Source organism: Sorangium sp. So ce119 (genome assembly GCF_051524405.1).
Lineage (GTDB): Bacteria > Myxococcota_A > Polyangia > Polyangiales > Polyangiaceae > Sorangium > Sorangium cellulosum_G.
The window spans coordinates 4,609,678-4,840,363 of the sequence record NZ_CP150310.1 but is presented as its reverse complement, the minus strand read 5'-3'; the positions used below and the strand labels follow the sequence as shown (position 1 = coordinate 4,840,363).

Below are 230,686 nucleotides of genomic sequence, written 5' to 3'. Positions count from 1 at the left end.
CTCGGATTCGTGGCCCTCGTCCACGAGAGATCCCCGCTCAGGCCGCGACTTCGAGACTGTCCCGCTCGCCCCGGCGCGAGGCGGGGTCGTCGCCCGAGAAGACGATCGTGAACACGACGAACGCAGCCCACAGCGCCGCCAGGTGGTAGAGCATCGCGACCCCGCCCTCCGCCTCGTAGAGGGCGCTCGACGCGGGGGGGCCGAGGAGCATCCCCGCGGCGTAAAAGACGTTGTAGAGCGAGTTCGCGCGGGCGTAGTCGCGCGGGGCGGTGACCACGCCCTGGAGCGCGAGGCTCAGCGGCGAGATCGACGCGAGCGTCGCGCCCGCGATGAACACCGCGACGCACATCGCCGCATACTGATCGAGGTACACGAAGCCGAGGATCATCAGCGTGCCGACCACGCCGAGCACGCGCATGAGGGACAGGTGACCGCGGCGGTCGCCGATGCGGCCGAAGACGTTGGTGAACGAGAGCATCCCCACCGCGAAATAGGCGGGGATGAGGATCGTCTGCTCGAGCGTGACGCCCTTCGACGCCATCAGGTACAGCGGGAGGAACAGGACGACCGACGCCTGGAAATAGCCGTAGGCGAAGGTCGCGAAGCACGCGGTCTTGATGCGCCAGAGGATCGAGGCGGAGGACGCCGGCGGCTCCGCGCCGGGGAGCGCGCCGGCCTCGCCGTGCGCCGCCGCCTCGGGCGGGTCGCGGTCGAGGCGCGCGAGCACGAGCAGCGCGGAGGCCGCCGAGATGACGCACGAGATCACGAACGCCGACGGCATCGAGGAGAGCGCGACGATGCCCTTCGCGGAGAGCGGGCCGAGGACGTAGCCGAGCGCCATCGCGACGGCATAAAGGCTCGTGACGAACGCCTTGTTGTCCTTGTCCGACCGGGCGAGCAGGATCGTCTCGCAGCTCACCCAGATGCCGACCGAGCACGCGCCGTCGAGGAAGCGGACCGCCGCGATGGAGGCGAAGCCCGGCAGGAAAGGGAAGACGCCGACCGCCGCGGCGTACCCGGCCAGCGAGAGGACCAGCGTCGCCTTCGCCGAGAACCGGCGGATGAGCGCGCCCATCGGGAGCGAGAGCAGGACGATGCCGAGCGCGAAGCACGACGCGAGCAGCCCGATGTCGCGCTTGTTGAAGCCGCGCGCGTCGAGGAACACCGCGGTGAGCGAGATCGCGATGCCGTACGCGAGCCCGAGCAGGAAGATCGCGCCGTAGATGAGCCAGATATTCCGATCAGGGATGCGGCGGAGCATGATCGCCCGGCAGGTTCCATCGGCCGCTCCGCCGTGTCAAACAGGTCCGTGGCGGCGGAAAGCCGCTTTGCCGCCGCGCGCGCGGCCTTCGCCCTCCCGCGCCTCGCCGGAGGAGCGCGCGGCGCGGGCCTCACCGCAGGAAGTCGAGGAGGAGCTGATTGACCTTCTCCGGCCGATCGTAGTGCGCGAAATGGCTCGCGTCGGGGATGCGGACGAGCCGGACATCGGGGGCCAGCGCCGGATCGGGCACGGCGACCTCGGGGCCGAGGTAGCGGTCGTGCTCACCCCAGATGATCAGCACGGGCGCGTCGACGCGGGGTGGTTTGCCCGACTGGAGCAGGCTGCTCGGGCGGAAGGCGGCGCGGTAGTAGTTGATCGTGGCCGTGAGCGCGCCCGGCTGCGACCACGCCTCGAGGTAACGCGCGAGATCGTCCTCGGTGACCGCGCCCGGGCGACACGGGTCGTTCTTCACCGCCGCGCGGAACAACGCGTAATCGGTCGACTGTAGGAGCAGCTCGGGCAGCTTCGGGATCTGGAAGAAGAACATGTACCAGCTCTTGCGGAGCTGCCGCGGCGTGCGGAGCGCGGCGAGCATCGTCGCGGGGTGAGGGCCGTTGACGATGACCAGCCGCTCGAGGAGGTCGGGATACCGCATCGCGAACGGCCAGGCGACGCCGGCGCCCCAGTCGTGGCCGACGACGGCCGCGGCGCGCTCCACGCCCGCAGCCTGGATGAGCGCCGCCACGTCCGCGGTCAGCTCGCTGCTCGCGTACGCCGCGACGCCAGCGGGCTTGTCCGAGAGGTTGTAGCCGCGCATGTCCGGCGCGATCACGCGATATCCCGCCTCGACGAGCGCGGGGATCTGATGCCGCCATGAGTACCAGAGCTCGGGAAAGCCGTGCAGGAGCACGACGAGCGGCCCCTCGCCCGCCTCGACGTAGTGAAGGCGGACGCCGCTTCGTTCGGTGAACCGGTGCGATAGCTTGGACTCGTCGAGGGTCATCGTCTCTTCCTTCCGCAGGTCGGCCGCCGGTGCCCCGGGGCAGGTCGCGCGCTGAGATTCCTGTCGATCGACGCCGCGCGCCGCGGTTCTATCACGAAGCCAATCGACGAACGCCAGCGTGGCGGGCGCGACGTCGCGAATGAATGAGGGGCGCACGAGCGGCGGCGCCGCGGCCGACCCCCGGGACGGATCAGGCCCGCCGGCGCAGCGCCTCGTCGAGCCTGTCCCCGAGGCGCTGCGCGCTCGCGCGGCCGGCCCCCTGGAGGGCCGCCACGATCGCGCTCCGGGTTCGGTGCCTGTCGCAGATCGCCCGGAGTTCGTCCCGGTCGAGCAGGCGATCCACGGTGATCTCCGCCATCACCGGATAGGCCAGGTCGTGCGTGAGCACGCCGAACCGCACCTCCACCTCGGGCGGCGACGCCTGGCGGCCGTCGGGCGAGAGGACCCGCACCGCGGGCGGCTGCTGGAAGGACACGAGCACGCGCTGGGCGCTCCACCCCAGGAAGACCCAGGCCCTGGTCTTCCGGCGCTCGCGGTCGTGGAAGACGGGCACCATCATCCGGGCGTCGCGCCCGAGGTCGCGATCCTCCAGCGCGCTCCAGCGCCGGAACGCCTGCGCGTCATGCTCGCGCCCGCGCCCCGACCCGAGCGCGCCGTCCCGGTCCGGCAGGAGGCCCATGGCCGCGCACGCGGCGCGGAACGCCGGATCCATGGCCTCGTCGAGCGACATCCCGAGATCGCGCGCGACGGCGGCGGCGGCGCCGAAGAACAGGCCCTCCACCTGGGCGAGCTCCTCCGAGAGCGGGAGTCCGACGGGCCCCTCGGGCGTGAGGCGCGCGATGCGGGCGAGCGCGTCCGCGCCGAACGCGCCCTCGAGCACCTGGCGGACGAAGCGGTATCCGAGCGCGCGGCGGAGGAAATACGACGCCGTGGGCTCGGCGGCGAGCTCGGGCAGGACGTCGACGACGACGCCCGGACGGCGGCGCACGAACGGCGGGGCGCAGCTCAGCGCGGGGACGGCGAGCTGCTTGACGTGCGTCTCGCGCGTGAGCGCGAGGATCCCCTGGAACAGCTCCAGCAGGAGCTCGCGGTACCTGCGCTCGAGCGACACGCGCGGCGCCTCGGGCGCGCGCTCCGGCGCGACGAGCGGCTCGAGCGACCAGGTCTGGTAATCGTACCAGCCGGAGCTGGCCGTCGGCCGGAGGTCCACGCCGCCGTCGCGGATGCGCGCCGCGAGCTCGCCCATCAGGTCGAACCCCTCGGGGACCGGCTGATCCTCGAAGAGCTTCATCGCCAGGTCGGTCTCGAGCGAGCGCGACGGCGGGAAGATCGCGTGCGCGGGCCCCACCTCGACCTGGCCGCGATCCAGCGAGCGGAGCACGGGCGTGAGGTCGGGCATGTCCAGCGGGCCCGTGAGCCGCGACGCGAGGGCGAGCATGCCCTCGTACGTGGTCCGCGCGGCCGCCTCCTCGCGGAGGACGCGGGCGAGCGCCTCGATCGGGCCGGGCTCGCGCAGCGGCGTCTGGAGCAGCCGGTCCTGCTGGAAGGCGCGCCGGAGCGGCTCGCTCCACGTGTGAACCCCGAGCGGCTTCGAGCGGCGCTCGTCCGCGAGGAACTCGTCGAGCAGGCGCGCGACGTCGGCCGCGAGCGCGCGCGGCACCTCCGGGGCGACCCCGCCGAGCCGCGCGGCGGCGAGCAGCAGCGCGGCCGGGGCCGCGGGCGAGCCGTGGGCCAGCGAGGCGAGCCACGTCTCCAGCAGGTACGCCTTGCCGCGCAGCAGCCCGGCGCCCCGCTGCGCGGCGAGCTCCACCGCCGCGATCAGCCCGTCGTCGAACTGCTTGGCCTTCTGCGCGAGCATCGCCGCCGAGACCATGCGCGAAGGGAGCCTGGCCGCCCGGAGCGTGGGGAAGAGCTCGGGCTCGCCGTCCTCGGCGCCGTACTCGGCGGGCACAGAGAGGCAGAGCGCCTGACGCGAGAGATCGGCCTCGACCCGGTACCCCTCGACCACCCAGGACCGCGTCGCCGACGGCGGGAAGCGCCCGGCCGGCTCGGGACGGCTCGCTTCCGCCGTCGCTGCCGGCGGGCAGGGCGCGGGCGGATCGGACACCTCTCTGGGCGGGAGCGGCGCTTCCGTCCGGGCCTGAGGGGCACGCCATCGCCTGAGCCAGTCGAACACTCCCATACGTATCTCAGGGAGTATGACCGCGCGCGCACCCCTGGGCGACGCCGCTCCAGCGTGGCGATGCGGGTCGCCGAGGCCACGTTGGCCTCGACGGAGTCGACGGCGGCCGGGAGCGATCGGGAGCAGCGGAAGCGGCGGGAGAAGAGGGGTTGTGTCCGGGTCGGAGCGCGTCTGTCCATCGCCCCCGGGCGGCGCCTGCGAGATGCCTTTGCCGCGGGCGACCCGGGGGCGCGATCAGACGTCGATGATCTTGCCTGGATTCATGAGGTTCAGCGGATCGAGGACCCGCTTGATCGACCGCATGATCGCGAGCTCCTCGGCCGAGCGCGAGTAGGGCAGGTAGTCCTTCTTGAGCAGGCCGATCCCGTGCTCGGCCGAGATGCTGCCGCGGTATTTCTTCACGAGCGAGAAGATCGCGTGATCCGCCTCGTGGGTGCGCCGGAGGAACTCCTCGCGGGTGAGGCTGTCGGGCTTCATCACATTGATATGGAGGTTGCCGTCGCCGATGTGGCCGAAGAGCGCGATCTCCCACCCTGGATAGCGGGCCTCGAAGAGGCTCTCGAGCTCGGAGCAGAAGCCCTCGAGCTCCTGGATGGGGAGCGACACGTCGTTCTTGTGCGGCAGCCCGGTGGCCGACAGGCTCTCGCTGATCCCCTCGCGGAGGGCCCAGAGCTCGGCGGCCTGGGTGGAGTGCTGCGCGAGCGTGCCGTCGGTGACGAGGCCGCGCTCGAACAGCGAGGTGATCCACGCGTCGAGCGCCTCGGGCTCGCCGCGCTCGACCTCGATGAGCACGTAGTAGTCCGACGGCGCGGAGAGCGGCATGCGCACGTTCCGGTGCCGGCGCAGGCGCGTTTGGCATTTCTCCGTGAAGAACTCGTAGGCCATCACCACGAACGGCCCCATCCGGGCCTCGCGGAACAGCGCGAGCACGCCCGCGAGGTCCGGCACCGCGAACAGGAACACGTTGAGCCCCTCGGGCACGCGCGTGAGCTTGAGCGTCGCCTCGGTGATGATCCCGAGCGTGCCCTCGCTGCCGATGAAGAGCTGGCGCAGGTCGATCCCCGTGTTGTTCTTCTCGAGCGCGCCGTTCAGGTCGAGCACCGCGCCGCTCGCGGTGACGACCGTGAGCCCGAGCACCCATTGCCGGGTGAGGCCGTAGCGGATGACCTTCACGCCGCCGGCGTTCGTCGCGATGTTGCCGCCCACCTGGCTCGACCCCTTCGACGCGAAGTCGACCGGCCACGTCAGGCCGTGCGGGGCGACGTGCTGGTGCACCGCCTCGGTCACGGCGCCGGCCTCGACGCGCACGGTCGCGCCGAGCACGTCGACCGGCCCCATGCGCCGCATGCGCTCGAGCGACACGACGAGCTCGCCCTTGGCCGCCACGGCGCCGGCCGCGAGCCCCGTGCGCCCGCCCGAGGGCACGACCGGGACGCGGTGCTCGGAGCAGAGGCGGAGCAGCCGTGAGACCTCGTCCGTCGAGCGCGGGAGCGCGATCGCCGAGGGCCGCGGCTCGTGGACCTTGGTCCAGTCGCGGCCGAACGTCGCGAGGTCGGCCGCGTCCGTGGAGAGGAGATCCGCGGGGAACTCGCGCGCGAGCGCCGCGAGGAAGTCGCCGGGAAGGCCGGGGAGTGGGCTCATGGCCGGCTCGGTACTGCGGCGTCGCGCCGAGGGCAAGCGGCCTGCGCGGGTCAGCCGGCGGCCGGGATCTCGCCGCGGAAGTGCGCGCCGACGAGCTGCACGGGCGCGCCGGTATCGCGTAGGACGGCGACGAGCGCGTCGTCGTCCTCGACCGTGACGAGGACAGCCTCGGGGGGGCGCGGGGCGTGGGGGCGGATGGCGTCGAGCAGGGGCGCGGCGAGCTCGGGGGCGGCCACGCGGAAGGGGAAGGCGCCGGGCAGGAACGGGTCGAAGCTGGCGAATCCCAGCGGGGCGGCGTCCGGCGTCGCGGGGTCGACGAGACAGAGGAGCACGAGGCCGCCCCGGCCGCGGGCGTCGGCGACCTGACCGGACACCAGGGCGAACGCCGCCTCGATCGCGGCGTCGTCGGACGGCTGCGCCGGCCGGGCGACGACCGGGCGGGAAGGGCGCGGGAGGCGCGCCAGGGCATCCCAGGGGAGCTCGAACGTGGTCATCACGTAGGCGTGCTCCATACCGATGCTCCGGTAGAGCCGCACGGCAGCGGTGTTGTCCGGCTTGACGTTGAGGCACCACCGCGAGCAGCCACGGCCGCGGAGGTGCGCGGCGACGGCGCGCATGACATCGCCGCCGACGCCGCGGCCGCGGTGGGACGGCGCGACGACGACGTGCCGCACGTAGCCGACCCCGCGCAGCGTCTGGACATAGGCGTAGGCGACCACCTCGCCGCGCTCCTCGAAGATGAGGGTGTCTCTGGCCAGGGCGCTCTGCCAGCGATCGCGGGGCAAGACGGGGTTGCCGGTGTCGAGCTCCACGAAGAGCCGGGCGAAATGGTCGTAATCGGCGGGGGTCGCGGGGCGCGCGACGAGGCGGGACATGGGGCGAGCCTACATTCCAGCGCGCCGCGTGTCCCACCCACGCAAGAAACTCCCCGCGCGCGCGTTGCGGCGCCGCGCGCGACAGGGCACCGTGACAGAGGGCATGGACACGGCACACGGCGGGTGGATCCTGAAGGGCCGCGCGGCGCCGCTCGTGACGCTCGCGCTCGCGCTGGCCGCGTGCGACGGCGCGGCGGGCGGCGCGCCGCGCGCGGGCGATACAGCGGATACGGGACATCCAGGGACCGCGGGCGCCGCCGGGGGCGCGGGCGACGGCGAGGGCGCGGGCGACGGCGAGGGCGCGGGCGCGGGCGACGGCGGTGAGGGCGGCGCCGCCTCGGTCGACGCGGCGGCCGGCAGCGGCGGTTCCGGCGCGGGCGGCGACGGTGGACAGGGCGGTGAGGGGGGCCAGGGCGGCGCGCTCGTCTGGGAGCCGGTCGAGACGGACTGGTGCTCGGCCGGGTGGAGCGGCCTGGACGATCACACCTGCTTCCATGTGCCGGAGACCGCCGCCCGCGGCGCGCCGATCCTCTACGTGCTGCACGGGACCATGGCGCCCGACTCCCTGCCCGTGGGGCTGCAGGCCATCGCCGCGGAGGCCGCCGAGGCGCTCGGGGTCGTCGCCGTGTTCCCGCGCGGCAGACCGGGACTCTGCACCTGGGATCCGTCCGTGGAGACGTCCTTCTGCTGGCCGACGCGCCGCGAGACGGTCGACGCCGCGGCGCCCGCCCTGATCGAAGCGTGGATGAGCGCGGAGGCGCTGCTCTCGCGGATCCTCGGCCAGACGTTCGGCCGGCGTTATGTCATGGGCTTCTCCAACGGGGGCTATTTCGCGAGCTACGTGGCGCTGGAAGGCCTCGTCGAGGTCGACGGCGCAGGCCTCGTCGGCGCGGGGCGCATGGTCATCGAAGAGCACCTGTTCTCGCAGGAGAGGCCGCCGATCTACATCGCCGTCGGCGCACAGGAGCTCTCCTCCACCATCGCGAGCGCCGAGAACCTCGCCGACGTGCTCACCCAGCACGGGTGGGAGCACGAGCTCGTGGTGCACCCCGGGCGCGGGCACGAGATCCGCGCCGACGACTTCACGCGAGCCTGGGAGACCTGGATCGCCGCGCCCTGAGCGGCCCGGCGGCGACCGGCTCGACAGGACCGCTGCCGCGCGCATCGCGGGGCGCCGAGTGCGCCGTTCACGGGCGCTCTCGCGCGCGCTGGCGCCGGCAACATGGGTGAGCACCGCGAACGCGACGGCGCCGGTCGCCCGCGACGAGGTGGGTATCGCTGCGTCGCTGTCGCCCCCTGGTCCACCTTGTAGGTAAGATGGCTTTCGGATCGTCGGAGACGCCCCGTCGAGGCGCCCTGCGGCGAGAAATCGATAGCTCGTGAAAGGCGCGTTTTTGCCGGAGCCGCGGCGCTTCGCGAGGGGCTGCCGTGGTTTCGGGGCGCGATGAGCGCGCCTCTGAGCGCCTTATCTGCCCAGTGATCCGGCGCGGGTGAACGGGCCGTCGCTCGAGGGCCGGGCGCTGTTTAGGAATGTCGGTTTGTCGGCGCCTCCCGCCCGCTGCGCGCGCCCTCGGGCGGCAGCCTCTGCACACGGCTCTCGGGCACGAGCGCTGCTCTCTGCGCAAACCGACTGGCGCGACGGTCCCGCGGATGTCGCGGGCCGTGGAAGGAGGAGAAATGATCGAGCTGGTGAATAGCAGGTGGATGCATGTTGCGATGGCGATGGCCGCCCTGACCACCGGGTGCGCGGTGGGTGAGGCAGGCGCCGAGGACATCGACATGGACGACGCGGAGGCCGAGGCCGTGGAGGTCGAGGAGACCTCTCAGGCGCTGTTCGGCTATCAGCCCCGGGACTGCAGCGGCTCCTGGGGCCGCGGCCCGAGCTGGGGTAGCTTGCCCAGCTACCCGCCGGTCTACGATGGATGGGGCTCGAAGCCGTGGAGCCCCTGGAGCAACAGCTGGAAGCCGTACGGCAACTACGGCTACGGTGACTACGGCTACGGCAATCCATTCAGCTATGGCAACCCCTATCGTCCCTGGAGCGGCTATAACAACGGCGGCTATGGCAACAGCGGCTCGTTCGCGCCCGCCGGCTGCAGCGGCTACAACAGGCCGTACTGACCCGGAGCGCACGCAGAAAGCGCAGGTGAGAACCGCCCCCTGACCGCGGCGCGACGAGCCCTCGGGACGTCGAGAGGCCGCCGCGCGCTCCGCGGGTCAGCCGCGGATCGCCTGAGAAGGATCACCGGGACCCGGCCACCGGGAGCTCGCGGCAGATGCGATGCTCCCCGGCGGCCGGGCGACCCGGGGTCTCTCGCGGGTTCCACCGCGGTTGTGCCCTGACGGCCACGTGGCCAGGGCTCCCCACGTGATGCATTTTGGGACATCGCTCACGGAACAGGGCCACATCGGTCCGGTCGTCGGCGAGCTGCCCAGCTCGCCACACACCTTGGCGCAGATCGCGCGCCGACGCGCCGCGCCTGCGCTCGCATCGCGCTCGCGTCAACGGCGGGGTCGGGCTCTGCTCGGCCCGCTCGGGCGCTGCGCCCTGCCTCCCACCTTGCCTTCCTGGGCTCGATGGCGTGTTCCCGCATTACGGATCGCTTCTTGCTTTTGTTCTCGATGCGCGCTGGTGCGCCGCCTGCCCGAGAATCCGCGCCGGCGTCCTCGAGGAATCCCCCATGATGCGCTTTGCGACACCCGTCTCGCGTTACATGACCTGCGAAGTCATCACAGCGCCCGACACGACGCCGCTGCCCGAGGTGCACCGCGCCCTCGGTGAGCACGCGATCTCCTGCGTTCCCGTCGTCGACGCGGCGTCGCGCGCGATCGGCGTGCTGTCGCGCACCGATCTGCTGCGGCTCGGCCAGTTCGAGACGAAGACGAACAGCCGCGGGATGCTGCTCACCTTGCCCGACGTCCCGGCGCGCGACGTGCTGCGCCCGGGGATCATCACGGTCGGGCGCACGACGCTGGTCGTCCAGGCGGCGAGCGTGCTGCTGAAGCACCGCATCCACAGGGTCTTCGTCCGCGAGGGCGACGAGCTGATCGGCGTCTTCAGCACGAAGGATCTCCTCCTCGCCCTGGTCGAGGCGCGGGACGCGACGGCGATCGGCGAGCTCATGTCGGCCCCGGCGTACACGATCCCGCTCGACGCGCCGCTCGCGCTCGCGGCCGATCGGCTGACGACCGCGCAGGTGAGCGGGCTCGTGGTGGTGGATCCGGACGGCTGGCCGGTCGGGATGTTCACGCAGACGGAGGCGCTGCTCGCGCACGGCGTGCTGTCCGATTCGCCGGTCGAGGACGTGATGAGCCCCGCCATGGTCTGTCTCGACGTCCGCACGCCGCTCCACCGCGCCGCGGCCGCCGCGCACGCGGCGCAGGCGCGGCGCGTGCTGGTGGTGCAGGGGCGGCGGCTCCGCGGCGTGCTGACGGGGCTGGACTTCACGCGCGCCGTCTCCGGGACGGGCGTGATCCCCGTGGTCGCGCGGTCCAAGGCGGGGTAGCGCCGCCGGGCGCGAGGAGCGCGGTCGCCGCCGGGTGCGGCCGCGCGACGGGGGTGGCTCAGCGCTGGGCGCCGGCGCCGGGCGCCCGCCGCGGCCTCACCGCGCGGCGCGGGTCGCCATCCGGCCGACCACCGTGTCGGGGTCGGCGGCGAGGCGCGCGGCGAGCGCGCGGGCGGCGGCGGGCGAGGCGGCGGCGACCCCCTGGATCGCGCCGAGGCGCGCGTGGCGCGGCAGGCGCGGGTCCACGGCGAGCGCCTCGAGGTCGGCGAGCACGCGCGCGGAGGGCGCGGAGGGCGCGGCGGCAACAGGCGCGGCGGCGACGGGCGCGGCGGCGCGGCCCGCGGCGGCGAGGGCGCGCGCCCTGGCCTGGACCGGCGCGCCGGGATCGCGGCCGACAGCGAGCAGCCGGTCGGCGTCGGCGCCGCCTGTCGCGCGGAGCAGCGCGAAGTAGTCCGCGCCCGCCGCCGCGCTGTGCCCGCAGAAGTGCCCTCCCAGCAGGGTCGCGGCGCGCGACGGGAGCGCGGCCGCCCAGGCGCGGTCGCCAGGCGCAGGCGCCACGCCGTGGCCGGCGCCGTGGCCGGCCTGACCGCGGCCGGCCGGGTCCGGAGCGCGGCCGGCGGGGGATGGGCCGCGGCCCGCCGGGAGCGGGTCGGCCGCGCCGCCTCCGTTCTCGACGATCCCGCGGTAGACCGCGCTCGCCTGCACGATCGTCGTCTGCTGCGGCGTCATCCTGCCCGAGAAGTCGCCCCCGGTCGGAAACATGATGTTGTCGTAGTCGGGACAGAGCTCGGCCAGATCGAGCACGTCGTCGCACCGCCCGGTGTCGTCGAGCGGGTCGGCGAAGGCGGGCTCGAACTCGGTGGTGTGGAACAGCCCGGTGAAATGGCCGAGCTCGTGGCGCAGAATGGCCGTGTCGACCTTGGGATCCTCGTAGAGCGTCACCACGATGCCGCTGAGATGCGTGCCGTGCTCCACGGCGACCGAGGGCGCGGAGGGCGTCGCGCCGGCAGCGCCGTCGAGCCTGCCGCCGAACTGTGACACGGCGATCACGTTGAGCGCCGGCCGGCCGCGGGCGCCGGCCGTCTGCTCGAGCAAGCTCGGAAGGAGCTCCTCGTCGATGAAACCCCACTCCGCTCCCAGGCGATGTACCGTGACGCTGCTCACGTCGAGGTCCACGAACCCCTGGTAGGCCCGGCGCAGCGCGCTCTGCAGGTAATCCTCGGAGATCGCGTCTCCCGCGATGAAGGCGTTGATGTCGAGCTTCCCGCCGTGAAAGCGCCCGTCGAGCGTCTGGCGGCGCCACACCGAGAGGCGCGCTGGCGCCGTCGGCAGGCCGAAGCTGCCGTCGCCGATCGTGATCCAGTACGTGCCTGGCACAAGTGGCACGGCCGCGGCCGCGCCCGTCTGGGGCACGGCCGCCGTGCCGATCCCCTGGTTGTAGAAGCTCGCCAGGGTGCCGGGGATCGTGTAGTCCGCCATGAACGTCCTGCCGTCAGGGCCGGAGATCTCCGCGATGCCGATCGGATCGAAGCTCGGCGGCGAGGTCATGAGCTGCGCGATCGCCGTGAAGCCGAGGGTGCCTGCCGGGATATCCACCGGGACGGGGACACCGACGGTGATCTCGCCGAGATCCTCCTCGACGAGCGGCGGAATCGGCGGCGCGCCGCCCTCGCCGATGTCGCCGCCCTGGCCGGAGCCCGTCGTGTCGGGCGTGACGGCGCTCGTGCTGCGGCCGGTCCCCCAGGAACCCCCGGCACCCCCGGTGCCCTCGGGCGGCTCGAACCCGTCGACCACCACGTTGCCGCCGCAGGCCCCCGCGGCGAGCGCGGCGAGGACACCCGCGGCGAACAGGCCCCCGCGGCGCGCCCGCGTCGCCCCGCGCCCGCCCCCCGGTGTCCCTTGCTGGCGGGACCGACCTGTGGCGCTCGATACGGGGGCAAGCGACTCTGTCATAAGCAGGCTCCTTACGAGAGGTGAGGGGTGTGCCTCACCGAGCGCGCGCAGTATGGTCGCGTCGCTCTGCGATGTCACGCGCCGCGCATTCTCTCGACCGCGCCGCGGCGCACGAGGGCGCGCGTGTCGGTCATTCCACCTGCTTGACGCGCATTATCACCCGTCCCGGGGATGCGTCCGTCGCGCCCTCGAAGCGCTCGAATACGGCCACGAAGCGCGATTGGCCGTCTGCGCTCTGGACGAGCCACGCGGCGTCCTTCGCCGGCGCGGGCGGGCTCGATCCGGGCTCGATCCAGCGCCCGGTGAAGGCGGTCGCCACGTGGTCGCCGCGGTAGCGGACGGCGGGATCCGTGAGGGCCTGGTGGTCGGCCGCGTCGAACCGCGCTTCCTCCGACGCGGCGGTGCGCTCCTTGACGTCGGCGAGCGCCTCGGACCTTGTCTCTTGCTCCTGGAGATCGGCGCCGCGCGCGGCGCCGGGGCCGCCGAGCTCGCCGTTGACGCTGACGAGCGATCGGCGGAAGCAGACGTGCCACTCCGTCGATTCGCGCGCCTCGGCCGGCGTGAGCATCAGTCGCCGGTTGCCCGCGAGGTCGAGGCAGGCGCTCGGCGCGCTCTCGAGGGCGTCGATGCCGCCCGCTGTCGCGTCGAGATCCTTGATCTCGACGGTCTCGCCGACGCCGTCGGGGAGCACCTCGGCGACCCGGAGCTGGTAGAGCGCGGTGACCGGCGCGCCGTCCACCTCTCCGTAAAAGGAGAGGATCTGGAGCTTCCAGTGGCGGCCTTCGTGCTCGATCGCGTGGATGTGATACCGGCTGAAGGCGACGTGCGACTCGCCGTCGTAGGCGTACCACTGCGTGAAGGCACCGCCGGCCTCGTCCGTGAGGAGGAACGGGGTGCTCGGGAGCTGGCCCGCCCTGGTGTCGTCGAGGCTGAGCGGCAGCGCCCCGCCGTCGCCGGGGCCGCTGAGGCCGCTGTTGGTGAAGACGTCATAGCCCGAGAGGGCGAGATCCCAGTCGGTGGACGCCGCGCCGTCGTCGGCCGGGGCGACGATCTCGGGCGTGGCGAGCCGGAGGAAGACGCGGCCGGAGGCCGGCACCTCGACCTCGAGGAGCGCGCCGTCCTCCGTCGGCGCGCCCCCGCTCGAGCCCCTGTCGCCCACATCGTCGCTGCACGCGGGGGTGAGAAGGAGAAGCGCTGCGACGACTGACCCTCTTGTCATGAGTCCTCCCACGGTAGCTCGGCGATCACGCCGAGGTAGACGGTGCGCCCCTCGAGGGGCCGGTGATCGCCGAGGCGGTCAGGGTCCTTCTGCGCGCCCAGGACGTTCCTGACGCCGACGTAGGCCTGCGACGAGGGCCAGAGCGGCCGCGCGAGCCGCGCGTCGAGCGTGGTGAAGCCGGGCGCGCGCAGGCCTGCCGCGACGAACGCGCTGGTGATGGTCCGGAGCCGGGTGACGAGCTCGAAGCGGAGCGGCAGGTCGGCGCGGAGCGCCGCCTGCGCTGTGTGCGGGGGCCTGCCGGAGAGCGGCTGATCGGGGACGGCGGGGTCGTCGTTGCGCGTCCAGAGGTAGGCATAGCCGGCCTCGGCGCGGAGCCACGCTGCCGCCTGGAACGTCGCCGAGAGCTCGACACCCGCGGTGCGCGCCCTCGCGATGTTCATGTAGGTATACGTGTCGACGCCGCCGGACGAGTTCATGTCGGTCGACGTGTCGACGCCGGACGAGCGGATGGGCCTCGGGTCGATGTCGATCAGGTGATCGACCCAGTTCGCGAAGGCGCCGCCGCGGAGGGTGAGGCCTTCTCCGGGGGTCCACGTGACGTCGCCGTTCACGCCCCAGGACGTCTCGGGGGCGAGATCCGGGTTGCCCTCGAGGATGTAGCCGAGGCCCGAGTGGTCGAACGAGAAGCCGAGCTCCTTCGCGCTGGGCGGGCGGAAGCCTTGCCCGCCGGAGATGCGCAGGGTGAGCGACGGCGCGGGCCGGTAGGCGAGGGCGAGGCGCGGGGCGATGACGCCGCCGTAGCGCGGCCAGTACTCGCCGCGGACGCCGGGCATGAGGGTGAGGCGGTCGGTGATCTTCCAGGCGAGCTGGCCGTAGAGCGCGGCGCTGCCGAGCTCGGTGTCGGGCACCTCGTCGAAGGCGCTCTGCGAGGTGCCCGAGGTGGAGACCTCCGTGGTCGTGAGCTCCTGGGTGAGCGACTCCACCTCGGCGCGGCCGCCGAGCACCCAGGTGAGCTGCCCGTGGGCGAGGGTGGCGACGGCCTCGTAGCTCTGGAGGGTGCCCGAGCGCTCGCGCAGCTCCGAGAGGGGCGAGCCGCGCAGGTCGCGGCCGCTCGTCCGGAAGGCCCACTGCCGGCCGGCGGCGAGGCGCAGGTTGGAGCCGCCGCCGAGGTCGATGGTCTCGGTGAGGTGGAGGGTGACGCGGTCGGTCACCTCGGGGAGATCGAAGAGGTACGGGCGGAGGCCTGGTCGCACGAGCTGCTCGAGGCCGTCCTGCGCGTCGTGGATCCACCGGGCGCGGAGGCGCACGTCGATGCCGCGGCCGAGCGCGGCGCCGGCGCGCAGGCCGACGAGGTGCTGGGCGCGCTCGGGCAGGGCGGTGGCGGGGTTGCCCTCGAGGAGGGAGAGGCTGTCCTCGCGCTGGAACGAGGCGTCGGCGCTGGCCCAGGCGCGCTCGCCGCGGTAGGCGCCGGAGCCCTGGACGAGGAGCCCCGTGCGGCTGCGGCCTTCGAGGCGGCCGCGGCCGCTGAAGCCCGGGTGGGCGGGGGGGCCGGAGAGGACGTTGACGACGCCGCCGATGGCGCTCGCGCCGTAGAGGGAGCTCGTCGGCCCGGTGACGAGCTCGATGCGGGAGACGTCGCTGAGCGGGAGGGAGGAGAGGTCGATGGCGCCGCCGGCGTCGCCGATGACGCGCTCGCCGTCCTCGAGGACGAGGACGCGCTCGAGGTCGAATCCCTGGATCTGGATGGCGCTCGGGTTGCCGAGCGAGCCGTAGGCGCTCGGGTTGACCTGGACGCCGAGCTCGCCGTCGAGCGCCTCGCCGACGTTGGTGGCGCCGCGGCGCTCGGCCTCGTCGCGGCTGATGACGCGCGTGCGCACCGTGGCGCGCTGGCTGCTCTCGGGGGTGCGGGTGCCGGTGACGACGACCTCGAGAGGGGGAGGCGGCGAGGGGGCGGGCGGCGGGGAGGGGGGAGATGGGGGAGGAGATGGCGCGGGCTGCGCGGCAGGCGCGGGCGACGTGGGTTGTCCGGGAGGTGCGGGCTGCGCGGCCTGGGGCTGCGCGGGGGGCGCGGGCTGCGCGAGCGCTGGGCGGGCAGAGACGGCCGAGAAGAGCGCCGGGAGAAGGCAGAAGGCGAGCGGGGCGGCGCGCGTCAGGCGCCGGCGTCGGTGCACGGTCCTCCCGGGGACATGGGTACAGCAGGCGCTAGGCCCGGAAGCGGAAGCATGAGGGAGAGCTCGGGTCCGTGTGGCGCAAGGTGGGTGGCCCGGCGCCCATGGTCGCCCGATTCAGGGCGGTCGTCCAGCGGTTCGGGGCAGGTGGTGGCGCGTCGGCGTGCGCAGGAGCGTGCGCCTGGGCGTGCACCGGACCGTGCGCGTGCACGCACGCGGACGTGCTCGAGGCAGGGCGCGCCCAGGAACAGGACGGAGCTCCGTGCCGGGCGAATGGCACGCCGAGCTCACCAGCATTTCGTTGGCCCCTTGCGGTGCGCCTCGACGGCTCCAGGTGCTCTGGAGAAGCCGGAACAGCTCGAGGAGGTGCGCATGAAGGCGAACGAGAAGGCGACGAAGGACCAGGGGGCAGCGACGCCCAGGGGCGCCGCGGGCGCGGCCCAGCAGGAGCGGCAGGGCGGCGGCGACCAGCACCGGCACGTTCCAGGAGACCCGGTCGAGGGCCACGAGGCCACGGCAGACAAGGAGCCGGAACAGAAGGTGGACGAGACCGTCGAGGACTCGTTCCCCGCGAGCGACGCCCCCTCCTGGACGCCGTCCAAGAGCGGCGAGGCCGACTAGGCCGGCGAGGCCGACCAGACCGGCGAGGTCGGCCAGGCCGCCAGGTTGAGGCAACGGCCGGCACGCGGGGCGCCACCCACGCCCCCGCGAAGCCCGCCACGGCGAGCCGCCGAACGCGGCGCGGTCCCTGTGGCGGGCCTCGTGGGGGACAGGAACGGAGCGGACGGAGCGCGTAGGGCTTGCATTGCTCGACGACGGCAGGTAGCTTCCCGCGCCGCATCGCCGGTCCCCATCGTCTAGCCCGGCCCAGGACTCAGCCCTTTCAAGGCTGCTACGCGGGTTCGAATCCCGCTGGGGACGCTCCGCTTTCCGTAAGTATTTCCGCGCAGTAGGCCCCAGGTGGCCGGTCCCTCGGACGATTCGTCGGACGAAACCAGGAGCGCGGCAGGGAGCGGAGGGAACGGGTCGCCCACGGGGTGCATGAGGTTCTCGGCCTCGCGCACATAGCCCATGGTCGTTGCGATGTCCTCGTGGCCGGCGCGGCGCATGATCTTGATCGGCTCATCGCCGCGAAGGGCCATCCACGTGATGCCAGTCGCGCGGAGATCGTGGAAGGTGAGCTGTTTGCGGGTGGCGTCGTTGGCGAAGAGCTCGGCGCGCTCGATGCCGGCCCACCCGAGGTATTGCCGCAAGCGCACCGAGAGATCGCAGCTGGACGGCATGTTGATCACGCGGCCCCGGGATGCCTTTCCCTGCATCGCCAGGAGCAGCGGGAGCAGCGTGGGCTCGATGGGAATGCGGCGCGGGTTGTTGGTCTTCGTCTCCTTTACCTCTCCGGTCTCGGAGCGATCGACGGCTCGGTGGATGTGGATGAGGCGTCGATCGATGTCGACGTCTTCCCATTCGAGCGCTTCGAGCTCAGCGGCGCGCGTGTAGGTGTAGACCGAGAGCGCGAACAGCTGGCGCCAGCGGATCGGCACGCGGTCGCATGAGACCACGGCAAGGAACTCCGAGGGGAATATATAGCTCTTGCTCTTCTTCACCCCTTCATCCGGGCCGCGGACGCCGGCAGCGGGGTTGTCGTCGCGCACGCGCAGCGCCAGGACCTTGGAGCGGCAGGCATCATCGAAGAGCTTGGAGACGACCCCCCACACGTTCTTGGCTGTCTTCCACGAGAGCTCTTTCGCGCGCACGCGGGCGTCGAGGTCTTCCACGAAGCGCTCGAGATCCGACCGGCCGATCGCCGTGATGGCCGTCTCTCCGAGGGCCGGGAGTACCCACTTCCGGAGGCGCCCGCGATCGTCGCCCACTGAAGTGAGGCCGCGCTCATCGCGGGCCGCGCACCAGCGATCGGCGTAGGCGCGCAGGGGTTCGCCCGCGGGCGCGTCCGCCTCCGAAGCGGGTTGCATGGTGCCGTTCTCGACGCGGGCGAGCTCGGCCAGGCGCCGGGCGTGGTCGCGGGCGCGAGCTTCCGAGAGGCCAGACGGCAGGCAGACCCGCGGGCGCGAGCCATCGGCCAGCGTGAGACGCGCATCGTAGTGGTCGCCGTGGCGCTCGATCGTTCCGGTGCGAGGTCGGGGCATGCGTCGGTGTCTCCTTCAGGGCGCGGCGGGCGCGGTCTACTTCTGCTTCGCCTCCCACGCGCGCAGGGCGCGTGCGAGGGCTGCCACCTTCTCGGGGGGCATCGGCGGCTTCGTGGCGTTCTGCGTGTGAAAGCGGCTGATCTGGGACCGCTCGACACCGGAGAGCTTCGCGAGCTGGGCTTGGGTAAGGCCCCGCTCGAAACAGCGGGCCATGAGCTCGCGGACGTCGCTCTCGCTGCTCTCACGAGCGGGAGAGCGCGCGGGCGGAGCCGCGGGCGCGGGGGCTGCGGCAGGCTGGCGCAGCGTCGAGATCAAGCCCTTGATGACCGACGACCGCGACACCTTGTCCGCAAGGCCGGGCGGCGCGATAGCGCGCTGGCGCTCGACCTCTGCATCCACGGTCTCGACCTCTCCCGGGGTGAGCCGGACGTGGACCATGACACCGGCGACGGTGCTGCGGTCTTCCTTCGGGGGGCGGCCCATGCGTGCCATGCTCTTGATCCTTTCCTTCACGGCTTCGTCGACTTCTCGACGCTCTTCTCCGGAGACGATGCGAACGATCGCGCAGAACCGCGGCCAGGGCTGCGCGAGCGCCCACGCACGGAAGGCGCCGGGCGGGTCCGCGTGCTTCAGGATCTTCTGGCAGAGCTCACGGGTCGCCGGGTCGGGGTTCGGCTCGGCCAGGGCATGCCGAACCGCTGCGCTACCCCATATCTTGCACGCGATGGAGAAACTCACTCTCTCGACCTCGCGAGCACCTTTCGCACGGTTTCAGCCGCCCAGCTACCACCCCGCTTCGTCCGATATCCCTCGTCCGTCAAGGTGGCTGCGATCTCGCGCAGCGAGAGGCCATCGACGCGGAGCGCGAGGATCCGATCGACGGTCGCAGCCTCGTCCTGCACGTGGGCGATGATGCGCCGGCCGTCTGCATCGGCCTCCCCGGTGTGGACCCACCCGAGCGCCGCCCCGCCGAGCCGCACGCCATCGGCGCGAAGCTGGGCGAGCGCGTCACGCGTGCGCTCGGCGGTCGCTTCGCGCTCCCACTGCGAGACCGACGCGAGCACGTTCAGCACGAGGCGACCCGCGGCAGAGCGCGTATCGATCGAATCGGCGACCGACAGGAGCGAGAAGCGATCGGCGAAGTACCCGGCGATCAACGCGTCGAGGTCGCGCACGCTGCGCGTGAGCCGATCGAGCTTGACCACGAGCAGCGCGGAAGCCTGGCCAGCGTCGAGCATGCCGAGGGCGCGTTGCAGGCCGGGGCGGTCGAGCGTCTTGGCGCTGACGCCGGGGTCTTCGATGATGTCCACGAGGTCGAGATCCATGGCGGTCGCGTAGGCCACGAGCTTCGTCCGCTGCGCCGCGAGGCTCACGCCGCCGTCCGCCTGCTGCTCGGTCGAGACCCGCACGTAACCGATCGCCCTCGTCCGCTCGCCCATGTGTACATTGTGTATCTCAATATGTATTCGGTCAAGGGCGACCGCGATCGAGCTCTGCCGGCATCGCCCACGACTGCGACGCGGGCGCGTGCGCCGTCTCGACGGTCGCGCTCCACGCGACCGCGGCGGCATCTCGGGCATGCTCGCTCGACCGGGCGGGCCAGCCGGCGACCCGCGCGCGGATGGCGGCGGCGAGCGCGGCGTCGCCTGCTCTGGCGCATCCCAGGGCCGAGCGCACCGCCTGGAGCGTCGCGGTGCGGACGATGAGCCCCCGCGCCGCCGCGAGGCCGGCGAGCTCGGCCCCGACCCATGACGCGCCACAGAGCTCGCTGGCCATGGCAGGACCGAACCGCGGGCGGGGGAAGACGCGGACGACCCGCTCGACGGCGACCAGCGCGGGGCAGTAGCGCGAGAGCAGCGCCCCCGCGGCGGCGCGCAGGGCCTCGATCCCGGGATCGCCGGCGAGGTCGACGGGAAGCACGCCGGAGCCGACGTGCCGCGCGCCTGCCGCGTCCACGTCGAGCGCTGCCCATCCCACGCGGGCGGCGCCAGGGTCGAACCCGAGCACGATGGTTTCCATCGGGAAAACCTCACGTCCCCCAGCACGCGGCATGCCGGCCCCGGCTGATTTACCGCGAGTAAATCAGCCGGGGCCGGCATGCCGCGTGCGGGGGACGTCGGAAGAACAATGTCCTAGCTGCGTCCTGTCAAGATATTTCTGCTCCCGCTCACGGCGCCGATGGGCTGCCTTTCGGCACTTGTTCGAGCACCATCGCGCGTGACGTCGCCTGTTCTCCGGCATCGATCGTTCGCACCGGGCGCACCGCGCGGACGCCTCCTCTGGGGGGAGGGACGCTTTCTGCGCGAAGGCGCTTTCGTCGGGCTGCTGCCTTCTGAGGACTTCGAGAACGCTCGTCCAAGCAGCGGCGAACGGCCCCGAAGCGAACACGTCCGCGTCGAGGCGCCGACGGCCGTACTCGATCGGCCAGGGCTTGAACGCGTACCGGAGCACCTTCGGCACTTCACCAAAGAGCTCGAGAGACGATCCTTGCTGGTGCTCACCCCAGCCCGTCACCTCTTTGAGGGTGCATGCCGATGCGCGGGCGCCTGTCCGGCGGCACCACGTGCCGCGCGCCGCTGCGGCGTTGCACGTCAAGACGAGCCCGTGTAGATGCTCCGCTCCTTCTTTTCCACGGTCGATCACGAGGACCGCCCCCTCACCCGGGCGTGCCGCGATGAGGGAGGTGAACGGTGCGGCGTGGTCGCGCACATGCCGGTCATCGCGAACCGTGAGGGACGCGCTCGCAAGGGTAAGAGACTGCCCGCGGCATGCGAGCAGGATCGGCCAGAGCCGCACGAGGAGCTCCCAGGGGGCGGCGCCGTCATCCGCGTCTCCAGGGAAGTGCAGAGCGGGAGAGGTGTCATCGGGCGTAGAGAGGGGGAAGCAGAGGCCGCTATCAAGTAAGGCGACTGAGGGGTCACGGTCCGTACCGAGGCGTTGAGAGCCAGCGGATCCATGCGATGGGTGTAGGGCCAAAGACTCGACGAGACCCCGGGGATTTCGCTTGCCGAGGGCTGCAAGCTCGCTGCCCTCGTGTCCGGATGGGCCGGATGGCGAAGCGTCCCCCCGGCCGGCGAAAGCGTCCCCCCGGCCGGCGAAAGCGTCCCCCCGGCCGGCGAAAGCGTCCCCCCGGCCGGCGAAAGCGTCCCCCCGGCCGGCGAAAGCGTCCCCCGCGACAGCCGGCTCGCGGGTCGTGTCCCTGGGTGGCCAGGCGGTATCGCCCGCGAGCCGGAAGGCTTCAAGAGCGCCAGGGGGGCCTCCAGAGGGCCGTCCTCTGCTGCGGTCGCTACGCTGCACCTCAACGCCCGCGGGAGTGCTTCCGGTGACGTGCGGGTGCGGCGTCGTTCGCCGGCTGGAGCCGAACACCCGCCCTTTGGAGGAGGGCGCGATCGTCGTCCGCGTCGTCTACGGGCTTGCGTTCACGAGGTGCCGGCTTTCGGCTCTCGATCCAGCTCTCGACGTCGGTCCAGAGCGCGACGACCTCGCGCCGGCGTTTGAACGTGGCGAAGTCCCCGCGGCGATGGGCATCCAGAAATGCACGGGAGGAGCCGAGCGGGTTCGATTTCGCCGTTGCGTAGCGCGGCGTTGGCTGCGCGCTGATGCCGCGTGCCGCGAGCACCTCCACCAGCGCGCGCAGTGTGCGGGCGTGTGTGTCGAACGCATCCGCCTGTACGGACAACAGCGTCGCCACATCTACGGCGGTCACCGAGGCGTTCACTGCGTAGGCTCCGCCTTCGACTTCGCGCGTTCCATCTGTGCCAACCGAAGGCGAAGCCCCTGCTCTGCGATCCGGCACTGCGGGATCCCCGTTTCTTCGGAGACGACGCGGAGCCGTTCCCGAAGATCGACAGGAAGGTTGAGATTCGCAGGAGTGCGGCCCGTCCTCGGCCGGCAAGCGGTGTGGTGCTGACCCATGCGCAAGATGGTGCACCCTCCCCGGCGGCCCCGGAAGGGACTGCACCCCATGGGGGGGGATAGGGTGCACGCGGTGCACGCCATGGGGGGGGATAGGGTGCACCCTCTTGACGTCACCTCAGGCGGCTCAGGGGTCGAGGAAATGGAAAGCCGCCCGAATCTCCGCGGGGCTGTTTCCGGAGTGCTTGAACTCGTCGCGCAGGAGCTGCTCGGCGATCGTTCGTCCCAACGACTCAGTGGTGTCACGCGCGAGGAGGTCGCCGATCGCGCACAGCGCTGCACGTACGCGCTCGGCGACCTGAGCCTGTCGCTTGAAGGGGTCGGGGTCGCTCGACAGGCTTTTGATCACCGGGAAGTTGTGGACCATAAGCGTGGCGACCCTGCTGACTACTTCCTCGATCGTACATGTATTTGCCCTATATCGTTCGAGCTCAGCCTGGAGCAGGGCAGCGAGCATGTAGAAGCCACCGGAGATCTGCGAAATGCTGAGCGACCGTCCCATGGGATCTTCGAGCGGTAGGAACCCAAAGTGCCCAATCGATCCACGAGGCGGGCGAATACGCGCGCGTGCCCACTTTTCGGGCTCGCGCAGTGCCGCGGAATCGCCCTGCTCCACCGCATCGCACACCGCGGAAAGGATGTGGCATACGACTACTGCATCTTGATTAGCGTGCTGGAGCGCGAGGTCGTAGAATGCGCGCGTAACCCTCTTCAGATCGATCATCGCTGGGTGCAAGCCGGGTGGGGTTCGGATACGCTGCTCGCTTCCGTCGGACGTCTGTTTGACGACCACGGGCACGTCCACCGCGAGTTCGCCGGTAGCCTCCGCCTCTGCCGATGCCTCGATCTTTGCGGCCATCCACATCGCCATCTGATCGGGGTCGTCGAAGCGCACCTCTTCTGGGCCCACTCGGCGCCGCTTCACCTTGCCGCCACCGAGCTCGCCTGCCTTGCTCCTGCCTTTGCTTGCGCGTACCTTCTTCGCCACGGTCACCTCGCACGTGATCAATCGCGGCCGGGAGGCTCCACCCTCGCCGGCCGCATCCTTTCGAGCCTACAGCACGCGGGAGCGATGTCAGGGCCGCACGTCCGGGGAGCGATCGAGCTCCCCGGTTCCGTCGGCGGTGGCGGGGCTGAGACCGGCGGGCCGCGAGCCGCGCTTCCGCCGGGCGTGCGTCCCCGGAGGGGCGGCCGTCTACTTCTCGCGGCGCACGAAGAACCGCTCGATGGCGTCGAGCACCTGCAAGGCGCCGCGCGCTTCCCAGGCGAGCTCTCGGCCGGCGCGCGTCTTCGCGTTGAGGTGCGCGTCGAGCACGGCGGCCCAGAGCTTGTCGCGGTTCCAGGGGCGGACGGGGAACGGCAGGAGCGCCAGCGCTGCCTCGGCGATGCTGCTCAGGTCGGCCTCGGTCAGCACGACCTCCGTCAGGATCGGGGTGGGCGGCTTCGGTAGCTTCTTGCGGGCGCGCCGCCGCTTGGCTCGGCTGGTCATCGGCATCGGCGCCACCTCCGGAGCTTCATGGCCAGGGCCTTCCGGGCGATGCGCAGGCGGCTCGCCGCGGTGCTCGGGTTCATCCCGCGCCGCCGGGCGTACGCGACGAGCGACAGCGGGTCGTCCACCGATAGGATCGCCTCCAACTGCCATGGTGCGAGCTCGGCCATGGCGTCGAGCACTTCGCGCGCAGCGACCTGCGCCTCCAAGCTCGGCCCAGTCGGCTCAGGAAGCCAGCCGAGCGGCTGCGCGCTCAGGACCACGCGCCGCACGTACGCGCTCTTGAGATGGTGCCCCACCTTGCGCCAAGAGACTCCGTAGAGCCAACCGCGGAGCGCCTTGCGCGGCTCGGCCTTCGGGTCCGGCCTGTACATGCCGCGCTTCACCGAACGCCAGGCGTTCAGCAGGATCTCCTGGGCGACATCATGGCGGTCGCGCGCGGGCACGCCGCTGGCGACGATGACCGCCATGATGACCGAGCGCTCGGCCATGATCGCCTCGATCGTCGGTCGCTTCCGGGGATGTCGCGCGGCAGGCGGGCGCTTGGCCCCCTTCCGCGGGCGCTTCACCTGCTCCTCCTACGCGTCTTGAGGGAAATTCGCGGGCCGGCGGGCTCTTCGGCGGCATGAGAAGCGGACGGGCGAGGAGCCCGTCCAGAAGGCGGATCGGTTCCTTGGCCCGTCGAAGGGCGTAAGTATACAACGGACATGTCGGACCTCGTTCCTGCGGGGTTCGGCCACGCCGCCCGGGGTGTTACCAGCACCCGCGGGCGGCACTTTGCTTGCCCGGCGAGCTTACGTGGTCAGCATGAGAATGGCAATCGATACCCATGCTCGACGATGGGCGGATCGCACCGTCCGGGTTTCTGACAACGAGACGGTCGTCTCGTTGTCAATCTTCGTGAACGTTCTGGACTCCAAGCATGACGACGCCGCCCGTACCCCCCACAGAACGCCCCAACGGGAAACCATCGCGCGCAGCGACCCTGACATGTATCGGACTTGGAATAGCGCTGCTGTCGAGCCTGGTTGTTGGATTCGTCTTCAGTGACAGAGTCGCTGTCGTAGCCATCGCTGCGCCAACACTGCTGCTCCTCATGGCGTGCGCACGAAACGACCTGTTCCAGGAGATCAAGGGCGCCGGTATTGAGCTGAAACTTCGCCAGGCAGAGGAGGTAACAAGAGAAGCGAAAGCAACAATTTCAGAACTCCGGCTCGCAGCCAACACGATGGCAAGGATCTCGCTCGAACTGCTTGGCCGAGCGGGCGTACTGGGAAAGATCCCGGACGCCGATAAAATCACCATCAAGGACGACCTCATCGGCACGCTCCGGACAATAGGCGTCTCCGATGGCGAGATCGAGATGTCAACGCGGGGATTCAATGCATTGCTCCGGCTTCGGCATGCGAACAAGATCGTTGAAGCAGCCTTCGAGACTCAGCTGGAAGTCACCGAAGCCGCCAAGAGCAACGAGGTTCGCTCTAAGCTGGATGAGGCGCTCAAGCCATTAACTGACCCTGATTCACTAACCGTTTCCTCTCCCGAGCGCTACCGAGCAGCGATAGAGAAAATCGGAGTGATGGGCCCTCGGGTAGAAGAACGGCTCGTCGACTATGAGTTCTTTATCGCAAATGGCAGGATCCGCCGGCCGACGCATTGGGACTAAGTGCTTGTCATGGGCACTCAGGGCTCTGATTGCTCAAAAGACCCGCGAAACCGCTGTTGTCCTGCGCTATGCGTCCCGCGTGTGCGCTTCGTCGCGAGAGCGAGCCCCCTGCCTGCCTCCACACAGAACGCGCCGAGGAGGCGCCCGATGGTCTCGTGGGCGATGCGCGCCGCCTCCACGTCCCCCGCCGCGAGCGCCGCCCCAGCCGGCGCTACCCGCCGCGCCGACTGCGCTCGACGGCGAGGTCGATGACGCCGGCCGCGTCGGCCCGCTTGGCCGCGTCGGCGCCGGGCGCGCCGAGCAGGCGGCCGACGGTCTCGTGGTCGATGCGCGCAGCCACTGCGAGCGCGCGGTGGCTATCTGCTAGGGAGCCTCACCGACTGTGGCCAGCGCTCGGCAGCCACCGATCCGGGCACGATCCTCAGACACCCGATGCGGGCACCTATATTGTTCGCGATCTCGCAGAACCGCTTACTGTGCGACGCATGGTCTTCCTTGTACAGCGTGGCCACAGCGTGGTGGATCATCTCGTGGAGCAGCGTGTCACTGGTGTAGTCTCGCCCCTTCGCCAACACCTCCTCCGTGATTGATATCGCAGCAAACGGACCGTTCCGGCTTTCGAGGTATGGCACGTATGCATACCAGGCGTTCTTCGTTGGCATCGATCCGGGCTGGATGCCGATGAACGGCCGCTCCAGTTTGCCATCGAAATAGGTCTCATTGAGGTCGTCGAACAGGCTTAATAGCCAATCCGGGACACTGTTCTTCGTGGACATGACACACTCCTCCGTCAGAGGCGCTGCTGCAGAGCAGGGCCAGGTTGCACGCTTGTATCGTGTGCGCGGAGGGCGTACCTTTCCTTGTGGAAAGGGCGCATCCGTGCTCCCCAGAGAGCGCGCCACGCAAGCGGTAAGCGCTCGCGCACCCCGGCGATGTCGGAGTCCCGGGGCGCGCTGCTTACTGGGTGGAGCATGGATCGGGTCCAGGAGCCTGGCAAGCTCATCCGTGCGTTTTTCTGTTGATTGTTGTTGACAGGTACGAATTATGTGTTAAGGCGCGCCGCCCTCTGCCCCACCGCGGCGGGTGCGCTCCGCGGCGCTGGGCGCGACCGCCCGCATCAACGCCGGGCGCGCCGAGCAGACGGCCGATGGTCTCGTGGGCGATGCGCGCCGCCTCGACGTCGCCCGCGGCGAGCGCCGCCGCAGCGAGCGCTACCCGCCGCGCCGGCTGCGCTCGGCGGCGAGGTCGATGACGGCGGCCGCGTCGGCCCCTGGTGCGCCGAGCAGGCGGCCGATGGTCTCGTGGGCGATGCGCGCCGCCTCGACGTCGCCCGTGGCGAGCGCCGCCGCAGCGAGCGCTACCCGCCGCGCCGGCTGCGCTTGGCGGCGAGGTCGATGACGGCGGCCGCGTCGGCCCCTGGTGCGCCGAGCAGGCGGCCGATGGTCTCGTGGGCGATGCGCGCCGCCTCGACGTCGCCCGTGGCGAGCGCCGCCGCAGCGAGCGCTACCCGCCGCGCCGGCTGCGCTTGGCGGCGAGGTCGATGACGGCGGCCGCGTCGGCCCCTGGTGCGCCGAGCAGGCGGCCGATGGTCTCGTGGGCGATGCGCGCCGCCTCGACGTCGCCCGCGGCGAGCGCCGCCCTCATGCCTTCCGCCAGCTGGCCCAGCAGCACCGTCCGCGGGTCCTCCGGTTTCGTCCGCGATTCGTCCGGCTCACGAGGTTCCGCGCACTTATCCGCCGCCGTCTGCTTCGTCACCTCGCCGCCAGCATGCGGAAGTCTACGTGATTCCTGCGGATCTTGACGCTTTTCCAGGGTTCGAATCCCGCTGGGGACGCCACGGTTTTGTAAGTAGATTCGCGGAGTTGGGCCCAGTGGACCGGCCCTTCTGACGAGTCTCTGACGTAACCAGGAGCGCGGCAGGGAGCGGTGGGAAGGGCTCGCTCACGGAGTGCATGAGATTCCCGGCCTCGCGTACGTAGCCCATGGCCGTCGCGATGTTCTCGACCTGGCGTCGCCCCGCTTGCGCTCCTCGAGGCGGACGAGCGACTCACGGATGGCCTGCTCGAGCTTCGCCTGGCGCTCCTGCATCGCGGCCATCGCCTCGCGCTGCGACTCTCCGTGCTGCCGGAGCAACGCCGAGAGGGAGTTCTTCAGAACCGCCATCGGCGAGTTCGGAAGCTCCGGGTTCATCGCCGACAGGAGGGCGGTACGGGCCGCGGCGGTCTCGCGCGCCAGGCGGCTCAGGAGCGAGTTCTCGTCGTTCGCGTCGAGGGCCTTGGTCGCGAGCGCGAGCTGCTTGCTGCGGTCTTTCGGCGCTCCAAACGGCTTCTGTTCGTGATGTATCGTACATGAGGTGAAGAATGTATGGGCAGGCGAGTAACCATGATTTGCTGGTATCACCACTGCATTGGTTCTCGATGCCCGTGCCGCTCGACGGGAACCTGATGCAGCATGCGCCAGACGAAGGCTCGCGTACAGCCCTCGGCGGTGCGGGCGTGTACTGCATCGAAGGTCGCCAGGACGCGCGTCCCGAGGGCGGGATCCTGTACATTGGTCTCGCGAACGGACGTCGAGAGGATGGTGAGCTGGAATCTGGAACGCCAGGGCAGCCGCTGCGCGAGCGCATTTTTCAATCGCTAGCAAAAGTTCGATGGTCCGCCGGGAGGGTGCGTGGGTTCTTCGCGGACGTGTGGGACCTCACGCTCCGCTGGGCAAGCGTGGATGCCGCGGATGTTGCTGAGGTGGAGCAGATCCTCATCCATGCTCATGCTCCATCGTTCGATCGGCAGCACGTGCGGAGTGAGCTCAACCTAGAGCAAGGGCGCGTTGTTCTCAACGCGGGTGACAAGGGAAGGCTCCTTCCAGTGGTCTGCAGCCTCTACTTTGATGGGCCCTTCTGGAGGAATATCGAGTAAGCTTCCCAGTTGGCACCGGCGATTTGTCAGCGCGTTATGTAGGGTACCTCTGGTCGTGATGAATCAGGAGCGGGTCGTCCAGGTTCACTGGTTTTGCGGTGCATAGCGCTGAACGGTTTTTGTTGTGTTGGATTTGATCTCACGTGGTCGCTGTGATGTCGATAGCAGGAAAGCTGCCGCCCGCGCGAGCCTGCCAGGAGGGGACCGATGAAGCCTGTGGAAGACATCGCCTGGGTATGTCCGCCGGAGCCGATCCGCGGCCTCGATCACCTCGGCGTCCAGGCGCCGTGCACGACCCTTTACACCCAGCTCCTCCCCGGCATCACGAACGTCACCGACCGGGCCCGGTACTACGCCTTCTACCCGTGGGTGATCTGGTCCTTCGAGCGCCGGTACGCCGACCACTCGCTCGATGAGTTCCGGCGCGTCCTGCGCCGGGCGGAGTGCCTCTTCGCGCTCATCGCGATCCGACACGCTCGTGCGCTCGACGACGCTGACCATGGGCGCCACGGCATCGGGATGGTCGGCCGGTTCGAGCTGCTTCGGATCGGCGATGACGTCGAGGAGATCTCGCTGAACGAGTACGCGGCCCTCGAAGGGCCGAAGCGCTACTTCAAGAACAAGCTCGGCGGGCTCGGCCAGTACTACTTCGGCCCGCTCCGCGACCTCCGCATCCTCGACCACTCGCCGCAGGGAAACGATTACCCACTCGGGTACGACCGCGAGCGGGGGCGCGAGCTCGCCGAGGCGTTCGCCAAGGGCGTCGCGGAGGATGCGTTCTTCCGGGGCCTGGAGGCATCCGCAATCACCTGGTCGGATCTCGACGAGCTCGCCTCGTTCTGCCCCTGCGGGCTCCGCGCAAGCCCCGTCGAGCAGGAGCTGTTGCACGACCTGTTCCTGGCCAGGACCGCCACATACGATGTCGATGGGGGGCCCGCGCGCCGGGCGTCGCTCGGACTGATGCTCGACCTCGTCCGGCGCGACGGAAAGAACCCGACGTACACGTACGAAGCGCTGCTGCGCGGCGCCTCGTACGCCGGAGCGCTGCCCGACGGCTCGCCATGGGAGCTGGAGGGGGCGCTGCTTCGCGCGCGCGGAGGGTGGGGGACCTACCAGCGCAACGAACTCCTCTCGGCCGCCGTCCAGGGCCTCTTCGCGGCGATCCTCCGCGCCATCCAGCGCGACCACCGCGGCGTTCTCCGGGAGTCCGCCGACGCCGCGAATGTGGGAGAGCGCTTGCTCTCGTCGTTCGGTGCGAGGCTCGCAAGGCCGCTTGCCGACGAGATCGCGCAGGTGCGAGGCGAGCTGCCGCCGCTCGCTAACTGGACGGCTCCCGAGCACGAGCTGGAGCGCGGATGGCAGCTTCTGGACCTCGGTCTCGAGGACGATCAGCTCGAGGACGCCGCCGAGAAAAGCATCCAGATCCTGCTGGCGCTGCTCGCCCGCGGCGTCGATGAGTACCCGTACGCCGACTTCGAGCTCGACCCCGAGTACTTCGACCCCCAGGAAGTCCACCTGCTCTCGCTCCGGCAGGCGTCACGCACGACGTGGGCCGCGATGAGCCTCGGCGAGTGGATCCGATGGCTCTCGGTGCACTGGTGCGTCGGCCGCCATCTCCGGGTCGCCCTCCGCAAACTCCGCGCGGAGCGCCGCGACACCTTCCGCATCCGACCGCTCGAGGGCGAGCTGCGCGTCGTGGAGGCGCCGGCGCCGACGTACACGCTCCCCCGCGTCACCAGGGCGGTGCAGATCCTCAGGGACCTCGACCTGATCGACGTCGAGGACGATGGGCTCTTGCTGACCGAGCGCGGCCGCGCCGCGCTGGAGGTGTGCCGTGGAGGATGAGCTCGCATCCATCTCGCTGATGGAGCACCTCTCCGAGCCGGGATTCCGGGCCTCGGTCATTGCGACCTACAACTGCTACTTCCCGTTCTACGAGGAGGTCGTGCTCCGGCGCCTGGTCGCCGCGGGCTGCACGCACAACGTCCTCATGATGGATGCCGCCCGGTGCGCGGAGGCGTTCGCGAGCGAGGACCGCCGCCCGCGCCGCGCGGGGAGGGACTACACGCTGATCCCCGTCGAGGTCGGCGGCGCCTTCCACCCGAAGATCCTGCTGCGCGTCGGCAAGTCGAAGGGGGCGCTGTTCGTCGGCAGCCACAACCTGACGCTGTCCGGCTTCGGGCTGAACGACGAGGTGACCACCGTGTTCCGCGCCCAGGGCGCCTCGATTCGCGGCGCCGCGGCCCCGTTCCGCGGGGCGTTCGAGTTCCTCGCCGGCCACGTCCCCTCCGGATTGCCCGACGTGGTCGAGGCGTACGAGGGCCTCAAGCTCGGCGTCCCGTGGCTGGAGGGCCCGGTCGCCGCGGACGCGGGCGATCGCGTGATCCTGACGTCCTCGGCGACGGGCGCCGATCTCTGGTCGCAGATCGTGCCCCGCGTGCCGCGCGACGTGGCGACCGCGTTCGTCTGCGCACCGTTCTTTGATCCGAAGCCCGCCTTCGCGCGCCGGCTGCTCGCGGATGTCCGGCCGCGGGAAGCCGTGATCGGGATCGACCCCGCGTCGCCCGCACGCCCAAGCCCCGGGTCGACGGCGATCGGTGGTTCATCGTACACCTCGGCCTCGCCGAGCGCCTTGCGGAGGTCCTCGCCGACCCCGCGCGCGCGGCCAGGCCCGCCCGCAGGCCGCGTCCCGGCGATCTGGTCGTGCTGGCCGAGCGGTTCTCCCCGCGCGTCCGCGTCGTGCTCGACGTCAACGCGATCGTCGGCGACGCGAAGGTGGTGCTCTTCGATGCAGGCGACGAGAGCGGCCGGCGCGAGTTCCTGGCGTCGAAGGTCGCGAGCCTGCCGTGGGAGCCCGAGCGCGGCGAGCGTGTTGCCGCATCGGCGTAGCTAGGGACGGCGAGAGTCCCATATCAGTCGACTCAGCGGCACCGTATTATCGTCCAGGACTGATGCTTTGGTTATCTTACGGGTTGATGGCCGTCGGCGCCCATACAACCATCGATCAAGATCGGAAGCTCTGCTTGAGGAGGAGCGGGACGCTCGCGGTGCTGCGGCCGATTCGTGTAACGTGTTGTAATTATTGGTATTTACGCAAATTTGCGAAGGATATCATTTTGCTGGTGTACCGCGCTTCGTCCAGTAATCGTGATAGCGTCGGTACATGTCTTGCCAAGCACTATATGCCACGGTGTCACGGCCGAACCGTTCTTTCCAGGCCGAATCGACCGCCGTTCGCGCTTGCTGGGAATGAAGCCCGTAGCGTTGAAAGATGACCTCGGTAGCCCAGGGAAACACCGCCAGCTCGGCGCACAGCGACGCGTACTGGGCTAAGGAAAGGATGGTCTCGGTTCCAGGTGGATTGAGTTGTCTGGACGGCGGTGCAGAAGCCGAGGCGCTTGGGGCGCCAAAGCTGTGCACCGGCCCGGCCGGTGGTGGCGAGAACAACGGTGTTGGCCCAGAACTATCAGCAGGCGGCCGGAAAGGCGTCACTGGGCCTGTCGGCATGATGGGCGCGCTTCGCGTCATCGTTAAGGATGTGCTCGCGTCCAGCGGATGTCTCGATGCCGGTGCCGTGTTGCTGATATCCTGTTCAGGAGATGACTGGGCGGGGCGGAACGGCAACACGGGCGCTGCTGGGATCACGGGGATCGAGACCGTACGCCCGAAGCTCGCGGACGACGATGGTTTGACACCACCAGCAGCACCGCTTTCCTTTGGATCTGTGGTGTGGAAGGGCAGCGCTGGAGGCGCCTGAAGCAGCGGTGGCGCCATCGTCTTTCCGAGATCGACAGGAGCCGTGCTCGTCGGTGTCTGATCAGGGAACGGCGGTACCGGATCCGACGCCGACCCGATCCGTCGTGGGGGCAGGGGAGAGGCTGGTCGCTCGGGCTCTCTCTCGAGGCAATGCGACCATGCGCCTGGTGTGACCCTGTGCGCGGCTACGCGAGCCCGCAGCTCGGACAGGTGCTGGCGCTGGCGTGCGACCCAGTCGTGAGGCGAGAATCGAGAGCGCAGCCCTGTGACGAGCGCGAGCTCCAAGGTGGTCTCCTCGCGTGCAGCAGGCGGGGTTGCTCGCGACTCCAGCTCGTCGAGGATCTGAAGAGGCGTGAACGCGGCGCCTCCGCGGACCTTCAACCCCGCATCCAGGCGCGGCCCCTTGTCGCGAAGCCAGGCCGACCACCGCTCGGGATCGGCGACGACGCGCTCCACCTTTCGCGTGGGCACGGGGATCCCGCCGGCCTCCGCGGCCTCGGGCGGAAGCTCGATGGCCCACGGCTCCTCCACGGTCTCGCGCAGCCCGGCGCCCGTGATGCGATCCAGCGCCTCCGCGGCGGCGGCGACGATCTCGGCGTCCTCATGCTTCAGGAAGCTCGACAGCGGCCCGACCGACTTCACGTGACCGAAGCGGCCGAGGCTGCGCAGCAGGTGCGCCGTGGGGGCAGCGCTGGCCGCGGCGAGCAGCCGATCGAGATCGCTGGCGCGCCCGACGAGGCAGAGCAGGGGGAGCGCACGCCGGCTGCGCTCGGCCGACGCGGACGCGTCGATCGTGCGGCGCAGCAGGTCGACGGCGGGCGCGTGCCCGCGCCGGAGCAGCGACTCGACGGCGGCGAGGAACACGTGGTCGTCCTCGGTCGATCCGCAGACCCGCTCCAGGTGCTCGATCGCGTCCTGCCGCGGGAGCGTGCTCGCGAGGGCGCGCGCCACGCGAACCGCGATCTCCGGCTCTTCCCGCTCGAGGAGCGCCGTGGCCACCTCGTCCGGCGTGCTCCCCCGCGCGTGCAGCACGTCGAGCGCGAGGGCGGTGAGCTCCGGCCGCCGGCTCGCGCAGAGATCCGCCATCGCGACGTCGACCGCGGGGCTCGGGGCGAGCGAGAACCCCTCCATCCACCCGGGGAGCTCCTCGGGCGGACTCTGCTTCAGGGTCATCACGGCCGCGGCCACGGTGTCGCCGCCCTCGATGCAGCCGAGCGTCAGCGCGACGGCGAACGCGCGCTCGGGATCCGGCGACTTCGCCTCTGCATGGTAGAGCGAGACGCTGGGGAGCACCGAGCCGCCCAGCGCCGCGAAGGCGTCGATCGCGTCGAGCAAGTGCTGCTCGAACGGACCCTGATCGAGCCAGGTCTCCAGGCTGTTGGGCGTCCGGAGCGTGCGGTGGTTCGCGACGTCCTCCAGGAAACCGCGCGCCAGCCGGCGGAGCAGCGCGACCTCATCGACGGCGGGCTGATAGACGGGCGGTGCCGGCTCGTCAGGCGCCGCCCCGGGCCGCGGCGGATCCGGGCTCATGAGGCGCTTCGTCAGCTCGCCAGACGCCCCGGCCTCGGCGAACGCCGCGAGCTCCTCCAGCGAGCCGGGAGGCTGGAGCGTGGGCTGCGGTAACGCAGGCCGCGGCGGAGGCTCGGCAGGATCGACGACGACATGGGGTACGAGCGGCGCTCGCGCGAACGCGTGCAGCTCCGGTACGCCGACGCTCGCGCGGAAAGGGCGCGCCGGCGGGGGCGCCCTGCGGAGGTCCCCGTGCACGAGCTCGTCGCGACGCGCGAGCTGGATACGCGTCACCGCCGCGGCCGCGCGCCGGAGCTCGGCTGCCGCGCCCTCGAGGCGGGCCATCGCGACGCGCAGCGCGTCGGCCGCGATCGGCGCGTCCACGGCCTGGAGCCGGCCCCTGCTCTCGTCCGCGATCGCGGCCGCCTCGGTCAGGCCGTCGAGGTGGGCGAGCGCGATCACCGGCGAATCGATCACCGTGTACGCGCACTGGATCGCGCGGAGCAGCTGGTCGCGCAGCGTCGCGCGATCGAGATCGGCGGGGATCTCCGCGAGCGAGAGGAGCACGTCCTCGATGGCGCTGCGTGCGGCGAGCGCCGCAGCTACGCCGGGGCTGTCGGCCGGGCCGCCCCTCTGAACGCGGGTCATGTCGGCGCCTCCTCCTCGAGGACGAGCGCGCCGCGCTCGGGTCCGTCGGAGTGCGTCGCCACCATCACCGCGCGGCATCGGGCCGAGCCCGTGGCCCACCGGACCGCGGCGATCGCCGCGAGCATCGCCGCGCTCGCCGCGCCGACATCCCCGGTCGTCAGGAGCGGCTGCTCGTGCTCGACGTCGCGCGCGAACACCAGGTGGTTCCGCGCGAGCGCGTAGGCCCACTCGTCCACCCGGTGGCGCTCGTTCGCGACGTCGGTGAGGACCCAGCCGATGCCCCGCTCGCCGACGCGCGCCATCGCCGCCGCGGCGCCCACGGCGCGCGTGATGCCCTGGCCCAGGCAGGGCTCCGGCGAGCCATAGGGCCGCGGCTCGCGCTCGACGGCCGCGGCGGCGACGCGGCCGTCGAGCGCGCGGCCGCGGCTGCGCCGCCTCAGCGTGAGCAGGAGGAAGGCGGCGCCTTCGCCGGGCATGAAGCCGTTCTCGGTCGCCGGGCCGTGGAGGCGGAGCTCGCCGTCGAGGTGCTCGAGCGCCGCGGGGTCGAAGTAGCTGTCGACGCCGCCCACCAGCGCGGCCTCCGCGCCGCTCCGGACGAGCTCCTCCATCGCGTCTCGGAACGCCGCGACGCCCCCGCCGCGGCACGCGAAGAAGAGCCGGGAGCGCTCGCGATCGACGGGCACGTTCGCGCGCGCGGCGAGCGCAGGCAGGAAGCGCTCGCGGAGGCGCGCGTCGAACCCGGGGCGCGCCTCGCTCGGGAGCGCGATGAAGAGCGGCAGCGGGGCGGCCTCCCCGCGCCGCGGAGCGGCGGAGAGCCAGGGATACGCGGCCTGGACGAGCGCGGGCGCGCCGAGCGCGAGGAGGCGATCGATGCCTGTCACGTTGTCGGCGACGGAAGAGAGCCGTACGGTGGCGATCTCGTCGCCATTGCGATCGATGAGGTGCGACCCGCGGAGCTCGAGCGAGCGCGCCCGCGCGCTCATGGCGACCTGGAGCGCCGTCAGGCCGCTGGGGCTGCGCGCGCCGACGCCGGCGATCACCACGTCGTCGGGGGAGGGCCTGCGCGTCGGGTTCATGGCAGCGCTCGCGCCGCCGATAGTGTCCGCGAACCTCGGCGATCTGGCAAGTATGTCCGCCGCCGTGGTAGCCTCGCCGCTGGGAGGCGGGGTATGGGGCGCAGAGCTCAGGGGGTGACGATGCGGAACACAGCGGCTGCTCCCGGCTCAGCGCCGCGCGACGGGGGTGGCGCGGTCGTACCGATCGCGCGCAATGCCCCCGAGCCGCTCGGGCTCGCCGCGTTGCGGATAGCCCGGCTCGCCTCCGACAAGGACGGTCGCGACGACGTTCCCTCCATCCATCTCCAGACAGGCGCCGGCGAGGTGGAGGCGTCGGTGGATCCGGCCGTTCACCCGGTCGTGCTGCGCACCGCCTTCGAGCGCGGGGAGCGCGTCATCGCCCAGCGCGAGGGTGGCGCGTGGGTGGTGCTCGGGGTCCTGCGGACCGGCCCGACGCCTGGTGTCGATCCCGGCGACGAATACCTGATCCGCGCGCGCCGCGTCTCCATCGTCGCTGATCACGAGTTCGCCGTCGTGAGCGGCGCCGCGAGCCTCGTCCTGCGGGCCTTCGGCTATGTGGAGACGATCGCTCAGGACATCACCGCGCGCGCGACGAACGTCCACAAGGTGATCGGCCGCGTGATCCGGCTCAATTAGGGCAACGGGCCGCCGCGCGCGGCGGCCGACCGGAGGCGAGGGAACATGGCGCAGACGCTCGGCGTGAAGGTCGAAGGGCCCCTCTTCCGGGACGACGTGCTGATAACGTCTGCGCACGTCCATGAAGGCATCTCGACGCCCACGCGCGCCACGGTCTTCGCGATCGCTTCGTCCGAGCTCGACGAGGAGGGCGGGGTCGGCGGCCCGGCGCTCGTTTCCTTCACCGTCGACGGCGACGTCGTCCGGCGCTTCCACCTGGTCGTGGTGGCGGTGCGTTGCGAAGGCTTCTTCGACGGGGACCGGCTCCGCTACGTGTTCGAGCTGGTCCACGAGCTCGAGCTCCTCTCCCTGCGCGCCGATGTGCGGATGTTTCAGGACAAGGACGCGAAGGAGATCGTCGAGGAGGTGCTGAAGGGCGCAGGCATCGACGCTGGGCACCTGTCCTTCGAGGTGGCGCGCACGCCGGGCAAGCGAACCTACTGCGTCCAGTACCGAGAGACCGATCTCGCCTTCGCGTCCAGGCTCCTCGAGCACGAGGGCGTCTTCTACGTGATCGAGGACGACGAGTCGTCCACCCACGTCAAGTTCGCCGACGCGCAGAGCGCGTTCTCGCCCATCGAGGGCGACACGTCGGTCCTGCTGCTGCATCACGCAATGCATGGCGCCGGGATCCACGATTTCACGCTCGAATCGCGCGCGGTGCCGGAGCAAGCGACGGTGTGCGATTACAACCAGGACGCGCCCGGCGTCGATCTGACCAACACCAAGCAAGGCACTGGGTCGCCCGCGGGCGGCGTCTTCGAGTACGCGACCGGCCATCAGAAGCCTGCCGAGGGGAGCGCGCTCGCCGCCATCCGGATGGAGGAGATCTTCGCCATGCGCACGATCGGGCGGGGGAAGAGCGATCGCATGGCCTTCCGCGCGGGCGCGTGGTTCGAGCTCGATGGCGCCTCGCGCGAGGCGCTCTCGACCAAGTACCTGCTCCGCTCGGTCGAGCACCGGATCACACCCCACGCGACCGACGCCGGCGAGGGCCTCTCGTACGAAAACGCCTTCACGTGCATGCCGCACGCGACGCCGTTTCGCCCGCCGCGCGTCACCCCGCGGCCCCGGCTCCGCGGCGCGCATTCGGTGGTCGTGACCGGTCCGGCGGGCGCCGAGATCCACACCGAGAAGCTCGGCCGCATGAAGGGCAAGTTCTTCTGGGACCGCATCGGGAAGGACGACGACACGAGCTCGTGCTGGATGCGCCTGTCGCAGCTCCCGATCAGCGGCTCGATGGCGCTCGCCCGCGTCGGCTGGGAGATGACGGTCGTCTATCTTCACGGCGATCCGGACCGGCCCATGGCGGTCTCGCGGCTCTACAAGGCCGACAAGGTGTCGCCGTACGCCTATCCCGCCGCGGCCACGCGGATGGCCCTGAAGACGGACTCGAGCCCCGCGAACGGCAAGTCGAACGAGATCCGCATGGAGGACGGCGGCGGAGGGATGGAGATGTTCATCAACGCCGCCAAGGACTTCGACGCGGTCACGAGCAACAACAAGACCGAGACGGTCGGCGTCGACGAGACGCGCAAGGTCGGCGTCGCCGAGGAGGTCACGGTCGGCGCGAACGAGACGGTGTCCGTCGGCGCGAACCGGACCACCTCCGTGTCGTCCGACGCCGGGCTCAAGGTCACCGGGTCGAGGACCAAGAACGTCGGCGGATCCGAGACGGTGAGCGTCGGCGCGGATCTCAAGACGACCGTGACCGGCAGCGACGCCGAGACGGTCGGAGGGAGCCACACGACGCTCGCCCTGATGAGCGTCGGGAGGACGTCGAAGGGGTCGCACTCGCTCACGGTCGGGGGGTCGATGGTCTCGGCCGCCGGGCTCGGCGTGTCGGTCGCGGTCGCCGGGGCGAAGTCGGAGACGGTCGGCGCCGCCAAGATCAGCGCGTCCGCGTCGTCGGTGGCCGACTCCGTGGTCGGCGCCCACGCCGCGACGGTGGGCGGCGTGCGGGTGCAGGCCGCGGCCGGCAACCGGATCGGCTCGGCGCAGGGGAGCTCGGCGCTCACGGTCGGCGGCCTCGTCGTGGCGAACGCTGGCAAGCAGCTCACGCTCAAGGGATCGACGGTCTCGATCCGGGTCCTCGGCGTCGCCAACCTGCTCGGGGGCGGCGGCGTGGTGAACTTGACCCCGGGCTCCGCGGCGTTCGTGGGCCTCGTGACCCTCGATGCCTCGGGCGCGATCACGGTCTCTGGCAACCCCAACCTCGTCGGGTGAGTGCATGCCGCTCGCGACCCTCCAGATCGGCGGCAAGGCGCTCGGCGTGAGCGACGTCTCCGGGCGCGCCGCGCTCTCGGAGCTGTTCCGCTTCGACGTGCGCGCGTTCACGCGCGACGAGCCGCCGGCCCTGGCCGAGCTGGTCGGCCAGCCGTTCGAGCTCACGCTCAGCGATCCCTTCGATCGGGCGATGACGATCCGGGGCCTCGTGATGGAGGCCGAGCGGACGGCGGGCGCGCTGGGCGGCGGCACGTTCGCGCTCGGGCTCGAGCCCGAGGCGGCGCAGCTCACCGTGGGGCGCGACAGCCGCGTGTTCCAGCACATGACCGTCGTCGACATCGTGAAGAAGGTGCTCGACAAGGCGGGGATCGCGGCCGAAAACGTCCGTTTCGCGGTCACGGCGGACTACGCGAAGCGCGTCTATTGCGCGCAGTACCGCGAGTCCGACTGGCACTTCATCGAGCGACTCCTGGCCGAGGAGGGCATCTATTACTGGTTCGAGCACGACAGCGACGCGACCCGGCTCGTGTTCTCGGACGATTCGACCCTGGCGCCCGACATCGAGGGCGATCCGATCGTCCCCTTCCATGATGACACCGAGCTCCAGTCGGTGTCCGACAGCGTCCTGCGCGTCCATCGGCGGCGGGCCGTCGCGACCGATGCGGTCCGGTTGCGCGATTACAACTTCAACAAGCCGAGGCTCACGCTCGACGCCAAGGCGGGCTCGGGGGCGCGCGAGGTGTACGACTTTCCGGGCCGATTCGGTGCGCCCAAGGGGGGCGAACGGCGCGCGCGCGTCCGGATCGAGGCGCTGAGGGCGCGCGTGAGCGTCACCTCGGGCGAGACGTGGACGACGCGGATGCGCGCCGGGCTCGTCTTCGAGCTCGCTGGCCACCCCATCGACTCGCTCAACGGGCGCTACCTCCTCGACGCCGTGGCGTACCGGGCGCGCGGGCTCGGCGAGGGTCCCGACGACGCGCCAGAGGGCGAGCGCGCTCCTGGGATTCAGATGCGCTGGAGCGGCATCCCTGTGGCCACCGCGTTCCGTGCGCCGGTGGGGCGGGTCACGCGATCGCCCGGCGGTCCCCAGCCGGGTGTCGTCGTGGGCGCCTCAGGGAAGGAGATCCACCCCGACGATACCGGTCGAGTCCGCGTCCAGCATTACTGGGATCGGGAGGGGAAGCTCGACGACAAGGCGTCGACCTGGATGCGCGTGGGTCAATTCGCGCTGGGCGGGTCGATGATCCTCCCCCGCCTCGGGTGGGAGGTCGTCGTGGAGCACCACGAGGATGACGTCGACGACCCGTTCGTGCTCCTCCATTTCTATGACGGCCAGTTCCCGGCGCCTTACGCGCTCCCCGCGAACAAGACCCGGACGGCGTGGCAGACCGCGACCACGCCCGGAGGCGGGTCCACGAACGAGATCCGCTTCGAGGACAAGAAGGGGAGCGAGGAGATGTTCATCAACGCCTCGAAGGACATGAACGTCGCCGTCGGCGACAACCGTACGGAGAAGGTCGGCGTCGACCTCGAGGAGACGATCGGCTCCAACCTCGACGTGACGATCGGCACGAACGCGAAGGTCGGGATCACCGCCGATCAGAGCGTGAGCATCGGGGGCTCGGAGTCGCTGACGGTCTCGAGCAACCGCAGCGTCGACGTCGGCGGGGACGAGACGATCGCCATCGGCGGGTCGCGCACGGTGAGCGTGAAGGGGGCGAGCCTCGAGGCCACGGGAGGGCGGACGCTCACGGTCGGCGGCTCGATGATGGCCGCGTCCGCGCTCGGGGTGAGCCGCATGGTCCTCGGCTCGATGAGCGTGACGGTGGGAGGATCGTGGATCACCGCGGCGGCAGCGGGGCTCGCCAACATCACCGCCGGCGCGGGCGCCGAGACGGTGGGCGGCGCGAAGATCCAGGCGGCGCCGGGCCCTTGCAACACGAGCGTGAAGGGCGCGCTGGCCGAGACGGTCGGGGGCGCCTACGTGGTCGCCGCGGGCGGCAACGCGGCCGAGTCGGCGGCCGGCTCGCTCCGCGTCACCGTCGGCGGGGCGCTGCTCGGCAACGCGCCGAAGATCCTGATCGAGGCCAAATCGGAGATCTCGATCCGCGTCGGGGCGGCGTCCATCACCGTGAAGCCCGGCAGCGTCGAGGTGAAGGCGCCGACGCTCGCGAGTCCCGGCGCGAAGATCAAGAAGAAAGCCTCGACGATCCGCCATAACTGACGGGAGACGTAGAGCATGCCCCAGGACGACACGTCGCTCCATCAGGTCTTCTTCGCAGCGCCGGGCCTCGACGCGGGGATCGCGCGCGTGCACGCGTTCGCGGCCCGGGAGGGGCTGTCTTCGCCGTTTGTCATCGAGGTCGACATCGAGCTCCAGGGCGGAGAGGGCGATCCGGCGTCGTGGCTCCTCCAGGACGCCATCCTCTCCGTGGTCCGCGCGGCCGACGGCGAGGTGCTGCGCCGCTACCATGGCCCCGTCACCAGCGTCCGCGAGCGCGCGAGCCGCGAGGCGAGGCAATGGATCTCCGTCACGATGGAGGGGGCGCTCGCCCGCCTGCGGCTGATCAGCGATTACCGTATCTTTCAGAGCAAGGCGACGCGCGCGATCGTCGAAGAGCTCCTGAGCGAGGCGGGGGTCGACGCGAGCCGCGTCGAGTTCCGGCTGTCCGGCGCGACACCCGAGCGCGAGGTCTGCACGCAGTTCGGCGAGACGAGCTTCGATTTCATGAGCCGGATCCTCGAGGAAGACGGCCTGTTTTACTTCTCCGAGTTCGATGACGGGGGGGAGCGCATCGTGTTCGCGGACGCCAGCGCCGCGTGGGGCGCGGCGGTCGTGGAGGAGATCCCGTTTCGCCCGGACTCGGGTCTTGTCTCGGAGGGCGCGGTCACCGCGCTCTCCGCGTGGGAGCGCGTGCGGCCCGCGAGGGTGACGCTCCGCGATCACGACTTCAAGAGGCCCTGGCTCGATCTCGAGGCGGTCGCCGAGGGCGAGGCGCCGCTCGGGCGCGAGCACTACGACTATCCGGGGCGCTACGTCGACCCGGACGAGGGCAAGCGGCGCGCACAGCTCCTCCTCGACGCGCTGACCAGCGAGAGCTCCGTCGTTCGTGGGAAGGGCAACGCGGCCGCGCTCACGCCCGGCCATGTCGTCCGCGTGTCCGACGCGCCCGAGCCGGTGGCCGACCGGGACTGGGTCGTCGGGTCGATGGAGCAGACGTTCCACGATCGCCCGCGCACCACGCTGACGAACACGTTCGTGCTCGTGCCGAAGGATCGGTCGTACCGGCCCCCGCACCGCGCGCCGCGGCCCGTCGCGGCGGGCCCTCAGGTCGCGACCGTGACAGGGGCGCCGAACGAGGAGATTCACACGGATGAGTTCGGGCGCGTCAAGGTCTTCTTCCCCTGGGATCGGCGGAGCACCAAGGATGACAAGAGCTCCGCCTGGGTGCGCGTCGGGCAGATGCACACGAGCGGCTCGATCGCGATCCCCCGCGTCGGGTGGGAGGTGATCATCGACTTCGAAGGCGGCGATCCCGACCGGCCGTTCGTCGTCGGCCGGCTGTACAATGCCAGGTACTCTCCACCGCAGGCGCTGCCCGAGGGCAAGACGCGCTCTTCGCTGCAGTCGCTGTCGACGCCTGGGGGCGGCGGGCAGAACGAGATCCGCATGGATGACGCCGGGGGCGGTGAGCAGTTCCACATCCACGCCGAGAAGGATCTGAACGCCAACATCGCCAACAACATGACCGAGAAGGTGGCGAACAACTCCACGCGCCGCGTCGGCTCGAACCACAAGGTCACCGTCGGGGCGGATGACAAGCTCAGCGTCGGGGCGAAGTACGAGCTCGTCGTCGGGGGCTCGCAGACATGGAAGGTGGGCGGGTCGCGCACGAAGAGCGTGAGCGCCGCCGAGAACGTGGCGATCACCGGCGCGCGCGCCGTCTCGATCGGCGGGAGCCACACCACGACGTCGACGCGCTCCGTCGAGACGAGCACGCCGGCGAACCTGGACGAGACGGTCGGCGGGAGCTGCGTCGAGGCGGCCGCGCTCGGGGTGAATTTCGCGGTGGCAGGCTCGTGCAGCGTGAGCGTCGGCGGCGCGAAGATCGAGGCGGTGGTGACGGGGAAGACGGAGACGACCATCGGCGCGCTCGCCTCGACCATCGGCGGCGCGTTCATCTCGGCGTCGGGCGCCGACGTGGGGACCAACACCTCGGGCTCCAAGGCCACCACGGTGGGCGGCGCGTGGGCGGCGAACGCGGGCGGCAACGTGGAGCTGTCGAGCGACGGCAACCTCACCATCGACATCGGCGGCGCGCTCTCGCTCAACGCAGGTCAGATCGTGCTCAGCGTCGGTGGCTCCAACGTGACCATCGCAGGAGGCGCGGTGACGATCACTTCCCCCGAAATCAAGCTCAAGGCCACGGGACCGCAACCCGAGCTGGCGGCCGGAGTCGAGGATATCTGATGGCTACATCGAAGAAGCCGGCTGCGTCGAAGAAGCGCGCCGGCGAGAAGAAGCAAGAGAAGGCGCAAACCAAGACGGCTCCCTCGCGCGAGGCTCCCTCGCGCGAGGCGCCGCGCGGCGAGGCGCCGGCCCCGAGCGCGGTGGCCGGCCCGGCCGTGTCGATGCGCGCCGGCTCGTGGGTGAGCAAGCTCGTCGCTGGCAACGGCGCGGCGATCGTCGTCGCGCGTACCGGGGCGCACGGCCCGGTCGAGGTGTGGGACGGCGCTCGCGGGGAGCGCCTCCGCGCGATCTCGGACGCGCTCGACGTCGTGCTCGACGACGCGCGAGGGCGCGTGATCACGGCGTCCGCGGGCGGCGTGGACGCCTGGGACCCGAGGAGCGGGGAGCGCGTCCAGGCGTTCGCCGAGGGCGCGGGCTGCTCGGTGCTCGGGATCGAGCCGGCTGGCGCGTGGCTCGCGGGAGGGCACGCCTCCGGCGAGATACGGGTCTGGGATCTCGCGACGGGCGCGCTCCGCCACCGGCTGCGCGCGCACCGCACGGCCGACGGGACGCCGGCCGTCGTCGCGGTCCATATCGCGCACGGCCGCGTCATCTCCGTCGGCTGGGAGAACAAGAAGCCGCTCGATCTGATCCGCTCGGTGCGCATCTTCGACGCCGCCAGCGGAGCTGCTGAAGGCGAGGTCCTCCGGACGACGGACCACCGCTCGACCCTGCACGTGCAGCCGCTCGCCGACGGCCGGCGCGTCGCGGCCGGCGCGCTGGAGATCCTGCGGACCCCGGATCGCGCGACCGGGATGTCCCAGAAGCAGTGGCGCTGGGTCGTGTGGGACGTCGAGGCGAAGAAGGGGCACTCCCCGGATCCGCTGCCGCCCAGCGGGCCGATGTCGATCGAGATCCCTGCGCCTGACGGCGAGCGCGTCGCGCGGCGCTACGACCAGAGCTCCATCGTCGAGGTCTGGGACTGGGCCAAGCGGAAGCTCGCGCACACGCTCTCGGGCCACGCCGAGCGCGTGCTCGACATGACCCTGCGCCCCGGCGGGAGGCAGCTCGTGACCGCGAGCGAGGACAAGACGCTGCGCCTCTGGGACATCGTGAGCGGCGGCAACCTCGCGCTCTTCACGGGCCACGCCGCCGCCGTGAGCCGCGTCGCCATCACGCCGGACGGGGCCCGCGCTGTCTCGGCTGCTCTCGACGGCAGCATCAACGTCTACGCGCTGGAGCGTGCCTCCGCGGCCCCGTCGGCGTCGATCCCCGCGCCAGACGAGCACGCGAACGAGGTGAGCGGGATGGTCCCGCTCCCGGACGGGCGGCGCCTCGTGACAGCGGGCGCGGATCGCGCGCTCAAGATCTGGGACGCCGACGGACGGCGCTCGATCCGCACGCTGCGCGTCGGCGTCGAGGGCGAGTACGGCGTGTTCGCGCTGGCGCTCCACCCCGACGGCCGCCGCGCCGTGACGTCGGGCGTCGGCTCGCTCGAAGCGTGGGATCTCGAGCGCGGCGAGCGCGTCGCGAGCTTCGACGGCATCCCCGACTTCGGTCCCGTCGCCGTGCGCCTCACCGCGGCGGGCAGTACCGTCGCGGGCCTCTGGGTCGACGGCTCGGTGATCGCAGGCAACCTGGACCGGAGCAAGCTCGCCCGGGGCTTCGATCGTATCGAGGGCGCGTCGGCGATCGATCTGGACCCCTCGGGAGCGCGCGTCGCGATCGGCCTCCAGACGGGGGCGGTGGAGATCTGGAGCGCCGCCGGCAAGAAGCTCGCGGAGCTCGCCGCCGCCGAGGGCGATCCCACCGCCGCGGTGCTGTTCCATGCGGACGGCAAGCACCTCCTCGCCTCCAGCGAACGAGGGACGATCCGGTTCGTCTCCATCGAGACGGGGCGAACGAAGCGCGCCCTCGACGGTCACCAGGCGCCGCCGCGGTACCTCGTGCCCCTCGCGGGCGGAGCGCAGCTCCTCTCCGCCGATGCGCGGGCGACGGTGAGGCTGTGGTCCCTGCCGGACGGGAAATGCCAGCGCTCCTTCGCAGCGCACGACGCCGCGCTCGCCGCGCTCGCGGTGAGCCCCGGCGGCGAGCACCTCGTCACGGCGGGAGGCGATCGCACGATCGCGCGATGGAGCCTCGCGAGCGGCGAGCGCACGGGCGCGTGGCGCGCCGAGGGGAACGTCACGGCGTGCGCTGCGCTCGCGTCGGGGCGTGCGGTCTACGGCGACGCGGCGGGGCGCGTCGTGTTCCTCGACGGCTGATTCAGCTCACACGAGCTCCTTCTCGAGCACGAAGATCTCGTCGATGTGCTCGTACTTCCGCGGCACCGGTATGGCCGCGCGGAACGTGAGCTCCACGCGGCGGGCGTCCGCGTCGAGGAGGATGCTGTCGAGGTGCGTCCTGTGCTCGGTGCGCACGCCGCGCGAGACGCTCGAGAACCCTGGCGAGATGCGAGGGAGCTGGAAGCGCCAGACGCCCTCGGGCGTCGCGCCGCGGACCTCGATCGGCTCGTCGCTCCTGAGCGGCGTCGCCGACCACTGATCGTGCGGGACCGAGACATGGAAGCGGGGATCAAAATCGTCGGGCAAGAGCGGCATCTTGCGCTGCATCCAGGCCTGGTCGTACGTGCCCGCGTAGCGCGCCCTGGGCTCCCAGTGCCGGTGGATGGCCCCGAAGCACGCCGGCACGTTGTCGCCAGCTCCGATGGGCTGCGCGGGGTCCTCGAGCTGGGCCGCGAGCTTGTCGATCAGGCTCTTCGGCTGCCGCGCGACGCCGCGGCCCACGAGGTTCCGCGGCTCGCCGACGAGCTGCGTCGGGTCGGAGAAATCCGAGCCGCCCCACGCGAGCTCGTACACGAGCGGGATCGGCTCCTGGATCACCCTCGCAGGCCCGGGGGCGAGGCCCCCGAACGCGCCCCACTTCCACGTGCGGAGGCCGTGGGCGCGCACGGTCTTGCGGAGCGGCCCGACCAGGAGCGACACGTCGACGTGGCTGTGCCGGCCGGTCGCGGGGGGGTGGGCGTGTCCGATCAAGATCACGTCCGTACCCGGCTTGTAGTCGAAGAGCACGGAGGGCTTTCGCAGGCTCGAGGCGGCCGGGTCCGCGCCCGTGTACTCGTCGACGAGGCGCGGCTCTTCCGGGTCGAGCACCTCCACGGCGCCGCGCGCGTCGACCGCGAACGTGTACGCGAGGACGACCACCATCTGGTCTCGCCCGTGCTTGTCCTTCATCGGCACCGGGACGTGCCCGGCGCGGCAATCGACGATGACCTCCACGCCTCACCCCACGCTGTACTCGAACCGCCTCAGCCACCTCGTGATCGACCGCTCGTCCCACGGCCCGAAGAAGACCATGTCCTGCCCATCGGACGCTCGGATCGGCCGCACCAGCGCGTCAGCCTCACGGTACGCCGCGGGCACGGCGAGGTAGTTGACGTCGCCGGCGAGCGGCGCGCTGCCGGCGCGGAGCAATGTGGCGGACCCGACCTGCGACACCTGCACGTGCGGCGTGCTCTCGACGGTGCGCCCCGCCGCTGCGAGCGCGCCGACCATCGCCGGGCCGAGGAAGGTCAGCCAGTTGACGGTGCGGATCCGGTCGAAGAACGTGTCCATCATGCCCACGTGGAAGCCGACGTCGTACCCCGTATAGCGGCGCGCATGGGCGTAGATGCGGTCGCCTGGCGCCTCGGTGTCGTACCGGAGCTCGGCCGCGTAGGTGAGGCCCGCCGTGGCCCAGCGGACGCGCAGCTCGCCGACGATCGCGCACACGTTGGCGAAGAAGACGTCGAGCGGGTGGTCGTCCGGCACCGTGAGCTCCAGCATCGCGTGGGCGGGGAGGTCGGGCGAGTCGTCGGGGACGTCACCGATCTCCGACCAGAACGCGTACGTGTACGGCGACGCTGCGTCGGGCGACGACGCTCCGACGCAGCTCACGTCGTACTCTGTGCGCCCGAACTTGGTGACGTTGTTGATGGCGCGCTGGAGCGCGGGATCGGGGTTGGCTCGCGCCTTCAGGTGGCTCGCGTACGAAGAGATGTAGTCGAGGTGCGAGCGCGTCGTGCGCTGCGGGGACGCGGCGCACGAGAGCCAGGTGAGCGACAGGCGATCACCGTACCAGGCCCACACACGGTCGTTGACGCGGTCGAGCCGCTCCTCGTCCTCGCCCGTGAGGAGCTCGAGGTGGATCTTGAGCCCGAGCGCGCAGAAGAGGACCGGGCTCCCCTCTGACTCGAGGAGCGGTCCGGCGCCGCCGGCGGTCACGCGCCGATCTCCGCGGCCGCGATCGGCGCGACCTCGTGATGGAACCTCGTCAGCATGTTGATCATCGCCGCGCGCGCGGGGCCCGACGCCCAGCGGAACTCGGGGTAATACGCGCGGAACTCCGTCTTCGACTGGCCGAAGCGCGGCAGCGTCTTCTGCGGGTTGAACGTGACATACCGCCCATGGTTGTCGGCGTAGCGGTGGACGACGTTGATCCACCCGATCGCGAGATCCTCGAGGCGCGCGCGCACGGGCGACGTGATGCGCGAGCCCATCTCGAGCCGCAGCGTCGCCTCGACGTCGTCCGCCCCGCGATCGCCGTCCCGCACGGGGAAGCCCGGCGCAGGCCACGCGTCCACGTAGGCCGTCGGATCGGTGAGCATGGCGCGCACCTGCCTGTCGGTGATCGAGAGCGGGCTCCCATCGAGCGGGACGGAGCCCCGGAAGGTGAGCGACGTGACGGGCTTGCCGGCTCCGCAGAGCGCGAGCTGGTCAACGCACGTCCGGAGGAACACCGGCGCGACCGCCGCGACCCGGACCACCCACGCGTAGCTCGATCCGGTCGGCGCCTCGTCGAGGGGGCCGCGGAGGAGCGCCGCGCTCCCCGCGGCAGGGTGGAACAGGCTGCCGCCCGCGGCGCCGCCGTTGATCGCGTCGAGCAAGGTCCTCATCATGAAGTGGGCGAGCTGCGTCTCCGGGACGCCTGCCACCGTGACGTCGACCGAGAGCTCCTGCGGCTCCGGGCTCGCACGGTAGGCCACGACCAGGCTGGTCGCGGGCGTGGTCAACGGCGCCCCCGGGACCGCGCGAGACGCCCGTGCGCTTGCGGATCACTTCGGGCAGTTCTTGTACGCCTTGCTCTTGCCGCACTTCTTGCCGTCACCATGAAAAGCCTTCTTGTGCTTGTTGAACTGGTGGTTGGCCTTCGCCTGGCCCTTGCGGAGCTTGTCGTGCGGGCCCTTGAGCTCGAGCGTCCGGTTCCCGACGATGCCGTCAGGGTAGGTGATCTTGCAACCGTTCTGGAAGATCTGGTGCCAAGCGGTCTGCGTGCCAGGCACACCGGTGGACGACGGAAGTCCCACGCCGAGGCTGCTCGGCACCAGACCTGTCGTCGAGCCGCTCAACAGGCCGCCGAGGCCCGTCGTCCCTGGGAGGAGCTGGGCCCCGGGGACCAACGCCGCGGCAGCGGCGTATGCGTTCGCCGCCACGGTGCAGGCGGTGCCGATGACGGGATTGGCCACGAAGTTGCTGGCGAGACCGCACACCGCGCCGCTGATGATCGGCACCTCCCGCGCTGTCGCGGCGGCGAGCGCCTGGCCTGCCTTGGTGTTCGGGGGCGGCAGGTTGTTCAGCGCATCGAAGAAGTACTCGTTGAACTTGCCGCGGTTCGGGAGCTTCGGGATCTGGCAATACACCTTGATGGCCTGGCGGAACGCCTGGCAGAAGAGGCGTTGCTTGCGATCGTCGGGCAGCGCGAGCCCCGCGTTGACGAGCGCGACGGGTACCTGCGTGGTCATGGCTCAGCTGTTCGAGTTGCCCATGTCGCCGGTGCGCGCGACCTCACCGCTCTCAGCGTAGACATTGTTGGACGCCATCGTGATGGCGCACATGCCCATGATCTTGTTGCTGACGACCCCCAGGGCGACGCCCGGCTGATCGCCGTTCGACACGGCGCTCTTGCCCTTCTTCGTCCACATGGGCGTCCCCATCACGAGCGTCTTGGTCGTGTAGCCGGGCCCCATCGTCGCCGACAGCGCGACGTTGGGATAGGGCATCGGCACCGGTCCGCCGGGCGTCGGCGTCTTGCACATGTCGATGGGACCGGAGGACACGGCCGTGTGGCCCGAGGAGACGCTCGCGACACACTTCTTCCCATTCACGAGAGGCATCGGCCACCTTCCCCGCTGCGGTGAATGCGCAGGGTATTCTAGCGCGAGCGAGCGTCGCTGCGGAAGGGCGATGCGGCGACGCCGCGGTTCACCCCGGGCCCTTCCCGGCGGCGAACCCCGCGTCATAGGCCTCCCCGAGCGACGTGTCGTTCTGGAGGAGCGCGGTCGCGATGCGCAGCATCCAGGTCGCCTCGATCTCCGTCCAGCGCGCCTCGTCCAGCCCTGCGCGCGCGAGCGTCGCGGCCCTGGGCTCCGCGCGCTGCGCGAGCCGCCCCGCCACGCGCGCGCACGCGGCGATATCGAAGCCGTGGACCGGCGTCCCCGGCACGGGCTCGGTCGGGTCGGGGCCGCCGGGGAAGCGTGGGATCGTGGGTGAGGTATCCGCCATGCTCCGAGGATACACGCCGCCAACTCGCGCCGCATTTGGCGTAGGATCTACCCATGAGCTCCGGGGACGACGACGCGAGCGCGGCGCAGCGGGGCCCTCCGCACGGGATCACGCTGACCGATCACGCGCGGATATCGGCCGAGATGGCCGAGGGCGACCGCCCCCTCGCGGCGATCCTCGATGCCCGCCGCCTGAGCGAGGCGGCGTGGAACGAGTCGACCGTGTATTGGATGGCACACCTCGGCGACGACGTGCGCGAGCACGGGCAGGCTGCAAGGATGCCGCACGTCTACTCCGACGCCTTCGGCGAGGCGCAGGATGCGCTGAAGCCCGTGTCCGCGATGGACGCGGCCTCCTACGCCAAGCTGGTCGTCGACATCCAGCTCGCCGGTGGCCCGGCGCAACCCCTCGCCGCGCGGGGGCTGTCCACGGCCGACTACTTGCGTCTGTCGCGCCACTGGGCACGGGTGCTCTCGTCCAATCCGGAGCAGTCGAAGATTTTCTTCGAAATGTACCAGGCTCTTCATTCGGCCCCATTGTCATGAGGGGCGGACGATGCTCGACGCCTGGACAATCATATTACTCTTCATCCTGCAATAGATTCTTGCCGGTTCACAAGGGCGAGATGCGCTTACGGTCTCCGCCTCGGCTGTAAACCGTTATGGGCGTACGTCCTGTGTGCCCACTGGGCATCTGTTCCGGCTTGCATTTGTCTTTCGAATTTTCCTTGGTTCCTGAGACGAAGACGAGGGGTTGTGGTCCTCAACCGCGTTTCCCGCCGCGCCGAGCTGCGCGGGGCAGGGGCTTGTTGGAATCGAGCGGATCGTTCTCGCGCGGGACTTGGACGCTGCCGATAATCACGTCGGGTGTGACCGCCGCGAGCCTGAGCGCCGAGCTCCCCGGCGCGCCGTCATCACGAGGCGGCACGCGCGCGGCGGAGGCTTTCGGGATCGTCGCGGGTGAAGTAGACGGCGCCACAGACCTCGAGGATCGACCTGGAGAAAGATCGATCGCGGCGGGCTGGAGCGGGCTCTCGGTGACGATGATGGTGCGGCGACCGTCGCGTCCGCGACGACCACCACACGCGGATGGTCGACGGCGCGCCTTGCTGCGTGGACGTGGATGCGCTCTGGCACAGCCCGGATGCGCTCCTCGATGGCCGCGCCGCCTCGTAGCGTCCGGCCGTCGTGAACAGGTGGATCTCGACGTAGCTCCGGCAGAACTGCGCGAGGGCGAGGCCGCCGCCCCCGTCAGGGCAGGAAGCGCGTGTCGTGCAGGTGAATGACGTCGTCCCGCATGGGGATGCCCTGGGCGCGTCCGAGCGTCACGTGCTCGACATGGCCCACGAGAGCACGGCCGGGTTGCGCCGAGCGGGTGGTCAGACGGGGCGGTCCGCCGGAGCACGGTGCCTTTGCTTGATAGTGATCGCCTGTGTCCATTCCGCGTCACTCATTGTTTCGCGGACCAATGCAATTTTCATTGCCCGTGTCAAGCGGCCCGGTGGCTGCTGCGAAACCAGTGCCATGGCATTCGCGAGGGCATGTGTACCGAGCTTCGAGGGGTCGAGCGCAGTCGGTTCGGAAGCCGGCAGGCTCTTGTGGCTCGGGCCTACAGGGACAGTGCTTACGAACCGGGGTGACGAGGGAAGATGTCCTGTTAACACAGGAGGGTGCCCTGGACGTGACGCGACGCGCCCAGCCTGCGCCGGTGCCGCTGTTGATCCCCCGCGACGTCGGGATGGTCACGAGCACGAAGTTGGAGGGGCTTTGAGCGCGAGAATTGAGGGACGCGCGGCGTCATGAGCCGAGCGCGGGCGGGGTCGCCTCAAAACGGGATGTCGTCGCCGGGCCGCTCGTCGCCGAGCGCCCGCGGAGGATCGGCAGGGACGAAGGCGCGGTAGTTGTCGAGCGCGGCGTGGAGCTCGCGGACGGCCTCGAAGATGCGGCGAGCGGCGCGCGGGCCCGGATTGCGGGGCGCGGGCTCCTCGGGGGGCGTGAGCAGATCGGGGTGCTGCGCGAGCAGGACCTGGATGAGGAAAAGCAGCGTCGCGTCGAGCAGCGCGAGGGGCTCGGGGATCGGCAGCGTGAGTTTTACAGTCTGTGGCATGAGCGCCTCCAGGTTCAGCGTTTGCGGTTCGCGGACTTGGGCTTCGGGGCCGCGCCAAAGACCTCGAGGAAGAGCTTCTCGTCGAGTGGGCGAAAGTGGCCCTCCGCTCGACCGCAGTCTCGGTGCGTGCGCTATCGCTGATCACATCAGCATGATAGCACGACGTCGCCGCGTGTCGTCGTGCTGTGTCGGTTCCTCGAGGTGTTCCAGGCTCGCCCTGGCGTCCGCTGCCGCGCCTGGAGCTGTGATCAGCGGGCTGCCCTCGCGATGAGCATCGCCATGAGCGAGCGCTCTGCGATGAGCGCGCCCATCGGTGGGGAGCTCGGCGGATGTGTCGCGGCAGGCGGCCCGCGGGCTTCCTCCCGCGGGCGCTTCACCTGCACGTCCTGGAATGCTCGAGGGGGAACTGCACGCCGGCAGGCTCGCCTGCGGGGCAGGAAGCAGGCGGGCGAGTCGCCGTCCTCAAGGCGGAGCGGTTCCTTGACCCGGCGCCCGGTACGTTTTCTGTTCAGTGAGCTTGTGTGTCAGCGCAAGAAGCTTGATAGAGACCCCCGCTCGGCGACGGCCAGAATCGCACCGTCTGGTTTCTTTGTTTGACAACGAGACGGTCGTCTGGCTGTCAACGTCGGTCGGAGAGCGTGAGGGCGGTCGGACCGAAGGTGCCAAGATCTGACAAGCCACTGTCGTTCGATGGTTGCAAGCGTCACCGCTTGGTAGCCCAGGCCAAGGCGGCGATCCGTGCGGCGCAGAGCCTCGCGTAGCCTTTGTAACAAGCCCATTGATTATGGCACATGGTCTGCCGATGACCGACTCTGCTCGCGAGTCTGTATATAACGGCTGTTGATGCGCCTACCGCTGTCGCGCGAGCAGCGACTCGAGGGGGTGCACCACCGGCGCGGGAGCGCCGAGGCCCGGACCACCGGTCGGCGATAACGCCAGCAGGAGGCAGGCGACGGTCGCGCCGGAATCCGGGGCGATGCCGACGTTCACGTTCGCGGTGGTACTGATGAAGCCAGCGCGCGAGCTGGTCAATGACCTGCGCCGGCCTCCCGCGAGGCGCACGTCGCTGGCGATGCGTCCGACATGGCTGAACGCCGGCGGGAAGCTCCCGACGGCGGCGCCGGTCGCGGGCTCGCTCTGCTCCGTCAGCAGGCCGAGCGGGCTCGCGCCGGCGCCGAGCTCGGTAGGCCGCACCCTCGAAAGCCCCTCGAAAGCCTCGGGCCCTCGCCGGCATCGAAGGGGGACCTGCCGCGATGCTGTGGGCCATCCTGAGCGTGTTCGTCGGAGCGCTGCTGGCGCCGGCCCTCCATCGCGGGCTCGGGCGCCGGGCCGGCTGGCTCTTCGCGGCGCTCCCGCTCGGCGTGCTCGCGTCCGCGATGCAGCTCGCCCCGAGGCTCGCCGAGGGGGAGGCCCATCGCGCCTCGCTGCCGTGGATCCCGTCGCTCGGCGTGGAGATCTCGGTGAGTCTGGACGGGCTCTCGCTCGTGTTCCTCGGCCTCATCTGCGGCATCGGGGCGCTGATCTTCGTGTACGCGAGCGAATACCTGCGCTCGCACCCGCGGCTCGGGCGGTTTTACGCCTATCTGCTCCTGTTCACGGCATCGATGGCCGGCCTCGTGGTCGCCGACGACGTCATTCTCCTCTTCGTGTGCTGGGAGCTCACGAGCGTGAGCTCGTATCTCCTCATCGGGTGGGACCACGAGCGGCCGGAGGCGCGCAAAGCCGCCTTGACGGCGCTCCTCGTGACGGGCGGCGGCGGGCTCGCCATGCTCGCGGGCCTCGTCCTCCTCGTCCTGGTCACCGGAGAGACGCAGATCTCCCGATTCTCGGGGGACGCCGTCCGCGATAGCCCGCTCTACCTGCCGATCCTGCTCCTCGTCCTCGCCGGAGCCTTCACGAAATCGGCGCAGGTGCCCTTTCATTTCTGGCTGCCTCGCGCAATGGAGGCGCCCACGCCGGTCAGCGCCTACCTGCATTCGGCCACGATGGTGAAGGCCGGCGTCTACCTGCTCGCGCGCCTGCATCCCGCGCTGGGCGCGACGCGCGAATGGTACCTCGTCGTGACGGGGTTCGGCGCCGCCACGATGGTGACGGGCGCGGTGCTCGCGGTCACGCAGAAGGATCTCAAGCGGATCCTCGCCTATTCGACCGTGAGCGTGCTCGGCATCCTCACGATGCTCCTCGGCATCGGGACCCGGGCGGCCGTCTCCGCGGCGGTGGTCTATCTGGTCGCGCATTCGCTGTACAAGGGCGCGCTCTTCATGGCCGCGGGGACCCTGGACCACGAGACCGGGACCCGCGACGTCACCCGCTTGAGGGGCCTCGCGCGGCGGATGCCGATCACCGCGACGGCGGCCGTGCTGGCCGCGATCTCGAGCGCGGGCGCGCCGCCCCTCCTCGGTTTCCTGTCGAAAGAGCTCTTCTACGAGGCCGTCCTCGCGCCGCCCTCGATGACGGCGGTCCTCGCCGGGGCCGCGGTCCTGTCGAGCGCCCTCCTCGTCGTGATGAGCCTGGTCGTCGCCCAGCGCCCCTTCTTCGGGGGTCCCCCGGCGGCGCCCACGCTCCCCCACGAAGCGCCGCTGTCCTTGTGGCTCGGGCCTGCCACGCTCGCGGCGGCGAGCCTCGTCCTCGGGGTGGCGCCGCGACTGCTCGGCGACCTCCCGGGCGCGGCGGCGACAGCGATCCTCGGCCGACCCACGCCGCTCGAAGTGCACCTGTGGCACGGCCTGACCCCCGTGCTCGGGCTCAGCGTCGCGACCCTCCTCGCCGGCCTCGGGCTCTTCCGCGCCCTCTCCGGCCGGGAAGGACGCCTCTTCGACGCCGCCACGCGCCTCGGGGCCTGGGGCCCCGCGCGCGTGTACGACGCTGCCTTCGAGGGGCTCCTCCGGTTCGCGGAGTGGCTGACCGGGCAGCTCCAGACGGGGCACCTGCGCCGCTATCTGCTGGTCACGGCCCTGACGACGGTCGTGCTCGTCGGGACACCTCTGCTCTGGAGCCTCCCTTTCACGATCCCGTCGCTCACCGTGGAGCTCCCGGAGCTCGTGCTCGCGGGCGTGATCCTCGCGTCCGCGGCCATGGCGACGCGCACGCAATCACGCCTCGCCGTCGTCGCCGCGCTCGGCGCGATCGGCATCTGCGTCATGCTCGTCTACGTGATCTTCAGCGCGCTCGATCTCGCGCTGACGCAGATCCTGGTCGAGGTGCTGACGGTCGTCATCTTCGTCCTCGTCCTCCACCACCTGCCGCGCTTCGTGTCCCGATCCCCCGCGCGCGTGTGGATCCCGGACGCGATCGTCTCCGTGATCTTCGGGGCGACGGTGGCCCTGTTGATCCTCATGTCGTCGACGCTCTCCCCGGCGCCGATCCTGAGCGAGTTCTTTGTTGAGAAGGTACACACCGAGGCCCACGGGCGGAACATCGTCAACGTGATCCTCGTGGATTTCCGGGCGATGGACACGCTGGGGGAGTCGACGGTGCTCTGCGCGGCCGGCGTCGGCGTCTATGCGCTGCTCGCGACGCGTACGCGGAAGGGAGCCTGAGCCATGCCTTCCTTGATCCTGCGCTCCGCCACGCCGGTCCTGATGGTGCTCCTGATCATCGTCTCGATCTACGCGCTCCTCCGCGGTCACCTCGAGCCCGGGGGCGGCTTCGTCGGCGGGCTCATCATCGCATCGGCGTTCACGCTCCACGTCCTCGCGTACGACGTCCCCTCGACGCGGCGGCTGCTCCGCGCCTCGCCCCAGGCGCTCATGGGGATCGGGCTCTCGACGATCCTGCTCTCGGGCGTCATCGGGCTCGCGGCCGGCGGATCCTTCCTGCAAGGCGTGTGGGCGACCGTCCCCGCGCCGGGGTTCGGCGACGTCGCGGTGGGGACGCCGGTGCTGTTCGACGTCGGCGTGTATGCCGCCGTGATGGGCATGGTGCTCATGATCATCCTCATGGCCGCGGAGATGGATTCATGACGGTCCTCCTCGCGATCGTCGTCGGCGGGCTCTATGCGTCGGGGCTGTTCCTCATGCTCCGGCGCAGCATCGTGAAGCTCGCCTTCGGCCTCGTGCTGCTCGGGCACGGGACGAACCTCCTCATCCTCACGGCGGGCGGCGTCGTCCGCGGCCGTCCCCCGCTGATTCCCAGGGAGGGAGGGGACTTCCAGGCACCGCCGGCCGATCCGGTGGCCCAGGCGCTGATCCTGACGGCGATCGTCATCAGCTTCGCGGTCGTCGCGTTCACCGTCGTCCTCCTGCATCGCGTCTATCGGACCATGGGCAGCGACGATATCGACTCTCTCGAATCGACCCGCCCATGAAGGTGCTCCTCGTCCTGCCCGTCCTCGTCCCCCTGACCACGGCGGCCCTCGCGCTCCTCTCCTTCCGGCGCGCGGGGAGACATCGCGCGCTCGGCCTCGCCGGGAGCGTCCTTCAGCTCGTCGTCGGTATCGCCTTGCTCCGCGCCGTGCACCGGGGAGGCATCCAATCGACCCAGCTCGGAGGCTGGCCCGCGCCGTACGGCATCACCTTCGTTGTCGACCTCTTCTCGGCGCTCATGGTCCTGCTCTCGGGCGTCATCGCGGTCGCCACGTCGATCTACTCCCTTTCGGACATCGACAGGGAACGGCGGGCGCACGGGTTCTACCCGCTCATGCACGTGCTCCTCATGGGGACGAACGGGGTCTTCGTCACCGGCGACCTCTTCAATCTGTACGTCTGGTTCGAGGTGACGCTGATCGCGTCCTTCGTGCTCCTGGTGCTCGGCAACGAGCGGCCGCAGATGCAGGGCGCGATCAAGTACGTCGCGATGAACCTGATCGCGAGCGCCCTCTTCCTCACCGGGCTCGGCATCCTTTACGGATCCGTGCACGCCCTCAACATGGCCGACCTCTCGCTCAAGCTGCCGAGCCTCGCGCCGTCCATCCGGATCACCCTCGCGATGATCTTCCTCGTCGCCTTCGGCATCAAGGCCGCTGTCTTCCCCCTCTTCTTCTGGCTGCCGGACTCGTATCACACGCCTCCGGTGACCGTCGCCGCGCTGTTCGCGGGGCTCTTGACGAAGGTGGGCGTCTACGCGCTCGTGCGCGTCTTCACCCTCGTCTTCGTGGGCGACGGGGGAGCCGCCCACGCGCTCCTCCTCGGGATCGCGGCCTTCACCATGGCCGTCGGCGTGCTCGGCGCGGTGTCGCACCGGGAGGTCCGGCGGATCCTCGCGTTTCATAGCGTCAGCCAGGTCGGCTACATGGTCATGGGCCTCGGCCTGTTCACGTTGTCGTCCCTCTCGGGGGCGATCTTCTTCGTCTTGCACCACGCGATCATCAAATCGAACCTCTTCCTGATCAGCGGGATCATGCAATCCGACGGGAAAGACCTCCGCCTCGACCTTCAGGGCGGGCTCCTCGCGCGGAGCCCCGGGCTCTCCGCCTGCTTCCTCGTCACGGCCCTCTCCCTCGCCGGCATGCCGCCTTTGTCGGGGTTCTGGGGCAAGCTCATCCTGGTGCGGTCAGGGCTCGAGGTCGGCTCCCGAGGGGCCACGGCCGTCGTCGCCACGAGCCTCGCTGTCGGCCTCGTCACCCTCATCTCGATGACGAAGATATGGAACGAGGCCTTCTGGAAGCCCGCGCCCGCGCCCGTCGACGCCGACCTCGCCATGCGCGAGCGCGGGACGCGGCCTCGCGCGCTCCTGTACGCGCCGGTCGTGCTCTTGACGGCGCTCGGCTTCACGCTCGGGATGGCGCCGGAGCCGCTCCTCGGCGTCGTCCGGCGGGCCGCCGCGCAGCTCGCCGATCCGACCGACTACGTGCGCGCCGTGCTGGGGGAGGGGCGCCGATGAGAGCCTTCGTCCTCAATCTGTTCCTGGCGATCGTCTGGGTGACCCTGACCGGCCGCGCCACCGTGGGAGGCCTCGTTTTCGGCTTCCTCCTCGGGTACCTCTTGCTCCTCGGGCTCCGGCGCCTGATCGGCCCCACGACCTATTTCGAGAAGCTGCCAGGGTTGCTGTCGTTCATGCTCTTCTATGCGAAAGAGATGGTGCGGGCGAACCTCAGGGTCGCCCGCGACGTCCTCTCGATCAGGCGAAAGAGCCGCCCCGGCATCGTCGCGGTCCCCCTGGATCTGACGACCGATCTCGAGATCACGGTGCTGACGATCCTCCTCGCCCTGACGCCCGGCACCTTTGGCCTCGACGTCTCGAGCGACCGCACGGTCCTCTTCATCCATGCGATGTTCGTGGACAGCGCCGACGCGCTGCGCGCGACCGTCAAGAACGACCTCGAGCGCCGCGTGAAGGAGCTCTTCCGATGACCCCGCTCCTGCTCGTCGCGAGCGCCGTCGTCACGGTGGCGTTCGTCGTCGCGTTCATCCGCCTCCTGCTCGGTCCGAGCCTCCCCGACCGCGTGGTCGCCATGGACCTCATGGCGACGGTCGGCAGCGGGGGCATCGCCCTCTACGCGATGGTGACCGACCATGGCGTCCTCCTCGATGCGGTGATGGTGCTGTCGCTCATCTTTTTCCTCGGCACCATCGCGTTCGCGCACTACCTCGAGCGACAGGGGGAGACGCCGTGATCCTCGATGTCGTCGAGGGCGCGCTCCTCGTCATCGGGTGCGTCTTCGTGCTGATCGCGGCCGTGGGCATCCTGCGCATGCCGGACCTGTTCACGCGCCTCCAGGTGACGTCGAAGGCCTCCGTGTTCGGGATGACGTGCATCATCTCGGCGTCCGCACTGCATTTCGGCGACCCGGCCGTCACCACCCGGGCCATCGTCATCATCGCGTTCGTGGTGCTGACGATGCCCGTGGCCACGCACTTGCTCGCTCGCGCCGGTTACACGACCAACACACCCCTCTCGCCCGAGACCGTGGTGAACGAGCTCGCGGGGCACTACGATCCGACGACGCACACCCTCGCCGGCGCGCAGCCGAGGACCCGCACGTTCGAGCTCGGGCGCCTGGCCGCCGTCGTCGGCAAGCGTATCGCCGAGCTCGGCTTGCCTGCCGGCGTGCTCATTCGCGCCATTCACCGGGAGGGCGGGACCGTCGTGCCCCGGGGCCAGACGATCCTCGAGGTCGGCGACAGGCTCGACGTGCTCGCGGAGCCGGCAGAGCTCGTCCACGTGCAAGAGATCTTCCAGGCCCAGGTCGCAACGACAGCGACGGACGAGCGGGACGGCAATCCATCTTAGACAGCTAGACAGCGCTGCCGAGCGCATGCGGGGAGGAGCAGCGCAGGGCGATGGAAGCGGTCATCTGTAGAACGCGACGTCGTCGATCCAGAAGTCGAACGCCTGGCCCGCGCCGAAGCTGAACTGGATGACCCGGATCCTGTCCTGCGCGAACGACTCGAAGACGCCGTATCCGGTCTGGACGAGACACCCGACAGGAACCTTGAAGTGCTTCCAGTCGGACGTCAGGCTGACGCTCGTGTGGAAATGGTCGTAGCAGGGCACCTGCCCCGCCATGTCACCGCAGATCCCACCGCCCTTGTCGGTCTGCTGATCGACGAACGTCACGAACATTTCCGTGGACGAGTCGTCCTCGGCGCGGGCCCAGAAGGTGATGCCACGGTACCCGGTGGCGTCGTAATAGGAGGTGCTCAGCTCGAAGCCGACGCCGGCGCCCCAGCTGGTGAAAAGCGCGTTGGCGCTCGTGTGCACGGCCCTCTCGCTGTCGCCGCGCACAGGCATCATCGCCGCGACGAGCTCGGCCGCGTCGGAAGGTTCCTGCGCTCCGCCCTCGGATCCGTCGCCGTACTTGAACCAGGCCCCCTGCCGCGGGGTTGCGCCGTCACCCTTGAGAATGCCGATGTTTCCATCCTCCATGTCGTCGATCATCGACAGCTCCAGGGTCTCGTCCGGAGATACCTCGTGGAGGGAACAGTCAGCCTGAGCGCCGCCGGCGCCAGCGCTCCCGCTGCCGGTCTTCGTCGTCGCCGGGGCGTCCTCTCGCACGGGCGCCTCGATCCCGAGGATGGCGTTGCATCCGGGCCATACCGCGGCAGCGCAGAGCGCGCCGGCTCCCGCCGCGAAGGGCAGGCGCGCCAGGGCTCCGCCGCCCGTCCTGCGCCGGCGATGTCGCATCAGAAGCTCCCTCGCAGGGCGATCCCGTGCGGTCCCAGCGCGACGTGCGCGCCCGTGCGCTCCGGCTTCGGCGCGGTCAGGAACAGCGCGACGCCGCCCGCGAGCGCGGCGCCGCCGGCGAGGAGCAGCACCGTGCTCACGTCGCCTGCCGCGACGGCCTGCTCGCGCGCCACGTACCCGACGTCATCGCAGAGGTTGCCATCGTGGCAATGGCCAGCCTCGTTGCTCTCGTTCAGCTTGAGCGCCGCGCGAACCCCGAAGAACACGCCGACGCCGGCCCCGATCAGCCCCGCTCCGCCGACCACGAGCCCCGCGGCGCGCTGGGCGCCTCCCGTCGCGGGGCGCGGTCTCGCCGGCTCGTCGCGCCCGTCGGGCTCCAGGGCGGGGATCGCCACCGACACCGTCTCGCCGTCTGCGGTGACGACGGCGGACCGCCTCCAGGGCTTGCGGTTCCTCGCCGTCGCCACGATCTCGTGCTCTCCCGTGTCCACCGGCAGCGACGCGCCCCACTGCGGCTCCCCGAGCGGCACGCCGTCGCGCCTGATCTCGAGCCCTCGGTAGGCCCGCACGGCCTCCGGGACGTCGACCGTCAGCGTCGCGAGCCTGGGCTTGAGCGCCGCGGCCGACGCGCCCGCGCGCGCCGATCGCTCCGCCTGCCCGGCCTTGGCCGCCAGGGCCTCGACGATCGTGTACTGCGCCCAGGCGCTCGCGAGCTTTCCCCACGCCTCGTAGCACTGGGCCAGCGTCAGCTTGGCGCCCAGCCCGTCCGGCACGAGCCGCGTGACCTCCTCCAGCTTGCCGCACGCGCTCGCGAAGCGCCCGGCCTCCAGCTCCGCGGTGGCCTGATCGTAAAGCGCCTGGGCGGTCACGGCAGCGTGCCTGTCGACCTCCTGGGCCTGCGCCGGGCCGGTCGCGCTCAGGGCCGCGGCAAGTGCGATTGGGGCGAGCACGTGCGCGCCTCGATCCGCTGAGAACATCGGTGCTTCACTCCTCCCGTGGGTCCCGCTCGGCTGCCGCGCGGCACGCGCTCAGTAGATTCCCTCGTACTTCCTGGGCGGCACCACCGGCGCCGCGGTCGTCGGCGCCACCGGCGCCGCGGTCGTGGGCGCCACCGGCGCCGCGGTCGTGGCGGCGGCCGCGCCCGCCGCGCTCATGATGGGCCTCGGGGCCTGCGCCGGGCCCGGGGGGCGCACCGGCGCTCTCCGCCGCAGCGGCGCGCTGGAGGAGCGCGCCGGCGCGGCCGGCGTCGAGGGCGCGGAGGCGCTCGGAGGCGGCGCCGGCTCCGGGGGAGGCGGCGCCGGCGCCGGGGATCGATCGACGGCGCTGGGCACCTCGGTGTCCGCCGTGGCCGGGGCAGGCAGCTCGTATCCGGCCGCAGGCACCCCAGGAGCGGGGATCTCCTGCGCCGCGATCACCGATGCTGCCGGAGCGGACCGAGGCCGCTGTGACAGGGTGAGCCAGCCGATCCCGATGGCGAGCGCGGCAAGCGCCGCCCCCGTGATCGACGCCCTCCGGTGGAACCTGCGCAGCCTGCTCCCCCGCCAGTCGCCCGTGCGCTCGGTCGGCGCCGCGCGTTCGATGGATTCCGAGAGGGACTGCGCCATCTCGTCGCCCGAGCCCGGCGCCGGCGCTTCCGCCGTGGGCTGCGTTGGGCGCGCGGGGGTCAGGTCCAGCGCGGCCTGAGTCTCCGCCAGCCCCGACGCCGCGTCGGCGCGCGGTCTGCTGGCCGCAGGCGTCGCGGGATCCGGCCCGTCGGCAGACGTGAGCACGCGCAGCGCGGCGGCCAGGTCCTCGATCGCCTGAAACCGGTGCTCCGGCCGCTTTTGCAGGCACAGCGCCACCACCGTGTCGAGCTCGTCAGGGAGCCCCGGTCGCTGCTGGCTCGGCAGGATCGGCTCGTCTTGCAGCACGAGCGCCACCACCTCGGTCAGCGTCTCTGCGGAAAAGGGCATCATCCCCGTCACCAGGTGGTGCAGGACCACGCCCATCGACCAGACGTCGCTCCGCGTGTCCACGCGCTTGGCGCGCCTCATCTGCTCCGGCGCCATGTAGAAAGGGGAGCCGAGCAGGACGAGGGTGTTGGTCAGATCCGCGGCGTCGGGCTTGATCCGCTTGGAGATGCCGAAGTCGAGCACCTTGACGAACGGCGCCCCGTTCTGCCGGCGCGTGAGGAACAGGTTGGCCGGCTTGAGGTCGCGGTGCACGAGCCCCTGGGCGTGCGCCTCGGCCAGCGCGTCGCAGACCTGCAGGACGTAATCCACCGCCTCGCGAACGGGCAGCGGACCGCGCTCGAAGACGATCTGCTGCAGGTCGCTCCCGACGAGGTGCTCCATCACCATGTAGGGGGCGCCGGTCTCCAGCCTGCCGACGTCGTGGACGCGGACGATGTGCTCGCCCTTCAGCTGCACCGCGGCGCGCGCCTCGCGCAGGAACAGCTCCGTGGCCTGGGCATCGGCGGGCGCCCGGGGCAAGAGGAGCTTGATGGCGAAGAGCTCGCCGAGCTCACGGTGGCGCGCCGCCACGACCATCCCCATCCCGCCACGGCCGAGTACGCGCTCCACCGTGTACTTGCCGAGCAGGACATCTCCGACATGTACCGGTGTATCGAGCTCCTTCACGGCGTCTCGCCCCAGGCTGATGAGCACAGCGCGGCCACCGTCAGGAGGGCGCAGCGATCATGGGCGATCGTAGCCGCTGTCGCGCAGCTCCGTCAACGCCAGTGCTCCTTCATTCACACTTCCCACCATGGAGAGCGATAATCCGTCGCACTGGAAATATGCCACTTTCCGGCTCATTGCTGTAGCATTCTGCTCCCGTTGTCGTGAGTGCGTGCCGGTGACGATCGGCTGACGCACCGATGCTGGCGACGCTGTGGGCGGGGGTGGGCCGCGGAATCCCTCGGTGCGCGGCGCCTCCGGCAGGGATACCGCTCTCCGGCGGCGCGCCGCTCATCCGCCAGCCCGCGCGCGCCGCGGCGCGCGTGCGCACGCGCCGCATGAGCCGCGCGGAGCGGCGGAGCCGCGGGCTCTCAGAAGTGGACCATACCCGCGCACTCGGCGGCGGATCCGTGCGGATCGCCCAGCGTCGGCGACTGGCACGCGACCGGGCAACTCATCAACTGGCACGCATTCGAGCCGCAGCTCCCCGAGCTGCAGGCCTTGTCGTCCTGGCACCACTCGCCCAGGGGAAGCTGTGCCGCGCAGACGCCGTCGTACGTGCAGAAAGATCCAGGGGTGCAGCCCCAGGTACAGGCTTCGCCGAGGGTGGGAATGGGAACGCAGGTGTCGCTGTCGCAATCGAGCCCGCGATCACAGACAACGCCCTGGAGGCAGGCGGCGCCTTGCCCCGGGGCGCGCACGCACACGCCCCCGACGCACGCGAGGCCATCCTCCATGAAGCAGTCGCCCCAGGTCGCCAGGCTCATCACGTCGTAAGGCGGCTCTTCCGGAAGATGGCCGCACTCCGTCTCTGACTTGCAGGTGCGGACGCAGCTTTCGCCCTCCGCGGCGCGGCGAACGGCCTTGCAGACGTCGAGGCAATAGGTCCGGCTTCCCGCGATCGGCGCGCACTCATCGCTGCGATCACAGGCCTCGCCGGCAGCGAGCGTGCCCACGTAGATACGGTCGCACGGCTCGCTCTCGATGCCGGAGCACGTCGGGAGCGCCGTGCGAATGCTCGTCAAACACTGCTCCGCCGCCGCCGGATCGAAGCGCACATCGTCGCTCACGGGGACGCGCCTGGCGATCAGATCCCGCGCGTTCGCCTCGCAGCTCGCCCGGTCGAACGTGCGGCTCAGGCCCGTGCAGCACGAGCCCAGCCCGCCGCAGAACGCCTCCACGACCTGGTCCGCGAACGCCTCCTCTGGCGCGCTCTGGCCGGGTGGCGGCGCTGGTCCGTTCTCGGGCGCCGCTGGTCCACACGCGATTGCGGTCGCGCCTGCGAGCCACCACCCCGCGGCGGCCATTCGCGCTCGTGCTGCCCGGATCCGGCCGTTTGAATGCATCTCTGCTTTCGTTGTCGCCTCTGCCTCGCCATCCACCCTGTGCGTACGCATGCCGCTCCTCTCCCTCGCGCCTCTGGCTCACCCGCGGGCGCGCGCCCCATGGCCACGATACTCCAGCCGATCCGCCATGGAACAGACGACCCCGACGGATTCCTGCTCGCTCGGGAGCGCGCCCGAGAGGTATCCAGTTCCGTGGGGCAGCAATCCTGCCAGGGATCTGCCTCGAGAGAGGAGAGATTTCGACGCAAAGGCGCCAAGAGCGCAAAGGCGCAAAGATGCATGAAGATTGTTTTTTTTTGTTTTGCGCCTTGGCGTCTTTGCGCCTTTGCGTTGGAATCTCTCCGGATCCCTGGCCGAACTCCTGGCGGGCGGAACTGGCGTCGACTCTGGAGCTCGCGTTCTCTCGTGTGCAGGGTTGCCCCATGCGCATTGAAACAGGGCTTCCCACTGGCAGCCGCCACGGAGTACTCGTGCCCGCGCCCGAGGAGATCGGCGCGGCGCGCGGCGGGGCCTCAGGCGGGGGCGAGCGAGGTGGCGACGCCGAGGGAGAGATCGGTGCGGGCGCGCCAGCCGGTGGCGGCGCGGAAGCGGCGCGGATCGCCGACGAGCCACGGGGGCTCGTCGGCGCGCGGAGGACGGGCGCCGAAGCCGAGGAGGGACTCCGGCGCGCCGAGCTGCCGCGCGACCTCGAGGCAGACCTGGCGCACGCTCGTGGGGCGCCCCGAGCAGACGTTGTAGGCAGCGCCGAGCTCGATCCCCGCCGTCGTCGCGCCGAGCAGCAGCGCCTCCACGACGTCGTCCACGAAGGTGAGATCGCGGAGCTGCGTGCCGGGGGTGAGGTCGACGCGCTCCCGCGCGCGGAGCCGGGCCGCGAGGTACGGGATGAGGCGATGGGGCGCCTCGCCTGGGCCGTAGACGCCGAAGAGGCGGAGCGTCACGAACGGCACCGAGAGGGCCCGCGCCACGGCGCGCCCATAGTCGTGGGCGGCGGCCTTGGCGGCGCCGTAGAGGTCGGCCGGGGCGCGCGGCGCGCCCTCGTCGACGAGCTGCCCCTCGAGGACCGCGCCGTACTCCGAGCACGATCCCGTGAAGACGACCCGCGCCCCGCCCCAGCGCGCGGCGGCCTCCAGCGTCGCGACGAGCGCGCCGACGTTGCCCTCGTGGAGCGCGCCCGGCGCGCGCTCTCCCGGGTCCACGCCGGCCGACGCCAGGTGGAAGACCGCATCCGGCGGCTCGTCGCCGACCGCATCGAGGAGCGCGTCCCGCGTCAGGCGCTCGAGCGGGAGCCGCCGGAGGCGCTGGCCCGGCGAGGGGCGCGAGAGGCGCGCCCACCCCGAAGACTGCGCGGGCGCCGTCGCGGCGACGTCGCACCCGCCCGCGAGGAGCCGCCGGACGAGCGCCGAGCCGATGAAGCCGGTCGCGCCCGTGACCACGGCCTTGCCGGGCCTCATGCGAGCCCCGTCGCGAGCCGGAGCTGCTCCTCGACGAGCGCCCGCGCGCGCCGGCGATCCTCCAGGTAGCGCGCGTACCACGCGCTCGTGAGCTGGATGGCGCGATCGGTGTCGAGGAGCGGGCGCCAGCCGAGCCGGGACCGCGCCTTGCTGCAGTCGAGCCGCAGCGCGCTCGCCTCGTGGAGCCGATCGCCCTCCGGGGGCTCGGCGAGCTCGAGCGAGCCCCGCCCGAGCTCGCGGACGATGGCCTCCGCGAGGCGGTGCACCGTCCGCGGCTCGGCGTCGTCGGGGCCGAAGTTCCAGGCGCCGCTGTACCGCGCCGGATCGTCCCAGAGCCGGCGCGCGAGGAGGAGGTACGCGGAGAGCGGATCGAGGACGTGCTGCCAGGGGCGCACGGCGCGCGGGTGCCGGATGTGCACGGCCTCGCCCGCGGCGACGCTGCGGACGATGTCCGGTACGAGGCGGTCCTCGGCCCAGTCTCCCCCGCCGATGACGTTCCCGGCGCGCGCCGTCGCGAGCGCCACCTCGCGCCCGTAGAACGACCGCTGGTAGGCCGCGGCGACGAGCTCGGCGCAGGCCTTGCTCGCGCTGTACGTGTCGTGGCCGCCGAGGGCGTCGGTCTCGCGGTAGCCCCAGACCCACTCGTGGTTCTCGTAACACTTGTCCGTCGTCACCACGATCACGACCCGCACCGACGGGAGGCGCCGCGCCGCCTCGAGCACGTGCGCCGTCCCGAGGACGTTCGTCGAGAAGGTCTCGATCGGCCGCGCGTACGACCTGCGGACGAGCGCCTGCGCCGCCAGGTGCAGCACGATCTCCGGCCGGGCCTCGGCCATCGACCGCGCGAGGCGCCCCTCGTCGCAGATGTCGCCGAGGATCGAGGTGACCCCGTCGTCGATCCGCGCGTCGGCGAAGAGGCTCGGCGCGCCCTCCGGCGGCAGGGCGTACCCGGTGACCTGCGCGCCGAGCAGGCGCAGCCAGGCGGTGAGCCACGAGCCCTTGAACCCGGTGTGCCCGGTGACGAACACGCGGCGGCCCGCGTAGAAGTCGAGGTGCTCGCTCACGACCAGCTCCTCCAGGGCGCGCGCCCCTCGTCCCAGAGCCGCTCGAGGAGGCGCTTGTCGCGCAGGGTATCCATCGGCTGCCAGAACCCCTCGTGCTGGTAGGCCATGAGCTGCCCGCTGGCGGCGAGCCGCTCGAGCGGCTCGCGCTCGAGCGGCGTCGCGTCGTCGCAGTCGAGGACCTCGAGGGCGCCGGGCTCGAAGACGAAGAACCCCCCGTTGATCCACCCCGCCTCGGCCTGCGGCTTCTCGGCGAACGCCGCGACCTCGCTGCCCCGGAGATCGAGGACGCCGAACCGGGCCGGCGGGCGCACCGCGGTGATCGTCGCGAGCTTGCCGTGGGCGCGGTGGAAGGCGACGAGCTTCGCGATGTCGATGTCACCGACCCCGTCGCCGTAGGTGACCATGAACGGCTCCCGCCCGAGCACGCGGCTCAGGCGGCGGATGCGCCCGCCGGTCTGGGTGTGGAGCCCCGTGTCGATGAGCGTCACGCGCCAGCTCGGGCAGTGGACGCCGAGCGCATCGACCTCGCCGCTCCGCAGGTCCACCGTGAAGTCCGCGCGGCGCGTCCGGAGCCCCGCGAACCAGTCCTTGATGAAGTCGCCCTTGTAGCCGCACGCCACGACGAAGTCGTCGAAGCCGTGCGCGGCGTACATCTGCATGATGTGCCAGAGGATGGGCTGGCCCCCGATCTCGACCATCGGCTTCGGCCTGTCGACTGTCTCTTCGCTGAGGCGGGTCCCGAGCCCGCCGGCGAGCAGCACGATCTTCATCGCTGAACCTCCTGTGCATGGTTGTTCTGTGCCGCGAGCGCGCGGCGCACCGCGCCGGCGACCGTGGGGTCGTCGGCGAAGGCCCACGAGAGCGGCTCGTGGGTCACTGTCGCGTCGCTCGCGACGTGGAAGAACAGGAGCGCCTTCACGGCGGGGTGGCGCGCCGCGAAGCCCGTCAGGGCCTCCTCGTACCAGCGCGCGCGGTCGCCGCCGGCGGCGAGCGTGCCGAGCTCGGCGATCATCAGCGGCTTGCCGAGCGGCGCGAGGCGCTCGTAGTGGCGCGCGAAGAGCTCCTGGAACGAGTACCACCGGGACCAGCGGACGGCGGTCCCGTAGTTGAGGACGCCCGTCCCGACCCAGTCGGTCCACTCGTCGCCCGGGTAGTACTCCCAGTAGTTCTCGTACGAGACGCTCGGCGACCAGACCCAGAGGACGTTCGCCGCGCCGGCGGCGCGGAAGCGCCCGACGACGTGCCGCCACGCGCGGATGAATTCCTGCGGGCGCGGGTTGTTCACCGGCCCCCACGGGTAGCGGTAGCCGTCGTTCATCTCGTGCGCGAAGCGGAGGAGGATCGGGTGCCCGTACTCGGCCGCCGCCTTCGCCCAGCCGTCGACGTAGACGTCGTACCTGCCGTCGGCGATGTCGGTGAGGCCGCCGTGGTCCCGCGTCGCCGCCGCGCGGAACGACGAGTCCAGGCGCTGGAACCCGCTGAGCCAGGGCTCCCACGTGATGACCGGCACCGAGCCCACCGCCCAGATGGCGCGCGCGGCCCGGCTCGGGAACTCCTGGTCCGCGCCGTCGCCCCAGGCCGCGTAGATCTGCGTGAGCAGGAGCGTCTGGCCCACCGCCTCCTCGAGCGCGAGGTACCCGCCGACATCGCCCGGCAGCCCGCCGTCGTGCGCGCCGTGGAGCAGGCGCGGCGGGGCGCGCAGGTCGTCGAGCTTCCGCGACGCGAGCTCCGTGGACAGGCGGGCGAGCCGGGCGTCGCGCTCGGGGCCGGCGGTCCAGGCGAGATCCGCCGTGGCCACGGCGGCGCTCGCCGCGCCGAAGGCCGACGAGAGCCAGGTCTCGGCGGGCCCGCGCCCGTAGGTCGAGAAGAGCACGGCGAGGGCGGCCCCGGTCGTGGTGGCAGCCGTCAATGCGACGCGGTGAGAGCGCTTCATGGTCATCCTCCGGTGGCGGTCGTGGCCGTCGTGGAGATCGTCGTTGTCGGGGCCTCGGGCGCGGGGAGGCGCTCCCAGGGGTCGATCGGCGCGCGGCCCGACGGGTGCGCGGCCCAGGCGATCGCCACGAGCACCGACGCGGCCCCGAGCGCGCCGAAGAAGAGCATCGCCCAGTAGGACTCCGCGTCGCTCCAGCGCTCGGCGAGCCGCGGCGCGGAAGCCCGGAGCCAGAGGCTCGCGCCCGTCGTGACGAGGAACGAGAGGACGACGAGGAGGTGCGGCCACGCGAGCGGCAGGAGCCGACCGCCGAGCCCGCGCTTGGGCGTGGGCACGTAGCGGACGAGGCGCTTCACGACCGCCAGGACCACCCCGAGCGTGTAGACGGGAAAGGCGGCGAGCTTGAGGAGGAGGGCGCGCCAGTGGAGGCCGCTCTCGGTGGCGCGGTCGCAGAACCACCGTTGCCCGTGGAAGTGCAGCGCGACCGCGGCGACGACGACGGGCGCGCCCGCGGCGACGAACCCCGCCGGATCCACGCGCATGGGCCAGAGGTCGCCCCAGAGCGCGACGAGCGGCAGGACGAGGTACGTCAGCGTGGCGGGGCCGGTGAGGTAGTACGTGCCGATCGCCACGTAGGAGAGCCGCTGGCGCGCGCTCAGCCGGAAGAAGCGCGGCACCACCTCGGCGAAGAGCGCGTCGACGGCGCCGGTCGCCCACTTGAGCTGCTGCGAGAAGTACCCGCCGAGGTCGTCGGGCACGAGCCCGCGGCTGACGATCTCCGGGACATAGACCGACGTCCATCCAGCCGAGTGCAGCCGGATGGAGGTCATGAGGTCCTCCGCGAGCCCCACGGCGTGCCCGGCGATGGACGCGAGCGCGGCGCGGCGGAAGGTGCAGTTGGCGCCGATGGCGACCGCGCAGCCGAGCCCGTGGAGCCCGAGCTGCATCGGCCCGTAGAACCCGTAGGTCTGCTCGGCCGCGCCGCGGGCGATGGGGGAGTCGGCCTGGTTGTAGTAGCCCTGCGAGACCTGCACGAAGCCCACGCGCGGGTCGTCGAAGTGCCCGAGCACGCGGTCGAGGAACTCCGGGAAGGGCAGGTGGTCCGGATCGAGGACCAGAACGAAGTCCTCCGTGGTCCGCGCGAGGGCCGCGTTGATCTTGCCGGCCTTGGCGCCCGGGACGCCGCTCGAGTCGAGCCACACCGCGCCGTGCCGCTCGGCGAGCGCGCGGAAGCGCGGGTCGCCCGTGCCGTCGAGGAGGTACGTGCGGTGCGGGTAGCGGACGCGCGCGAGCGCCGCGAGGGTCGCCTCGAACATCGCGAGCGGCTCGCCCGGCGCGGCCGTGGTGAAGACCGCGACGGAGAGCCCCGCGGGCGCCGGGCGATGCTCGACGGGGCCCACCGCGAGGTACCCGATCCAGGCGAGGACGATGCGGCTGATGCCGTACCAGACCGCGATCGACAGCGCGACGAAGGCCGCGAGGTGGGCGACGTGGCGCTCCTGGAACCAGAAGCCCGCGAAGCCCGCGACCCCCACGAGCCCGAAGGCCACGAGCGCCCGGACGATCACGCGATCGACGAGCCGCACGGGGGCGGCCGACGACCATCGGAAGAGCTCCGAACTAAAGCGGGAGCTCGAGGCGAATCGTCGCTTCATGGAACCGGTAGTAGCGTTGGTGGTCGTGGTGGTAGGCGACTCCCAGGCGGAGGACGCCGAGGTCGAGTGATGCCCCCGCGCGCACGTCGACGTGGGTTGTGTCGACGCGCGACGCGACGCCCCAGGCGAGCGCGGTCGGGTCGAGCTCGCTTCCCTGCACGGCGACGTCGCCGCTCGCGTCGACGCGGAGCTTGCCGAGCGAGAGCGCCGCGACGACGATGGGCCCGTGGCGACGCGCGCCGAGCGGGGTGAAATACGGCGAGTACGTCTGCGCCGTGAGGGACCAGCGCGAGCGCGAGGTGTCGGCCCAGGCCGCGCCCCACCCGGCCTGGAGGCGCAGCGCGCCGCGCAGGATCGGCGCCACGGCCCAGCCGTAAGCCGTGAGGCCGTCGTTCCCGTCGGAGTACCAGCGGCCCTCGCCGCGGAGCTCTCCGCTCCAGCCCTTCCAGTCGGCGACGGCGAGCGCGCCGCCCGCCGCGCTGACGAACACGTGCCCGCGGATCGCCGCGTGCGTGTCGAGGACCTCCTCGTGGCGCGCCGAGGCGCGGATCCGCAGCGGCGAGAGCCATCGCCCCTCGATGTCGCCGCTCCCCGACACCTGCACGCTGCCGTCGTCCCAGACCCGCGCCATCCCCGTCGCGCTGACGTCGAGGTCCGCCCGGGCCGGGCGGAAGAGGAGCCCCACGAGCCCGCCCACCGCACCGGCCGGCGTCGCGCCGCTGCTGCGGGGCTCCGTCGTCTCGCCGCGCTCGTGGGAGGCGCGCGGGTACCAGACACCGAGCGCGCGGAGCCGCAGCTCCAGGCTCGCGATCGGCCAGAACGACAGCCCGGCGCCCTGCGACCAGCGATCGAGCGGCTGCGTATCGACGAAGGCGCGGGTCTCGAGCTCGAGGCGCGGGGCGAGCGCGGCGTCGAGCTGGCCGCGGAGGATCCCGGCGTCGCGCGCCGCCTCGCTCTGCGCGGGGATCTGCGCGAGGAGGGCCTCCGCTGCCGCGTAGTCGGCGATCGCGAGCCGCTCCTGCGCCTCGGCGACGTGGCGCCAGTCTCCGGGGAGCGGGCGCGGCGCGGCGCCGGCGGCGCCGGTGAGGGCGGCGGTGACGACGAAGCAGGAAGCGAAGGCGGCGAGGTGCATGGCAGCGGAGGGGGACGGCGCGTCCCGGTCGACCCCAAGGGGCCGCCTCCGCCCCGGGACGGCTCACCGGAATGCGCGGAGACCGCGGAGACGATCCGTGAGCCGTCTCGGACCCGCGCCGGTCCTTTGATGGAAAGCTGTGCCCACCCGCATCGAAGCCGCCCCGCCCCGGAGCGCCGAGCCTCGGCTCGACGACCTCGCAGAGCCCCGTCGAGGAGACCACCGTGCCTAGCGGATCGCGCTCGTCGCTGCCGCACCCCGCGAGCCGCGCCGGCGCCTCGCCGGGCGGCGGGCAGCTCGTCGCGTTGCCGATCGAGCGCGACGACGCCGAGCTCCTCCGGCGGCTCCAGCGCGGGGATCCCTGGGCCAAGGCGGTCCTCTTCGAGCGCTACGGCGCCCTCGTCGAGCGCATCGCGCGCCGCATCCTCGGGACCGAGCGGCACACGACCTTCGCGGACGTCGTCCACGACGCCTTCGTGTCCGCCTACGCGAGCGTCCACCAGCTGAGCGACGCGGCGGCGCTGACGTCGTGGATGCGGTCGGTCGCGGTCCACACGGCGTGCAAGAGCATCCGCCACCACAAGGCCCGGAGCTGGCTGCGCTTCTTCTCGCCCGAGGACATCCCCGAGCCCCCGGCGCGCGGCGCCGACGCCGAGCTCCGGGAGGCCCACGACCGGACCTACCGGCTGCTCGAGTCCTTCCCGCTCGAGGAGCGCGTGGCCTTCGCGCTGCGCTACATCGAGGGGATGGAGCTCACCGAGGCGGCGGCCGCCAGCGGCGTGTCGCTGGCGACGATCAAGCGGCGGATCGCCCGGGCCGAGGCGCGCTTCGTGAGCGCTGCCAAGCGAGACCCCGTGCTCGCGACCTGGATCGAGGAGGGCACGCGATGGACCCCGTGACACGACGCATCGAGACCCTCGGGGCCGAGGTGGCCCGCACCTCCGATCGGCGCGCCAGGCCGGCCGAGACGCTCGCAGCGGCCCGCGCGCGGCTCTTCGCCGCCGAGGCCCCGCCCCGCCGCGCGCGCCCCGCCGTCTGGGCCGCCGCGGCTGCCGCGCTGCTGCTCGCGGCGGGCGGCGCCGCGCTCTTCCGCGCGGCCTCTACGCCCGCGAGCGGGCCCGAGCTCGCCGCCGCGCCGAGCGCGGCCCCCGCGGGCGCGCCGGCGCCGGGCGCGGGCGCGCGGGTCGAGGCGGCCGACGCGCCGCTCGCCTTCACCTTCGCCGAGGGGACGTCCGTGCGCCTCGACGCGGCGTCCGCGCTCCAGGTCCTCGCGACCGACGCGCGCGGCGCGGAGCTGCGCGTGGAGCGGGGCGGGGTCGACTTCCACGTCGTCCACCGGAGCGACACGCGCTGGGTCGTCCACGCCGGGCCCTACGCGGTGCGCGTGACCGGGACGCGCTTCGAGGCGCGCTGGGCCCCCGAGGCGCGGCGCTTCACGCTCGCGCTCGCGGAGGGCAGCGTCGAGGTGACGGGCCCGGAGCTCGGGACGGCGCGGCTCTCGGCCGGCGATCGGCTCGACCTCACCGCGCCGAGCGAGCCCGCGGCGAGCGGCTCCGCCGACGCGCCCCCGGCGGGCGCGCCAGCGTCGGTCGCGGCGCCGCCCGGGGATCGCGGCGCGCGCGCGCCGGCGGCCGGCGCGACGGACGCCGCGCCGCGCTGGCAGTCGCTCGCGAGCGCGGGGCGCCACGAGGAGGCGCTCGCGGCCGTCGAGCGGCTGGGCCTCGACGCCGTGCTCGCGCGGGCCGCGCCCGACGAGCTCCGGCTGCTCGCCGACGCCGCCCGCTACGCGGGGCGCCCGCGCGCCGCGCGCGCCGCGCTCCTCGCCCTGCGCGAGCGGCACGGCGCGCGCGGCGACTCGGCGTTCCTCCTGGGCAAGCTCGCCGCCGATCAGCTCGGCGATCCCGGCGGCGCGCTCGCCTGGTTCGACACCTACCTCCGCGAGGCGCCGGGCGGCGCCCTGCGCGAGCAAGCGCTCGGGCGGAGCCTCGAGCTCCAGCAGCGGCGCGATCCGGAGGTCGCGCGCCGCGCGGCGCTCCGTTACCTCGCCGAGTACCCCCACGGCGCCTACGCGCCCCTCGCGCGCTCGCTCGCGGATGCGCGCTGAGCTCGACCCCCGGCGCCGCGCCGCCGCCCGCCTCGGCCTCCGCCTGGCCGCGGTGCTCGGCGCGCTGCCCGGCCTCCTCGGCGCGGCGCCGCCGGGGGCCCCCGCCGGCGCCGGCGCGCCCGCGCGGGCCACGGTGGCCCTCTCCGGCGACCCGGCGGACGCCACGTTCCAGCGGATCCGCGACGAGCTCCGCGCGCTCGACGTGCGCATCACCACGGGCGGCCCCGGGGACGCCGACGCGCGCGTCGTCGTCGCTCGCAGGCGCGCGACGATCGCCCTCGCCGCGCGGCACGGGGGCGGCGAGCTCGAGGTCGCTGTGCGCGGCGGCGAGGGCCCCGAGGTCCTCGCCCTGGCCGCCGTCGAGCTGCTCCGCGCTCGCCTCCTGCACCGCGACGCCCCCGTCGCTCCTCCGACCGGCGCCGGCGCCGCCGCCGGCCAGGTCCCCCCGCCCTCGACGGCCAGCCCCACGCGCGGCGGCTCCGCGCGCCCGTCCGCCTCCGCGACGACGACCTCCGCCGCGCCCCCCGCCGTCCGCGCGCCCGCGTCGAGCGCCACCCCGCCTTCCCACCACGCCGCCGACGGCGCGCCGCCGCGCGCGCGCCCCGTCGCCTCGGTCGGCCCCACGCTGCTCTTCGCCTCTGGCGAAATCCCTCCGACGCCGGCGCTCTCGATCGGCGGGTCCGCGATCTTCCGCGGCTGGTATGTCGCGGCGGGCGGCACCACGACGCTCGGCGGCACCTCCTGGGACGTCCCCGGCGGGCACATCGAGCACCGCGTCTCGCTCCTCGGCGCCGCGGCGGGCGGCGCGCTCTCCTTCGCGAGCGGCCACGGCCTCGCGACGCTCGGGGCTGGCGCGTCCGCGCTGCGCGTCCATTACCAGACGCTCCTCGCGTCACCGGTGTTCCACGGCACCTCCGGCAGCGCGTGGGCGGCCGTCCCGCACCTCGAGGCGGCCGTGCGCTGGTTCGTGCATGATCACGCGGGCTTTCGCCTCGGCGGACTCGCCGGCGCCGCGCTTCCCAGCATCGATATCCCGTATCCCGAGCGCAATGCTGGCAGCTCCGGCCCCGCCGCCGACGCCGCCCGCTACGGCCGGCCGTTCCTCGCCGTCTCTCTCTCCCTCGAGGCGCGCCTCTGAACGCTCGGGCTCGATCTGCCGTATGCCGCGCGCGACGGCCGGCGCGCCGCATCGCGTGCGTCACGCGGACGCCCGATCTCGAGCGTGCGCCTCTTTGGCCCGGCGATACTGCGACAATATCGTACACGCGTTCTCACGCGGGAGGCCGAACATTGCAGTGCATTATGGCCGAGGGCTCGAGATCCCTCTGAAAGCGTCTGGTCGAGCCCGTTTTCTTCGTGCCATCATCGAACACGTGAACGTGGAGAGGACGTCCAGCGCCGCGCCCGAGATGGGGCATCAGCTCCTGCTAGAGCTCGGGCGCGGAGGGACCGCGCAGGTCTTCCTCGCCGTGCAGAGCGGCGCGGAGGGCGTGGACAAGCTCGTCGTCCTGAAGTTTCTCAGGTCCGACTTGCTGGACAACCCCGAGATGCGGGAGATGTTCATCAACGAGGCGCGGTTCTCCGCTCGCTTGAACCACGCGAACATCGTCCAGACGAGCGCGATCGTGCAGACGGCCAAGGGGGCCGCCATCGTGATGGAGTACCTCGAGGGCCAGCCGCTCTCGAGCCTCCGGTCGCGCGCGCACACCAAGCTCCCGCTGGAGATGCACCTGCGGATCATCATCGACGCGCTTCGCGGCCTTCATTACGCCCACGAGCTCACCGGCTTCGACGGCGAGCCCCTCCGCGTCGTGCACCGCGATGTCTCGCCCCATAACATCTTCGTGACCTACGACGGTCAGGTCAAGCTCATCGATTTCGGCATCGCCAAGCGCATGGACGCGGGGGCCGAGACGGTGACGGGGGTGATCAAGGGCAAGATCGGGTACATGCCGCCCGAGCAGCTCGAGGGGAGCCAGGTCGATCGGCGCGCGGATCTGTATGCGGTGGGGGTCATGCTCTGGGAGGCCGCGACGGGCGAGCGGATGTGGCGGGGGATGACCGACGTCGCGATCATGACTCGCGTCCTGAACGGGGACATCCGGAGGCCGCGCGAGGTCAACCCCAGCGTGCCCGAAGACCTCGAGCGCATCATTGTCAAGACACTTTCCTTCTCGCGGGAGGATCGCTACGCCACCGCGTCCGAGCTCGAGGCCGAGCTCGAGGCGTTCGCCGTCGGGTTGACCACGGTGACGAACCGCGACATCGGCCGGTTCGTCTCGCGCGAGTTCGACGAGGTCCGCACGCAGACGAGGCGCGTCATCGCCCAGGAGATGAAGCGTCGGGCGTCGATGGCGCGCTCGTCCACGCAGACGGACGTCACGTTGCCGCCGCCGCCCCCGCTGTCTCAATCGCTCGCGCCCGCCGGCTACACGACGACGGGCTCGGACTCGAGGTCCGCGGACGTGCCGGGGCCGGCGTCGCGCTCGTGGCTGAAGAGGGCGTCCCGCCCGCTCCTCATCGCGGCCGTCCTGGGGATCGGCGCCGGCATCTTCCTGGGCGCCACCACCCGTTCCTTGCGCACGCAGGGCCCATCCGTGGCCGCCGCGCCCTCGCCGACGGCGCCGCAGCCCTCGCCGGCGGCGCCGCAGCCCTCGCCCGTGCCCGCCGCGCCCGCCGCGGCTCCTGCCGCCGGGGAGCCGGCGTCCCCGCGGCGCGACGAGGCCGTTCCGCCGTCCGACCCCGTCGCCGTCGCGGTGGCCCCTGCGTCCTCCGCGGAGCGGGCCGAGCCGTCCGCGGAGCGGGCCGGGCCGTCCGGGAAGCGGGCCCAGCCATCCTCGAAGCAGGCAAGGCCGTCCGCGAAGCAGGACGCGTCGTCCGCGAAGTCGTCGAGCCCGCGCGAGGCCGACGTGCCCCCGGCGCCGGCGGCCACCCCCGCGCCCGCCAGCCCGCCGAGCGCGCGATGCGACCCGCCGTACACCATCGACGCCGACGGGATCAAACAATTCAAGGTCGAATGCATGTGAGATCGAGCGCCGACGCGACCTCGGGTACGGTGGCGCTCTTCGCGCTGGCCCTGACCGTGATGAGCGGTTGTCGGGCGAGCACGGACACCGGAGCACGGGGCGACGCCGGCGGGCCCGCGACAGGGAGCGTGTCGTCCGGCGTCTCCGCGGGCGCCGGGGGAGCAGGCTCCGGAGGCGTGAACTCCGGAGGCGCTGGCTCCGGAGGAGCAGATTCCGGGGGAGTGAGCTCCGGACAGGCAGGCTCCGGACAAGCAGGCTCCGGACAAGCAGGCTCCGGAGGAGCAGGTTCCGGAGGGGCCGGCGCCGGAGGAGCGGGGGATGGCGGCGGCCTCTCCGGTGGGGGTGGGACGGAGCGTCGACCGGCCGCGCTCGCCCTCAGCGGAGAGGTCCAGGGCGTGCACGACCCGTCGGCCATCAAGGCGGGAGATCTGTATTACGTCTTCTCCACCGGCGCCGGGATCGCGATCCGGACCTCGGCGGACCTCACGCGCTGGGACCTCGCCGGCGCCGTGTTCAGCGCCACGCCAGAGTGGGTCGTGAGCGCGGTGGGCGACGTCGACGCGCTCTGGGCGCCGGACGTCTCCTACTGGGGTGGGCTCTATCATCTGTATTATGCGGCGTCGTACTTCGGGACGAACCGCTCCTGCATCGGTCATGCGACCACCGCGGCCCTGGACGCCGCGGAGGGCCGCTGGGTGGATCACGGCGCCGTCATCTGCAGCGAGGGCACCGATTACAACGCCATCGATCCGAACGTCGTGATCGACGAGCGGGGCACGGCGTGGCTCGTGTTCGGGAGCTTCTGGTCGGGGCTCAAGCTCGTGCAGCTCACCCAGGAGGGAGATCCGGTGGACGGGACGCTCACGGCCATTGCCGCGCGGCCGAGCACCGCGATCGAGGCGCCGTTCGTCGCGCGGCGCGGTGAACACTACTACCTGTTTGCCTCGTTCGACACCTGCTGCGCCGGCGCGAGCAGCACGTACAAGATCATGGTGGGCCGGTCCCGGGCGCTGGCCGGTCCTTACGTGGACAGGCTCGGCACCCGCATGCTCGACGGCGGCGGCTCGCGCGTGCTCACCAGCGGCGCGCGGTGGCGTGGGCCGGGCAGCAACGGCTTGCTCCGAGCTGGGGAGTCCTGGTACAACATCTACCATTCGTACGACGCCGACGCGGACGGCATGTTTGCCCTTCGCGTGGCCGAGCTGAGCTGGGGTGCCGATGGCTGGCCGGAGTCCGGCGGGCCATGAGCCGGCCTGCCGTGGTGGCCCATGCGTCGGTTCGACGCAGGAGCCGCGCGCTTTCGCCCTGTACTCCCGTGGTGACCGTGGTCCCCGGGTCACGACAGCACCACCGCACGCGCTCAGGAGACGTCCATCGTGGTGAGAGGTGACATGAACATGGCAGGTCATGGAAGGACGCTGGCCGGCCCTGCGGCCCTTCGTCCGGCGACACGTGCGCTCCTCACGATCGCTCCGCTGTTCCTCGGGGCATGCTCGTTCGACGATCTGTCCCATCTCCAGCAGGGAACGACGAGCGCCGGAGGCGGCTCTGCGACGCAGAGCTCCAGCCAGAGCAGCAGCGGCTCGGGAGGCGGCACCGGGACCACCGGGGGAGACGGCGGCTCCGGGGGTGTCGGGGGCTCCGGGGGAGATGGCGGCGCCGGGGGGGATGGCGGCGATGGCGGCGTCGGGGGCTCCGGGGGAGCCGGCGGCGCCGGGGGCTCCGGGGGGGTGGGCGGCGGTCCCATCATCGACCTGGAGAGCGGGCTCTTCCTGCATTACACGTTCGACGAGACCGAGGGAGACAGCGCGGCGGACGCCACCGGCGACATGCTGCATGACGCGACCGTCCTGGGGGGGACGTGGGTCGAGGGGCACATCGGAAACGCGCTGTCCCTCTCGGGGACCGAGCAGTACGTGGAGCTCCCGCCCGGCATCCTGCAGACCCTCAACGAGATCACGGTGTCCCTCTGGGTCTCGCTCGACCGGCAGGTGCTGTGGCAGCGGATCTTCGACTTCGGATCCGGGGAAGTGGCGTGGATGTACCTGTGCCCGAAGGCGGCGATGCCGCCGGGCCTCCGCTTCTCGGTGAACTCTCCTGCGGGCGTCGAGGAGTACACCGCCGACTGGACCTTGCCGGTCCAGGTCTGGACGCACGTCGCGGTGACGGTGGCCTTCAACCCGAGTCGCTCTTCGATTTACGTCGACGGGGCCGAGGTGGCGAGCAGCGAGATGATCTTCACCCGACCCTCGGAGCTGGGGAACACGACCCAGAACTTCATCGGCCGCTCCCAGTTCGCGCCGGATCCCTACCTCGCCGGGATCGTGGACGATTTCAGGATCTACAATCGGGCGCTGTCGGCGGCCGAGGTGGCGGCGCTCGCGGAGCTGTGACCGGGCGAGCCGGCCGCGATCGGACCGCGCGGCGGCCCGCCGGAAGCTTGCTCCGACATGCGCTCAGGTGCGAGTGTGCTGGTCACGAGAGGAGCTCGGCGTGATGGCTGGAGAGACGGACATGCTGCGACGGGGGAGGCCTCTCGGGATGGGGCATGGCGGGCGCGCGGCGCTCGCGCTGGTGGCGACCTTCCTCTTGCCCGGCGCGGCCCTGGCGGACGAGCCGGCGGCGCCGGAAGCTGGGGCGAGCGCGGAGGTGGCGCAGTGTGTCGCGGCGCACGCCGAGGTGCAGAGGCTCCGGAAGAATCACCAGCTGCTCGAGGCGGGCCGCGCGCTGAAGGCCTGCGCGCGGTCTGCCTGCCCGGCTCCGGTCCTCCGCGATTGCGGCGCGTGGGTCGACGAGATCGAGCGAATGACGCCGTCGGTCGTCTTCAACATCACGAGCCGCGGCGAGCAGGTCGCCGGATCGACGGTCCAGCTCGACGGCCAGCCCGTCGAGCTCTCATCGAGCGGCGCGCCGCTCAAGCTCGATCCCGGGAAGCACACCTACCGTGTCGAGCAGGACGGGTACAGGCCGGTGGCCAAGGAGTTCATCCTCTTCGAGGGGCAGCGCTTCCTGCAGTTGAACGTCGCGCTCGAGCCCCTCGTCGACGCTCGGGCCCCGGAGGCTCAGGTCCCGGCGACGGAGCTTCACCGTCCGGTGCCGGCGTTGACCTACGTGCTGGCGGGCGTGGGTGTCGCTGGCGCGGCGAGCTTCGCTGTGTGGGGGCTCATGGGCCGGTCCGAGAAGGACGAGCTCGAACGCACCTGCAGGCCGCAGTGCACGGACAGCGATCTGACCGGCGTGCGCACGAAGTACCTGATCGCCGACATTTCTCTAGGTGTGGGCGCCGCGGCGTTCGTGGGCGCCGCGCTGACCTATCTGCTCCGCCCCACCGAGGAGAGGCCGGTCGTCGTGTCCGTGGAGCCGAGCCGGACCGGCGTGGTTGGTACGGTGTTGTTTCGCGGCATGTGAGATGGTTTCATCTCTCGACCGGACGCTGAGATCTTGACGAGGGTCGCCGTCGCCGGCGCGACCTGCTCAAACGCCACAACATCATCGAGCACCATCGGACCGTCCCCTGGTGATCGAGGAATCGCCTTATCGGAGGATGCTATGAGAGAGGCACCGATCTTGTCGGGTAGTGTCAGGGCTATGCTGCTCACGGCCGTGATGCTCGGTACAGTCGGCAGCGGCTGCGGATCGAGCAGCGATGACAACGCGGGAGGCGGCGGCAGCGGCGGCAGCGCGACGACGACGACCACGACGACGACGACTGGTAGTTCGACCACGAGCGGCCCCGGAGGCACCGGGGGGAGCGCGTCTGGCACAGGCGGCGCGGGCGGCGACGGCACAGGCGGCAGCGGCGGCGCAGGCGGCGAGGGGGCAGGGGGCACGGGCGGCAGCGGGGGCGCAGGCGGCAGCGGCGGCACGGGCGGCAGCGGCGGCTCCGGCGGCAGCGGCGGCTCCGGCGGCAGCGGCGGCAGCGGCGGCACGGGCGGCAGCGGCGGCACGGGCGGCAGCGGTGGCGCAGGCGGCGAGGGGGCCGGCGGCAGCGGCGGCGCAGGCGGCAGCGGTGGCGCAGGCGGCAGCGGTGGCGCAGGCGGCAGCGGCGGCGAAGGTGGAGGCGGCGGCGGGCCCGATCCGTCGCTCGTCGTGCACTACATGTTCGACGAAGGGGCCGACCTCGTGGCCCACGACGCGTCCGGCAACGGGAATGACGCCACGCTCGTCGGGAGCGCGGGATGGACGTCGATGGGGCGAATTGGCGGCGCGCTCAGCCTGCAGGGCGCCGACCCCCACGTCGATCTCCCCGCCGGGCTCACCGACGGCCTCGACGATTTCACCATCGCGACCTGGGTCAACCTGAGCAGCGTCGACATGTGGGCGCGCATCATCGATGTCGGCGGCAGCAACGGATTCATGTATCTCACCCCGCGCGAGGCCTCCGGCGTCCTGCGCTTCTCGGTGTACGCGGGCAACGAGGCGACCGTGCTGGGCGCGAGCTCGCTCCCCGCCAATGTCTGGAAGCACGTGGCCGTCACGATCTCGAGCGGCACGTACCAGATATGGGTCGACGGTATCTCCGTCGGGTCGGCCACTCCAGCGCCTCCGCACGATGTGAAGCCGTCCCAGATTGCGCCCACGGCGACCAACTACATCGGCAAGTCGCGATTCGACGATCCCTTGCTCAAGGGTTCCATCGACGACTTCCGGATCTACGACCGTGCTCTCTCGGCGGAAGAGATCGCGGCCCTCGCCGCGCCGTAGGAGCGATGACACGCGGGGGCCGGGATCCGTCAGGATCGCCGCGGACCTCCGCAGGTAACCCTCCGGGGCGAAGGTCAGGCAGCACCCTCATCGCGGCGTCGAGGTGATCGCGCACCTCGACGCCGGCGCCGAGCTCGACCATCGCCCGGATCGCCGAGTCCACCAGCGCTGGGGCGACGTCTCGCATAGGCCAGTATGCCTATGCCTCGAGCCACCGGTGTCGGGTATGAACTGGTTGCGGTCACCCCGGTGGGGTGATGCGAGGAGCGCTGACCCATGATGAACGCACGAACGAGTTTGCCAACGCAGATCCTGCTGTCAGGAGCGCTCGGTATCGCCCTCATGGGCTGCAGCGGCGGCGGCGACGGGTCGTCCGGCGGCGGTAGCGGCGGCTCCGGGGCCGATACCAGCGCGGGGGTCACCTCGGGCAGCACCACGGGCAGCTCCACGCCGGGGAGCTCGACGAGCGGCACCGGCGGTGACGGGACCACGACGAGCGGCACCGGCGGTGACGGGACCACGACGAGCGGCACCGGCGGTGACGGGACCACGACGAGCGGCACCACGACGAGCGGCACCGGTGGAGACCCCACCGGGGGCGCGGGCACCGGGGGCAGCGGCACCGGCGGCGGCGGTACCATCACCTGCCCGTCGACCGCGCTGCGGGCCGGCGACACGAACCAGACGGTCACGGTGGGCTCCAGGAGCCGCAGCTACGTCTTGCACGTCCCCGCCGCGTACGACGGCAGCAAGCCGGTGCCGCTCGTGCTGGACTTCCACGGCCTCGGCGGCTCTGGCCCGTCGCAACGATCGGGATCGCCGTATCCGGCGCAGACCGACCCGGAAGGGGTGATCATGGCCTTTCCCAGCGGTCTGAACGGCCCGTCGGGCCCCGCCTGGAACGTGGGACCGTGCTGCGTGGCCGACACCGACGACGTCGCCGTCGCCAAGGCGATCGTGGCCCAGATCCAGGAGACCGCCTGCATCGACCCGAAGCGCATCTATGCCGTTGGCTTCTCCATGGGGGGTGGGATGTCCCACTACCTCGCTTGCCAGGCGGCCGACGTGTTCGCGGCGGTGGCGCCCGCCGCCTTCGATCTCCTCGAGGAGAACGTCGGCGGCTGCAACCCGTCGCGGCCCATCTCCGTGATCACGTTCCGCGGCACCTCGGACCCGATCGTGCCCTACGCGGGCGGATACTCCTCGGTCGTGCCGGGCATGCCCATCACGTTCCTCGGCGCGAAGAAGGGCTTCGAGGCGTGGGCCGACATCAATGGATGCACCGGCTCGCCCTCGGCCGAGAACGGCGACGGCTGCTCGACCTATTCGGCGTGCCAGGACGGCGTCGAGGTCACCCTGTGCACGAAGCAGGGCGGCAACCACGAGGCCGGCAACGCCAGGGTCGGCTGGCCCGCGCTGAAGCGGCACACGCTGCCCTAGATCGATTCGGATCCGACGCTCTTTGCCAACCTGCCTGTCGGGCGCCGGCGCGCGACGCTGCGGATATGTGGCGCCGTTGCAAATATCTGGTCCTGACGCACCCGTGTCGTCGTCATCACGGCTTCCGCCGGCGAGCGAGCGCGCGCGTTGACCGATGGCGCCCTGATCGTCCATACTGGCGAGCAATCCTTTGCAATTCTGCTTCTGCGCGACCTCATCGCGCCGTGGCGGGGGTTGACTCGCTCCTCCATGAAAGTCAGCGGCACCACAATCCTGACGCGGAAGGCATTGGTGAGTCGGAGGTTCGGCTCGGAGGCGTGGCGCGGCCTCTTTCGCGACGTGGCGACGACAAATCCATGGTTTCGCCAGCCGATCACCGCCAGCAGCCTGGTCCCGCTGCCCGATTTCCTCGCGTTCCATGACGAGCTGGTCCGGAGGTTCTATCCGGAGGGCAAGGACGCGCTCCTCGAGCTCGGGGCCGAGTCGGCGCGCTGGGCGCTCGTCGACGGCCCGCTGAAGCGCTTCGTCCAGGATCCGGAGATCACGTCGCTGGTCGCGACCGTTCAGAACCTCTGGCACCGGTACTTCGCCGAGACGAGCAGCCGCTCCGAGGCGTCGCTGGGCGAATCGGGGGTCGAGTTTCGCGTCCGTGGCCTCCCGACCTGGCACCCGTACCTCGAGTATTTCGTGATCGGATACACGAAGGAGGTGCTCGAGATCCATTGCGCCAACCCGGTCTGGGCGCATCGCGTCACGGAGGGACACGGGACGGCGTATGACTATCTGCTGTCCACCGATCCTGTCCCGGCCCATCCTCGGATCAGCGAGCACGCCGGCGCCGGGCGCGGCCGGCTCCTGCGGGCGCGCAAGGCGCTCACGGCGCGCGAGCTGGAGGTCCTGCGGCTCGTCGGCGCCGGCAAGACGAACCGCGAGATCGGGTGCGTCCTGCGCATCTCGGAGAAGACCGTGCAGCATCACGTCGCCCACGCCTACGACAAGCTCGGCCTCTACAGCCGCGCCGGCGCGACGCTGTGGCTGGCCGAGCAGGGGCTCCTCGGCTGACACGCCTCCCGCCGGGACGTCGCTCGCGCCCGCTGCCGCGAGCGCAGGAGCGGTGTCCCGGAATACATGACAGGAGATGTCAGGATCCCCGTGCGACCCTCGCGCGCGTTGGCCAAGGAGGATCGATCATGAGCGGAGCACTTCAGGGCAAGGTGGCGCTGGTCGCGGGCGCGACGCGCGGGGCGGGCAGGGGGATCGCGGTCGCGCTGGGCGCGGCGGGAGCGACCGTGTACGTCACGGGCCGCACCACGCGCGCGCAGCGCTCGGAGATGGATCGGCCCGAGACGATCGAGGAGACCGCCGAGCGGGTCACCCGGGCCGGGGGCAGGGGGATCGCGGTGCAGGTGGACCACCTGGAGCGCGAGCAGGTCCGGGCGCTCGTGGCGCGCATCGAGGGGGAGCAGGGCCGGCTCGACGTGCTGGTCAACGACATCTGGGGCGGCGAGCACCTGTTCGCGTGGGACAAGCCGCTGTGGGAGCACTCGCTGGACAGCGGGATGCGGCTGCTGCGGCTGGCCATCGACACGCACATCATCACGAGCCACTTCGCCCTGCCGCTGCTCATCAGGAGGCCGGGCGGCCTTGTCGTCGAGATCACGGACGGCACGGCCGAGTACAACGCCGGGCACTACCGCGTCTCGTTCTTCTACGACCTCGCCAAGACCGCGGTCCTCCGCATGGCGTTCGCCCAGGCCGAGGAGCTGCGGGCCCACGGCGGCACCGCCGTCGCGCTGACGCCGGGGTGGCTGCGCTCGGAGATCATGCTGGGGCACTACGGGGTCACCGAGGAGCGCTGGCGCGACGCGCTCGCGAAGCAGCCGCACTTCGCGATCTCCGAGACCCCCGCGTACGTGGGCCGCGCGGTGGCGGCGCTCGCGGCCGACCCGGAGGTGGCCCGCTGGTCCGGGCAGTCGCTGTCGAGCGGCCAGCTCGCGAAGGTGTACGGCTTCACCGACGTGGACGGCTCCCGGCCCGACGCCTGGCGGTACCTCGTCGAGGTCCAGGACGCCGGCAAGCCCGCCGACGTCACCGGCTACCGGTAGCCGCCGCCGGGCGCGCGCTTCGCCGAGCCGATCGGCGCCCTCAGCCCGCGGCGCCCTGGCCGAGGAGCAGCACCCGGCCTTCCGCCCCGTCCACGGCGATCTCCTGGCCGTCCGCGATCCGCTCGGTCGCCCCGGCGGCCCCCAGCACCGCGGGGATCCCGTACTCGCGCGCGACGATGGCCGCGTGCGACGCCGCGCCGCCGGTGTCCGTCACGACGCCCGCGGCGAGGGTGAAGAGCGGCGTCCAGGCGGGGTTCGTGTAGGGGCAGACCAGGATCTCCCCCGCCTTCAGCCGCTCGAACTCGCGCTCGTCGCGCACGATGCGCGCCTTGCCGCGCACCACCCCGGACGACGCCCCGCTGCCGCGGAGCTCGCTGCCCGAGCCCCCCGCGGCCGCCCGGAACGCCCGCTTCTGCCACCTGCCGTTGACCACCCCGTACGTCGCGCGCCGGCGTCGGACGAGCTTCTTCACGTCGTCGAGCGGCGGCGCCTCCCCGCGGATCCAGGCCCGGACCTCGGCGTCGGTCAGGTAGAAGATGTCGTCAGGGCCCGGCAGGCGCCCGCGCTCGTGGAGGCGACGCGCGAGCTCGGCCACGATCGCCTGGAGCGCCGAGAACGAGCGCACCAGATCGAAGTGCGAGCGCTCCCGGAAGAGGATCGCGCGGCGCAGCCGCTCGAGGGTGCGGCGGAACGCGTCGGGCAGCCCCGGCACGAAGCGAAGCTTCCGGGTGACCTCCTCGAGCGCCGCCCGATAGCGCCTCACCCCGGCCTCCTCGGACGGCGGCTCGGCGGCGTCGAGCAGGCCGCGGAGGAGCCCCCACATGGGCGCGGGATCCTGCCGCCACGTCGGCGCCGAGAGGTAGAGGCCCTTGCTCTCCCGGTACCCGTGCTCGTCCAGGAAGGCCTCGGCCTCGGCGAGGTAAGCCCGGCCGGCCTCCGAACTGCGGAGCTCCTCGGGGCGCCCCTCGCGGATCGCGCGGGCCACGTCCGGCCCGGCGCTCGCCGCCCGCCGCGCGAGCTCGAAGAGCGCGACGTTGACGTCGGACGTCCGGGTGTGAAGGCCCGAGACGAGGTCGCCCAGGACGGCATCGGCCCGCTTCCTCCCCACGGCGAGGGTGACCGGGACCCGCAGCGCGACCGCGGCGAGCTGGCTGACGCTCCGCTCGAACCGCTCGCCCAGGACGTCTGTCGTGGTCTCCACGATCCGGTCGGCGCGGCGGAGGAGCGCGGCGTCGTCCATCGCCCGGAGATCGGCCGGCGCGCAGACCTCCTGGATCCGCGGGAACGCCTCGGCCTCCCACCACGCCAGCCCGTCGTCGCGCAGGCTGGCCGCGACCTTCTGCGGCAGCCCGAGCAGCCGGAGGGTGGGTCGCACCGGCGGCAGGACGAGGAGCTCACGCCACACCTGGTCGACCAGCGCGCGCTCGTCGGCCTCGTCCACGTGGAGCCCGAGGAAGCGCACCGCGCGGAGGATCGCGGGAATGGACATCCGGAAGCCCCATTGATCGAGCGGCCTGGGGGCGACGGGGAACCGATCGTTGTCGTTCGACTCGGCCATCCTCCGCTGGAGGCGCGTGAGCGCCGGGAGCGGAGGGAGGGGCTCGATCTCGGCCGCGCCGAGCGTTGTGATCGGGCGCGACTGGAGGAGGTGGATGGAGCCGTCCGCGACGGCGAACTCCACGTCCTGCGGGCAGCCGAAGTGGGACTCCAGGCGGAGCCCGAGCCGGCCGAGCTCGAGCACCACGGCGTCGCTCGGCGCGGGGCGGCCGGCCTCCCGGAGGTCGCGGTCCTCGATCGCGAGCTCGCTCGCGCCGGGGTCCGGGGCGCCGTCCGGCCCGTCCGGGCGGAGCTCCGCGGGCCCGGCGAACGGCGCGCGCCGCAGGCGGTACACGTCGCCGGTCGTGTGGCCCGAGACGATGGCCTCGCCGAGGCCCGGCGCGACCTCCAGGAGCATGCGGTCGGCGCGCTGGGCGACCGGGTCGACCGTGAACAGGACCCCGGCGAAATCGGCCGGCACCATGCGCTGCACGACGACCGCGATGTGGACCCCGAGGTGATCCATGCCGCGCACCGCGCGGTAGCGGAGGGCCCTCGGGCTCCAGAGGGACGCCCAGCACCGCCGCAGCGCGACGAGGAGCGCGTCCTCTCCGGTCACGTCGAGGTACGTCTCGTGCTGGCCCGCGAACGAGGCGTCGGCGAGATCCTCCGCCGTCGCCGAGGAGCGCACCGCGACCGCCGGCGCGCCGAGCTCGCGGTAGGCGTCGCGGACCGCGGCCTCGATGTCGGGCAGCAGCTCGCCGCCCTCGAAGAGCTCCGCCACCTCCGAGGCCGCGGCCTTCCAGCCGCTCCTGGCGAGGTGCGCCGAGAGCCGCACGCCGAGCCCCCACGCGCGCGCTTGCTCCGCGTACGCCGCGGCGCTCACCACGAACCCGGGCGGCACCGGGAGCCCGAGCCGGACCAGCTCACCGAGGTTCGCGCCCTTGCCGCCGGCCGTGGAGAGATCGGCTCGGGACAGCTCGCTCAAGCGATGGACCAGCATCAACAAGCGTCTCCTTCGGACAGATAAGGTTGCTTCACCGGCGCCCGCGCCGCGCGCGCTGGGCTCATGAACGGCTCTCCATCGACACGATAGGCATCGACCGAATCCTCGCCAGCAGGGCGCCCGACGGCGCGATCCGCGCGCGTCAGCGCGCGTCAGCGTGCCGGGCCCGCGTCGGCGCGTCTGCCCACGACGATGTACTGATCGGGCAGGTCCTCCGCGACGACCTCGGGCGAGAGGCCCCCGGCGCGGAGCTCGGCGGCGACCGCCTCGGGGGCGATGCGGTGCTCCTTCGGGGGGCCGTGGGGCGCGGTGTCGGTGAAGTCGACGACGACCACCGCCCCGTCCGGGCGGAGCGCTGCGCGCAGCTTCGCCGCGTAGGCGGGGCGATCGGGGATGTGGTGCCAGGTGTTGACCACGAGGATGCGGTCGACCGAGCCGGGATCGAGCCCGGGATCCGCGGGGCCGACCTGGCGCGCGGTGACGTTGGCGAGGCGCTCGCGGGCGGCGCGCTCGGTCATGTAGCGGACCATGTCCCGCTCGATGTCCAGGCCGACGACCGCGCCGGTCGGCCCGACGGCGCGCGACAGGTGCGGCAGGAAGTAGCCCGTGCCGGCCCCGAGATCGGCGACCCGCATGCCGGGCGCGATCCGCATCGCGGCGATGACGTCCGCGGGCTTCTGCCAGGCGTCGCGCTCGGGGCCCTCGAACTCGGGCACCCAGTCCTCGGCCCGCTCGAAGCGGTGCACGAGCGGCCCTGCGCCGTGGGCGTCCCCTCCGTGGTGGCCGGCGTGCGCTCGGGCGTGGCCGGCGTGGCCGGCGTGGCCGGCGTGCTCTCCGTGGTGGCCGGCGTGCTCTCCGTGGTGGCCGGCGTGCTCTCCGGCGTGGCCGGCGTGCGCTCCGCTGCCCGGCGCGGCCGCGTCGGGCGTGGCGCTGCAGCCGGTGAGGAGCGCGGCGAGGGCGGCGCCGGAGGCGAAGGGGCGAGGGCGGCGGTGCATCCGCGCTCCCTACCACGATCGGCGAGCCGGAGTCCCCTGCGGGGCGCTGTCGCGCAGATTGCGCAACCTCCCGCCCAGTTGAGCAAGCGTCTGCCCGATCCGGACGGCCCGGGCGCCGCGGAGCGGCGCGCGCGCCGCGAAAACCGCGTGGCCCGACTCCTGCCAAGGGGATTACGCCTCCGCAACACAGCGACGGACGCCTCGATGCCTCGTCGCCGAGGCGCCCTCGACGCGGCGATCGCCGCGTCGGTCATCGCCGCGGAGGAAGGTGCTCGTGCATTGTCATCGCCCCGCCGGGAGCGGCGAGGCGACATGGAGACCCATCATGAACATTCAGAATCGCATCATGAACCATCGTATCGCTTCCGTTCTCTGGCTCGCGCTCTCGATGGCCCCGTTCGCCGCGGGCTGTCAGGTGGAGGTGGCCGACGGCGACGCCGAGCCGGTCGCCTCCGAGGAGCAGGAGGTGAGGGGAGACAGCAGGCTCCCCGGCGCCATCTGCGGCGGCTTCGCCGGCCTCGCCTGCAAGCCCGGTTTCTTCTGTGATTACGAGATCGAGGCCATGTGCGGCGCGGCCGATCAGACGGGCATCTGCGCGCCCATCCCGGTGGCGTGCACGAAGCAGTACGACCCGGTCTGCGGCTGTGACGGCAAGACGTACGGCAACGAGTGCTCCGCGAACGCGGCGGGCGTGTCGGTGGCGTCGCGCGGCGCGTGCGAGACTCCCCGGGACGAGGCGTGCGGCGGCATCGCCGGCCTCGCGTGCGAGCGCGGGTATTTCTGCGACTACAGCCCGAAAGCGAGCTGCGGCGCGGGCGATCAGATGGGCACCTGCGAGGTCATCCCCGAGGCGTGCCTGCACATCTACGACCCGGTCTGCGGCTGCGACGGCAAGACGTACAGCAACGCGTGCTCCGCGAACGCGGCGGGCGTGTCGGTGGCGTCGTCCGGCGCGTGCGCCGAGCGCCTCTGAGAGGGCGCCCCGGAGCCCTCTGCCGCGCTGGCGGCAGAGCGGAATCATGCAATGGAGGCGGATGGCGGAGGCGCGCGCGAGCGCCTCGTGAGCCCGCGTGTCGGCCCCTCGAACCCCTCGGGATCGAGGGGCCGACCGCGCCTCGAACACCGCGGCGCGCGGCGCGGCGTTCGTCCACAGCGTGCGCATTTTGTGACCCAGCCGTTGCACGATCGTCATAAGATCGCTCCCGGACTGCCGAGCTTAGGAGCGATCCATGAAAGTACGAATCCTGCATTACCTGTTGCCGTTCGCGGCGTTGGCTGCGGTGCCCCTCGCGGGCTGCGGCGACTCCACGCCCAGCTCGCCCTCCGGAACGACGGGCGCTGGCGCGGGCGACGGCACGGGCGCGGGCACCACCGGGCCGGGCGGCACGGGCGGCGGCGGCATGGGCCCGGGCGGCACGGGCGGGGCCGGCGGTGAGGACAGCACTGTAAAGGAACAGCCCGATTACGCGCTGGCGTTCCCGCAGGATCGGGTCCCCCGCATCGACATCACCATCGCGCCCGAGCGGTGGCAGGAGATGGTCGACGACATCACGTCGATGATCGGCGAGTTCGGCGCGCAGGCCGGCGGGCCCGGCGGATTCGAGCCGCCGCAGGAGTGGGTCGACGCCTGCAACGGGCTCGTTGTCGGCGACGACTGCACGATCGATCTCTTCGGATCCCCCGCCGAGGGGACGTGCTCGGAGCTCCCGGGCGGCCTGACGTGCCAGCCGAAGCCGCAGGATCCCGGCGATTTCGAGCCGCCGCAGGACTGGATCGACGCCTGCACCGGGCTCGCGGCGTCCGACCCCTGCACGATCGACATCTTCGGTACCGAGACCCAGGGGACGTGCACCGAGCAGGAGGCCGGCCTGGCCTGCATGCCCGCCGGTCCGGGCGGGCCCGGCGGCGATATCGGGCTCGTCAGCAGCGTCGACCATTTCCCGCGCTCGCCGCTCTACGTCGAGTGCGACGTCGCCACCGAGGACCGGAAGTGGCAGCACGTCGGCATCCGCTTCAGGGGCAACGTCAGCCTGCTCATGCCCTGGATGCAGGGGAACTGGAAGCTTCCGTTGCGCCTCAACTTCGACAAGTACGAGGACACCTACCCCGAGTCCAAGAACCAGCGCTTCTACGGGTTCGACGGGGTGGCGTTCACCAGCAGCTACCTGGATCCGTCGCTCCTGCGCGAGAAGCTCGGCACCGACATCTTCGCCAAGGCGGGGATCCCGGCGCCCGCGACCGCGTTCTATCGGGTCTTCGTCGATCACGGGGAGGGGCCGATCTATTTCGGGCTGTACACGGGGATCGAGGTCCCGTCGGACGAGTCGTTCCTCGACAAGCATTTCGGCGGCCACAAGGGCAATCTCTACAAGCCCGACGGCACCGGCGCGCGGTGGGAGACCTGGGATCCCGACTCGCTCGTGAAGGAGAACCACGAGGAAGAGGCCGACTTCTCGGACGCGCGCGCGCTCTTCGACGCGCTGCACGCCGACCGGACCGACGCCGCCGCCTGGCGCGCGGGGCTCGAGGCGCGCCTCGACGTCGACGGCTTCCTGCACTGGTTGGCGCTGAACGCGGTGGTCGAGGACTGGGACGTGTACGGCCGCCTGCCGCACAACTACTATATGTACTCGGACCCGAACGAGAACGGGCGATTCTCGTGGATCCCGTGGGACCACACGTTCGCGTTCATCGATGGCAGCGTGGCGGGAGCGACCCCGATGCCGGCGCTGCCCCTCTCGATGGAGGACGTGAACGAGCACTGGCCGCTCATCCGCTACCTGCTGGATGATCCGGTGTACCTCGAGAAGTACCGAGGCTACGTGAAGCAGGCAGTGGAGCAGGAGTACGAGCCGGCCGCCGCCGAGGCGTGGTTCAAGGCGGCGCACGACCTGATCGCGCCGTACGTCGTCGGGCCGGAGGGCGAGATCGAGGGGCACACGCACCTCGCGTCGCCCGAGGACTTCGACAAGGGCCTCGAGGCGCTGATCGCGCACGCCAAGGGGCGTCCGGCGGAGGTGGCCGAGTACCTCGGCCAGTGACGCGGGCGCGCGGCGCGGCGGCGGCCTGGCAGGGTCGCCGCGCGGCGCTGCGTGTCACCGAGGGTCGGCGCTGACGACCTGGGGTTGCCACGCCGCCCCAGTCTTGTTGGCGCAGAACCCGAACGACATCGACGCGCCGGGGTCGAGGTGGCGCGCGCCCCGGCCGCGGAGCCCTACAGCGCGAGCTCCGCCCTGCAGCTCGAGTCCTCCAGATCGCGGGTCAGCCGGAAGCCGAGCTTCTTCGACACGCGCTGCATCTCCACGTTCTCGGCCATGATGTCGGCGCTGATGCGCGAGAGCCCCTCGTCGCGCGCGATCTGGACGAGGAGGCCCAGGAGCCGCGAGCCGAGCCCCTGCCGCTGGTGCTCGTCGCTGATCAGCAGCGCGAACTCCGAGTCGTTCGTGCCCGGCAGCTTGCTCAGTCGGCCGACGCCGATGATCTCGCGCTCGGCGCCGCCCGCCGGCGGCTTCTCGACGACGAGCGCCATCTCGCGGTCGTAGTCCGCGAAGCAGACCCGCGTCAGCCGCTCGTGCGCGGTGCGCCGGTCGAGCTGCATCGGATAGAAATACCTCAACCGTACGGTCCGCTCGGAGAGCTTCTGGTGGAACTTCACCATCAGCGGCTCGTCCTCCGGGCGGATCGGGCGGATCGTGAACGCCTGCCCGTCCCGGCTCTTCAGCTCCGTCACGTACTGCGTTGGATACTCGCGGATCGCCGACCGGGGGAGCGCCGACTCCGCCGTGTCCGGCGGGTGCAGGACGACGCGCGCGTCGAGGGCGATCATGCTGTCGGCGCTCACGGCCAGCGGGTTGATGTCGATCTCGCGGATCCACCGCTGCTCGACCACCATCTGCGAGAACCGCACGAGCAGGTGCCCGAGCGCCTCCAGGTCCACGGGCTTGCGGCCGCGCACGCCCTTGAGGGCGGTGTAGATCTTCGTCTGCTCCATCATGCGGGAGGCGAGCGTCGCGTTGAGCGGCGGCAGGCCGAGCGCGCGGTCCTTGAAGACCTCCACGAGCTGCCCGCCGGCACCGAACAGGAGCACCGGGCCGAACTGCGGGTCGATCGAGCTGCCGAGGATGATCTCGTAAGCGTCCTTCAGCGCGACCATCGGCTGGACCGTCACGCCCTGGAAGTGCTCTGCGCCGGCCTTCTGCGACACGCTCTCCTGGATCTCCGCGAACGCCCGGCGGACGGCGGCGTCGTCGGCCAGGTCGAGCTTCACGCCGCCCACGTCGGTCTTGTGCGTGATCGTCGCGCTGTACAGCTTGAGGACGGCCGGATACCCCATCTCCCTGGCCATGGCCGACGCCTCATCCACGCTCCGGGCCACGCCCGTCTGCACCGTCGGGATGCCATAAGCCGCCATGAGCTGCTTCGACTCGAACTCATCCATCAGCGTCCGGCCGGCCGCGCGGACGCCCGCGATCAGCGCGCTGGCCCTGTCGCGATCGACGTTCCGCGCCCGCTCATCGAGGCTCGGCGTCTCGTACAGGGAACGCAGGTTGTCCGAGTAGCGGAACATGGAACAGAACGCGCGCGCGGCGATGTCGGGGTACTCGAACGTCGGGACCCCGGCGCGGTTCAGGATCGATTTGCCGGCCTCCACCTCCACGCCGCCCATCCAGCTCGCCAGGACCGGCTTGCCGTCGACGTGCGCGTGCTTGCGCAGCGCCTCGGCGGTCTGGGTGGATTCGGTCATGTCCTGCGGCGTGAGGATGACGAGCACGCCGTCGTTGTGCGGGTCCTTCGCGCAGATCTCCAGGGCCCTGGCGTAGCGGTCGGCGCCGGCGTCGCCGAGCACGTCCACGGGGTTGTTGCGGCTCCAGGCGGCGGGGAGGAAGCTGTTCAGCTCGCCCAGGATCTCCGGCGAGATCGGCGCGAGCTCGCCGCCGTGCGCGACGAGCGCGTCGGTGGCCAGCACGCCCGGGCCGCCGGCGTTCGTGACGATGCACAGCCGGTTGCCGCGCGGGCGCGGCTGCTTGGCCAGCGTCTCGGCCATGGAGAACAGGTCCGCGATGTCGTTCACGCGCAGCACGCCCACGCGCCGGAACGCCGCCTCGAGCACCTCGTCCGAGCCGGTCAGCGAGCCCGTGTGCGAGGCCGCCGCCTTCGCCGCCGCCTCGCTGCGGCCCGGCTTGATCACGATGATCGGCTTGTTCAGCGCCACCTCGCGGGCGGCCGACAGGAACGATCGCGCGTCGCCGATCGACTCCATGTAGATGAGGATGCTGCTCGTCTTGGGGTCGTTGCCGAAGTAGTCGATGAGATCGCCCCACCCGACGTCGAGCATCGAGCCGATGCTGACGAAGCCGCTGAAGCCGACCTGCTCCTGCAAGCTCCAGTCGAGCACCGCCGTGCAGAGCGCGCCGGACTGGCTGATGAACGCCACATTGCCCGGCCGCGCCTGCCCCTTCGCGAACGTGGCGTTGAGCCCGCCGATCGGGTTCATGACGCCAAGGCAGTTGGGCCCGATGATGCGCATCTTCCCGCGGGCGCGCGCCATGATCTGCTGCTCGAGCGCGATGCCCGGAGGGCCCATCTCCTTGAAGCCGGCCGAGATGATGATCGCGCCGCGCACCCCGGCGTCCACGCACTCGCCGAGGAGCCCCGGCACCGCCGCCGCGGGCGTGACGATCACCGCGAGGTCCACCTTCGCGGGCACGGCCGCGATGTTCGGGTAGGCCTTGATGCCGAGCACGCTGGACCGCTTGGGGTTCACCGGAAACACGGTTCCGCCGAACGGATTGCTGATCAGGTTCCACAGGAGCGTGCGGCCGACGGCGCCGCTGTTCTCCGTCGCGCCGATGACGGCGACGTTGCGGGGCTTGAAGATCGGGTCGAGGCTCTGAAACTCCTGACGAAGCACGTCGTGTGCGCGGTCCGTCGTGGGCAGCGAGTCAACCATGAGGCTCCTTTGGAGGGGGTTCGGCGGGAGGTTCTGGGGCCGTCGTGCGGAGACCGCAATGGCCGTCTCGCCGCCCCGCTGGCCGGATGCCTGGGATGCTTCCGCGGGAGGACCTACGCCGAACCGCGGATGGCCGCAAGTTTCGTACCTGGCGACGGCGGCCTGCTCGGCTGGCGGGCTCGGCCATCGAATCTCCACGGTCGCGCCCTCGATCTCCAGCGATCGCGCGTGGGCGCTGGCCTTCAGCGCACGCGGAGCGGGCGTCGCTTGACGACCCATGGTCTGGTTGATAGACAAGTCAATCAACGCCTCGGGGGGAGCGTTCATGTGTCCTCGCAGCGCCGAGCAGTTCGAGCAGATCAAGGACGAGCGGCGCCGAGCGCTGCTTCGGGCGGCGCGCGCCGTCTTCGGCCGCAAGGGGTTCGCGGCGGCGAAGATCGCAGACATCGCCGCGCAGGCCGGGATCAGCCACGGGCTCGTCTATCACTATTACCCCGAGAAAGAGTCGCTGTTCGCGGCCACCGTCGAGGCCTCGGCGGAGGGGTGGGAGTTGCTCATGGCGCTGGCGCGGGCGCGCGAGGGGACGCCGTGGGAGCGGCTCGTCTATGTGTGCGGGCAGATGATCGCCGGCCTGCGCGAGGAGCCGGAGCACCTCTTGATGACGGTGCATGTCGTCGCCGAGGACGCGTCGCCGGCCCTGAGCGACCTGCTGAGGCGCTTCCGCCTGCGGGTCATCGCTGATCTCGAGGCGATGATCCAGGAAGGTCAGCGCGCGGGCGAGGTCGCGCAGGGCCCCTCCGCGGCGCTGACGCGCGCCCTGGTCGCCATCGTCCAGGGGCTCGCCATCAATCGACTCGTGGAGCCCGACGCCGCGCTGCCGCCGCTGGACGTGGTGCTCCGTATCCTGAAATCATGAGCAGAGACGAGGGAGGGACGCATGAAGATCGTGGTGGATGAAGAGCGCTGTGAAGCCAACGGCCTCTGCGTGCGTGCGGCGCCCGAGGCGTTTCGCGTCGACGACGACGACCGCCTGCACCTGCTCGTCACGGACGTGACGCCCGAGCTCCGCGACAAGGTGGAGAGGGCGGTGCGCGATTGCCCGCGCGGCGCGCTGTCGCTCATCGAGCGCTGAAGCGGGGAGGAGACGGGTCGACCGAACGCAGGACCGAAGGCAAGGAGAGGTGCTCACATGATGCAGGAGAGTTCACGTCCCACGGTGGAGTTCAATCCGTTCGCGCCCGGGTACACGGAGGATCCGTACCCCATTTACGCCCGGCTGCGCGAGGCGCCCATCCGCTACTGGCCCGAGGGCCACGGCTGGATCGCCAGCCGCCACAACGAGATCCAGGCCATCCTGCGCGACAGCCGCTTCACGGCCGATCGCGCGGCGTGGACGCACGCGCCCGAGTTCGCCAAGATCACCTTCCCCGAGGTCGAGGAGATGAACCGGCACGGGCTCTTCTCGCTGCCGGACAGGGATCACGCCCGGGTGCGCAGGCTCGTGAGCCCGGCGCTCACGCCGCGCGCGGTCGAGCGCCTGCGCCCCCGGGTCCAGGCCATCGTCGACGAGCGGCTCGACGCCATCGCGGGCAAGGGCGTCATCGACGTGGTCCACGACTTCTCCGAGCACATCCCGGTCCGCGTGATCAGCGAGATGTTGCATATCCCGCCGCAGCACGACGCGGCGTTCCACCGCTTCGCGGACTCGGCGGTGAAGCAGCTCTTCATGATGCTCCTGTCGCCCGAGGAGCTCGAGCGCATGGTCGCCGGCATCCGCGAGGGGATGGGGATGCTCGGCGACGTGATCGAGGACCGGCGCAAGCACCCGATCGAGGGCGACATGTTGACGGCCCTCATCCAGGCCGAGGAGCAGGGCGACCGCCTGAGCAAGCCGGAGCTCGTGTCGCTGGTCTCGGCGCTGCTCGTGGGGGGCTCCGAGACCACGGTGCACCTCATCGCGTTCATGGTGCTGAACCTGCTGAAGCGCCCCGAGGTGCTGGCCGAGGTCCAGCGGGACCCCGAGCTCATGAAGGGGGTCGTCGACGAGGTGCTCCGCTTCGACAACTTCGGCAAGCTCGGCACGTTCCGCTACGCGACCGAGGACGTCGAGATCGGCGGCACGCGCATCCCGAAGGGGGAGATGGTCGTCCTCTTCTTCGCGGCGGCGCTGCGCGACGGGGCCGCCTACGCGAACCCGGATCAGTTCGATCCGCGGCGCGACGCGGTCGGGAGCGTCGCGTTCGGCGGCGGCGCCCATTACTGTATCGGCGCGAACCTCGCGCGCCTGGAGGCGCAGGTCGCCGTGAGCTCGCTGCTCCGCAGGTTCCCCGACATGAAGCTCGAGTCGCCGCCGACGTTCGGCCCGCACCCGGCGATCCGCAAGATGGATTCGTTCAAGGTCCGCCTCGGCGCCTGACAGCTCCGCCCGGCAGGAGTCCGGTCAGTCAGGCACAGGCGCTCCATACCCGCCGCCCCCCGGCGTCTCGATCACGAACACATCACCTCTTCCCATCTCGACCGATCCGATGTGCGACAGCACCTCGATCGATCCATCCGCGCGCTCCACCACGTTGCGCCCCGGCGCCCCGGCGCCCCCGCCGGCCAGGCCGAACGCGGCCGTCGAGCGCCCGTTCGACAGGATCGACGCCGTCATCGGCTCCAGGAAGCGCACCGCGCGCGTGCCGCCGTTCCCGCCCGGGAAGCGCCCGGGCCCGCCCGAGCCCGCGCGGATCTCGTAGCGCTCCAGCCGGACGGGGAAGCGGTGCTCCAGCACCTCCGGGTCGGTCAGGCGCGAGTTCGTCATGTGCGTCTGCACAACGCTCGTGCCCGGAAAGCCGCGCGCGCCGCCCGCGCCGATCTCGATGCCTCCGCCCGACCCGCCCGAGATCGTCTCGTAGTACTGGAGCCTGTCGTTGCCGAACGTGAAGTTGTTCATGGTCGGCTGGCTGCTCGCCAGCACGCCGAGCGCCCCGTACAGCGCGTTGGTCACGCAGGTGGACACCTCCACGTTGCCCGCCACGACCGCGGCCGGCGGGCGCGGGTTGAGCATCGATCCCTCGGGGACGATGACCTCGATCGGCTTCAGGCAACCGGCGTTGAGCGGGATGTCGTCGTCCACCAGCGTGCGGAACACGTAGAGCACCGCGGCCATGGTCACCGCCCGCGGCGCGTTGAAGTTGTTGTCCATCTGCGCGGACGTGCCGGTGAAGTCCACGACCGCCGAGCGCGCCTCGCGGTCGATCCGGACGGCCACCTCGATCTTCGACCCGTTGTCGAGCGGCACCGTGAACCGGCCGTCGCGCACGAGCGCCGGATCGAGCCGGGCGATCGCGAGCCGCACGCTCTCCTCGGCGTTGTCCTGCACGTGCTTCATGTACGCCTGCACCGTGGCGAGCCCGAACTGGGCCACCATCGCGCGCAGCTCCTGCGCGCCCTTCTCGTTCGCCGCGATCTGCGCGCGCAGGTCGGCCAGGTTCTGCTGCGGGTTCCGCGCCGGGTACGGGCCGCCGCCGAGCAGCGCCAGGATCTCCGCCTCGCGCAGCCGCCCGCCCTCGACCAGCTTCACGTTGTCGAGCATCACGCCCTCCTCCGCGATGGTCCGCGAGAACGGCGGCATCGAGCCCGGGGTGATGCCGCCGATGTCGGCGTGGTGCCCGCGCGAGGCCACGTGGAACAGCACGCGGGTGCCCGCCTCGTCCCACACCGGCGTGACCACCGTCACGTCGGGGAGGTGGGTGCCGCCGTGGTACGGGTCGTTGAGCACGTGGACGTCGCCCGGCTTCATCCCCGGGTTGCGCGCGATCACGGTCCGGATCGACTCGCCCATCGATCCCAGGTGCACCGGCATGTGCGGCGCGTTCGCGATCAGGTTGCCCTCGGCGTCGAACAGCGCGCAGGAGAAGTCGAGCCGCTCCTTGATGTTCACCGAGTGGGCGGTGTTCTGCAGGCGCAGGCCCATCTGCTCGGCGATGTTCATGAACAGGTTATTGAACACCTCCAGCATCACCGGGTCGACCTCGGTGCCCACCGCGCGGCGCTCGGGGCGCGGCGCCACCCGGGTGAGCACCAGGTGGCCGAGCGCGGTGATCTCGGCCTGCCAGCCCGGCTCGATCACGGTCGTGGCGTTGGCCTCGGCGACGATCGCCGGCCCGTCGATCACCGCGCCGCGCTCGAGGCGCTCGCGCCGGTGCAGCGCCGCGTCGCGGAAGGCCCCGTCGCAGAACATCCGCGCCCGCGCGTCGGCCTCGGGGCGACGCGGGCGCGCCTCCGCGGGGCGCTCCTCGGCGGCCTCGCCCGGCCCGATCGCCTCCACGGAGACGCTCTCCAGGATCAGCGCCTTGTCGGGCATCAGGAACGCGAACCGCGCCCGGTAGGCCGCCTCGAACGCCGCGCGGATCGCCTCCGCGCTGCCGTGCGGCACGACCAGCGCGGTGTCGGTGCCGTCGTAGCGCACGTGCACGCGCCGGAGCGTCCGCACGCGCCCGGGCGCGAAGCCTTGCCCGACGATCTCGGCCTCGGCCTCGGCGCCGATCCGGTCGAGCGCCTCGGCCGCCGCGGCCAGGCCGGCCTCGTCGAGGCGCCGCTCCACGGCGGCCTCGCGCATCGCGTTCTGGTCCGACAGGCCCATGCCGTAGGCGGACAGGACGCCGGCGAGCGGGTGCACGAGGACGCGGCGCATGCCGAGCGCGTCGGCCACCGCGCAGGCGTGCTGGCCGCCGGCGCCGCCGAAGCACTGCAGCGTGTACCGGGTGACGTCGTAGCCGCGCGCGACCGAGATCTTCTTCACCGCGTTGGCCATGTTGGCGACCGCGATCTGCAGGAAGCCCTCGGCGAGCTCTTCCGGCGTGATGCGGCGCCCCGTCCCGCGGCGCACCTCGTCGGCCAGGGCCTCGAAGCGCCGCGCGACGACCTCGCGGTCGAGCGGCTCGTCCGCGCCGGGGCCGAACACGCGCGGGAAGAGCTCCGGCTGGATCTTGCCGAGCATCACGTTGGCGTCGGTGATCGCCAGCTCCCCGCCGCGGCGGTAGCACGCAGGTCCCGGGTTCGCGCCGGCCGACTCCGGCCCGACGCGCAGCCGCGCGCCGTCGAAGGCGAGGAGCGAGCCTCCCCCCGCAGCCACGGTGTGGATGCTCATCATCGGCGCGCGCATGCGCACGCCGGCCACCTGCGTCTCGAAGGCGCGCTCGAGCTCGCCGGCGTAGTGCGACACGTCGGTCGAGGTGCCGCCCATGTCGAAGCCGATCACCCTCTCGAACCCGCCCGCGAGCGCGGTGCGCACCATGCCGACGATGCCGCCGGCCGGCCCGCTCAGGATCGCGTCCTTGCCCTGGAACCGGTCGGCCCGCGTCAGCCCGCCGCTCGACTGCATGAAGTAGAGCGGCACGCCGGGCATCTGGCGGGCCACCCGCTCGACGTAGCGGCGCAGGATCGGCGAGAGGTACGCGTCGACCACGGTGGTGTCGCCGCGCGAGACGAGCTTCATCAGCGGGCTGACCTCGTGCGAGGCGGAGACCTGGGTGAAGCCGACCGCGCGCGCGATGGCCGCCGCCTCCCGCTCGTGCGCGGCGTACCTGTAGCCGTGCATGAACACGACGGCGCAGGCGCGGATGCCGTCCCGGAACGCCTCCTCCAGCGCGCGGCGCAGCGCCGCGCCGTCCAGCGGCTCGACCACCTCGCCGCGCGCGCCCACGCGCTCGCGGGCCTCGATCACGCGCTCGTAGAGCAGGTCGTGCAGCACGATGTGGCGATCGAACAGGCGCGGGCGGTTCTGGTAGCCGATGCGCAGCGCGTCGCGGAAGCCGCGCGTCGTGACCAGCACCGTCCGGTCGCCCTTGCGCTCGAGCAGCGCGTTGGTGGCCACCGTGGTCCCCATCTTCACGCACTCGACCTGGGCGGGGGAGATGACCTCGCCGGGCGAGAGGCCGAGCAGGCGGCGGATGCCCTCGACCGCCGCGTCCGCGTACTGCTCGGGGTTCTCCGACAGCAGCTTGGCGGTGGTGAGCGAGCCGTCCGGCCGCCTGGCCACGACGTCCGTGAACGTGCCGCCGCGGTCGATCCAGAACTGCCACGCGCGTGAGGTCGAGGTCATGGGTCCACTCCTTACTCCGGCCGCCTGGACGCCGCCTGCATCCTTGACCTTCTTTCACGCGGGGCGGCCAGGTAGAATCGGGCAGAGAGCCGCATGGCGCACAACTTCCACGACATCAACGGCTGGCTCCTGGTGGGCATCGAGATGCACCAGGGGTTTCACATCTTCCCGCCGCTGCCGATGAAGTTCTGGAAGCTGACGCTCGTTCACCCGTTCACGCTCGGGGACAAGCAGCAGCCCACGGTGCTCTTCAATGGAGTGCCGTCGGTCACGCACGGGCACGAGCCCATGTTTCTCTGGCCCCATCTCGGGATCATCCCCGATCCGCTGGACGCGCTGACCCCGCTCCACATCCTGCTCGGATCGCACAAATGCTGGCTACCGCGGGGCGCGGTCGAGATCTGCGGTGAGAAGTCCACGTGCTGTGTCATCGGCGGGCCGCTGTCGCTCAACGCCGATTGCTGGGACACGGGCAAATGGCCGACGTCGCTCGTGCTCAACCCGGGCACGGTGCAGACGACGCCGACCTTCGGCGACTTCGCGATGGGCGCGGTGACGCTCGCGATCGACCTGCTCATCGATCTCGCGTTCGAGGGCGCGTTCAAGCTCGGCGGCGCGCTCCTCATGAAGCTCGGGGGCAAGCTGCTGAAGCCGGCGTTCAAGAAGGGCAAGGAGCTCCTCGAGCGGGGACTCCGGGCGGCGACCCGGGGGGCCGACGACGCGGGCGACGCCGCGCGGAAGGGCGCGACGCGCAGCGCGACCAGCGCCTCGTCGCCGCCGCGCAGCAAGTGCACGACGGCCGGACACCCGGTGGACGTCGCCTCGGGGCGCGTTGTCGACGCCCTGGTGGATCTCTCCCTGCCCGGGCCGATCCCGCTCGTGTGGGAGCGCCATTATGCCTCGTCCCGCGCGCTGGAGCGCACGTCGCTCGGCCGCGGCGGGTGGGTGCACAGCTTCGAGCAGTGGGTCGAGCGGACGGACGACGGGCTCACGCTCCGCGATCAGGAGGGCCGGGACATCTTCCTGCCGCCCGTCGAGCCGGGCCAGCGGGCCTTCCGCCGCGCGGATCGGCTCACGATCGGCGCCCTCACGGACGGCGCGTTCACCGTCCACAGCCACGACACCCGCCTCACGCGCCGCTTCGCGCCGGCCGCGCCGGGCGGCAGGGCGCTGCTGCGGTCGATCTCCGATCCTCACGGCAACGCGATCGTCCTGGAGTATGCCGGCGAGCGGCTGCATCGGATCATCGACACGGCCGGCCGCGAGGTGCGGGTCAAGGCGACCCACGGCGGCCGGATCGCGCGCCTCGAGGTCTGGGTCGGGGGCAACCTCGAGCAGTGGGTCGATTACGCCTACACGAAGATGGGCGAGCTCGCGAGCGCCACCGACGCGCTCGGCCACGCCGACAAGTACGGCTACGACGAGGATCACCGCATGGTGAAGACCACGCTGAAGAACGGCGTGAGCTTCCATTACGCCTACGATCCCGAGACCGGCTGGTGCAAGAAGACATGGGGCGACGGCGGGCTGCACACGGTCGAGCTCCGGGTCGACCTCGAGCGGCGGATCACGCGGCTGACGGGCAACGAGGAGCCGCGCGTCCTGTACTGGAACGAGGACGGGATCGTCGTGCGGGAGGAGACGCCGGAAGGGCTCTTGCTCAGGACGGTGGAGTACGATGTCGACCAGTACGTCGTCGCCGAGGGCAACGGCGCGGGCGAGATCACGCGGTACGAGCACGACGAGCGCGGGCGCAAGATCCGGGAGATCGACCCCGCCGGGAACGTGACCGAGTGGTCGTACGACGGCGAGAATCCCGTGCTGCGGGTCGACCCCGGCGGCCTCGCCACCCGGTACGATCACGACGCGCGCGGCTCGCTCGTCGGGGTGATCTACCCGTCGCGGCACCATGTTCGCCTCGAGTACGACGAGCGCGGCCACCTGCGCGCGATCCACGGGGAGGAAGGGCAAATCGCGTCGTTCACGGTCGACGCCGCGCACAACCTCGTCGAGAAGATCGACGCGCGCGGCGAGCGGACCCGGTACGAATACGACCCCCTCGGAGAGCCCGTCGCGCGGACCGATGCGCTGGGGCGGCGCACCACCGTCCAGTACGACCGGCTCCGGCAGCCGGTGCTCATCCAGCGGCCGGACGGGACCCTCACGCACTCCGCGTACGATCCGCTCGGCAACCCGAGCCGCGTCCTCGACGCGCTCGGGCAGACAACCACGCTCACCTACGGCGGGACAGGCTCGCTGCGCGCGCTCGAGCAGGCCGACGGGCGCGTGTGGCGCTTCAAGTACACGACCCGCGAGCGGCTCCGCGCCGTCGAGAATCCCCGGGGCGAGACGTACGAGTTCACGTACGACAGCGCGGGTCGCGTCGTCCGCGAGACCACCTTCGATGGCCGCGTCCTCGACTACCGCCATGCGCCGAGCGGCCGTGTTTCGCGCATCGACTATCCGGACGGGAGCTTCCGCGCGTTCTCGCACGATCCGCTGGGCAACATCGTCGAGGAGACCTCCTCCGACGGCGCCATCCGCTTCGACCGCGACCGGATCGGCCGTCTGCTCGGCGCGGCGCTCGAGCACGCCGGGCAGCGCGTCGCCACGCGCTTCGAGCGCGACGCGCTGGGGCGGGTGATCGCGGAGACGCAGGACGGCCGCACCCTGCGGTACGCGTACGACGCGCGCGGGCGCCGCACCTCGCGCACGATGCCGGACGGCGCGACGACGCGCTACCGCTACGACGGGCGTGGCCAGCTCGCCGGCGTGGAGCACGACGGCTTCCAGCTCGTGCTGGAGCGCGACGCGATCGGGCGGGAGGCGGCGCGCGGGGACGCCGCGGGGCGCTTCTCGATCCGCACCGCGTACGACGCGATGGACCGGATGATCGAGCAGCGGATGGACGTGCGCGCCCCCGGCGGCGGCGCGCCCGCGATGGCCGTGCGGCGGCTCTGGCGGCGGGACGCGCTGGGGCGGGTCAACGGGATCGCGGAGAGCCGCTGGGGAGCGACCGCGTATGGCTACGATCCGATCGGCCAGCTCCTCGAAGCGCAGCGCGGCGCGGACCGGGAGGTCTTCTCGTACGACGCGGCCGGCTACGTCCAGCGGCTCGTCCAGGGGCTGGACCACGCCCCCGCCGAGGCGGAGGACCCGGCGTGGGAGATCGACGAGGGCGATGTCCTCCTGCGCACCGATCGCGCGCGCTACGCCTACGACGGGCGGCGGCGGCGCGTCCTGAAGACGGCCGGAGCCGGGCCGGAGGTGGAGCGCACGCAGTACACGTGGGATTGCCGGGACCAGCTCCGCGAGGTGAAGCTGCCCTCGGGGGAGCGGGTGGCCTTCACCTACGACGCCTTCGGGCGGCGCGTGCGCAAGGAGGTCTTCGACGCGCGCGGGGACGCGCAGCACGCGGTGGAGTTCCTCTGGGACCGGGACGTGCTCGCGGCCGACGTCGACACGCGCCACGGGGCGCGCTGCTTCGTCCACGCGCCGGGCACCTTCGTTCCGCTGCTCCAGGCCGAGCAGGGCGAGGTGTTCAGTTACATCAACGACCATGTCGGCGCGCCGAAGGAGCTCGTCGACGCGCGCGGGGAGGTGGCGTGGTCGGCGGCGCACGCGGCGTGGGGGCAGGTGGCGGAGGCGTTCGTCGATCCGGCGCGGAGATCCCGGAGCGGACGGGCCGTGTCGTCGCCGTTTCGCCTGATGGGGCAGTACGCGGACGAGGAGACGGGGCTCCACAGCACGCGATTCCGGACCTGGGACGCGGAGGTGGCGCGGTGGTGCAGCCCGGATCCGCTGGGGATCCGCGCCGGCGGGCACCTCTTCGGGTTCGACGGCAGCCCGACGCTCCGGGTCGACCCGCTCGGGCTCGTCGGGCTGGATGAGCCGGGCTACCTCGTCTATGGCCTCTTTCGCGAGGGGGAGGACGAGCCGTTCTACATCGGCTACACGAACGACTTCGACGAGCGCCAGAGCGCGCACAGCTCGCCGGGACAGCGCCTCGCGACGGAAGGAGGAGAGATGCGTCGGATCCAGGACAACCTCACCTTCCGGCAGGCGCGCGGCAACGAGCAGGCGTACATGGAGTGGTACGGGACGCGCCCCGCCGATCAGGTCGGCGAGTTTCCCGGCAACGTCTACAACAGCTTCCGGCACGAGCGCGCCCTGGACGCCAGCGACCTGCGGGGACAGGCGTTCGAGGCGGAGTACCAGGCGAGGATGCGGCGGCTCGAGGAGATACGGCCGTCGCGCGCGAGGCAAGGATGCACGTAGCGCGGGCAGGGGCCTCGCGCGATGTCGACAGGATATCCATGGCGAAAGCAAAGACGACCGCGAAGCACGGCAAGGTGCCTGACTACCCGAGCATGGTGCCGGCAGGGAGCGTGATCGGGATCCCGATCGGGGACGATCGGTGGGCGTTCGGCCGTGTCCTCAGCGTCCACCGGAGCGGCACCATGGTGGTCGAGGTCTTCCGCAAGGCGGGGCGCCGGGAGGAGTTCGACGCCTCCGTGATCGAGTCCGGCTTCGCCGTGCCTCCGTTCGTTCACACGGTGGGGGCCGTGATCCAGGGCCTGTGGCCCGTCGTGTTCCGCGACGAGCGGTTCGAGCTCGCGCCGCCCGAGAGCGAGTTCCAGTTCGTCTACGGTGTCTGGCCGTTCTGGCACGCCCAGAACGTGCGGCAGGAGACGACGCAGGAGGAGATCCCCGGCGACGAGGCGGCGCGACGGCTCCCCACCGGCGTGCGCGGCGACGAGGATCGCGCGGCGCGCGTCGCCCAGGCCATCCGCGAGGGGGCGACATGGACGCCGGGCGAGCCGGACCCCGCGTGGGCGGAGTCCGTCCGGCGGAGCCTGGAGAAGGCCAAGCAGCACGCCAAGGGGTGATGGGTCGATGGGGACGTGGGGATCTGGCAACTTCGACAGCGACGGCGCGCTGGACGCCTATGCCGGGCTCGTCCACGGCATCGCCGAGCAGATCGACGAGGGCCTCGGCGAGGGCGACGTCCAGTTCGAGGACGTCGACGGAGAGATCGCGCTGATGGAGGTGCTCGCCGTGATCGGGGAGCGCTGCCGCGCGCTCCACCTCCCGCTCGCGCAGGTGGAGTCGTGGGCGCGGCGCGTGCTCGCGGCTTACGACGCGCAGATCGACGCGCTCGGCGCGACAGAGGCCTTCAAGGCGGAGCGGCGCGCCGTCCTGGAGAGCACGTTCGACCGGCTGCGCGCCGCGGTCCGCGCGGTCCGTCGGACGTAGGCGCCGCGCCCCCGCGGCGTGCTCGAGTGCCCCAAAAGAAACAGCCGGGCTCGCCAGCGGCGCCGCCCGGCTGTCGTCGCCTCGATCGCTCGGCTCAGCGGATCCAGCGATTGACGATGTTCTCGTACAGCTCTTGCTGACCGCTCGTGAGCTTGACCTCGCCACCGGCGTTGCCGATCTCGGCGAGCTGCTCCAGCGTCAGCTTGCCCTGCTCGAAGTCTGCGCCCTTGCCGTTGTCGAACGACGCGTAACGCGCCTTGCGCATCGACTCGAGCGGCGACTTGCGGATCAGGTCGTCGGCGATGAGGAGCGAACGAGCGAACACATCCATGCCGCCGATGTGCCCGTGGAAGGTGTCGACCAGATCCGTCGAGTTACGACGGCGCTTGGCGTCGAAGTTGACGCCGCCACCCTGGAACCCGCCACAGCGGAGCAGGATGAGCATCATCTCCACCGTCTCGTTGATGTTGTAGGGGAACTGGTCGGTGTCCCACGCGTTCTGGTAGTCGCCGCGGTTGGCGTCGATGCTGCCGAGCATGCCGTTGTCCGCGGCCACCTGCATCTCGTGGTCCATGGTGTGGCCAGCGAGCGTCGCGTGGTTCGTCTCCAGGTTGAGCTTGAAGTCCTTGTCCAGGCCGTGCTCGCGCAGGAACCCGATCACGGTCTCCGCGTCGAAGTCGTACTGGTGCTTGGAGGGCTCCATCGGCTTGGGCTCGATGAAGAAGGTGCCCTTGAAGCCGCGCGAGCGCGCGTAGTCGCGCGCGATGGTCAGGAAGCGAGCGAAGTGGGCCTTCTCGCGCTTCATGTCCGTGTTCAGCAGGCTCATGTAGCCTTCGCGGCCGCCCCAGAACACGTAGTTCTCGCCGTTCAGCGCGATGGTGGCGTCGAGCGCGTCCTTGAGCTGAGCGCCCGCGTAGGCCACCACGGAGAAATCCGGGTTCGTGGAGGCGCCGTTCATGTAGCGCGGGTTGGAGAACAGGTTCGCCGTGCCCCACAGCAGCTTGACGCCCGACTGCGCCTGCTTCTGCTTGGCGTACTCGACGATGCTCTGGAGACGGCGCGACGTCTCGGCGCGGCTGTCGCCCTCTTCGACCAGGTCGATGTCATGGAAGCAGTAGTGCGTCGCGCCCAGCTTGGTGATGAACTCGAAGTTCGCGTCCATCTTCATGCGAGCGCGGGCCAGCGCGTCCTTGCCCTCGTCCCAGGGGAAGTGGATCGTCCCCGGACCGAACGGATCGTGCCCACGACCGCAGAACGTGTGCCAGTAACACACGGCAAACTTGAAGTGATCCTTCATGGCCTTGCCGGCGACGACGCGGTTGGCGTCGTACCACTTGAAGGCGAGGGGGTTGTCGGACTCGGGCCCCTCGTAAGGGATCTTGCCAACGCCGGGGAAGTACTCTCTGTCGCCAGTCACAACGGTCATAGCGGATCTCCAGCTCGTGGTTTGCGTGTGTCTTATATCAGAGGGCGCCTTCGACGACAGCGCTCGCGTTCGAGCAGGTCTGCGGCGGCGGCGGTATCTTTACAACAATGTGGTACTTCGGCGCTTGGTGTCGCACCGTCCATGTGGGCGACATCGCAAGCGGGACCGAGCCCAGCGCGTCCGTCGCCTCAGGGCGGCAAGAGCTCACCCGACCCTCGCCGCCAGCGGCGTTCGCGCGGACTTCCCGCTTCCTACCAGAGCGACGCGGCTTTGGCAATACTATTTACTAACTATGTAAGGATGACTACGCCCGCTCGCGTTCGACGCTGATCAGACCGCTTTCCTCGGCCTCTTCACCGCGCGGAGCTTGCCCGTCGCCGGATCGCCGCACCACAGGCGGCCGCTCGAGTCCGCCTCGACGCCGGAGAGGCTCACGCCCTCCGGGAGCGCGAGCCGGTCGAGGACCTCACCGCGCAGCGCGTCGACGCGGCGGAGCTCCGACGGCGGGCCGCCCTCCTCGCGCATCGCGCCGTGCCAGAGATCGCCGTCCGCCCACGTGACGCCGGTGACGAGCCGGTCGGACACGAGCGTGCGGAGGACGGTCCCGCGCTCGGGATCGATCTTGAGGATCTTCCTCTGCCGGTAGACGCCCGCGTAGAGCGCGCCGTCGGCCCAGGCGAGCCCGGTCACCGGCGTCGCGTCGAAGCCCGGGACCTCCCCCACCGCGGCCCCCGTCCCGGGATCGACCTTGCGGATCTTGCCGCCCCCGACGACCCACAGGTGGCTCCCGTCGAACGCGACGCCGGCGTGGGCGGGGGCCTTCAGGCGACGCAGCACCCGGCCCGTCTCCGGCTCCACGGACAGGAGGTCTCCGCGGTTCCCGTGCGCGAACCACACCGCCTGCCCGTCGAACGCGACCCCATGAATGGAGTCGACCCCGTCGAACGTACGTTCCGCGACGAGCTCGGCCTGTCGTGCGTCGTCCATGGCCCCACACCTCCTTCGCCCCGGCCCTTAGCCGGGGAGCGCCAGCCCGAGCAGCAACATCTGTGACGCGATCGACAGCGCCGCTCGGGGCCTCGCGTAGCGCCGCGAGGGGCCGCCGCCGGTGACCTCGACCGCCCCGGCGAGCGCCAGATCCGCGAGCGCGCGCTGCACGGTGCGCGTGCTCTTGCCGAGGGCGGCGCCGATCGCCGCGGCGCTCCACGCGGCGCCGTCTGCCAGGAGCGCGCAGATGGCGCCGGCGTCGCCCGGCTCGAGCGGCGCGAGAAGGACGAGCTCCACCCCGCCGCCGAGCTCCCAGCGGTACGCGTTCCCGAGCGCCTTCACCACCCCGACGCCGCCGAGCGCGGCGCGCAGGCGCCCCACCTCGACGCGCAGCCGCCGCCGGTGAGACTCGTTGACCGCGCGCACGCCGAACGCCGCGCGCGCGAGATCGGCGGTCGCGACGGCGGCCGGGTGGGCGCGCGCGAGCGCCTCGAGCATGGCGAACAGCACCGGACGGCGCGAGAGGTCGGCGCGCGCGGCGCCGCCGTCGAGGACGCGGCGGCGGATCGCGTCGACGACGACGCGCCCGGCGGCCCCGGCGGCCAGGGCCTCGACGTCGGCGAGGCGCGCGAGCTCCTCGCGGCCGCCGCGGAGGACGCGCGCCACGGGCTCGTCGTGCGCGCGGAGGAAGCGCTCCGTCTCGGCGATGAGCTGCGGGTGTCCGCTCGCCCGCGCGCACGCCGCCGCCTGCCCCGCGGCGCGCCGCGCCGACGACGCGCGCACGAGCCGCGCGTGCAGCTCGGCGCGCGCCAGCGCCAGCGCGGCCCTGGTGAACGCCGGCGCGTCGCCCGTGACCGTGGCCTCGGCGGCCGCGAGCGCCCGCTCCGCCTCGGCGACGTGGCCGTCGAGCAGCGCGGCGCGCGCCGCGCCGAGGCGGGCCCACGCCGCGTTCGTGAGATCGCCGGCGCGCTCGAGGGCGTCGCCGGCCTCGACGAGCCCACGCCGCGCCTCGCCGAGCTCCCGCTGCGCGAGCGCGATCTCCCCGAGGGCCGCGCTCGCCCGCGCCCGCGCGCGCTCCGCGCCCGACGCCGCGAACACCCGCGCGGCGCGCTCGAGCGCCGCCCTGGCCTCGGCGTAGGCGCCGATCTGCGCGAGCGCGATCCCGCGGAGCGCGAGCGCGTGTGGACCTCCGAACGGGCCAGCCACCTTCAGCGCGTCGAGCGCGTCCCCCGCCGCGAGCGACCGGGCCGCTCGCGCGCCGAGGTCGGCGGGGATCTCGACGGCCGCGTCCATCGCCTCAGCATCTCACGCCGGACCGCGCGCGCCAACCGATCGCGACATCGATGTTGCTGTCGCGGCCCCAGGCGGCGTGGTCATCTCTCCGCGTCGGCGACAGAACGGCGCGAGCGGCGGACAGCCGCGCGCGGCGCCGGCAGGAGGAGAGGAGTCCCATGTGTCCTGCGTGTCTCACATCTCTCGGGTTGGTCCTCGCCAAGGCGGCGTCGGCCGGCGCCGTGACCGCGATCGTCGTCAAGAAGCTCCGGAGCGCGAAGGCCGCCGTCGCGCCCGCCTCGAAGGGAGGGAGCCGATGAGCCGCGCCAGGGTTGTCTCGAGGGAAGAGTGGCTGGCGGCGCGCCTCGCGCTGCTGGAGAGGGAGAAAGAGCACGACCGGCGGCGCGACGCGCTGAGCGCCGCGCGCCGCGAGCTGCCGTGGGTGAAGGTCGAGAAGGGGTATGTGTTCGACGGCCCTTCGGGCAAGGTGACGCTGCGCGAGCTCTTCGGCGCGCGCCGGCAGCTCATCGTCTACCATTTCATGTTCCACCCGAGCTGGGACGAGGGGTGCAAGAGCTGCTCGTACGTGGCCGACAACATCCAGGGTGGCCACGTCCACCTCGCGGCCCGCGACACGGCCTATTGCGCCGTATCCCGCGCGCCGCTCGCCAAGATCGAGGCGTTCAAGGCGCGCATGGGCTGGACGTTCCCGTGGGTCTCCTCGAACGAGACGGATTTCAACTTCGACTACGCCGTGTCGTTCCGGGAGGACGAGTACGCTCGAGGCGACATCGAGTACAACTTCAAGAAGTCGCGGTTCCCCCAGCCCGAGGCGCCGGGGCTGAGCGTCTTCGCCCGCGAGGGGGACGAGGTCTTCCACACCTACTCGACCTACGCGCGCGGGCTCGACATCCTGATGGGCACCTACAACTACCTTGATCTCACGCCCCTGGGCCGCGACGAGGCCGCGCTCCCCTACGGGATGGCGTGGGTCCGCCATCACGACAGGTACGGCACGACGTGATGTAGCGAGTCCGGTGATGTACACGCCGTCGGCGGTGCCGCGTCGCTTGCCCTCTGGCCACCGCCACCTCGGTGCACTACCCTGCGGCCCCGCGACCGCCACAGGAGGACCAGTGCCCGCCGCCCCGACGACGATCGACGAGTACATCGCCGCCTGCCCCGAGGCGGTTCGCTCGGCGCTCGCTGGCATCCGCGACGCCGTTCGGCGGGTGTTGCCCGACGCCGAGGAGCGCATTCGTTACGGCATGCCCGCGATCATGTTCGACGGGCGAAACGCCATCCACTTCGCCGCGTGGAAGAAGCACATCGGCCTCTATCCGATCTACCGCAGCGACGACCCCATCCAGGCCGAGATCGAGCCTTACCGCGACGGCAAAGATGGCGTGAAGTTCCGGCTCGACCGGCCCGTCCCGTATGATCTGGTCGAGCGCGTGGTGCGCATGCTCGCGGCGCACCACGGCGCCGGCCGCTGACCCGCGGGGCGCGCCCGCCCCGACCCCCCACACGCTCGCCCGCGCTCCTCGCATCCCTGGGCCTGCGGGCAGGAGAAGACGGCGATTCCGCGGGGCAGAAATCCTGCCAGGGATCTGCCTCGAGAGAGGATGGAGATATCAACGCAAAGCCGCCAAGGCGCAAAGACGCAACAATGCATGACAATTGTTCTTTCTTTTTTTTGTTTGCGTCTTTGCGCCTTGGCGACTTTGCGTTGAACTCTTTCTCCCCTCGCGACACCGGTCCCGGCAGGATCTCTGACCCGAGGCACTACGTGGCGTCCGTCGTGATCCCGTACCTCCGCATCAGCCGGTAAAGCACATACCGGCTCGACAACCCCAGCGCCTGCGCCGTGCGCACGATGTTCCCGTCGTGCGCCGAGAGGCTCGCCCGCACCTCGGCCTCCGACGGCTCCGGCGCGTCCCGGACCCGCGCGGGCTCCACGTCGGCGGGGCGGTCGTCCTTCGGGGGCTGCGGGGCGCCCGGGGGCGCCGAGCCCGCCGGCGGCGCGCCCTCGCTCCACGCGATCGCGTCGCCCGAGCTCGTCGACATCGCCCGCCAGAGGAGCGCGTCGAGCTCCCGGATGTTCGTCGTGTACGGGCGCTTCAGCAGATGATCGATGAGGCTCGGCCGGAGGTTCGGCTCCAGGGACCCGTCGCTCGACGCCGTGAAGAACCGCCGGACGGCGTCCGGGCTCCTCGCGGCCGCGCGGCGGAGCAGATGGCGAATCAGCAAGGGCACGTCGTCGCGGCGCTCGTCGAGGCCCGGGACGTCCAGCCGGAGCACGAGGCGCGCGGCAAGGTCGTGCTTCAAGGCCTCGGGGTCCCGGTTCGTCGCGCCGAGCAGGCGGAAATGGGAGCGCTTCGTCGTGGATCCGCCGAGGTGATGGTACTCGCCTCCCTCGTCGAGCACGCGCAGCAGGTTGGCCTGGAGGCCCTGGGGCAGCTCGCCGATCTCGTCGAGGAACAGCGTGCCGCCGTTCGCCGACCCGATCAGCCCTGGCCGCTCGGGCATCCCCGGGTTCGGATACCCCTTCACGTTCCCGAAGAGCTCGGCGTCGACGAGGCCCCCGGGGATCGTCGCGGCATTGCGCGCCACGAAGGGGCCGCGCGCGCGGGCGGAGAGCGCGTGCACGGCGCGCGCGCACAGCTCCTTGCCCGAGCCGCTCCCGCCGAGCAACAGCGTGTGCGCGTCGGCCTTCGCCGTCCAGGCGAGCCGATCCCGCAGGCGCCAGACGGCGGGGCTCTCGCCGAGGATCCCGTGAGCATCCGGCTCGCCGAAGGGCGGCGCATCGTCGAGCGACGCGCTGCGGAGCGGCTCGAGCTTCCGGGGGCGAGCCGTGCAGAAGAGCAGCAGCTGCCCTCTGAGCAGCAACGTATCGCCGCGCGCGAGGACGCACCGCTCCACCCGCTCGCCGGCGACCTCCATCGCGCATTTGCCGATCCGCTCGATCCTCAGGCCGTCGCCCGCGGGGCGAATACGGAGCTGCTCCCGCGACAATCCGGGGCTCGCGAGGGGCGGCATTCGCTCGGTGATCCCGGGGCGCTGGCGGTGAAACACGACCCGTTCGCCGCCCGAGCCGTCCGCAGGCGCGCCGCGGCCGAGGATCCGCGCGCCCTCGCCCGCCTCGAAGAGCGCCACCTCGCCGACGCGCGAAGGCTCGGCGGGCGCCCAGGCGATCACCAGCGCAAGCGCCTCCTGCTCGTGACGGCCTGGTCCCAGGGCGGCTGAGCTGCCGAGATCGAGGGTGGAGTCACGCGGGATCATGCCGGCTGCCAAGCTACACGATCCGGGGTCTCCCCGGCATCCGCCGTGGCGCGCGCCCGCGACGAAGAAGCGACCGCTGGCGCAGCGCTTGCTTTGTTGCTGTGACCGACGGTTCATCCGACGATGCCAGCGCCGACGCTCGTTCGGTCGCGCCACGCCTGGCGCGGCACCGCTCGGCGAGCAGCTCACCCCGCGGAGACGACAATGACCATGACAGACTCCCCCGTCGAGCGTGACGCGCCGAGCGCCGTGAAGCCCGTTCTGGCCGCTGCCAGGGAGCAGATCTCCCGGCTGCGCGGCGGCGCGCTGCTGATCGGCGTGGAGCGGTACCCGGATCTCACCGACAAGGACCTTCCGGCGGGGCGCAACGACGTGCTCGCGTTCTGGAAGGTCTGCCGTCGACTGGGCTACACGCAGATCCGGGCGCTCTCCAGCCCGGCGCTCACGGAGGACGATCTCGTCCGGGCCGAGCTGGAGCTGGCCCCCGAGCTGTCCCCGGGCGAGACGCGAGAGGAGGTCGAAGCGCGCGTCAGGCGCTGGCTGTCGCGCAGGGCGCCGGAGCCGACCGCCGAGCTCACGGGGGAGACCGCGGCAGAGGTCGCGGAGCGCGTCCAGGAATGGCTGTCGACCCTGCGGCGGGAGCCCGGCGATCTGGAGGTGAGCCTCGGCGAGGCCACCTCCGACGAGATCAAACGAGGCGCCGAGTGGCTGGCCAGGGGGCTCGTGACCAACGTGAAGCTCACGTGGGGAGCCTGGGAGATCGATGAGGACTGGATGGCCCTCCCCGGGCTCATGACGTATTCCGGCCACGGCGCGCAGCGGGACGGCGACCTCGTCCTGTGCCCGGCGGACACCGGCCGCGGGCTCGAGAACGCCGTCTCGTTCTCGGAGCTTCACGCGCTCTTCCACCCCGCGCTCGAGCGCCCCGGCCGAAAGCGGCCCTCCGACAACCTCACCATCGTACTCGACTGCTGCTTCGCGGCTGCGACCGAGCCGACCGGGAACGCCCAGCGGGTGCCGACCCTCACGCCGGCCGGGCCGTCGAGTGGAACGACGCCCCGCGCGACGAAGGAGATCGGCAGCCGCGTCTTCTGCGCGTCCGGGCGCGACGAGCCGTCGTACCAGGCCATGCTGGGCGGACACTGGCACGGCGCGTTCACCTGGGCGCTCACGGTGGCGCTGGAGCAGTGGAAGATCCAGCAGGACGGCCAGTTCCGGCGGAGCACGATGTCGCACGCCGAGCTGCTCTTCCGGGCGAGGATGCTGCTCCAGGCGCTCTCGTTCCGTCAGCATCCGATCCTGGTCGACGGGCTGGGGAACCTGCCTGTGTTCCACCACGGCGCGGGCGACGGCGGCGAGACGAGCCCGGTGCCCGACGCCGAGCGGCCGGGGGGGCAGATCGACCCGACCGGAGACCGTGACTACGCGTACTACCGGATCCTCGCGAACGGCGAGCTCCTGCTGGAGATCGTCGCGACCCGCACGGGCAGCCCCCAGGGCGGCTTCATCAAAGGCAAGGAGTACTGGAAGATCCGTGATGGCCTCACGCAGATCGACACCAACCAGGCGTCGTCCATCAAGGTCGTCAAGCGCGCCCGCATGTGGAGCGACGGGAACAACCCGCCGCCGTTCGCAGCGGCCGCCGCGAGCTTCATCTGCTCCCTGGACGCGACGTGGACGCCCCGCAACCGCGCCTCGGATTACCGTGCCTATGCGGACGAGAGCGGCGGGCACCAGGGCTTTCGGCTGAACGCCACGCGGAGCCAGGACGGCACGTGGGCCGGAACCATCGAATGGTTCAGGCCGGCCTCCCAGGTCCATCCCATGTTCTTCAGCAACAACACGGACCGAGAGTTCACGCTGACCGCGCGGCGCGACGCGATCGGCACGACGTTCGTGAATTACCTGGGGACGCACTGGACCGGCCCGCTCACCGGGTACGGCGACGGGGACTGGAAGGCCGCTGTGCTGCTCCCGGGCGGGGCCCCCGCGACGGCGGTGCAGGTGCGTTATCAAGGCACGCCCTACGGGATCATCAACGCCAGGTTGTTCGCGGGCTCCACCCCCACCGCGGCGTGGGCGAGCGACGACATGGATGGCAGCTCCTTCCCCACCGACGCGAAGGCGTCGCAAGGAGCGCCCGTCACGAGCGTGCGGATCTACGCCGACGGCAACAAGGGGCTCGTGAACCTCGACCATGGGACCGGCTGGCTCACGGCATGGACGAGCGGGACCGTCATCGACGCGCCGATCCCCGCCGGCTGCGTCGTGGTCGGCGTGAGGGGCAAGAAGCGGTCGGGGTACGGGCTGGTCGATATCGATCTTGCCTACCGTCAGCTACAGCGGGCCTGACCAGGGCTCGCTTCACCGCCGGATCGGCGCGTCTCTCGCCACCCGGACGCCCACCACCGAGCGGCGGATGCCCGGCCGCCCGCCGAACCGGGCCGGCGCGCGGCCGTGGCTCAGCGCGCCGGTCCACGCGCCGCCCTTGACCACGCGGAGGTCCGGATCGTCCGGCGCCGCGGCGTCGAGCCGGAGCCGTCCGGCCTCGACGCGCGGGCCGTCGTGCCTCCAGACATCGAGGCACCAGTCGCGCGCGTTGCCCGCGAGACCTCGCACGCCGTAGGGGCTCTCGTCGAACGGGTGGCCATTCACGCCCTCGCGCGCCGCCTCCGAGGGGCTCGTGTCGGCCACGCAGGCGAAGGTCGGGTCGGCGTGGTCGCCCCACGGGAAGAGGCGGCCGTCCACGCCGCGCGTCGCCTTCTCGCGCTCGAGCTCGCCGGGCAGCCGCCAGGGTTGCCCGGTGCGCTCGGCCAGCCACCTCGCGTGAGCCGTCGCCGCGTGCCAGTCGATGAGGACCACCGGCCAGTCGAGGCGCCAGCGCAGGCCCTCGCGGTCCGGCGGCAGACAGAAGAGGCCGGACGCGTCGCGGTGGAGCGCCGGCTCGTCGGCCACGGCCGAGACGCCCTCATGCACCTTGGGGCACGCCGCGACGGCCTCGGCCTCGCGGCCGCGGGTCACGAGGTCGTTCAGGAAGTCGATGTACTCCGCCGTCGTGACAGGGAACCGGCGGATCACGAACCCGGCGATCCAGATCCGCCTCCGAGGCAGGCTGTCCGGCGTCGCCGCGTCACCGCCCGTCCAGCACCACCCCGCCGGCACAACCACGTCGTGCGGCCCGAGCTCGCCCTCCGCCGGGAGCACGATCGGATACGGCTCCTCCTCCCCGGGCGCCCGTCCGTCCCAGCGCCCGTCGCGCTCGATCAGCACCGGATACCGCACCTCGGCTCGCCCGGGCGCGCGCAGCCGCAGCAGATAGCTCCCCCGCCCGAGCGGCACCTCGACGAGCGGCGTCGGCCCCAGCACACGCTCGCGCACCGGCACGAGCCGCCGGTCCTGCAGGACGAAGCGCTCCACGACGACCTCCGCGCCCGGCGGATCGGTCACCAGCGTCAGCGCCCCATTGCCGCGCAGGAAGGCAGCGTGCCGGCCGCGATCGTGGATGCGCAGCATCTCCTCGGCGCGCGCCGCGTCCTCGTCGTCGTGGGCCAGCTCCGCCTCGGCGAGGCGCGTCCGGTGGTGGTCCGCGAGGAGCGCGTGCGCCTCGGCGAGCTCCGGATCCAGGCTCAGGGCGCCGTGCACCGCCTCCAGCCACCTCGTCTCGGCGAGCGCGGCGGCGCGGCCCAGGCGGGCTGCCTCGTCCTCCTGCGCCCACGCGGGGCGCTTCCTCTCGAGGGGGTCGAAGGGCCGCAGCGCGCTCCGGAGCGCCCGGGCCCGCGTCTCAGCGCCGGCGGCCTGCGCGCGCAGCGCGGCGACCTCGGCGTCGAACGAGCGCGCCCGCTCGAGGGCCGCGAGGGCCTGCTCGCGGCGGCGCACGCCGTCGAGCCAGCCGAGCACGCCGGCGGCCAGCGCCTCGGCGCTCGGGGTGCGGTCGGCGATCGCGGGGCGCATGGCGCGATCGCAGAGCGCGCACAGCTCCTCCGGGACCGGAGGCCCGCCGCGCGCCGCCGCCATCGCGGGCGCGGGGGGGCCCGAGAGGATCGCCGCGACCACCTCCGCCGCGCTGCCGCCCCGGTACGGGGGACGCCCCGTCAGCAGGCAATACAGCACGGCGCCCAGCGCGTAGACGTCGCTCGCCGGGCCGTGCAGGGACGTGTCGCCGCGGGCCTGCTCGGGCGGCATGTACGCCGGCGTGCCGAGGATATCGCCCTGGCGGGTGAGCGCGGGAGATCGCAGGTCAGGCGCGCTGTCGTCGCCGGTCTCGGCCGGCTCGTCGACGTCGATCCTGCGCGCGAGGCCCCAGTCCATGACGAGGACCTCGCCCAGCTCGCCGACCATGAGGTTGTCGGGCTTGATGTCGCGGTGCACGACGCCGCGGCTGTGCGCGTGCGCGATCGCCTGCGCGATGCGCGCGAAGGCGTCGACGAGGCGGCGGAAGGTCCAGCCCGCGGCCGAGGCGCCGAACCCGCCGGGGCCCGAGGCGGCGTGCAGCTCGTCGATGACCTCGCGCAGCGTGCGGCCGCGGACCTCCCGCATCGTGAACCAGAGGCGGCCGTCCGGGAGCTCCCCGCGGTCGTACAGCGCGATGATGCCGGGGTGCTGGAGCTGCGCGGTGATCCGCGCCTCGGCGAGGAAGCGGCGGCGCAGGTGGGCCGCGCCCGCGTGCTCGGCGTGGAGCAGCTTCATCGCGACGACGCGGTCGAGGAACGTGTCGCGCACGCGGCGGACCTCGCCGAACGAGCCGCCGGCGATGGGGCCGAGATCCTCGTAGCGGCCGGGCAGCTCGATCGTCGCCGCCGCGCCCCGCGGGACGACGCCGCTGCCGAGCGCCGCGAGCGTGTCGCCGCGAGCGGTCTCGGCGCCTTTCGTCGCGTCGTCGTGGAGGGGCTTCTTCACCTGCTCGCGCTCGGTCGGGCAGGTTACCACGGCGAACGTTCTAGCCTGTGCGGCTCGACCGGGGCCTGTGCGCGAACATGTGCGCCGCCGGCGCCGGCGCTGGGCTCACCCCGGCGGCGCCCGCCGGAGGCGGCTGATGAGCACGAAGAACAGCGGCGCGAAGAAGATGCTGAAGATCGTCGCCGTGATCATGCCGCCGAACACCCCCGTGCCGATCGCGTGCTGCGTGGCCGAGCCGGCGCTCCGCGCGAAGACGAGGGGCACGACGCCCAGGATGAACGCGAGCGACGTCATCAAGATCGGCCGGAAGCGCAGGCGCGCCGCCTCGATCGCCGCCTCCCGGGCGCTCTTGCCCTGCTCGCGGAGGCTCTTCGCGAACTCGATGATCAAGATCGCGTTCTTCGCCGAGAGCCCCATGATGGTGATGAGCCCGACCTTGAAGAACACGTCGTTCGGCAGCCCGCGCGCCGTCATCGCCAGCACCGCGCCCACCACGCCGAGCGGCACGACGAGGATCACCGCGAGCGGGATCGACCAGCTCTCGTAGAGGGCCGCGAGCACCAGGAACACCACCACGAGCGCCAGCGCGAGCAGCGCCGGCGCCTCGGCGCCGGACAGCCGCTCCTGGTACGACTGGCCTGTCCACTCCACCCCGAAGCCGGGCGGGAGCTGCGCCGAGAGGCGCTCGATCTCGGCCATCGCCTCGCCGGTGCTGCGCCCCGGCGCCGGCTGCCCGCTGATCCCGGCGGCGGGGTAGCCGTTGAAGCGCCCGAGCTGGAGAGGGCCGCGCTCCCACTGCGCCGTGGCGAACGCGGCGAGCGGCACCATCTGCCCCGCGCCGTTGGGGACGAAGAGCGCAAGCAGATCCTCCACCTGCATCCGGCTCGCGGCCTCGGCCTGGACGATGACCTGCTGGAGCCGGCCCTGGTTCGGGAAATCGTTCACGTAGGACGAGCCCAGCGTCGTCGACAGCACGGCGGCGACGCTCTCGAACCGCACGCCGAGCGCGTTCGCCTTCTGGCGGTCGATCCGGAGGCGGATCTGCGCGGCGTCGCTCTGCGCCTCGGCGCGCACCTGCGCGAAGGCAGGGTTGCCCGACGTGAGCTCGATGAGCCTCTGCTGCGCGGCCACGAGCGCGGCGTTGCCGCGGCCGCCGCGGTCCTGCAGCTTCAGGCTGAAGCCCGAGGTCACGCTGAGCTCCATGATCGGCGGCGGCACGAGGCTGAAGATCGCCCCGTCGCGCACGGCGCCGAGCTTCTCGTTCGCCAGCGCCGCCTCGTCCTGCGCCGTCGCGCCGGCGGGGCGCTCGTCCCAGTCCTTCATCATCATGAAGACGAGCGCCACGTTCTGCCCCGACCCCGAGAAGCCGAAGCCAGGGTAGGCGGAGACGAAGCGAACGGCGGGGCGGCCCTCGAAATGCGCCTCGATTTCCTTCACGGCCCTGAGCGTGCGGTGGAGCGTGGCCTCGGGCGGGAGCTGGACGTCGACCATGACCACGCCCTGATCCTCCTCGGGCAAGAACGAGGTCGGCAGCCGCACGTAGAGCACGCCGAGCGCCGCCGTGATGAGCGCGAACGCGAGGAGCATCCGGAACGGCCTGTCGAGCGAGCCCGCGGCCCACCGCCTGTACCCGCCGGTGAGCCGCGCGAAGCCCGCGTTGAACCACCCGAACGCCCCCCGACGCTCGCCGTGGCCCGCCGGGATCGGCCTGAGGAGCTTCACGCACAGCGCCGGCGTCAAGGTCAGCGCCAGGAACGCCGAGAACAGGATCGAGACCGCCATCGAGAGCGAGAACTGCCGGTAAATCGCGCCCGTGGACCCCGACGCGAACGCCATCGGGAGGAACACCGCCGACAGGACGAGCGTGATGCCGACGACCGCGCCGGAGATCTCGCGCATCGCCTTGATCGTCGCGTCGCGCGGGGACAGGCCCTCCTCGGCCATGATCCGCTCCACGTTCTCGACGACCACGATCGCGTCGTCGACGATGATGCCGATCGCGAGCACCATCCCGAACAGGCTCAGCATGTTGATCGAGGAGCCGGCGAAGAGCATCACCGCGCACGTGCCGAGCAGCGCGATCGGCACGACGATCGCCGGGATGAGCGTGTAGCGGATGTTCTGCAGGAACAGGAACATCACCACGAACACGAGCAGCATCGCCTCGGCCAGCGTCTCGATCACCTTGTGGACCGACACCCGGACGAACGGCGCCGTGTCGAACGGGACGCTGTAGGTCACGTTGGGCGGCAGGCCGCGCGAGAGCTCCTCCATGCGGGCGCGCACGAGGTCGGAGGTCTTCATCGCGTTGGCGCCGCTCGCGAGCTGGATGCCGATGGCCGCGTCGGGCTTGCCGTTGCTCCGCGACGACGACGCCATGTTCTGCGCGGCGATCTCGATCCTCGCGACGTCGCGGAGGAGCACGCGCGACCCGTCGGGCCGCGCGCGCAGGACGATCTCCCCGAACTCCTCGGGCGTCGTGAGCTGGCCCTCGGCGATGAGCGTCGCGCTGATCTGCTGCGTCGGCGGGCTCGGCAGGTCCCCGACGCGGCCCGAGGCGAACTGGATGTTCTGCGCGGCGATCGCGCTCGACACGTCGGCGGGCGAGAGCGACAGGGCCGCGAGCTTCGCCGGGTCGATCCAGATCCGCATCGCGCGCTCGCTGGCCCATAGCTGCACGCGGCCGACGCCGGGGACGCGCTTGATCTCGTCGATGACGCTGCGGGCGAGGAGGTCGCCGAGCGCGGTCGGGTCCACGCTGCCGTCGCGCGACGACAGGCTGACGATCATCAGGAAGCTCGACGTCGAGGCCTCGACGAAGAGCCCGTATTGCCGGACGGCCGGCGGCAGGCGCGGCTCGACCGCCTTCAGGCGGTTCTGCACGTCGACCTGCGCCAGGTCGGGGTCGGTGCCCGGCTGAAAGGTCGCGGTGATCTGGGCGCCGCCGGAGGCGTCGCTCGTCGACTGGAAGTAGAGCAGCCGCTTGACGCTGCTCAGCTCGCGCTCGATCAGGCTGACGACGCTCTGGTCGAGCGTCTGCGGCGTCGCGCCGGGGTAGCTCGCGTAGATCGAGACGGTGGGCGGCGCCACCGAGGGGTACTGCGCGACGGGCAGGCGCGGGAGCGCGATCGCGCCGACGATCGCGATGAACATCGCGAGGACGATCGCGAAGATGGGCCTGTCGATGAAGAAGCGCGGCATGCTCGCCTCGGATCAGGGCGCGGCCGGGGCCGCGGGCCCGGAGGCCCAGGGGACGGCGCGGACCTCGGCGCCGGGCGCGATCTTCTGCTGGCCTTCGACCACCACCCGGTCGCCGGGCGCGAGCCCCTCGGTGACGATGTAGCGGTCGTGATCGACGCCGCCCGTCTGGATTGGCCGCACGACCGCCTTGCCGTCCGCCTGGACGACGACGACGGTCGCCTTGCCGCCGGTGTCGCGCCCCACCGCCTGCTGCGGCACCATGAGCGCCGCCGGATCGACGCGCCGCGCGAGCTTCACGCGCGCGAACATGCCGGGCAGGAGCAGGCGGTCGGGGTTGGGGAAGGCGGCGCGGAGCGTGACCTCGCCGGTGCCTGGATCCACGCTGATGTCGGAGAAGAGGAGCGCGCCTTTCTCCGGGTACTCGGTCCCGTCGTCGAGCACGAGCGTCACCGGCGCCTCACCGGCCCCGCCCTCCGCTCCGGAGCCGCCCGTGGCCGCGCGCCGCAGGCGCGTGAGCTGCGACACGGGCTGCTTGATGTCGACGTACACGGTGTCGATCTGCTGGATCACGGCGAGCGGCGTCGCCTCGTTCTGGCCGACGAGCGCGCCCTCGGTGACGAGCTCGCCGCCGATCCGGCCGCTGATCGGCGCGGTCACGGTGGCGTGGCCGAGGTCGAGGAGCGCCTGCGCGTGCGCCGCGCGCGCCTGCGCGAGGTCGGCGCGCGCCATGGCCTGCGCCGCGATGGCGTTGTCGTACTGCTCGCGCGTCATGAGCCCCTCCTCGACGAGCCCTGTCGCGCGCCTGGCCTGGGCCTCCGCCTGGGCGAGGCTCGCCTGCCCCTTCTCGGTGGCGGCGCGGGCGCTCGCGGCGGCGACCTTGAACGGCCCCGGGTCGATGTGGAAGAGCGTCTGGCCCTGCTTGACCTCGCTGCCCTGCTCGAAGGTGCGCTTCAGCACGACGCCGGGCACGCGCGCGCGCACCTGCGCCATGCGGAAGGGCTCGACGCGGCCGGGGAGCTCGTCGCGGATCGTGACGGGCTCGGGCTTCACCTCGATGACGGCGACCTCGGTCGGGGGCGGCGGCGGCGGGGCATCCGGCGTTGATCGGCAGGCGCCGAGGAGCAGGAGGACGGCTGCAAAGCCCCCGCCGAGCGTGGGTTGTCGGGACATGGGTCGCTTCCGTCTGGGGCTGAGCGGAGGCCGCTCGCGGGGTTGGCTGGCTGCCGGCGGTTGCCGTACTGCGACCCAGGCCGGCCTTCAATCCCGTAGCAGCGTTCGACTTCGCGCCACGCGGCGGCCTCATCCTGGACGGCCTGTCGCCCGGCGCGACGCGCCGGGCTGACGTCGGGCTGACGTTGCGGCGCAGCGCGAGCGCTCCCCCGCCTCCGGAGCTCCGGACGACGTTATCGGGGTGTGGTCCAGTTGAACTCGAGGACGCTATCGTTGTAGTCGTTGTCGTCCCCGTTCTCGGCGACGACCACCATGAAGTTGTGGTTGCCCACCGTATAAGGACCGCCGGACTTCAGCTGGCTGGACTTGCGCCATTCTGCGTTGATGTCCGTTTGATACTCGAACGTCGCTCGCAGCTTCGCTCTCGAACTGGCGACGACCGTCGACTGGCCCGTCATCGCGTTGCGCTCCCCGGAGCCCGTGAAGGCGCACAGCACTTCATCGTTGCGAGTCACGGTGATCTTCTGAGTGTGCCTCGAGTTCGTCGTCGCTCTGATGGTCACGGTCACACCATCCGGAAGTTCATCGATCTCGCAGGTGTTGCCGTTCAATTGAGGCATGTGCTCGTGTCCCTTCCTATGGATCGCGTCCCGCGGCCGGGAGGATGACCGTCGAGACCGGGGACGGTCTCGCGGCGCGCGGTACCAGAGGATGGCTATCAAACCTCCCGCAAGCGTGCAACGACAAACGGAAGCTCCGTGTGGACGTGTGGTCTGATATCGCCTGTCCGCGGTGGCATGTCGGCGAGCGCCGCCTCGGGGTCGCGCTCGCCCGTTCTCGCCGGCGCGGCGCGGTCGAGGTCGTGTGGCGCGCGCTCGCGCTCGACCTTCCCGCTCCGCGCGTCCGCTCGCCTGAGGTCTCGTCCGCGGAGCGGCTGGCCAGGGAGCGCGGGTCGTACGCGGGCGACGCGGCGCTCGCTACGGCGCGCTCACGAACGGGGCGATGAAGTCGGTATAGAGGTCGACGCGCGTGTCCCAGCCGTCAACACAGACATTGCCGTCGATCGAGGTGCCGAATGACGTCACGCCGATGATGGTGGGGACGCCGTTCACATCCATCAACGCGGGCCCGCCCGAGTCACCCGTGCACGTGTGGTGGTCCGCGTCGCCGAGGCCGAGCAGCAGCGGCGTGACCGTGTTGATGAGGGTGGTCACGTGGCGCTTCGTGCCGTCCCAGAAGTCCTCGTCCAGGCCGAAGCCGATCAGCCGGACCGACGAGCCGACCATGTCCTCGGTCATCGGCGCGCGGTTGTAGGGCAGCGGCTCGATGTCGACGGGCTCCTCGAGGATGGCCACCGCGATGTCGTGCCCCGCGTGCAGGTTGGAGCGGTTGAACTCGGGGTCGTAGTGGACCTCTTTCACGTTCACCCAGTACCCTGCTTCCGAGACCTCGGTGCCGAAGAGGGCCCTGCCGACAGGTCCGCTGTCCACCAGCCGGAAGTCCATGCAGTGGGCCGCCGTCAAGAGCACCGTCGGGGCGATGAGCGAAGCGGTGCAGTTGTAGGTCACCACGTTTCCAGACGGCCTCTGGGCGTAGATCTGCAGATTCGCCACGGCCGGATCGCCCTCGTCGACGGTGCCTCCGATGATGGCCGCGGAATCGGCGTCTGTCTGGCTCGTAGGCAGGTCGTCCGCCCCGCCCACGCACGCTGTAAGGAAGGCCGCCGCCGCGAGAGTGATCTTCTTCATGACAATCTCCGCCGAAGTTTCAAGTCCTGTCAGACAGTCATCCGAGAGGAGCGCCAGCGCCGCCGGGCTCCGCCGGTAGGCCACGGAAACGCGCCCTCAGCTCCAGATGCCCCGGTGCTCGAGGCGCTGCCGGCCGCTGCGTCGACGCTCCACTGTCAGCGGGTGGATGCCGGCAACCCCGGTCGTCCTTCGCGCGAACGAAGGAGCGGCGACGTTTTCTTGCTGCCGTGCGTGACCGCGGAGGGGCATCCCCGTCCCGCGCGGCACGCCCCGCGGGCGCAAGGCGGCGCCGTGATCAGGGCTCGCGGCATCTTCGGGCTTGTTTCTCCAGCGAGGCGCGCGCAGATGTGGGTCGGGGAACAGCAGTTGCATGACCCGTCCCAGTCATGAGGTGGACAATGGCACAGATTGGCAGGATTCCGGGGTTGTTGCTCGCGCTCGCGGCCTTCGTGGGCTGCGGCGAGGTCACGGTGTTGCCTCAAGAGGAAGGGGCTCTGCCTGAAGAGGAGGGGCCCGCGCCGGCTGAAGAGGGGGCTTTGCCGGCCGGGGAGGGGGCTTTGCCGGCCGGGGAGGGTGCTTTGCCAGCCGAGGAGGGGGGCTTGCCGGTGGATGTCCCGACCGACCCCTGCATGGCCGGAACGGTCGTCTCGCTCTTCGCGCCAGCGGGGATGGACGCCAACGCGCTTCTTCCCGCCGAGGGCGAGGGGTTCATCGCGATCGGGGCGCCGCACAACGGGGGTGTCGCGGAGCTCGACGGCGCGGGAAACGTCGTGTGGAGCTCGGTCCCGCTGGCCGGGGGATTCCTGCATACAGGCGCCCGGACCGGGGACGGCGGGCTCATGGTGGCGGGACAGACTCATGATCCGGCCTCTCCCTCGGGCAAGGGGCTCTGGCTCGGCCGGCTCGACGGTGCCGGTACGCTGCTCGCCGCCCATTCGCTCGGACCGACGCATTACATGTCGGGCGTCGACATCGAGCTGCTCCAGCACCCGGACGGCGGTTATGTGCTGTCCACCCACGAGAGCCTGCTGGAGGGAGAGGCGCCGCAGCTCGTGCTGCTCCGGCTCGACGACGAGGGCCAGCTCGTCCACCGGCGGGCGACGCCGCTCTCCCCGGGATCCGAGGTGGGGTACAACTGGAGTCACGGCGCCGCCGCGCTCCTGCCCGGAGGGGACGTCGTTCAGCTCACCGCGGACGGCGCGCATGTGCGCATGATCCGCAGCAATGGGGCGACCGAGCCGGTCCTCGACCGCGTTCTGGAGGAGATCGGCGAGGCCTGGCCGCAGGACGTCGCCGTCCTGCCGGACGGCCGCATCGCCGTCGTCGCGCTCAGCGTCGGGCAGAACCACGTGATCCTGCTGGATACCGAGGGATCGGTACTCTGGCACAGGACGTATCGACCCGAGCGCGACACCGAGCTGAGCGCCGTCGCCCACGACCCGAGCACAGGCCTCCTGCACCTCGCCGGGACGACGCGCGGAGCGGATGGCGGCACGCAGCGCATGTGGCTGATCTCCGTCGATACCGACGGCGCGCTGCGCTGGGAGCACGAAGGCGAGGTCGGGACGCCGACCGGGATCAACAACGTCACGGCGCTCCCCGGCGGAGGCTTCGCGGCGGCCGGCTTCGGCGACTTCGCCTATGCCGTGGTCCGCCCGGCGTGCCCCTGAAGAGCCCGCGCTGGGCCGTCTTGCGCGCGACGCGTCCGGTTCGAGCAAACCCGGCGCAACTTGCGCAACACCACCGCGACCGATGATCCCGCGTCTGGCGGAAAAGCGTGCCCCGTCCCGCTGGCACGCCGGTTGATCGTGCGTCCGGCACGCTGGGCGCGTCGCGGGCCCCGGGGGGCGCACGCGCAGCCGCTCCGCCGGGCGCCTCCCGCGCCGGCGCGAAAGGACGCGTTTTTCTCATGCAGATGTTCGGCAGAACTCTCGCCCTCGCCCTCGCCGGCGCCGCGATCGTCGCCGCGTGCAGCGGCTCGCCCGAAGACGCCATGCCCGAAGACGCCATGTCGGAAGACGTCGTGTCGCACAGCGAGGCCGCCCGGTGCGAGGATTGCGAACCGCCGCCTCCTCCCCCGTGCACTCCGAGCTGTGCGGGCAAGGCGTGCGGGGCGCCCAACGGCTGCGGCGGCAAGTGCAGCAGCGGCAGTTGCCCGGCGGGGACGACCTGCGGCGGCGGCGGCGTCGCCTATCAGTGTGGGTGCACGCCCCAGTGCTCGAATAAGGCGTGCGGGGCGCCCGACGGCTGCGGCGGCATCTGCACCGGCGGCGCGTGTCCGGCGGGCGAGGCGTGCGGCGCGGCGGGCGTGCCGGGCCAGTGCGCGACGCTGCCGGTCGGGCAGGGGGTCGAGTGCTTCGTGTTCAACGACGGCTACACCGACATGGCCGGGCCGACACAGGCGCTCTACATCTCGGAGTCGGGCCAGGCGTGCATGCCCGACGGCAGCCCGGGCGGCACCTGCCGCAAGTGGTTCGGCGCCTGCCGCACCATCGACCCGAGCCACACGCCGGTGCTCTTCTGGGTCTTCAACGACGGCGGGGCCGACATGGCGGGCCCGTCGGACGCGGTGTTCGCGCCGGGAGGCAACAAGGCGTGCGTGCCGGGCAACGGCGCCGCGGGCATCTGCCGGCGCTGGTTCGGCGAGGCGACGCTGCCCGACGGGCGCCCGGTCGAGTGCCGGCTGTTCGACGACGGCGGCGCGCGGAAGACGAAGTTCACGGACGACGAGATCTACAACCATGGCTACGGGAGCGTGTGTTTCCCCGACGGCAGCCGGCACGGCCTGTGCCGCAAGTGGTTCGGCGAGTGCATGGTGACCGGCTGCGGCGACGGCGCGTGCAACGACGGCGAGACGCCGTCGAGCTGCCCGTCCGACTGCAAGTGCGGCGACGGGATCTGCAACGGCACCGAGTGGTGCGGCAGCTGCGCGCAGGACTGCGGCTCGTGCTGCGGCAACGGCACCTGCAACGGCAGCGTCGGCGAGACGTGCAACACGTGCTCGCAGGACTGCGGCTCCTGCTGCGGCAACGGCGTCTGCGACAACGGCGAGACGTGCGACAGTTGCTCGAGAGACTGCGGCTCGTGCGCCCCGAAGACGTGCTCGGGGCAGACGGCCGGGGCGCAGGCCCAGTACGTCACCGTGGGCATCGAGGACGGCTGGGGCTGCCTGCTCCAGACCCAGGTCTACTTCGCCAACTCGGTGGACGAGGCCGCGCAGTGCGGGCGGGCGGCCTACCCCGGTTACACCATCGTCACGAGCGGCTCGGTCGGGACGTACGTTTATCACACCGGCACGATCAACGGCTGCGCCTCCCTCACGTTCGCCGCGGTGTCGTCGTCGAAGGCGGCCTCGTGCGCGACGGCGCGCGGCTACCCGTACGCAGGCCCCTGCCCCTGAAGTGCGCCGGTGGGCGAGAGCGCCCGCGCGGCGGCCCATGACCCTTGTCGTCCACCGGCCAGCGTGCGGAGCGCGGCCGACGACCGCGGCGCGCGGACGGCGTGCTCCCACGCCGATCGCGCCGCTGCGGTCGGCTCACGCCGCGCGGATGTCGCTCTGGAACGGAGAGAGGTTCTCCGGGAACATGAGCCACACGAAGAGACACCGCATCTCGAAGTACTCGTCGGCCGCGATGACCGCGAGCGTCGGGTCGAGCTCGTCGACCGCGTGCCCTTCCCAGATGAAGCCTGGCACACCGCGCGCCCGGCTGACGAGCCCGCTGGTCTGCAGCTGGTCGCGCGCGCGGAAGCAACGGGTGAGCGACATGTTGACCGCCGCCGTGAAGTCGGGCCGGGGCGCGACGCGCTCCGGCAGGGCGACATGGTCGAGGCCGGCCGACCAGCAAAGCCAGCAGAGGGCGGCCCACTCGGCCCGGGCCCTTCGCATCAGGTGGGAGACCGGCAGGGCTCCCGGGTCGAGCGTCTCGTCCACGGTGAGCTCGACGGTCTCGACCCCGTTCTCGGTCTCCTCGGTCAAGGTCGCCGCCGTCCGCGCGAGCTCCACTGGCCCGTCCGGCAGCACGCGCGACAGGTCGGGCGGGAGCCACGGACAGGGCTCCGTCCCCGGCAGGCTGCGCTGCACCGCCTCGCGCAGGCGCAGCAAGCGGGTGGCGTAGAGCTGGATCTTCTGCCGGATCTGCTCGATCGGCTGGCCGACGTCGACCGTGACCGACGCGTCGTCCGGCATCGGATCGAGGGGCTCGCGCGCCGGCCAGAAACCAAACTCCGGGGACAAGAGCCGCACGAAGGTCCTGAGGTGCTCGGCGACGGCGGGGGCCCCTGGCTCGATGCGGTCGGCGTCCTCGAGCACCCCGCGCGTGTCGCCGAGATCGAGCCGCAGGAGCGCGCGCGTGACGCAGGTCGAGCGGCGCTCGGGCTCGAGCAGCAGCGACGCCTCGACCAGCGAGAGCGCGACGCGGCGCGAGCACGGCGCGACGGCGGCGAGCGTGCGGTAGGCCGCGCTCGGCTCGGCGCCGAGCAGCAGCTCGTCGAGGACGCCGAGCGTTGTCGCGCCGGACGCCTCGAGCAGCGCTCGCCCGCGTCGCTCCGCGACCTCGGGCCTCGGCCGCAGCGTCGCGGCGTCCAGGAACTCGACGAGCCTGTCGCGCTCGCCCCCGCGGACCGCCGCGCGGGCCGCGGCGCAGCAGGCCTCGCGCGCGCGGCCGCCCTGCAAGAGCTCCCGCGCGAGGGCCCAGACGCGCTCGGCGTCCCACGCGGCGAGGTCCTCGGCGAGCGCGGGCGACGCGCCCAGGCTGGCCTCGTCGAGGTCCGCGCCGAGCTCGCGCCGGACGACCGGCGCCCCGTCCGCGTCGAGCAGCGTGAACGCTCCGACGGGGTGACCGTGCGTGTACTGACCTCGCTCCTCGCGCACGCGCGGATCGAGGTAAGGGCTCGCGTCCGGATCGGGAAACCAGCGGACGGACGGGCCGTGAAGGCGCCCCTGGGGATCGAGGTGCCGCTCCTCGGAAGGGCGGCCCAGCGCGTCGTACCGGAGCTCGCGATGGCGCGCCCCAGCGCGGATCTCGATCTCCTGAGAGGGCTTGCCCTCGCGCGTGAAGTAGCGGTGGACGGACGTGGCCGAGGCCTCGTCCTCCTCGCTGACCAGCCAGCGTTGCGAGCCGTCGTCGTAGTCCGCGTCGCCGACGCCGGCGGGTCTGTCGGGCCAGCGGGAGCCGTCCGCGGAGATCGGGTATCCGGCGCGGTCGTGAAACACCTGGCGCACGACGCGCCCCTGCCGGTACCGCGCCCGCAGCTCCCAGGCGCCGGGCGGCACGCAGCACGGTCGCAGCCTGAGCTCGGTCGGGGCGTCGCTGCCGTACAGCGCCACCTCGCCGTCGAGCTGGCCGCCCCGGTAGTGCCCGCGCTGCGCGGGTTGACCGTTCGGGTGGAACACGGTGAACGGCCCCTCCTTCACCCCGTCCGCGTAGCGGCAGCACGAGAGCAACGAGCCGTCGCTCGCGCGGTACACGCGGCACTCGCCGGAAGGACGCCCGTCGGCGTCGGTCTCCACGAGCTCGAACGTCCTGTGCTCGGGGTTGTACCTGGCCGAAGGCGGAACCGACGGAGGTCGCTCTGCGCCGTGCGGTGTCGTCGCGTCCATGCGTCGCAGCCTATCGGGGTTCGCGCCGACACGGCGGGCGGCCTCGCCACGGCGGCGCGAGCGCATGCGTCTGTTCGGGAACCGGGGTTCAGTCCTGTACAGCCGTTCGCGACGCGTGGTACACGCCCGAGCAGCTCTCCCTCTGGAGAAGCTGCGCGCATGTCCAGCCAGAAACCCCTACCGCACGTCACCGCCGCCCGCGCCGCCGGGCTCGCCGCGCTGCTCGACGCGGCCGACCCCGCCGCGGCGGACGAGCGCGCCGGGAGCGCCGCGAGGCACTTCGAGCGGTCGCGGCGGGCACGCCCGGCGCGGCCCCTCGCCCCCGCGAGGCCCGACGCGGGCCCGAGCGCGCCGCCGGGCGGCGCGCCGTCTGCTGGCGCCGCGCGCGCCGCGCGCGCCGCGCCCGCCGCGCGGGAGTACCTCCACGCCGAGCCGACGCGCTCGCCGGTGCTGAACGCGTTCCTCGGCGAGCTCGGCGCGGAGGGGAGGGCGCTCGTGCCGGCGAGCGTCCACGTCTTCGACGAGCACACCCTCGCGCCGAGGCTCGTCGAGCTCGCGCGCCAGCGCGTGGTCTCCATGCTGCTCGCCGTGGGCAGGACCGACGTCGCCCTGACGCTCGCGCAGATGCCGCCGATCGCCAACGAGCGCGCGGCGCGGCTCTTCATGCGGCAGGCCGTCCACGTCGGCGGCGACCTCGGGGAGATCACGCGCGACTACGGGCGGCACTACCGGCGCTCGGGGTCTCCGGACCACGACGACCAGCGCGCGGGCTGCATCATGGCCACCTTCGCCGGACGGCTGATCGCGATGGCGGAGAAGCTCCTCGGCGCGCACGTGCGCGCCGAGGTGCGGGCCGAGCTGGAGAGGCTGACGTCGCAGGGCAGCCCGCCCGCGCGGCGGACGCGGGCGAGCGAGCTCCGGACGCCGCAGGGCGCGGGGCGCGCCGTCACCCCGGCGGCGGCGCTCGACGCCGCGACCTCGACGAGGCGCCCGAGAGGCAGGTAGGCCGCAGCGTCAGGCGCTTTCCTGCCCGGCGCCCGCGCCGGCGCCCCGCCGGTCGCGCAGCGCGGGGCCCATGCGCTCGCGCACCAGGTCGAGGAACGCCTTCACCTTCGGCGACAGGTGCCGCGTGCCCGGGTAGACGACGTGGAGCGCCACGTCGATCGGGCTCCACCCGTCGAGCACGCGCGCGAGGCGCCCCTCGCGCACGTCCTGCTCGCAGCGGGTCGCGGGCAGCATCCCGATGCCCACGCCCGCGAGCGCGATCCGGTGCAGCACCTCGAGGTTGTTCGCCGTCGCCCGCGGCGTCACGCGCACCTCCGCGCGCCGCGCGCCCCGGTGCAGCACCCACCGCGCGCCCGGCGCCTCGCCGGCGCGCGCCCCGGCCGACACGAGGACGTCGTGGCCCTCGAGGTCGGCCGGCGCGCGCGGGGCGCCGCGCCGCGCGAGGTACGCGGGCGCCGCCACGAGGTAGCGCGGCACGGCCCCGAGGCGGCGCGCGACGAGCGACGCGTCGCTGGGCGCGCCGAACCGGAGCGCCGCGTCGAACCCCTCCGCGACGAGATCGACGATGCGGTCGGTGCAGACGACCTCCACGCTCACGTCGGTGTGGACCCGCAGGTACTCGGCGACAACGCCGCCGATCCACCCGAAGTGCAGCGGCGCCGTGATCCGCAGGAGCCCGCGCGGCCCCTCCTGCATCTGCGTCACGGTCCGGTCCGCGTCGTCCAGCTCGGCCACGACGCGCGCGCAGCGCTCGTAGTACACGGCGCCGACGTCCGTGAGGCCGAGCTTGCGCGTCGTCCGCCGGAGGAGCTGCGCGCCGAGCCGCGCCTCGAGCTCGGACACCTTCCGGCTCACGGTCGACTTCGGCATGCCGAGCTCGCGCGCGGCCCGCGTGAAGCTCCCGGCCTGGACGACCCGGGTGAAGACCGCGATCTCGTTGAGGTCGGGCAGCATCGGATTGTTCCACCCATGGAACGATTATTCCTATCCGTCAAGACTAATCAAGCGCACGGAACAGTCATAGGCTCTCTCCAGACAGGGTGGTTTGCCCCGCCGCGCTCGGGACGCGATCCGGCACGCGCGACAGCCGACTCGATGGCTCGCGCGCAGCGACGGTTCCCCTGGGAGCCATCGAGTCGCGCCGCCGAAATGCCGAGCCGCGCGGAGGGACCCACCCGGAAGGAGACAGCCATGTACTTGGTCACGGGTGCCACCGGGAATGTCGGCAAGGAAGTCGTCGAGGAGCTCCTCGGCGCGGGAGAGAGGGTCCGTGTCTTCACGCGCGATGAGCGCAAGGTGGCCCACTGGGGATCCAGGGTCGAGAAGGCGGTGGGGGACCTCGCGCGACAGGACACGATCGCGCCGGCGCTCCAGGGCGCGCGGGCGGCGTTCCTGCTGCCGGTCGCGGAGGCGGACGGCGTCGACCACGTCCGGAGCTTCCTCGAGGCGGCGCGGGCGAGCGGCGCGCCCCGGATCGTCCTCCTCTCGAGCATCAGCGCGGGCGCGCCGACGGTCCAGCTCGCCCATCGTCACGCCGAGCGGGAACAGCTCGTGAAGGCCTCCGGGCTCCCGTGGACGTTCGTCCGCCCCGGCACCTTCATGTCGAACACCTTCCAGTGGGTCCGGTCGATCAAGGCCGAGCGCGTGGTCTACAACCCCCACGGGGACGGCAAGACAGCGCCCATCGCCCCGCGCGACATCGCCGCCGTCGCCGCCCGGGCGATGGTGACCGGAGAGCTCCTCGGACAGGCGCTCGAGGTGACGGGCCCCGAGCTCCTGAGCACGCCGGAACAGGTGGAGATCCTCGCGCGCGTCCTCGGCGTCCCGCTGCGACGCGTGGACGTCTCGGTCGACGCCGCCAGGCGGCGGATGATCGAGGCCGGAATGCCCCCGTCGTTCGCGGCGGCCCTCGGCGAGCTCATCGAGCGCATCCGCTCGGGGAACGGCGCCCTGAAGACCGACACCGTCGAGCGCGTGACCGGTCGAAAGCCGGCGACGTTCGAGGCCTGGGCTCGCGCGCACGCGCAGGCCTGGACCGCGAGCTGAAGCGCGCGGAGCGCCGCCGCCCACCGGGCGGCGTCGCGCCGCGGGCGCGCCGGGCTCACCCGCCCTGGTGAGCGTTCTTGTAGAGCCGCAGGCTGTTGCGGATCGCCATCGTCACGGTCATGGGGCCGACGCGGGGCACGAACACCCTCGCCTTGCCCTGGACATCGTCGCTGAAGTTCTTGAAGGTGGAGAAGTTGATGCACAGGCAGCCCTCGCGGATCTCCGCGGCCTGCACGTGGGGGAAGCTCCGCGAGGGGACGCCGGTCACGACGATATCCGCCTGCCGCAGCGCGCTCGCCCGGTCCACCGTCGTCTCGTGCACCTCGTGCGTGTCGCCGGACGAGCTCGGGACGAAGAGGAGGGGACCGTCGATGTCGAACGAGGTCACGTGGGCCCCGTCGTGCGCCATCATGCTCGCGAGCGGCCTCCCGACCACCTCGCTGCGGTTGAAGATGCACACGCTCCGGCCCTCGAGCGGCCGCTCGCCCTCGCCGAAGAAGCCGGCCGCCTCGACCAGCTTGAGGATGGCCAGCGGCGTGCAGGGCAGGATTGACTTCCTCGTCCTCGCCTCGTCCAGGAAGCGCTGGTTGCCGTACAGGCAACGTGCCCAGAACGTGTGGAGCCCCTCGATGTCCTTGGACGGATCGACGGAATCCCGCAGATACACGTCCTGCTCCGTGCCGAAGATCGGGTAATACACCATGACCCCGTGCACGCCCGCGTCCTCGTTCGCCGAGCGGATGGCGGCCTCGGCGCTGAGCCGCGTGGCGTGGCGGATCTCGAAGCGGACTCCCACGTCCTCGCACGCCTTGCGCGTGTACTCCGCGTACGTGTACGACGGCCCGTGATCCGCCGCGAGCACGCCGACCAGGAACAGCGGCTCAGGCAGGGCGGCGAGCTCTTCCCGGATCTCGCGACGGAACGCCTCCGCCACCACGCTCGGATCGATGACGCTGGCCGTGCGAGTGTCCTGGCTCGGCGGCTTGTGTTGCGGGTCCATCCTGGGGCGGAGACGAGCACGCGCCAGCATCGCTGTCAAGTTTCCGGCGGTCCGGTTCAGCCGTCACCCGACCGGCGCTCTCACCAATCATCCAGTCGTCATTCACGACCTCGTTCAAACCACCGATTCCCGGATACCGACTCACGGCGCCGCGCAGGAGCGCAGTCGGGGAGGCGCGTCGGGGCGGCGCGATCGCCGCCCGCGAGCGCGCCGCGCGATCACCGGGAGGGGTGGCGCCGCTCCGCGCCGGCCGCCGCGCCCGCGTCGACGGGCTCTGCGACGCGGTTGTCGATGGCCTCGCCGGCGGGGCCGCTGGCGCCGGGCACGTTGAGGACCATGCCGCCCTTGCCACGCAGCTCGTCGACGAAGTCCTCGCCGAACACCTCCTCGGGCGTGTCGCCGTCGAGCCCGCCCATGCCCGAGAGCCCCTCGAGGTCCGCGAGGTTCCCGTCCCGGCGCCTCGGCGCAGGATGCACCTGGAGGACCTCGTCCCGCGTCACCGTCAGCGCCACCACGTCCTCGCGCATCACGCTGATCCACGAGGCGGGGAAGTCGGCCTCCGCGCCCGCGGGGCCGCGCACGTGGAGCCGCGAGATGTCATTGCCGGGGTCGTTCGCGCCGACCCCCACGAGCTGCACCTCGGCCTCGTCGACGGTCATCACCCGCGTCTCGGGGCCGAGCTCGACCGTATCGCCCGTGACCCCCAGCGCCTCTTCCAGCTCCTGCCTGCGCTCGGGCGGCTGCGGGACGAGCGAGGTATCGACGCGCCCCGCCGGCTGCGCCGTCGTCCGTCCCTCGTAGTACCGAGGTAGCGCCATGAGCTCGTCTCGACCCGGGCGCAGCTGGAGGCGCCCCCCCGCCGTGCCCTGCACGAGGTCCATCGGTACCAGCAACTCTTCGCTCGCCAGCGGTGAGCGGAGGACCACGTGGGTCACGATGCCTCGCTCCCGGTCGACCAACACGCGGTCGAGGACGCCGGCCTCGAGACCGCCGCCAGCGACCACGGGCATATCGAAGTCGATCTGCATGATTCCTCCTCGGACGACGAGCCTCGTGCTCGATCGAGAGCCTGAGACGGGCCGGCGCCGATGTCCAGTGGAGCACCGGCGACTCGATGCTCGAGCGCAGAGCCCGCCAGCAGCGCACGAAGACACGCGCTTTGCCAGCCGTCGGTCACAGACGGTCTCGCCGACGGAGGCGGGGGAGCGGCGCCGGGCGGCCCCATCCTGACGGCTCCAGGGCAGGCCGGCGCCCGCGTGACCGCGTGACCGCTCGCCGCGCTCGACGAGAATCGTCGCGTGCCCTCGCCGTGTCCCGCGGGGCGCGAGGAGCTTCGCTGTGAGCGATGATGACGTGATGTCATGGACATCGTCCGTGACGACAGGAGATCTCGAGTCGCGGTGCGGATCGGGCCCGTCGTGCTCTCTCGGCGGCCGACGGGGCCCGGCGCGTCGGGGCGGGGCCGGACGAGCCGGATCCCGGGCACACCCTGGCACACCTGCGGACCCCGGCGCGCCTATTCCCGCGAAATTGCTGCTTTTGGATCCTGGTACGCCGGATGCAACCTACGGGCCGACCGCTGGATGTGTGCCAGCGTCTTCGGGAGGACTGGACTTATGCGCGTACGCTTCAATGCAACCCGCCGACGGTGGAGTTCCCTTCACGTGCTCGCCGCGCTCGCGCTGGCGGGCGTTGTGTCGTCGGGGGCTTGCTCCTCGGACGAGGCGCCGCCGACGACGAGCGTTGGCCGTCCTGACAGGCCGCAGAACGGCTTGATCGAGGTCGACGAGGCGAAGCTCCGGGGCGTGATCGAGGGGGGCGACCTCCGCCTCCAGATCCCGGTGCGCAACCTGACCGCCGGGGCGACCCGGGGGCACCTGCGCGTCACGCTGGTCGATCTCGACGCGGACAGGGAACAAGGCACGACCGAGGTCGACGTCGAGGTCGCGAGCGCGGCCGCCGCGACCGCGGAGGCGCGCCTCGAGGCGCCCTCGGTGAGCGCGCAGCCGGGGCTCGCGCGGTACCTCGTCCGCATCGACGACGGGTCGGACACGGGGCTGCTCGTGACCCGGAGCCTGCTGCGCGTGATCCCGCCCTACGACGTGCAGCTCGAGGGGCCGGCGCGCGTCGTGCGCGGGCGCCCCGCGAGCTACCGCGTGCGCGCGACGGACGCCATCACCCACGAGGCGGTGCCCGAGGTCGAGGTCGAGCTCTCCGTGGGCGAGGGGGACGCGGCGCGGCAGCTCCGCGGGACGACCGACGCGCTGGGCGCGGCGGTGTTCGAGGTGGAGCCCGGCGCGATCGGCGAGCACCCCGTCTCGGCGCGGGCGGACGGCTTCGGGGTGAGCGCGCTCATCGACGAGCGCGTCACCGTCGAGGGCCCCGGCCCGAAGCTGCTCCTCACCACCGACAAGCCTCTTTACAAACCCGGTCAGACCATCCACCTCCGCGGGCTCGCGCTCGAGCGGGGGAACAACGAGCCGCTCGCCCGCACGTCGGTCACCTTCGAGGTGGAGGACGGCAAGGGCAACAAGATCTTCAAGAAAGCCGTCGTGACCGACGCGTTCGGCGTCGCCGCCACGACGTTCCGTATCGGCTCCATCGTGAACGTCGGCGACTTCAAGGTCCGCGTCGTGAGCGGCGAGATCACGACCGAGAAGACCGTCACCGTGGGGCAATACGCGCTCCCGAAGTTCGAGGTCGCCGTCAAGACCGACAAGCCCTGGTACGGCGCGGGCGACACGCTGACAGGCACCGTCGACGCGCGCTATTTCTTCGGCAAGACAGTCGCCGGCGGCGCGGTGACCATCGAGGCGGCGTCGCTGGACGTCGGTCAAACGACGTTCCAGCGCATCCTGGGCGAGCTCGACGCCGAGGGGCATTACGGGTTCACCCTGACGCTGCCGCACAGCCTCGCGGGCCTGCCGCTCGAGCAGGGCGACGCGGCGGTGACGCTCACGGTCACCGTGGCGGACACGGCGGGTCAGGAGGTCACGAAGGCGATCCCGGTGAAGGTCGCCGCGGACGTGGCCTCTCTCGTGCTCGTGCCCGAGGGGCGCGAGCTCGTCCCCGGGGTCCCGAACACCCTGCTGCTCTTCGTCACCGACCCGCTCGGGGAGCCGCTCCCCGACACCGACGCGACCATCGAGGTGCCGGGCGGGAGGCGGCTCAACGCGCGCACCGACGCGTTCGGCCAGGCCTCGGCGACCTACACGCCGTCGCTCGGCTCGACCGGCGTGGCCTTCACGGCCCGGGCCAAGGTGGGGGGCCGGACGGTGGAGCAGTCGTTCTCCTTCACGGCGCAGTCGGGCCGCGAGCACCTGCTCGTGCGCACCGATCGCGCCGTGTACGAGGCGGGCGAGACGATCGAGGTCGTCGTCGAGTCGAGCGAGGAGACCGGCAGCGTCTACGTCGACTGGCTCAACGACGGTCAGGCCGTCGACATGCGGTCGCTCGAGCTCGAGGGCGGGCGCGCCCGCTTCAGCATGCCGGTGGACGCCGGGCTGCTCGGCAGCAACCGCGTCGAGGCGTACCTGGTCGACGACGACGGCAACCTGGTCCGCTCGGGCCGCACCGTCTTCGCGCGCGGCGACTCGGCGCTCAGCATCGAGGTCGACGCCGACAAGCCGCTGTATGCGCCGGGCGAGACGGCGACGCTGCGGTTCTCGGTCAAGGACGACGCGGGCAACCCGAAGGTCGCCGCGGTCGGCATCCAGGTGGTCGATCAGGCCGTGTTCGCGCTGGTCGACGCCCAGCCCGGGCTGCTCCGCACCTACTTCGAGCTGGAGGACGAGTTCGCGAAGCCGAGCTACCAGATCCGCGGCCCGTCGGCGAACCTCCAGAACCTCCTGTTCAGCGCGACCGCGAGCGACGATCCCGAGCAGGCCGAGGCCGCGCAGCGCACCACGCAGGCCTCGCTCGCCGCGCTCGCCGGCACGTCGGTCACCGGCCTCCAGGCGCGCACCTGGCCCGCCGTGCTGGCGAAGGTGCAGCAGGAGCTCGCCCCGTTCCACGCGCGCCAGAGGGGCGCGCTCCAGCCCGCGCTCGTGGAGGCCACGGCGAACGCCGTGAACGACCTGGAGGCGCTCGGCTGCAAGTCGAGCGAGTTCTTCTGCGCGGCGGAGCAGAGCCCGTACGTCGATCTGCTCGGGAGGCGGGTCACCGAGCGCTTCGAGGCCTACGACGTGTGGGGCAACGCCTACCGGGTCGCCGCCGGGCCGGGCGGGCTCTCGCTGCAATCGTCGGGGCCCGACGAGGTGGCGCAGAGCCAGGACGACGCCTCGGTCGCGTTCACGTTCGACGAGCTCGGGGTCACCGTGCAATCGCAGGACTGGTGGGCAGAAGAAGGAGGCCCCGCCGCCGGCGATGGCAACTGGGGCGGCGCCGCGTCCGGCGCGGGCGGCGGCGGCACGGGAGGCCCCCCCAGCGACCCCAGCGATGGCAGCGGCGAGGGCGGCCCGCGCGTCCGGCGCGAGTTCCCGGAGACCCTGTACGTCAACCCGAGCGTGATCACGAGCGCCGACGGCACGGCGACGCTGAGCATCCCGCTCGCGGACAGCATCACCGAGTGGCGGCTCTCGGCGCTCGCGAACTCGGCCGACGGCAAGCTCGGCGGCGTGCAGAGCGGCTTCAAGGTGTTCCAGGACTTCTTCGTCGACGTGAACTTCCCTGCCACGCTGACGCGCGGCGATGAGGTGGAGTTCCCGATCGCCGTGTACAACTACCTCGACGCGCCGCAGACGGTCGATCTCACGCTCGATCCCGGGAGCTGGTACACGGCGCTCGGCGCGACGTCGACGCAGGTGTCCCTCGCGCCCGGCGAGGTGCGCGGCGTCCGCTTCCCGGTGCGCGTGGACGCGGTGGGCGTCAACTCGCTCACGGTCACCGCGCGGGGCACGGACGGCGCCGACGCCGTGGCGCGCACGGTGCGCGTGGTCCCGGACGGCAAGCCGGTCGCCGAGAACCGGTCGGGCATGCTCGAGACGGGCAGCGTCAGTCACGCGCTGTCGTTCCCCGAGGGCGCGGTCGCCGGCTCGAACCAGCTCTATGTCGAGGTCTACCCCGCGTTCCTGTCGCAGGTCGTGAGCGGCATGGACAGCATGCTCCAGGTCCCGTCGGGCTGCTTCGAGCAGACCACCTCGACGACCTGGCCCAACGTGCTCGTCACGCAGTACATGAAGCAGACGGGCCAGATCACGCCGGAGATCCAGATGAAGGCCGAGTCGCTGATCTCGGCGGGCTACCAGCGCCTGCTCACCTTCGAGCACGCCGGCGGCGGCTTCTCGTGGTTCGGCGAGCAGGACGGGCACCCGTACCTGTCGGTCACGGCGTTCGGCGTGATGGAGTTCGCCGACATGATCAAGGTGCACGCCGTGGACGAGGCGATGCTCGCCCGGACGGTCGCCTGGCTCGCCGGGCAGCAGAAGGCGGACGGCACGTGGGAGGGCGATCAGACGGAGTTCTTCAGCTTCCACACGGGCACGCTCCGCAACAGCGCCTTCGTGCTCTGGGCGCTGGCGAGCGCGGGGTACACGGGGCCGCAGATCGCGGCGGGGCTCGCGTACCTGGGCAGGGCGGTGCAGCCGGCCACCGACGACCTGTACACGCTGGCGATCGTGGCCAACGCGCTCGCGGTGGCCGACCCCTCCGGCGCGCTGACGGACCGGGTGCTCGACGCCCTGGACGACCGCAAGACGCTGGATGGCGATGTGATCTTCTGGGATGACGGCGGCACGCAGACGTCGTTTTACGAGTACGGCGACGACGCGAAGGTCACGACCACCGCGCTCGCGGCGCACGCGCTGCTCTCGGCGGACGCTCACCGGTCGAGCGCCGACGGGGGCGTGAAGTTCCTGACGCAGTCGAAGGACTCGCTTGGCAACTTCGGCTCCACCCAGGCGACGATCTGGAGCCTGCGCACCCTGCTCCTCGCGGCGAGCAAGGGGACCGAGGGCGCGACGGGCTCGCTGACCGTCGCGGTCGACGGCGAGCCGGTGGGCACTGTCTCGCTGCGCGAGGACCAGGCCGACGTCATGACCACGGTCGACCTCACGCGCCTCGCGACCGCCGGCGCGCACGAGGTCACGCTCGCCTTCGAGGGGGAGGGGAAGCTCAGCTACAACGTGGTGGGCCGCCACAACCTGCCGTGGAGCGCGGTGCCGAGCGACGGGGGCGGGCCGCTCGCGGTCAGCGTGAGCTACGACAAGACGTCGCTCTACGTGAACGACATCGTGACCGCGTCGGTGAGCGTGAAGAACGCGACGGACGCGGCGCAGAACATGGTCCTCGTGACCGTCGGGCTCCCGCCCGGCTTCCAGGTCCTGACCGAGGATCTCCAGGCGTACATCGACGCGGGCCAGCTCTCGAAGTTCGAGATCACGGGCAAGCAGCTCATCCTGTACGTGAAGGAGATCGCCGCGAGCGGCGTGGCCGGCTTCAATTACCGGCTGCAGGCGACCATGCCGGTGAAGGCCGAGGACGGCGGCGCCGAGGCGCACCCGTACTACCAGCCGGAGCAGCAGAGCTTCGCCGGCGCGCAGACCCTGGAGGTCGTGGGCGAGTGAGCGGCTGATCCGGCGCGCGCGCTGGCCGCGGGGGCGCGGCCAGCGTCGCTGGCGCCGTGCCTGATCACGGGCAGGCGATGCGCCAGGCGTCGAGGTCGAGCCGCTTGATCACCGTCGACAGCCCGAGCGGCTTCGTCGCGGCGCAGACGGCGCTCGCCTGCGACGCGTCGGCGTACTCCGCGTGGAAGACCGCCTTTCCGGCGCGGATGAACGGCGTGAGCATGTCGCACTCGTCGTACGCGTAGCACTCCTCGTTGAGCGCCCAGTCGAAGCTGCCCACGAGATCCCTCACCTGATCGAGATCGTTCTTCAGCCCGATGGACAGCCCGCGCGCGTGCGCCTCGGCGGCCAGGAAGCGGTTGTAGTCGAGCTGCGTCGCCGCGGTCAGCGGGAAGCCGGGGTTGTTCTGGTAGCCGTCGACGTTGTCGGGCTCCACGCCGTCGCAGCGCTTCTGCGCCGCCAGATCGAGCCGCGCCTTCATGAGGTCGCGCACGGCGGCGCTGCGGGTGTCGAGCCACCGCTCGCCCGGCCAGCCGTCGAGCGCGTTGCCGAGCGCCGCGGCGGGGAACTTCGACGCGTCGCTGCGCCAGTCCTCGTAGCTCCCGCCGCTGAAGTAACAGACCACCTTCTTCCCGGCCGCGCGGAGCGCGTCGATGGTCGCCTGCGGGGTGTCGAAGAGGTCGATATCGTACATGGCGACATCCAGGCTGGTGTCGATGGTGCCCGTGAGCTGCCATTGCCAGGTCGTCCCCGGGGCGGGGACCCAGACGCCGCCACCGGTGCTGCCGCCGCCGCCAGTGCCCCCGGTGCCGCCAGTGCCGCCGCCGCCGCCGGTGCCGCCAGTGCCGCCGGTGCCGCCGCCGGTGCCGCCAGTGCCGCCGGTGCCACCGCCGCTTCCGCCGCTGCCGCCAGTGCCGCCGGTGCCGCCGGTGCCGCCGGTGCCGCCGGTGCCGCCGGTGCCGGTGCCGCCCGTGCTGCCGCTCGTCGTGCCCGTGAGGACGAGCTGGTCGAGCATCGAGCTGTCGGCGGAGCTGCTCGTCGCATACCGGATCTTCAGGCCCCCGCCCGACACGAAGCGCTGATAGGGCGCGGGCAGGCTCAGGCTCGCGCTCGTCCAGGACCAGTCGCCCGCGAACGTGTTGTCGCCGACCGGGACCCAGGCGCCGGCGGCCGCGTCCCACGCCTCGAACGTCCAGCGCATGTCCGCCTTCACCGGGCCGCGGTAGTTCACGCCGAGCGCGAGCGACGCGAGCTGCGCCGCCGACGTGCCGGCGGGGAGCGCGTACTCGCACGTGGCGCTCGTGCGGGGCGCGAACTCGACGTACTTGCTCCACACGTCCTGCTCGCCGGTGAGATCCGCCGTCGCGAGCGCGGCGGCCGTCTGCCCTGCGCCGATCTTGCCCCGGCTCACCGTCAACCTGGAGCACGTCATCGTGAATCCGCCCGTCACCGCGTCGCCGCTCGCCGCCGAGGTGACCTCCGCGTCGGCGCCCGGATCCGAGCTGCACCCGGCGGCCGCGATCGTCGCGGTCAGGCACACGAGGGCATGGCGCATGGCGCTGCGGATCGTGAGGACGGACGCCGGTCGGATGGAATAAGTCATGGTCTCTGCTCCTGTGGTGCTCGTCGTTGGTGAAGCTCGGCGCACGTCGGCGCGACGCGCCGCGAGGCGCGCGATCTCCGCGATGGCTCCCGGCGACGGCGGCTCCCGCCTCTCGTCTCCGTGCGCGCTGGAGACGCATTGCAAGGCGGGGACCAGCGCGCGCACGGCCCGCTTCCCGCGGCGTTGCGCGGCGCCGTTGCTGATCGTTGCGCAAACGTCGTACAGTTGCGCAACCTTCGAACGGCATGGCGGAGCGAGATCCTCGTCGACAGGCAGCCCTTCCCGGGGCGGAGCCGCCGCCCGTCGGGGCCGAGCTCGCGACCGAGCTCGAGGCCGCGGAGGGCGCGCCCGGCGATCGGGCGCCGCAGGGCCAGGCGTCGCTGATCGTGCGCGCCGGCGACGGGGCGGCGCGGGTGATCGACATGACCGACGGCGACATCGTCGCGATCGGCCGCGCGCCGGAGTCCACGGTCTGCCTCGACGACGCCCGCGTCTCGCGCAACCACGCCCGCATCGCGCGGCGGGGCCACGCCCTCGCGCTCGCCGACCTCGGGAGCCGCAACGGCACTTCCGTGAACGGCGCCGTCGTGCGCGGGGCCGAGCGGGCCCTCGCCGGCGGCGACGTGATCCGCGTCGGCCCGGCCGAGATCGTCGTCGCGATCGCCGCGCCCGCGCCCGTCGAGGCGCCGCCGTCGAGCTCCGCGCCGGCGGCCCTGGAGGGCCCGTCGTCCGGCCCCGGCGCCGGCTTCATCGTCGCGGACGAGGCGATGGTGAAGGTCTTCCAGGTGGTGCAGCGCCTCGCGCGCGCCCAGACGACGGTGCTCGTCCTCGGCGAGACGGGGGCGGGGAAGGAGGTCGTCTCCGAGCAGATCCACCGCGCGAGCCCGCGCGCCGGCGGCCCGTTCGTGCGGCTGAGCTGCGCGGCGCTGCCCGAGACGCTGCTCGAGAGCGAGCTGTTCGGCCACGAGAAGGCCGCGTTCACCGGGGCGGACCGCCGCAAGATCGGCTATTTCGAGGCCGCGCAGGGCGGCACCCTGCTGCTCGACGAGGTCGGCGAGCTGCCGCTCGCGATGCAGGCCAAGCTCCTGCGGGTGCTCGAGAGCCGTCGCATGGCGCGGATCGGCGGCACGCAGGAGATCGAGCTCGACGTCCGCGTCGTGTGCGCCACGCACCGCGACCTGCAGGCCGAGGTGGCGGCCGGGCGGTTCCGGCAGGATCTCTACTACCGCATCAGCACGTTCGTCCTGCGCGTCCCTCCGCTCCGCGAGCGGCGCGCCGAGATCGCGCTGCTCGCGCACCGCTTCGCGCACCAGGTCGCCGGTCGGATGGGCGAGCCGGCGCCGCGGTTCGCGCCGGCCGCGATGCGGGTGCTGGAGGCGCACGCGTGGCCCGGCAACCTGCGCGAGCTGCGCAACGCGGTCGAGCACGCCGTGGTGCTGGCCGAGGCCGGCGTCATCGAGGTCGAGCACCTGCCCGCGTCCGTTGTCGAGGGCGACGCGGCGCCGCTCAGCGCGGGCGCGCCGGGCAGCGCGGGCGCGCCGGGCAGCGCGGGCGCGCCGGGCAGCGCGGGCGCGCCGGGCAGCGCGGGCGCGCCGGCCGAGGGCGGGCCGATGCCGGCGCGCCTCGCCGAGCTGGAGAAGAAGAGCATCGAGGAGGCGCTCGCCGCCGAGGGGAACAACCAGACGCGCGCGGCGAAGCGGCTCGGCATCTCGCGGCGCGCGCTGCTCTACAAGCTGGACAAGTACAACATCCGGCGGTGAGCGCGGGCTCGGCGCCCGCACAGGCTCGCGTCGGTTCGTCTGCACCTGCTCTATCGCGAGGTCGGAGGCCCAACCCTCCGCCCGTTATTGTGAACGTTCACATTTGCGGCTGCACCGCGCGGGCTCCTTTGTAACGCGCGAGCCCTGGTGTCCCTGCGCCTCGATCCGGGCTGCTGACGGGCCGATTCGCGTTGACACACGTCATGTGATCGTTCACATTTGCCTGCGGGGGCTTCCTTCAGCGGAGCAGGCACCGGCGCGCATCGGCCCCGGTGAGGCCGAGCTTCGTGCGGCTCACGCGAGCATCCCCGATGGCCCGGTGGCGAACGCCTGCGCCGCCGAGCTCGCGCGATGGTCGATCTGGCAACAAGGCGGGATCTCCGGGAGGCATCGTATGAATCGACCGACGTCACTGACCGGCGCTCAGGGCGGTGTTCAGACCGCCTCGGAGCGCGCTCTCGGCAGCGGTCCCATGTGCCGTGAGGACCGAGTTTGCGCAGTCGATATCATGAATTTTTCCGCTCACCATTGCAGCCGGAGCGTCGCGAGCAATCGAATGAAAGTGGAAACATCCACTCACGGCAAGGTGGCCTCTCGACTGCGCGGAATCGCCGCGTGCGCTTCGCTCCTCGTCGCAGGGTGCATCGGCGACATCGGCGCGGGCGCGACCCCCTCGGGCGGCGGCACGGCCGCCGCGGGCGGCGGCTCGAATCCCCCGGGGAGCGAGAGCGGCCTGTGCAGCCCGCGGCTGGAACGGCGGATCGTGCTGCTCGCCGACCTGCAGTTCACGAACGCCATCCGGGGTCTCCTGGGAGACGAGGCCATCGAGCCGGACCAGGCGCTTGACGCGCGCACGAAGCCGTTCGTCAAGAAGGGGCTCGTCGTCGGGACGTCCCTTGTGCATGCGCGGCTCGCGCGGGCCGCCTATGCGGCCGAGAGCCTCGCGGGGCGCTTCGAGCAGGTGACCGGCTGCGCCGCCGGCGAGGACGGCGGCGACGACGCCTGCGCCAAGGAGTTCCTGACGCGGTTCGCGCAGCGGGCGTTCCGCCGGCCGATGGAGGCCACGGAGCTCGACAACCTGTGGGCGGTTTACAGCCTCGGCCGAGAGACGAGCCTGGAGCGCGGCGTCTCGCTCGCGGTCGAGGCCGTCCTCGCGTCCCCCTCGTTCTCGTACCGCACCGAGCTCGGCGACGCCGCGAACGGCGACGTGGTCAAGCTGACGGCGCACGAGACCGCCAGCGAGCTCGCGTTCTTCCTGACCGACAGCCTGCCGGACGCGGATCTCGCCGCCGCCGCCGACTCCGGCGCCCTGAACGACCCGGAGGAGCTGACGCGCCAGGTCGAGCGCCTGCTCGAGAAGCCCGAGACGCGCAGCAGCCTGAGCACCACGCTGATCGCCGCGTGGGGGCTCAGCAACCTGTTCGGCACGATCAAGGACCCGGGCCTGTTCCCCGAGTACACCCCCGCTCTCCAGGCGAGCATGTTCCACGAGACCGAGCTGCTCCTCGACGAGCTCCTGTGGAACCGCGGCGCCGACGTCTCGACCCTGCTCAGCACGCGGGAGACGTTCGTGAACGGCCCGCTCGCCGAGGTCTACGGCATCGAGCACACGGGCGCCGCCCCGGAGGAGTTCGCGAAGGTCACGCTGCCGGCCGACGAGCGCGCCGGGATCCTCACGCAGCCCGGCCTGCTCGCGGCGCTGTCCCGGACCGACAACACGAGCGTCGTCGCGCGCGGGCTCTTCGTGCGCGGCGCGCTGCTCTGCATGGGGAAGATCCCTTCGCCCCCGGAGGCGCTCGCCGGCGCGATCGAGGAGCTGCTTGCGGCCGACATGACCGAACGCGAGCGCGCCGAAGCGCGGGCCGGGAACGCCACCTGCGCGGCCTGCCACAAACAGTTCGACGCGTTCGGCCTGCTGCTCGAGCGCTACGATCCCGTCGGTCGATACCGGGATACCCTCGACGGGGAGCCCATCGACGCGCGCGTCGACCTCGCCAACATGGGCGACATCGATGGCGTCTACACGAGCGCCGTCGAGTTCGCCGACGCCGTCGCGCAGACCGACGAGTTCGCCGCCTGCGTCGTGCGGCACCTCGTGACGTACGGCACGGACGACGAGGCGCTCTCGACCCGCGACTGCCAGGTCGAGCGCGTGATCGCGGCGCTGCCGGAGGGCCAGCGGACCCTACCCAACATCGTGAACGCCATCGTGACCTCGCCGGCGCTGACCGAGCGCGCCAAGGAGAAATGACAGTGCGCTACAACCTGTCGTATGCATGGTCTCGCCGCCGCTTCCTGCAAGGCATCGGCGCCGCCGCGGGCCTCGTCACGGTGCTCAGGAGCCTCGAGTCGGCCGCGGAGGGCGGGACGGCGCCGAAGCGCCTCCTGATCATCCAGCGCCCGGTGGGCACCGTGTACCAGAACTTCTGGCCGCAAGGCAGCGGGACCGACTTCACGCTCTCCCGCATCCTCGACCCGTTCGCGGCGATGAAGGATCGCATGGTCGTGCTGCGCGACCTGAAGCTGCCCTTCGAGGGCTCCGTCGGCGGCGGCCACGAGCGCGGAACGGTGCTGATGACCACCGGGCAGCGGACCAAGAAGCTGTATCCGGGCAACGGCGGCGACGATCCGGTGGCCGAGGGGCCGAGCATCGACCAGCTCCTCGTGCGGCAGTCGACCGAGCTCCAGGGCACGGCCATCGCGTCGCTCCAGATCTCCTGCGACAAGCGCGCCGACACGCCCGAGGTGTCGACCCGCCACATGTCCTATTCGGGCGCGAGCGCGCCGATGACGCCCTACTACCAGCCGCTGGACGCGTACCGGCGGGTGTTCGGCGCGCTGATGCCGGGCGGCCCCACGAACGACAACCTGGACGCCCTGGCCCGGGCGCGGCTGGAGAAGAAGAGCGTGCTCGACTTCGCGATGAAGGACCTCAAGCGCCTCGAGGGCCTCGCGCCGAGCTCGCAGCGAGAGACGCTCGACGCGCACGCCGCCGCCATCCGCGAGGTGGAGAAGGAGTTCGACGCGGACCCGAGGGACCCCGCGTCCTGCGGCGTCGCGGAGGCGCCCGAGACCATCGACGTGAGCGGCCACATCGACCCCTACAACAGCTCGCACGTCGTCAAGGAGCGCGACGACGTGAAGCACGCGCGCATCGGCGCCCTGCATTTCGCGGTGGTCAAGGCCGCGCTCCGCTGCGACCTGACCCGCGTGGTCACGTTCCAGTGGGCCCCGGGCACCAACCACGTGAGCTTCGGCGAGCTGTGGCCGCCCGACTCCGCCATCTACAAGGTGCACCACACCACGAGCCACGACCCCGATACGCGCGACACGCTCGAGTTCCTCACGCGGGTGGAAGAGTTCTACGCCCGCCACGTCGCCGGCTTTCTGCAGCAGCTCGCGGAGACCGAGGACGTGGGCGGCGGGAAGCTGCTCGACAGCACGCTCGTGCCGTACATCACGGAGGTCGGCACCCGGACCCACAACTGGGACAACATGCCCTGGGTGCTGTTCGGCGGCGCGAACACCAAGCTGCGCGGCGGGCAGGTGTGGAACAACCGCGGCGGGGGCCTCCGCTCCACCAACGACGTGTGGATGGCGTGCGCGGCCGCCCTCGGCGCCCCGGATCTCGTGATGGGGGACAACGACCAGCGGACGAAGGCGGTCGAGGGGCTGTTCGGGTGAGCGCGCGCCGTCGCGCCTCGACCGCGAGGCGCTTCGTGCGCGCGACCTGCCTCGAAGGTGGTGGAGGCGTGAAGGCGAGCTCCTGCGCTCGCCCGCCTCGTGTGCTCACCCGCGCCTGGGCACCGCGGTGCTCTTGCGCAGGATCAGCTCGGCCTCGACCACGACGCGCGACCACGAGCGCTGGCCGCTCTCGATCTGACCGAGCAGGAGGTGGAGGCACCGGCGCCCGAGCTCGGAGAAGTCCTGGCGGACGGTCGTGAGCGGCGGCGTGAAGTAGGCGGCCTCCGGGATGTCGTCGAAGCCGACGATGCTGATGTCCCGCGGCACCTCGCGCTCGATCTCGTTGAGATAGCGGAGCACGCCGAGCGCCATCTGATCGTTGGCCACGAACACGGCGGTCACGCCCGGCGTGCTCGCGAGCCTCGGGGCGAGCTCGTAGCCGGATCGCGCGCTCCAGTCGCCGCGCAGGGGAGGGGGCACCTCTGCGCCGGCGGCCTGCAGCGTCGAGCGCCAGCCGTCGAGGCGCTGGTCGGCCTCGAGCCAGTCGGCCGGGCCGGCGATGTGCCACACCGTCCGGTGGCCCTGATCGAGCAGGTGCCGGGTCGCGGCCACCGCGCCGCCGAGCTGGTCGACGGCGACCACGGGGACCAGGTCGTCCGGCCCGCCCTCGACGGCGACCACCGGGACGTCGGAGGTGAGGTGGCGGAGCGCGTCCACCGCCGACCGCTGCGGGGCGATGACGACGATGCCGTCGGCCCCCTGATCGCACAGCCGTTGCACCGCCTCCACCACCGGGGCGCGGCTGAGCGATCGCAGGCTGGCGATGCTGACGCCGTAGCCGGCGTCGTGCGCCGCCTCCTCGAGCCCGAGCAGGGTCGACGCCGGACCGTAGAGCGTCGTGTTGAAGCTGACCACGCCCAGCTTCCTCGACCGCCCGGTGACGAGCGCCTGCGCCACCGAGCTCGGCCTGTAGTCGAGCTGGCGGATCGCATCGAGCACGCGCTCCCTCGTGTCGCGTCGCACGTGCGGGCTGTCGTGCAGGACCCGCGAGACTGTCTGATACGAGACCCCGGCGAGCTTGGCCACGTCGACCATCACCGCGGCCCGGCGCCCGCCTCTCTTGACGCGTCGCTCCGAGGGCGCCTTGACTTCCTTGTCATCCATCGAGGCGGGAGAATAGTCGCGGCCGGACAGATTGGAATTGACATCGCAGATGTGAACGTTCACATTTGGACCCGGGCTCATCCTTGCCCCTGCTTCACCCAGCGCACGGGTCGTGGCGCGCATCGGGACCTTCGTCCTCGGGATCGATCTCGGCGCCGACGCGGTTCGCGCGGTCGTCGTGGACGCGAGCCACGGCGGGCTCGCGGTCGATCCCGCCGGCGCCACGCCGGTCCTGACCGCTGCGCTCCGGAGGAGGACCGCCGGCCTGAGCAGGAGGTGGCGGCAGTCCAGGCGTGGGCGGCACGGCGGCGCGGCCGAGGGCGGCTCCGCCGGCACAGGGCGTCGTGACCGCGCACGGCCCTCCAGCTCAGCGCGCGAGCATACGTTCTCGTGCGCCGCAAGAGCTGCGAGCTTCCAAGAGACGCGTCGTGGTCGAGACTCTGGCGATCGAGTCCTACTCTTCATCGAGGGATCGATGAGTTCGCCTCGGATGGTAAGTTTACATCGAGAAAGGGCGCCACGGCTTCCGACAGGTCGTGAGCTCCCGGGCTCGCCTGCGCGGGCGGCTCGGCGAGCGCCGCCTGCACGCGCCGGGCGCGCGTCCATGGAAGCGGAACAGGATCTGCCGCCGGTCGTCGAGGGGAGGGGACGTGGCGTGCTCGTCGTCTCGGCCGTTCAGCGCGAAGAGCGGCGCGAGCGCAGCCCGGGCATCGTGCGGGCGTTCGCTGTTGATCTCCGTCACCGCTGTCGGCGCCTCGAACACGCCGGCCGCTCCGGTGCGCCCGGCCGCCCCCGTCTGCCCGCCTCCGCTGCCGCTTCCGCCTGTCTGCCTGCCCAGGCGCGTCACACGTCTTGACGACGTGCTGGTCCCCAGGTCCTCTCACCCCGCCCCGCCGATCTGGCCACGGGCAGACGGATTGCAATTGACATTGATGATGTGAACGTTCACATTGAACTTCCGAACCCATCCTTTCCTGCTTCACCCCAGCCAGCGGGTCGTCATGCGCACCGGAACCTTCGTCATCGGGATCGACTTCGGCACCGACTCCGTTCGCGCGGTCGTCGCGGACGCGCGCAACGGCGAGCTCGCGGGGGCCGCGGTCGTGCCGTACCCGCGCTGGGCGCAAGGCCTCCACTGCGACCCGCACGCGCACCGGTTCCGCCAGCACCCGCTCGACTACCTGGAGGCCATGGAGGCGTCGGTCCGCGGGGCCCTGGCCCAGGCGGGCAGCGACGCCGCCGCGCGCGTGCGCGGGATCGCGGTCGACACCACCGGATCCACGCCGGTCCTTGCCGACGCGAAGGGCAGGCCTCTCTCGCTCTGCCCCGGCTTCGAGGAGGACCCGGACGCGATGTTCATCCTCTGGAAGGACCACACCGCGCTGGCCGAGGCGGGGCGGATCAACGACCTCGCCCGGACCTGGGGCGGCGTGGATTACACGAAGTTCGAGGGCGGCGTGTACTCCTCCGAGTGGTTCTGGGCCAAGGTGCTCCACGTCATCGAGACCAACCCGGCGGTGGCGCGCGCGGCGGTCACCGTCCTGGAGCACTGCGACTGGATCCCCGCGGTCCTGACCGGCACCGACGACCTCAGGCGGATCAAGCGGAGCCGCTGCGCCGCCGGCCACAAGGCGATGTGGCACCCGGAGTTCGACGGTTATCCTTCGAGCGAGTTCCTGGCGAGGTTGAACCCGCACCTGCCCGAGCTCAGGGCCACGCTCGGGTCGCAGACCTGGACCGCGGACGCGCCCTTCGGGACGATCTCGCCCGACTGGGCCGCGAGGCTCGGCGTCCCGGGCGACACCGTCGTCGCCGTCGGCGCCTTCGACGCGCACATGGGCGCGGTCGGCGGCGACATCCAGCCGCACCACCTGCTCAAGGTCATGGGGACCAGCACGTGCGATATGCTCGTCGTCCCGAAGACAGGCGCGCCGGAGGTCCTCGTCGCCGGGATCTGCGGTCAGGTCGACGGATCCATCCTCCCGAACGCGATCGGCTACGAAGCGGGGCAGTCCGCCTTCGGCGATGTCTTTGCCTGGTTCAAGCAGCTCCTGAGCTGGCCGCTGCGCGCGCTCCAGCCGGCACTCCCGGCCGGCGATCCGCTCATCGATCGGATCATCCCCGAGCTGGAGAGGGCGGCCGCGGAGATCCCGCCGGCGGCGAGCTCGGTGGTGGCGCTCGACTGGCTGAACGGGCGGAGGACCCCGGACGCGGACCAGCGGCTCCAGGGCGCCATCGTCCGCCTCGACCTCGCCACCGACGCTCCGCGGATCTACCGCGCGCTCGTCGAGGCGATCGCCTTCGGATCGCGCGCCATCGTCGAGCGCTTCCGGTCTCACGGGATCCGCATCGACGGCGTCATCGGCATCGGGGGCGTCGCGCGCAAGAGCCCCTTCACCATGCAGGTCCTGGCGGACGTGCTCGACATGACCGTCGAGGTCCGCGCCGGCGAGCAGCCGGTCGCCCTGGGCGCGGCGATGTTCGCCGCGACGGCCGCCGGCCTGCACGCGACGATCGAGGACGCGCAGCGCGCGATGTCGTCCGGGACCGAGGCTGTGTATCGGCCCGATCCAGCGCGCGCCAGGCTCTATGATGCGCTGTACCAGGATTACGTCGCGCTCGGGTCGTTTGTGGAGAGAGAGCTGACAAAATGAGCGGAGTCGTCATGCAAGATCTTCGAGAGGGCTTCGAGGTATGGTTCCTGACAGGCAGTCAGGATCTTTACGGCGAGGAGGCCCTGAGGCAGGTCGCCGAGCACTCGCGGGAGATCGCCGCGTACCTCGACACGTCGGGCAAGCTCCCGGTGAAGGTCGTGTGGAAGCCGACGCTCAAGAGCCCCGAGGCGATCCTCGCCGTCTGCCGCGAGGCCAACGCGACGCCGCGGTGCGCCGGCGTGATCACGTGGATGCACACCTTCTCGCCCGCCAAGATGTGGATCGCGGGGCTCCTGCGCCTGGAGAAGCCGATCGCGCACCTGCACACGCAGTACAGCCGCGAGCTGCCCTGGGACAGCATCGATATGGACTTCATGAACCTGAACCAGTCGGCCCACGGGGACCGCGAGTTCGGGTACATCGGCGCTCGCCTGCGCATCGACCGGAAGGTCGTCGTCGGCCACTGGATGGACGACGACGTCCTCGGGAAGCTCGACGTCTGGGCGCGCGCCGCCTGCGCCATCGTCGACGCGCGGCGCCTCAAGATCGCCCGCTTCGGCGGCATGAACATGCGAGAGGTGGCCGTCACCGGCGGTGACCGCGTCGAGGCGCAGGTCAAGCTCGGGTGGTCGGTGAACGGCTATGCGCTGGGCGATCTCGTGAGTCGGGTCGCCGACGTCGGCGAGGCCGAGGTCGATCGCCTGGTGGCGGAGTACGACGAGGCGTACGCGGTCGCCCCCGCCCTGAGGAAGGGCGGAGAGCGCCGCGGCGAGCTGCGGTACGCGGCCAGGCAGGAGGCGGCGATACGCTCCTTCCTCGTGGAGGGCGGGTTCGGCGGGTTCACCACGACCTTCGAGGACCTGCACGGGCTCAAGCAGCTCCCCGGCCTCGCGGTGCAGCGGCTCATGGCCGAAGGCTACGGCTTCGGGGCCGAGGGGGACTGGAAGTCCTGCGGCCTGGTCCGCGCCCTGAAGGTCATGTCGGCCGGCCTGCGCGGGGGCGTGTCCTTCATGGAGGACTACACGTATCATCTCGTCCAGGGAAAGGAGCGCGTCCTCGGCGCCCACATGCTCGAGATCTGCCCGTCGATCGCCGCCGCGAAGCCGTCCCTGGAGATCCACCCGCTCTCGATCGGCGGCAAGGGGGATCCGTGTCGGCTCGTCTTCGACGCCGGGACCGGGCCCGCTGTGAACGTCGCCATGATCGACATGCGCGGCCGCATGCGGATCGTCGCCAACGAGCTCGACGCGGTGGCGCCCGACCGGGCGATGCCGAAGCTGCCCGTGGCGCGCGCGGTGTGGATCCCCAGGCCGAGCTTCAGGCTCGCGTGCGAGGCGTGGATCCTGGCCGGAGGCGCCCATCACTGCGCGCACAGCCGGGCCCTGACGATGGAGCACGTGGAGGACTTCGCCACCATCGCCGGCGTGGAGCTGATCCGCATCGGCGAAGGGACCGAGATCCGCGCGCTGAAGAACGAGCTCCGCTGGAACGACCTCGCCTACAGGCTGGCGGATTGAGGGGGCGAGACGTGAGCGCGACCTACCGAGAGCTGCGCGAGCGCGCGTGGGCGGCGAACATGGAGATCCCGCGCCGAGGGCTCGCCATCTACACGTTCGGCAACGTGTCGGCGTTCGATCGCGACAGAGGTGTCCTGGCCATCAAGCCGAGCGGCGTCGCCTACGATACGCTGTCGATCGACGACATGGTGGTGCTCGATCTCGAGGGGAAGGTGGTGGAGGGCCGCCTCCGCCCCTCGTCGGATACCCGGACGCACATCTTCCTGTACGCGAACTTCCGCGGGATCGGCGGCGTCGTGCACACGCACTCGACGTACGCGACGAGCTGGGCGCAGACGGGCACGCCGATCCCGATCTACGGTACGACGCACGCCGACCACCTGGCCGAGGACGTGCCGTGCACCGAGGTGATGCGCGACGACGCCGTGCAGGGCGACTACGAGATGGAGACAGGGAAGCAGATCGTCGAGTGCTTCCGGGAGAGGAACCCGCTCCACACGCCGATGGTGCTCGTGGCGGGCCACGGCCCCTTCACGTGGGGAGAGGACGCCGAGAAGGCGGTGTACAACGCGGTGGTGCTCGAGGAGATCGCGCGGATGGCGTTCATCACCCGCACGATCCACCCGGGCGCCGCGCGCCTACCCGATGCGGTCGTGCGCAAGCACTTCGACCGGAAGCACGGGAAGGGCGCGTATTACGGCCAGAAGTGACGCCGGACGTCGCCGGACGAAGGCGACGACGGTGAGGACGACCAATGTGCCCTGGGGGACGGGGCGAGGACGAGAGGAGAGGAGCTGCGCCATGAAGAGGAACAAGGCTGTCGCCGCGTGGATGATGACGCTCGTCGTACTGGCGCTGGTCCTGGCCGGTCTCGGCTGTAGCAAGGAGAAGGGTAAGGTCACGCTCGGGTTCTCCCAGATCGGCGCGGAGAGCGAGTGGCGGACCGCGAACACCAAGTCGATCGAGGAGACCGCCAAGGCGGAAGGGATCGAGCTCAAGCTCTCCGACGCTCAGCAGAAGCAGGAGAACCAGATCAAGGCCATCCGGTCGTTCATCGCCCAGAAGGTCGACGTCATCGCGTTCTCGCCCGTTGTCGAGACCGGGTGGGAGCCCGTCCTGCGCGAGGCCAAGGAGGCGAAGATCCCCGTCATCCTGACCGATCGCGCCGTGGACACGAAGGACGACAGCCTCTGGGTCACCTTCATCGGCTCGGACTTCGTCGAGGAGGGCCGCCGCGCGGCGAAGTGGCTCGTCGAGAAGACGAAGGACCGGACCGACACCGTGAACATCGTCGAGCTGCAGGGCACCGTCGGCTCGGCCCCCGCGATCGACCGCAAGAAGGGGTTCGAGGAGGTCATCAAGGACAAGCCCCAGCTCAAGATCATCCGCTCGCAGACGGGCGACTTCACCCGCGCGAAGGGCAAGGAGGTCATGGAGGCGTTCCTCAAGGCGGAGGGCAAGAACATCCACGTCCTCTACGCCCACAACGACGACATGGCGATCGGCGCGATCCAGGCGATCGAGGAGGCGGGCCTCCGCCCCGGCCAGGACATCCTCATCATCTCGATCGACGCGGTGAAGGGCGCGTTCGAGGCGATGATGGCCGGCAAGCTCAACGTGACCGTCGAGTGCAGCCCCCTGCTCGGGCCGCAGCTCATGAGCGCGGTCAAGGACCTCATGGCAGGCAAGACGCTGCCCAAGCGCATCGTGACCGAGGAGGGCATCTTCCCGATGGAGACCGCCGCCCAGGAGTTCCCGAAGCGCAAGTACTGATCGCGGGGTGACCGGGGCATCGATCGCCGAGCCGGGAGGATGAGAGCCATGGGAAGCAACGCCGTGCCCGTGCTCGAGCTGAAGAGGATCTCCAAGAGCTTCCCCGGCGTGCAGGCGCTCCTGTGCGTCGACTTCCGCCTGCTGGCAGGGGAGGTGCACACGCTCATGGGGCAGAACGGCGCCGGCAAGTCGACGCTGGTCAAGATCATGACCGGCGTCCACCCCCCGGACGGCGGGCAGATCCTCCTCGAAGGGAGGGAGATCAGGCCGTCGAGCCCGCAGAGCGCGCAGCGGGCGGGCATCAGCGCCGTGTTCCAGGAGGTGAACCTCTGCACCAACCTGTCGGTCGCCGAGAACATCTTCCTCGGGCGTGAGGGGTCGAGCCCCTTCGCCATCCGATGGGCGGAGATGCGCCGGAGGGCCGAGGCCCTGCTCTCGGATCTCAACGTCCACCTCGACGTCGCCGCGCCGCTCTCGACCTACTCGCTGGCCATCCAGCAGATCGTCGCGATCGCCCGCGCGCTGAGCGCGAAGGCCAAGATCCTCATCCTCGACGAGCCGACATCGAGCCTGTCCGAGGATGAGGTCAAGGTGCTGTACTCCGTCATCCGGCGCCTCAAGGCGCAGGGGATGGCGATCCTGTTCATCACGCACTTCCTCGACCAGGTGTTCGAGATCTCCGACCGGATCACGGTGCTGAGGAACGGCCAGCGCGTCGGCGAGTACCCGGCCGCGGAGCTCTCCCGCATGCAGCTCGTCACGCGGATGGTGGGGCGCGAGGTCGCGGACGAGGGCCCGCGCCGGGCCGACCGCGCCCAGGCGGCGACGCCGGCGGGCGGGGCGGCGCCGTTCCTGCGGGCGCGCGGCCTCGGCAAGAAAGGCTCGGTCCGGGACATCGACCTCGAGGTGAGGTCCGGGGAAGAGCTCGGCATCGCGGGCCTCCTGGGCGCCGGGAAGTCGGAGACCGTGCGGCTCCTGTTCGGCATCGACAGGGCGGATCAGGGCACCATCGAGATCGACGGCGAGCAGGCGCGCATCGGCTCGCCGCTCGACGCGATCGCGCGCGGCCTCGGCTTCTGCCCCGAGGACCGGAAGCTCGAGGGCATCGTCGGCGAGCTCTCGCTGCGCGAGAACATCGTCCTCGCGCTCCAGGCCAAGCGCGGCATCTTCCGCGCCCTGTCGCGGACGCGACAGGACGAGATCGCCCGCGCGTACATCGAGCGGCTCGGCATCGTGGCGGCCGACGCGGAGGTGCCCATCTCCAAGCTGAGCGGCGGCAACCAGCAGAAGGCGCTCCTGGCCCGCTGGCTGGCGACGGACCCCCGCATGCTCATCCTCGACGAGCCGACCCGCGGCATCGACGTGGCGGCCAAGGCCGAGATCATGGGCAAGGTCATGGATCTCTGCGACCGCGGGATGGCCGTTGTGTTCGTCTCGTCCGAGATGGCCGAGGCGCTGCGCTACGCCGACCGGGTCGTCGTGCTGCGCGACCGTCGCAAGGTGGCCGACCTGCCCGCCGGCGGGACCGACGAGCAGGCGGTGTACCAGATCATCGCGGGAGGTGCGGCGTGAGCGCGGCGGCCGCCTCCCTGCGCCGGCTCACCCGGAGGAGCGCCTTCTGGCCGACGGCGATGCTCGGCCTCCTGCTCCTCTTCAACCTGGTCATCAACCCGCAGCTCTTCGCGATCACGGTCAAGGACGGCCACCTCTACGGCAGCGTCATCGACATCCTGAACCGCGCGGCGCCGCTGATGATCGTCGCCATGGGGCTCACCCTGGTGATCGCCACCCACGGCATCGACATCTCGGTCGGCGCGGTCGTCGCCATCTCGGGCGCGGTCGCCGCGGCGCTGATCGGCGGCGAGCTGGTCCTGCACGGCGGCGCCGGCATGCAGGACGTGACGCAGGTCCCGCTGCCGATCGTCATCGGCTGCGCGCTCGGCGTGGCGCTCGTCTTCGGCATGTGGAACGGAGCGCTGGTGTCGCTGCTCGGCATGCAGCCGATCATCGCGACGTTGATCTTGCTCGTCATGGGCCGGGGCGTCGCCCAGCTCATCACGAACGGCCAGATCATCACGATCTACTACAGCCCTTACTACGTCATCGGGAACGGCTTCTTGCTGGGCATCCCGGTCTCGCTGTTCATCGTGGCGAGCGTTGGCGCCGCCCTCTGGCTGCTCACCCGCAAGACCGCGCTCGGCATGTTCGTGGAGGCGATCGGCATCAACCCGGTCGCCTCGCGGCTGGCCGGGATCCGCGCGCGCTCGATCACCTTCGCCTGCTATGCGGTGTGCGGCCTGTGCGCCGGCATCGCCGGGCTCATCGTGAGCTCGAACGTCAAGAGCGCCGACGGCAACAACGCCGGGCTGCTCTTCGAGCTCGACGCCATCCTGGCCGTCGTCCTGGGCGGGACGTCGCTCTCCGGGGGCAAGTTCACGCTGGCGGGGAGCGTCATCGGCGCCCTCATCCTCCAGACGCTCACCACCACGATCTACTCGGTCGGCGTGCCGCCCGAGGTCAACCTGGTGGTGAAGGCCTTCGTCGTCTTCCTGGTCAGCATCCTGCAGTCGCAGAAGGTCAGGGACCTCATCGGAAAGCAGCGGGCAGGGAAGGTGGCCACCACATGAGCGACACCGCAGCCGGAACCAGGAGCGACACCGTCGCGACGGCCATGAGCGACACCGCGGCCGGAGCCAGGAGCGACGCAGCAGCCGTGAGCAGACCGTCGATCCGGTTCGACCGGAGGCACCTGCCGCTCGCCGTCACGATCGGCCTGTTCGTCGTCATGTTCGGGGCCGGATCGATCCTGTTCGACGGGTTCTTCTCGCTGCAGGTGTTCCTCAACTTCTTCATCGACAACGCGTTCCTGGCGATCACCGCCATCGGGATGACCTTCGTCATCCTCTCCGGCGGGATCGACCTCTCCGTCGGCTCGGTCATCGCGCTGACCACGATGGTCTCGGCGTCGCTCGTCCAGAAGCACGGCTATAGCCCGTCCGTTGTCATCCCGCTCGTCCTCGCCATGGGCGCGGGCATTGGCCTCGTGATGGGGATCGTCATCCAGTACTTCGAGGTGCAGGCCTTCATCGTCACCCTGGCGGGCATGTTCCTGGCCCGCGGGCTCTGCTACCTCATCAGCATCGACTCCATCACGATCACGCATCCTTTCTATGTCGACGTGTCGTCGCGCCGCATCCCGTTCCTGTTCGACACCTCGATCACCTGGAACGTGATCATCGCGCTCACGCTGTTCGCCGCGGCCGTCTACCTCGCGCACTACACGCGCTTCGGCCGCACGGTCTACGCCATCGGCGGCAGCGAGCAGTCCGCCATGCTCATGGGCCTCCCGGTGCCGAGGACCAAGGTGCTCGTCTACACCTTGAGCGGATTCTGCTCGGCGCTCGCGGGCGTCGCCTTCACGTTCTACATGGTGTCCGGCTACGCGCTGCACGCCGGCGGGATGGAGATGGACGCCATCGCCGCCGTCGTCATCGGCGGCACGCTGCTGACCGGCGGGTTCGGCACCGTCTTCGGCACCCTGTTCGGTGTGCTCATCCTCGGCACCATCCAGACCCTCATCACGTTCGAGGGCACGCTCAGCTCCTGGTGGACCAAGATCGTTGTCGGGCTCCTGCTCCTGGTCTCGTGCCTCTTTCAGCGGCTGTTCGATCGTCGCTCGCTGGGCGTGAAGCGCGAGGGGTGAAGGGGCGCCTGGGGCCCCCGGCGACGACGAGCTCTCGAGGGCAGAGCTCGACAGGCAGCTCGCGCGAGCGCCGCGACCGGCCGCCGCTGCGCGTCATCCACCCCTCCGGATCGAGGATCGCCGCGCGCCGGTTTTTGTTTGACTCCGGCCATGTGAACGTTCACAATTTATTCCTGGTATCCTTCCGCTTCGCCCCGGATGAGCACGCCGTGTGCCCCGGCCCCTTCGTCCTCCTGCGCGTTAACCTTGACGGTCGGGCTCTGAGGAGCTCGCTGCCCGAACGGGCATCCCCCTGGAGACTGGCATGAACACTCACCTCGATTTGCCCTGTCAAACCGTGACCCTGCGCCGTTCTACCCTTCTCTTCTCTGCCCTCGGTTACGTGCTCGCCGCGCTCGCCGGTTGCGCCAGCGACACGACGGAAGGGGAGCAGCCCCCTGCCGGGACGAGTGGCACGGGGAGCCCGATGTCCAGCGCCAGCAGCACGACGGGCTCGGGCGGAGGGGGCACAGGCGGATCGATCCCCGGCGCGAGCTCGTCGAGCGCCGCGGGCACGGGCGGCGACATGACGGGCGGCATGACGTCCTCGGGGAGCGGCGGCTCTCCGGCGGCCGGCAGCGGCGGCGCAGGCGGATCGACGCCGACCTGCGACTTGCCGACCACGTACAGGTGGAAGTCGGGGCCTCCGGTGATCAGCCCCAAGCCGCCTGCTGGCCGTACGTTCGCGTCCGTCAAGGACCCGACGATCGTGTACCACGACGGCAAGCACCACGTGTTTGCCACCGTGTTCGACACCACCGGGGGCAACGGCGGGTGGCAGTCGGTGTACCTGAACTTCACGGACTTCTCTCAGGCGAACGCCGCTGAGCAGCACTACATGGCGGGCTGGCCCACCGGCAGCACGGTCGCTCCCCAGGTCTTCTATTTCCGGCCGCACAACAAGTGGTACCTCATCTACCAGTGGAACGGCAGGTACTCGACCAACGACGACATCAACAACATGAACGGGTGGAGCCGGCCCCAGTCGCTGCTCCGGGGTGAGCCGGGCGCCATGGGGAGCACCCTCGGCGCGCTGGACTTCTGGGTCATCTGCGACGACGCCAACTGCCATCTCTTCTTCTCGCGGGACGACGGGAAGCTCTACCGCTCCAAGGTCCGCATCGAAGACTTCCCGAAGTTCGACGGTTACGAGGTCGTCATGTCGGCTCCGAGCGCGGGGCTCCTGTTCGAGGCAAGCAACGTCTACAAGGTGGATGGATCGAACAAGTACCTGCTCCTGGTGGAGGCGTTCGACAACAGCCCTCGCTTCTTCAGGTCGTGGACCTCCGAGAGCCTGGACGGCCCCTGGACTCCCCTGGCTGACACCAAGGCGAACCCCTTCGCCGGCCCCGCGAACGTGACGTTCGAGGGCACGGACTGGACCGACGACATCAGCCACGGCGAGCTGACCCGCTCCGGGAGCGATGAGCGGATGACCATCGACCCGTGCAACATGCAGTTCCTCTACCAGGGGAGGGATCCGAACTCCCGCGAGGAGTACGGCCGCTTGCCCTACAGGCTCGGGCTGTTGACGCTCGACCTGTGACGCCCGCTCCCCTCCGAGCTCTCGGAGGGGACCTTCGGGCAGGAGAGGCGACCTCCCCGACGAGCCCGCGGCGACTCGACGTCACCGCGGGCTCGCTCGCCTCTGGTCTCCGGGAAGCTCGGCTCGGACCCTTACACCTGCCCCACGTGACGCTCGGGCTGCGGCGCCTCGCGGTCGGGCTCTGTCGCGATCGGCGCCGGGGACGGTCACGTCACGCCGGCGCGAAGCTCACGGCATGCTCGTGAAGAAGTCGTACATCGCCTGGATGGCGAAGCACGGCACGCCGTGGCTCGTATTGCTGTACGCGGGGTCGTCGTGTGAGCACCAGATCGTCGGCTCCGAACAGCCGCTGTAGGAGACGCAACCGGGGTTCACCGTCTTGCCGCTGCTCTGGCAGCCCATGACCTCGGAATACGGTGTCGAGCTCATCTGGCACATGTTGGCGGTGCGGAACCTGGCGACCGTGCTCGCTCCGTCGCCCCCGCGGACGGTGTCGTTCTTGCCCTGGATGTACATCACGGGCATGGGCACCTGCAGCGCGCCGTAATCGGAGGCCGCGACGGGCGCGACCGCCCTGAAGTTCATGTGCTCGGCGTCGGACCTGTGCGCCAGGATCTGCACGATCATCTGGGCACCGGAGCTGTGGCCGGTGGCGAACACACGGTCCATGTCGATGCAGTGGTTGTTCATGACGTCGTCGTAGATCCGAAGGACCTTGGCGATGTCGTCGTTGTAGTTCCAGCATCCACCCGAGTCCGACGACCTTCCCACGGCGCGCACGTACTCCGTCTCGAAGGCCGACCCCCGGGTGAGGTTGATGAACTGGTCGATCGGGTTGCCGCAGGCGTGGAAGCCCATCAAGAGGGGGAAAGGGGTGTTGCCGTCGTAGCTGTCCGGGAACTTGTAGATGTGATCGTTGTCGACCGTCACCGTTCCGTTGGCGGGCCGCCCCAGCTTGCCGCAGCCTGGGCTCGGGTTGCCGATGGGCGATTCAGTGCCGCCGGTCCCCATGCCGCCGGCGCCGGTCGGCGGTGCGCCCCCGGTCGATTCACCTGTCGTGCCACCCCCGCTGCTCGCAGGAGCGTCGGCCCCGCCCGTCGTCGTCGCGCCTCCGGTGGCGGGGGCGCCGCCGCTCGTGGATGCGCCGCTCGTGCCCTGACCGGTACCGTCATCTCCCTTGTCGGGCGTGCCTGTCTCGGACGAGCAAGCGAGGACCATCAACGCGACGGCGGGGATAGAGGAACGAAAACGTGGGTTCGGCATGGTCTGGACCTCGTGGTGATTGTGCGATCAGGCGATGATCGGGTCGACGAGGCCGCCGTGGAGGCTGCTTTCGCCGACGTTGTCGAGCGGGCCGCCCTGGCCGTCGGTGCAGCCGGACGGCCGAGCCTATCTCAGACCTGGATGCCCGCGAGCGGCGACGTGACCCGCCCCGCGTCGACGCCGAACTCCGTCGCCTTCGAGCCCATGAGCTGGGCGGTCGTCAGGAGCGCCTTGCTCAGGTTGTCGCCGGGGAAGTTGTGGTGCTCGTCGCCGCGCAGCCGTCCACCGGCTTTCCCCGCGAGGAGCACCGGCCACTCCGCCTTCGTGTGCACCTTGCCCCAGGCGGTGTCGGACGTGACGAACACGAGCGTGTTGTCGAGCAGGTTCGAGCTGCCGTGCGGCGTGCTCTTGAGCTTCGTCAAGAACTCGTTCAGGCAGCGCATCGTGTAGATCACGCCCTTGTCGACGCGGGGCTGACTCGCTTGATCTCCGGCATCCCCGTGACAGATGGTGTCGTGGAAGTCGTCGTTCATGTCCTGCGCGAGGTGCCGGTAGTAGACGTGCGCCGCGGGCAGCGAGAACATGAACGAGAGCACGCGGGTCCTCTCGCAGGCGAGCGCGAGCGCCGAGAGCTCGACCATGGCGGTGTTCACCTGCGGAGGCGCTTCGCTCTGCGAGTCCTTGCCCGCGGTCGGGGCCGTGGGGCTGCTGCATGCGGACGGCGTGCCGCCGCCGGAGGTCGTCGTCTCGAGGCGCCGCTCGATGGCGCGGATCGAATCGAGGTGCTGCTCCACGCGCTGCCTGTCGGCCGCCCCGAGCCGCTGCTGCAGGCTGGCGCCGTCTTGCAGGACAGAGTCGAGCACGCTCTTCCGGACGTTCGCGAGCTTCGCGGCCTGCTCCGCTCCGTCGTCGCTCGGCGCGGGCGTGCCGCCCATGAACAGCCGATTGAACACGGCCTTCGGATCGAACTCCGGGTTGTTGCGCGAGCTCGGCCCTTTGTGCGAGACCGTATGCAGCGAGTCCTGAGGGCCGTTCGGCGTCGCCGGCGTCACGCCCACCTCGAGAGAGCGGTACGGCGCCCCCTCGGAGATGACGTTCGCGACGACCTGGTCGATGGATGGGGCCCGCACGGCGTTCCCGTTGAGCGGCGCGCCGGTCGTGGCCCCCGCCGACCCGCTGGGGTGCTCGAAGCCGGAGACGACGAGCTTGTTCTCGAGGCCGCTGATCACCGTGAGATGAGACTTGTGCTCCGCGAGCGGCTGGAGCTGGGGGCTGAGCTCCCAGGCCGAGCCGGAGCCCGTGCGCGCCGGCTTCCAGCGGCCGGGCAGCGTGCCGTTGCCGAAGAACCACGTCACGTAGAGCGGCGAGACCGGGGTTTTCGGCTGGGCGAGCGCCGTGCCGCTCTCGTTCAGCATGATCTCCAGCAGCGGCAGCGGGATGGTGACGGCGGCGCCCGTCGCCAGCAGGCCCCGGAGTACGGTTCGTCGGTCCAGAACTTTCTTGGTCATGGTGGGCACCGTGCGTTCAGGGTTGGGGGGCGACGGAGGAAAAGGCTTCGTTCGTCACGACGTCGAGGACGAGCTCGCGCAGGTCGAACCCCGACGCCTCGAACGAAGCGGCCAGCGTGTCCAGCACGGTGACGTCCACCTTTCGCTCCTCGTGGCCTGCTGCATACGCGTAGTACTTGCGGACGAGGCACCGAGCGACATCGTCGCTCTCGCTGACGGTCATGCCGAGATCGCGCGCGTCGGCGACCGCCTCGCCGTCGAAGTCGCCGCTGGGGTCGATCGGCAGACCGTGATCCGTCGTGCGGTAACGGCCGATCGCGTCGAACGTCTCGAGCGGCAGGCCAAGCGGGTCCATGAACCCATGGCAGCTGGCGCAGGCAGGAGCGGTCCGGTGCGCCTCGAGCCGCTGACGCTTCGTGAGCGGCCTGTCCGCGGGCGGCTCCGGGAGCTCGAGGGCGATGTCACCGGGGGGCGGCGGGACAGGCGTGCACATGATGGCGTCCCGCATGAACTTGCCGCGCAACGTGGGCGACCCCTCTTTCTGGTTCGCGAACTGCGAGAGGAAGCCGGCCTTGCCGAGGATCCCGACGCGCGGGCCGTCCGCGGGCAACGAGCGGACCTCGAAGGTGCTCGAGCTCAGGCCGGTCGTGTCGAGGCCGTAGAGCTGGGCGAGCTCCGTGTTGACGACGACCTTCGTGGTCGAGAACAGGTCGAGCGCGCTCGCCTGATCGTCGAACGCGAGGACCTCCCAGGTGCCCCGCATGTCGCGGACCATCGCCGCTCGCAGCGCGGCGTCGTACTCCGGAAACAGCTCCGTGTCTTTCGCCTGCGTGCCGATCCGATCGAGCCGCATGTACTCTTCGGCGAAGGCGCCGACGGCCTCGCGCCCAGCGGGCGCCTCGAGCATCCGCGCCGCCGCGGCGCGAACCCCCTCCACCGTGTCGAGCGTCCCGCTCGCGGCCTCGTCGAGCAGCGTCCTGTCCGGCAGGCTGTTCCACACGAGGAACGCGAGCCGGGACGCCATCTCGTAGCCCGTCAAGCGAAGCGACCCATCGGCGCTCGGGGCGCCGAGCTCCGGTCGATACAGGAAGTTCGGCGACGAGAAGAGCGCCACCGTCGCCCAGCGGGCCCCCTCGACGGCGCTGTCGAGCTCCGCCGCGGCATTGCTGGCGACCGCCGCGAGCCTGTCGACCTCCGCTGTCTCGAGCGGGCGGCGCCACGCTCGAAGCCCCAGCGCCTGGATGAAGCCGCGCACGCAAGCGTCGTCCTGCGCGCCGCTGGGCGCGCAGCCGATGAACTGCTCCCGCTTCGCGGAATCCGCGAACACAGCGTCGACGGCGCTCTCGATGGCCGTGTGGTACTGCTCGACGCCTCGCTCCGAGGTCACCACGGTCGCGGCGCCGATGACCGCGAAGTTTCCATTCCAGCTGTCGGCGTCGAGCTCATTGATGTTGACCTCCACGCCGAAGACGTCGCGCACGGCATTGCGGAATTGCGTTCTCGTCAAACGACGCAGCATCCCGGCCGCGGGTTGGAACGGCGGAGGATCCGAGCCCGTCGATGGTCCCTCGTTCTCGACGGAGGGTCCCCCAGCACCCTCCGTGCGGTCACCCAGACTGCCCGTGCACGCGGCCGCGAACGCGAACGCACAAACAACGGCGACTTGTCTCGAGGAACGGAGCTCGTGCCAGGACGGCTTCTTCATCTTGCTCTCCGATCATGCAAGGGTGTGACGGCACACGGGTAGCCGCACCTGGCGACCATGCCTCAGAATCAACTGCTCTCACCGCGAAGCCCATTCAGCCCGGCGTGGCTGGGCTCGGAGCACCTGATCCCGGACGAGGCCCATGTGAAGACACCGGTCCGCCCGAGGAGGGGCTGGGCATCGTCCGCCGCAACACAGGTAACGCAGCCCCGAAGTCGCCATCCGGTCGCTTTGCCGGATTCATGGGAAAATTCCGCCGGACAGCGCTCAGGGTCCTACGACAGCCGTCGAACAAGCGAGGATTGTCGTGGTCTCTGATGGATCACCCCTGGCGAAACGCCAGACACCGTCGATCGGCAATCGCTCCCGCGACGACCGAGCGAACGCAACCGGTGCCGAGATCGATCAGACGGGGAAGGTCTCGGTGCGCGTGACGAGCCACCCAGGGCCAAGCAAAAGCATACCCCTCGGGAACAATGTGAGCGATCACATTTTTGATGTCAATTCCAATCGACCGGCCAGCGGGTCTCCTCGATCCCGGGAGGACTGGGCGGGCGGGGCCCTCTGGAGCGACGCGTCACGCGAGTTCGCAGGACAGCTCACGCGGGCGCCGCGGCTGGCCACCGCTCCGCGCCGATCGGATCGAGAAGGGCCTCGCGTCCGGCTATTTCGTTCGAGACCGTATTTGTGAACGTTCACATTTGCTGCAGGCGCCGTTCTGCTCCGTTCTGAGGTAGGCAGTCGTGCGCACCGGGCCCTTCGTCCCGGGGGTCGGGATCGATCCATGCACCGACTCGCCTCGCTCTGTCTCGCCGGCGCGAGCCATGGCGAGGTCGAGCGCGACGAAGCAGGGAGCGCGGCGCACGCCGGGGGGGCGCGCCGGCGTCGCCGACGCTACCCGCTACAGCAGCGGAAGCCGATCGCGTGGTCCGTGTCGGCGCGCTCGCGCCCGTCGCGGGCGTCGCACCGGAGCTCGTCGAGCGCGTTCCCGCTGTCGAACGCCCCGCCGCGGGTGACGCAATAATCGCCGGGGCCGGTGTCTCCGGAGCACGCGTCTTCCCACTCGCGGACGTTGCCGCTCATGTGCTGCAGCCCGTGATAACCGCCCTCGCAGATCGCGCTGTCCTCGTCGCCGACAGGCACGGTCATCGCGCCGTCGCCGTTGCAGAGCTGGGCGTCGAACTCGCCGGTGGCATGCGTGCGCTCGCCGCCTTTGCTGCACGCGTCGAACCACTCGCCCTGCGCGCCGCTCGCGCCGCCGTACGGCAGCGCGCCGCCGTGGATCTTGCCGCAGAGGCGCTTTCCCAGGCTCCTGCAGAAGGCGCGGGCGTCGCACCAGTCGAGGCACGTGGCGGGGAGCTCGTCGCCGGTGAGGCGATCGTTGCAGACGTCGGGCGCGTCGGGCCCGGTGTCGAAGTCGAAGCTGCCGTTGAACAGGCAGAACGGCTCCTGCGCCTCGAGATCCGGGTTCGTGGCGAGGAAGCGGCGGTAGGCGGCGTTCGACACCTCGGTCTGGTCGACGCAGAACGTGCTCTGGATCGTGACCATGCCGGCGGGGCACTGGCACACGCTCGCGAGGCACGAGGCCGTCGCGCAGTCGGCGTCGGCGTCGCAGGGCTGGCCGTACAGGCACGAGGCGTTTCCGGCGCCGGGCTCGCAGGTGAGGCCGTCCAGCGGGCGCACGAGCGTGCACGCGGAGACGAGGGCGGCCAGGAGGGCGGCCGCGGCGCCGTGACGGTGGATCGGCCGGCGATGGTGCATCAGAAGGCGCCCTCGAGGCCCGCGGCGGCGCCGGAGAAGAACGGTCGGAGCGCCGGCCGGAGCGCGCTCGCGCCGACCCGGGGCGGCCTTGCTGCGGTCGGCTGGGGCGGACGCGCGGCGGTCGGCCGCGGCGGGTGCGCGGCGGTCGGCCGGGTGAGATAGAGCCACGCCGCGGCGCCCAGCGCGACGACGCCCACGCCGAGGCCGATGTCGGCCACCGCGTGCTGGACGCGGACGGCGCGCACGTCGTCGGCCGCGCAGCGCGGGGCGCAGGTGGCGCGCAGGTCGGCCTCGGCGTCCAGCGAGAGCGCGCCGGCGACGGCGAACACGGCGAGCCCCGCGACGCCGACGCCGCCGGCGACCCACGCGAGCGGGGGAATCGAGGGCTCGGCCGGCGGCGCGGCGGGCGAGGCGACGAGGGGAGGCGCGGCGGGCGAGGCGAGGGGAGACGCGGCGGGCGAGGCAGGCGGCGGTGCGGCGGGCGTGGCGGGCGGCGGTGCGGCCGGCGAGGCGGGCGGGCGGGGAGCGGCTGGCGCGCTGGCCGCCGGGGCGCCGAGGGTCACCGTGATCGCGCGGTTCTTCTCGCCCTCGCGGATCAGCAAGCGCTCCTCGACGGCGGGGCCCGTTGCGGGCTCGAACCGGAAGGTGCGCGGGCCCGGGTCGACCGGCAGCGCCTTGCCGTCGAGCGCCGCGGCGAGGAGGCGCCCGTCGACGAGCACGCGCACGTCGAGCCGCTCCCGGCCGTCCGCGTCCTTCGCGGCGATGACCACGGAGGGCAGGCTCTGCTCCACCTCGGCGAGCCACGGCCCGCAGTCGGCGACGGCGGCGGCCGGGCACGTCGGCTGCGAGCAGGTGATCAGCGCCTCCCGGGCCTCGAGGAGCTTGCCGTCGCGGCGGAGGCCCTGCGCGCGCTCGTAGGCGGCGGCGCACGCCCGCTTGCTGGGCGCGGCGTGGACGCTCGCGCCCACGAGCGCGAGCGCGGCGCCGAGCGAGAGAGCGAGCGCCGTCCGCGCGCGGCCGGGCGCGGGGGCGCTCGCTGATTTCTGTGTGTTTGCGTGCAATTACATGCACTCCGGCTTGAGCCGGCGGATGCCGGCTCTGTCCACGGTGTAGGGGGGGGAGCAGCGCTGGGCGTCGCCGCGGGTCGCGCGCGGGGCAGGCGCAGGAGCGCGCGCGCTCACGGCCGCGCGCGCCGGGCGCTGGGCGGGCGTCGTCGCGACGGCGCTCGGCGTGTGCGACGGGGCTGGGGCGAGGACGGCGCTCGGCGCGCTCGCGGAACGGGTCGCGTCCGCGGCGCCGGTCGCGCTCGGCGCCTGCGGCTCGCCCGTGCCGTGACGCTGCAGGGGGGCCGCGTGGACCGCGCCCGCCGCGTCCTCCGGCCCGGGCGGGCCGCGGCGCGACCAGTGCACCGCGAGCGCGGCCGCGCTGACGAGGATCACCGCGCCCAGCGCGAGCAGCGGGCCTGCGCGCCTCGCCGCCCTCGGGGCCGCGCCGCGCGGCGCGCCGTCTCTCGGGGAAGGCGTCAACGAGGTCCCGCCGGTCATCCCGTCCCCGGCCGCGGCCGTCGCCGCGAGCGTCGGCTGCCCGGGGGCGCCGGCCTGGATCTCGGGCGCCGTCTCCGCGAGCCCCCGCGCTTCCGAGCCCCGCGACGCAGGCTCACGCGCGCCGCCCTCCACGCCGCCGCTGCCGCGCGCGCCCGCTCCGCTCCCGCCTGCCGCAGCCGCCCCCGCGCCGGCCGTCGCCTCGCCGCCCGGATCTGCCGCGGAGGCGCTCTCGATCGCCGCGACGCGCGCGGCCCGCCGCGCGAGCGCCTCCCCGGCGAGCTGCTCCACCCACTCGCCCACCGCGCGCTGCGACGCGAGCGGCACCGCGTCCTCGATGGCGATCGCGAGCTCGCGCGCCGTCGGGTAACGGCCCTCCGCGTTCCGCTCCAGCGCCCGGAGGACGATCGCGTCGAGCGCCCCCGGCACGTGCGCCGCGAGCGAGCTCGGCGGCGGGATCGGCCGCTCGAGCACGGCCCCCACGACGGCGCCCTCGTCGCCCCCGTCGAACAGCCGCCGGCCCGCGAGCGCCTCCCAGAGGACCACCCCCGCCGCGAACACGTCGGTCCTCGGGGTCACGTCGGCGCAGAGGATCTGCTCGGGGGCCATGTAACACAGCTTCCCCTTGAGCTGGCCGCCGCGCGTGGTGCTGAGCCGCCCGCGCGCCTTGGCGATGCCGAAGTCGAGCAGCCGCGCCGTCCCGTCGACGCCGACGAGCACGTTCTCGGGCGAGATGTCCCGGTGCACGATGCCGAGCGGCTCGCCGGACTCGCTGCGCGCCTCGTGGGCGGCGTGCAGGCCGTGGAGCGCGCCGCACGCGATGCTCGCGACGATGGGGGGCGGCGCCGGCTCGCCGCGCGCGCGCGCCGCCCGGAGCAGCCGCGCCAGCGACTCGCCGCGCACATAGTCCATGACAAGGAACGCCTCGTCCTCGGCGATGAGCAGGTCGATCGTCGCGACCACGTTGGGGTGCTGGATGCGCGCGACGATGCGCGCCTCGTCGCGCAGGCTCTCGGCGATCTCGGGCGCCTCGGCGAGCTGGGGGTGGAGCCGCTTGATGGCGACCGTGCGCGAGAACCCCGCCTCGCCGATCAGCCGGCCGAGGTGCACGGACGCCATGCCGCCGGAGGCGATCGGGCTGTAGAGCAGGTACCGGCCGATTCGCCTGGGCTGGTGCGGCTCCGACGGCATGCCGGGGCGATGATACACGAGCCCGCGCGCCGCGCCCGCCCGGAGCGTCGCGCGGGAGACACCGGCGCCGGAGCCGGACCCCGCGCAGCCCGTCGAGCTTGCGGGCGCCCCCCGCGGCACAAGCTTCTGCGCGGAGGTCGAGCACCATGGCGCGCATCGCATTCCTCGTGGACGAGATGTTCGAAGATACGGAGTTCCAGGGCCCCTACGACCGCGTGAGGGGCGCCGGGCACGAGGCCGTGATCGTCGGCCTCGCCGCGGGCAAGGAGCTCACCGGCAAGAAGGGCAAGGTGCGCATCACGACGGAGCGGGCGGCCGAGGACGTGTCGGACGACGCCGTCGATGCGGTCGTGATCCCGGGGGGCTACTCGCCGGATCACCTGCGGACGAGCACGGCGGCGGTCGGCCTGGTCCGGAATGCCTTCAATCAGGGCAAGCCGGTCGCGGCCATCTGCCACGCCGGCTGGATGCTCGTCGAGGCCGACATCGCCGACGGGCGGACCCTCACGTCGTGGCCGTCGATCACGACGGATCTGCTGAACGCCGGCGCGCGCTGGGTCGATCGCGAGGTGGTCGAGGACGGCAACCTCATCACGTCGCGCAAGCCGGACGACGTGCCGGCGTTCTGCGACGCGCTCCTCCGTCAGGTCGAGCGCGGCGTCCCCGCGCGCGCCGAGCCCGCGATGGCGCCCGAGGCGGCGGCGCAGGAGCCCGCGCCGGGCCCGTGACGGCGCGGCCCGGCGGCCGGGCCGGCCGTCACGCGCGGACGGGGGCGCTCGGCTCGACGAAGCAGATGCGGTACCCGTCCGGGTCGGCGACGACGACCTCGCGCGTGTGCCACGGCTGGTCGCGCGGCCCGTCGACGGCCGCGCCGGCGGCCGCGGCGCGCGCGGCGATGGTCTCGATGCCGAGGTCGCCCGTGGCGCTGAAGCAGACGATGACGCCGAGGCCGCGCTGCCCGGCGAGCGAGGCGCCGGGCGGCGTGGCGACCAGGAAGAGGTCGGCGTACCGCGCCCAGCGCAGGTGGACGAACACCGGATCCTGGTGGACGCGCTGGAAGCCGAGGAGCTCGTAAAACGAGGCGGAGCGCTCCGCGTCGCCGACGAGGAGCTTGACGTACGAGGGCATCAGGTAGGGTTCGTCGCTGTGCATGGTCCCTGGGCGCGGAGGTGTGTGCCGCGCCGGGCCGGAAGGCAAGGCGCGCGCGCCGGCGGGCCGGCGGGCCGCGCGCCTGCCGGGACGCCGCGGCCGCCGCGGCCGCCGCGAGGCGCGATCAGTCCTCGAGCGCCTTCGGTGCGAATGGGCGCGCCGGGAGGGGGAGCTGTCTTGGCGAGCGGGTACCTCTCTCGAACGGACGCCGGAACGCTAACGCTCCTGTCCGCGTCTCCCGTCCCCGATCCCCGATCCCCATCTCTCGTGCTCGTGCGCGCTTCGATTCGATCCCCGTTCAGCCCGGATTCATCCTCTCCTCGCAGCTGACGCCGCTCCTGCGACGACTTCAAGAGCATGACTCCCCCTCGAGCACGAAAACCTGCGTACCTACAACTGGTTGTCCGGATCGCTGCGCGAGACGCGCCCGAGCCCCCGCGCCAGGTCGATTGTGTGAATGAAATAGGTTCGTCTCGGTAATGCTCAGCAGCGCCGCTCGCTGCGCCCGCGCGCATCGACTGAATGTGCCCTCCCGAACTCTGGCGTGATAACGGCCGTCATCATGCATTTCGCCTCGACCAGCTCGGCAAGAACATCCTCCGGGACGCGGCGCTGCGGGACCTGGCGGCGCTCCCCGAAGAAGCATGGGAGCGCCGGGTGGCGCTGCCGTGGCTCGTTCGGTTAAACTTCGAGGTGCCGGACCAGCTCCTTCCAGAGCTGCCGTCCGAGGAGAGGGATTTCATCATGGAAACCCGGGAATGGTACGAGCAGTGGAACGCGCGGAGGATGAAAGAGGCGAAGGAAGCTGAGGAGCGTGCCCAGCTCCGTGGGCAGCTTCAGATGACGGCCCGGCTGTGCGCGATCCGGCTGGGTCGGCCCCTGACCGAAGCGGAGACCGCAGCGCTCACGGAGCGGCTCGATCGGCTCCGGGAGGATCGGGTAGGGGAAGTGGTGCTCTCGTTCTCGGCTGAAGCGCTCGCGGCCTGGCTCTCCGATCCGAACGCGACGTAGCGCAGCGCGCGCTCGCGCCGGACGCCCTGGACAGGTGCTCCGGCGCTCGCGCCCTACTTCGCCGCCGTCGCCGCGGGCTCCGTGACGCAGCGGATCCCGAGGAACCCGCAGCGGTACGTCACCTCGAACCCTCCCGGCCGGGCCGTCCTGACGAGCGGCGGGATGCCGTCGCGCCAGCTTCCGCCGCGGGCGACGCGCATCTTGCCATTGCCGTCGTTGGCGCTCGTCGTCCACTCGAAGACGTTGCCGGCCAGGTCCTGGATGCCCTGCGGGTTCGCGCCGGCGGGGAAGCTCCCCACGTCGCACGCGGTCTTGCGCACGGCGCCGCCGCCGGACCAGCAGAGCTGATCCTTCGGGGCCTCGCCGCCCCACGGGTACGGCCGCGCCTCCTCGCCGCCGCGGGCCGCCCACTCCCACTCGTCGTCGCGCGGCAGCCGCTTGGCCTGCGCCGCGCAGTAGGCCTGGGCCTGCGCGAAGTCGACGCAGACCATCGGCTGCTCCTCCTTGCCGGCCACGCCGTAGGTCGACGCCTCCTTGGCGCAATTCGCCAATGTATCCGTGCACTTGCCCGCCTTGACGCACGCGGCGTAGGACGCGGCGGTGACCTCGGTCCTGTCCATGCACAGGTCGCCCACGGTGGCCTTCACCTTGAGCGGGCCCATCACGAAGCTGCCGCCCGGCACCCGGGCCATGCCGTCAGGGCAGCCGTCCGCGGGCGTCGCGGGCGCGGTGGAGGCGGTGGCCGACGCATCGCCGGCCTGCGCGGCGGTCGGATCTCCGCCGGGCTGCGCCGAGGCTGCGGTCCGCCCGGGCTCGGGCGCTGCGGCGGTGGGCACGCCCGCGGCGGCGCCCACGCCCGCGGCGGCGCCCTCCGGCGCGGCGTGCGCAGCGGGCGCCGGACCGGCGGGCGGCGAGCCGTCGGGCGCCGCGGGAGAGGCGCCGCAGGCGGCGGTGAGGGCGCCGCACGCGGCGGCAGCGAGGAACAGCGAGGGGGCGGCGAGGGGCGTGGTGTGGGATCGCATGGTGTCTAGGCGGCGGTCACGGTCGGCGCCGGCTCGTCGTCGAGCCACTGCTCCTGGACGACGATCGCCGGCAACAAGGTGAACGGCCCGTCGTAGCCGGGGCCGAAGGTCAGGATCTGGATCACCCGCCGATCGCCGCGGCGGATCGGGAACATCACCTCTCCCCCGCGGGGGAGCTCGCTGCCGCCGCGGGGCGGATCGATCCAGAAGGCGACGCCCTCCGCCTTGCCGCCGAGCAGCGACATGGCCGAGACGGTGAGCTCCGGGCAGCGGATGCGCAGCCACTCCCTCATCCGGTAGGCGCGGCAGCCGGCGGCCGCGGGGCCGGCGCGCGAGAGGCGGACGCGCGGCGCGGTCTTCCACTCCGCGGCCGTGGGCTGCCTGGACGGCTCGGCCGGGAAAGGCTCGGCGTCGAGGGGTCGCTCCTCGCCGGCGTCGGCCGCGCTGGCCTGCGGCGCGCCGCTCGGCTGGGCGCCGGCCGCGCCGGCCTGCGGCGCGTCCTTCGGCCGCGCGCCGGGCACCCCGGTCGCGCCGGGCACCCCGGTCGCGCCGGGCACTCCGGCGGCAGCGCCCTGCGGCGCGCCCCTCGGCTGCGCGCCGGGCACCCCGGGCGCCGCAGCCAGCACGCCGGCAGCCATCCATCCGCGCAACGCGACGCGCGGCCTCATAACGTCTCCAGGAACGCCACGAGCGCCGCCCGATCCTCCGGCGACAGGTGGCTCGTCTTGCCCATCCAGTCGGCGTTCTGCTCGATGAGCTGCGCCAGCGTCGCCGCCCGGCCGTCGTGCAGGTACGGCGGCCGCCCTCCCACGAAGCGCAGCGAGGGCGTCTTGTACTCGGGGCGCGGATCGTCGTCGTAGCCCGGAGGCGGCGGCCGTTTCGGCATCGGGTACGGCGTGCGATCCGTGTAATCGCTCGTCGGCACGTGGCAGCGGGCGCACTTCGCCTCGTCGCTGTGGAAGATCTCCCGGCCGCGCTTCACGCGCTCGTCGGCCGTCCCCTCGACGCGCGGCGGCGTCACGAGGCCCCGGCGCAGGAACATCGTGAGGTAGGTGGCCCGGGCCGCGAGCCCGGCCGGCGTGTGATCGATCGGCAGCCCGCCCCAGCGGTGCAGCCCCATGCCCGCCTGGAGCCTCCCGAGGAGATCCTCGTTCTCGCCGTGCCACCCGTACGGCCCGTCCGCGCCCACGTTGCCGGCGAGCATCGGCGTGCGCCGCGGATACCCCTTCTTCTTCGCGACCTCGGGGATGTTCTCCGGCCTGCCGACGAAGTTGGCGTGCTCGCCGTCGGCCGTGCTGAACGTCGCCTCGCGCCAGACGTACCCGTCGTCCCGCCCCTCCGGGTGGCACCCCGCGCAGCCGAGATTGCCGCTCACCGTGGCGTCGAGCGCGCTGTAAAAGAGCCGGCGGCCCTTCGCGACCTCGGGGCCGAGCGGATCGTCGGCGAGGTGCACGAGCGCCGCCGGCCCCTCGGCAGGCGGCGCAGCGGCGGCCGTACCCGCCGTGCCGGCTGCCCCTGCCGTTCCCGCCGCGCCTGCCGCGCCTGCCGTTCCCGCCGCGCCTGCCGCGCCCGCCGTTCCCGCCGCGCCCGCTCCTCCCGCCGCCGGTCCCGCGACAGGATCGTGCAGCCGGATCGCCGCCACATCCCCGGTCGAGCGGCAGAACACCCACGCCGTCGCCTCGTCCGCGGACAGCGCGAGGCCCGTCGGCGCGCCGCACGTGCCCGCGACGCGGATGTGCGGGTCGTAGCGGCCGCCGACCGGATAGCTCTTCACGATCGCGAGCGTGGGATCCACCGCGGTCGCGTCCACCTCGAGCACGAGGTCGTCGCCCTCGCCGGCGACGAGCAGCGTGCGCGCGCGCTTGCGGTAGGCGACGGCGCGCGGCTGGGTGACGGGCGTGACGCTCGCGCCCGGCAGCGAGATGACGCTCTCCGGCGTGATCACCTGCTCGGCGAACGCCGACCGGAGCACCGGCAGGTTGCCGTGGTGCGGCGGGGCGAGCGGCTCGTCGCGGCCGGTGAGCAGCACGTCCACCGTCGCGGCGCCGAACCACGCGGCGTGGCCCATGGCGCCGAGCGCGTGCCGCGCCGCGAACAGGCGCCGCCCGTCCTCGGAGAGCGCCAGCGCGTAGCCCAGCGACGCCGCGAGCCGCTCGCCCGACGGCGCGCGCAGCGGCGAGGCGGGCAGCGCGACGCGCCGGACCCTCGGCGCCCCGCCGAGGTCGTCGATCCGCGTGAGATCCGCCCCGACGAGGTGGCTCACGTACGCGGCGCTGCCGTCGGGCAGCACGGCCACGCCCCGCGGCTCGCGCGCCACGTCGACGGTCCACCGCGCCTTCCCGGCCTCGAGATCCACGGCCGAGACCTTGTGCGTCCACGCCGAGGTCACGATCGCGGTCTTCTCGTCGGGCGTGACCGCGATGCCCCACGCGTCCGCGGGCAGCGCGACGCGGCCGACCTCGACGAGCCCCGCCGCCGCATCGGGCCGGAGGATGAGCAGCAGCCCCGGGTCGCGCACCGTGGCGAGCACGCGCGCTTCTGGCTCGCCGCGCCCGCCGCCCCCGCCGAGCGCGAGCACCTGCGCGGGCCGGCCCGGCGCGGGCACGCCTGCGCCGGGCCGCGCGGGGTCGAGCGGCAGCGGCACGACGCGCACGACGCCGTGGTCCTCGTCGGCCACGTAGAGCGCGTCCTCGCGCGCAGCGCGGGCGAGCGCGCCGCCCTCGCGGACCGGCGCGCGCAGCGGCGCGGCCGCCGGGGGCAGGGGGTCGGTCGGGGCGCCCACGCTGCCGGCCGGGGCGCCCGCGCTGGCCGGGGCGGCGCCCGCGTCCGCGCTGGGCGCGGGGCCTCGGGAACAGGCGCTCGCGGCGAGCGCGAGGAGTGCGGCGAGAGAGCGTGTCGCGCGGTGGTGCAAAGGGATCGCCGGATCTTCGCGCGCCCTCGCGTCCCGGGTCAACGGGGCGGCAGGCGTTGATCCGCGCGCTCGCACGCACTATCGCCGCATCCCCCATGACAGCAGCATCCCTGGCGGGCCACGGCGGGCCGGACGGCGCGCAGAGACCCCGGTTCATCGAGGTGAACGGCGCCCAGCTCGCGGTTGCGGAGCAAGGCCAGGGCGCCCCGGTGGTGTTCCTGCACGGGGCCGCCTCGGACCACCGGATGTGGGACCGGCACCTCTCCATCGTGGGCCAGCACCACCGGGCCATCGCCTACAGCCAGCGCTATTTCGGGACCGGCGCGTGGGGCTCGAGCTGGCCCCGGTTCGGCGTGCAGACGCACGCGGACGACCTTGTCGCGTTCCTTCGCGCCCTCGGCGCGGGCCCGGCGCACGTTGTCGCATGGTCTTACGCCGGCCATGCGGTCCTGACTGCCGCGCTGACCCATCCCGAGCTGTTCAGGAGCGCTTTCATTCACGAGCCGGGGGTCCCCTCGTACGTGACCGATCCCGCCGAGCTGAGCGCGCTAAGAGACGACCTGAACGCCATGTTCGGCCCCGTCTTCGGGGCGGTCGAGCGCGGTGAGCTCCAGGAAGCCGTGAGGCTCCTGCTCGACGGGTCGGGCCAGCGCGAGGGGTATTTCGCCGCTCAGCCCGCGGAGAGACAGGCCGTCAACCTGGACAACGCGCGGACCATGCCGCTCCTCCTGTCGCAGCCCCAGCCGCCGGCCATCACCTGCGCCGACCTGGCCAGCCTGAAGGTGCCGGTCACCATCGCCCACGGCGAGCGCTCCCGGCCGACGTTCGGCGTGGTCTCCCGCGCGGCGGCCCGCTGCATCCCCGGGCAGCACCTCGTGGTCCCCGGGGCCACGCACATGTGGCCCGAGGAGGACCCGGGCGCGTTCTGCGCCGCGGTGTTGCGCCGCATCGAGGATTGCTGATCGGCGCCTGCGCCGCCGGGGTCGCCGGCGGGGCGCTCCCGCTCCGCGTCGTTCACCGCCGGAGCCCGCGCGTCTTCTCCCCCGCGCGGCGCGCGACGGCCGTCCAGTCGATCGGCGCGGCCTTCCGCGGTGCGGGGCCGATCGAGGCCGTGTTCTCCCACATGTCCGTCGTGCCGAAGAGCAGCTCGACCACGGCCGGGTCCTCGTTCCACGCGACGGGCACGAGGTCGTCGAGGCACGTCGTGTCGACGGCGGCCTCGGGGTCCTCGATGAACCGCGCCATCATCTGCGTACCGCAAGGCGCCGCGCCGGCGGTCCTCACGGGGGATTCGTACGCGACCCAGTGCGGGCTCCACGGCACCGCCACGAACGTCTGGTGGGGCGCGGTGAGCCTGTCCGCCACGCGCGCCGCCGGGCCGATGGGCGTCTGCGGGTCGAGCAGGCCGTTCATCGCCAGGACGGGCACGGTGAAGCTCGGCCACTCGTCCCAGAACTGGTCGTGCGGATAGCGCGGCCAGGCATCGTACAGCGCGCCGAGCTCCAGCCCGTCCTCCACGCAGAAGCGCTGCGAATCGCACCGCTCCTGGAGCTCGGCCAGGGGCGGGGCGGGCTCTTCCCACAGCTCGGAGAGCGCCACGTGGGTCCCCAGCACGATCGAGTCCCGCGGCTCGCCCCCGTCGGTCTGCGAGAACACGTCGAGCAGCGTTCGCATGTAGTGGCCGACCACCTGCACGTCGCCCTCCTCGCAGCGGTCGATGCGGTACGCGAGCGGGAAGATGTGTGTCCGCAGGACGCGAGTCTGCGCGAAGATCGGGACGATGGACGTGAAGAGCGCGGCGTCGGCGCCGAGCTGCGGGCAGTGACCGCTCGTGAGCTTGCCGAGGAGGGCGTCGAGCTTTTCCCAGGGGTCGGCGCCGAGCTTCGCCCCGCAGACCGGATCGACGGCGCAGATCGCGGACAGATCCCTCACCACCGGATCGAACTGCGTGTCGTACCAGGACAGGTACTGCGCGCCCGGCGACATGATCGAGTCGAGGATCACCGCGTCGGCCCCGTCGGGGTGCGCCTGCAGGAAGCGCATCGCGCGCGTCGTCCCGTAGGAGGCGCCATACAGGATCACCTTCTTGCCGGGCTCGCGCGTCAGGTCGATGAGCCGCGCGAGATCCTCGGCGTCGGCTGTCGTCGTGAAGCGCGCGAGATCGCCGCCCCACCTCGCCTTCAGCGCCTCGATGCAAGCGGGCCACTCGAGCGCGGTGATCTCCGTGCCTCCCTCCGAGCTCGGGTCCTCCTGGACCGGGCATTCGAGGCGGCTCGAGGGCCCGACGCCGCGGTGCTCGAGCACGTACCAGTCGACGTCGGGCATGACGCCCTGCCACAGATCCTCGATGGCGTCCTTGAACACGTAGCTGGACCCGCCGGGGCCGCCTTGCAGCAGCCAGACCTGCGCCTTCGCCGCGCCGCCCGGCGCGAGGTGGCGCGATACGAAGACGGGGAGCGCCTCGCCGTCGGGACGCGAAGGATCGAGCGGCAGGGGGACCGTGGCGCACTCGGAGATGAAATCGTCTGGGCAGCTCCCCCATGCGATCGCCGGGCTGCCGCCCGAGCCGCCCGAGCCGCCCGAGCCGCCCGAGCCGCCTGAGCCGCCCGAGCCGCCCGAGCCGCCTGAGCCGCCCGAGCCGCCAGCGGCGCTCGTCGTGGCGCTGGCATCGTCTTCACCGTCGGTGCAGCCCGCGGCGACCGCCGTGAGCCCGAGCGCCGCGGGGAGGAGCCCACGCCAAAGGATGTTGTTCACGATCCTCTCCGTGAACCTCGTGATCGCCGGGTGGGCGGCGGGTCGAGCTGGGCTATCTGCCGTGGTGGTGCCCTGGGCGCCGGCGGCGACCGCGAAGGTGGGATTGTCGAGCGCCATGCTGTGTGTTCCCGCTCGGCCTGGTTCTGTTCAAAGCCGGATCGGTCACACGCGGAATGGATATTCGCCGCCGAGCGCCTTGCGGCGCGCCCCCGCTGCAGGCGACCATGCCCGCTCAATCCCTGACCCGCCCGGGAGGTCCTCGACCCATGAGCGAACGGCTGAACCTCATGTCCCCCGCGATGCTCGCCGACCCGTACCCCACCTACGCAGCGCTGCGGCGCGACGCGCCCGTATGCCAGGTGGATCCGGGCGGCTTCTGGGCGGTGACCCGCCACGACGACGTCATCGCCGTCCTCAAGGACACGGAGCTGTTCTCGTCCGAGGGCTTCCGCGCCGCCACCAAGCCGGCGTGGCTCGGACACAACCCGTTCGGCGACTCCATGATCGTCCTCGACCCGCCGGCGCACGGCCGCCTGCGCTCGCTCGTGAGCCGCGCCTTCGCGCCCGCGGCCATGGCCCGCCTCGAGGCGCGCGTGCGCTTCTTCGCCGACGACCTCGCGGCGCGCCTGCCGCTCGGCGAGCCGGTCGACTGGGTCGAGGCGCTCGCCATGCCGCTGCCCGCGAGCGTCATCGGCGAGCTCCTCGGCCTGGATCCCTCGCTTCACCCGCGCTTCAAGCGCTGGACGGACGACCTCACCGGCATCAGCCCGGTCACGCCGGACATGACCGCGCGCATGGAGGAGATCCGCACCACGGTGCGCGAGGCCGAGCAGTACATGACCGAGGTGCTGGCCCGCCGCCGCCGCGAGCCCGCCGACGACATGGTGACCGACCTGCTGCGCGCCCAGGTCGACGGCGAGTCGCTCACCGACGCAGAGCTCATGAGCTTCCTGTTCCTGCTCCTCGTCGGCGGCCTGGAGACCACGGTGCACCTCCTGAGCCACACCGCGCGGCAGCTCATCGCGCACCCGGAGGTGCACGACCGCGTGCGCGCGGATCCCGCGCTGATCCCGCGGCTCGTGGACGAGGTCCTGCGCTACGAGCCGCCGGTGCGGTCGGTGTACCGGGTCGCCACGGCCGACACCGAGCTGAGCGGCGTGCGCGTCCCCCGGGGCGCCAGGGTGCTGGTGGTGATCGGCTCCGCCGCGCGGGACGAGGCGCACTTCCCGGACGCGCACCGGTTCGACATCGACCGGGGCGGCGCCACGCACGTGCCGTTCGGGCACGGCGTCCACTTCTGCCTGGGCGCGCCGCTCGCCCGGCTGGAAGCCCGCCTGGCGCTCGCGGCGCTCCTGCCGCGCGTCCGCCGCTTCACCGAGGCCGGGCCGGCGGCGTGGCGGCGATCCATCTCCGTCCGCGGGGTGACGTCGCTCCCCCTCGTGGCGCACCCGGCGTGACGCGCGGCGCGCCCGGCCCGAGCGCGCCACGCGCGCTCACCAGCGGGTCCAGCGGGAAATCCGGTTCACGCGCGTGTAATGGCTGCCGTCGTCCGAGAGCCCGTACGGCGTCGCGACCACGGTCTCCAGGTGCGGGCCCCAGTCCTCGTCGGTGACCGACACGTCCTCGTCGCCGTCCGCGCCGAGGCTGTAGACGAAGCAGTTCCCGTAGTGCTGCGCGACGCCCGCGAACGCGCTCGCGCAGTTGCCGTCGCCCTTGGTGTCCCTGTCGAAGTCCGCCGACGCCCACCCGGTGCCGAACTGCCAGTCGAAGAGGTTATCGTCCCCGGCGAGGCGGATCGGCGTGAGGAGCTGCATGGTCTCGGGATCGATGCCCTCGGCGGTCGCGCGCAGCACCTCGACGACCGTCCCCGGGATGTCCTCGATCTCGTCGCGGTATTCCCGGCCGGCGATGTACAGGCCAGGCTGGTAATGGTTGTTGTCGAGCGACGGCTCCCCCTTGGGGCTGAGCCGGTCGGCATACAGGATGTTCCAGAACGCGAGCGTCGGTCCGCCCAGCTCGCCGACGCTGTTGTAGACGAGCGCCCACCTTCCGCCGTCCGCCGGCTCACCGCAGTAGACCTGGAGCGACCCCGAGGGGCCGGTGCCGTCGGGATCGAGCGTGTAGACGCCGGCCGGGGCGCCCTCGGGGACGGCGCCGCACCGATCGTAGACGCACCCCGCGCTCGCCTCCTCGTCGCACCCGGGGGCGCCACCTCCGGCCCCGCCGCCGCCGAGGTTGTCTCCGCCGCTCCCCGTCGCCAGGTGATAGGGCTTGTCGAGCCCCGCGAGCGCCGTACACCCGCAGGTCAGCAGGCACGCCGTGGCCCACACCCATGTCGCGGACTCGCTCCTCATCTCGGTTCCTCTTGCGACCGCCTCGGCCCGTCCGGCCGTGCGTGACGGCGACCCGGGCCGCGCGGACGCTACCGTCTCACCTGCGGCCTGGCAAGCGACGCACGCGGACGCTCTGGCGGCCGCGAGCCCCCGCTCAGGGCGCGTGGCAGCGCCGGACCGGGCAACGACAGCGCCTCAGGGGGCAGCGCGTCCGGGGGGTACCGCCCGCGTGGGCGGGCGGACGCACGACCACGCGGGAGCCGCTCACTTGTAAAACGCGACGTCGTCGACCCAGACGTTGAACTGCTGCTTGGCGTTGAAGCGAAACTGGATCGCCCAGAGCTGCGTCACGTCCACCGCCTCGAACTTCTCGCCCCATCCTGTCTGCTTGAGGTCCGCGAACGGGACCTCGTAGTACTTCCAGCAGGGCGTCAGCGCGACGATCATGCGGAAATGGTCATCGCACGTGCCTTTGGTGCCGCAGATGCCGCCGTCTTCCCAGGTCTGCACGTCGGCGGCGTCCACGATCATCCTCGCGTAAGAGCCGCTCTCGGCGTAGGCCCAGAACGAGATTCCACGGAACCCCGAGGCGTCGTACAGACCTTCCGTACCGGCCTCGTCGGTGTTCAGCCGAACGCCGAAGAGGGCTCCCCATGACGTGAATCCCTCGTCCGCGTCGACGTTCACGGCCCACGTGCTGTCGCCGCGCGGGAGCTCGAGCTCGCTCATGTAGAAGTCGCCGGCCGCGGGGTTCTGCAGGCCGTTCGCGTCATTGGCCACGTACCAGTACCCTCTCCGAGGGTTTACTTCGTCCTCGACGGGAATGATGGTGTTGTCTCCATCCTCCATATCGTCGATCAAGAGCGGCGAGGTCGGCGGCTCACCCGCCGGCATCTCGACGACACATCCGCCTCCGGCGCCTCCGCCTCCGGCGCCCCCGGCGCCAGCGCCTGCACCTCCGGCGCCCTCGCCTCCGGCGCCCCCGCCGCCGGCGTCCCCGCCTCCGGCGCCTCCGGCGCCGCCGGCTCCCCCGGTTCCGGAGCTGCTGGCGCTCCCGCCGCCAGCGCCTCCGGTCCCTGGACCCTCGATGACCAGGTACTCCTTGTCGAAGCCGAAGATCTGTGCACACCCGATCCAGGTCATCGCGATGACGCACACACTGGCATGTCGAATGGCCATTCGCGCACCTTTCAACGTCATGGAACGAAATTCTCCGGATGCTCTCACGTGCAGCTTATGAAACCAGTTCGTCAAAGGGAAGGGCGTTGCTGCGCCACGCTGCCGACCGGGCCCGCTGACTCCTGGACACCTGCGCGGACGACATCTCGAATGCAGAAAAAACATTGTAAGGAAACGCCATAGAAACGCGCACCCGTGCATGGTCCTCGGCGGATCATGGGCCCATGTAGGGTTGAGGCCATCCTGGGCCCACAACCGCCGCGAAACGGCGCTCGATGCGCCGATTCGCAGCGGCGCTGATCTGGCTCCTTCTCGAACCACAGGGCGATGTCACCGGCGGCGCCGCGAAGCGCGACCGCGCCGCCCTGCCGCGACCGACAGGCGCGATCGAATCGTCGCGCCTGCGGCGCCGCGCCCATTCCCCAGCAAAGGACCTCTTGAATGAAGAAACGGGAACCTTCGAAGGAAGCATCGAGCGCCTCGCCCCTGGATCGGCGGCGGTTCCTCGGCGGCGCCCTCGGGCTCGGGGGAGCGGCGCTCCTCCCGGCCTGCGGCTCGCGGTCCGATGAGCCGGGGCCGCCCGCGTCGAACGCCGCGCCCCTCGCGGCGGGCGCCGACAGGCCGGAGGTCTCCGACCTGCGCTTCGGCATCATCGCGCTGACCGATTGCTCGCCGATCGTCATCGCGCACGAGAAGGGGTTCTTCAAGCGATACGGGATCAACTCGACCATCGTGAAGGGCGCGAGCTGGGCCGCGATCCGCGACTCGCTGTCGAACGGAGATCTCCAGGCGACGCACATGCTCTTCGGCATGCCGCTCGCCTCGACGATGGGCCTCCTCGGATCGCCGAAGAAGCCGATGGTCATCCCGTGGCTGCTCAACCGCAACGGCCAGGCGATCACGATGAAGAGCGAACTGAAAGGCAAGGTGGCCGCCGACCCCAGGGCGCTCAGGCCCTTCGTGGACGAGGCGCGGGAGAAGGGGGCGCCCATGACCTTCGCGATGACGTTCCCCCCCGGGACGCACGCCATGTGGACCCGTTACTACCTCGGCGCGGGCGGCATCCACCCGGACAGGGACGTCGCGCTCGTCACCATCCCCCCCGCGCAGATGGTCGCCAACATGAAGGTGGGCAAGATGGATGGGTACTGCGTCGGCGAGCCGTGGGGCGCCAGGGCGATCGCCGACCAGATCGGCTACACCGCCATCACCACCCAGGAGCTCTGGAAGGACCACCCCGAGAAGGTGTGCGCGTTCACCGCGGAGTTCGCCGAGAAGAACCCGAGGACGGTGAAGGCCGTGATCAAGGCGCTCCACGAGGCGAGCGTCTGGCTCGACAGGCTCGAGAACCGCCCCGAGCAGGCCGACATCGTGTCGAGGCCGACCTACATCAACTGTCCGCCGGAGCTCATCCTCGGCCGGCTCCAGGGCCATTACGACTACGGCGACGGGCGCAGGAAGGAGGACAGGGACTACATGATCTTCAGCGACCGCAACTGCAATTACCCGCAGCCGAAATACGCGCTCTGGTGGCTCAGCCAGTTCCGCCGCTGGGGCATGGTGGAGGGGAAGCCGGATTACGAGGGGGTCGTCAAGCAGGTCATGCGGCCCGACCTCTACGAGGAGGCGATGAAGGAGCTCGGCGTCGCGCACGGCGGCCCGAGCGACCAGCCGGAGACGCTGTTCGACGGCGTGACGTTCGATCCGAAGGACCCCGAGAAATACGCGACGTCGTTCCCGGTCCACGCGCTGAAGGGATGACCCCCACCTCGCCGGGCGCCGCCGGACAGCGCGGCGGCGGGCGGCGTGATGAAGGAGTGCTGCATGAGCGAGGCGAAAGCGATCTCTCCCAGGATTCGAGTCGACCACATGATCCTGCCCCTCTTCGGGGTGGCCTGCGTGATCGGGCTGTGGGCTGCCGCGAGCAGCCTGTGGGCCCAGACGCTGCCCTCGCCCCTCAAGACGTGGGAGGTGAGCAGGCCTTACATCTTCGAGCCGTTCGAGAAGCGCGGTGAGCTCGATCAGGGCATCCTCCGCTTCACCTGGTACTCGCTCCAGCGGGTCGCCAAGGGCTACACGCTGGCGATCCTGCTCGGGACGCCCATCGGGTTCTTCCTTGGCGCGTCGAAGCTGTTCAGGTCGAGCTTCGACCCGATCATCCAGATCCTCCGCCCTGTCTCGCCGCTCGCGTGGCTCCCGCTCGGCCTCGTGCTCTTCCAGAAGCCGGACCCGGCCGGCGTCTTCACCATCGCGATGTGCTCGATGTGGCCGACGGTCCTCAACACCGCGCTCGGGGTGCGGTCGATCCCGCAGGACTACATGAACGTCGCGCGGGTGCTCCGGCTCTCGCGCATGAAGACGCTGTTCAAGGTGCAGCTCCCCGCCGCGCTGCCCTACATGTTCACGGGGTTCCGGCTCAGCCTGGGCATCGCCTGGCTGGTCATCGTCGCCGTGGAGATGCTGACCGGCTCGCCGGGGGTCGGCGGCTTCCTCTGGCAGGAGTACAACAGCCTGATCTACGAGCACATCATCCTGTGCATCATCACGATCGGCGTCGTGGGCTTCCTCCTCGATGCGCTCATGAGCCTCGTCGAGCGCAGGCTCAAGCTGGCGGGAGGGTGACGCCGATGCCGCTCGTCGAGCTGCGCAACGTGGGGAAGAGCTACGGCGCCGGGGCTACCCGCACCGAGGTGCTCAGGGACATCAACCTGGAGATAGAAAAGGGCGAGTTCGTCGCCGTCGTCGGCTATTCGGGGGCAGGGAAGACCACCCTCATGTCGCTCGTCGCCGGGCTCCTCCGGCCCGACACCGGGGTCGTGAAGCTGAACGGGAGAGAGGTGGAGGGGCCGGGGCCCGACCGCGGCGTCATCTTCCAGAACTACTCCCTTCTGCCCTGGCTCACCGTGTACGAGAACGTCTATCTGGCCGTGGACCCGATCTTCTCGTCCTGGCCCGCGGAGCGGAAGCGGGAGCACGCCGAGCGCTACATCGCGATGGTGAAGCTCACCGCGGCCCGCGACAAGAAGCCGGCGCAGCTCTCCGGCGGCATGCGCCAGCGGGTCTCGGTGGCGCGGGCGCTCGCCATGGACCCCGAGGTCCTCCTGATGGACGAGCCGTTCGGCGCGCTCGACGCGCTCACGCGCGCGACGCTGCAGGACGAGACCGCGCGCATCTGGCGGGCCACCCAGAAGACCGTGCTCCTCATCACCAACGACGTGGACGAGGGCATCCTCCTCGCCGACCGGATCATCCCGCTCAGCAAGGGTCCGGGCGCCACGCTGGGGCCCGGGATCGCCGTCGATCTCGATCGCCCGCGGGATCGCAAGGCCATCAACCACGACCCGCGCTTCAAGGAGATCCGCGGCGCGGTCATCAGCTACCTGCTCGGCCCCGGCGCCGGGGCGGGCACGAGCGCGTCCGGCGCGGCGCGGGCGTCGGAGGCGGTCGCATGAAGAAGTATCTCGAGATCTGGAATGTCACCAAGACCTTTCCCACGCCGAACGGGCCCGCGGTCGTCGTCCGCAACTTCGATCTGAACCTGAGGAGAGGCGAGTTCCTGTCGCTCATCGGCCATTCCGGCTGCGGCAAGTCCACCGTGCTGTCGATGGTCGCGGGCCTGAGCGAGATCACGAGCGGCGGTATCGTCCTCGCGGGCCGGCAGATCCGCGGGCCCGGCCCGGATCGCGGGGTCGTGTTCCAGTCGCCCTGCCTCCTGCACTGGATGACGGCGCTCGAGAACGTCCTCCTCGGGGTGGAGCAGGTCCACCGGCAGAAGAGCAAGAAGGACTGCGTCGAGATCGCGACACATTACCTGGATCTCGTGGGGCTCGGCTCGTCGCTGCACAAGAAGCCGCGGGAGCTGTCCTCGGGGATGCAGCAGCGGGTCGGGCTGGCGCGCGCCTTCGCGCTGTCGCCCAAGATGCTCCTCCTGGACGAGCCCTTCGGCATGCTCGACTCGCTCACCCGGTTCGAGCTCCAGGAGGTGCTGATGGACCTGTGGGCCGAGGACCAGAAGACCGCGCTGATGGTCACGCACGACGTGGACGAGGCCCTGTTCCTGTCGGACCGCATCGCGATGATGACGAGCGGCCCGGGGGCGCGGGTCGGCGAGATCCTGGCCGTCCCGTTCCCGCACCCGCGGGACCGGAAGGCGGTGCTCGAGGACCCGATGTACTATCCCCTCCGCGAGCGCCTCATCTCGTTCCTGGAGAGCCAGTCGCACAAGGACCCGCCGGCCGCGGAGAGCGCGCGCGAGGCCGCTCCGGAGGCCGCCGCGAAGACGGGGCGCTCCTGGGCCGCGCTCTGGAAGGGCAGCAGGACGTCGGCGTGACGCGGCCAACCTAGACAGGATCCGCCAGGGGTGCGATTCTGCGAGGCCGCCGTCTCCGGCTGTCCCGGGCGGCCCAGCACCCTGGCGAGGTGAGATGCTCTCCGCAACGTGTACTGTGGGCCAGAAGATTTACAGCGATGCGAGCATCGATGTATTCCAGGGTACATGGGGTGACGACAGGAAGCCCGTCGCCGTCAAGGTCCTGAAGAGCGAGTTCCCGAGCGCGCGCGAGCTGGCCTCGCTCCGGCACGAGTACAACGTCCTCCGCGAGCTCGACGTCGAGGGCGTCGTCAAGGCGTGCGGGATCGAGAGGCACAAGAACGGCCTCGCCCTCGTGATCGAGCGGCCGAGCGACACGACGCTCCACGACGTCCTGCGCGCCGGGCGGCTGGAGCTCAAGGCGGCGCTGACGATCGCGCGCTCGGCCGCCCGGATCCTCGACGAGATCCACCGCCGCAAGGTGATCCACAAGGACATCAAGCCGCAGAACATCCTGGTCGACCCCGACACGCTCGAGGTCCACTTCGTCGGCTTCACCATCGCCACGCTGCTGCCGCACGAGACGCAGCAGGCGGTGAGCCCCGAGGCGCTCGAGGGGACGCTCGCGTACATGTCGCCCGAGCAGACCGGCCGGATGAACCGCGTGATCGACCGCCGCACCGATCTCTACTCGCTCGGCGTCACGCTCTACCAGATGCTCACCGGCGCGCTGCCGTTCGCCGAGGGCGAGCCGATGGATCTCATCCATGGCCACATCGCGCGGACGCCGGTGCCCCCGTCCGAGCGGGCCCCGGGCGTGCCCGAGGCGGTCTCCCGCGTCGTGATGAAGCTCATGGCCAAGAACGCGGAGGACCGGTACCAGAGCGCCTTCGGGCTCGTGGCCGACCTCGACGCGTGCCTGCGCCATCTCTCGACGTCCGGCGCCGTGACGCCGTTCGCGCTCGGGCAGCGCGACATCCCCGACACGCTGCGCATCCCGCAGAAGCTCTACGGCCGCGCCGACGAGGAGCGCGCGCTGCTCGCCGCCTTCGAGCGCGCCGCCGGGGGCGAGCGCGAGCTGCTCCTCGTGTCGGGGTACTCGGGCATGGGCAAGTCGGCCCTGGTGAACGAGATCCACAGGGCCATCGCCCAGCGGGGCGGCTATTTCGCCGCGGGCAAGTTCGACCAGCTCAACCGCGGCGTCCCGTATGCCTCGATCGCGCGCGCGTTCCGCGAGCTCATCCGCCACATCCTCACCGAGCGGCCGGAGCAGCTCGCGCGGTGGAGCGCGGCGCTCGAGCGCGCCCTCGGCGGCAGCGGCCAGCTCCTGCTCGATCTCATCCCGGAGCTCCAGTGGATCATCGGCCCGCAGCCCCCTGTCCAGCCGCTCGGGCCGGCGGAGTCCCAGGGCCGGTTCCACGCGGTCTTCAAGGCGTTCCTCCACGTGTTCGCGCGGGTCGATCACCCGCTCGTGCTCTTCCTCGACGACCTGCAATGGGCCGACCCGGCCTCCCTGAAGCTGCTCCAGGTCATCGCCGCCGATCCGGAGCGCGCGCACCTGCTCGTCATCGGCGCCTACCGCGACAACGAGATCTACGCGGCTCACCCGCTGCGCGTCGCGCTCGGCGAGATCGAGAAGGCGGGCGCGCCGCTGCGGGAGCTGGAGCTCAAGCCGCTCGCCCTCTCCGACGTGATCGAGCTGCTCTCGGACACGCTCTCCGCCGCGCGGGAAGAGGTCGAGCCGCTCGCGCGCGTGGTGTTCGAGAGGACCCGGAGCAACCCGTTCTTCGTCCGGCAGTTCCTGGGCGCGCTCCACGCCGAGGGGCTGCTCCGCTTCGAGGCGGGCGCGTGGACGTGGGAGATCGACCGGATCCGGCGGCGCACGGTGACCGACAACGTGGTCGATTTCATGGCGCGCCGGCTCGCGGAGCTCGATCCCGAGCTCCAGGGGGTCCTCAAGCTCGCCGCGTGCATCGGGCACGAGTTCGACCTGCGCTCCCTGGCGGTGATCAGCGAGCGGCCGCCGCACGAGACCGTGGCCGCGCTGTGGAAGATCCTGCAAGAGGGCCTGATCTCCCCCGTCGACGCCGACTACCGCCTCGCGCACGCGACCGACGGCGACGCGCGGGGCGGCGTCGACTGGCGCGTCACCTACCGCTTCTTGCACGATCGCGTCCAGCAGGCGGCCTATTCGCTCATCGACGAGGACCGCAAGCGCGACGTCCACCTCCGGATCGGGCGGCTCATGCTCGCGAGCACCTACGGCGCCGCGCGCGACGAGGCGCTGTTCGATATCGTCGGTCACTTCAACATCGCGGCGCCCCTCGTGAGCTCCACGGAGGAGCGGGCGACGGCCGCCGAGCTGAACCTCGCCGCCGGCAGGAAGGCCAAGGCGGCCACCGCCTACGAGGCCGCCGCGGGCTACTTCCGCGCGGGCATGGGGTTTCTGCCGGGCGGCGGCCTCGAGGACCACTACGATCTCGCCCTCGCGCTCCACAAGGAGCGCGCCGAGGTCGAGTCGCTGTGCGGCGCCTTCGACGAGGCAGAGCGGCTCTGCACCGCGGCGCTCGCGCGCGCCCGGACCGCGATGGACAAGGTGTCGATCCACATCGTCCAGGCGAATCAGTACCTGCTCCAGTGGCGGAACCACGAGGCGACCCTGGTGCAGAAGGCCGGCCTCCGGCTCCTCGGTTGCCCGATCCCCGAGGACAGGGCCGAGGTCGCCGCGCTCCTGGAGCAGGAGCTCGCGGCGGTGCCCGTCCTCCTCGGCGGGCGGAGCATCGAGGAGCTCGCGCACGCCCCGAGGGCGACGAGCCCCGAGCACCCGATGACGCTGGAGCTCCTCGTCAACCTGTTCTTCGGCGCGTACAACTCCAGCGATCAGACGCTCGCGAACCTCGCCATCGTGAAGATGGTGACGCTCTCTCTGCAGCACGGCAACAGCGATATGTCCGCCTTCGGATACGTCGCTTACGGGATGGTGGTGGGCCCGCTGCTCGGCGAGTACGCGACGGCCTACCGGTTCGGCAAGATGGCCATCGAGCTGGCCGACCAGCTCGACAACCTCGTTCTCCGGGCCAAGACATACCACATCTTCTCCGCGGACGTGCACAGCTGGACGCAGCCGCTGCGGCGCGCAGACCCGTATTACGACAGGGTCTACGACCTCGGGCTCCAGGCCGGCGACTGGACGGCCATGGGGTACATGATCAGCCAGAGCGGCTCGGACCGGCTCACCTACGGGATGGCCCTGTCGGAGCTCGCGCGGCTGACCGAGGTGCACCTCGCCTTCCTGGAGCGGGCCAGGAGCCACGATATCATCGATATCCTCCTGGCGGGCGTGATCCAGCCCATCAAGTGCCTTCAAGGGCTCACGAAGAGCCGGCTCAGCTTCGACGACGAGGCGTTCGACGAGGCGGCGTACACCGAGAAGCACGGCGGCTCGCCCTACCACATGGGGTGGCTCTACTACGCCAAGATCCGGAATGCCTACCTGTTCGGCGACCGCGCGAGCTTCGCCGATCTGATGCCGAAGCTCGCGATCATCGAGGGCGCGCTGCCGACGCACGCCAAGGTGCCAGAGGCGACCTTCTACGCGGGGCTCATGCGGATCGCCGCGTGGGAGGCCGCCGGCGGCGCCGAGCGGGAGGAGCACGAGGAGCACGTCGAGCGGCTCCTCGGGCGGATGAAGCGCTGGGCCGACGCCGGGCCGGACAACGTCCTTCACAAGCACGCCCTCCTGCTCGCGGAGAAGGCGCGGGTCGAGGGGCGGACGGCCGAGGCGATGGACCTCTACGAGCGGGGCATCGAGGCCGCGCGGCAGGCGGATTACATCAACAACCAGGCCCTCGGGAACGAGCTTTACGGCAGGTTCTGGCTCGCCCAGGGCAGGCTCGAGTTCGCGGGCACCTTCCTGCGCAGGGCGATGTACCTCTACGAGCGCTGGGGCGCGAGCGCCAAGGTGGAGGCGCTGCGCGAGGAGCTCGCGCCGCTCGTCTCACCGGCCCTCGGCCTGCCCCCGGGGCTCGCGACGTCCTCCGGGGCGACGGCGACGGCGCTCGGCGGGCTCGCCGCGGGGGAGCTCTGCGATCTCGCCACCGTCCTGCAGACGGCGCAGGCGATCTCCAGCGAGATCGTGCTCGACAAGGTGCTCGAGCAGGTGCTGCGCAACGTGATCAAGAGCGCCGGCGCGAGCCGGGGGTTCTTGATCCTCGCGCGCGGCGAGGGGCTGACGGTCGAGGCGATGATCTCGGTCGATCCCGACGCGGTGCGCCTGGGGCTCGCGACGCCCATGGAGGAGCGCCTCGATCTCGCCCGCCCGGTCGTGCACTACGTCGCGCGCTCGCGCGAGGCGGTGGTGATCGGGCGCGCGGAGGACGACCCGCGCCTCGCCGGCGATCCCCACGTGAGCTCGCGCCGGCCGAAGTCGATCCTGGGCTTGCCGCTGCTCCATCAGGGCCGGCTCAGCGGCGTGCTGTACCTGGAGAACCACGTCGCCGAGCACGCGTTCACCGCCGATCGCATCGAGCTCCTGCGGCTCCTCTCGTCCCAGGCCGCGGTGGCGGTGGAGAACGCCCTGCTCTACGCGGACCTGGAGGCCGTGAGCGCCGAGCTCCGGCGGTCGAACGAGCGGCTGGAGCAGGAGGTGAAGCAGCGGACCGAGGAGCTCTCGCAGGCCAACGCGCGCCTCTGCGAGCAGAGCGAGGAGCTGAAGGAGACCAACCTGCGCCTCCTGCACGAGCTCGGCGAGCGCGAGCGCGCCGAGCGGTCGCGCGCCGAGCTGCACGAGGCGGTGATCCGGTTCCAGCGCGAGAAGATCGCGGAGCTCTCGACGCCGCTCGTCCCGATCACGAACGACGTCATGGTCATGCCGCTCATCGGCACGCTGGACGAGGAGCGGGCGCAGGAGGTGCTGCAAACGCTGCTCGACGGCGCGACGAGGAGCCGCGCCCGGGTCGTGATCATCGACGTGACGGGGATCAGGGCGGTCGACGAGCGCGTCGCCAACGCCCTGATCAACGCGGCCAACGCGCTCCGGCTGCTCGGGGCCCAGGCCGTGCTGACCGGCGTTCGCGGCGAGGTCGCGCGCGCGCTCGTCGGGCTCGACGTCGACATGACGCGCATCGTGATCCGCGGGACGCTGCAGAGCGGGATCGCCTACGCGGTCGGGCGCCGCGGCGCCGTGCTCGCGTGAGCGGCGCGATTGCGCGAGCGCGCGCGGCGTCGAATGGTGTGGACACATCCGCGGCGGATCGCGCATGATGAGGGCGCGAGTTGGCCGGGGGGTCGTGATCCGTCGCGATCACGCGCTGACCGTACGCTGACCACCTGCAGACCGCGCGCTGACACGAGGCGCGCGGATCGGCCGGGGCAGGGCGGCGCCTCGCGGCCGGAGGGGTGAGGGGATGTTCAAGAGCGTCGGTCGGTTCGTCGTCGGGGTCTGCATGGCGGGGCTCGCGGCCCTGGGCTGCGAGAGCAGCGGCGGCAATGGGAGCGAGGCGCCGGCGGCTTCCGCCAGGCCGAAGCTCGCCTACATCACCAACGGCGTCGCGCCGTTCTGGACCATCGCCGAGAAGGGCGTCATCGACGGAGCGAAGGAGTACAACGCCGACGTCAGCGTGGTGATGCCGAGCGACGTCAACGACCAGATGCAGCGGGTCGAGGACCTGCTCATCCGCGGCGTCGACGGCATCGCGATCAGCCCGATCGACGCGGAGAACCAGGTCCCGCTGCTCAACAAGGCGGCCGCCAAGACCAAGCTCATCACGCAGGACTCGGACGCGCCGAAGAGCAATCGCCTCGTGTACATCGGCATCGACAACTACGTCGCTGGCCGGATGGCGGGGCAGCTCGTGAAAGAGGCGATCCCGGGCGGCGGGAAGGTGGCGATCTTCGTCGGGCGCCTCGAGGGCGACAACGCCAGGAAGCGCCGGCAGGGCGTCCTCGACGAGCTCCTCGACCGCCAGGACACGAGCGGCGGCAACGACCCGCTGAACGACGTGCTGAAGGGGGCGAAGTACACCATCGTCGCGACGCTGACCGATCAGATCGACGCGGCGAAGGCCAAGAGCAACGCCGAGGACATGATGTCGGCGCACCCGGACCTCGTGGGGCTCATCGGCCTGAACGCGTACCACACGCCGGCGCTGCTCGAGGCGCTCAAGCAGGCGGGGAAGATGAGCTCGATCCAGGTCGTCGGCTTCGACGAGCAGGACGCGACGCTGCGCGCGATCCAGGACGGCGAGGTCGTCGGCACGGTGGTGCAGAACCCGTACATGTACGGCAAGGAGTCGGTGCGCGTGCTCGCGGCGCTCGTGCGGGGCGACGAGTCGGTGGTGCCCCCGGGCAAGTTCATCTCCCTGCCGGCCCGGCAGATCCGCAAGGCCAACCTCCCCGAGTTCTGGGCGGATCTGAAGCAGAAGGCGGCGAAGCCCGAGTGACGCCCTCCTCGCCCGACCCGGGCGCGGCGCCCGCGCGGCGCGCCGCCACGGCCGGCGACCCCCGTCGAGAATGACGTCCTCCCCGCCCGAACCAGGCGTGACGCCGCTGCTCGAAGCGCGCGGGCTCACCAAGCGCTTCCCCGGCGTGCTCGCGCTCCGCGACGTTCACCTCACGCTCGGCCGCGGCGAGGTGCTCGGCATCGTCGGCGAGAACGGCGCCGGCAAGAGCACCCTCATGAAGATCCTGGCCGGCGTCGAGGCGCCCGACGCCGGGGAGATCGCCCTCGACGGGCGGCCCGTCGCGCTCGGCTCCGTGAGAGAGGCGCTCTCCCGGGGCATCGCGCTCATCCACCAGGAGCTCAACCTGGCGGAGAACCTCGATATCGCGGCCAACATCTTCCTCGGCCGCGAGCCGCGGCGGGGCGGCTTCATCGACGAGGGGCGGATGGAGCGCGACGCGCGGGCGATCATGGCGCGGGTCGGCCTCGCCGGGTCGCCGCGCGCGCTCGTCGGCGGCCTCTCCCTCGGGCAGCGGCACCTCGTGGAGATCGCGAAGGCGCTCTCGGCCGACGCCCGGGTGCTCATCATGGATGAGCCCACGTCGTGCCTGTGCCCGCGCGAGGCCGAGGCCCTCTTCCAGGTCGTGCGGGAGCTCCGCGCGGGCGGGATCGGCGTCGTGTACATCTCTCATCGCCTCGGCGAGGTCGAGGCGCTGTGCGACCGCGTGCTCGTGCTGCGCGACGGCGAGAACGCCGGCGAGCTCGGGCGCGACGAGGTGAGCCACGAGCGCATCGTGCGGCTCATGGTGGGGCGCGAGCTCTCGCAGTTCTATCCGCACGTCCCGCACCCGCCGGGCGAGCCCGTGCTGGAGGTCTCCCGCCTCCGGACGGCGCGGCACCCGGAGCACGCGCTGAGCTTCACGGTCCGCGCCGGGGAGATCGTCGGCGTCGCGGGGCTGCTCGGCGCGGGGCGCTCGTCGCTGCTGCGGACGCTGTTCGGCGTCACGCCGGCGGCCGCGGGCGCCATCCGCGTGGCCGGCCGCGAGCTCACCCCGCGCACCCCGCGCGACGCGATCGCCGCCGGGATCGGCCTGGTCCCCGAGGACCGCCAGCAACAGGGCATCATCCTGGAGATGGCGATCCGGGCGAACGTGAGCCTCCCGAGCCTGCAAAGGACGCAGCGCCGCGGCGTCCTCGACAGGGCGGGCGAGCGCCGGATGTCGGCGAAGATCGTCCGCGAGCTCGGCGTGAGGACGCCGAACGACGTGCAGCCGGCGCAGCACCTCTCCGGCGGCAACCAGCAGAAGGTGGTCATCGGAAAGTGGCTGTCGATGTCGCCGCGCGTGCTGCTCCTGGACGAGCCGACGCGCGGCATCGACGTCGGGGCGAAGCACGAGATCTACCAGCTCATGGAGCGGCTGGCCGCGAGCGGCATGGCCACCCTGTTCGTGTCGAGCGACATGGAAGAGGTGATGGGCATGTCCGACCGCGCGCTGGTGATGCACGAGGGGCGCATCGCCGGGGAGCTCGGCCGCGCCGCGCTGAGCGAGGAGGCGATCATGCAGCTCGCGACGGGCAGCGGCGTCGCGGCCTGAGCCGGGGCGCTCGAGACGGTGGCAAGGGGCGAGGTCAGACGAGCATGCCTGTGACGACCACACGTGATCCCCGGGCGGCGGGCGCCGAGCCCCCCGCGCCGCTCGCGCCGACGACGCGGCGGAAGGTGCTCGGCGTCTTCTGGCTCCTGCTCGCCGTGTCGCTCGGCACCGCGCTCATGAACGGCAGGTTCCTGCTGGCGGAGAACCTCGAGAACCTGATCCGCCGGACAGCGCTGTTCGGAATCCTCAGCATCGGGGCCGGCTTCGTCATCATCACGGGCGGCATCGACCTGTCGATCGGCTCCGTCGTGGCGCTCGCCGGCTGCATGCTGCCGTGGCTCCTCGCCGTCCATCACTGGCCGGCTTCCCTTGTCGTGCCCCTGCTGCTCGGCATCTCGCTGTGTATCGGGCTCGCGCACGGGCTGCTCATCACGAAGCTCCGGCTCCAGCCGTTCGTCGTCACGCTCTGCGGGCTCCTGCTGTACCGGGGCACGGCGCGCGGCATCGCGGGCGACCAGACGCAGGGCTTCGGCGTCGGGTTCGAGTCGCTGCGGTACCTGGCCGTCGGCACGCCGTTCTCCGTCCCGGTGCCGTTCCTCTCGTGGATCTCCGAGGGGCGGTTCAGCCCCTACGCGGTGCACCCGTTCACCGGCGTAAGGACGCGCCTTGCGCCGATCACGTGGATCGATATCCCGATGCCGTTCCTGCTGTTCCTCGCCATCGCGATCGCGGCGTCGATCTTCCTGAACCGCACCATCTACGGTCGTTACCTCATGGCGCTCGGCCGCAACGAGCAGGCGGCCCGGTACAGCGGGGTCGACACCGACCGGATGACGATCCTCGCCTATGTGCTCTGTTCGGTGCTCTCCTGCTTCGGAGGCATGCTGTTCGCGCTCGAGGTCAACTCGGCCCAGCCGGTCGATTTCGGCAACTTCTACGAGCTCTACGCGATCGCGGCCGCCGTGCTCGGCGGCTTCAGCCTGCGCGGCGGCGAGGGGGCGGTGATGGGCGTCATCCTCGGCACCGCGCTCATGCAGGTCCTGCGCAACGCGATCAACATGCTGGGCGTCCCCACCCAGATCGAGTTCGCGGTCATCGGCGCCGTCATCCTGAGCGGCGTCATCGCGGATGAGCTGGTGAGGCGCTACGCGGCGGCGCGGCGCAAGCTCGCCGGCTCCTGACAGGACCTCGGCGCGCGGCACGGTCCGCTGGCGCGTCTGCTCCGCCTCCCCCTGAATCCATCTGGCTACACCGGCTCCATGGCCCCGGGGGCGACGCCCGCCTCCCGTGATCGCCGGGCATCGCCGGCGGGGCGCGCTGGAAAGGAAAATGACGCCTGCGTGCTACGCTGGGGACCGCGGGGTTCACTGCGGAGCAGGCGCGGCCGATCGCGTGGCCCCGCGCAGGGCGCGCGTGCGCCCTGCAGAAACCGCAGTTGAGTCGATAACTTACGGTGGCCGAGCAGGTGTGCTCCCGGGCGCTGCCAGGTGGAAAGGGGTTGGCGTGATGCTGAAGCGGGTTTGTTGTGGGACTGCAATTTTACATCTCACACTGGGGCTCGCGGGCTGCGCGTTCGACGCGGAGGAGCCCATCCTCAGCGAGTCTGCCGTCCCGTTCGGGCGCGGCGGCTCGGCGCCGCCCGAGCGCCTGAAGGCGCTCGCCGCGGGCTCGGGGGCAGCCTCGGTGTGGGGGCCGGCCGACAAGTCCTTCCTCGGCACGTCGATGACCGAGCAGTCGAGGGTCTATTTCACCGGCCACCGCGGCATCGTGTCCGAGGTGTTCTACCCGGTGCTCGACACCGTCAACACCGTCGACCTGCAGTTCCTGGTGGGGGATACGGCCAAGACGTTCGTCGACGAGGAGAAGCAGCAGAGCTACACCGTCACCCAGCCGGACAAGCGCTCGATGCGGTGGCAGGCGACGACCACCAACAGCGGCCACAACTGGCGGATCACCAAGACCATCTTCACCGATCCCGGGCGCAACGCGCTGATCCAGCGGGTCAAGTTCGACGCGCTCAACGGCAAGAACGTCACCCAGTTCAACCTCTACCTGCTCCACAACCCGGCGATGGACAACTCCGGGGCCGGCGACTCGTCGAAGACCGTCAACACGGTGACGCCGGCGGCGCGCACGATGCTCGTGGCGTCGGAGAACAGCCGCGCCTCGGCGCTGGCCATCTCGCGGTCGTGGAAGGCGGGCGCGGGCGGCCTGCCGATGGTGTCGAGCGGCTTCGTCGGCGAGACGGACGGCTGGACCGACCTGCTCGGCGGCAGCAGCGACAAGACAATGAGCTGGCGCAACGACGCCGCGAGCGGCGGCAACGTGGCGCAGATGGGCTGGATCGACCTCGGCGCGGCCGCCGCCACCAGCGTCTCGTTCGACGTGGTCCTCGGCTTCGGCACCACCGAGGGCGAGGCGACCTCCACCGCCAACGCGACCCTCGGCAGCAACCTCGCCGCCCTGCAAACCACCTACGACAGCGGATGGAATACCTACACGTCCACCAAGCTCAACAACCAGGGCGGCACCGCCGACGACCAGTACTACCTCGCGGCGATGGCGCTCAAGACGATCCAGGACAAGTCGAACGGCGCCATGATCGCCGGCATGGGCACGCCGTGGGGCGAGAGCAGCGGCGATAGCAACAATGGCGGCTACCACCTGGTCTGGCCGCGCGACCTGTTCAAGTTCGCCGGCGCGCTGGTGACGGCCGGCGACACGGACACCGCCAAGGCGGTGGTCAATTACCTGTTCAACACGCTGCAGCAGACGAGCGACTGCGGCGCCGGCGAGTACAACGCGCCCGGCTGTCCGCAGGGGTACAGCCGCGTCGGCCGCTTCCCGCAGAACGCCTGGGTCAGCGGCTGGCAATACTGGCAGGGCACGCAGATGGATGAGCAGGCGATGCCGATCATCCTCGCCTGGCGGCTCGGCGCGGCGGTGTACAACCCGCTGTGGCCCAAGATCAAGAAGACCGCCGATTACATCGTCAACGTCGGCCCGTACACCCAGCAGGAGCGCTGGGAGGAGAACTACGGGTACTCGCCGTCGACCATCGCGGCGGAGATCGCGGGGCTCGTCTGCGCCGCCACGATCGCGCGCGCGAACAACGACACCGCCAGCGCGGCCCGCTACCTGGCCGCCGCGGACTACTGGCAGCAGAGCGTCGACCGCTGGACATTCACCAACTCCGGCCCCCACGGCGACGGCAAGTACTATATTCGCATCAATCCGTCGGCGCGGAGCAACTCCGGCGTCGGGCCGCAGGTCTACAACCCGGTGTCCGGTCCCGACGCGGCGATCCAGGTCACGCACGGCAACGGCGGCGGCACGCACGACCAGCGGTACATCATCGACGGCGGCTTCCTCGAGCTCGTGCGCATGGGCGTGAAGCGGGCGGACGACCACTCGATCGCCGCGACGCTGCCGGAGTACGACGCCATCCTGAAGCGGACCATCGCGGGCAAGGGCGAGGCCTGGTTCCGCTACAACTACGATGGTTACGGCGAGAAGGTCGGCGGCGCTAGCTACGACGGTCTCGCCGGCCGTGGCCGGCTGTGGCCCATCTTCACCGCCGAGCGCGGCATGTTCAAGATCGCCAGCACGGGTGTGGGCAGCGATGGCGCGCCGTTCCTGACGGCGGTGAAGGCGTTCTCGACGCCGCAGGGCTTCATCCCCGAGCAGGTATGGAGCGAGCCGACGCTCGTCACGGGCTGGGACGTCGATCTGCCGCCGGGCGCCACGGCCGGCACCCCGACCCGGTCGATGAGCCCGTTGAACTGGGCGATGGGCGAGTACATCAGCCTGCTGGCGTCGATCCGGGCGGGCAAGGTGGTCGACATCCCGTCGGTGGTCTGCGGCCGTTACAACGCCTGCGTCGTGCCGCCCGCGGCCGGCGAGGTCGGCGTCACGGTCAACGTGACCGCGCACACCGCGGTCGGCCAGCACGTGTATGTCACCGGCAACACGGCGGCGCTGGGCAACTGGAACACCGATCTCGGCGTCCCTGTCGCGATCATCCCGGTCACGGCCGTTTCGAACAGCTACCCTGTGTGGAAGAACCGCGTCAACCTGCCGGTCAGCAGCTCCGTGCAGTACAAGTACTATCGCAAGAACGCCAATGGCAGCGTGACCTGGGAGAGCCTGCCGGGCGGGGGCAATCGCACGATGAGCACCCCCGCGACCGGGACGCTCACGCTGAATGACACGGTGACCTGGTAAGACGACGCGGGCGAGGGGAGGCGTGGAGGGGTGAGCGGCGCGCTCGCCGGGCGACCTGGCTGGCCGCCCGGCGCGCCCCTCAGCGCTTCATGAGCCCGAGGATCACCTGCTCGGTCTGCTCGACGAGCGCCGCCACCAGCTCGGCCGCGGGCCGCGGCCTGGCGAGGGCGGCGCTCTGGCCTGCCCAGAGGGACAGGTGGTCGTCGCGCCCGGCGGCCGCGGCGGCCCGGCGGATGGGCTGGGTGAGCCAGTTCTGGACCGGATACTCCGGCACGTCGGCCTCGTGCGGCGTCATCGCCTCGACGAACTCGTTGACGAGGCCGCGCGCGATGCGGCCGGAGAAGACCCGCGTGAGCACGGTCGTGCGCGCGCGCTCCGACGCCAGCGCGCGGCGGTGGCCGGCGCTCGCGCCCGACTCGTCGCAGGCGAGGAAGGCCGTCCCGATCTGCACCCCGTCGGCGCCGAGCGCGAGCGCCGCCGCCACGCCGCGGCCGTCCGCGATCCCGCCCGCGGCGACCACGGGGGTCCGCACCGCGTCGACGACCTGCGGCACGAGCGACAGCGTGCCCACCAGCGACTCGCGCACGGGCCGCAGGAACGCGCCCCGATGCCCCCCGGCGTCGCTGCCCGAAGCCACGATGACGTCGATGCCGGCGTGGTCGAGCGCGATCGCCTCGTCGACCGTCGTGGCGGTGCCGAGGAGGGCGATCCCGCGCGCCTTGGCCGCGTCGATGACGTGGGCGGGCGGGACCCCCATGACGAAGCTGAGGGCCTGCGGTCGCGCGTCGATCGCGGCCTCGACCTGCTCCTCGAAGCGCGGGGTGAATGCGCTCGGCAGCTCGGGGTCGGGCAGGCCGAGCTGCCGCAGGATCGGGCGCAGGCGCGCCACGTGCCGCTCGAGCTCCGCGGGCGCGATGGTGGTCGGCTCGCCGGGCTGCGGGACCCACAGGTTCAGCGCGAACGGGTGCGGCGTGAGCCGCCGGAGCTCGGCGACGAGCTCGCCGATCTGCGGCGGGGTCAGGAAGTGGGCCCCGAACGAGCCGAGCCCACCGGCGTTCGAGACGGCGGCCGCCAGCGCGGCCGTGGACATGCCGCCCCCGAAGGGGCCCTGGACGATGGGGAGACGCAGGCCGAGCTGTCGTGTGAGGCGTGTATCGGTCCACATGGTCGAGCTCTCCCGTCAGGTGGGGCAGAGGGTGGCGACGTCGACCGGGCACGCCAGCGTGCGGAGCCAGTCGGCGGCGAGCGCGTCGACGGCGGCGGCCCCGGCGGCGTCGGTGGCTGCCTTGATGGCGTCGAGGAGGTCCTGCGTGCGCGCGGCGTTCCCCACGTTGGCGGTGTAGAACCCGGCGAGGGCCCGGTCGAGCACGTCGACGCCGATCGTCTCCGCGACCTCGCGGAAGAAGAACGCTCCCTTCATGTAGGGCACGGACGACCAGAGCGGGTGATTCAGGATGTCGATCGCGTTGCAGGTGTCCGGCAGCGCGATGGCGTTCCCGTCGGCCGCCGGATCGCAGACGGACTTGAGCGTGCATTCATAATCGGCCCACGCGTCCACGCCGGCCTCCTCGAGCGCGCGGGCCGCGAGGTACGTGGCGGTGCCTTCGGAGAGGATGAAGTCCTCCCAGCAGGCGATGCGCACGCCGTTGCCGAACCAGCCGTGCGCGGCCTCGTGCGCGTTGACCTCCTCGCTGTAGAGAGAGCCGCTCGAGACGTGCCAGAACGGGTGGTGCTCCATGCCGCCGTAATCGCCGCCGCCCCAGTCGGCGGAGACGGTGCCGACGCTGTCGCCGAAGGGGTAGGGGCCGTACGTGGTCTCGAAGAAGTCGAACACCTCGACGAGGTGCTCGGTGCCGCTCGCCGCGTCGGCCTCCTGGCCGGGCAGGTGCCACACGCTCACCCGGGTGCCCGCCGTCGTGGTGCCGAGCTCGACGCGCGTGAGCTCGTCGACCGCGATCGCCGGCATGTAGGAAGGCGCCGCGGTGGGGATGCTCTCGGGGTAGACCGCGGTCATGCCGTCCGGCACCCCGGTCACGCGCATCGTGAACCGCACGCCGTCCGCGGGATCGGGCTTGCACGGGAAGAGGTTGCCGCAGAAATAGGGCCAGAGGAACGAGACGCCCGACCCGGGCATCCACCCGTCGAACTCTGCGTGGGGCTTGAAGGCGTAGTCGATGATGATCGTGGCGTCGCTCCCGGTCGGCGGGACACCGACGTCGAGCTGGCCGTCGCTCACCGCGTGCGCGAGGGCGCCCGACGGACCGGCGACGGACTCGACGTCGAGGTCGCCGATCTGGAAGGATGCGGCGGCGCTGTCCGACGCGGCGAGCACGATGGTCGCCCGACCCGTGAGGCTGGCGAGGTCGAGCTCGAGGGCGGTCGAGAGGATGTCGCGCGTCCAGTCCTCGCCGACCGAGGGCGTGTCGTCGCCGCCGCCCGAGCCGCCGTCGGAGCCTCCGGAGCCGCCGTCGGAGCCTCCGGAGCCGCCGTCGGAGCCTCCGGAGCCGCCGTCGCCGCCCGCGGAGCTCGAGCTGCTCGTCGCGTCAGCGCCGCCGCTGCCGCCGGTGCCGCCAGCGCCGCCGCTTCCCGAGGTGTCGTCGTCGCCGCACGCCGCGGTCGCGAGGGTCGCAGAGGTCAAGATCGATAGCCAGAGACGGGTGCGTCGCATGCGTTCGCTCCTGCAACAGGGGGGGCGCAGGGTATGCGACGGAGGATCGCGCTCGAAGAAAGCTGCGTCGATTCAGCCGCTCCTCGGGCCGGCTCCTCCCTCGGGCAGCGGGAGCGTGAAGTACACCCGCGTTCCCCGTCCGAGCTCGCTCTCCACGCGGATCGCGCCGCCGTGGCGCTCGACGAGGTTCTTGCAGATCGACAGGCCGAGCCCCGTGCTCTTCTCGCCGCCGGTCGACCGGGTGCTCGTCCTCCGGAACTTGCAGAACAGGCCGCTGATCTCCTCCGGCCGGATGCCCAGGCCCTGATCGGCGATCGTCACCTCCACCGCATCGCCGAGCCGCCGCGCGCGCACCGTCACCGTCGTGCCCGGATGCGAGAACTTGAACGCGTTGCTGAGCAGGTTGCTCAGGACCTGCTCGATCCGCTCGACGTCGCAGCGGACCGGCGGCAGCTCGGCGGGCAGCTCGACGGCCACCTCGATCCCCTTCTGGCGAGCGCTGTGCTCGTTCAGGGAGACGGCCGCCGCGACGAGGCCGCGCAGATCGGCGTCCTGCATCCGGAGCGCGACGCTGCCGCCCTCCAGCGTCGTGATGTCGAGCAGGTCCTCGAGCAACTGCAGCGTGAACCCGGCGTTGGACTGGATCTTCAGCAGGTGCCGCCGGACGTCGTCGCTCCCCGCGCCCGCGCCGGCGAGCAGCATCGTCGAGAACCACTGGATCGCCGCGATCGGATTGCGCAGGTCGTGCGCGGCGACGCCCATGAGATCGTGGCTCCGCTGCTTCAGCTCGGCGAGCTGCTGGTTCTCCCGGCCGAGCGCGTCGACCGTCGCCTCCAGCCGGGAGAGCAGCCGCTGGCGCTCGCCGAGGTGCGCGTGCTGGGAGAACGCGTCCTTCAGGATGCCGGCGAGCCCCGCCGGATCCCACGGCTTGGGGATGAACCGGTACACGCTGCCCTCGTTGATGGCCTGGATCGCGGCGGTCGTGTCCGCGTAGGCGGTCATGAGGAGCCGGACTGTATCCGGGAACTCGGCCTTCACCCGCGCGTAGAGCTCCGTGCCGGTCATGCCCGGCATCCGCTGATCGCTGAGCACGACGTCGACGGGGCGCTCGCGCAGGACCGCGTAGCCCTGCTCGGCGCTCTCGGCGAGGAGGACGTCGTAGTCGCGCCGGAGCTCGCGGCGGAGCGCCTTCAACGTCTCGCGCTCGTCGTCGACGATGAGCAGCGCGCCCCGCCCGCCGCCGGCGCGCGTCATGAATCGAGCTCCTTCGGCAGCGTGATCGTGAACGTGCTGCCCACCCCGGGCGTCGACCGGGCGGAGATCGTGCCCCCGTGCTGGTCGACGACGATCTTGTGCGAGATGGTGAGGCCGAGCCCGGTGCCCTGCCCGACGGGCTTGGTCGTGAAGAACGGATCGAAGATCCGGCCGAGGACGTCGGGCGTCATGCCGGCGCCGTTGTCCTCGAACTCCAGGGCGACGCAGCGCTCTTCATCCCGCGCGCGGATCACGACGCGGCCGTTCCCATGGCCACGGCACTCGACGGCCTGGGCCGCGTTGATGAGCACGTTCAGGAACACCTGGCCGAGCTCCGCCGGCTTGCAGCGCAGCCTCGGCAGCTCCGCCCACTCCAGCGTGACCTGGACGCCGTCGCTCTTCAGCGCGGGGCCGGCGATCGCGAGGGTGCTCTCCAGGCTCTCTCTCAGATCGGAGAGCTCCACCTCCGCCTGATCGAGCCGCGCGAAGGTCCTCAGATCCTCGACGATCTTCTGCACGCGCGCGAGGCCGCCCAGGGTGCCTTTCACGAGGTCGCCCGCGTCCTCGCGCAGGAACTCGAGGTCGGTCTCCTCGCGCAGCGCCCGGGCGAGCGCCGCCATGTCCCCGGAGCCCCCGGGGAGGGCCGCCGCGTCGAGCGCCTCGTACGCGGCGAGCAGCCGCGCGAACGACTCTCCCAGGGTGTGCACGTTGCTGCGGACGAAGGCGAGCGGGTTGTTGATCTCGTGGGCCACGCCGGCGGCGAGCTTGCCGAGCGCGTTCATCTTCTCCGAGTGGACGAGCATCACCTGCGTGGCGCGGAGCTCGTCGAGCGACCGCTCGAGCGCCTTCTGCTCGGACACGAGGCTCCGCTGGAGGTTCGTGATCTTCGAGTTGAGCGCGGACACCTCGGAGAGCACGCGCTCGAGCTCGACGACGTCGAACTCGGCCAGGATCAAGAGATCGTCGTCGAGCCGCCAGACCTCTCCCCGGAGGCTGTGCGCGACGGAGCGCAGGTCCCCGAAGTGCAGGATCCCCCGGTAGATGGGCGCGTCGCCGCGCTGCCCTGCCGCGGCGAGCTGCGGGAAGCCCGGGCTGACGAGGCGGACCGGGGCGCGGCCCGGCCCGCTTGCCCCGCCGAGCAGCCGGCGCATGCCGCGGTTCTCGAGCCGCGGCGCGCCGTCCGTCGTGAACACGCCGACCGCGACCGCCGTCGCATCCATGAGGTAAGTGCCGGCGAGCCTGGCGATTGCGCCGCTCAGCGCCTGCCCCGGTGGAGCGACGACAGGCGATCTTTCATCGTCATCTCCTGTTCTTCGCGGCTCGCGCGGGCCCATGAGAGTCCGATCCTCTCCTTCGTTCACGGCGGGGAGACACTCGGTTCTTGGCAGCCCGGCGCGAGGCTCGCTACACCAAACTCACGCCACGCAGGCCCCGCCGCTCGTCCGTCATCCATGCTCCTCATCGAGCGCCGGAGTACGGGGAAGGGCGGGAGATGAAGCGAGCGCCAGCGCGAGGGGGCGTGGCCGATCCGATCTCACGCGCCCCGCGCCGCGAGGAGCTCGTTCGCCACGTGGACGGCCCCGTCCGCGCTCGGCGCCGAGCCGTCGGCGCCGAGCTGCCTCCAGAGGCCGTCGACGACGCGGAACGGCTGCCCGCCGACCAGGAGCACGACGTTCCTGCAGCGGTCGTCGTCGCGGGCGGCGGTGATCAGCGCGTGCACGCTCGCGAGGTGCTCGGCGAGCGCGGCCGAGACCGCGAGGACGTCCGCCTGCCGTCGAACGACCACGTCGATCACGTCCTGGGCCGGCGTGCTGGCCCCCAGGTAGAACGTGTCCCACCCCTCCATCTCGAAGAAATCGGCGACGAAGCGCGCGCCGACCTCGTGGAGGTTGCCGTCCACGGAGGTGGCCACGAGCCGGCGACCGGCGCGGTCGGCGTTGAAGACGAGCGGATAGAGCTGGCTCACGATCGCCTGGGTGACCGCGGTGCAGTAGTGCTCCTCGGCGATGCTGATCTGGTGCGTCTGCCAGAGCCGGCCGATCTCGTACTGACACGGCTGGAAGACGTGAGCATAGATGTCCTTGATCGGCGTGCTCGCCTCGACCGCCTCCCGGATGAGCCTCAGCGCTCGCCCCCGGTCTCCCTGGAGCAACGCGTCGAGGTAGCCGCACGCGAGGGTGCCCAGGGGAGCGTCGGGTTGCACGAAGCTGGCGTGATCGACGTGGCCGGCGGCGAGCCGGACGATCGCCGCCGCGATGTACCGGCGCGGCGCCTCGGCGAGGTGCTCGGGGAGCGCGATCGCGATGGCGTCGCCGAGCGCGCCGAGGTGGGTCACGAGCGCCGCGGGGTCGAGGCCGAAGCTCGTCAGCAGCGATCGCACCCAGTCCGCGTACTCGCCGAAGAGCGCGGGCGTCTCCAGCTCGACCGCCGCGGCGAGCTGGGCGAGGTGGTGCCGGGCGTCCTCCAGGCAGCGGCCGCGCCGCGCGCCGTGCGCGAGCGCGTCCTCTGGGCGCCGCATGTAGCCGAGCGCGACGCTCATCGGCGCGATCCGCGGCGCCGCGCGCGCCAGGGCCTCGGCCGCATCCGCGCGCTCGTCGAGGGGCGCGGGCGCCTCGGCGGGGATGGTCGCGAGCGCGATGGGCGTCACGATCGGCGAGGCGTCGAGCCGCCGCCGGCCGGCCGCCAGCGCCTCCTGCGCGATCGCGGAGAGCGCGGGGGCGAGCTGCTCGCCGACGGCCGCGCCCAGCGCGTCCAGCGCGGCGCCGAGCGTGCTCCGCGGCACGCCGAGCCCCTCGATGAACACCGCGGTGAAGGCGCAGTACTCGCTGAACTGCTCGGCGCCCGCGGCGCGGAGCGCCGCCGAGAGCGCGTCGATGTGCGCGCCCACGTCCTCGCGGCAGCGCGCGAGGTCCTCTCGCCCGTCGCCGTCGCCTGGCGCTCGCCGCGCTGCCTTCAGCCGGTCGATCGCGGCGTCCATCAACGGCTCGCGGCGAGCGAGGAGCTCGTCCGCCGCCCTGTCGCGCTCTGGGATGACCATGTCGACATATCTGGTGACGTCCGATCACCGGCGCACGTCCGATATCGCACGGACCCGCCCGGGGGGGGCTCCCTCGCGGGCGGTCGCTCCGACGGAACGCGAGGGACGCAGCGCGCCGCTGGCGCCGCCGGCCCGCCGTACTTGAGCTGCCATCCTCCTTCAAGGTACGGTCTCCCGCGTCGCCGAGAGGCGTCGTTGCCCGGCGCGGGAGCTGAAGAGCGATGGCCATCTCCTTGGTGCGGAACAGCTACGGCAAATCGAGGGTGCGGCTGGTCAAGGTCCGCCGCGCGGAGGGGCGGCACGAGCTCACCGACATCGACGTCGACATCGAGCTCGAGGGCGACTTCGACGACGCCTACACGCAGGGCGACAACGGCAAGGTGCTGCCCACGGACACGATGAAGAACACCGTGTATGCGCTCGCCAAGGGCCATCCGGTCGAGCCGATCGAGGATTTCGGCGTCCTCCTGGCCGAGCACTTCCTCGGCAAGCCGCACACGCGCCGCGCGCGGGTCGCGATCGCGGAGAAGGTCTGGTCGCGCATCGACGCGGGCGGCGCGCCGCACCGGCACGCCTTCCTCCGCGCCGGGGGGGAGCGGCGGACGGCGGAGATCACGGCGGCCCCCGGCGAGCTCGCGATCGAGAGCGGCGTCGCGGACCTGCTCGTCCTCAAGACGACCGGCTCGGCGTTCTCGGGCTTCCCGCGCGACGCGTACACCACGCTCAGGGAGACCGACGACCGCATCCTCTCGACCCTCATGGTGGCGCGCTGGCGCACCGCGACCCGCGACGAGGCCCCCACGAGGACGTGGGAGAGCGCCCGCCGCGCCCTGCTCGAGACGTTCGCCGAGCAGCACAGCCTCTCGGTGCAGCACACCATCCACGCGCTCGGGAGCGCCGTCCTCGAGGCCTGCCCTGCCGTCGACGAGGTGAGCCTCTCGCTGCCCAACAAGCACTGCCTGCTGGTCGATCTCTCGCCCTTCGGGCTCAGCAACGACAACGAGATCTTCGTCCCGATGGACGAGCCCCACGGGCTGATCCACGCAACGATGAAGCGCGGTGGATGACCGGCGCGCGAGGGGGTTATCCTCTCGCGCCCGATGGCCCGCGAAGCGCCGCCCCCCGCCGCAGATCCGGCCGACCCCGCCGCAGATCCGGCCGACCCCGCCGCAGATCCGGCCGACGACGACGACCGCGCGCTGCTCCGGCGCATCCGGAGCCACCCGCTCCGCCGCTTCCTCGGCCCGCCGCGGTCCTATGTCCTGACGCGCTTCGTCCTGCTCCGCCTCCTCGGCCTCGTCTACTTCATCGCGTTCTTCTCGCTCGCCCGGCAGCTCGGCCCGCTCCTCGGCCCGCAGGGCCTCCTGCCGGCCGACCGCTTCCTCGAGCGCCTCGTCGACGTCACCGGCTCGCCCGGCGCGGCGTTCCGCCGGCTCCCCACGCTGTTCCTGTGGCTCGGCGCCTCGGAAGGCGTCCTCCTCGCCGCGGCCTGGGCGGGCGTGGCGCTGTCGCTCGCGGTGTGCGCCGGCGTCACCAGCGCGATCGTGCAGCTCGCGCTCTGGGCGCTCTACCTCTCGTTCGTGCACATCGGGCAGGTCTTCTACGGGTACGGCTGGGAGCACCAGCTCGCGGAGACAGGCTTTCTGGCCATCTTCCTCTGCCCGTTGCGCGGATTCCGGCCCTTCCGGTCGCCGCCTCCGCCCGTCGTGGTGATCTGGCTCTTTCGCTGGCTCATCTTCCGGATCATGCTCGGCGCCGGCCTGATCAAGCTCCGCGGCGACCCGTGCTGGACCGACCTGACCTGCCTTGTCTATCACTACGAGACGCAGCCGGTCCCGAGCCCGCTGAGCTATTACCTCCACCAGCTCCCCGCGTGGGCGCACGCGGTCGGCGTGCTCTTCAACCACCTCGTGGAGCTCGTCGTCCCCTGGTTCGCGTTCGGCCCCCGGCGCGCGCGCCACGTCGCCGGCGTGTTCCTGGTGCTCTTCCAGGCGATGCTGATCGCGAGCGGCAATCTCTCCTTCCTCAACTGGCTCACCATCGTGCCGGCGATCGCCTGCTTCGACGACGGCGCGCTCGGCAGGCTCTTCCCCGCGCGGCTCCGCGAGCGCGCCGCGGCGCTCGCCGAGCAGCTCTCCCCGTCGCGGGCGCACCGGATCGCCGCCGCCCTGCTCGCGGTCCTGGTGCTCTGCCTCAGCGTCAATCCGGTCATGAACCTGCTCTCGCCGCGGCAGGCGATGAACGCGACGTTCGACAGCTTCGGCCTGGTGAACACCTACGGCGCGTTCGGCAGCGTGGGTCGGGAGCGCTACGAGGTGATCCTCGAGGGCACGCGCGACGAGGCGCCGGGGGAGGGGACGAGGTGGATCGAGTACGAGCTGCCGTGCAAGCCCGGCGACGTGCGCCGGCGCCCGTGCCTCATCACGCCGTATCACTACCGCCTCGACTGGCAGATCTGGTTCGCCGCGTTCGGCAGCTACGAGAGCGAGCCGTGGCTCGTCCACCTCGTCTACAAGCTCCTCTCCGGCGACGCGGGCGCGCAGCGCCTGCTCGCGAGGAACCCTTTCCCGGACGCGCCGCCCCGCCACATCCGCGCCGAGCTCTACCGGTACAGCTTCACCCGCGTCGGCGACGGAAGCGGCGCGTGGTGGCGCCGCGTCCGCGTCGCGGAGTACCTGCCGCCGCTGTCCGTCGACGATCCGTCGCTGCTCCGCTTTCTCGCGGCGTACGGCTGGCTGCCCGCCTCCCGCGCGCTCACCCCGCCGCGCGACGAGCTCGACGGCGTCGAGCGCGCCCCCTGATGGGGGTTTAGCTCAGGCGTAACTATCCAGTCCTGTCCAGGCCGGCGCCGCCTCTCGATCGGCTCCAGCGGCTCGATCGCCTGAGCGAGAGCGGAATTTGATCCTTCTCGTGATCAAGGAGCCTCGCGGCGGGCATTCAGATCGCCGCTGCTCTGGCTTTCTGTCGAGTGGACTCCGTGTTGTGTCAGCGGTGGAGTCTTCTATCGAATCATTTCATCGCGGGCGCTGACCGGCCATTGGCGAGGACCTCCGGTGCCATGCATCGAGAGAAGCAGCGCTTGACGGCCAGCGAGACTCCACAATAGGTTGCGATTGACGGTAGGAGGTCACGGTATGGCGGACTTGAGATATCGTCGCTGGCGAGCGGGTCGCGTGCCGATCGTGACGCTCGCGCTGTCGCTCGCGGCCGGGTGTGAGCCCGGGCAGATCGGAATGGGAGGCTCGGGGGCGGACGGATGGACGTCCGGACAAGGAGGTCCCCAGGACGCCTGTGGGAGCAACGAGCGGCTCCCCGCGCCGCAGCGGCGCCTGACGCGATTCGAATACAACAACACGGTTCGCGATCTCCTCGGAACGTCGCAGACCCCCGCCGATCAGTTCCCGGCAGACGAGGTCGCCGGCGGCTTCAACAACAACGCGTCGGTGCTCACCATCTCTCCGCTGCACGCCGAGAAGTACCTCCTCGCAGCCGAGTCGCTCGCGGCCGAGGCCGTGGCGGGCGACCTCTCGAGGCTGCTGCCGTGCGATCCGGCGGCGGTCGAGGGCAAGGTCGATCAGGAGGAGGCGTGCGCCCGTCAGTTCGTCGAGCAGTTCGGCCGGCGCGCGTACCGCAGGCCGCTCGCGCCGGCGGAGGTCGAGCGGCTGATGCGCGCCTACGCGGCGGGGCGCACGGGCGGGTCGCTGCGCGAGGGCGTCGAGGTCGTCCTCCGGGCCGCGCTGCAATCGCCGAAGTTCCTGTTCCGCCTCGAGCTGCGCCACGATCTCGACGGCTCCGCGTCGAGGGTGCGCCTCGACCCGTACGAGCTCGCGTCGCGCCTGTCGTACCTCGTCTGGGCGTCGGGCCCCGACGACGACCTGCTCGCGGCCGCCGAGGCGGGCCTGCTCGAGACCCCCGAGCAGCTCGCCGAGCGGACCCGCGAGATGCTGGAGAGCCCGAAGGCGCGCCTGGCCATTGCGGAATTTTACAAGCAATGGCTCAACCTCGGGAAGCTCGAGAGCATCGTCAAGCTGGAGGGCATGTTCCCCGGATTCGACGAGGAGCTCGTCGCGGGGATGAGCGCGGAGACGCCTGCGTTCATCGATCACGTCCTCTGGTCGGGGGACCGCAAGCTCTCCAGTCTGCTGACCTCGCCGATCGGCTTTGCCACCGAGGCGGTCGCGGAGGTGTACGGCGTGAGCGTCCCGCCCGGATCGACCACACCGCAGCTCGTGAATCTCCCGGCCGAGCGCGCCGGGGTGCTCACGCAGCCCGCGTTCCTGGCCGTCCACGCGCATCCGGATCAGACCTCGCCGGTCCTGCGCGGCAAGGCCATCCGGCAGAAGTTCATGTGCCAGGAGCCGCCGCCGCCGCCGCCCGACGTCGACCTCAATCCGCCCAAGGGCGAGAAGGGCGTCACCGCGCGCGAGCGGTTCAACCAGCACGCCTCCGACGCCTCGTGCGCGGGCTGCCATCAGCTCATGGACCCGATCGGCTTCGCGTTCGAGAGCTTCGATGCCGTCGGCGCGTACCGCACCGAGGAGGGCGGGCAGATCATCGACACCTCGGGCGAGATCTTCGCGTCCGACGACATGGATGGCGCCTTCGTCGGCGTCCGCGAGCTGGCCGAGAAGCTCGCCGGGAGCGCGCAGGTCCGGGAGTGCCTCGCGACGCAATGGTTCCGCTACACGGCGGGCCGCTTCGAGACCGCCGGCGACGAGTGCTCGCTCGGCGCGCTGCGCGCGGGGTTCCACGGCACCGAGGGCGACCTCGTGGAGCTCATCGTGGGCACGACGCAGACCGAGGCCTTCATGTACCGCAGCGCGATCGCAGCAGAGGAGGACTGAGATGAGACCGCGATTGATTTCTCGACGACGGCTGCTCCAGGGCTCGCTGGCGGCGACGGCGGCGATCCCCCTGCTGAACGCCGACTGGGCCCGCGGCGACGAGAGCACCGCGCCGAAGCGCTTCGTTGTGTTCTACACGCCGAACGGCACGCTCGAGTCGCAATGGATGCCCCGGGGCACGGAGACCAACTTCACGCTGAGCCCGCTGCTGCAGCCGCTGGAGCCGTTCAAGGCGAAGCTGCTCCCGCTGCGCGGGATCAACATGGATGTCGTGGTCAACTCCAACATCGGCTCCGAGCACGCGCGCGGCATCGGCGGTCTGCTCACGGGGCGGGCGCTGCTCCGGGGCAATTTCCGGAGCTTCAACTCCAGCAACGCGGGCTGGTCGTCGGGGATCTCGCTCGATCAGCACCTGGCGAGCACGCTGAAGCCCTCGACGCTGTTCCGCACGCTGGAGCTCGGCGTCCAGGTCCGCGACGCGGAGGTGCGCGGCCGGATCTGCTACGGCGGGCCCGACCAGCCGATCCCCCCGCGCGAGGACCCGTACGACACCTTCGAGCAGCTCTTCGCGGCCGCGACGCCGGGGCAGAGCAGCGCCGACGCGATGGATCGGCTCCGGGCGCAGCGGCGGACCGTATTCGACATCCTCGGCGAGGAGATCGCGGACGTGCGGCCTCGCATCGGCGCGGAAGACCGCATCAAGCTCGACGCGCACATGCAGTCGATCCGGGACATCGAGGAGCGCCTGGCGGGCAGCAACGGCGGCGTCGCGGCCGCGGGGTGCACGGGTCCCGCGCTCGGCGAGCGCATCAACCTCTCGGACGACGCGAACATGCCCGCGATCGGCAAGCTCCAGATGGACATGGCGGCGGCGGCGCTCGCGTGCGACCTCACCCGGATCGTCACGATCCAGTGGTCGTACGCGGAGAGCGAGCACCTCTACCCGTGGCTCGACCTCCAGGGGAACCACCACGCCATCTCGCACCAGTGGGACACGGAGGGGAAGGCGCAGTACTCGAAGATCCACACGTGGTTCGCGGAGCAGCTCGCCTACCTGCTCGGGAAGCTCGACTCGTACGCGGAGGGAGATCGCACGCTCCTCGACAACACCGTCGTGCTGTGGGTCACCGAGATCAGCGAGTCGACGCAGCACGCGCTCACGAACATGCCGTTCCTGCTCGCCGGCAGCGCGGGCGGGGTGCTCCGCACCGGGCGGTTCGTGGATTACCTCGCCAACGGGGGGAAGGCGCGGCAGCATAACGATCTGCTGCTCACGATCGCGAACGCGATGGGCACCAACGACACCACGTTCGGGGATCCGGCGTTCTGCAGCGGGACGCTCCCGAGCCTCACGTAGCCGCGAGCGCGCCCCTCACGGGTATTGCATCTTTTTGCCGCCACGGGTTGTATTTCAGTCTTCGATACGCCCGGGCGTGCGCGTAGCGCATTACTTCAAAATTCGGAATCAGACGCTGATCCAGGCGTCCCGGCGGCCGCGTCCGGCGATGATCCCGCGGCCGCGGCGTGGGCCTCCGCGACGCGGCGGACGCAGGCTTCCCGACTGACTCGGGCCGTCTCTTCGGTGACCCGTAGGAGCTCTATCCTGCGCTCGACGGACATGCAGTAGGTGGTCGCGGTCCACAGCTTCGGGTCGTCGATGCCGCGCTGCGGCTCGAGGTCGGTCCACACCCGCACGGCCGTGTCATCCGAAGCGGTGACGATCCGCTTGCCATCCGGGCTGAACGCCGCGTAATTGATCGGAGAATCGGAGTCTTTGAGCATCGTGGGCTCGCCCGTACCGTCGGCGCTCCAGAGGCGCGTGGTCCTGTCCTGTGACGCGGTGACGATGCGCGTGCCATCGGGGCTGAACTTCGCCGAGTAAACCCTGTCCGTGTGACCGCGAAGGACCAAGGGCTCTCCGGAGCCGTCGGCGTTCCACACCCGCGCGGTCCCGTCAAACGAGGCGGTCACGATGCGCGTGCCATCGGGGCTGAGCTCCGCCGAGTGAACCCTGTCCGTGTGACCGCGAAGGACCACGGGCTCTCCGGAGCCGTCGGCGTTCCACACCCGCGCGGTCCCGTCATACGAGGTGGTGACGATGCGCGTGCCATCGGCGCTGAACTCCGCCGAGTAAACCCTGTTCGTGTGACCGCGAAGGACCAGGGGCTCTCCGGAGCCGTCGGCGTTCCACACCCGCGCGGACCCGTCATACGAGGCGGTGACGATGCGCCGCCCGTCAAGGCTGAACCTCGCCGAGCTGGTCCGGTCCTCGTGACCGCGGAGAATCAGTGGCTCTCCGGAGCCGTCGGCGTTCCACACCCGCGTGGTCCTGTCAAACGAAGCGGTGACGATGCGCTTGCCATCGGGGCTGAACTCCGCCGAGCAAACTCTATCTTCATGGCCGCGGAGGACCAGGGGCTCTCCGGATCCGTCGGCGTTCCACACCCGGATGGTCTTGTCAAACGAAGCGGTGGCGATGCGCTTGCCATCGGGGCTGAACTCTGCCGAACAAACCGCATTCTCATGACCACGAAGCAAGAGGGGATCCGGCGTGCCGTCGGCGTTCCACACCCGCGTGGTCTTGTCATACGAAGCGGTGACGATGCGCTTGCCATCGGGGCTGAACTCCGCCGAAGCGACGGCATCCTGATGACCGCGAAGCACGATGGGCTCGGACGCGCCGTCGGCGCTCCACACCCGCGTGGTCTTGTCTTGTGACGCGGTGACGATGCGCCTGCCGTCGGGGCTGAAGGTCGCCGCGGCGAGGCCCTCCTCGTGGCCGCGGAGCACGACGGGCTCCACCATGCCGTCGGCGCTCCACACCCGCGCGGTCCTGTCTTCTGACGCGGTGACGATGCGCCTGCCGTCGGGGCTGAATGCCGCCGCGAGGAGCGCATTCGCGTGACCGCGGAGCACGAGGGGCTCTCCCGTACCGTCGGCGTTCCACACCCGCGCGGTCCTGTCTTGCGATGCGGTGACGATGCGCCTGCCGTCGGGGCTGAACGCCGCCGCGAGGAGCGCATTCGCGTGACCGCGGAGCACGAGCGGCTCTCCCGTACCGTCGGCGTTCCATACCCGCGCCGTCCTGTCATGGGAGGCGGTGACGATGCGCCTGCCGTCGGGGCTGAACGCCGCCGAATAGATCCTGTCGTCGTGACCGCGGAGCACGAGGGGCTCTCCCGTACCGTCGGCGTTCCATACCCGCGCCGTCCTGTCGTAGGAGGCGGTGACGATGCGCCTGCCGTCGGGGCTGAACGCCGCCCAGGAGAGCGCCTCCATGTGGCCGCGGAGCACGAGGGGCTCTCCCGTACCGTCGGCGTTCCATACCCGCGCCGTCCTGTCGTAGGAGGCGGTGACGATGCGCTCGCCGCTCGGGCTGTAGGCCGCATGCATGACCCCCTCCGGGTGGTTGAGCACCGAGCGCGCTATCGGGCTGTGCAGCGCCCAGCGCGCGAGCCCGGCCCACCCTCGCGGGACGTCGGGCGGCTCGACCTCGCGGAGGAGCGCGAGCACGGTCGTGGGGTCAGCCTGGAGCTCGCGCGCGGTGGCCATGCGGGTGGCGTTGCGGGCTTGCAGCGCTTCGGCCTGCGCCCGAGCCGCGTGCTGGTCGGCGCGCGCGGCCTGCAGCTCGGCGCGCCTCGCCTGCTGGTCGGCGCGGATCGCCAGATACGACACGACGAGCGCGGCCATTCCGAGCGTGACGATTCCACCCGTGACGAGCCGCCGCCGCAGGCGCCGCGCGCGCTCGGCCAGGGCCACGACCGCGAGCAGGTAGCGCTCTTCGCGCCTGCCGAGCCCGACGCTGAAGGCGGCGCCCTGCTCGGCGCGCCGGCGGTCGAGCCATGCGCGGGCGTCCTCCGCCACGCGATCGCGCCAGAGCAGGCCCTCGGCCTGGCCGCTCGCTTCCCACTGCTGGGCCGCCGCGCGCACCTGCGCGAGAAACTGCGCGTCCTGCTCGCTGTCGTCGAGCCACCGGCGGAGCTTCGCCCACTGTTCGATCAGGGACTCGTGGACCAGCTCCGCGCTGGTGTCCCCGCGCTCGCCGCCTGCCTCGAGGAGCAGGAGCCGCGCACCTGAGAGCCGCTGGACCACCTGCGCCACCCCGCCCGCGGCGTTCGCCTCGCCGTCCAGCGAGAGCTCGCAGAGCTCGTCCAGGCTCACCACCGCGCGCGTGCGCTCCGGGGTGACAAGGCGTACCAGCACCGCCCTCGCCAGCCGCTGCTCGCGGGGCGTCATCCCGGAGAGCACCGCGTCCGCGTGCGCGGACAGGGCGCCGGCGAGGCCGCCGAGCTGCTCGTAGCTGCGTCGCGTGAGGAGCCGGAGCTCGCGGTCTCGCGCTTCCCACAGCTTCTCGGCCGTGAATTGCAGGAGCGGCAACGGGCCCCGCGTGCTCTCGAGCGCGCCCAGCATGTGCTCGATCATCTCCTCGGTCTCGAAGCGGTGGCCGGTCGCCACGAGCGGCCTCGTCAAGGCTTCGCGCAGGCCCTCGCGCCCCATGGGCGGCAAGAACCAGAGCCCGCCCGTCACGTCGGCCATGAAGTGGCGGTCCTCGGCCATGCGATCGAGGAAGTCCGAGCGGATGGCGAGCGCGACGCGCACGGGCGACGAGGCGTCGTCGGCCGCGCCCTCCAGGCAGGCGATGAACGCCGCCCGCTCCTCGGGCGCGGCGCCGAGCGTGTAGAGCTCCTCGAATTGATCGACGAAGAGCAGGATGCGACGCCTGCCCCCCTCGCGGCGACAGCGCGCGCGCAGCCGGGCGCCCAGATGACCCGGCTCGGAGCGCAGGGTGGTGACGAGCTCGTCGCGGCCGGCGTGAGCCGCCGAGCCCACCCCTGCGCCGGCCGCGTCCGGCTCGTCCGCCTGCGCGAGCACGTCGACCAGCGCGGAGAGCGGGCGGCGCCCCGGGCGCAGGATGAACGCGTCCCAGCGGTCCCCCGAGCGCTTCAGGGCCGGGATCACGCCTGCGCGCACGAACGACGATTTGCCCACCCCGGAAGGCCCGGCGATGGCCACGAGCCGCTGGTTGCGGAGCCACGCGGCCATCGCGGCGATGTCGCGATCGCGGCCGAAGAAGCGCGCGGCGTCCGCCTCCTGGAAGGACGACAGGCCGGCAAACGGGCTCTCGTCCTCGCCCAGCGCGGGTGCCTTCCGGTCGGGCAGGAGCGCCTCGAGCTCGGCGAGGAGCTCCTTGGCCGAGCCGATGCGCTCGGCCTTGCGCTTCTTCAGGCAACGGTCGATGACGGCGCCGAGCGCGCCCGCGCCCTTTCGCCGCGCGCCGGCGCTGGGCATGGGAACATCGAAATCCGCGAGCTCGAAGAGCGACGCGGGCGAGAACGGGTCGAGCGGGTGCGCCCCTGTCACCAGCTCGTACAGCATGATGCCCATCGCCCAGATGTCGGCGCGGCAATCGATATCCCTGCCCCGCAGCTGCTCGGGCGACATGTACGGGAGCGTGCCGATGATCGTGCTCTCTCCCGGGTGGACTACGTCTCTGGTGAGCGGCTCCTGCGCGCTCGTGATCGTGGCGGTCACGCGGGCCTCGAGCTGCTTGGCGATGCCGAAATCGACCACCTTGATGGATCCCGCGTCGTCGAGGAGGATGTTCTCCGGCTTGAGATCGCGGTGCACGATCCCGAGCTCGTGCGCGCAGGCCAGCGCGCGGGCCACCGGGATCATGAGCTCGACCGCCAGGCTGGCCGATACAGGGCCGGGCGGGGCGTCACCGGCGGCGGACTGCTCGGGTCCGCTGCGGCGCTCGCGCTGGGCCACCCACTCGCGCAGCGTGCGACCCTTGATGTACTCGAGCACCATGTACGGATGTCCGTGGACCTCGTCCACCTCGTGGATCACCACGATGTTGTCGTGCCTGCAACGGGCTGTCACCCGCGCTTCTGCGAGGAAGCGGCTCGCCTGCGGGCCGCTGTATTCGAGGAGGAGCTTGATGGCGACCAGGCGTCCGAGCTTCGTGTCGCGGGCCAGGAACACGGTGCCCATGCCGCCCTGGGCCAGCTTGCGGATGATCTCGTAATGCTTGAGGGCGGAGCCGGCGTCCGGCAGCACCCGGTCCGCGACGGGCTCGGCCGGCGTTGCTGGCGCCGCGGCGAGCGGCGCGGGCTCGCGCGCTCGCACGCCGAGCGCCGACGGGGCCGTGGATCCGGCCGGCGCGGTGAGATCGAACGTGCGCCCGGGATCTCCGCTGGAGATTTCGGGCGAGCTCCGGCTGCGATGATCGTGATCCATGACCCTTTCAAGCATGATAATCGATGATCTCAGACGCTGACGCGCCTCGAGGCGCGCCTCGGCGTGCTCGAGGCGCTCGCCGACGCCTCGCGGCTGCAGGTGGTGAACGCCCTGCTGGAGCGGCCTCACTGCGCCGAGGAGCTGGCCGAGCGGCTGGGGCGCGCGCCGTCCACCGTCTCCTTCCACCTCCGCGAGTGAAGCGCCTCGGCGCCTGAGGGCGGGTCAGCGCCCGCGCGCTCGTCCTCCACGCCGGCCCCGTGGATGATGTCTTGCATTTTTGCCGCCACGGGTTGTTTTTCTGGGCGTTGTCTTGCATCGGTGCAACCACCATCCTGGTTGCATGAACAACGCATCGCCCGTCGACGGCTCCTCGTCTCGCCTCCACGTCGTGCTCGGCGCCGGCCAGATCGGCCCGCGGGTCGCGGACCTCTTGCTCGCGCGGGGCCACCGCGTGCGCCTGGTGCAGCGCACCCGGCGCGCCCCGGAGCGGCCGGGGCTCACGTCGGTGTGCGGCGACATCACCGATCTCGCCTTCGCCGAGGAGGCCACGCGCGGGGCCAGCGTGGTCTACGATTGCATGAACCCGCCCTACCATCTCTGGGCCGAGCAGCTGCTGCCCATCGCCCGTGGCGCCGTGCACGGCGCGAGCAAGGCGGGCGCGAGGCTCGTGGCCCTCGACTGCCTCTACATGTACGGCGTCCCCGACGGCCCCATGCGCGAGGACTCGCCGCGCCGGCCGTGCAGCAGGAAGGGCGCGCTGCGCGTCGAGCTCGAGGAGATGCGCCTCGCGGCCCAGCGCCGCGGCGACGTCCGCGTGGCCGTCGGGCGCGCGAGCGACTTCTTCGGCGCCGACGTGCCGCTGTCCGCCTGGGGAGACCGCTTCTACGCGCGCGCGCTCGCCGGGAAGGCCGTCGAGTGCATGGGTGATCCCGACATGCCCCATTCGTACACGTACGTGGAGGACGTGGCGCGGGGCCTCGTGACGCTGGGCGAGCGAGAGGAGGCCATGGGCCACATCTGGCACCTGCCGACGGCGCCCGCGGAGAGCACGCGCGCGCTCGCGCGGCGCCTGGGCCGCGCCCTCGACGTCGAGGTGAAGGTGGCGCGGCTCCCGCGCTTCGTGCTGCGCGCGGCGGGCCTGTTCTCGCCCTTCCTGCGCGAGGCGGCCGAGATGGCGTATCAGTGGGATGTGCCCTATGTCATCGACGACTCGCGCTTCCGCCACGCCTTCGGCTGGTCGGCGACTCCCATCGATCGGCAGGTGGCGGAGATCGCTGCCTGGGCCCGGAACAAGTACGGTCTCGCCGCCCCGCCGCAGCCCGCCACGGCGATCTCTGCCGGTCGGGCCTGAGCGGGCCAGAAGACGATGCGCGCGGCCGCGATCGATCCTGCGCAGATCGCACCGGAACGGAACATGTCAGTCCGGGCATAGCGGGCGCGAGGGCCTTGACAGGCCAGGTTGAAGGCGTGGAGATGAGCCTCTGTCTGGAGGGCATCATGCGTCGTTCTTCCTTGTCTCCGGTCCCGTGCCTGCTGGCTGTCACGCTCGGCCTCGCGTCCTGCGGCGATGCTGGCCAGCCCGACCCCTCCGAGGGGTCGGCTTCCGCGGGCGGCGCCGCCCCCGGCGTCGGCGCGTCCGGCGGACCGTCGTCCGGAAGCGGCAGCTCGGCCTCCGGCAACGGCAGCTCGGCCTCCGGCAGCGGAGGGGCGGCGTCTGTCGGCGGCGCCTCCAGCACCGGCGCGACGGGCGGCTCCACGCCCGGCGACGGCGGCGGCGGGCCGGACGAGACGCCGGCGGATCTCGGCCCTCTGGTCAACGGGATCCAGTGGGCCGACTCCTCGGGCAACCCCATCCAGGCGCACGGCGGAGGGGTGATCAAGGTGGGGTCGTATCACTACTGGTTCGGGGAGAACCGGAACCCGGACGGGACGTTCTACGCCGTCTCCGCGTACCGCTCGCAAGACCTGCGTCACTGGGAGTTCAGGAACCATGTCCTGACGATGGACTCGGACGAGGACCTCGATCCGGCGAACATCGAGCGCCCGAAGGTGGTCTACAACGAGTCCACCGGCAAGTACGTGATGTGGATGCACTGGGAGAACGGGGTGAACTACGGCGAGGCGCGGGCCGCTGTCGCGAGCGCGGACACCGTGGACGGCGATTACACGTACCACGGCAGCTTCCGGCCCCTCGCCGGCAGCGGGGTGACCGACCACGGCAAGCCCGGGTACATGTCCCGGGACTGCGGGCTCTTCGTGGATGACGACGAGAAGGGCTATTTCATCTCGGCCTCGAACGAGAACTACGATCTCAACCTGTACCAGCTCACCCCCGATTACCTGAAGATCGACCGCCTCGTCGCGGTGCTCTTCCCCGGCGGGCACCGCGAGGCGCCCGCGCTGTTCCGGCGGAAAGGCACCTATTTCCTGCTGACCTCCGGGGCCACGGGCTGGTCGCCCAACCAGGCCAAGTACGCGACCTCCCGCTCCCTCGCCAGCGGCTGGTCGTCGATGACCAACGTCGCCGACGGCACGACGTTCCACTCCCAGTCGACGTTCGTGCTCCCGGTCCAGGGCAGCTCGGGGACATCCTACCTGTACATGGGAGATCGCTGGGCCGGCGCCTGGAGCGGGCGGGTCAACGACTCGACCTATGTCTGGCAGCCGATCTCGTTCCCGTCGGACACCACCATGAGCATGAGCTGGAGCAACACGCTGACCATCGACACGGCGGCCGGCACCGTCTCGGGGGCGACGAACAACTTCAAGCTCGTGAACAAGAAGAGCGGCAAGGTGATGGAGGTCGCGGGAGCGTCATCGGAGGACGGGGCCGCGGTGGTCCAGAACCCGGACGGCGGCGGGGACAACCAGGAGTGGAGCTTCAACTACAATGGATCGGGCCACTTCCGGCTGACCAACGTCAGGAGCGGCAAGGTGCTCGACGTCCCTGACGAGTCGAAGAACGACGGCATCGCGCTGAAGCAATGGACGAACCACGACGGAGACAACCAGGCGTGGCTGTTCATCGACGTCGGCGGCGGCGACTACCAGATCCGGAACAAGAACAGCGGCAAGCTCATCGGGGTCGTCCAGGGCTCCACGGACGACGCCGCCGCGATCGAGCAGCGGGGGAGCAGCGGCGGCGACGAGCAGCGGTGGCGGATCGTCGTCGCCGACTGACGGACTACGATCGCGGGCGGCTGCGGCGCGCGAGGGCGAGGAGGCCCGAGAGCGCCGCGGCGAGCGCGGCGGCGCCGCCCGGAGAGCGCGCCGGGCCAGAGGCGCTGCACCCCGCCGCGGCCGGCGCGAGGTCGCCGCCCGTGTCCGCGTCGTCGCCGGTCAGCTCGGCGCCGTCGGACAGCACCGGCAGCGCGTCGGGCTCGTGCAGGTCGCGGACCGACACCGGCACGTCGAGCAGCTCGTCGCCCGTGAACGAGGTGGACAGCACCTCTGCGCGGTCCTCCGGCGCGAACGCCGCGGTCGCCGCGAGGCGCGCGGGGGAGCCGCCCGCGCTCGCCGCCTGGAACAGCGTGTTGCCGATGGTCACGTACCAGCTCCCGTCGGCCCAGCGCCCGTGCCCGAGGTCCGTGCTGACGCGCTCGGGCGCTCCCCCCGGCCGGCCGATGTAACGGTTGCCGTCATTCAGGAAGAGGACCTCGCCGGTGTCGCTGAGGCCGTCGTGGCCGACCCGGAGCTTCGTTTGATCGAACTGGCTCGACGTCGCGAAGTTGCTGATCTGATGCTGCTCGCCGTCGGGGGTCCGCAGCCATACCTGGTTGACGGCGCCGTCGGTCTCCAGGAATCCCACGTGGCCCGCGTGCGCCAGCAGCCCGGCCGAGCTGCCGGTGATCGAGTCGCCCAGGAACACCTCTTCTCCATCCGCCGTGTACAGGTAGCTCGAGCTCGTGCGCCCGTCCCACCAGCGACCGACGACGTTCGTCCCGTCGGCGATCGGCCGCTGCAGGTTGCCCTCGTGATCCCCGAGGAGCGACCCCCCGGGCCCGACGATCGCGCCGCGCTCGTAGGTCCCGAAGTAGATCCCGCCGGACGCCGTGATGTCGGCCTGGAACGGCGACCTGCTGCCCGCGCTCGACCAGAGGGTCCGGTTCGTCCCCGTGGACAGCGTGTGCGCGAGGGCCCAGTCGTCGCTGTTCGTCGTCCACACCGCCGTGTCCCCGTTCACCGCGTCGAGGCGCGCCGCGCGCGCGACGGTGTTCCGGGTGCCGTTGACCCAGGAGCGGATGTAGCCGTTCATCGTCTGGTACACGGCCCCGGACGGCGTGAGCGCCCCGTAGACCGCGCTCAGCGGGGTGATCCCTTCTCCTTGCGGGATCGTCTCGATCCACGTGACGGCCTGCGTGGCGCGCTCGAAAATGCCGATGCGCCCGCGATGATCCAGGAGAAGGAACCGCGTGGCATCGAAGTCGAGGATGGCGCCGGGGGCGCGCTGGACGACGGTGAGCTGCGGGCTCCGGTCGACATGGATCGGGCCGACCGTCCTCGTGACGGTGCCCACGTCGTCGCTGGCCTCGATCGTGAGCGTGTACGTCCTGCCCGACGGGATCGCCGGGATCCCGTCGTTGCCGCCGGACTGCCACTCCTTGAGGTAGAGCCGCCCCGGCACAGGCGAGGGGGACCACCACCGATCGTTCTCGAGCGTGACGCTCCCGTCGGCGCTGCTGAAACGTGCCACGATGCTCATGCACTCGTACGGCGGCGTCGGGATGCACTTTGCGTCGAAGCGCTGGCCTGCCGTGAGGGTGTCGTTCGGTAGCACGTTCCACGCGAGGGTCGGCGGCGCGTACCGGTGCAGGGTGCGCTGCGCGCTCCCCATGTCGCCGAGCGTGCTGTACGCATCGACCGTCAGGACGTGAGGGCCATAGGGAAGCGCGCCCCCGAGCTCGCCGAGATCGAGCGACCCCTCGAAGTAGCCGTCTTCCGCTGGCGTGAGCTCGATGATGAGCCCTTCGAACTCCGCTTCTACATAATAGATGTCATCTGGAGACGACGCGGCGACCCGCACCGGGATCGTCTCGCTTTCGATGAACCTGTCCACCTCGATGCTGCCGATCGTGACGGCTGCGTGGGCGGCCTCGGCCGAGAGGGACAGGACAAGGGCAATCGCGGTGCCAACGTGTCGACGGTAAGCTTGCATGGACCCTCCGTGTTTCGGGAGGGTTCGTTGCGCCAGCGGCCGCTCTCATTCATTCCTTCCGCGTCGGCCGAACGCGCGGAGCCGGAGCGAGTTGCCGAGCACCGACACGCTCGACAGCGACATCGCCGCGCTGGCGAGGACGGGCGAGAGGAGCCATCCGGTCAGCGGGTACAGCAGGCCCGCCGCGATCGGGATGCCGATCACGTTGTAGACGAAGGCCCAGAACAGGTTCTGCCGGATCGTGCGCAGCGTGGCGCGCGCGAGCGCGAGCGCCGTGGGCAGACCGGCGATCCCGCCGCGGAGCAGCGCCACGTCGGCGGAGGCGACCGCGATGTCCGTGCCGCTGCCGAGGGCGACGCCCACGTCGGCGCCGGCGAGCGCGGGCGCGTCGTTGATGCCGTCGCCGACCATCGCCACCCGGCGTCCGGCGGCCCGCTGCTCGCGGACGATCCGCGCCTTGTCCTCGGGCTTCACCTCCGCGAACACGTCGCGGATGCCGAGCTCCTCGGCGACGGCGCGCGCCGCGCCCGCCCGATCGCCGGTCACCATGGCCACCTCGACGCCGAGCTCCCGCAGCGCGGCGACGGCGCGCCGCGCCTCCTCGGTCGGCCGGTCGGCGACCGCCACGAGCCCCGCGAGCCGCCCGTCGACGGCCACGAACGACGGCGTGCGGCCCTGCGCGGCCAGGCGCTCGGCCGCCGCCTCCAGCGCGTCGGTCGCGACGCCCGCGCGCTGCAGCCACGCCGCGGTGCCGGCGCGCACGAGGCGGCCCGCGACGCGCGCCTCGATCCCGTGGCCGATCTCCGCGCGGAACGCCGACGCCGGCGCGACCGCGACCCCGCGGCCGCGCGCGCCCTCGACGATCGCCCGCGCCACCGGGTGCTCGCTCTCGTGCTCCGCGGCCGCCAGGAGGCCGAGGAGCTCGGCCTCGCCGCGGTCCTCCAGGGCGACGACATCGGTGAGCTCGGGCCGCCCCGAGGTGAGCGTCCCCGTCTTGTCGAGCAGCACCGTGTCGACGCGGCTCGCGGCCTCGAGCGCCGCGCCGCCCTTGACCAGGACGCCGAGCTCCGCGCCGCGCCCTGTCCCGACGGCCACGGCGGCGGGCGTGGCCAGCCCGAGCGCGCACGGGCACGCGATGACGAGCACCGAGACGAACCGCTCGATCGCGGTGGCGAGGCCGCCCTCGGTCGGGTCGACCGCGAGCCACCCGACGAGGGTGAGCGACGCGACGCCGAGGACGACGGGGACGAAGATCCCGCTCACCACGTCGGCGAGCCGCGCGATCGGCGCGCGCGACCCCTGCGCCTGCTCGACGGCCTCGACGATGCGCGCGAGCGCCGTGTCGGCGCCGGTCTTCGTGACGCGGAAGGTGAGGGCGCCGCTCTGGTTGAGCGTCCCGCCGAGCACGGCCGCGCCGGCGGTCTTGTCGACGGGCATGCTCTCGCCGGTGAGCATCGCCTCGTCGACCGCGGACGCGCCGCGGACGACCTCGCCGTCGGTCGCGATGCGCTCGCCGGGCCGCACCAGCACGAGGTCGCCGGGCGCGAGCGCGGCGGCGGGCACCTCGTCGACGGCGTCGCCTCGGACGCGCCGCGCGGTCCTCGGCTGGAGCGCCACGAGCCCGCGCACGGCGTCGGCGAGCCGCCTTCGCGCGCGCGTCTCGAGGAGCTTGCCGATCAGCACGAAGGTGACGATCGCCGCCGCGGCCTCGAAGTAGACGGGCGGCGCGTGGCCGTGCGCGGCGTGCGGGAAGAGCCCTGGCGCCGCGACCGCGGCGGTCGAGTAGAGCCAGGCGGCGCCCGCCCCGAGGCTCACGAGGGTGTTCATGTCCGCGGCGCGGTGCCGGAGCGCGCTCCACGCGAGGCGGAAGAACCGTCGCCCCGGCCCGAGGACGACGACGGTCGCGAGCGCGAGCGAGAGCCAGCGCCCGGCGGGGCCGTCGAGCGCCGGGATCGCGCCGTGGGACATCGCCACGACGAGCAGCGGCGCGGTGAGCAGGCCGGCGATCGCGACGTCGCGCCGGAGCGCCCGCTGCTCCTCCTGTTCGGCCGCGTCCATGGCGGCGGCGCGCTCCTCGGCGGCAGGTCGCGGCGCAGGTCGTGGCCGGGCGGCCGGGGCGGGGGCCTCCGGCGCGTCGGGGGTGCCGGGCACCTCGTAGCCTGCGTCGACGATGGCGCGGGCGAGCGCGGCCGGCGTGGTCGCCTGCGCGTCGTAGGTGACGGTGGCCCGCTGGGTCACCAGGTTGACCGTCGCCTCCTGGACGCCGGGCGCCGCGCGCAGCGCCCGCTCGACGCGGCGCACGCACGCCGCGCAGGTCATGCCTTGCACCGGGAGGTCTGTCCGGGCGCCCTGCGCTGCGGGCGCTGCCGGCGCGGTGGCGCCCATCGCGCTGGTCGGCTCTGCGGGCGGGGGGATCGTTGCCATGCTTCTCCTCGTGCGGGCGCGCGGCTCGTCTCGTGTTGCCCTGCGCAGACGCGCGGTCCCTCCGGCCATCACGGTCTAGCCCAGGAGGCGCCAGGGGGGCAGCGGCGGCGTCGTCGAGGAGCGCGGACCGCGCGGCGCCGGCGCCTCGCCGGCTGAGCGCGCCGCCGCCCGCGGTGCTACGTCCGCGGCCGCACCATGGAGCAGATCCTTCCGGCTCTCGGGGTGAGCGCTGTCGTGTTCATCTCCACGAACATCGACGACATCCTCCTGCTCTCGGCGTTCTTCGCGGACCCCGCCTTCACCCCGCGCCAGATCGTCGCCGGTCAGCTCCTCGGCATGGCGGCGCTCGTGGCGGCGAGCGTCGCGTGCGCGCTCCTCGCCGTCCGCGTGCCGGAGGGGTGGATCGGCCTGCTCGGCCTGGCGCCCCTCGCGCTCGGCCTGAGGGGCCTGTGGGCGCTCTGGCGGGGGGAGGCCGAGGAAGAGGAGGGCTCCGAGGACAGGCCGCGCGGCGCCGCGTCGCGCTTCCGGGCGCTCGCGGTGGCGAGCGTCACGGTCGCCAACGGCGGGGACAACCTCGGCGTCTACATCCCGCTGTTCTCCAGCGCTCCCGGGCTCATCCCGCTCCACGCGGCGGTGTTCGCGGTCATGACCGGCGTCCTGTGCGCGCTCGGCCACCACCTCGTCAACCACCCGGTCCTGGGCAGCCGCATCCGGCGCCATGGCCGCGTGGCGCTGCCGCTCGTCCTCATCGGCCTGGGGCTCTGGATCCTCTCGGATGCCCTCGTCCTCGTCCGTCACGCTCCGTGAGGGCGAAGGAGACGAGCCACAGCCGTGGTTCTGTGGTGGGGAAGAAGGAGAACCACAGAGGCACAGAGGGCACAGAGGAGAGAGAAAGAAGAGAGGAGGGGTGTCGTCGGTGCCTCTCTCAGCTCGTTCGCCATCCATCGCGTCGCTGAACCAGGAGGCTCACGGGCAGCGCTGGCCTGGTCAGGGTGGTAGAGAGAGCGGAATTTTACACAATGAGGCGCGTTGCCCGCGGCGGGCGCTCGGTGCTTGCTGCGGCCAGCAGCGCTGCTTGCTGCAGCCACCACGCGCTGCCTGCTCCAGGCATCCTTCGCGCGCGGGGCGGACCTGGGATGCCGGGCGTCGGGCTGCCGCCTCGCCACGAAAGCCGGGCGGATCGGCGCTGCGAGGCCCTGATCCCGGGCGGCCGTCGCGCCGCTGGATCCATGGCCCGATGCCTGCTTGTCGCGCGGGCGGACGAGGCGCCGTCGCGAGCTCCGGCATTTCCGGGCGCCTCGCCGCTGTCCCAGCGTGAATCCAATGCTTCAAACGAGAAGAGAACCGCCCGTGACCGTCGTCCCGGGGGTGACCCGTGAAATCGCCGTCGCCGCTCCCGCCGTATCGCGGGCCGGGTCGCCCCGCGACGGCGCCCGGCTCAGCGCGGTCCCGGCCGCGGAAGTGCCGTTTGCGCCGGCGCAGGCGCGTGAGCGCAGAGGAGGCCAACGTGCCTGTCGCGCGAGCTGACGAAGCCGGCCAGCGCGCCGTCGATGAGGCGCTCGAGCGGGGCGAGGCGGTCGTGCTGCCGATGCCCTCGCCCCTGGCCTACGTGGTCGCCGCGAGGACGGCGATCGCCGTGAACCGGGTGAAGGGCCAGCCGGACGGCCAGCTCGTCGCCGCGTGGGAGCCGCGCTTCGACCGGATCGCGCCGCACCTCGCGCTCGACGAGGCGGAGCGCCGTCGCCTCGGCTGGCTGCTCTCGGTCGAGCGGGTGACCGCCCTCGTGCCGCACGACCGCGACGCCGGCGCGCCAGGCTGGCTCGCGCCCGCCACGCAGTACGGCATGACGCTCCTCTTCGGCGTCACGTGGGATCCCATCGCCTGGCTGCTCGAGCGCCACGCCCCGCTGTTCGTGAGCAGCGCCAACCGCCCCGGCGTGCCGCCCGCGACCGATCTGCGGCAGGTCCTTGCGGGCTTCGGTCCCGAGGTGTGGGTGCTCGACGGCGATTCCCTGCGCGATCGCGCGCGCCCGCACGCCTCCACGACGACGCTCCGCTTCGTCCCCGGCCGCGGCTGGGAGATCCACAGGCACGGCATCCAGGACGCCCTCCACGCGGCCGCCGCACGGAGCGACTACCTCGCCGACGTCCTCGCCCGCGCCGACGCCGCCCTCTTCCGCCGCCCTCTCGCCCGGCGCCATGACGGCCGGGGCGGCCGCCAGGCGAGGCGCTCGCGCACCACCGACCGCCCCGCGCTCCTCCGCGCCCCCGGCCCCCGCGGCCCAAGGCTCCAGCCAGCCTAGCTCCGCGCGTCCGAGGTTCCGTCAGGCTTCTCGCTCGGACGTCGTGGGCTCCGAGGCGGGCTTCAGGCCGCTCAGCGCCTTGTAATGGGCGGCGATGCCCTCCAACTCGCCGGGGGCGAAGACGTCCTCGATACGGTCGAAGCCGTCGGGGGCGCGCTCGTAGGCGACCTGCAGGCACTGCTCCGGACCGCTGCGGCGATTGGCCGCGACGATGGCGGCGGTGGCGGGCAGGCGCTCGGCCTCGTAGGCGGCCAGCGCTTCCACCGGATCGGCATGGGCGGCGAGCGCGCGGACCAGGGCGCGGGCGTCCAGGATGGCCTGGGTCGCCCCGTTGGAGCCGTTCGGGTACATGGGATGGGCGGCGTCGCCCAGCAGCGTCATGCGCCCATGGCTCCAGCGCGGCAGGGGATCGCGGTCGACCAGCGGGAACTCGTAGATCGCCTCGGCGCTCCGGATCAGGCCGGGCACGTCCAGCCAGCCGAAGCGCCAGTCCTCGAACCTGGGCAGGAAGTCGGCGGGGTCGCCCGGCCGGTTCCAGTCCTCCGGTCGCAGGCTCCTGGAGACCGCGAGATCGGCGGCCCAGTTGATCCTCTGGCGGCCGTCCGGCCCCGGTGGGGAAATCGGATAGACGACGAACTTCTGGTCCTGATGCCCGGCGATGATCATGCTGGCGCCGGTGAGGAAGGGCGCCGCCAGGCTGGTCCCCCGCCACAGGAGGTGACCGCCGTAGATCGGCGGCCCCTCGTCCGGATAGAGGCCGGCGCGCGCCGCCGAGTGGATGCCGTCGGCGCAGATCAGGAGGTCGGCGGCGCTCTTCCACGCCGCGCCCGCGCGATCGAGGAAGCGCGCCACGATGCGGCCCTCGTCCTCCTCGTGGCCCGATAGGCGCCGATCGCAGATCACCCGGTCAGGGCCCAGCCGCTCGACGGCCGCGTCGAGCAGCACGCCCTGCAGGGCGCCGCGGTGCAGGGAGATCTGCGGCGCGGCATGCCCGGCGAAGCGGCCGCGCGGCTCGCCCCAGATGCGCTGGCCGAAGCGGTTGAAATAGACAATCTCGCGGGTCGCCACCCCGTCGGCCAACAGGGCATCGAGCAGGCCCAGCTCGCCCAGCACCTCCACGGCGTTGGGCAGGAGGTTGATGCCGACCCCGAGCGGCAGGATGCTGGGCGCCGCCTCGAACACCGTCACCTCGTGGCCCGAGGCATGCAGCGCCAGAGCCGCGGCCAGGCCGCCGATCCCGGCGCCCGCGACGATCACTTGCATAGATCCTCCCGTAGACATGCGGCTCTACGCCGCCCCTCGTTGAAGTCCCGCCCTCTATCACGAGGGCCCCCGGAGACGGTGTGTTCACCCGGGAAGATCGCGGCGAGCGCGCGCTCGTCGCGCTCGATTCTACGACTCGCTCGCCGTGACCCCGTGTCGCCGCAGGAGCTCCCGCAGGTGGTTCCGGTCCATCCGCCCCGCCCGCGCCGCGTGCGACAGGTTCCCCCCGTTCGCGCGGATCAGCGCCTTGACGTACGCCCGCTCCCAGCGCGCCACCGTGCGCTCCTTGGCCTGGCGGAACGAGAGCGCGAGGTCGTCCGGACGGAGCGCCGGCTCCTCCTCGCCGCCCTCCCGCGGCGCGGCGTCGCCGTGCTCGCCGATGGCGGGATCGCCCGTCAGCACCGCGCGCTCCACCGCGCTGCGCAGCTCGCGGACGTTGCCCGGCCAGTCGTGATGGATCAGCCGCTCCACGAGCTCCGCCGGCGGATCCGCCCTGTCCGCGAACTGCCGGTAGTAGTGCGCGACCAGGAGCGGGATGTCCTCCCGCCGCTCGCGCAGCGGCGGCACCCGCAGCCGGACCACGTTGAGGCGGTAGAACAGGTCCGAGCGGAACGTGCCGCGGTTCACCTCCTGCCGCAGGTCGCGGTTCGTCGCCGCGATGATCCGCACGTCGAGCGGCACGGGATCCAGGCTGCCGATGCGCCGGATCGACCGCTCTTCCAGGGCGCGCAGCAGCTTCGGCTGGAGGTCGAGCCGCAGCTCGCCGATCTCGTCGAGCAGCACCGTGCCCCCGCGCGCCGCCTCGAACGCGCCGGCGCGCGCCTGCTGCGCCCCCGTGAAGGCGCCCCGCATGTGCCCGAACAGCTCGGACTCGATGAGCGTGGGCGGGATCGCGCCGCAGTCGATGACCACGAACGGGCCCGCCGCGCGCGGGCTCTGCTGGTGCAGCACCTCGGTGAGCAGCCCCTTGCCGGACCCGGTCTCGCCCTCGACGAGCACCGTCGCGTCCGACGCGGCGATCCGCGGGATCATCGCGAAGAGCCGGCGCATCGCCGTGCTCTGCCCGAGCACCCGCCCGGAGAGCACCGCGTCCCCGAGCGGCTCGCGCACCTCCTCGGGCAGGTGATCGAAATGCAGCAGCGTCTGGCCCACGCCGAACGTGGCGCCGGGGGTCAGGTACGCCGTCCCCACGCGGAACCCCGCGAGGGTGATGCCGTTCGTGCTGTCGAGATCGCGCAGCAGGTAGCCCTTGGGGGTCGCCGTGATGACGCAGTGGTGCCGCGACACCGACGGGTCGGTCAGCACGAGGTGGTTGCCCGCCGCGGTGCCGATCGAGAGCTCCGGCGCGTCGGCCACGTGGACGGCGCCCTGATCCGGGCCGCGCACCACGTGCACGCTGAACTTGCCGAACGCCACCTCGCTCGGCCGGACCTTCAGCACGGTGGTGGCGTCTGCGCCTGATGTGGGTCCCGGGCTGCTGCTCACCTGCACGACGTTACCATGGTGGACCTCGCGCGAGCAGCGTCCCGGACGCCTCGCCCCGGCGTGCTGGCCCGGGCAGGCAGGCGCTGATGCCTGCCCCAGGCAGCACCGGCGGTGGATCTTTGCACCCGCGCTCGCAGCGGCTCGCTCGTTCCGCCTTCCAGGAGTCCGGCCATGGATCCGGACAGAGATTTCAACGCAAAGGCGCAAAGGCGCAAAGACGCAAAATTAAGAACAAATACATGCATTTTTGCGCCTTTGCGCCTTTGCGCCTTTGCGTTGAATCTCTCCTCTCGCGAGGCAGATCCCTGGCAAGACTTGCGACGCGCGGTACTACGCGCCCGCCAGCACGAGCATCGCCCCCGCGGACGCCGGCGTCCCGGCGGCGATCCCCAGGCCGGCGAGCGCCTCGGGCGAGGCGAAGACGCCCTCCTCGGTCCCCTCGGGCGCCCAGCCGCCGACCTCCGCGAGCGCCCCGCCCAGGAGCTCGCCCGAGGGGCCGACGAGCAGCTCCCCCGCGTGGACGCTGAGGCGCACGTACACCCGGGGGTCGCGCCCGGGCCGCCCCGCGAGCCGCCGGAAGATCCCGAGCGCCGCGTCCACGGCGCGGCGGCGCGCCTCCCGGTCGGCGGTCGCCTCGCCGGGGCGCTCCGCCGTGAAGAGCAGGCTGTTGCCGGTCTCGGCCGCGGGGGACAGCCCGGCCTCGGAGAGCTCGGCGGCCACGAACGGCAGGATCGCCTCCAGGTCCGCGAGCAGGCGATCGTCCGGCGGATCGAGCGCCTCCGGGGCCGCGCCCACCTCGGCGTGGACGGCCACGCCGGGGCGGGCGCGCGCGCCGGGCGCCGCCTCGTCGACCACGCCGCGCGCGACCTCGAGGGCGCCGCGGAAGTCCGCGAGGAAGGCGGCGGCCGTCGGGTGGCGCGCCGCCGGCTCCTTGGCGACCGCCCGGAGGAGGACCTCGTCGAACGCCGGCGACAGCCGCGCCCGCGCGCTCGGGCGCGGCGGGCTCGCGTACAGGTGGAGCTGGCGCAGGAGCGCGCCGAGATCCCCGGCGAACAGCGGCTCGCCGACGAGCATGCGGTAGGCGAGGGCGCCGAGCGCGTAGACGTCCGCCCGGACGTCGACGGCGTGGCCGAGGAGCTGCTCGGGCGAGACGCACGAGGGGCTCCCGAGGACCTCCCGCGACGAGGTCAGCGACGGCCCGGGCGCGTCGAGCAGCTTGGCCACCCCGAAATCGAGCAGCACCACCCGGCGGCGCCCGCCCTCCTCGAGGAAGACGTTCGAGGCCTTGAGGTCGCGGTGCACGACGGCCTGGGCGTGCGCGGCCTCGAGCGCGTCGCAGAGCGGCTCCAGCACCGCGAGCGCCTCCTCGGGCGACAGGCGGCCGCGCGCGCGGAGGTGCTGATCCAGGCTGACCCCGGCGAGCAGCTCCATGGCGTAGTAGGGGCGCCCGTCCTCGAGCTGGCCCTGCTCGAAGACCTCGACGATGCCGGGGTGCCGCAGCCGCCGCACCGTCTCCACCTCGCGCTGGAAGCGGACGACGACGTCCGGCAGCACGCTGAGCTCGGGGTGCAGCACCTTCACCGCGGCGAGCGCGCCGTGGACCGCGTGCGTCGCGCGGTAGATCACGCTGAAGCCGCCCGCGCCGAGCGGCTCCTCCAGCACGTAGTCGCCCGCCCGGGCCCCGGGCGGCAGCGCGGCCACCGCGAGATCGCCGACGATCACCGCCGGGGCGGACGGCACGGCGAGCGTCGCCAGCGCGGTGCGCACCGTGGGGTCGACGCGAGACGCCGCGCCGGGGAGGGTGTCGGGGTCTTCGGTCGCCATCGACGGACCGACCGACGGTACCATAGGGGGGCGGAGAGCAGATCCCTGTCCGCCCTGCCCCAGGGAGCCACGACGTGTCCCGCTGCCCACTGTGCCACCGCCGGCTCCCTCCGGCGGGCGTTTGCCCCCGCGACGGCGGCTCGCCGCCGCCGGCGGTCGAGCGCACGCCCGAGTCGTCGGGCCGGCCGCGGGTCCCGGGCTTCCGGGTCGACGGCCTGCTCGGGCAGGGCGGCTTCTCGGCGGTGTGGGCCGCGCGGCGCGAGGCGGACGGCGCCCGCGTCGCCCTCAAGGTAGGGCGCACGGCGCGCGGGACGATCCAGGCGCGGTTCCGGCGCGAGGCGGGCGCGCTCCGGCGCGTCGGCCCGCCGCACGTCCCGCGGGTCCACGGCGAGGGGCGGCTCGACGACGGCCGCCCCTGGATCGCCATGGATCACGTCGCCGGCGAGACGCTCGCCGAGGCGCTCGCGGCGCTGCCCGGGCCCCCGGAGCCGGCCTGGGCGGCGGCGCGCGCGGCCGCGCTGCTCGACGCGCTCGCGGCCGCGCACGCGCGCGGCGTCGTCCACCGCGATCTCAAGCCGGAGAACGTGATGCTCGCGCCGCCCCGCGCGGAGGCCGCGTCGGGCCCCGCGGCAGGTGCGGCCGCCGCGCCGGCCCCGGCGGCAGGCGCCGCGCGCGCGGTGCTGCTCGACCTGGGCCTGGCGCGGCCCGCCGGCGCGTCGCGCCAGGACGACGAGGGCGAGATCACGCGCGGGGGCACGATCGTCGGCACGCCCGAGTACATGGCGCCCGAGCAGCTCCGCGCGGGCGCCGCCGTCGACGGGCGCACGGATCTGTACGCCGTCGGCGCGATCCTGTTCGAGCTGCTCACCCTGCGGCCGCCGTTCGTTGGGGACACGGGCGCGGTCGAGCACGGGCACCTCGCGCTCCGGCCGCCGCGGCCGGGCGAGCTCGCGCCGATCCCCGAGGCCCTCGAGGAGCTCGTGCTCTCGTGCCTCGCCAAGGAGCCCGACCGCCGGCCCGCGAGCGCGGCCGCGCTCCGGCGCGCGCTCGAGGAGGCGTGCCCGCTCGGCGCCGCCGCCGACGCGGAGCCGACCCCGCGGTCGTTGCCGATCGCGTCGGGGCCGCCGTCCGGTGCCGCGTCGGGGCCGCCGTCCGGCGCCGCGCCGGGGCCGCCGTCCGGCGCCGCGTCGGGGCCGCCGTCCGTCGCCGCGTCGGGGCCGCCGTCCGGCGGCGGCAGGCTCCTCGCCGAGGGGCTCCAGCCGGCCGTCGTGCTGGTCGCGGAGACCGGCGCCGCCACGCCGCTCGTGATCGGCGCGCTCACGCGCCGCAGCGGCGTCTGCGTCCGGCAGCGCGGGCGCCGCCACGTCGCCGTCTTCTCGGCCCGCGACGCCGAGCACCCCGTCCGGCTCGCGCTCGCCGCCGCGCGCGAGCTCGTCGAGCGGCACGGCGCCCGCGCCGCGCTCCACCTCGCGGGCGTGATCATCCGCCCGCGCGACCGGGGCGCGCCCGCCGTCTACGGCGCGGCGGTGGATCGCCCGGAGACCTGGCTCCCCGCCGCCCCATGGTCCGGCGTCCTGCTCACGAAGGAGCTCGAGCGCGCCCTCGCCGAGGCCGAGCCGACCTCGACCCCGACGTCGACCCACGTGGCGCGGGCGCCGGAGAGCGACGCGCCGCCGATGGTGGGGCGCTCCGAGGCGATCGCGGCGCTCGAGGCGAGCGCGGCCGCGGCGTTCAGCGGCGCGTGCCCGGCGCTCGTGACGGTGCTCGGCGACGCCGGGCTCGGCAAGACCCGCGTCGCGGCCGAGGCGGCCGCCGTGGCGCAGCGCCTGCGCCCCGACGCCGCGGCGCTCGTGGTGCGCGCGGCGCAGCCCCTGCCGGGCGAGGCGAGCAAGGACACCGCGGAGATCCTGCGCTTCGCGCTCTCCGCGCCCGCCGCGGCGCCGGCCGACCCCCGCGCGTTCTGCGAGGCGCGGCTCGGCCCCGAGATCGGCGCCTCGACCTTCGCGTCCGTCGCCGCGGCGCTCGGGTGGGCGCTCCCCGGGGCCGCGCGCGCCGCGCCCGCCGCGACGCCCCACCACGTGGCGCGGGCGATCGCCGAGGGGCTGCGCCGCCGCGCGCGCCGCGCCCCGGTCGCCGTGATCGTGGACGACGCGCAGTGGGCGGACGTCACCGTGCTCGACGCGCTCGAGGTCGCGACGCTCGACGGCACCGGGGTGGCGCTCTGGG

Annotated in this window: 165 protein-coding genes, 1 tRNA gene and 1 pseudogene (1 of these 167 cut by a window edge); 84 read left to right on the top strand and 83 right to left on the bottom strand. The window is 71.7% G+C overall.

The features are described 5' to 3' along the window. Positions 1-37: 37 nt before the first annotated feature. The 5 genes from WME76_RS18210 to WME76_RS18190 form a co-directional block, all read right to left on the bottom strand. Positions 38-1,261, bottom strand: a complete 1,224-nt coding sequence (locus WME76_RS18210; protein WP_437961358.1) for an MFS transporter — start codon at positions 1,259-1,261, stop codon at positions 38-40. A 130-nt stretch (positions 1,262-1,391) separates the two neighbouring features. Then, positions 1,392-2,264 carry an alpha/beta fold hydrolase gene (locus WME76_RS18205; protein WP_437961357.1) on the bottom strand — a complete coding sequence of 291 codons (873 nt, stop codon included), beginning with the start codon at positions 2,262-2,264 and terminating at the stop codon, positions 1,392-1,394. 190 nt (positions 2,265-2,454) lie between these two features. Then, positions 2,455-4,272 (bottom strand): hypothetical protein, encoded by a 1,818-nt coding sequence (locus WME76_RS18200; protein ID WP_437961356.1) that lies wholly within the window; start codon positions 4,270-4,272, stop codon positions 2,455-2,457. A 408-nt stretch (positions 4,273-4,680) separates the two neighbouring features. Continuing rightward, entirely contained in the window at positions 4,681-6,087 is a 1,407-nt protein-coding gene (locus tag WME76_RS18195) for an FAD-binding oxidoreductase (RefSeq protein WP_437961355.1), read from the bottom strand. A gap of 50 nt (positions 6,088-6,137) precedes the next feature. After that, entirely contained in the window at positions 6,138-6,962 is an 825-nt protein-coding gene (locus WME76_RS18190; RefSeq protein ID WP_437961354.1) for a GNAT family N-acetyltransferase, read from the bottom strand. Between the two features lie 103 nt (positions 6,963-7,065). Here WME76_RS18190 and WME76_RS18185 point away from each other — a divergent pair, with 103 nt between their 5' ends. The 3 genes from WME76_RS18185 to WME76_RS18175 all read left to right on the top strand — a co-directional run bounded on the left by WME76_RS18185 (position 7,066) and on the right by WME76_RS18175 (position 10,468). Next, complete coding sequence (locus WME76_RS18185) at positions 7,066-8,082, top strand: alpha/beta hydrolase (protein ID WP_437961353.1); 1,017 nt, start codon at positions 7,066-7,068, stop codon at positions 8,080-8,082. Positions 8,083-8,651: 569 nt separating this feature from the next. Continuing rightward, on the top strand, positions 8,652-9,083 hold the full coding sequence (locus WME76_RS18180; protein ID WP_437961352.1) for a hypothetical protein: 432 nt from the start codon (positions 8,652-8,654) through the stop codon (positions 9,081-9,083). Positions 9,084-9,643: 560 nt separating this feature from the next. Continuing rightward, positions 9,644-10,468 (top strand): CBS domain-containing protein, encoded by an 825-nt coding sequence (locus WME76_RS18175; RefSeq protein ID WP_437961351.1) that lies wholly within the window; start codon positions 9,644-9,646, stop codon positions 10,466-10,468. A gap of 96 nt (positions 10,469-10,564) precedes the next feature. Here the strand turns inward: WME76_RS18175 and WME76_RS18170 are convergent, their stop codons facing one another. The 3 genes from WME76_RS18170 to WME76_RS18160 form a co-directional block, all read right to left on the bottom strand. Further along, positions 10,565-12,421, bottom strand: a complete 1,857-nt coding sequence (locus WME76_RS18170; RefSeq protein WP_437961350.1) for a hypothetical protein — start codon at positions 12,419-12,421, stop codon at positions 10,565-10,567. A gap of 130 nt (positions 12,422-12,551) precedes the next feature. Beyond that, on the bottom strand, positions 12,552-13,640 hold the full coding sequence (locus WME76_RS18165) for an HmuY family protein (protein ID WP_437961349.1): 1,089 nt from the start codon (positions 13,638-13,640) through the stop codon (positions 12,552-12,554). Further along, on the bottom strand, positions 13,637-15,517 hold the full coding sequence (locus WME76_RS18160) for a TonB-dependent receptor plug domain-containing protein (protein ID WP_437961348.1): 1,881 nt from the start codon (positions 15,515-15,517) through the stop codon (positions 13,637-13,639). Before WME76_RS18160 ends, WME76_RS18165 begins: the two co-directional genes overlap by 4 nt. Before the next feature lie 663 nt (positions 15,518-16,180). Here WME76_RS18160 and WME76_RS18155 point away from each other — a divergent pair. Both WME76_RS18155 and WME76_RS18150 read left to right on the top strand, forming a co-directional pair. Next, a complete protein-coding gene (locus WME76_RS18155; protein WP_437291991.1) occupies positions 16,181-16,429 on the top strand; it encodes a hypothetical protein in 249 nt (82 codons plus the stop codon). Positions 16,430-16,654: 225 nt separating this feature from the next. Further along, positions 16,655-16,729: transfer RNA gene (locus tag WME76_RS18150), tRNA-Glu, on the top strand. Positions 16,730-16,917: 188 nt separating this feature from the next. Here the strand turns inward: WME76_RS18150 and WME76_RS18145 are convergent. The 8 genes and pseudogenes from WME76_RS18145 to WME76_RS18110 form a co-directional block, all read right to left on the bottom strand. Further along, positions 16,918-17,778: pseudogene (locus tag WME76_RS18145) on the bottom strand (tyrosine-type recombinase/integrase); the annotation flags it as partial. A 210-nt stretch (positions 17,779-17,988) separates the two neighbouring features. Then, positions 17,989-18,690, bottom strand: coding sequence for a helix-turn-helix domain-containing protein (locus tag WME76_RS18140; protein WP_437961347.1), 702 nt, complete (start codon positions 18,688-18,690; stop codon positions 17,989-17,991). Next, entirely contained in the window at positions 18,687-19,391 is a 705-nt protein-coding gene (locus WME76_RS18135; RefSeq protein WP_437961346.1) for a recombinase family protein, read from the bottom strand. Before WME76_RS18135 ends, WME76_RS18140 begins: the two co-directional genes overlap by 4 nt. A 31-nt stretch (positions 19,392-19,422) precedes the next feature. Then, complete coding sequence (locus tag WME76_RS18130) at positions 19,423-19,971, bottom strand: hypothetical protein (RefSeq protein WP_437961345.1); 549 nt, start codon at positions 19,969-19,971, stop codon at positions 19,423-19,425. A 1,279-nt stretch (positions 19,972-21,250) separates the two neighbouring features. After that, a complete protein-coding gene (locus WME76_RS18125) occupies positions 21,251-21,670 on the bottom strand; it encodes a hypothetical protein (protein ID WP_437961344.1) in 420 nt (139 codons plus the stop codon). A gap of 324 nt (positions 21,671-21,994) precedes the next feature. Then, positions 21,995-22,855: a hypothetical protein gene (locus tag WME76_RS18120; protein WP_437961343.1), complete on the bottom strand. Its 861-nt coding sequence runs from the start codon at positions 22,853-22,855 to the stop codon at positions 21,995-21,997. Between the two features lie 207 nt (positions 22,856-23,062). Then, entirely contained in the window at positions 23,063-23,356 is a 294-nt protein-coding gene (locus WME76_RS18115) for a hypothetical protein (protein ID WP_437961342.1), read from the bottom strand. Then, complete coding sequence (locus WME76_RS18110) at positions 23,353-23,847, bottom strand: RNA polymerase sigma factor (protein ID WP_437961341.1); 495 nt, start codon at positions 23,845-23,847, stop codon at positions 23,353-23,355. The genes WME76_RS18115 and WME76_RS18110 overlap by 4 nt, the downstream gene beginning before the upstream one ends. Before the next feature lie 431 nt (positions 23,848-24,278). Between WME76_RS18110 and WME76_RS18105 the strand changes: the two genes are divergently transcribed. Continuing rightward, positions 24,279-25,022: a hypothetical protein gene (locus WME76_RS18105; protein WP_437961340.1), complete on the top strand. Its 744-nt coding sequence runs from the start codon at positions 24,279-24,281 to the stop codon at positions 25,020-25,022. Positions 25,023-25,233: 211 nt separating this feature from the next. Here WME76_RS18105 and WME76_RS18100 read toward each other — a convergent pair whose 3' ends face one another. From WME76_RS18100 to WME76_RS18090, 3 genes are all read right to left on the bottom strand, one after another. Further along, on the bottom strand, positions 25,234-25,362 hold the full coding sequence (locus WME76_RS18100; protein ID WP_437961339.1) for a hypothetical protein: 129 nt from the start codon (positions 25,360-25,362) through the stop codon (positions 25,234-25,236). 16 nt (positions 25,363-25,378) lie between these two features. After that, entirely contained in the window at positions 25,379-25,798 is a 420-nt protein-coding gene (locus WME76_RS18095; protein WP_437961338.1) for a SprT-like domain-containing protein, read from the bottom strand. 727 nt (positions 25,799-26,525) lie between these two features. Further along, a complete protein-coding gene (locus WME76_RS18090) occupies positions 26,526-26,777 on the bottom strand; it encodes a hypothetical protein (RefSeq protein WP_437961337.1) in 252 nt (83 codons plus the stop codon). Positions 26,778-27,382: 605 nt separating this feature from the next. Here WME76_RS18090 and WME76_RS18085 point away from each other — a divergent pair. From WME76_RS18085 to WME76_RS18075, 3 genes are all read left to right on the top strand, one after another. After that, positions 27,383-27,937, top strand: coding sequence for a hypothetical protein (locus WME76_RS18085; protein WP_437961336.1), 555 nt, complete (start codon positions 27,383-27,385; stop codon positions 27,935-27,937). 207 nt (positions 27,938-28,144) lie between these two features. Continuing rightward, positions 28,145-29,782: a hypothetical protein gene (locus WME76_RS18080; protein ID WP_437961335.1), complete on the top strand. Its 1,638-nt coding sequence runs from the start codon at positions 28,145-28,147 to the stop codon at positions 29,780-29,782. Further along, positions 29,772-30,830, top strand: a complete 1,059-nt coding sequence (locus WME76_RS18075) for a hypothetical protein (protein ID WP_437961334.1) — start codon at positions 29,772-29,774, stop codon at positions 30,828-30,830. The genes WME76_RS18080 and WME76_RS18075 overlap by 11 nt, the downstream gene beginning before the upstream one ends. A gap of 218 nt (positions 30,831-31,048) precedes the next feature. Here WME76_RS18075 and WME76_RS18070 read toward each other — a convergent pair whose 3' ends face one another. Continuing rightward, positions 31,049-33,850, bottom strand: a complete 2,802-nt coding sequence (locus WME76_RS18070) for a hypothetical protein (RefSeq protein ID WP_437961333.1) — start codon at positions 33,848-33,850, stop codon at positions 31,049-31,051. Beyond that, positions 33,847-34,926, bottom strand: a complete 1,080-nt coding sequence (locus tag WME76_RS18065; RefSeq protein WP_437961332.1) for a hypothetical protein — start codon at positions 34,924-34,926, stop codon at positions 33,847-33,849. Before WME76_RS18065 ends, WME76_RS18070 begins: the two co-directional genes overlap by 4 nt. Before the next feature lie 120 nt (positions 34,927-35,046). Here WME76_RS18065 and WME76_RS18060 point away from each other — a divergent pair, with 120 nt between their 5' ends. The 5 genes from WME76_RS18060 to WME76_RS18040 are packed head-to-tail and all read left to right on the top strand — an operon-like array spanning position 35,047 to position 44,541. Further along, a complete protein-coding gene (locus tag WME76_RS18060; protein WP_437961331.1) occupies positions 35,047-35,562 on the top strand; it encodes a hypothetical protein in 516 nt (171 codons plus the stop codon). A 45-nt stretch (positions 35,563-35,607) separates the two neighbouring features. Continuing rightward, on the top strand, positions 35,608-37,827 hold the full coding sequence (locus WME76_RS18055; RefSeq protein ID WP_437961330.1) for a type VI secretion system Vgr family protein: 2,220 nt from the start codon (positions 35,608-35,610) through the stop codon (positions 37,825-37,827). A 4-nt stretch (positions 37,828-37,831) separates the two neighbouring features. Further along, positions 37,832-40,051 carry a type VI secretion system Vgr family protein gene (locus WME76_RS18050; RefSeq protein WP_437961329.1) on the top strand — a complete coding sequence of 740 codons (2,220 nt, stop codon included), beginning with the start codon at positions 37,832-37,834 and terminating at the stop codon, positions 40,049-40,051. A gap of 15 nt (positions 40,052-40,066) precedes the next feature. Further along, a complete protein-coding gene (locus WME76_RS18045; RefSeq protein ID WP_437961328.1) occupies positions 40,067-42,298 on the top strand; it encodes a type VI secretion system Vgr family protein in 2,232 nt (743 codons plus the stop codon). Next, on the top strand, positions 42,298-44,541 hold the full coding sequence (locus tag WME76_RS18040; RefSeq protein WP_437961327.1) for a WD40 repeat domain-containing protein: 2,244 nt from the start codon (positions 42,298-42,300) through the stop codon (positions 44,539-44,541). Before WME76_RS18045 ends, WME76_RS18040 begins: the two co-directional genes overlap by 1 nt. A 6-nt stretch (positions 44,542-44,547) precedes the next feature. Here WME76_RS18040 and WME76_RS18035 read toward each other — a convergent pair whose 3' ends face one another. From WME76_RS18035 to WME76_RS18010, 6 genes are all read right to left on the bottom strand, one after another. After that, complete coding sequence (locus WME76_RS18035) at positions 44,548-45,555, bottom strand: DUF2169 family type VI secretion system accessory protein (RefSeq protein ID WP_437961326.1); 1,008 nt, start codon at positions 45,553-45,555, stop codon at positions 44,548-44,550. Positions 45,556-45,558: 3 nt separating this feature from the next. Beyond that, positions 45,559-46,539: a type VI immunity family protein gene (locus WME76_RS18030; RefSeq protein WP_437961325.1), complete on the bottom strand. Its 981-nt coding sequence runs from the start codon at positions 46,537-46,539 to the stop codon at positions 45,559-45,561. Beyond that, positions 46,536-47,300 carry a hypothetical protein gene (locus WME76_RS18025; protein ID WP_437961324.1) on the bottom strand — a complete coding sequence of 255 codons (765 nt, stop codon included), beginning with the start codon at positions 47,298-47,300 and terminating at the stop codon, positions 46,536-46,538. The genes WME76_RS18030 and WME76_RS18025 overlap by 4 nt, the downstream gene beginning before the upstream one ends. A gap of 69 nt (positions 47,301-47,369) precedes the next feature. Next, entirely contained in the window at positions 47,370-48,056 is a 687-nt protein-coding gene (locus tag WME76_RS18020; RefSeq protein WP_437961323.1) for a hypothetical protein, read from the bottom strand. Between the two features lie 3 nt (positions 48,057-48,059). Continuing rightward, entirely contained in the window at positions 48,060-48,428 is a 369-nt protein-coding gene (locus tag WME76_RS18015) for a DUF4150 domain-containing protein (protein ID WP_437961322.1), read from the bottom strand. Positions 48,429-48,516: 88 nt separating this feature from the next. Further along, complete coding sequence (locus WME76_RS18010; protein ID WP_437961321.1) at positions 48,517-48,816, bottom strand: hypothetical protein; 300 nt, start codon at positions 48,814-48,816, stop codon at positions 48,517-48,519. A 53-nt stretch (positions 48,817-48,869) separates the two neighbouring features. Between WME76_RS18010 and WME76_RS18005 the strand changes: the two genes are divergently transcribed. Then, positions 48,870-49,361 (top strand): hypothetical protein, encoded by a 492-nt coding sequence (locus tag WME76_RS18005; RefSeq protein ID WP_437961320.1) that lies wholly within the window; start codon positions 48,870-48,872, stop codon positions 49,359-49,361. A gap of 1,279 nt (positions 49,362-50,640) precedes the next feature. On the opposite strand, the gene WME76_RS18000 is transcribed toward WME76_RS18005, so the two are convergent. Continuing rightward, positions 50,641-50,922 (bottom strand): hypothetical protein, encoded by a 282-nt coding sequence (locus tag WME76_RS18000; protein WP_437961319.1) that lies wholly within the window; start codon positions 50,920-50,922, stop codon positions 50,641-50,643. An 849-nt stretch (positions 50,923-51,771) separates the two neighbouring features. Then, the gene (locus WME76_RS17995; RefSeq protein ID WP_437961318.1) at positions 51,772-52,116 is read right to left on the bottom strand and encodes a hypothetical protein; all 345 of its coding nucleotides are present in this window, start codon (positions 52,114-52,116) and stop codon (positions 51,772-51,774) included. A 59-nt stretch (positions 52,117-52,175) separates the two neighbouring features. Here WME76_RS17995 and WME76_RS17990 point away from each other — a divergent pair, with 59 nt between their 5' ends. The 7 genes from WME76_RS17990 to mnhG are packed head-to-tail and all read left to right on the top strand — an operon-like array spanning position 52,176 to position 58,092. Beyond that, positions 52,176-54,461 carry a putative monovalent cation/H+ antiporter subunit A gene (locus WME76_RS17990; protein ID WP_437961317.1) on the top strand — a complete coding sequence of 762 codons (2,286 nt, stop codon included), beginning with the start codon at positions 52,176-52,178 and terminating at the stop codon, positions 54,459-54,461. A gap of 3 nt (positions 54,462-54,464) precedes the next feature. Then, positions 54,465-54,884: a Na+/H+ antiporter subunit B gene (locus tag WME76_RS17985; protein WP_437961316.1), complete on the top strand. Its 420-nt coding sequence runs from the start codon at positions 54,465-54,467 to the stop codon at positions 54,882-54,884. Then, a complete protein-coding gene (locus WME76_RS17980) occupies positions 54,881-55,228 on the top strand; it encodes a Na+/H+ antiporter subunit C (RefSeq protein WP_437961315.1) in 348 nt (115 codons plus the stop codon). The genes WME76_RS17985 and WME76_RS17980 overlap by 4 nt, the downstream gene beginning before the upstream one ends. Next, complete coding sequence (locus tag WME76_RS17975) at positions 55,225-56,742, top strand: proton-conducting transporter transmembrane domain-containing protein (protein ID WP_437961314.1); 1,518 nt, start codon at positions 55,225-55,227, stop codon at positions 56,740-56,742. Before WME76_RS17980 ends, WME76_RS17975 begins: the two co-directional genes overlap by 4 nt. Continuing rightward, a complete protein-coding gene (locus tag WME76_RS17970; protein ID WP_437961313.1) occupies positions 56,739-57,212 on the top strand; it encodes a Na+/H+ antiporter subunit E in 474 nt (157 codons plus the stop codon). The genes WME76_RS17975 and WME76_RS17970 overlap by 4 nt, the downstream gene beginning before the upstream one ends. Then, on the top strand, positions 57,209-57,475 hold the full coding sequence (locus WME76_RS17965; protein WP_437961312.1) for a monovalent cation/H+ antiporter complex subunit F: 267 nt from the start codon (positions 57,209-57,211) through the stop codon (positions 57,473-57,475). Before WME76_RS17970 ends, WME76_RS17965 begins: the two co-directional genes overlap by 4 nt. Continuing rightward, entirely contained in the window at positions 57,472-58,092 is a 621-nt protein-coding gene (gene mnhG / locus WME76_RS17960) for a monovalent cation/H(+) antiporter subunit G (protein WP_437961311.1), read from the top strand. Before WME76_RS17965 ends, mnhG begins: the two co-directional genes overlap by 4 nt. A 60-nt stretch (positions 58,093-58,152) precedes the next feature. Here mnhG and WME76_RS17955 read toward each other — a convergent pair whose 3' ends face one another. The 10 genes from WME76_RS17955 to WME76_RS17910 all read right to left on the bottom strand — a co-directional run bounded on the left by WME76_RS17955 (position 58,153) and on the right by WME76_RS17910 (position 70,221). After that, positions 58,153-58,986: a hypothetical protein gene (locus tag WME76_RS17955; protein ID WP_437961310.1), complete on the bottom strand. Its 834-nt coding sequence runs from the start codon at positions 58,984-58,986 to the stop codon at positions 58,153-58,155. Next, a complete protein-coding gene (locus WME76_RS17950; protein ID WP_437961309.1) occupies positions 58,986-59,936 on the bottom strand; it encodes a hypothetical protein in 951 nt (316 codons plus the stop codon). The genes WME76_RS17955 and WME76_RS17950 overlap by 1 nt, the downstream gene beginning before the upstream one ends. 78 nt (positions 59,937-60,014) lie before the next feature. Further along, entirely contained in the window at positions 60,015-61,604 is a 1,590-nt protein-coding gene (locus WME76_RS17945; protein ID WP_437961308.1) for a serine/threonine protein kinase, read from the bottom strand. Between the two features lie 410 nt (positions 61,605-62,014). Next, positions 62,015-62,824 carry a hypothetical protein gene (locus tag WME76_RS17940; protein ID WP_437961307.1) on the bottom strand — a complete coding sequence of 270 codons (810 nt, stop codon included), beginning with the start codon at positions 62,822-62,824 and terminating at the stop codon, positions 62,015-62,017. Between the two features lie 677 nt (positions 62,825-63,501). Beyond that, the gene (locus WME76_RS17935; RefSeq protein ID WP_437961306.1) at positions 63,502-64,440 is read right to left on the bottom strand and encodes an NAD-dependent epimerase/dehydratase family protein; all 939 of its coding nucleotides are present in this window, start codon (positions 64,438-64,440) and stop codon (positions 63,502-63,504) included. After that, positions 64,437-65,504, bottom strand: a complete 1,068-nt coding sequence (gene rfbG / locus WME76_RS17930) for a CDP-glucose 4,6-dehydratase (RefSeq protein ID WP_437961305.1) — start codon at positions 65,502-65,504, stop codon at positions 64,437-64,439. The genes WME76_RS17935 and rfbG overlap by 4 nt, the downstream gene beginning before the upstream one ends. Then, positions 65,501-66,274, bottom strand: a complete 774-nt coding sequence (gene rfbF, locus WME76_RS17925) for a glucose-1-phosphate cytidylyltransferase (RefSeq protein ID WP_437961304.1) — start codon at positions 66,272-66,274, stop codon at positions 65,501-65,503. The genes rfbG and rfbF overlap by 4 nt, the downstream gene beginning before the upstream one ends. Continuing rightward, positions 66,271-67,437, bottom strand: coding sequence for a glycoside hydrolase family 26 protein (locus WME76_RS17920; RefSeq protein WP_437961303.1), 1,167 nt, complete (start codon positions 67,435-67,437; stop codon positions 66,271-66,273). The genes rfbF and WME76_RS17920 overlap by 4 nt, the downstream gene beginning before the upstream one ends. A 2-nt stretch (positions 67,438-67,439) precedes the next feature. Continuing rightward, positions 67,440-69,020, bottom strand: a complete 1,581-nt coding sequence (locus WME76_RS17915; RefSeq protein ID WP_437961302.1) for a glycosyltransferase family 2 protein — start codon at positions 69,018-69,020, stop codon at positions 67,440-67,442. Positions 69,021-69,054: 34 nt separating this feature from the next. Then, positions 69,055-70,221, bottom strand: coding sequence for a hypothetical protein (locus tag WME76_RS17910; RefSeq protein WP_437961301.1), 1,167 nt, complete (start codon positions 70,219-70,221; stop codon positions 69,055-69,057). A 224-nt stretch (positions 70,222-70,445) separates the two neighbouring features. Here WME76_RS17910 and WME76_RS17905 point away from each other — a divergent pair, with 224 nt between their 5' ends. The 11 genes from WME76_RS17905 to WME76_RS17855 all read left to right on the top strand — a co-directional run bounded on the left by WME76_RS17905 (position 70,446) and on the right by WME76_RS17855 (position 83,600). Next, positions 70,446-71,120 (top strand): RNA polymerase sigma factor, encoded by a 675-nt coding sequence (locus WME76_RS17905; protein WP_437961300.1) that lies wholly within the window; start codon positions 70,446-70,448, stop codon positions 71,118-71,120. Beyond that, positions 71,108-72,325 carry a FecR domain-containing protein gene (locus tag WME76_RS17900; protein ID WP_437961299.1) on the top strand — a complete coding sequence of 406 codons (1,218 nt, stop codon included), beginning with the start codon at positions 71,108-71,110 and terminating at the stop codon, positions 72,323-72,325. The genes WME76_RS17905 and WME76_RS17900 overlap by 13 nt, the downstream gene beginning before the upstream one ends. Next, complete coding sequence (locus WME76_RS17895) at positions 72,315-73,463, top strand: hypothetical protein (RefSeq protein WP_437961298.1); 1,149 nt, start codon at positions 72,315-72,317, stop codon at positions 73,461-73,463. The genes WME76_RS17900 and WME76_RS17895 overlap by 11 nt, the downstream gene beginning before the upstream one ends. A 235-nt stretch (positions 73,464-73,698) precedes the next feature. Then, positions 73,699-75,351, top strand: a complete 1,653-nt coding sequence (locus tag WME76_RS17890; RefSeq protein ID WP_437961297.1) for a serine/threonine protein kinase — start codon at positions 73,699-73,701, stop codon at positions 75,349-75,351. 395 nt (positions 75,352-75,746) lie between these two features. After that, entirely contained in the window at positions 75,747-76,598 is an 852-nt protein-coding gene (locus WME76_RS17885; RefSeq protein WP_437961296.1) for an arabinan endo-1,5-alpha-L-arabinosidase, read from the top strand. A 150-nt stretch (positions 76,599-76,748) separates the two neighbouring features. Further along, positions 76,749-77,744 (top strand): LamG domain-containing protein, encoded by a 996-nt coding sequence (locus WME76_RS17880; RefSeq protein WP_437961295.1) that lies wholly within the window; start codon positions 76,749-76,751, stop codon positions 77,742-77,744. Positions 77,745-77,847: 103 nt separating this feature from the next. Next, on the top strand, positions 77,848-78,759 hold the full coding sequence (locus WME76_RS17875; RefSeq protein ID WP_437961294.1) for a hypothetical protein: 912 nt from the start codon (positions 77,848-77,850) through the stop codon (positions 78,757-78,759). 198 nt (positions 78,760-78,957) lie between these two features. Beyond that, entirely contained in the window at positions 78,958-80,055 is a 1,098-nt protein-coding gene (locus WME76_RS17870) for a LamG domain-containing protein (protein WP_437961293.1), read from the top strand. A gap of 276 nt (positions 80,056-80,331) precedes the next feature. Continuing rightward, entirely contained in the window at positions 80,332-81,495 is a 1,164-nt protein-coding gene (locus tag WME76_RS17865) for an alpha/beta hydrolase family esterase (RefSeq protein ID WP_437961292.1), read from the top strand. Positions 81,496-81,786: 291 nt separating this feature from the next. Further along, positions 81,787-82,557: a response regulator transcription factor gene (locus tag WME76_RS17860; protein ID WP_437961291.1), complete on the top strand. Its 771-nt coding sequence runs from the start codon at positions 81,787-81,789 to the stop codon at positions 82,555-82,557. 128 nt (positions 82,558-82,685) lie between these two features. Then, on the top strand, positions 82,686-83,600 hold the full coding sequence (locus WME76_RS17855; protein ID WP_437961290.1) for an SDR family oxidoreductase: 915 nt from the start codon (positions 82,686-82,688) through the stop codon (positions 83,598-83,600). A 40-nt stretch (positions 83,601-83,640) separates the two neighbouring features. Here the strand turns inward: WME76_RS17855 and WME76_RS17850 are convergent, their stop codons facing one another. Both WME76_RS17850 and WME76_RS17845 read right to left on the bottom strand, forming a co-directional pair. Then, on the bottom strand, positions 83,641-86,139 hold the full coding sequence (locus WME76_RS17850; RefSeq protein WP_437961289.1) for a PEP/pyruvate-binding domain-containing protein: 2,499 nt from the start codon (positions 86,137-86,139) through the stop codon (positions 83,641-83,643). A gap of 155 nt (positions 86,140-86,294) precedes the next feature. Further along, on the bottom strand, positions 86,295-87,137 hold the full coding sequence (locus WME76_RS17845) for a class I SAM-dependent methyltransferase (RefSeq protein ID WP_437961288.1): 843 nt from the start codon (positions 87,135-87,137) through the stop codon (positions 86,295-86,297). Positions 87,138-87,483: 346 nt separating this feature from the next. Between WME76_RS17845 and WME76_RS17840 the strand changes: the two genes are divergently transcribed. Beyond that, on the top strand, positions 87,484-88,110 hold the full coding sequence (locus WME76_RS17840; RefSeq protein WP_437961287.1) for a Kazal-type serine protease inhibitor family protein: 627 nt from the start codon (positions 87,484-87,486) through the stop codon (positions 88,108-88,110). Between the two features lie 256 nt (positions 88,111-88,366). Next, positions 88,367-90,178 (top strand): CotH kinase family protein, encoded by a 1,812-nt coding sequence (locus WME76_RS17835; RefSeq protein ID WP_437961286.1) that lies wholly within the window; start codon positions 88,367-88,369, stop codon positions 90,176-90,178. 173 nt (positions 90,179-90,351) lie between these two features. Here the strand turns inward: WME76_RS17835 and WME76_RS17830 are convergent, their stop codons facing one another. Then, positions 90,352-93,087: a bifunctional acetate--CoA ligase family protein/GNAT family N-acetyltransferase gene (locus tag WME76_RS17830; RefSeq protein WP_437962125.1), complete on the bottom strand. Its 2,736-nt coding sequence runs from the start codon at positions 93,085-93,087 to the stop codon at positions 90,352-90,354. Positions 93,088-93,412: 325 nt separating this feature from the next. On the opposite strand from WME76_RS17830, the gene WME76_RS17825 reads away from it, so the two are divergent. Genes WME76_RS17825 through WME76_RS17815 form a run of 3 tightly spaced genes read left to right on the top strand, consistent with a single transcriptional unit; the run spans position 93,413 to position 95,503 of the window. Next, the gene (locus WME76_RS17825; RefSeq protein WP_437961285.1) at positions 93,413-94,003 is read left to right on the top strand and encodes a TetR/AcrR family transcriptional regulator; all 591 of its coding nucleotides are present in this window, start codon (positions 93,413-93,415) and stop codon (positions 94,001-94,003) included. A gap of 21 nt (positions 94,004-94,024) precedes the next feature. Beyond that, positions 94,025-94,219: a ferredoxin gene (locus WME76_RS17820; RefSeq protein ID WP_437961284.1), complete on the top strand. Its 195-nt coding sequence runs from the start codon at positions 94,025-94,027 to the stop codon at positions 94,217-94,219. A gap of 57 nt (positions 94,220-94,276) precedes the next feature. Continuing rightward, positions 94,277-95,503: a cytochrome P450 gene (locus WME76_RS17815; RefSeq protein WP_437961283.1), complete on the top strand. Its 1,227-nt coding sequence runs from the start codon at positions 94,277-94,279 to the stop codon at positions 95,501-95,503. Between the two features lie 24 nt (positions 95,504-95,527). Here the strand turns inward: WME76_RS17815 and WME76_RS17810 are convergent, their stop codons facing one another. Then, positions 95,528-99,175, bottom strand: a complete 3,648-nt coding sequence (locus tag WME76_RS17810; RefSeq protein WP_437961282.1) for a hydantoinase B/oxoprolinase family protein — start codon at positions 99,173-99,175, stop codon at positions 95,528-95,530. 93 nt (positions 99,176-99,268) lie between these two features. Between WME76_RS17810 and WME76_RS17805 the strand changes: the two genes are divergently transcribed. From WME76_RS17805 to WME76_RS17795, 3 genes are read left to right on the top strand one after another with little or no spacing between them, the layout of a single operon-like run. Then, positions 99,269-103,453 carry a DUF6531 domain-containing protein gene (locus tag WME76_RS17805; protein ID WP_437961281.1) on the top strand — a complete coding sequence of 1,395 codons (4,185 nt, stop codon included), beginning with the start codon at positions 99,269-99,271 and terminating at the stop codon, positions 103,451-103,453. Between the two features lie 38 nt (positions 103,454-103,491). Further along, positions 103,492-104,064, top strand: coding sequence for an Imm26 family immunity protein (locus tag WME76_RS17800; protein WP_437961280.1), 573 nt, complete (start codon positions 103,492-103,494; stop codon positions 104,062-104,064). Positions 104,065-104,071: 7 nt separating this feature from the next. After that, positions 104,072-104,431 carry a DUF4259 domain-containing protein gene (locus tag WME76_RS17795; RefSeq protein WP_437961279.1) on the top strand — a complete coding sequence of 120 codons (360 nt, stop codon included), beginning with the start codon at positions 104,072-104,074 and terminating at the stop codon, positions 104,429-104,431. A gap of 94 nt (positions 104,432-104,525) precedes the next feature. Here WME76_RS17795 and xylA read toward each other — a convergent pair whose 3' ends face one another. From xylA to WME76_RS17780, 3 genes are all read right to left on the bottom strand, one after another. After that, positions 104,526-105,857: a xylose isomerase gene (gene xylA / locus WME76_RS17790; protein WP_061618383.1), complete on the bottom strand. Its 1,332-nt coding sequence runs from the start codon at positions 105,855-105,857 to the stop codon at positions 104,526-104,528. 330 nt (positions 105,858-106,187) lie between these two features. After that, the gene (locus tag WME76_RS17785) at positions 106,188-106,844 is read right to left on the bottom strand and encodes a Vgb family protein (RefSeq protein ID WP_437961278.1); all 657 of its coding nucleotides are present in this window, start codon (positions 106,842-106,844) and stop codon (positions 106,188-106,190) included. Positions 106,845-106,871: 27 nt separating this feature from the next. Then, complete coding sequence (locus WME76_RS17780; protein ID WP_437961277.1) at positions 106,872-108,137, bottom strand: helix-turn-helix domain-containing protein; 1,266 nt, start codon at positions 108,135-108,137, stop codon at positions 106,872-106,874. A gap of 158 nt (positions 108,138-108,295) precedes the next feature. On the opposite strand from WME76_RS17780, the gene WME76_RS17775 reads away from it, so the two are divergent. The 3 genes from WME76_RS17775 (at position 108,296) to WME76_RS17765 (ending at position 109,612) form a co-directional block, all read left to right on the top strand. Further along, on the top strand, positions 108,296-108,436 hold the full coding sequence (locus tag WME76_RS17775; protein WP_437961276.1) for a hypothetical protein: 141 nt from the start codon (positions 108,296-108,298) through the stop codon (positions 108,434-108,436). Continuing rightward, positions 108,433-109,140, top strand: a complete 708-nt coding sequence (locus tag WME76_RS17770) for a DUF899 domain-containing protein (RefSeq protein ID WP_437291934.1) — start codon at positions 108,433-108,435, stop codon at positions 109,138-109,140. Before WME76_RS17775 ends, WME76_RS17770 begins: the two co-directional genes overlap by 4 nt. Positions 109,141-109,252: 112 nt before the next feature. Then, the gene (locus WME76_RS17765; RefSeq protein ID WP_437961275.1) at positions 109,253-109,612 is read left to right on the top strand and encodes an iron chaperone; all 360 of its coding nucleotides are present in this window, start codon (positions 109,253-109,255) and stop codon (positions 109,610-109,612) included. A 289-nt stretch (positions 109,613-109,901) separates the two neighbouring features. On the opposite strand, the gene WME76_RS17760 is transcribed toward WME76_RS17765, so the two are convergent. Then, on the bottom strand, positions 109,902-111,398 hold the full coding sequence (locus WME76_RS17760) for a sigma 54-interacting transcriptional regulator (protein ID WP_437961274.1): 1,497 nt from the start codon (positions 111,396-111,398) through the stop codon (positions 109,902-109,904). 210 nt (positions 111,399-111,608) lie between these two features. Here WME76_RS17760 and WME76_RS17755 point away from each other — a divergent pair, with 210 nt between their 5' ends. Further along, on the top strand, positions 111,609-113,750 hold the full coding sequence (locus tag WME76_RS17755) for a caspase family protein (protein WP_437961273.1): 2,142 nt from the start codon (positions 111,609-111,611) through the stop codon (positions 113,748-113,750). A 12-nt stretch (positions 113,751-113,762) separates the two neighbouring features. On the opposite strand, the gene WME76_RS17750 is transcribed toward WME76_RS17755, so the two are convergent. The 5 genes from WME76_RS17750 to WME76_RS17730 all read right to left on the bottom strand — a co-directional run bounded on the left by WME76_RS17750 (position 113,763) and on the right by WME76_RS17730 (position 122,413). Beyond that, positions 113,763-116,324 carry a bifunctional serine/threonine-protein kinase/formylglycine-generating enzyme family protein gene (locus tag WME76_RS17750; protein ID WP_437961272.1) on the bottom strand — a complete coding sequence of 854 codons (2,562 nt, stop codon included), beginning with the start codon at positions 116,322-116,324 and terminating at the stop codon, positions 113,763-113,765. A 75-nt stretch (positions 116,325-116,399) separates the two neighbouring features. Further along, positions 116,400-119,495: a multidrug efflux RND transporter permease subunit gene (locus WME76_RS17745; RefSeq protein ID WP_437961271.1), complete on the bottom strand. Its 3,096-nt coding sequence runs from the start codon at positions 119,493-119,495 to the stop codon at positions 116,400-116,402. A 12-nt stretch (positions 119,496-119,507) separates the two neighbouring features. Continuing rightward, positions 119,508-120,665: an efflux RND transporter periplasmic adaptor subunit gene (locus WME76_RS17740; RefSeq protein WP_437961270.1), complete on the bottom strand. Its 1,158-nt coding sequence runs from the start codon at positions 120,663-120,665 to the stop codon at positions 119,508-119,510. 233 nt (positions 120,666-120,898) lie between these two features. Further along, positions 120,899-121,285 (bottom strand): fucose-binding lectin II, encoded by a 387-nt coding sequence (locus tag WME76_RS17735; protein ID WP_433937355.1) that lies wholly within the window; start codon positions 121,283-121,285, stop codon positions 120,899-120,901. Between the two features lie 357 nt (positions 121,286-121,642). Beyond that, on the bottom strand, positions 121,643-122,413 hold the full coding sequence (locus tag WME76_RS17730; RefSeq protein ID WP_437961269.1) for a S1 family peptidase: 771 nt from the start codon (positions 122,411-122,413) through the stop codon (positions 121,643-121,645). A 599-nt stretch (positions 122,414-123,012) separates the two neighbouring features. Between WME76_RS17730 and WME76_RS17725 the strand changes: the two genes are divergently transcribed. Further along, positions 123,013-124,083 carry a hypothetical protein gene (locus WME76_RS17725; RefSeq protein WP_437961268.1) on the top strand — a complete coding sequence of 357 codons (1,071 nt, stop codon included), beginning with the start codon at positions 123,013-123,015 and terminating at the stop codon, positions 124,081-124,083. 245 nt (positions 124,084-124,328) lie between these two features. Beyond that, positions 124,329-125,813, top strand: a complete 1,485-nt coding sequence (locus WME76_RS17720) for a hypothetical protein (protein WP_437961267.1) — start codon at positions 124,329-124,331, stop codon at positions 125,811-125,813. A 135-nt stretch (positions 125,814-125,948) separates the two neighbouring features. Here the strand turns inward: WME76_RS17720 and WME76_RS17715 are convergent, their stop codons facing one another. Next, complete coding sequence (locus WME76_RS17715; RefSeq protein ID WP_437961266.1) at positions 125,949-128,012, bottom strand: toxin-antitoxin system YwqK family antitoxin; 2,064 nt, start codon at positions 128,010-128,012, stop codon at positions 125,949-125,951. Between the two features lie 159 nt (positions 128,013-128,171). On the opposite strand from WME76_RS17715, the gene WME76_RS17710 reads away from it, so the two are divergent. Continuing rightward, entirely contained in the window at positions 128,172-129,017 is an 846-nt protein-coding gene (locus WME76_RS17710; protein ID WP_437961265.1) for a hypothetical protein, read from the top strand. A 9-nt stretch (positions 129,018-129,026) separates the two neighbouring features. Here the strand turns inward: WME76_RS17710 and WME76_RS17705 are convergent, their stop codons facing one another. Continuing rightward, positions 129,027-129,971, bottom strand: a complete 945-nt coding sequence (locus WME76_RS17705; RefSeq protein WP_437961264.1) for a LysR family transcriptional regulator — start codon at positions 129,969-129,971, stop codon at positions 129,027-129,029. Between the two features lie 237 nt (positions 129,972-130,208). On the opposite strand from WME76_RS17705, the gene WME76_RS17700 reads away from it, so the two are divergent. Continuing rightward, the gene (locus WME76_RS17700) at positions 130,209-131,063 is read left to right on the top strand and encodes an SDR family oxidoreductase (protein ID WP_437961263.1); all 855 of its coding nucleotides are present in this window, start codon (positions 130,209-130,211) and stop codon (positions 131,061-131,063) included. Between the two features lie 55 nt (positions 131,064-131,118). On the opposite strand, the gene WME76_RS17695 is transcribed toward WME76_RS17700, so the two are convergent. Both WME76_RS17695 and WME76_RS17690 read right to left on the bottom strand, forming a co-directional pair. Then, complete coding sequence (locus tag WME76_RS17695) at positions 131,119-132,063, bottom strand: bifunctional methylenetetrahydrofolate dehydrogenase/methenyltetrahydrofolate cyclohydrolase (RefSeq protein ID WP_437961262.1); 945 nt, start codon at positions 132,061-132,063, stop codon at positions 131,119-131,121. Between the two features lie 218 nt (positions 132,064-132,281). Continuing rightward, a complete protein-coding gene (locus WME76_RS17690) occupies positions 132,282-133,091 on the bottom strand; it encodes a hypothetical protein (RefSeq protein ID WP_437961261.1) in 810 nt (269 codons plus the stop codon). Positions 133,092-133,727: 636 nt separating this feature from the next. On the opposite strand from WME76_RS17690, the gene WME76_RS17685 reads away from it, so the two are divergent. Beyond that, entirely contained in the window at positions 133,728-138,626 is a 4,899-nt protein-coding gene (locus WME76_RS17685) for an MG2 domain-containing protein (protein ID WP_437961260.1), read from the top strand. Positions 138,627-138,690: 64 nt separating this feature from the next. Here WME76_RS17685 and WME76_RS17680 read toward each other — a convergent pair whose 3' ends face one another. Beyond that, on the bottom strand, positions 138,691-140,229 hold the full coding sequence (locus tag WME76_RS17680) for an endo alpha-1,4 polygalactosaminidase (protein WP_437961259.1): 1,539 nt from the start codon (positions 140,227-140,229) through the stop codon (positions 138,691-138,693). Positions 140,230-140,474: 245 nt separating this feature from the next. Here WME76_RS17680 and WME76_RS17675 point away from each other — a divergent pair, with 245 nt between their 5' ends. The 3 genes from WME76_RS17675 to WME76_RS17665 all read left to right on the top strand — a co-directional run bounded on the left by WME76_RS17675 (position 140,475) and on the right by WME76_RS17665 (position 145,673). Then, positions 140,475-141,989, top strand: coding sequence for a sigma 54-interacting transcriptional regulator (locus tag WME76_RS17675; RefSeq protein WP_437961258.1), 1,515 nt, complete (start codon positions 140,475-140,477; stop codon positions 141,987-141,989). 562 nt (positions 141,990-142,551) lie between these two features. After that, positions 142,552-144,240 (top strand): DUF1592 domain-containing protein, encoded by a 1,689-nt coding sequence (locus WME76_RS17670; RefSeq protein WP_437961257.1) that lies wholly within the window; start codon positions 142,552-142,554, stop codon positions 144,238-144,240. Next, complete coding sequence (locus tag WME76_RS17665) at positions 144,237-145,673, top strand: DUF1552 domain-containing protein (RefSeq protein WP_437961256.1); 1,437 nt, start codon at positions 144,237-144,239, stop codon at positions 145,671-145,673. The genes WME76_RS17670 and WME76_RS17665 overlap by 4 nt, the downstream gene beginning before the upstream one ends. A gap of 105 nt (positions 145,674-145,778) precedes the next feature. Here the strand turns inward: WME76_RS17665 and WME76_RS17660 are convergent, their stop codons facing one another. Then, positions 145,779-146,768, bottom strand: a complete 990-nt coding sequence (locus tag WME76_RS17660) for a LacI family DNA-binding transcriptional regulator (protein WP_437962124.1) — start codon at positions 146,766-146,768, stop codon at positions 145,779-145,781. Between the two features lie 1,070 nt (positions 146,769-147,838). Here WME76_RS17660 and WME76_RS17655 point away from each other — a divergent pair. The 7 genes from WME76_RS17655 (at position 147,839) to yjfF (ending at position 156,484) form a co-directional block, all read left to right on the top strand. Next, positions 147,839-149,491: a ribulokinase gene (locus WME76_RS17655; RefSeq protein ID WP_437962123.1), complete on the top strand. Its 1,653-nt coding sequence runs from the start codon at positions 147,839-147,841 to the stop codon at positions 149,489-149,491. Between the two features lie 11 nt (positions 149,492-149,502). Beyond that, positions 149,503-151,008 carry an L-arabinose isomerase gene (araA, locus tag WME76_RS17650; RefSeq protein WP_437961255.1) on the top strand — a complete coding sequence of 502 codons (1,506 nt, stop codon included), beginning with the start codon at positions 149,503-149,505 and terminating at the stop codon, positions 151,006-151,008. An 11-nt stretch (positions 151,009-151,019) separates the two neighbouring features. Then, positions 151,020-151,718 (top strand): L-ribulose-5-phosphate 4-epimerase, encoded by a 699-nt coding sequence (locus tag WME76_RS17645; protein WP_437961254.1) that lies wholly within the window; start codon positions 151,020-151,022, stop codon positions 151,716-151,718. A gap of 91 nt (positions 151,719-151,809) precedes the next feature. After that, positions 151,810-152,781: an ABC transporter substrate-binding protein gene (locus WME76_RS17640; RefSeq protein ID WP_437961253.1), complete on the top strand. Its 972-nt coding sequence runs from the start codon at positions 151,810-151,812 to the stop codon at positions 152,779-152,781. A gap of 48 nt (positions 152,782-152,829) precedes the next feature. Continuing rightward, positions 152,830-154,353, top strand: coding sequence for a sugar ABC transporter ATP-binding protein (locus WME76_RS17635; protein WP_437961252.1), 1,524 nt, complete (start codon positions 152,830-152,832; stop codon positions 154,351-154,353). Further along, the gene (locus WME76_RS17630) at positions 154,350-155,408 is read left to right on the top strand and encodes an ABC transporter permease (RefSeq protein WP_437961251.1); all 1,059 of its coding nucleotides are present in this window, start codon (positions 154,350-154,352) and stop codon (positions 155,406-155,408) included. The genes WME76_RS17635 and WME76_RS17630 overlap by 4 nt, the downstream gene beginning before the upstream one ends. A 44-nt stretch (positions 155,409-155,452) precedes the next feature. Next, complete coding sequence (gene yjfF / locus WME76_RS17625; RefSeq protein WP_437962122.1) at positions 155,453-156,484, top strand: galactofuranose ABC transporter, permease protein YjfF; 1,032 nt, start codon at positions 155,453-155,455, stop codon at positions 156,482-156,484. 378 nt (positions 156,485-156,862) lie between these two features. Here yjfF and WME76_RS17620 read toward each other — a convergent pair whose 3' ends face one another. Further along, a complete protein-coding gene (locus WME76_RS17620; RefSeq protein WP_437961250.1) occupies positions 156,863-157,186 on the bottom strand; it encodes a hypothetical protein in 324 nt (107 codons plus the stop codon). Between WME76_RS17620 and WME76_RS17615 the strand changes: the two genes are divergently transcribed. Continuing rightward, on the top strand, positions 157,173-158,069 hold the full coding sequence (locus WME76_RS17615) for a non-reducing end alpha-L-arabinofuranosidase family hydrolase (RefSeq protein ID WP_437961249.1): 897 nt from the start codon (positions 157,173-157,175) through the stop codon (positions 158,067-158,069). The two genes, WME76_RS17620 and WME76_RS17615, sit on opposite strands and share 14 nt — an antisense overlap. Positions 158,070-158,297: 228 nt before the next feature. On the opposite strand, the gene WME76_RS17610 is transcribed toward WME76_RS17615, so the two are convergent. The 6 genes from WME76_RS17610 to WME76_RS17585 all read right to left on the bottom strand — a co-directional run bounded on the left by WME76_RS17610 (position 158,298) and on the right by WME76_RS17585 (position 167,038). Next, on the bottom strand, positions 158,298-159,332 hold the full coding sequence (locus tag WME76_RS17610; protein WP_437961248.1) for an alpha/beta hydrolase family esterase: 1,035 nt from the start codon (positions 159,330-159,332) through the stop codon (positions 158,298-158,300). A 131-nt stretch (positions 159,333-159,463) separates the two neighbouring features. Beyond that, positions 159,464-160,840: a DUF1552 domain-containing protein gene (locus tag WME76_RS17605; RefSeq protein WP_437961247.1), complete on the bottom strand. Its 1,377-nt coding sequence runs from the start codon at positions 160,838-160,840 to the stop codon at positions 159,464-159,466. Between the two features lie 16 nt (positions 160,841-160,856). Next, on the bottom strand, positions 160,857-162,347 hold the full coding sequence (locus WME76_RS17600; RefSeq protein WP_437961246.1) for a DUF1592 domain-containing protein: 1,491 nt from the start codon (positions 162,345-162,347) through the stop codon (positions 160,857-160,859). Between the two features lie 1,092 nt (positions 162,348-163,439). Continuing rightward, a complete protein-coding gene (locus WME76_RS17595; protein ID WP_437961245.1) occupies positions 163,440-164,306 on the bottom strand; it encodes a formylglycine-generating enzyme family protein in 867 nt (288 codons plus the stop codon). Then, positions 164,306-165,367 (bottom strand): hypothetical protein, encoded by a 1,062-nt coding sequence (locus tag WME76_RS17590; protein ID WP_437961244.1) that lies wholly within the window; start codon positions 165,365-165,367, stop codon positions 164,306-164,308. Before WME76_RS17590 ends, WME76_RS17595 begins: the two co-directional genes overlap by 1 nt. Continuing rightward, the gene (locus WME76_RS17585) at positions 165,368-167,038 is read right to left on the bottom strand and encodes a protein kinase domain-containing protein (protein ID WP_437961243.1); all 1,671 of its coding nucleotides are present in this window, start codon (positions 167,036-167,038) and stop codon (positions 165,368-165,370) included. A 146-nt stretch (positions 167,039-167,184) separates the two neighbouring features. On the opposite strand from WME76_RS17585, the gene WME76_RS17580 reads away from it, so the two are divergent. After that, positions 167,185-167,766 carry a type 1 glutamine amidotransferase domain-containing protein gene (locus WME76_RS17580; protein WP_437961242.1) on the top strand — a complete coding sequence of 194 codons (582 nt, stop codon included), beginning with the start codon at positions 167,185-167,187 and terminating at the stop codon, positions 167,764-167,766. A 28-nt stretch (positions 167,767-167,794) separates the two neighbouring features. Here the strand turns inward: WME76_RS17580 and WME76_RS17575 are convergent, their stop codons facing one another. Next, positions 167,795-168,190, bottom strand: coding sequence for a VOC family protein (locus WME76_RS17575; protein WP_437961241.1), 396 nt, complete (start codon positions 168,188-168,190; stop codon positions 167,795-167,797). Positions 168,191-168,709: 519 nt separating this feature from the next. Between WME76_RS17575 and WME76_RS17570 the strand changes: the two genes are divergently transcribed. Further along, positions 168,710-169,198 (top strand): hypothetical protein, encoded by a 489-nt coding sequence (locus WME76_RS17570; protein WP_437961240.1) that lies wholly within the window; start codon positions 168,710-168,712, stop codon positions 169,196-169,198. A gap of 53 nt (positions 169,199-169,251) precedes the next feature. Here WME76_RS17570 and WME76_RS17565 read toward each other — a convergent pair whose 3' ends face one another. The 3 genes from WME76_RS17565 to WME76_RS17555 are packed head-to-tail and all read right to left on the bottom strand — an operon-like array spanning position 169,252 to position 173,002. Continuing rightward, complete coding sequence (locus WME76_RS17565) at positions 169,252-170,220, bottom strand: formylglycine-generating enzyme family protein (protein WP_437961239.1); 969 nt, start codon at positions 170,218-170,220, stop codon at positions 169,252-169,254. A gap of 5 nt (positions 170,221-170,225) precedes the next feature. Further along, entirely contained in the window at positions 170,226-170,858 is a 633-nt protein-coding gene (locus tag WME76_RS17560) for a hypothetical protein (protein ID WP_437961238.1), read from the bottom strand. 26 nt (positions 170,859-170,884) lie between these two features. After that, entirely contained in the window at positions 170,885-173,002 is a 2,118-nt protein-coding gene (locus tag WME76_RS17555) for a hypothetical protein (protein WP_437961237.1), read from the bottom strand. A 224-nt stretch (positions 173,003-173,226) separates the two neighbouring features. On the opposite strand from WME76_RS17555, the gene WME76_RS17550 reads away from it, so the two are divergent. Next, a complete protein-coding gene (locus WME76_RS17550; RefSeq protein WP_437961236.1) occupies positions 173,227-174,093 on the top strand; it encodes an alpha/beta fold hydrolase in 867 nt (288 codons plus the stop codon). 52 nt (positions 174,094-174,145) lie between these two features. On the opposite strand, the gene WME76_RS17545 is transcribed toward WME76_RS17550, so the two are convergent. Beyond that, positions 174,146-175,885: an alpha/beta fold hydrolase gene (locus WME76_RS17545; RefSeq protein WP_437961235.1), complete on the bottom strand. Its 1,740-nt coding sequence runs from the start codon at positions 175,883-175,885 to the stop codon at positions 174,146-174,148. 266 nt (positions 175,886-176,151) lie between these two features. Between WME76_RS17545 and WME76_RS17540 the strand changes: the two genes are divergently transcribed. Further along, positions 176,152-177,342: a cytochrome P450 gene (locus WME76_RS17540; RefSeq protein ID WP_437961234.1), complete on the top strand. Its 1,191-nt coding sequence runs from the start codon at positions 176,152-176,154 to the stop codon at positions 177,340-177,342. A 36-nt stretch (positions 177,343-177,378) separates the two neighbouring features. On the opposite strand, the gene WME76_RS17535 is transcribed toward WME76_RS17540, so the two are convergent. Both WME76_RS17535 and WME76_RS17530 read right to left on the bottom strand, forming a co-directional pair. Then, complete coding sequence (locus tag WME76_RS17535) at positions 177,379-178,239, bottom strand: fibrinogen-like YCDxxxxGGGW domain-containing protein (RefSeq protein ID WP_437961233.1); 861 nt, start codon at positions 178,237-178,239, stop codon at positions 177,379-177,381. Between the two features lie 243 nt (positions 178,240-178,482). Next, positions 178,483-179,397, bottom strand: coding sequence for a hypothetical protein (locus WME76_RS17530; RefSeq protein ID WP_437961232.1), 915 nt, complete (start codon positions 179,395-179,397; stop codon positions 178,483-178,485). A gap of 441 nt (positions 179,398-179,838) precedes the next feature. Here WME76_RS17530 and WME76_RS17525 point away from each other — a divergent pair, with 441 nt between their 5' ends. The 9 genes from WME76_RS17525 to WME76_RS17485 all read left to right on the top strand — a co-directional run bounded on the left by WME76_RS17525 (position 179,839) and on the right by WME76_RS17485 (position 195,964). After that, a complete protein-coding gene (locus WME76_RS17525) occupies positions 179,839-181,158 on the top strand; it encodes a CmpA/NrtA family ABC transporter substrate-binding protein (RefSeq protein WP_437961231.1) in 1,320 nt (439 codons plus the stop codon). 63 nt (positions 181,159-181,221) lie between these two features. Beyond that, positions 181,222-182,019, top strand: coding sequence for a nitrate ABC transporter permease (gene ntrB / locus WME76_RS17520; protein ID WP_437961230.1), 798 nt, complete (start codon positions 181,222-181,224; stop codon positions 182,017-182,019). Between the two features lie 5 nt (positions 182,020-182,024). Then, positions 182,025-182,849 (top strand): ABC transporter ATP-binding protein, encoded by an 825-nt coding sequence (locus tag WME76_RS17515; protein ID WP_437961229.1) that lies wholly within the window; start codon positions 182,025-182,027, stop codon positions 182,847-182,849. Further along, entirely contained in the window at positions 182,846-183,727 is an 882-nt protein-coding gene (locus WME76_RS17510) for an ABC transporter ATP-binding protein (RefSeq protein ID WP_437961228.1), read from the top strand. The genes WME76_RS17515 and WME76_RS17510 overlap by 4 nt, the downstream gene beginning before the upstream one ends. 94 nt (positions 183,728-183,821) lie before the next feature. Continuing rightward, on the top strand, positions 183,822-188,900 hold the full coding sequence (locus WME76_RS17505; protein ID WP_437961227.1) for an AAA family ATPase: 5,079 nt from the start codon (positions 183,822-183,824) through the stop codon (positions 188,898-188,900). A gap of 211 nt (positions 188,901-189,111) precedes the next feature. Beyond that, the gene (locus tag WME76_RS17500) at positions 189,112-190,146 is read left to right on the top strand and encodes a sugar-binding protein (RefSeq protein WP_437961226.1); all 1,035 of its coding nucleotides are present in this window, start codon (positions 189,112-189,114) and stop codon (positions 190,144-190,146) included. Positions 190,147-190,216: 70 nt separating this feature from the next. Beyond that, entirely contained in the window at positions 190,217-191,740 is a 1,524-nt protein-coding gene (locus tag WME76_RS17495) for a sugar ABC transporter ATP-binding protein (protein WP_437961225.1), read from the top strand. 44 nt (positions 191,741-191,784) lie between these two features. Then, positions 191,785-192,921, top strand: a complete 1,137-nt coding sequence (locus WME76_RS17490; protein ID WP_437961224.1) for an ABC transporter permease — start codon at positions 191,785-191,787, stop codon at positions 192,919-192,921. Positions 192,922-193,246: 325 nt separating this feature from the next. Further along, positions 193,247-195,964: a glycoside hydrolase family 15 protein gene (locus tag WME76_RS17485; RefSeq protein WP_437961223.1), complete on the top strand. Its 2,718-nt coding sequence runs from the start codon at positions 193,247-193,249 to the stop codon at positions 195,962-195,964. Between the two features lie 79 nt (positions 195,965-196,043). Here the strand turns inward: WME76_RS17485 and WME76_RS17480 are convergent, their stop codons facing one another. From WME76_RS17480 to WME76_RS17460, 5 genes are all read right to left on the bottom strand, one after another. Beyond that, positions 196,044-197,129 (bottom strand): NAD(P)H-dependent flavin oxidoreductase, encoded by a 1,086-nt coding sequence (locus tag WME76_RS17480; protein ID WP_437961222.1) that lies wholly within the window; start codon positions 197,127-197,129, stop codon positions 196,044-196,046. 15 nt (positions 197,130-197,144) lie between these two features. Beyond that, positions 197,145-198,632, bottom strand: coding sequence for a M1 family metallopeptidase (locus WME76_RS17475; protein WP_437961221.1), 1,488 nt, complete (start codon positions 198,630-198,632; stop codon positions 197,145-197,147). A 72-nt stretch (positions 198,633-198,704) separates the two neighbouring features. Continuing rightward, positions 198,705-199,886, bottom strand: a complete 1,182-nt coding sequence (locus WME76_RS17470) for an ATP-binding protein (protein ID WP_437961220.1) — start codon at positions 199,884-199,886, stop codon at positions 198,705-198,707. Continuing rightward, positions 199,883-201,106, bottom strand: coding sequence for a sensor histidine kinase (locus WME76_RS17465; RefSeq protein WP_437961219.1), 1,224 nt, complete (start codon positions 201,104-201,106; stop codon positions 199,883-199,885). Before WME76_RS17465 ends, WME76_RS17470 begins: the two co-directional genes overlap by 4 nt. Before the next feature lie 314 nt (positions 201,107-201,420). Continuing rightward, a complete protein-coding gene (locus WME76_RS17460) occupies positions 201,421-202,923 on the bottom strand; it encodes a cobalamin B12-binding domain-containing protein (RefSeq protein ID WP_437961218.1) in 1,503 nt (500 codons plus the stop codon). A gap of 221 nt (positions 202,924-203,144) precedes the next feature. Here WME76_RS17460 and pucL point away from each other — a divergent pair, with 221 nt between their 5' ends. The 4 genes from pucL to WME76_RS17440 all read left to right on the top strand — a co-directional run bounded on the left by pucL (position 203,145) and on the right by WME76_RS17440 (position 209,124). Beyond that, on the top strand, positions 203,145-203,990 hold the full coding sequence (gene pucL / locus WME76_RS17455; protein ID WP_437961217.1) for a factor-independent urate hydroxylase: 846 nt from the start codon (positions 203,145-203,147) through the stop codon (positions 203,988-203,990). A gap of 33 nt (positions 203,991-204,023) precedes the next feature. Continuing rightward, positions 204,024-205,724, top strand: coding sequence for a lipase maturation factor family protein (locus WME76_RS17450; RefSeq protein WP_437961216.1), 1,701 nt, complete (start codon positions 204,024-204,026; stop codon positions 205,722-205,724). A gap of 333 nt (positions 205,725-206,057) precedes the next feature. Then, positions 206,058-207,767 (top strand): DUF1592 domain-containing protein, encoded by a 1,710-nt coding sequence (locus tag WME76_RS17445; RefSeq protein ID WP_437961215.1) that lies wholly within the window; start codon positions 206,058-206,060, stop codon positions 207,765-207,767. 13 nt (positions 207,768-207,780) lie between these two features. Next, positions 207,781-209,124: a DUF1552 domain-containing protein gene (locus tag WME76_RS17440; RefSeq protein WP_437961214.1), complete on the top strand. Its 1,344-nt coding sequence runs from the start codon at positions 207,781-207,783 to the stop codon at positions 209,122-209,124. Between the two features lie 95 nt (positions 209,125-209,219). On the opposite strand, the gene WME76_RS17435 is transcribed toward WME76_RS17440, so the two are convergent. After that, positions 209,220-214,022, bottom strand: a complete 4,803-nt coding sequence (locus WME76_RS17435; RefSeq protein ID WP_437961213.1) for an nSTAND1 domain-containing NTPase — start codon at positions 214,020-214,022, stop codon at positions 209,220-209,222. Positions 214,023-214,070: 48 nt separating this feature from the next. Here WME76_RS17435 and WME76_RS17430 point away from each other — a divergent pair, with 48 nt between their 5' ends. The 3 genes from WME76_RS17430 (at position 214,071) to WME76_RS17420 (ending at position 217,187) form a co-directional block, all read left to right on the top strand. Continuing rightward, the gene (locus tag WME76_RS17430; RefSeq protein ID WP_437961212.1) at positions 214,071-214,205 is read left to right on the top strand and encodes an ArsR/SmtB family transcription factor; all 135 of its coding nucleotides are present in this window, start codon (positions 214,071-214,073) and stop codon (positions 214,203-214,205) included. Between the two features lie 142 nt (positions 214,206-214,347). Beyond that, the gene (locus WME76_RS17425; protein WP_437961211.1) at positions 214,348-215,358 is read left to right on the top strand and encodes an NAD-dependent epimerase/dehydratase family protein; all 1,011 of its coding nucleotides are present in this window, start codon (positions 214,348-214,350) and stop codon (positions 215,356-215,358) included. A 122-nt stretch (positions 215,359-215,480) separates the two neighbouring features. Continuing rightward, positions 215,481-217,187 (top strand): RICIN domain-containing protein, encoded by a 1,707-nt coding sequence (locus WME76_RS17420; protein WP_437961210.1) that lies wholly within the window; start codon positions 215,481-215,483, stop codon positions 217,185-217,187. Positions 217,188-217,191: 4 nt separating this feature from the next. Here the strand turns inward: WME76_RS17420 and WME76_RS17415 are convergent, their stop codons facing one another. Further along, a complete protein-coding gene (locus tag WME76_RS17415) occupies positions 217,192-219,162 on the bottom strand; it encodes a hypothetical protein (protein WP_437961209.1) in 1,971 nt (656 codons plus the stop codon). A gap of 45 nt (positions 219,163-219,207) precedes the next feature. Continuing rightward, a complete protein-coding gene (locus WME76_RS17410) occupies positions 219,208-221,586 on the bottom strand; it encodes a heavy metal translocating P-type ATPase (RefSeq protein ID WP_437961208.1) in 2,379 nt (792 codons plus the stop codon). Between the two features lie 195 nt (positions 221,587-221,781). On the opposite strand from WME76_RS17410, the gene WME76_RS17405 reads away from it, so the two are divergent. Then, positions 221,782-222,393: a cadmium resistance transporter gene (locus WME76_RS17405; protein WP_437961207.1), complete on the top strand. Its 612-nt coding sequence runs from the start codon at positions 221,782-221,784 to the stop codon at positions 222,391-222,393. A gap of 700 nt (positions 222,394-223,093) precedes the next feature. Beyond that, on the top strand, positions 223,094-223,888 hold the full coding sequence (locus tag WME76_RS17400) for a hypothetical protein (protein ID WP_437961206.1): 795 nt from the start codon (positions 223,094-223,096) through the stop codon (positions 223,886-223,888). Between the two features lie 21 nt (positions 223,889-223,909). Here the strand turns inward: WME76_RS17400 and WME76_RS17395 are convergent, their stop codons facing one another. The 3 genes from WME76_RS17395 to WME76_RS17385 form a co-directional block, all read right to left on the bottom strand. Beyond that, entirely contained in the window at positions 223,910-225,151 is a 1,242-nt protein-coding gene (locus WME76_RS17395) for a flavin-dependent oxidoreductase (protein WP_437961205.1), read from the bottom strand. A 129-nt stretch (positions 225,152-225,280) separates the two neighbouring features. Beyond that, positions 225,281-226,591: a sigma 54-interacting transcriptional regulator gene (locus WME76_RS17390; protein WP_437961204.1), complete on the bottom strand. Its 1,311-nt coding sequence runs from the start codon at positions 226,589-226,591 to the stop codon at positions 225,281-225,283. Between the two features lie 375 nt (positions 226,592-226,966). Further along, positions 226,967-228,460: a serine/threonine-protein kinase gene (locus WME76_RS17385; protein WP_437961203.1), complete on the bottom strand. Its 1,494-nt coding sequence runs from the start codon at positions 228,458-228,460 to the stop codon at positions 226,967-226,969. Between the two features lie 74 nt (positions 228,461-228,534). Here WME76_RS17385 and WME76_RS17380 point away from each other — a divergent pair, with 74 nt between their 5' ends. After that, positions 228,535-230,686, top strand: the 5' portion of a protein-coding gene (locus WME76_RS17380; protein WP_437961202.1) for a protein kinase domain-containing protein. Its footprint extends 2,045 nt past the window's final position; the window shows 2,152 of its 4,197 coding nt (coding positions 1-2,152); it begins with the start codon at positions 228,535-228,537; its stop codon lies beyond the right edge, outside the window.

Bases quoted from the DNA above. Each gene is read 5' to 3' on its own strand.
- WME76_RS18210 (WP_437961358.1), bottom strand. From the start codon at position 1,261: ATGCTCCGCCGCATCCCTGATCGGAATATCTGGCTCATCTACGGCGCG.
- WME76_RS18205 (WP_437961357.1), bottom strand. From the start codon at position 2,264: ATGACCCTCGACGAGTCCAAGCTATCGCACCGGTTCACCGAACGAAGC.
- WME76_RS18195 (WP_437961355.1), bottom strand. From the start codon at position 6,087: ATGAGCCCACTCCCCGGCCTTCCCGGCGACTTCCTCGCGGCGCTCGCG.
- WME76_RS18190 (WP_437961354.1), bottom strand. From the start codon at position 6,962: ATGTCCCGCCTCGTCGCGCGCCCCGCGACCCCCGCCGATTACGACCAT.
- WME76_RS18185 (WP_437961353.1), top strand. From the start codon at position 7,066: ATGGACACGGCACACGGCGGGTGGATCCTGAAGGGCCGCGCGGCGCCG.
- WME76_RS18175 (WP_437961351.1), top strand. From the start codon at position 9,644: ATGATGCGCTTTGCGACACCCGTCTCGCGTTACATGACCTGCGAAGTC.
- WME76_RS18170 (WP_437961350.1), bottom strand. From the start codon at position 12,421: ATGACAGAGTCGCTTGCCCCCGTATCGAGCGCCACAGGTCGGTCCCGC.
- WME76_RS18165 (WP_437961349.1), bottom strand. From the start codon at position 13,640: ATGACAAGAGGGTCAGTCGTCGCAGCGCTTCTCCTTCTCACCCCCGCG.
- WME76_RS18155 (WP_437291991.1), top strand. From the start codon at position 16,181: ATGAAGGCGAACGAGAAGGCGACGAAGGACCAGGGGGCAGCGACGCCC.
- WME76_RS18135 (WP_437961346.1), bottom strand. From the start codon at position 19,391: ATGGGCGAGCGGACGAGGGCGATCGGTTACGTGCGGGTCTCGACCGAG.
- WME76_RS18130 (WP_437961345.1), bottom strand. From the start codon at position 19,971: ATGGAAACCATCGTGCTCGGGTTCGACCCTGGCGCCGCCCGCGTGGGA.
- WME76_RS18115 (WP_437961342.1), bottom strand. From the start codon at position 23,356: ATGACCAGCCGAGCCAAGCGGCGGCGCGCCCGCAAGAAGCTACCGAAG.
- WME76_RS18110 (WP_437961341.1), bottom strand. From the start codon at position 23,847: ATGGCCGAGCGCTCGGTCATCATGGCGGTCATCGTCGCCAGCGGCGTG.
- WME76_RS18105 (WP_437961340.1), top strand. From the start codon at position 24,279: ATGACGACGCCGCCCGTACCCCCCACAGAACGCCCCAACGGGAAACCA.
- WME76_RS18095 (WP_437961338.1), bottom strand. From the start codon at position 25,798: ATGTCCACGAAGAACAGTGTCCCGGATTGGCTATTAAGCCTGTTCGAC.
- WME76_RS18085 (WP_437961336.1), top strand. From the start codon at position 27,383: ATGTATGGGCAGGCGAGTAACCATGATTTGCTGGTATCACCACTGCAT.
- WME76_RS18080 (WP_437961335.1), top strand. From the start codon at position 28,145: ATGAAGCCTGTGGAAGACATCGCCTGGGTATGTCCGCCGGAGCCGATC.
- WME76_RS18070 (WP_437961333.1), bottom strand. From the start codon at position 33,850: ATGACCCGCGTTCAGAGGGGCGGCCCGGCCGACAGCCCCGGCGTAGCT.
- WME76_RS18065 (WP_437961332.1), bottom strand. From the start codon at position 34,926: ATGAACCCGACGCGCAGGCCCTCCCCCGACGACGTGGTGATCGCCGGC.
- WME76_RS18060 (WP_437961331.1), top strand. From the start codon at position 35,047: ATGCGGAACACAGCGGCTGCTCCCGGCTCAGCGCCGCGCGACGGGGGT.
- WME76_RS18055 (WP_437961330.1), top strand. From the start codon at position 35,608: ATGGCGCAGACGCTCGGCGTGAAGGTCGAAGGGCCCCTCTTCCGGGAC.
- WME76_RS18050 (WP_437961329.1), top strand. From the start codon at position 37,832: ATGCCGCTCGCGACCCTCCAGATCGGCGGCAAGGCGCTCGGCGTGAGC.
- WME76_RS18045 (WP_437961328.1), top strand. From the start codon at position 40,067: ATGCCCCAGGACGACACGTCGCTCCATCAGGTCTTCTTCGCAGCGCCG.
- WME76_RS18040 (WP_437961327.1), top strand. From the start codon at position 42,298: ATGGCTACATCGAAGAAGCCGGCTGCGTCGAAGAAGCGCGCCGGCGAG.
- WME76_RS18020 (WP_437961323.1), bottom strand. From the start codon at position 48,056: ATGACCACGCAGGTACCCGTCGCGCTCGTCAACGCGGGGCTCGCGCTG.
- WME76_RS18015 (WP_437961322.1), bottom strand. From the start codon at position 48,428: ATGCCTCTCGTGAATGGGAAGAAGTGTGTCGCGAGCGTCTCCTCGGGC.
- WME76_RS18010 (WP_437961321.1), bottom strand. From the start codon at position 48,816: ATGGCGGATACCTCACCCACGATCCCACGCTTCCCCGGCGGCCCCGAC.
- WME76_RS18005 (WP_437961320.1), top strand. From the start codon at position 48,870: ATGAGCTCCGGGGACGACGACGCGAGCGCGGCGCAGCGGGGCCCTCCG.
- WME76_RS18000 (WP_437961319.1), bottom strand. From the start codon at position 50,922: ATGCCACAGACTGTAAAACTCACGCTGCCGATCCCCGAGCCCCTCGCG.
- WME76_RS17990 (WP_437961317.1), top strand. From the start codon at position 52,176: ATGCTGTGGGCCATCCTGAGCGTGTTCGTCGGAGCGCTGCTGGCGCCG.
- WME76_RS17985 (WP_437961316.1), top strand. From the start codon at position 54,465: ATGCCTTCCTTGATCCTGCGCTCCGCCACGCCGGTCCTGATGGTGCTC.
- WME76_RS17980 (WP_437961315.1), top strand. From the start codon at position 54,881: ATGACGGTCCTCCTCGCGATCGTCGTCGGCGGGCTCTATGCGTCGGGG.
- WME76_RS17975 (WP_437961314.1), top strand. From the start codon at position 55,225: ATGAAGGTGCTCCTCGTCCTGCCCGTCCTCGTCCCCCTGACCACGGCG.
- WME76_RS17970 (WP_437961313.1), top strand. From the start codon at position 56,739: ATGAGAGCCTTCGTCCTCAATCTGTTCCTGGCGATCGTCTGGGTGACC.
- WME76_RS17965 (WP_437961312.1), top strand. From the start codon at position 57,209: ATGACCCCGCTCCTGCTCGTCGCGAGCGCCGTCGTCACGGTGGCGTTC.
- WME76_RS17955 (WP_437961310.1), bottom strand. From the start codon at position 58,986: ATGCGACATCGCCGGCGCAGGACGGGCGGCGGAGCCCTGGCGCGCCTG.
- WME76_RS17935 (WP_437961306.1), bottom strand. From the start codon at position 64,440: ATGAGGCCCGGCAAGGCCGTGGTCACGGGCGCGACCGGCTTCATCGGC.
- rfbF (WP_437961304.1), bottom strand. From the start codon at position 66,274: ATGAAGATCGTGCTGCTCGCCGGCGGGCTCGGGACCCGCCTCAGCGAA.
- WME76_RS17920 (WP_437961303.1), bottom strand. From the start codon at position 67,437: ATGAAGCGCTCTCACCGCGTCGCATTGACGGCTGCCACCACGACCGGG.
- WME76_RS17910 (WP_437961301.1), bottom strand. From the start codon at position 70,221: ATGCACCTCGCCGCCTTCGCTTCCTGCTTCGTCGTCACCGCCGCCCTC.
- WME76_RS17900 (WP_437961299.1), top strand. From the start codon at position 71,108: ATGGACCCCGTGACACGACGCATCGAGACCCTCGGGGCCGAGGTGGCC.
- WME76_RS17895 (WP_437961298.1), top strand. From the start codon at position 72,315: ATGCGCGCTGAGCTCGACCCCCGGCGCCGCGCCGCCGCCCGCCTCGGC.
- WME76_RS17880 (WP_437961295.1), top strand. From the start codon at position 76,749: ATGGCAGGTCATGGAAGGACGCTGGCCGGCCCTGCGGCCCTTCGTCCG.
- WME76_RS17875 (WP_437961294.1), top strand. From the start codon at position 77,848: ATGGCTGGAGAGACGGACATGCTGCGACGGGGGAGGCCTCTCGGGATG.
- WME76_RS17870 (WP_437961293.1), top strand. From the start codon at position 78,958: ATGCTCGGTACAGTCGGCAGCGGCTGCGGATCGAGCAGCGATGACAAC.
- WME76_RS17865 (WP_437961292.1), top strand. From the start codon at position 80,332: ATGATGAACGCACGAACGAGTTTGCCAACGCAGATCCTGCTGTCAGGA.
- WME76_RS17855 (WP_437961290.1), top strand. From the start codon at position 82,686: ATGAGCGGAGCACTTCAGGGCAAGGTGGCGCTGGTCGCGGGCGCGACG.
- WME76_RS17850 (WP_437961289.1), bottom strand. From the start codon at position 86,139: ATGCTGGTCCATCGCTTGAGCGAGCTGTCCCGAGCCGATCTCTCCACG.
- WME76_RS17845 (WP_437961288.1), bottom strand. From the start codon at position 87,137: ATGCACCGCCGCCCTCGCCCCTTCGCCTCCGGCGCCGCCCTCGCCGCG.
- WME76_RS17840 (WP_437961287.1), top strand. From the start codon at position 87,484: ATGAACCATCGTATCGCTTCCGTTCTCTGGCTCGCGCTCTCGATGGCC.
- WME76_RS17835 (WP_437961286.1), top strand. From the start codon at position 88,367: ATGAAAGTACGAATCCTGCATTACCTGTTGCCGTTCGCGGCGTTGGCT.
- WME76_RS17830 (WP_437962125.1), bottom strand. From the start codon at position 93,087: ATGGTTGACTCGCTGCCCACGACGGACCGCGCACACGACGTGCTTCGT.
- WME76_RS17825 (WP_437961285.1), top strand. From the start codon at position 93,413: ATGTGTCCTCGCAGCGCCGAGCAGTTCGAGCAGATCAAGGACGAGCGG.
- WME76_RS17820 (WP_437961284.1), top strand. From the start codon at position 94,025: ATGAAGATCGTGGTGGATGAAGAGCGCTGTGAAGCCAACGGCCTCTGC.
- WME76_RS17815 (WP_437961283.1), top strand. From the start codon at position 94,277: ATGATGCAGGAGAGTTCACGTCCCACGGTGGAGTTCAATCCGTTCGCG.
- WME76_RS17810 (WP_437961282.1), bottom strand. From the start codon at position 99,175: ATGACCTCGACCTCACGCGCGTGGCAGTTCTGGATCGACCGCGGCGGC.
- WME76_RS17805 (WP_437961281.1), top strand. From the start codon at position 99,269: ATGGCGCACAACTTCCACGACATCAACGGCTGGCTCCTGGTGGGCATC.
- WME76_RS17800 (WP_437961280.1), top strand. From the start codon at position 103,492: ATGGCGAAAGCAAAGACGACCGCGAAGCACGGCAAGGTGCCTGACTAC.
- WME76_RS17795 (WP_437961279.1), top strand. From the start codon at position 104,072: ATGGGGACGTGGGGATCTGGCAACTTCGACAGCGACGGCGCGCTGGAC.
- xylA (WP_061618383.1), bottom strand. From the start codon at position 105,857: ATGACCGTTGTGACTGGCGACAGAGAGTACTTCCCCGGCGTTGGCAAG.
- WME76_RS17785 (WP_437961278.1), bottom strand. From the start codon at position 106,844: ATGGACGACGCACGACAGGCCGAGCTCGTCGCGGAACGTACGTTCGAC.
- WME76_RS17780 (WP_437961277.1), bottom strand. From the start codon at position 108,137: ATGGACGCGGCCGTCGAGATCCCCGCCGACCTCGGCGCGCGAGCGGCC.
- WME76_RS17775 (WP_437961276.1), top strand. From the start codon at position 108,296: ATGTGTCCTGCGTGTCTCACATCTCTCGGGTTGGTCCTCGCCAAGGCG.
- WME76_RS17770 (WP_437291934.1), top strand. From the start codon at position 108,433: ATGAGCCGCGCCAGGGTTGTCTCGAGGGAAGAGTGGCTGGCGGCGCGC.
- WME76_RS17760 (WP_437961274.1), bottom strand. From the start codon at position 111,398: ATGATCCCGCGTGACTCCACCCTCGATCTCGGCAGCTCAGCCGCCCTG.
- WME76_RS17755 (WP_437961273.1), top strand. From the start codon at position 111,609: ATGACAGACTCCCCCGTCGAGCGTGACGCGCCGAGCGCCGTGAAGCCC.
- WME76_RS17745 (WP_437961271.1), bottom strand. From the start codon at position 119,495: ATGCCGCGCTTCTTCATCGACAGGCCCATCTTCGCGATCGTCCTCGCG.
- WME76_RS17740 (WP_437961270.1), bottom strand. From the start codon at position 120,665: ATGTCCCGACAACCCACGCTCGGCGGGGGCTTTGCAGCCGTCCTCCTG.
- WME76_RS17735 (WP_433937355.1), bottom strand. From the start codon at position 121,285: ATGCCTCAATTGAACGGCAACACCTGCGAGATCGATGAACTTCCGGAT.
- WME76_RS17730 (WP_437961269.1), bottom strand. From the start codon at position 122,413: ATGAAGAAGATCACTCTCGCGGCGGCGGCCTTCCTTACAGCGTGCGTG.
- WME76_RS17720 (WP_437961267.1), top strand. From the start codon at position 124,329: ATGTTCGGCAGAACTCTCGCCCTCGCCCTCGCCGGCGCCGCGATCGTC.
- WME76_RS17715 (WP_437961266.1), bottom strand. From the start codon at position 128,012: ATGGACGCGACGACACCGCACGGCGCAGAGCGACCTCCGTCGGTTCCG.
- WME76_RS17710 (WP_437961265.1), top strand. From the start codon at position 128,172: ATGTCCAGCCAGAAACCCCTACCGCACGTCACCGCCGCCCGCGCCGCC.
- WME76_RS17705 (WP_437961264.1), bottom strand. From the start codon at position 129,971: ATGCTGCCCGACCTCAACGAGATCGCGGTCTTCACCCGGGTCGTCCAG.
- WME76_RS17700 (WP_437961263.1), top strand. From the start codon at position 130,209: ATGTACTTGGTCACGGGTGCCACCGGGAATGTCGGCAAGGAAGTCGTC.
- WME76_RS17695 (WP_437961262.1), bottom strand. From the start codon at position 132,063: ATGGACCCGCAACACAAGCCGCCGAGCCAGGACACTCGCACGGCCAGC.
- WME76_RS17690 (WP_437961261.1), bottom strand. From the start codon at position 133,091: ATGCAGATCGACTTCGATATGCCCGTGGTCGCTGGCGGCGGTCTCGAG.
- WME76_RS17680 (WP_437961259.1), bottom strand. From the start codon at position 140,229: ATGACTTATTCCATCCGACCGGCGTCCGTCCTCACGATCCGCAGCGCC.
- WME76_RS17675 (WP_437961258.1), top strand. From the start codon at position 140,475: ATGGCGGAGCGAGATCCTCGTCGACAGGCAGCCCTTCCCGGGGCGGAG.
- WME76_RS17665 (WP_437961256.1), top strand. From the start codon at position 144,237: ATGACAGTGCGCTACAACCTGTCGTATGCATGGTCTCGCCGCCGCTTC.
- WME76_RS17660 (WP_437962124.1), bottom strand. From the start codon at position 146,768: ATGGTCGACGTGGCCAAGCTCGCCGGGGTCTCGTATCAGACAGTCTCG.
- WME76_RS17655 (WP_437962123.1), top strand. From the start codon at position 147,839: ATGCGCACCGGAACCTTCGTCATCGGGATCGACTTCGGCACCGACTCC.
- araA (WP_437961255.1), top strand. From the start codon at position 149,503: ATGCAAGATCTTCGAGAGGGCTTCGAGGTATGGTTCCTGACAGGCAGT.
- WME76_RS17640 (WP_437961253.1), top strand. From the start codon at position 151,810: ATGAAGAGGAACAAGGCTGTCGCCGCGTGGATGATGACGCTCGTCGTA.
- WME76_RS17635 (WP_437961252.1), top strand. From the start codon at position 152,830: ATGGGAAGCAACGCCGTGCCCGTGCTCGAGCTGAAGAGGATCTCCAAG.
- yjfF (WP_437962122.1), top strand. From the start codon at position 155,453: ATGAGCGACACCGCGGCCGGAGCCAGGAGCGACGCAGCAGCCGTGAGC.
- WME76_RS17610 (WP_437961248.1), bottom strand. From the start codon at position 159,332: ATGCCGAACCCACGTTTTCGTTCCTCTATCCCCGCCGTCGCGTTGATG.
- WME76_RS17605 (WP_437961247.1), bottom strand. From the start codon at position 160,840: ATGACCAAGAAAGTTCTGGACCGACGAACCGTACTCCGGGGCCTGCTG.
- WME76_RS17595 (WP_437961245.1), bottom strand. From the start codon at position 164,306: ATGCACCATCGCCGGCCGATCCACCGTCACGGCGCCGCGGCCGCCCTC.
- WME76_RS17585 (WP_437961243.1), bottom strand. From the start codon at position 167,038: ATGCCGTCGGAGCCGCACCAGCCCAGGCGAATCGGCCGGTACCTGCTC.
- WME76_RS17580 (WP_437961242.1), top strand. From the start codon at position 167,185: ATGGCGCGCATCGCATTCCTCGTGGACGAGATGTTCGAAGATACGGAG.
- WME76_RS17575 (WP_437961241.1), bottom strand. From the start codon at position 168,190: ATGCACAGCGACGAACCCTACCTGATGCCCTCGTACGTCAAGCTCCTC.
- WME76_RS17570 (WP_437961240.1), top strand. From the start codon at position 168,710: ATGTGCCCTCCCGAACTCTGGCGTGATAACGGCCGTCATCATGCATTT.
- WME76_RS17565 (WP_437961239.1), bottom strand. From the start codon at position 170,220: ATGCGATCCCACACCACGCCCCTCGCCGCCCCCTCGCTGTTCCTCGCT.
- WME76_RS17560 (WP_437961238.1), bottom strand. From the start codon at position 170,858: ATGGCTGCCGGCGTGCTGGCTGCGGCGCCCGGGGTGCCCGGCGCGCAG.
- WME76_RS17550 (WP_437961236.1), top strand. From the start codon at position 173,227: ATGACAGCAGCATCCCTGGCGGGCCACGGCGGGCCGGACGGCGCGCAG.
- WME76_RS17540 (WP_437961234.1), top strand. From the start codon at position 176,152: ATGAGCGAACGGCTGAACCTCATGTCCCCCGCGATGCTCGCCGACCCG.
- WME76_RS17535 (WP_437961233.1), bottom strand. From the start codon at position 178,239: ATGAGGAGCGAGTCCGCGACATGGGTGTGGGCCACGGCGTGCCTGCTG.
- WME76_RS17530 (WP_437961232.1), bottom strand. From the start codon at position 179,397: ATGGCCATTCGACATGCCAGTGTGTGCGTCATCGCGATGACCTGGATC.
- WME76_RS17525 (WP_437961231.1), top strand. From the start codon at position 179,839: ATGAAGAAACGGGAACCTTCGAAGGAAGCATCGAGCGCCTCGCCCCTG.
- ntrB (WP_437961230.1), top strand. From the start codon at position 181,222: ATGAGCGAGGCGAAAGCGATCTCTCCCAGGATTCGAGTCGACCACATG.
- WME76_RS17515 (WP_437961229.1), top strand. From the start codon at position 182,025: ATGCCGCTCGTCGAGCTGCGCAACGTGGGGAAGAGCTACGGCGCCGGG.
- WME76_RS17510 (WP_437961228.1), top strand. From the start codon at position 182,846: ATGAAGAAGTATCTCGAGATCTGGAATGTCACCAAGACCTTTCCCACG.
- WME76_RS17505 (WP_437961227.1), top strand. From the start codon at position 183,822: ATGCTCTCCGCAACGTGTACTGTGGGCCAGAAGATTTACAGCGATGCG.
- WME76_RS17500 (WP_437961226.1), top strand. From the start codon at position 189,112: ATGTTCAAGAGCGTCGGTCGGTTCGTCGTCGGGGTCTGCATGGCGGGG.
- WME76_RS17495 (WP_437961225.1), top strand. From the start codon at position 190,217: ATGACGTCCTCCCCGCCCGAACCAGGCGTGACGCCGCTGCTCGAAGCG.
- WME76_RS17490 (WP_437961224.1), top strand. From the start codon at position 191,785: ATGCCTGTGACGACCACACGTGATCCCCGGGCGGCGGGCGCCGAGCCC.
- WME76_RS17485 (WP_437961223.1), top strand. From the start codon at position 193,247: ATGCTGAAGCGGGTTTGTTGTGGGACTGCAATTTTACATCTCACACTG.
- WME76_RS17480 (WP_437961222.1), bottom strand. From the start codon at position 197,129: ATGTGGACCGATACACGCCTCACACGACAGCTCGGCCTGCGTCTCCCC.
- WME76_RS17475 (WP_437961221.1), bottom strand. From the start codon at position 198,632: ATGCGACGCACCCGTCTCTGGCTATCGATCTTGACCTCTGCGACCCTC.
- WME76_RS17470 (WP_437961220.1), bottom strand. From the start codon at position 199,886: ATGACGCGCGCCGGCGGCGGGCGGGGCGCGCTGCTCATCGTCGACGAC.
- WME76_RS17465 (WP_437961219.1), bottom strand. From the start codon at position 201,106: ATGGATGCGACGGCGGTCGCGGTCGGCGTGTTCACGACGGACGGCGCG.
- WME76_RS17460 (WP_437961218.1), bottom strand. From the start codon at position 202,923: ATGGTCATCCCAGAGCGCGACAGGGCGGCGGACGAGCTCCTCGCTCGC.
- pucL (WP_437961217.1), top strand. From the start codon at position 203,145: ATGGCCATCTCCTTGGTGCGGAACAGCTACGGCAAATCGAGGGTGCGG.
- WME76_RS17450 (WP_437961216.1), top strand. From the start codon at position 204,024: ATGGCCCGCGAAGCGCCGCCCCCCGCCGCAGATCCGGCCGACCCCGCC.
- WME76_RS17445 (WP_437961215.1), top strand. From the start codon at position 206,058: ATGGCGGACTTGAGATATCGTCGCTGGCGAGCGGGTCGCGTGCCGATC.
- WME76_RS17435 (WP_437961213.1), bottom strand. From the start codon at position 214,022: ATGCTTGAAAGGGTCATGGATCACGATCATCGCAGCCGGAGCTCGCCC.
- WME76_RS17425 (WP_437961211.1), top strand. From the start codon at position 214,348: ATGAACAACGCATCGCCCGTCGACGGCTCCTCGTCTCGCCTCCACGTC.
- WME76_RS17420 (WP_437961210.1), top strand. From the start codon at position 215,481: ATGAGCCTCTGTCTGGAGGGCATCATGCGTCGTTCTTCCTTGTCTCCG.
- WME76_RS17415 (WP_437961209.1), bottom strand. From the start codon at position 219,162: ATGCAAGCTTACCGTCGACACGTTGGCACCGCGATTGCCCTTGTCCTG.
- WME76_RS17410 (WP_437961208.1), bottom strand. From the start codon at position 221,586: ATGGCAACGATCCCCCCGCCCGCAGAGCCGACCAGCGCGATGGGCGCC.
- WME76_RS17405 (WP_437961207.1), top strand. From the start codon at position 221,782: ATGGAGCAGATCCTTCCGGCTCTCGGGGTGAGCGCTGTCGTGTTCATC.
- WME76_RS17395 (WP_437961205.1), bottom strand. From the start codon at position 225,151: ATGCAAGTGATCGTCGCGGGCGCCGGGATCGGCGGCCTGGCCGCGGCT.
- WME76_RS17385 (WP_437961203.1), bottom strand. From the start codon at position 228,460: ATGGCGACCGAAGACCCCGACACCCTCCCCGGCGCGGCGTCTCGCGTC.